This window comes from Microbulbifer maximicatervae (SeqCode), assembly GCF_052468295.1.
This window is the reverse complement of sequence record NZ_CP174340.1, coordinates 1,613,034-1,843,719: the sequence shown is the minus strand read 5'-3', so window position 1 is coordinate 1,843,719 and position 230,686 is coordinate 1,613,034. Positions and strand designations below refer to the sequence as shown.

Below are 230,686 nucleotides of genomic sequence, written 5' to 3'. Positions count from 1 at the left end.
AGTAAGTCGGCGAGAGTAACTATGGCTTGTGAGGACTTGCTACATAGTGGTCAAGTGTCCCCGGATAATAAGACGAAATTTCCTCTAGCGTTGGATTTCTATTGAGGTTGCAAACACATTGCTATCTTCTTTCAGAAGATCTAAATGAGAATTTACATAGCTAGAATGGGTCAAGTAATAATCATCTGAGTTTTTTACTTAGAGGGGGGGGGGAAGCCGAAGCCTCCCCCCTTCAAGTATTCATATACAGACTTGTTAGCTTTCTATTTTACATAAGCTCTGCAATACGCTTCTCTGCAGCAGCCAACGACTTCTCTTTTGCTTCTTCTCCCATTGCCAAGCCTTCAGCATAGACAAACTCCACATTAGTAATACCAACAAACCCCAAGAACTGTCGAAGGTAATTACTTTGGGGATGATCGTCACCATAAACACCACCCCGTGAAATGAAGATGATGGCCTTTTTGTTCCTTAATAAGCCCTCAGGGCCGTTTTCGGTATATCGGAATGTTACCCCGGCACGTGCAATAAAGTCGAAGTAGGTGTGCAAATTAGACGGGACGTTGAAGTTATACATCGGGATACCTAGCACCAGCAGATCTGCCGATGATATCTCCTCTATCAGTTTGTCCGAAAGTTCTGCAATTTCACTTTGCTTGTTTGAACGGCTATCAGCTGGCGTATTGTGGGCTTGAAAGTGCTCCAGGCTCAGATGAGGTACAGGCTCGGATACCAAGTCACGATGGATGATTTCATCTTGCGGGTTCTTAGCCTTCCAGCTCGCTATGAAATTGTCCGCAAGTTGAGATGACTGACCGTTCTCTTGAAAGAGGCTGGACTTGATGTTGAGTACCTTTGCCATGACTGCTTCCTCGTAACTAACTTTGTATGAAGCTATTGAAACATTCATTAAGTTGATTAAAAATTAGAATTATTTGCTTATTTACATCGAAAAATTCGATCATGAAACAACAGTTGGCGCAATTATCAAACCCAAAGATCACTCTTGAGCAGTGGCGTTGCTTGATAGCGGTAGTTGAAGGGGGAGGGTATGCAAAGGCCGCTGAGCTTCTGCATAAGAGTCAGTCGTCGGTAAGCTATTCGGTGCAGAAGTTGGAATCACTACTGGCTGTAGCGGTTTTCACGATTAGTGGGCGCAAGGCGATTCTGACTCCCGCAGGTGAGATGCTTTACCGGCATGCAAAGCAATTGCTGGAGGATGCCTCTGCAATAGAGCAGGCCGCTGGCCGGGCGTCTGCTGGGTGGGAGTCCCAGATTGCGATTTCTGTAGAGGTGCTATTCCCAATATGGTTGCTACTGGACTGCCTTGCGCTATTTGGTGAAGAGAGCCCCCAGACCCGTATTGAAGTCCATGAAATGGTGATCAGTGGTGCTTTGGAGGCTTTAAATGAAGGGCGGGTCGATTTTGCGATCAGTCCTAGAATCCCCCAGGGCTACAACGGTGAGTTACTACCGGCTCCTGCCCGGCTTGTTCCCGTGGCGCACCCCAGCCATCCCCTACATAAGTTGGATCGCCCGTTGACAATGAAAGATCTCCGTAATCACCGGCATTTGGTGGTTCGGGATACTAACCCCCAGCGCGGAAGTAAAACGCTTACGGTTGACGTCGCTAAGCGATGGACGCTAAGCAGCATGTCTTCTTTGATCAGAGCCGCCTGTCAGGGGTACGGTTTCTCTTGGTTACCGGAAGATAAAATTCTTAATGAGCTTATTGAGGGAAGTCTAAAACCGTTGCCCCTTGAAGGAGGAGGTAAAAGAGAGGTCCCTATGTATCTGATCTTTCCTAACCGGGATGATATCGGCCCCGGCGCACTGAGATTGGCAACTATTATCAGGGAGCGTTTGCAGGATCTGTCTTCCCCGGAGAGTTCTTAAGTAAGAACCAGGTCGGTCGGCAGGGCCAACAGTTCGCTTACTCATTATTCAACAAGCCAATTTCGTGAGCGGTCTCGACGATTGGCTGGTACATTGAGTTGTCGGCTTTGATAAACCCTTTGCGGGGAAATGCGGCAAGTAGTTTAGGGTCCCGCATATTCAAAATCGCCTGCTGGACCTTGTCTAAGAAGCCGTTGCCCCAGGTTTCAGCGACATCCCCACGAATTGTCCAGTTGTAATCTGGGTATCCTGGGGTTTTCCAGATTACTTGCACCTTGCTTTCATCCACTTTGCCGGCTTTCTTTTCATTTTCCCACACCTTGTGATTTAGGGCGCCAACCTGATACTTCCCAGATTGCACAAGATCCAGGGTATTGGAGTGGTCACCTCCAAAGCCCACACGGCTGAACACCTCGGCAGGGGGCTTACCAAACGCTTTTCGAATAAAGTATTCCGGCATTAGACGTCCAGAAGTGGAGTGCTCTGAGCCAAAAGTAAATGTCATACCTTCAATACCACGGGGGAAGTCTTTTGAGGGAGTGAGTTCAGTACTTTTATTCGCAATAAAATAGGAGGTGAAATTTTGATCTCCTTCTCCCTGGGCAATGGCCTTAGCGCCAGGCTCTGCAATACGGGCTTGCACCCCGGTAAATCCGCCAAACCAGGCCAATTGGACCTTGTTATTTTTAAAGGCTTCAACCGTATCGCTGTAGGACTTCACCGGTAAGTACTTAACTTCAACCCCAAGCGCGTCGGACAAATACTTTGCAACTTTGCCAAAGCGTTTTTGTAAGCGCTCCGGGTCCTGGTCTGGAATGGCAGTGAAAACAAAAGGTTTTGGGTTTTCTTGAGATAATACGAAGGGTACGCCGCACAATATAACGAGGCTTAGAATAAACACGGTTAAACGCTTTAACATTCTTTTGGTCCTCTGCGGATCTGTAGTTCAAAATTTGTAGGATAAAACTAAAAATGCAACTATTGGCGTTATATATAGATCAGAAAGCCTGACTAAATTATATTTTCTTTCTTTGGGTTAACAAAAGCGAGATGGCCTTCCAACTTTTGTACGCTATATCTGATTTGTTAATGTAGTTGGCAGGTATTTAGTTGTTAAATACTCTTCAGATCTTGATTGTTACAGGGATTCCTTCTTTGTTGAATAGATTTTGTACGAAATATACTTATTCTTTGAACTGCAAATAGTAGATTTACGCATTCATTAAGCTGGCCTAGCTCATGTAAAGGTATCAGTCAGAAAGGGCTTTCAATGCCCATTCTTAGTGTATTGAGGAGTGCTCCATAAACCTGCGATTTCCTGAAAGATAAGTCCCGCCTCAGCATGAATTGCTCCATAAGCCAGGGGAGTCACAAATTTGTTTAGCGGTTCCTCAGACGCTAGGGAGCCCCTTTGGTGTAAAATAGGCAGTTTAAGCCGGTAATTGCGGAGCCGACGCAGGAAATGAGTGAATATGACGATCAGTTTAATCTACGTAAGCGGCACCCATTTGGTAGACTCCATCTGTTAATTAATGAGCTACAAAGCCATCTTGCCACGCAATCCCTAAGAAGCTCGCTGGATATCAGCTATGGAGATAGTTCCGGTGAGAAATTAGATATATTTCCTGCTAAATCTCCTAATGCATCGGTTTTTGTGTTCATCCACGGCGGGTATTTCCGGGCGCTAGATAAAAAGCAATACCGGTACATTGCCAAGCCTTTTATAGAGGCCGGGTGTACGGTTGCTTTGGTCAACTATGATTTGGCGCCCGCCGTCAGTGTTAAAGAAATTATTGAGCAAAATATAAAGGCATTCTTATGGATATATAAAAATATCGATCGCTGGAATGGCAACCCCAGTAATATTGTGATCTGCGGTCACTCTGTTGGGGCATTCCTTGTGGCTAAAATTTTAGAATTTGAGTGGACACCTGAAATCCGTAGCTCAATTAGCGGCGCCATTATGTTAAGCGGGCTCTATGACTTAACAAAGATGAGGCAATCTTACCTCAATGAATCTCTGCGTTTATCAGAAGATGACGTTACTAATTTGAGTCCCATTTTTGGCGATATTAGATGTTTCACCAAAGCAATTGTTGCAGTGGGTGATGATGAGACTGCGGAATTTATTGATCAGTCAAAAAGATACTGTGGGAAGCTACAGCAAACGAAAAGCTCGTGCGAATATTTACTTTTGAAAAATAAAAACCACTATACTGTATCGCGTATGTTAAGCAGTAGAAATAATGATCTAATGAATAAGATATTGGATATCTGCGGTGTGAATTGAGAGAGGATATGACTTAGCGCTCAATTTATCTAGTTTTGAACATATGTTGGGGTTAGTTCTAATCAGGGAGCCTCTTAAGGCCCTCAGGGATAATGTTGAATTATGCCGAGACTCCCTGACTATCAATTAGCTTTACTTTCTCCAGTAAGAGATTGTAGGTAGGAGCAGCAATAGCCAGCGAGGATGCCTAGAGCGGTCACTATTGTCAGCCCAATCACTCCAGATAGAACGTTGGCTGGATGGGCTGCAAAGAAAGTGATTAACCCTAAAAACCAGGCAATGATATTACCTACAAGTGGCAGTCCTCTAAGTGATACCACCATAAATGCAACGGAAAACACTATAACCGCGAAGGCAATATTGCCCATCATTGGTAGCAATAGGGCATTAACTATAGCTGCTGTCATCCCCATCAATATTCCCAGAGCAACACAAATCCCACTGGAGATTGCTCTGAAGGCAGAGCCTGGCTGTGAAAAGAAAGCAACCCAGCCAACAAACATAGCCCAGGGTGGTAGTTCTAACATAGAGCAAGTGAATGCTGCTGCACTGGCAATAGTTGCAGCGATAAGGGTATCCCTGATGTATTTAGCCGACGGTACTTGGGCTTGATCGACCATTGGTTTTTAGTCCTCTTTCCAACTGGTATAACGATCAGTTGGAGATTGTTAAGTTGAAGCGGGCATTGGCTGTGAAGTTAGATAATTCCACCGTTGGCTCGTATAACTTGGCCGTTGATCCAGCCACCTTGCTCACTGACTAAAAAGGCAACGGTATTCGCAATATCTTCAGGCCTTCCCAATCGCTCAAGTGGCGACATTTTGGCAAGAGTTCCCACCATTTCATCAGTCTTTCCCGACAGGAAGAGCTCGGTAGCCGTAGGCCCTGGGGCGACGGCATTCACAGTGATATCTCTCCCCCGCATTTCCTTGGCGACTACCTGGGTCAGAGCTTCAACAGCTGCCTTGGTCGCCGCATATACGCTGTAATTCGGCATACACAAGTCGACGACACTCGAGGATAAGTTGACAATCCGGCCGCCTTCTTGAAGCCTTGCGGTGGCTTCACGCATGACATTGAAGGTGCCCTTAAGATTTACAGCTACCTGACGATCGAAATCATCTTCTTCACATTCTGCCAGAGGGGCTAGTTTCATAATGCCCGCATTATTAATGACAGTATTGATTCCGCCAAAGGTGACTTCTGCAGAGTTGAATAGGCGTGAAACCGCCTGTTGATCACTGATATCGGCTTGGGCAGTAACCGCCTTGCCACCCTCGGTTTCAATGCGGTTTACCAACTTTTCGGCAGCTGAAATATTACTTTTAAAGTTCACCAGAATGGTAAAGCCATCCTTTGCCAGGCGAGAGGCGATCGCCGCGCCTATGCCACGGGAAGCTCCTGTTACCAGTGTCACTTTCTCCATAATGATCTCCGTAGTGATTACTGGAGCTGCCCTTGCTGCTCCCTGATTTGGCTGTATTTCCATACTATTCGTGTTATTCATGTAGATAATCCGGCTAAAATGGAATCTATTGTTCCAAATAAACAAACAATAGGGCGATATGGATAAGCTGGATGCGATGCGCTTGTACGTGCGGATTGTGGAGCGGGGCAGTTTTACAGCCGCTTCTACTGATCTTGGGATTCCGAGGTCGACATCGACTCAGGTGATCAACCGGCTAGAGAAACGGCTGGGAGTCAGGTTGTTGCAGCGATCGACTCGCAAGGTCAGGGCAACACTGGATGGAGAACTGTATTATCAGCGCTGTATTTCAATACTTGCGGACGTAGAGGAAGCAGAAGGGGCATTTACAGGTTTATTGCCAGGCGGTGAGGTGCGGGTAGACGTACAAGGGACTATTGCCCGTCATTTTGTTATGCCACAACTCCCCCAATTTTTTGCCCAGTATCCTGACATTTCTTTGGTAATGAGTGAGGGGGATCGATGGGTGGACTTAGTCCAAGAAGGGGTCGACTGTGCTATTCGCTATGGACACTTGGCGGATAGTGAGCTGATTGCCAGGCGTTTAACCATGCTGGAACGGCTTACATGCGCATCGCCACAATACCTGGAACACTACGGCCACCCAAGCTCTTTGGAACAACTGAATGGTCACCGTGTTGTAGCGCTTCGCTCTATAACGACTGGCAAGTCTACGCCGCTCTCTTTTTGTCTTGGCGATAGGATAGAGACGTTGCAAGTTCCGGCGCAATTGACGGTAACTGGGACAGAGAGTTACTTGGATGGCGTTAAGCGGGGGCTCGGCTTGGCTCAGTTTCCAAAGTTTCATGTAGAAAAAGAGTTGGATGCAGGAAATTTAGTTGAAATATTGCCCAATTTTCGCCCGCCCAGCGAGCCGGTATCGGTTGTGTTCACCCAGAATCGCTTTTTATCTCCCAGGGTTAGAGCATTTATTGAGTGGTTAAGTAAAATATTTTCAGTTTCCATTTAAAGGATTGTGATTAAGCTTTCATTTGAATTTAATTTTCCAAAAAGTTATCTGCTCTTCAGATAGTAACTTGTCAAAAATTTGCGAAGTTAAATTATTGGTAGGCGTAAGAATATTTTTTTAGTTAAGAATCATATAGAGTAGCCGCGCACTGTGGATTTCAATAAATATTTCTATTCAGTCTTTTAAAGGCTGCATTAATAGATTTATTTTTATCTTTAGTGCGGATCTTTCTAAATTGATTTTCCGAGAAGCAGATACAGGGAGTATGTCTGTGAAAAGCTTTAAAATTTTTGCGCCTTTCGTGTTGCTATTTTCTACATTTGGCGCTCATTCAGAAGAAAATGTGCATGTTGTTTTTGAATCTCCCATGAGTGAAAGTAGATCAAATCTAATATCAAATAGAACTAAAAAAAGTTTAAATAACAAGATTTTTAGCTTGAAGCCCGGTAGTACCCTTGAGGTTCCCAGTGAGCTCGGCAAGCAACGGTTTACCTTGCAAAATATTCGCTCAACAAAAAATAGGGCTTCACTATCTGCATTTTCTGAGGATGGAAAAGGGTTTATCACCTTAGCCGAGAACAACGGTAGAATTGTTGGCTCAATACAATCTGAAGGTAGGCTCTACAAAGTGAGACCTGCCGGAAACGGTGCGGTTACAATCGCTGAGGTTCCAGACAATTCACTTGTCGACCATGATAGTAACTACTTTGAAGAAATGGATTTTACTTCCAAGGTTGGTGCGCTAAACACAACCTCAGGAATTGCGACTACTGACTCTGGTGGAAAAATAACCGTTATAGTTGCTTATACCGATGCCTTTGAGGCAGACGCCGGTGATGTACCCGCCTACATGGACTTATTGGAAGAGGAAACCAATGTTTCATTTGCCAATAGTGAAGTCAATACCTCGGTAGAAATTGTTCACGCTTATAGAACGAGCTATGCAGAGAGCGGCAGCTTCTATGTTGATCGCGAGTACTTTTCGAATGACGCATACCCAGAAACTAAAGAACTATACGAACTTAGAGACTTGTATAGTGCAGATGTAATGATTGTTTTAACCGGCAATGATTTGTACAGCGGATCATGTGGACTGGCTAAGACGATCTACGCAACGGAATCAACAGCCTTTGCTTTCGCAAGGGAAGGGTGTGCAACGGGGTACTTCAGCTTTGCCCATGAAATTGGCCACCTGCTGGGAGCCCGACATATTATCTACAGTGATTCGAATATGGAGCCGTTTGAATATGGCCACGGCTACTGCAATACCACCCCTTCAACTTGGAGGAGTGTGATGGCCTACAATTGCCCGTCGGATCGAGGCGGCCCCAGAATTCAGCAGTGGTCCAACCCGGATATCACAATAGATGGAGACCCTACAGGCACCTCCAACCTAGAGGATAATGCGCGGGTTATCCGTGAGCGCGCCTGGGAGGTTGCCAACTTCCGGGTCGATGGGGAAAGTTAACGGCAAATTCATACAATAGCCGCTAGCAATGCAGAACTGCTAGCGGTTTTTATGAACGAAGTTGCTCCCAGTTACAATGTTAGGCTTTAGCCTTCTATTTAAAATTTAAGCCTACAGAAGCCTTCGTCACTCTGTCATCAACTTGAATAGGCTCGTACAAAAATTCATCAGCTACTCCGCCTTCCCACTTAAATATTTCATTTCATCTGAAATTTCTTCAATTTTTTGGATATGATCGCTCTTACTGTATTCACTATAGGTTTGGTTAACTGTGTTGCCACTTCGCTCGCGTGATAGAGAAGTGGAAAATGAAGATTGCCGATACCTTGCATGGTATCTGTTTCAACCGTAATGCCGTGATGTTGATATACAAAGAAACCGTACAAAAAATCGACATCGAAGCCCTGGATACGCATTGCTGCCTATTCCAGTGTGATATTAGCGATATGTTGGAGCTCACAGATGAGCCGTAGTAAACGCCAGGTCATGATCAGTTGGGTAGGCGCCAATGATTTGAAGAATACCTCTAACGGTGCAGTAGATGGGCGGCCCCTCGGGCCTATAGCCTCCACTCTAAAGTCTCATTCATTTGATGCGGTTGAACTGCTGTACAGCTATCCGGAAGCTGAGGTTAATCCCTATTTGCACTGGCTTTCCCAGCAGGTCGAAATACCGATTGAGGCCTATCCTGAGTCGCTAGTCTCACCGGTGGATTTTTCGGCAATCTATGAGGCGGCCGATAAACACCTGGCCAGGCTTGTAGATGAAGGCTGCGAGCTCTCTATATTGCTGAGCCCCGGCACTCCGGCTATGCAATCTATCTGGATACTGTTGGGTAAAACGCGCTATCCCAGTCGTTTCTATCGAGCCTCGATCGAGGAGGGCGTTGAAGAAGTAACCTTGCCTTTTGAATTGTGGGCGGAGTATATTCCCGCAGCTAAAGAGCTGAGCAGCTCAAAAATCAATCAGCTGGCAGAAGTCGCCGCGCCGGTAGATGCCGCTTTTGACAGCATCATTACCCGCAACCCGGACATGCAGAGGCTGAAAGCGCAGGCCCAGGTTTTGGCCCAGCGTAATGTCCCTGTATTGATCTACGGTGAGACCGGCACTGGCAAGGAGCTGTTTGCCCGTGCCATCCACAATGCCAGTGATAGGGCCAGTCGGCCCTTTATTCCCTTAAACTGCGGTGCGATTCCACCGGAACTGGTGGACTCGGTTTTGTTTGGTCATACCAAGGGCGCCTTTACCGGTGCAGCCTCCGATAAGCCTGGGGTGTTCAAGCAGGCCCATGGTGGCACCTTGTTTTTAGATGAGTTTGGTGAGCTGGAGCCCAGCGTACAGGTACGGCTATTGCGAGTACTCCAAGAGGGTACTTTTGTTCCTGTTGGTGGCACTAGGGAAAAGCGGGTGGATGTCCGTCTGATTAGCGCAACCCATCGCAACCTGATGGAGGCCGTTGCCAATGCCTCTTTCCGGGAAGACCTGTTCTACCGCATTGCCGTTGGCGTACTGCACTTGCCACCATTGCGCGAGCGAGAAGGGGATCTTTCACTGCTAGCCGGCGTAATCTTGGAAGCCCTGTGTGAGCAAGATGTGGGTTTACGGGGTAAAAAACTATCTCCCGGTGCGATGAACCTTATCCTCAAGCACCCATGGCGGGGCAATGTGCGGGAGTTGCAGTCCAGCTTGCTGCGTGCAGCGCTGTGGTGTCAGGGGGAAACGATTAGTGCACAGGATGTTCGTCAGGCACTGTTTCAGATGCCCGAGAAAAACTCGGGACTGCTGGATAAAGATGTATCAAAAGGCATTGATTTACAGGGCTTATGTGATGATGTAATGCGGCATTATATTCCCCTCGCATTCGACGCAGCCCAAGGCAAGAAAACCAAGGCAGCGGAGTTGTTGGGTTTCAATAGCTACCAAACCCTTGAGAATAAAGTGAAGAAATTGAGCATTAGCTAGCTGCTGCCAGCTTGGAGTTGGAGCATAGGTGTAGGCGTATTAACTACTGGGAAACTTGGCTAGAGGCTGGGGTAAGAAAGTAGAGCAAGAGTAAATAAGTTTACTTTGAGGTAAAAAACGTTATCTTTTGGTGTTTGTGGGATTGCCCCATCATTTTTCAGGTCTCCATTGGGGACTGTAGGGTGCGGTCTAAGCTGCTGGGTGATGGCGTACAGTATTTAACCTGAGGTGGGGCGCAGATAGGGTTTTATTTCAACTTGTTGATATTAAAGAGTTTATTTCGAGATTTCACATTCACTATAGCGAGTGTTCGCAGGACGGAAGTGGTGGTGTAAAGAAGGAAGCGGCGCAACTATTGAGGCTGAAGAGACCTCAGGTATTGATCACCTGGATGGAAAATTCAGTGTAAATCAATGGTCGCTAAGTTGTTGGCACGACACCTGCACTAGCAGGGATATGGAAATAAAAGAATTTATGCAGTCACAGAATTTTGAGCACTTAAGACCTTACTGGCCAGATCTTGCCAGTTTAGCGGGCCACGCCGAGCAATACGTTTACAGCGACCCGCAAAGTGCACTGGTTAAGCTTCGCTGTTTTGCCGAGAAGCTGGTAGGTATTGTCTACCGGGAATGGCGCCTACCCAGCTTGCCCAATGAAAAGTTTATCGATCGCCTGGAAAACCACGCCTTTGCCTCGGTAGTCGACCAGGCCATCATCGATAAATTGCATGCGATTCGCAAAGAGGGCAATAAGGCAGCGCACGAGGGCAAGTTTGGCAAAGGTAGTGGCCCCTGGTTGCTCAAGGAAACACATATTCTGAGTTGCTGGTTACTGCTGTCTCTTAAAAAGGGGAGCAAAGGTGACTTAACGCCTTTCAAAGAGCCTGCCAAAACCGTTTCGCCTGAAGCCTTAAGCAAGGCCGCCGTGAAAGAGTTGAAGGCCAGTAAACAACGTGAAGCTGAACATAAAGCTCGTCTTGAGCAGGCCATCACCGAACTTGAAGCCGCACAGCAGGCCGAAATTAAAGCGCAGCGCGAAGCGGCCAAGCTTAAAGCCCAACTCGATAAAGCAGCAATCAGTGCGTACAAACAAGCCAGTGATGATGCTAAAAATCAGCTGGAACTCAACGAAGCGCAAACTCGCCGCCGCCTGATTGATACGGAATTGCACAGCCGGGGTTGGGATATCGACCTTGTTAAAGGCAAGAACACTGATGAAGTGAGCTTTGAGGAAGAGGTTGACGGCCAGCCCACCGCTACCGGCACCGGCTACTGTGACTATGTACTCTGGGACGATAACGGAAAACCGCTCGCAGTTATCGAAGCCAAGCGCACACGAGAGAGGGCTGAAAAGGGTCGCCAGCAAGCCAAGCTCTACGCCGACTCCCTAGAGAAAAAGTACGGCCAGCGCCCAGTCATCTTTTATACCAACGGCTACGACATCTTTATCTGGGATGATGCGCAAGATGCCTCCCCCCGCAAGCTCTACGGTTTCTATTCCAAGAGCAGTCTGCAATACCTTGTGGGCCAGCGCAGCACTCGGCAAAATCTCAATGCCACACCGGTGGCAACGGATATCGCGGGTCGGATGTACCAGCTCGAATCCATATCAAGAGTGTGTGAGCGATTTAGCCAAGGTCACCGCAAAGCCCTGATTGTGCAGGCCACGGGAACCGGCAAAACCCGCGTCGCTATCGCACTCACCAAGCGTATGATTGATGCCCGCTGGGCCAAGCGTGTACTGTTTCTCTGCGACCGCAAAGAACTGCGCAAACAGGCGGGTAAGGCTTACAACGAGTTTACCAACGAGCCGCTCTATATTGTCGGCAAGAGCAAGAAAGAGCACCGCAAAAAATCGCAGATCTATGTAGCGACTTACCCCGGCATGATGAAAATCATGGAGGAGTTTGATCCCGGCTACTTCGACCTGATTATCGCCGACGAATCGCACCGCTCCATCTACAACGTATTCGGCGATCTGTTCAAATACTTTGATGCGTTTCAGCTGGGCCTCACCGCCACGCCGGTTGAAATGATCAGCCGCTCCACCAGTCAGTTGTTTGGTTGTGATTACAAAATGCCAACCGCCAACTATCCACTGGAACAGGCGATTGAAGACAAGCACCTGGTCCCCTTTAAAGTCGTCACCCATACCACCCAATTTTTGCGCGAGGGGATTCAGGGCGACAAGCTCAGTGACGAGCAAATTGCCGAGCTGGAAGATCAAGGTTTTGATCCCAATGAGCTGGATTTTAAAGCGGCTGCAATCGATAAAGCCGTTTTTAACAAAGATACCAACCGCGCCATCCTGTGCAACCTAATGAAGAACGGTCAGCGCCTGGCCGACAACCAAACACTGGGCAAGTCCATGGTGTTTGCCCGCAATATTCAGCATGCGGAATTACTCAACACGCTCTTTGCCGAGATGTATCCAGGGTACGGGGGTAACTTCTGTCGAGTGATCCACTCCAAGTACGAGCGAGCTGAAGAGCTGATCGATGATTTCAAGGCTACCGATGGTAAAGACTCCGAAATTACTGTGGCCATCTCCGTAGATATGCTCGATACCGGTATCGATGTGCCCGAGGTGCTCAACCTTGTTTTCGCCAAGCCGGTAAAATCTAAAGTGAAATTCTGGCAGATGGTGGGGCGGGGCACCCGCCTGTGCCCGAATCTCTTTGGCCCCGCCACCGATGGCAGCGATGACAAAAAGAAATTCCTGATCTTTGACCACTGGGGCAATTTCGAATACTTCGAAATGGAGCCGGAGGAGGAAGAGCCCCGCCAAAGTAAATCCCTCAGCCAAAAACTCTTTGAAGCTCGGCTGGCATATGCGGAGGAGGCCCTCAAGCGCGGCGAGATGGAAAGCTTTGGCAAAATGGTCCTATTGATCAAGCAGGATATTGATACGCTGGATGACAACACTATCGCGATCAAAGATAACTGGAAGCTCAAGCAGCAGCTGAGCCAGATCGAAGTATTGCAGCAGTTTGCCCCAGCCACCAAAGCGCTGCTTTATGAACAAATGGCCCCCTTGATGCAATGGCGTAATATCCGGGGCGAGAGCGAGGCCTTAAAGTGGGATCTCGATATCGCCACGGCCCAGCATGCCCAGCTCTGCCAACCCAAATTATTGGAGCCCGTCAGAGAGCAGATGCTCAGCAAAGTGCGCAGCCTATCCATGCACTTAAACCAGGTGCGCAGCAAAGCCTCGGATGTCAACGCGCTGCAACAAGATGAATACTGGGCGGCTCCGGACTTCGATAAGCTGGAACATAGCCGCCAGCAGCTCCGCACAGTTATCCATCTGCGGGACAAGGGCGCGGTGCCACCAACGGCGCCGATCCCTATCTACGATATCAAAGAGGACAGCGCGGGTTACCAGGTGGAGGAGCGCAAAACCAATATTCGCACTGTTGACTACGAAATCTACCGGCAAGAAGTGGAAAAAACACTGACGCCGCTTTTCGACAAAGACCCGGTGCTGCAAAAAATCCGTGCCGGAGAGCCGGTCACAGCTGCAGAGCTGGATACCCTCAATGCATTGGTGCACACACAAAACCCCAGCGTCGACCTTGAGCTATTGGCTGAGTTTTACCCGGAGTCCAGTACCGGCGTCGATCAGCTGCTGCGCACTATTATCGGCCTGGACGTGGGGGCGATTGAGCGGCAATTTACCGCGTTTGTGCAAGCGCACCACATCAATCTCAGCGCTCTCCAGCAACGCTTTTTAGGGCTGCTGAAAAGCGAGATTTGCCGCAAAGGGCAGATGACTGTTGCAGATCTCTACGAGCAACCGTTCAAAGGCCTGCACCAGGATGGAATCGACGGGCTGTTCGAGGAACACCAAGCGGAGCTGATTGCCAAATTTGTGGCCGGCTTCACTGTCGATACAGAAACACAGAAATCACAGCTCAACGTGCCAAGCCAAGCTTCAGAGAAAGCTTCAGAGCAAGCGCAGCCCGTTGAGTAATTTAGAGTTGTACTAAAAAAGCGAAGGAAAGTTCACACTGCACTCGGGACCGTATGCGGCATGGATGCCGATGACGAGCGTACAGGCATGTATTCACAGCGTGTCTCGAGAGCAGTGTGATCATTCCTTCCGACCCAGTAGTAAGAGAAGTAACATGATTACAGGCGCACTAAAAAGCAATATCGACAAACTCTGGGAAGAGTTTTGGACCGGCGGGATTACCAATCCCCTCACCGTGATCGAGCAGATCACCTTCCTGATGTACGCACGCCTGCTGGATATGAACGAGACCACCGACGAGAAAAGGTCCCGGCGTACCGGCAAGACTTTTAAGCGCCGCTTTAACAGAAAGCAACAACACCTGCGCTGGCAAAAGCTGATGCATATCGAGTCCGCCGACAAATTGTTGGAGACCGTGCGCGATGAGCTGTTCCCTTACTTCAAGGAGAGTAGTGCCGAGAGTAACGAGGGCACGCTGTTTGCGGAGTTTATGAAAGACGCCCAGCTGATGATCCAGAAGCCCTCGCTGCTGGTGCGCGCGCGGGATATGGTCAATGACCTGCCGCTGGAAAAGGGCGATACCAAGGGTGACCTCTACGAGTATCTGCTAAGCAAGCTGACCACCGCCGGTATTAATGGCCAGTTCCGTACCCCGCGCCATATTATTCGCGCCATTATCGAATTGATGGACCCCGACGCAACCGACCGCATCTGCGACCCGGCCTGCGGCACAGCGGGTTTTTTAAGCACCACTTACGAATTTATCCTGCAAAAGTACAGTTCGCCAGAGGGCACCATTACCGAGCGGGTCACCAATGAAAAAGGTGAGCAAGAAGCGCAGCCCCTCTATACCGGTGACCTTCTGTCCAAGCACCGCCGGCATGTGGATCGCGATATGTTCCACGGCTTCGACTTCGATGCCACCATGTTGCGTATCGCCGCCATGAACCTGGTGATGCACGGCGTGGCCCAACCGGATATCCACTATCAGGACACCTTGAGCCAGGGCTTTATCGACAGCTTTCCTAAAGAGGCCAAAGAGGGCTTCGACCTGGTGCTGGCAAACCCGCCGTTTAAGGGCAGCCTGGATGAGGAGGATGTCGATCCGGAAATCCTACGCACGGTGAAAACCAAAAAGACCGAGCTGCTGTTTGTCGCCCTGATCCTGCGCATGCTTAAAGTCGGTGGCCGCGCCGCCGTGATCGTACCCGACGGCGTGCTGTTCGGCTCCTCCAAGGCCCACCAGCAGTTGCGCAAAACCCTGATCGAAGACAACCAGCTGGAGGGTATTATCAGCCTGCCCAGCGGGGTGTTTAAGCCCTATGCCGGAGTCAGCACGGCGGTCATGATCTTCACCAAAGGGGGCGAGACCGACAAAGTCTGGTTCTACGATCTGCAAGCGGACGGTTTTTCACTGGACGATAAGCGCACCCCGCTCACCGGCAAAGGCAGCAATGATCTGCCGGACCTGATTACCCAGTGGCATAAGTACAGCGCCAAGGCCATGGCCGGCAAATCCGTCAAGAAATGGACCGATAAAACCGCCAAGGCATTCCTGGTGGATAAGGCCGAGATTGCCAGCAATAAGTACGACCTCTCTATTAATCGCTACAAGGAAGTGGTGTATGAAGAGGAGACATACGATCCGCCTAAGAAGATTTTAAAGCGCCTGAAGGCGTTGGAAGTGGAGATCCAGAAGGAGCTGAAAGAGCTGGAGGCGATGTTGTGAATTGGCCTTTGGTTTCTATAGGCGAGCATGTAGAGAAGGTAAATTCTTGGAGTCCTGCTAAGAATTTAGATGCAGATGCTTTCGATTACATCGATCTGAGCTCGGTTGATAAAGACCTGAAGCAGGTGTGTCGTTCTGAGGTGTCAAATATCTTACCGGGAGAGGCGCCAAGTAGAGCCCGTCAGCTTGTTAATGAAGGAGATGTCTTAGTCGCAACTGTGCGTCCGAATCTTAATGGTGTGGCTCTAGTTCCTGAGGATCTGAGTGGCGCTACAGCATCTACTGGATATTGCGTTCTCAGAGCGAGAGATTCTTCTCTAGATTGCAGATACTTGTTTTATTGGGTTCAAACTAAGCAGTTTGTAAAAAACATGATGTCCAAAGCAACCGGGGCAAACTATCCAGCTGTATCTGATAAAATTATCAAAGAAAGTCAGATCCCCCTCCCACCCCTAAAAGAACAAAAACGCATCGCCGCCATTCTGGATAAGGCCGACAACCTGCGCCGCAAACGCCAGCAAGCCATCCAGCTCGCCGACGAATTCCTCCGCTCCGTTTTCCTGGATATGTTTGGTGATCCGGTGACGAATCCGAAGGGGTTCGAAGTTAAGTCTTTGCAAGACCTTCTATTTTTTCAAGAAGGGCCTGGTGTTAGAAAGTGGCAGTTTAGAGAAAGTGGCGTAAAACTTCTCAATGTTAAGAATATTGTTAACGGGGAGCTGGTCTTAGAAAACTCGGATAAATATTTATCTGAAGAAGAAGTATCGACCAAGTATTCACATTTTCTTGCAGAAGAAGGCGACCTTGTGATGGCCAGCAGCGGCGCTACATGGGGAAAGGTGGCATGGGTGAAAAAAGCGGATCTGCCGTTGTGTATGAATACTAGCACCATTCGTTTTAGGCCTATTAATAATGCAGATATTAATAGGGAGTTCATGCGTGGATATTTAGAGTCAGTGGCGTTTACTAAGCAGGTTGATCGATTAATAACTGGTTCAGCTCAGCCAAATTTTGGCCCATCTCACTTAAAACAAGTTGAGCTTTATTTGCCGCCTATGGAGTTACAGCGAAAGTACTCCATGATTGAAAAGTTGGTTAAGAAGGTGGTTTCGGATCTTAAGGCATCAAATCCTCAAGAGCTATTTTTATCATTAAACAAGCAAGCTTTTTCAGGGAGGCTATAACAAGAATTTATTGTGAGGGCACCAAAGCTATCCCTAACCAACTTTCACTCCTTTAGCAAAATCCAGAGTGACCCAATTCGCATCTAAGCGCAGGGAGATAAGTATATCGGTGGCTTTGGAAACTGGTCAATGGCCGGATTTGAAGGTTTAGGCAGCGGTTTAGAGTAAGTGCAGGCAATATGCCTTTAGCTTTAGCATCTAGAGGCGCTTGTAGCGGTCTAAAACGCTGCTGTCTAACTACACTCAGATAGTAAATCAAGTGATGTTTTGGTCCTTGGTGGGAAGTGCTCTATCATTTTTTGATACGGCCCTTCCTTGCAAGCCATACCCAAGAGGCGACATCCTCCCGCATTCCCAGCCGCAGAACCATCCCTCCATAGGAGCACTGTCTTAGCTGCTGCCTGAATACACAGCTTCCTCGCTGCCAAGCTTATCCGGGCGGAAGCGGATACTTTGTTGCTCGCCCCAACTTCACGCATTGAGTTGCGAATCTTAAATCCTCCGCCAATGATTCCCTATCCGCCGGGCAGCCCCGCAATAGTTCAGCCACTCAAATTCCGCAAAGGTGGTCTCCAGTGAGCTTCTGGATAACGAATATAAGAAAACTTATCCCTACATAAATTAAGTTATCCTATTTTGCCATCAATCATTTTGGTTTTTCTTCTAACCTACTGATTTATTTACAAAAACCAACTTGGCATAGAAGTTGACCGTTATCCCATAACTTAATCAAAAAAGGAAATAAGTTATGGGATACGAAGTTGATTTTCTCGGTGTGGGCGATGAATCCAAAAGTGGGGATGCGATTGCGATCCGCTTCGGCAACCTGCATGGCGGCCGGGACGAGCAGACCGTAGTAGTGATCGACGGGGGCTTTAAAGATACGGGGGCGGCGCTGGTGGCGCATATCAAGGAGCACTTCGGCACGAATCAGGTGGATATTGTGATCAATACCCATCCAGATCAGGACCATATTAACGGCTTAGAGACGGTGTTGGATGAGCTGGATGTGAAAGAGTTGTGGATTCACCAGCCCTGGGAGCACAACCAGGGGTTGGCCCAACACTTCAAAGATGGCCGGGTGAGCGATAATAGCCTTAGCGAACGCTTAAAACAAAACCTGGAAAAAGCCTGGTCACTGGTTCAACTTGCCGAGTCAAAGGGGGTGGTTATTCGTGAACCCTTTACCGGCGAGCAGGACTCCAGCGGCACACTGAAGGTATTGGGGCCCTCCCTTGAATATTACGAATCCCTAATCCCCGATTTTGAAGGTATGCCGGAGCGGGCCCCCGTAACCGAAGCGGCACAGAGTATTTTTGATAAAGCTGTGGCCGCTATCAAACGCTTCTTCGCGACCTGGGGTGATGACCAGATCGATGACGAGGGCGTAACTTCCGCGAAAAATAACTCCAGCGTGATCACCCAGCTGGTTATCGATGGACGCAGGTTACTGTTTACCGGGGATGCAGGGATTCAGGCGCTTGAAATGGCGGCTGACCAAGTGGATGGTTGCACAAGTAGCGCCGAGCTCAAGTTGATGCAGATCCCCCATCACGGCAGCAAGCGGAATATCGGCACCACGGTTTTGAACCGCTTGATTGGCGAGCCGGTAATACAGGGAGGGTCTCGCGGTATTACCGCTATTGCCTCAACGGCAAAAGAGGGCGAGCCAAAACACCCGAGAAAGGCGGTGATGAATGCGTTTACCCATCGCGGGGTAGGCGCCTTGGCAACCCGTGGCAATGCCATTCTCGTTAACCATGATGCACCGCAGCGAGAGGGCTGGGCATACCTTGAGCCAGAGCCCTATCACTTCGAGTACGAAGATGAGGAAGCTTAAGCATGGCTGGCCTTTCTCTGAAAACGCAAAATACTGCTCCGCTGACACTACTGGTATTGCTGCAATTGCTGGCGGTGCACGGCTTTAATTCAGCCTCATTCGATATCAATCTACTCACCTCAATCAAGGAGGCCGGCGGGGTGATGCTGGCTATTGGCGTCTTGGCCAGCTGGCTAAGCTATTTACTGCCCACAGGCCTAAAGAACACCTTGATATTCCTGCGCCTGCGGAATGTGCTCCCCGGCCATCGCTTTATTCAGCTGGCGGAGGCCGACCCGCGCATAGATGCCCAGTTGCTCAAAGAGAAAGTGCCAGGCTACGAATCCCTCTCGTCGGACCATAAGGCACAAAATAGTTACTGGTATCGAGAGTTTTATCGCCCGGTATCCGCCCAGGATGAGGTGGCTTCTACGCACAAGTCCTATTTGCTCTACCGGGACGCCGCAACGGTTTCACTGCTGTGCGCCGCAATTTTTGTATTGGCAAAGCTGCTACTGACTGAATCGATGTCTGCGTTTGAGTTAGTTTCCGGCGCGGTGTTCCCGCTGGCCGCTTTGGGTTTTGCTCTGGCCGCCGGTAATGCTGGGCGCAGGTTAGTGACAACGGCAGTGGCGATTAGTATGGCCAAAGCTGCAATAGCTTCAGATCAGGTAACGGCTTCCAGCTAAACCACTTTATATCTATCGATAGTGTGGACGTTCCCTGTTTGTGCTGCATCTAAATGCACCGAAGGTTATTGAGTATGTGCCTCCGATCCGGCGCACTTTCTTGTGCGCCGGAAAAGTGCGCAGATTAATCTAAATATGATACATATAGGGGGATTGGAATACAGAAACGTCCTTGTGTTTTAGGAGGTAGGACTAGCATGGAGCACAGCAAGTACGACATTATTGGTGATATTCATGGTCACGGCAGTGCATTGATTGAGTTACTCGATGTTCTGGGTTATCGGGAAACAAGCAGTGGTTATGCGCACCCAGAACGCAAAGTTATCTTTCTTGGAGACTTTATCGACCGAGGAGAGCATCTTGTGGAGCATCGCAAGCTCCTAAAGATAGTTATGAGCATGGTAGAAAATGGTCATGCCAAAGCAATTATGGGCAATCACGAGTTTAATGCCCTGGCTTATCACACCGAGGTCAATGGCAAGCCCCTGCGCCCACATACCGATAAAAATACTAAACAGCACCAGGCTTTTTTGAATGAGTACCCGGATAAAGATCCAGAAAAATCTCAGGTATTGGATTTCTTCAGATCATTGCCTCTGTGGCTTGATCTTGGCCCTCTGCGTGCGGTACACGCTTGCTGGGACGAAGAGAAAGTCAATTTTTTAGCATCGAGAACCAATAGCGGCAGGTTAACGTCTGAGCTTTTAGTGCAAGCTAGCTCCCCGGGCAGTGGTGCCTTCAAAGCGGTGGAAACTTTGCTCAAAGGGTGTGAAATTGAACTGCCTCAAGGAGTGAGTTTTCTGGATAAGGATGGTAATCGCCGCTCTGCCGTCCGCGTTCAATGGTGGAGCGCTTCTGCAAAAGCGCTGGGGGAGATAGCGTTACCGCGTGGTGTTGATATCGGTTCCGCCGCTAGCCTGCCGGTTCCCTTCGATATTCCTCACTATCTCAAAACAGAAAAGCCTTGTTTTATCGGCCACTATTGGCTTAAAGGTGTGCCCGCACCTCTAACCGAGAATGTTGCTTGTCTCGATTACTCTGTAGCGGGTAACGGCAAGTTAGTTGCCTACCGTTTTGATGGAGAGCAGGTACTGCAAAAAGACAAGTTTGTGTTTGTTGCGTAGATATTAGAAGTTTTAATTGTCGGCTTCTTGTGTGTTGTCTTAGGAATAACAAGTGGCTTGAGTGAGTAGCGCTGCTCATGCGATAGGGCAGGCTTCGCCTCTTATATAGGGTTGTAAGGGGTATATAATTATAGGTAGTCAGGATTTCAAGGGTGCTTTACTGATTCGCCAGCAATAACAGAGGCGCTTCATCTAAACCATGATAGGAATAAGGCACTGGCGATTATCTCTACCAGTACCTTCATTGAATTTCCAAAACCGCTAACTTGCTTTTACTTCCTTGGTCTTCTCGAACCAAAAGTTATAGAAATCTTCAGTCACCAGCTGTTCGATATTGGTGGCTTCCTCTCGGGGGCAAAATACGGTTACCGTGGTTACATCGTGGCCGAGTTCATTCGTTGTGATACAGACTTTTGCATCAGGCCCTGACAGCTCAACGCCCATGCGATTCTCGATCAGGTTGCAGTAGCGTTCGGCAACTTCACGAAAGGACTCGCAGTGTTCTTTAAGTCGCTCAGAGATAAACTTCTTGGCTTCAAATGGATTCATTCCTTTGCTTTCTCGGGTAATCGAAAAGGTGTGCTCGATATACCGGCGCATAAAGTTCAGGTTCTTTACCGGTTGGGTAAAGAAGGCATTGTTAGGGATGTACAGAGTTGTTCCTGTATAGCCATTGCCCAAACCGTGCGGATCGATTTCTAAAAGGGTGGTGCTTAGCCAGTCACTATCGGTGACTTCACCAAATTGATTACCAACCTTTACCCAGTCTCCCACAGTAAATGAGCGCATGTTTGCCTGATATAAGCCACCAACGAGGCACTGCACACCCTCTCTCAGTGCCAGCACAATTGCCACAGAGAAGGCGGCAATGGATAGGGCAAAGTCCCGGAGTTCGCTTACCCAAATTGCCATCAGGCCAACAACCAACAACAAGTTGCCAAGGTTATGTACGGTATTTATACGGCGGCGCTTATCCGCTTTTTGCCAACTACTTCGTGCTATTACTAGCGTGAGCAGACCACGTAATAACATCACTACTGAGATCAGGCATATAGTGATAAATAATTTGCTATCCAGGATATGCGCTAAGAACTCTGGTTTCATTCGGGACAGGGACCTCACAGGAATTACTGGACCACCAATTCATATGGCAACGCCTAGCACCCCTTTATGGAGATAAGAGTGCTATGCCGGTCAGGTGGGTGTTAATGGGAGCAAAGAAGGCGGGAATTTATCCCTGGTGCTACACCTTGTAAATAGGATTTTGTAAATACGGATAGACTTAGCCAAACAGCAACAAATTTAGGCTGCTTAGCTCTATAAAGTTAAAAATGCAGGATGTTTCTATCGATAATCAGGGTTAGGAAAGTCGGGCTTACAGCCGGCATCCCAGGCAGAGCGTTGGTTGCCGTGGGCGGGAATGCCCCCAGCATCTTTTATCATTCGCGCCATATGCATCAGGTTCCAGGTCATAAAGGTGGTGTTGCGATTGGTAAAGTCGTTTTGTGGACCACCGGAACCGGGGTCAAGATACGAGGGGCCGGGGCCAGCTTCTCCCACCCATGCCGCATCTGCCTGGGGAGGGATAACATAGCCAAGGTGTTGCAGAGAGTAGAGAATATTCATGGCGCAGTGCTTTGCGCCATCTTCGTTGCCGGTGATAAGGCAACCTCCAACCCGGCCATAGTATGCGTACTGGCCTTTGGAGTTCAGGTCAGCTGAGTTCGCATAGAGCCTTTCTATAGTTTGGGTGCAGATAGAGGATTTCTCTCCCAACCAGATCGGCGTGGTAATAACCAGGATATCTGCGTCTTCAACCCGGCGATAGAGCAGTGGCCACTCATCAGTGTTCCAGCCATGCTCAGTCATATCCGGGTAAACACCAAAAGCGATATCGTGATCAACAGGGCGTAAAACCTCAACTGAGACTTTGTTGCGCTCCATGATTTCCCTGGATATGCGAATTAGACCGTCTGTATGGGAGAGTTCAGGCGTAGGCTTTAGAGTGCAGTTGAGGAATAGCGCCTTGAGGTCGGAGAAGTCCGACGCACTAGACTTGCAGTCTTCAATTTGCTTTTGATTTAACGTCGTCATTTTGGGCCTCCTTGCCACCACTTAGATAATAGCCTGAGTTCTAATCCCGTGATTTCAAAGAGGATCGTTTTGACTTATTCGCCCGAGGTCAACTTGAGGACTGTAGATCCTTAGAACTCGTTACTTTTGACGTGAATCAGCTTGCTCAGAGATTATCTAACCATAAAGCTGCACCTATATTTGACTGACAACCACCTTGGAAGTCTCCATGAAAATAAAAAATCACCTATTACTTTTGCTCGTATCAGGACTTATGACTCTTGTGAACATGCATGCCAATGCTCAGTCGGAAGCCAAAGATTCCCTGGAGGGGGTGTGGTGTGCGGTTGAAGGAGAGTCGTTTATTTTCTATGAGCACAGCCCGGACGCCTTTACTTTGGAGAAGGGGCAAATTTGCCGGACCTTTAAGGTTCTCAAGCAAACAGGTGTAGGCGGTGGTGGCCGTTATCTTGAGGTAACGAAGAAACCGAATGTTAAACACCAGCTGACTGCGGTTGAAGAGACGGTGAATAAGGCCACTATTGCCAAGGATATCGGTATCTTTGCCTACATGAAGAGTGGCAATAGAATCCAGTTGGTAGCTGTTGATGTTTCCGATGAGAGCGTTACAAATTTGACCTTAGATGGCAGTGGCACCATGCGCGGCTTTATTGAAGAGGTTACAGCTGATCATTCTGCCGGGCAGGGTCATGAAGCTCACGTTGGGGTTCTGTTCTTTCGGAGGTCATCCTCATCGATACCCGAGACCTTTGATCAGGATTGGGAATCAATTTTCAATGAAACCCATACCAAGCAGTAGGGATACAGGCATTAGATCATCCATCGTGATAGATCTCTCATGTACTGCTTGAGGCTCAAGTTTTTGTGAGTTCGACTCTGCCTAACAACCTGGCAACAATGATTGTACGGCACTCAATTTGACCATTACACAGGTAGAGGGGCAGTATCATGCGCTCTATTCAGGCTAAACTGACAGAAAATGTACTTTTGGCTACTCGCAATTCAAACAATCTGAGCAGGTTAAACTCTATTTTACTTAAACAGTTGATTTGGAGGTTTCTGGTGAGCTCATTTTTAATAAGAAAAACCCCATCAATAGAAAGTAAATTGCTGTAACAATGACATTGAGCAACCCTGAGACTAAGCTCAATACAGCAGGTAAATCAAAGAACCTGTTATATGGGAGGATCATCATAATAGGGATAAGCCATTTGGTATATTTTAACTCTACTTTGTAACAGGAGATTGCGAATAGACATACAAATATACCGTTAAAAGTCACCGTATTTACGAACGTATCCAATAATTCTTGAGCTACATAAATTCCGAAAGCTGACGTTTCTAATGAGATCGTCCTGATATCATCGCCTAGTGCCAAGGAGCTTGTATAATCATTAGCTATTGGTATAAGTGCTAATCCCAAGAGCTGGGCAATATTGATAATAGCTACGGAGACCAGGGTGAATGAAATCAATGCCGCTGAAGCAACTTTACTATTCTCCCAAAATAGGACTGCAATAAATACAAACGAAAGGGCATAACAGGTCCTTAATGCGAGTAAAATCAATTTCAGGATAATAAATTCATTTGGGGTTTGGCCAAGCGCGATCAAAAAATCGCCCATTTGAATTGTAGAGCTGGGCTTAAAGAACTGTATATTGTTTGGCAGTAAAATAATGAACCCAACAAACAATATGAACTGAATAAAAAATAGATAGCCTGAAACTTTCGCCAAGTCATTACTGTTGAACCTTAGTTTTTTTAGCTTCATCTATTTTTATTCCATAATCAGACAATTGATAGATCGATTAATATCAATCCTTACTAGCTTAGACAACGCTTGATATGTATATAATTGTAAATAAGTATTAAATAAGTGTTGGATAATGCTTGAGCTTGACTTTTCGCTTGTCCAGTTGAATCAATTAACCATGCATAGGGCCCCGTATCTTTTAATTTGCTTGCTTTTCAAGCCTCTTGGCACCGCCTTGGCGAGATATAAGAGCAGCCAATGGAATTTGAATCCAGTCTAGGTGGCGATGTAATATTCATGCCAAGAAGTAGAGGTTTGAGTATTTGCAACCTTCAAGTGCTTTAACTATTGCATTTATTTTAGGGTAAAGACCTATTGCTAATAGTGCATAAGTCATTACTAATCGATCAGTTCCGACATCTTCTTCATCAAGATAGCTGAGGCGTTGTCGGTAAACTGTTGCCCCTCCTCAATATATTCCCAGACAGTGGCATCACTCTTCCAGCCACCTTGCTTCTTGATCAGCTCAAAGCCAACTTTTTCTCGCGCAGCGGAAGTAGACAGGCCTCGGCGAAAGCTGTGGCTGCTGAGTTCAGCAACAAAGTCAAAACCGCAGGCTTGCCCGAGATTTTTCAGTAGATCGTTGATAGCTGTGGGGTTTAACTGTCGACTTTGCACCGTATCCCAGCGATTGACCGATCGAAATGCTGGTCCAGTTCTAATGCCACTAACGTCTAGCCAAGACTTAAGTGCTCGTGCGGGGCAGATTTCAGGGGTGCCGTAGGGAAGGGCGCGCATCATTCCCTGACCACTTTGATCCGTTTTTGATTTGGGGAGGCGAATGATCAAGCCTTCCTCCTCCCATATCAGGTCTTCAACCTGGATCGCTACTAACTCACTGCGCCGAAAGGCGCCAAAGAAACCTACCAGCACCAACGCCAAGTCACGGGCCTTCTTCTTGGAATCAGGCTGAGAGCGCAACTGTCGGGTGAAGGCTGCAATGTGTTCGAGGCTCAGCGCCTTGGCTTTTTGCTTGGGCTTTCCGTGGGTGCGGCGAATACCGCGTATGGTTTTCTGTACTAGCGGCTCAGCGACTGGGTTGGCAATGCCTTGATAAAGGTGCCACTGGCCTATAGCGGTTAAGTGCAAATCCAGGGTGCGCGGGTTCAATTGCTCGGCCCGACTCAATAAATAGCTAACCAGTGAATGGCTATCGGTGGGGAGTCGGCCTCCCCATTTCTCGAACTGGCGAATGGCAGACCGATAGGCTTTGCGAGTGCTGTCTGAAGTCGCTGCTCGCAGGTACTTCTGAATGTCACCCTCAGTCAGAAGTGCTCCAGCCCCGCTAGATGTACTACCGAGCGGGGATTGAGCTTGGATTTTGGTTGAAGCCACAGGCTGTTTTCTCATGAATTCTGCGTCACCCGGAAACCACTATTTGTACTGAGGGTACGTTAAATGGGGATTCCCTTACCTTTATAACCTTCGATAAGAATCATTATCGAAGGTTAGTCAGAGTAATTCAAGGATTTGTTTATTTTTATATATTATGTAATATTACGTATTACGTAATTTAGTACGAAATAATATGAGGAGCTGTTAATGGCGCGCACAGGGGTCACTTATCTGGATATTTTTGAGGCGGCAAAGGCCATAAAGGCCCGTGGGGAGGAGCCCACAGTCGATAAAGTGCGGACCCTGCTAGGAACGGGCAGTAAAAGCACTATCGCGCCACTGCTGAAACGCTGGAAGAGTGAAACTGCCAGCAATACGGATGTCAGTGGGCTACCTAAAGACTTGGTGGAGGCGCTGAAGGGGTTGCAACAGCGCATTCAAGGGGATGCAGACCAGCAGATTGAGCAGGTGCAGGAGGAATTCGGGACCCTGCAAACCGAGCTTAATAAGAATTTGGCCGAAGCGCAGGCAACCTCTGTCAAGCAGGCCGCCCTAATCCGGGAACTGGAACAAAAACTATCCTCTACTGAGTCCGAAAAGCGCAGGCTTAAAGTCGCTTTGGATGAAGGTCGATCAGACTTGGAAAAAAGTGAATACCAGCTCAAGGAGTCCTCAATCCGGGTTTCGGAACAGAAGGCAGCCATTGAGGAAATGAAGCAAGAAAATCGGGACATTCGCGAACATTTTGAGCACTTTCAGCAGCGGACTGCTACGGATCGCCAGCATGAGCGCGATCAATATGGCTCTTCCAGCGAGCAACTGAAAGGGCAGATAGCCTCACTTAACGAGCAATTGGCACTGGCCGTACGCAATTTGAGTGAGCTGGACTTGCTGTATAAGCAGGGACAGGCCCTGATTGTAGAGCTCAATCGTGAAAAGCAGGATCTGCGACAGCAGATCGGTGCTGCTCTCGCCGAAGCCAGCAACTTAAAGTGGCAAAGTGAAGAGCTAAAAGAAGTGGCTGAGACCAGGTCTGCTGAGATTTCTCAGCTTCAGGGTAATTTTGCTCAACTCCAAAACGATAGATCGGCAAAAGAGAGAGAGATTCAGCTCCAGCAGTTGTCATTGGTGAAATTGGAATCAGAGCTGGTTGCCGCAAGGGATCTGGCGGAGCGCTTATCAGATGAAAATCGCACAGTTCTACAAGAAAAAGCCATGCTCCAAGGGCAGTTTACTCAGCTGGAGAACTCGCTGAAGCAGAGGCGGGATCTATAACGTTGGCAGCGGGGTATAGGTCATGAATGTCGCAATCATCAAGCAGCCTTGGCGAGGCCTTAATGACAAGACCCCAGATTCCCACAACAACCGAGACACTTGCAGACTATTAAGGAGCCTCTGAATAACTCCGTGATGTCTCTGGCATGCAGAGTGGTTCACAATCAAGGCGCGGCTTCGCAGGAATGTCTAGGCCTTTCAAGAAGTCGCAACGCGGAGTGTGAATCGCTCTGCAAGCCCCGAAGGGCGGGCCTTGAAGGCCGCATCTGCTGCGTTGCAGCTCTTGCAAAGGGCTACGGCCATTCGCGGCGAGCTGCGCCTAACATCTGCAGCCTTCAAGACCCGCAGAGGTATTACGTAGTTATTCAGAGGCTCCTTAACTTTGACACGACTACTGGTATATCATTTGAGCCACACCAGGGGGAGAGAGGGGGGCTTAAGAATGAGACATATTGATGATTGTTAAACTTACCTGTCTGTTGATATCTATCATTGTATCTTTTTTTATATATCGGATGCGTCCTGGAGCCCTGGGTAAAGCCGTAGACCGCCAAAAGAGCATCGATTATTACTTCAATAAGTGGAATACTCGCATTTATTATTCGCCATCGGGCAATAGTTTCTCTCTGGGTAAAAGCCAACTGAAAGGCGTGGATATAAGTACCTTTCAGGTTCTGGCGATAAATAGAGCGAAGGATGCTCACCATAATTATTTTGAACATTATTGTCATTTCCAGGGTGTATTTTTCTATAGTCTCACCAGGAAAAATATTTATCGAATGTTTTGGTATGATCAGTTAAGCCTAAAGTGCCTTCCTCTTTTTATCTTTCGAACACTTGATCAGATCAAATTGATAGATACAAACACGATAAAAAATGGAAAAACCACTTACGAATTTGAACCGAAACTTGGTTGTTTCAAAAAGAAAATAGAGTGCGGGCAATCGGCCGAAAAAAATGCAATCTAGACAAATAGGGGGGGTATCGAACTAAATTAAAGGGGTGGACTTGATTATGCTTTCTTTTCAGGCGCCTAATGTCACTCAATTACCCCTCTAAAGTTTACCGGAGTAGTGGTAGGACAGCCGGTTACCCTAACTGCCCCCACGCAGATCCGGACGTGCGGAACTACCGCATCCGGCTCTTCAGTAATATATTCGCTCGTGTAAAGCACGAACCCTAATACCAGTCCACAAGTATACTGCGTTTGTATACTCGCGGTGGCTTTAGCCCAAAATATCCCAGCATTTCCTTTAGACCATTCCAGTTGTAACTCTTGCGCTGACTCCGCCGGTTGAGCCATTTGTGTATGCTGTGTAAAACATAGCTGTACAAACGGGACAAGCTTCGACTGTTGTCTGGTAGACCGAAGTAGTTCTGGAACCCCTGTAGCTTGCGCTTCAGTGTGGGCAGCCATTCTCTCAGACGCTCACTGCGCTTGGCTTTGATCCAGTGGTAGAGCGCTTCCATTGCGCCCTTCTGTTTCTGTGCGGCAGTCCGGCGCCTGAGCCTGGGGCGTTTGTTGACGTCCAAGCTCCAGTAGAACTCAAAACCCAGAAACTGGAACTGCCGTTTTCGGCCCGGATGGAAGCGGCTAAAGCGCTTCAGGTGCGTTTTCTCGGGGGCTAACTGCAGGCCAAACTTGTTCAGCCGTTGCGGTAGTACCCGGTAAAAGCGCTCTGCATCCGTTTTCAATTGGAAAGCCACTACATAATCATCGGCGTACCGGATTAGCATGGCTCTGCCACGCATACGCGGCTTAACTTTCTTCTCGAACCACAAATCCAGGACGTAGTGCAGATAGATGTTCGCCAGTACCGGACTGACCACACCTCCTTGCGGGGTGCCTGCTGCCGCTTTACTGAACTTACCATCTGGAGTTTGCACGCGTACTTTCAGCCACTGCTTAATCAGTGTCAGCAGGGCTTTGTCGTCGATACGAAGGGCTAGCATCCGCAGTAACCAGTCGTGATCCAGCTGATCAAAGAAGCCTTTAATATCGGCTTCAACGATGTAGCCGTAGCCTTTGAATTGCAGATTTAAGCCAAGACTGTGTACGGCTTGGTGGGCGCTTTTCCTGGGACGGTAACCGTAGCTGAAGGGCAGAAAATCCTGCTCCCAGATACTTTGCAGTAGCTGCGCTACGCTCTGCTGCACCAGTTTGTCTTCCACCGTAGGCAGCCCCAGTGGGCGCTGCTTGCCGTTGCCTTTGGGAATCAATACCCGCTTAATCGCCTGGGTGCGGTAGCGTTTGTCACACAGCCGTTGATGTAGGCATTGAATATTTTGCGGCAGTCTTTGCCGGTAAACTTCGGTAGTTACTCCGTCGATACCGGGGCGGGCCTGCTTATTGAGCTGGCCCCAGCTTTGATACAGCAGGTTGGAATTTAGCAGTCCGTATAAATTCTGAAACCTGTGTCTGGGGTGGCTCTGTGCTTTAAATGCGATGGCGTGCAAGGCGGTTGTCATAGTGTCTCCAGCCCTACTTTGTCCGGACTATGTTTCTGTTGCACACCGATATTACTGTCAGCCCCTTCGCCATGTAAGCGGCTTTCCCGCTCTCGGACTACTATGAGCTGATCCGACTTCCGAGTGGTCTTCGTTGGTTTCGCCATTAGGCTTAACGTCTCTACCTGCTCCTTCAGGAACCTGCTCGGATCTCTCAAGTTCTCAATACTTCTCTTTCTACATGCCACGGCTTAATAACCCCGCCGATCCGCAACAACCTTACCATTACGGTTGCATTGCCTGGACTTCGATGGCGTTACACATCTCGTCAATCGGAGCTCACTTTATTATCGGAGCGATACCAGCACTTCAGGATCACGATAATCCCTATGGCCTATAGAATTCTCTGTGTACGCTTCACATAGTTTGTTCACAGTTGAAAAAAAAAGATAATTATATTTTCTTTCCCTTCTGTTCCGCCCTACGCGCAACACTCGATACAGGTGGCTGGTTAGGCCTTACCCGACAGGGACTTCCACCCTGCAAGAAGCATCAAGCTTAGCTTGACGCACTAACGCTTCAATAATCTGCTCATGGCCGCGGGGAGAGTAACGGGGTAAGCCTTCCGCCTCTTTGTCGGAAATTGCTATATCATTGTCATTAAAGTCTACTTTCCTCTTTAGCCCCTCAACCCCATAAACAAAAAATACATTATCTATATCTTGGGGCTCAAAGTCTTTTATTCTGCCAATAATACGCCATTCTCCTTCGGACTTTCTGTCAAACAGGGAGTAGCTGTCAATAATAAGTGGCGCAAGGGCTCTGGTTGCGATATTCAGTTCATGCACTGTAATACTGGGTACCTTTTTCGCTAGATTAAATATTTCAACAATATGTCCAATAGAGCTATACCCTAAAATTCTACCGAACACAAACGTTGTTTCAGTACGCTGAAAACAAAAAATATCGCCCACTTTTATAAAACGCAGCAGGGTTCTTGGCTTTTTGTTCCATCCCCATAAATTTAGTTTGCTCATTTATACACCCCTCAACTGCAAATCTATTGGTCTCAAACGCAAGGATTACTATAAATTCAACGCTTACAAGTCAAAATTCCCATTTCTTGCAGATTTGGGCTGCAAGGGATAGCACATAGGTATCATCATTATGGCCCCCAGGGACTCACCCCTACATGGAATGTTGAGGGTGAAGAACTCATCACGAAGAGCTGAAGGTAACACTGCCCTGCAAGGTGCGCGCCCCCAGTATCGATGGTAGTGGCAGTGCAATGGAGAGCTGTGAGAGATAGTAACGACCTGATCATGACTACAACTCGATTGAAAAGCTATAGCAAGCTGCTATTATTGATCCTCAAATAAAAGTAAATCTAGAAGTAGTTATTCCTAGCTCCTTTCCTTATATAAGTGCTATTCAGTCATACCGCATATCAATCAGTTCTTTATATAAAGTCACCCTTGCTTTTATTTTGCCGCGGTTCACCAGGCATTTGGGAGGCAACTGTTGACCAGCCAATTTAAAGACATTATTGATAAGCCCACATTTTTCGGCTCGCTCGCGCTGCTGTTGGCAGTGACAGTGCCCTTGGTACTGTTCCCGGAAGTGGGAGCGGCCTGGGTTTTGGTTGCCAAGAGCTTTGTCACTGACAAGCTGGGCGTTTTCTATTTGGCCCTTGGGGTGGGGGCAATACTGTTTATGGTCTATATCGTGTTCAGTGATATCGGCCAGATCAAGCTGGGCACGCCTGAGGAGGACCCGGAATTTTCTACACTTTCCTGGGCTTCAATGCTGTTCTGTGCAGGGATCGGCGCATCGATTCTCTATTGGTCAATGATCGAGTGGATCTACTATTATCAGACTCCTCCTTTCCAGGTGGAAGGGGGCACGCCTGAGGCGGCTCGCTGGGCTGTAGCCTATGGCATATTTCATTGGGGGCCTTTGGCCTGGTCTATCTATCTGATTCCAGCTCTGCCCATTGCGTATTTCTATTATGTGCGTAATCACAGTGTACTGAAGATCAGTGAAGCTTTAATGCCGGTTTTGGGTGAACAGAGGGCCCAGGGGGGAATCGGCAAGTTGATTGATGTACTGTTCATTTTCGGCATGCTGGGTGGTGGGGCGACTACCTTGGGGATTGCCGCACCATTGATCACCCAGGGTGCCCACGAACTTATTGGCGTACCCACAGGCCTGAGTACTCAGGTTGTGGTGCTGATGATTTGTACAATGATTTTCGGCTATAGCGCTTTCGTGGGGTTAAAGAAAGGTATCCGTGCACTTTCCAATCTCAATATGTGGCTGTCGATCGTACTTCTTGCTTTTGTTTTTGTCGTTGGCCCCACTCTGTTTATGCTGAATACGGGGCTCGATGCCTTGGGTCGCGTATTGGATAACATCTTTCATATGGCGGCCTGGACCGAACCATTTTCCCAGTTCGAGCAGTTCCCTGATACCCACTTCCCGCAGGACTGGACCATTTTTTATTGGGCTTGGTGGTTGGTGTTTGCCCCTAGTGTCGGGTTGTTTATCGCGCGTATCTCCCGGGGTAGAACCATAAAAACCATGGTGGTTGGCTCGATTTTCTTCGGCACTCTTGGCTGCTTTCTTTTCTTTATGGTTCTCGGAAACTACGGTGTTTATCTGCAGTTTTCTGGCGAGCTGGATGTCGTTCAGGTGCTGAATGAGCAGGGCCCGACCGCTGCCATTTTTGCCACTCTGAAAACACTTCCTGCCAGCAAGCTGGTGATCCTGGTGTACACCGTGCTCGCTCTGATTTTTACCGCCACCACTTTCGATTCTATCTCTTATATTCTGGCTGCCGTTGTGCAGAAGGAAGTGGATGAGGAGCCGGCCCGCTGGAACCGCCTGTTCTGGGCCTTTGCTCTGTCAGTGATGCCGATTACGCTGCTATTTCTCGGTGGGCTGGATACCCTGCAGACCGCAAGTGTTATCGGTGGGGTTCCGCTTTTGATTGTCGCATTACTGCTGTGCATATCCATTGTGAAGGCCGCCCATTACGACCTGAGATACCAGCCCAGCTATGAGGAAAAGGAAATCTACATTGAAGAATTTCCCGAAGATGACCCCTGGACAGAAGAGGGGGATTGGGAAATTCCCACTCACTCTGAGCACGGCGTATCTCACGACGACAAGCCGCATATAGAGGGTGATCCCGGCAGTCATCCATCGCGACTGTAACTCTCTGCACATAACCCAGCGAGCCGGCACAATGTTGGCTCGCTGGATTTTCTCACAGGTAAGCCCGATGATTTAGGTCAAATGGCTTGCCTCTCTTGCGACATTTGGAGCAGCTCCTGCCTCCGGACCACTACACTTTTTCCTAGCGGTCTCCCTGCCTGATTCCCTGTATGCCTGCCTGGAGCCCGCAAGGAGGTACGGTTGGCAAAAGGCGCACTGGAGCTTATCGATTGGCCCACTTTCTCTGGGGCTCTCACCTTGTTGGTTCTTACGACATTACCCCTGGCGATATTCCCTGAGCTGGGTACTGTCTGGCTGCTGGCAGCAAAAGAGTTTGTCACTGAAACCCTTGGGGTCTTTTATCTTGCCCTGGGCCTCGGCGCCATGTTGTTTATGGGTTATATCGCTTTCGGTGAGATAGGCCAAATCAAACTGGGTCAGCAAAGGGAGAGGCCGGAATTTTCCACGCTATCTTGGGCCTCTATGCTTTTAAGTGCGGGAATCGGCGCATCCATTCTCTATTGGTCCATGGTTGAATGGATCTACTACTATCAGCAGCCACCATTTCATATTGAAGCCTCCACACCAGAAGCGGCGCGCTGGGCGGTGGCCTATGGCATGTTTCATTGGGGGCCCCTGGCCTGGGCTATTTACCTGATACCTGCATTGCCCATCGCTTACTTTTACTACGTGCGCGGACAAAAGGCCCTAAAGTTCAGCGTTGCCTTAACACCTGTGCTGGGAGAAAGGCACGCTCATGGCGGGATTGGGAAACTCGTTGATATTGCCTTTGTCTTCGGTATGTTGGGGGGGGCGGCAACACGCCTGGGCTTTGCTGCGCCTCTGATTGCCCAGGGTGCCCATGAGCTGCTGGGGATTCCTACCGGCTTCAAAACACAGGTTATTGTGCTGGTTATCTGTGCTTCGATCCTCGGCTACAGTGCCTTTGCCGGTCTCAAGCGCGGTATTGGCGGTCTTTCCAAGCTTTCACTTTGGTTATCCCTGAGCCTCCTTTTCTTTGTGCTTGTTGCGGGGCCAACCCTTTTTATGCTGAACAGTGGCCTGGATGCTTTAGGAAGAGTTCTGCAGCATTTTTTCCAAATGGCGACCTGGACTGAGTCATTTTCAGCATTCAAACAGTTTCCACAAACGGGGTTTCCGCAGAGTTGGACTATTTTCTACTGGGCTTGGTGGTTGGTGTTTGCACCGAGTGTCGGCTTATTTATTGCCCGTATTTCCCGTGGCAGGACGATAAAGTCAGTTGTCCTGGGCTCGATCTTTTTTGGTACCTTGGGTTGCCTGCTGTTTTTTATGGTGCTGGGAAACTACGGGGTATATCTACAATTTTCCGGAAAGCTGGATGTTGTTCAAGTGCTCAATCAGCAGGGTGCATCCAGTGCAATTTTCGCCATACTCACTACTTTGCCCGCAAGCAAATTAGTGATTCTGGTCTACACCGCCATTGCCCTGATTTTTACCGCCATCACTTTTGATTCCATCTCACATATTCTCGCTGCCGTCGTACAAAAAGAAGTGGTCGGAGAGCCTTTGCGTTGGAATAGGGTTTTTTGGGCGGCTGCCCTGGGTGTTATGCCAGTCACACTGATGTTTCTCGGAGGGCTGGAGGCTCTGCAAGCGGCGAGTATTCTCGCTGGAGTGCCTTTATTGGCCGTGGCAGTGTTGATGTGTATTTCCCTTGTGAAGATCGCTCGCGCTGATCTGCGCGAATTCGGTCTGCAGGATGACAAAGAAATTTGCCTGAACAGGCTGCCTGGAGATGGTTCTTGGGAAGAAAAAGAAACCTGAGGTGAGAAGGGAAAACCCGGGGCCAGCTTATGGCCCCGGAATACCTACCAGTTAGAGACTGAAGGTACGGGCAATAGAGAATACGATGCGCTCGTCTGCAGTATCACTGTCGAGGTTGGTATTCTCGGCAGCGACATTGAGGTCAAAACCGTTCAGGGAGGTCATGTATTCCACACGGTAGTGGTTGTATGACTTTTTGCCTTCCCAAGTCCAGTTGTCTTTATTGGCACTTGTAGAGCGGTCAGCACTGAAGCGAACGTTATGGCCCTCTGCAAATTCAAAGGTGTGGGCCAGCATCATAATGTAATGGCCGCCGCCTGCACCAAAGTAGTCCCAGCTATACCAGCCATTAACTTCTGACTCACCTAAAGAGGAGCTATAGCCCAGCTTTGCGTAGGCTTCCGGGTAGGCGTAGTCATCAGAGAGATCATCGTCGCCGTGATAAGTGTAATAGGCGATGCCGGTATCCAGGCTCACTTTTTCATTGAGCTGCAAAAATTTACCGGCATAGAAGTCCCACTCCAGGTTGGTGTCGTCATCGCCACCGAAGTCCACGTTGGAAGCCCAGGTGCCGATATACCAGCCGCTATCGAAACCGTAATCCAGACTCGCTTGCAGTGCGGGGTCGTTTTGGGTCTGGCTGACGCCGTTAAAGGTGTAGTCAGTAGTGAGGTTTACGGTGGAGGTCAGTTCCGCCTGAGCTTGCTGCGCAAGTACCAGCATGGATGCACAAGTCAGTGCAGAAAGTTTCAATATGGATTTCATTGTTCAATTACCACTTATTTATATTTTGTAGCCCCCACCCAATTGGATGGGGGAATTTCAACAGTTAGCTCGCCAGTTCGATCTTGGTGAAGTCGATCTGGTTCTCCTTGGGGGAAGAGTCGATAGCCGCTACGGCCTTGAAGCGCTTCACCAGGATGTAGCCGAGGCAGCAGAAGAAAATGCCAATCACCAAAGCACCGATCCACTGGATTTGCAGGAAGTCGAGCTTGAACAACAGGGTGAGCAGGCTCATCGCTGCCAGGTTCAGTACGAAGTATTTCCACTTACCCAGACGCGCAACGGTCATACCCAGGTTGTCGGTGTACAGGCGAATCAGGGAGTCCAGTGAGTTGATCACGAAAGTAACACCCACAATGATCATGGCCAGGTTATAGAAGCCAGTAGTATCCAGGCCCTGGCTGGAATAGTAGTAAAGCACGGTGAACCACAGTGCGATGGGGATGGATGGGAAAATCAGCATCGCCGCCAGCACTTGGTAAGTACGCAGACCGCCCACAAAGCGGGAGGTAAACTGGCCAATCATAATGCTCCACGCAAACCACCAGAACAGGTAGAACTCGTGGTAGTCATTCAGCGGCAGCACGAACTGGTGGATATTACCGAAGTAACCGCCGAGCAGCGCAAAGGTGGAAGCGAAGTCGCCAACGCTGCCATTTTCACCGGTAAAGGCACCGACCCACATTACCGCGATCAAGCCAATAAACATCCAGGTAGTCGCCAGACTGAGGAAGCGCACATAGCGCAGGCTGGTGGATGAGTAGACCGCAGCGGCGATCACGGCAAATACGATCAGGTAGAAGGTACCAACAATGGTTTCACCATCGCCAACCTGTGGCAGATACCAGGGCAAGTTGCTGAGCAGCAGGTAGGCGGTAAACGCGCAGGTACCGATAATCACCACGTTGTTGATCAGCTTTACCAGGCCGATCTCAAAGAATTTAACTTTGGGCTCGATAATGCAGAAGTAAAAACAGGTGAGGAAGTAGAAACCCCAGATCAGGAAGGCCCAAAAGCCAAACTCAATCGCGAGTGCGTTGGTGAAGCCATATTCTGGGTTTGCGGCTAGGTCTGCATAGCCACCGAACTCGGTGAGGGGGAACATGATCAGGCCTACATCGAGGCCGGAGGTGAAAAGGATCGCTATAAAAGTGAAGGTTTTGACCGGGGTCACCCCGACCATCTTCACATTTCCCCATTTAATCAGCGAGAAAATTATTGCCGTGAAGGTAAATAATAATCCCGCAGAAAGCCAAGCTGTCATGCTGAGTCTCCAGCTAGTTATTGGTATGCCGGCGCCCCTCAAGGGCGTTGCTGTGCGAGATTTGAGTATCCCCGTCGTGTTTGAAGGGGGCAGTCAAATCTCTGCCAGAGCGCCGACGAAAAATCAGCTAACTGAGCGCGCAGGGCGGCCAGGTCGCTGAGTGCTGGTAGCTTTGGTCGCTACCGGTGCCTCGGAGGGCGCCAATACTGGGCGCCCTAAAATCAGGTCAGCAGCCCGCTCCGCCACCATAATGGTGGGCGCATTCAGGTTGCCGTTGGGAATGGTCGGAAAGATGGAGGAATCTACAACTCTCAAGCCCTGCAATCCGTGTACACGGGTTTCCGGGTCTACCACTGCCATTGCATCAGTTCCCATCTTGCAGGAGCAGGATGGGTGGTATGCACTCTCGACGGATTCCCGTACGAAAGCGTCAATTTGTTCATCAGTCTGGATATCGGTGCCGGGCTGGATTTCATCGCCCCGGTACTCGTCGAAAGCCGGCTGATTGATAATCTCGCGAGTTAGTCGCACACAAGCACGGAAACCCTCAATATCCTCTTTCTCCTGTAAATAATTAAACAGGATGGAAGGGGATTGCTTGGGATCACTGCTCACCACTTTGACTCTGCCGCGACTCTTGGGCTTGTTGTGCCCGATATGCACCTGGAAGCCGTGGCCGTCGAAAGCTTCGCGGCCGTCATAGCGCATGGCTGCTGGCAGGAAGTGATATTGCAGGTCCGGCCACTCCACATTTTCTTTGGAGCGAATAAAACCGCATGACTCGAAATGGTTGGTGGCTCCGAGACCATCCTTCTTCAGTATCCAACGAGCGCCGATCAGGAATTTATTCCACGGATCGAGCTTGCCATTCAGGGAAATCGGTTGGTTGCAGCGGAACTGGAAATAGAACTCCAGGTGGTCCTGCAAGTTTTGGCCGACGCCGGGGAGTTCGTGTTGGAGTTCGATACCGGCTTCTGCCAGTGTGTCGGGATCTCCGATTCCGGAGAGCTGAAGAAGGTGAGGGGAGCCGATGGGACCTGCGCTGAGGATGACTTCCTGCCGCGCCTTGAATTCCAGGATCTTTCCCTTGCGTTCAAGTTTGATTCCGACTGCCCGTTTACCTTCCAGAATCACCTTATGCACAGTGGCGTGGGTCAATACCGTCAAATTGGGGCGCTGCATTGCCGGCTTCAGGTAAGCGTTGGCGGTAGACCAGCGCTTACCATCTTTTACCGTCATATGCATGGGGCCAAAGCCCTCTTGCTGCTCACCATTGTAATCTGCGGTGTAGTCGTAGCCAGCTTCTTTGCCAGCTTCGATAAAGGCTCCATAAAGGGGGTTGGCCATTTCATTGCCGTTATTGACCCCCAGTGGACCTTCGTCACCACGATAATCGTCACCGCCGAAAGCCCAGGTCTCAGAGCGTTTAAAGTAGGGCAGGCAGTGGGCGTAATCCCAGCCTTCGGCGCCGTGCTGTGCCCACTCATCAAAGTCTTTAGCGTGCCCGCGCACGTAAACCATCCCGTTAATCGAGGAGGAACCACCGAGTACCTTGCCCCTGGGGCAGTGCATACTGCGGTTATCCAAGTGGGGCTCCGGTTCAGTCGTAAACTGCCAGGCGTACTTCTCAGTATTCATGGGGATGGACAGCGCGGTGGGCATCTGGATAAAGATGCTGCGATCGCTACCTCCTGTCTCTACCAGGAGGACTTTTTTATCTTCCTGGGCAGACAGGCGGTTGGCCAGAACGCAACCGGCAGAGCCGGCGCCGACAATGATGTAGTCAAACTCACTCATACAGGGTACCGCTTAAAATGGACTTTCCAGTGGTGCCAGGCCCACATACACCGCTTTTAGCTGGGTATAGTGGTTCAGGGTCGCAAGTCCATTTTCGCGTCCGATTCCGGATAACTTGTATCCGCCCACCGGCATTTCTGCCGGGGAAGCACCGTAGGCATTGATCCAGCAGATACCCGCTTGCATCTGGTGGATCACACGGTGGGCGCGAGTGATATCACGGGTAAATACGCCGGCGGCTAAGCCCAATCGGGTATCGTTAGCGCGGCGGATCACTTCGTCTTCATCATCAAAGACCAGTACCGACATTACCGGGCCGAAGATCTCTTCGCGGCAGATGATCATATCGTCATGACAGTCGGTGAATACGGTGGGAGCAACGAAGTAACCGTTAGGTGAATTTTCTGGTGAAAGGGTGTGACCGCCGCAGAACAGGGTCGCGCCTTCCTCTTTACCCTTGCTGATGTAGTCCATTACCAGTTGCTGGTGCTTGGCAGAAATCAGGGCGCCGAAGTTGGTGTCCGGATTCATCGGATCACCGGCAATAATATTTTGCTCAACACGCTCTTTCAGACGAGCGAGGAACTGATCGTGGATGCTGCGGTGTACAAATACCCGGGTACCGTTGGTGCAGATTTCGCCCTGGGTGTAGAAGTTGCCCAGCATGGCAGCAGAAACGGCTTGCTCCAGGTCGGCATCATCAAAGATAACCAGCGGAGATTTGCCTCCCAGCTCCATGGTGACTTCTTTCAGATTGGAAGCCGCTGCGGCCATAACTTTCTTGCCGGTACCCACTTCGCCGGTAAAGGAAACCTTGGCGATATCCGGGTGGTTAGTCAGCCAGGCACCCACGGCGCCATCGCCCTGGATTACGTTGAAAACACCCGGGGGCATGCCTGCTTCAATAAAGATTTCAGCCAACTTCAAAGCACCTTTGGGGGTTTCTTCGGAAGGCTTGAAGATCATGGCGTTACCGCAGGCCAGGGCCGGGGCGGCTTTCCAGCAAGCGATTTGTAAGGGGTAGTTCCAGGCACCGATTCCGGCGCAGATGCCCAGGGGCTCGCGGCGAGTGTAGTAGAAGTCCTCACCGACTTGCTGCTGATTGCCTTCAATGCCTGCAGCCAGGCCGGCAAAGAATTCGATGGAGTCGGCCCCAGTCACCACGTCGACAACACTGGCTTCCTGCCAGGGCTTGCCGGTATCAGTCACTTCGATAGCTGCCAGTTCGTCGTTGCGCTCGCGCAACAGTGCTACTGCTTTCAGCAGGATGCGGCTGCGTTCTACCGGCATCATCGCAGACCACTGGGCAAAACCGCGCTTGGCACTCTCGATGGTTTCTGCGAGTACCTTTTCGTCGGCAACCTCAACCTGATAGCTGACCTCGTTGGTAGCTGGGTTATATACATCAAAGCACTCGCCGCTCTCATTCGACAGGTAGCGGCCGTCTACAAAATTCCGTTGTTTGTCCAGTGACATCTGTCTCTCCATACTGCTTTAACAGAGGGTCAGTCGGTTGTTCGTTGGCGATGGACTTGAAGGGCGCAATGGGCCGATCGTGAAGGTCCAGTCATCATAAAAAAGGGCCGGTCTGACGAAGACTTTTGTCCCTAATCGTCAGATTCCAGCCCGGTCTCGATAGTCGTTTATCGAGCGATATGACACAAAATGTAACATATTTTTAATTTGAACTCTAATTGTTAGCACTCAATGCAACAAAAGCGGCAGGTTCGTAGGGGATTTATTTCCCGGCGGATACAGCGTAAAACCGATTTCTAGAGGGGTAGATTAGGCTCGAATTGGGCCAAAAATCTCATTTGAACTCTATAAAAAGGACTGTTTAAAAATCATACAAAAGGTTGGACCTGCAAGTCATAAGACTATCCAGAGGGAGGGTGAAGGCAGGTCGTTAACCGGCTTGGGGATTTAATATGACCTGCTTGTAAGCGGCCTGTTTTATGAGCCTTTGCCACTGTTCTGAGGGAAGGGGGTATTTGCGATAACCTGGTCCAGATCCTTAAAGACTTTGCTCTCGGCTAAGGGTTGCAGAGCGCTATCGCTGAGGATTTCTTCTCGATAGCTTTCCCGCCGCTGAATTGCCTCAGCCAGATAGCGCAATGCTTCATCAAATTGCCCCATGGTGGTATGGGCACAGGCCAACTGATAAAAGGCGTGGCTGTTATCCGGGTCTATACCCAGGGCCTGATGGCAAAGGTTCGCGGCCCACTGGGGCTCATCGAGTTCCAACACCGCATCAGCCTTATAGGTAAGCGCCTCTACATCTTCGTGGCGAAGACGCAATATCTCATCATAGATCGCTATTTTGTTGGCAATAGAGGATTCCTGTTGTGCTCGTAACCAAAGGGACTGAACCTCCTGGGTTAGCTCGATTTCCTCGCGGTTTTCTTCGATATGTTGGGTTTTCTGCTGGAGCTGCTTTTCTATAACTTCCAGGCGCTTCTCGTACTCTTGGACCAGTTTGGATATTTCTTCATCGGCCAGGGAGTGCACGCGCTCCTTAATATCCTGGAAAGATCGCCAGCCCACCAATACCAGTATCGAAGTGGCTGCGGCTATCAGGTAAAAGAAGTAGGTCACGGTATCGGTGGCATAGGCCACTGCGCGGTCAACCGAATTGTGCTCCCGATCGACGATTTGCTGTATTAACTCCTGCTTGGCTTTAGCCTGATCAATACGCAATTGCTTGATTTCATCGAGCACATAGCGCTCGACAAAGGGGGTGTATAGGGGTTTCTGGAGGGTATCTACTTCGCTTTGCACACTTTCCTGGTCCTGCTTCTTTTCTCCTGCCTCCTGTGAAGCAGATATAACTGAAATAAATACCAGGAGCAGGGCACCCGCACTCAAGAGGCGAGGCATATTGCCGTCCCGTGATCATAAATTTCAACCAGGGCTTCATGCAGGGTTCGAACGGCTGTGTCATAGTCCGGCTCATTAACAATAAACTGCATATCCACATGGCGCAGAGACTGATGCATAGCCAGCACTTGAATGTTGTTAGTGGACATCGACTGCACTGCCTTGGCAAGTACGCCGGGGATTTGCATATCACTACCGATGGCGGAGACGATCGCAACCTTGCGTTGATTCAATTCTGCCTCGGGAAAGCGCTCCTCTAATGCCGACTGAATCCGTTTGATAGTTTTCAAATTGGTGGAAAGAAAGTGAGTAAGGGTGTTGGCATTGGTATCTTTGGAAATAATGTGGGCCTTAAAACGCTTGATAACCAGTAGCACCTCGCGATCATAGTCGTGAATGGTTCCAGCCATATCCTGATCAAATAACTCCAGGGCATAGACACCTTTGCAGCCCGCAATGATCTCCACCCTTGGGGAGTCGCTCACATAATCACCCGTGATCAGGGTGCCGGCGTGTTCGGGTTCAAAGGTGTTTTTTACTCTCAGGGGAATATTCTGTTGGCGCAGCCCCTTGGCCGCTTTTGGATGAATTGCTTCCACGCCGAGGTTGGCTAACTGATCTGCAACATCGTAATTGGTTCGGCCGATCGGTACCGCGTTTTCCTTTCCCACCAAGTGGGGATCAGCGCTGCTCAGGTGAAACTCTTTGTGAATTACCGCTTCCTTTGCACCGGTAAGGACCGCGAGGCGGCTGAAAGTCATTTCACTATAGCCGCGATCAAATGAAGTCAGCAGCCCTTTGTCGCTGTGGGCATAACCGGTCACGACGGGAAGCTGCTTGCTTAAGTCGATATTGGAGAAGGCATCGCGAATGCGCTCATCCAAAGGGATGTGCCTATTGGTTCGCCAGCCGGTGAGGTCAACAAAGCAGGCATTAACACCATCCCGCTGGAGTAATTTTGCGGTATTCCATGCGCTGTGGGCCTCGCCCAGGCTGGCTAACATTTCCCTTACGGTGGCCAAGTGGGCATCGAGGGAAAAATGGCCGTGCTGGCAGAGACTTTGCAGATCTCGCAAACACTTATTGGCGCTCTCCAGTCGCTCATCCAGAAATGCGTTGGCTTCAGCAAGGAGATCTCCTCGCTCAAACAGGCGGCTATTGATTTGCAGTAGCGCTTCACGAAGCTCGGCGAATTTAGTCAGCCAGCTATCATCTTCAATGCTGCTGGAAAAGAGGGCATAAATACCCGGCTGACCACTCTTTTTTTGCTCGAGAAGTAGATCGGTGATACCCCCGTAGGCGGAGACTACAAAAACACGGTTGTAGAGCCCCTTGGAGCTACCTTTAATAATGTTATCCCTGACTGACTCGTAGTCCGTCATGGAGGTGCCGCCAATCTTTTCTATCGTATGCATCGTCTCTAACAGATCCTTTCTCTTGCTTGAAAAAAGAGTGGGAGAATCAAATTAAATTCAGGCCGGGAGATCGAGGTCGATTACTTGCTGCGAGAGAAACCGGGCAGTGGCTAATCACAAAACCGTCCCGGCATCCCTGTATCGAGTGGGGGTGCATAGCTTCCGCGTCGGGATTTGAAAGTGCGACTGCAATTGAGAATCGGGGTGGAGAGTCTCTGGCATTGGGGGCTGTCTGGTCATCGATACTTCTAACTTACGACCTGCGTAGTCGATCTATCTGAGTGAAAATAAGGAGCCGTGCAGAGGTGCCTTAAGTCTAGCAGGTCCTCAACTTTTGCCAGGGTTTTACCGTCGTTAGATCTGGGTTACTCAGGTCCTTCGCCCAGGAGGCTTCTCCCTCCCCATGAAGAATTATTGTTTATTGGGCTATGGGCCCGATACGAACAAGGGTTTTAGAGGGGTGCACCCCATCGAAATGTTCCAGTGAATCCATCCAGGGCGAAGAGTGAAGGTCGGCAACTAATTTTTCTGCGGTGCTATGGAAAAGTGCCCAGCTGGGTAGGTTGTGCTCGGTTATTGTGGTTTCAATAAACTTCACCGACTTGCAATGGGGGCGTCCAATAATGTTGCTGAGCATTTGAGAGGCAAGCCCCAGGTTTCGGGATTGTTCAGCCACCGCAACTTGCCAAATGAACAATGTGTCTGGGCGGTCGGGGATTATGTATCCAGAGGTAAATCCCAAAGTCTCTCCACCAGCTTCTGCAATTACCGAGGTGTTGGCAAAGTGGCCGCATTGGAGCAGGCTGCAATAGTTGGAATCTGTATCCAGAGGTGGGCAGTTGGCAATTAATCGATGGGCTGCAATACCGTCTTCAAGGGATGGGATTCGCAATGAAATACTCTCTGAACTAGACAAAAAACCTCCGTAACCGGCAACCAATTATTTTAGCTCTAAACACTCTAACGATTAAAAAAAGCTCACTGCGGTGAAAATTAACCCAAATTAAGTGATTTTGTACCGGTTTTATTGTGAATTTGCATTGAGGGCTAAGCATCGTACAGCAGTAAAGTGTAAAGTCCAGCCTACGCTTTATGCATAATACAGCCTAATTTTTGGTGACTTATTGGGATAGCTCACCTATTGAAGCCATAAAATATTCCTTTGAGATCGAAAGTAAAGCTTTGGGATTAATTTGAAACTGCTTTTGAGGGGGTATTCAGTGGGGGTTACTTGAACAGCCTGCGCTTTCGCGGCGTACTCTGCCTTTAAATTTAGAAGGGCTTAGCGATTAAAGTCTCCAGCGATATAATCGACACAGTCACCCAGATTTCGAGATTAAGAGGTAGCTTTGAACAGTATCGAACAAGTGCTAGTGGCCTTGCGGCGAGTAATAAGAGCCACAGATTTGCACTCCAGGCATCTGGCAAAAACCACCGGTCTAACCGCCCCCCAGGTGCTATTGCTACAAGCTATTCGCAACAAGGGTGAAGTGACGATCGGTGAACTGGCCAACGAGGTCAGTCTGAGCCAGGCAACCGTGACCAATATTCTTGACCGCCTGGAGAAGAGAGGTTTGGTTTATCGTCAGCGTTCCCAGGCGGATAAGCGCAAAGTGCATGCATATCTTACTGAAGAGGCCGCTGAGACTTTGCGCGATGCCCCCATACCGCTCCAGGACCAGTTTGCTCGTCAGTTTGGCGATCTGAAAGACTGGGAGCAGAGCATGATTATTGCTTCACTACAGCGCGTGGCTCAAATGATGGATGCTCAACATATCGATGCTTCCCCAGTACTGGATATCGGTGTTCTGGATCGCCAGGGAGCTTCGATGGATAAGCCCGCAGCGGCCCTGGGCTACAGTGACATTCCCGACTCCTCCGACAGAGATAAAAGTATTTAAGTAGGGATACCACAGAAGAGGGGCTGAGCACATTTAGAGTGCATAACACCCCTCTATAGCGGTAGAAATTTGTCTAAGCTTGCAGCACAAGCTCCCTGTAGCGATCGAGGCATTCTGTGTCGACCGGTTGAGCTTTCAGGCTACAAGTTGTATCGATGGACATCCTGGTAATTGGTGCCGGTCCGACCGGATTGACTGCTGCAGTCGCCCTCACGTCTTTGGGGCTGAGGTGCCGTATTGTTGAGCGCAAAGATAGCCCTTCCGAACTCTCCCGCGCTGTTGGCATTATGCCAGCCACCATTGATGCCCTTCGGGAGCTGGGAGCCGCAGATCCCTTTCTTGCAGAGGCGATGCCTCTGAGGAAAATGCACATATTGCGCGATGAGAGAACCCTGGTTTATATCGACAACAGCGGAAATGAGTTTCGCGATAGGGTGCCTCTCGGGTTGCCGCAAAACCGGACCGAGGGAATCCTCAGGGATACTCTTGCCGAGAGGGGCGTCGAAGTTGAGTACGGGGTCTCAGTCACAAACATCACAACCACCCCAGAGAAGGCGGCCGTTAATTTCTCAGACAATACCAGCGCCTCTTTTGACTGGGTAATTGCCGCAGACGGTATACAGTCCGCCGTGCGACAGCAGCTGAAAATACAGTACCCGGGTATTGATCTGCCCAATAAGTGGTCAATTGCGGATGTGGATTTGAGAGGAAACTTCGATCCGGAAGAGATTGCCCTGGACCTGTACGGCGGGGAAGGTGAGTTCACCTTGGTACTCCCTATCGAACAGCGCCGCGCTCGCATCGCATCATCAACCGAAGATGCCCTGGCAACCCTCAGGCTGCCGATAGAAATCGCCAACATCCGAAGGACAGCAGCCTTCAAAATCTCCATCCGACAGGCAGAAACTTACCGAAAGCACCGGGTGTTATTGGCTGGAGACGCAGCCCACTGCCACTCTCCAGTGGGAGGAAAGGGGATGAATCTGGGTATGGCCGACGCCATAGCTGCAGCATCTGCTATCGCTAACGGTGCGGTCGATAGCTACTCTACCTCCCGGCATGAGGCAGGGGAGTCCGTGGTTAAGAAAACAGAACTGGCGAGAAAGCTGATCTCCTCGAGCAATCCTTTGGCAAAATCGGCATTGTGGCTATCTGCACACTGCATCGCCTCAGTGCCTCCGGTTCATCGCGCCTTTATGCGGCAGTGGACGGCGGTCTGAGTACCAATGTCGAGGGTGAGTTTAGGCAAAAGTGGACATAGGTGACAGGCTAGTGCTACTATTCGTCCGCCGGTTTAAAAGCCATTTTTTATTGCAGTTTACCTCGTAGTTTTAGTCATAATCCTTCGTTCGGTCTCGTTTAAAATAATACTTTTTGCCCGCACAACTCCATTCAATTGGAGCGCAATTGTTCAATCAAGGATATCTATTATGTCTAATACAGTTACTGGTACCGTTAAGTGGTTTGACGAAGGGAAAGGTTTTGGCTTCATCGCCCAGGAATCCGGTCCCGACGTTTTTGCTCACTTCAGCGCAATTTCCGGTGGCGGTTTTAAAACCTTGGCCGAAGGCCAGAAGGTAGAGTTTACCGTGACTCAGGGCGCTAAAGGCCCACAAGCAGAAAACATTGTCTGCCTGTAAACTTTAGGCTTCGCCCCCAATAAGGGGCGAGACCGCTATACCTCCCCGGCAAGATATTTGCTGGGGAGGCACTTCAGAAGCAATCCCCTTCATATATTGCCGGTTTTTATTTTCCTCTGGAAAACCTGACAGAGCCGGGAAAACCTCTCACTCTAAAAAAACTACCAAGCTCAACTAAGTCAGTTGACGGCCGCCTACCGATTGTGCCTTGGTACTATCTTTCTGCCGCTTGAATATTCTGCTGAGCACCAGGCCATAAAGCGCAAAAGTAATAGCAACAAAGAGGGTCTCTAGCCCAAGGAAGACTCCCGCATCAGTCATATGGTGGCGAGGAATATAACCATAGACAGCCAGCACCCAGTGCAATAGTCCCATCACGATTACATAGGTTACCGGAGATGCAGGGCGATCAGGCCTTGCTGATGTCCACATCCGTGCAAATAACAAAGAAACTAGCAGCCCCGCAAGAAAGTGAATACTCATACCTTGCAGGAATACGGATAGTGACGGCTCAACAGTGTCAAAGAAGTCCGCTCCATCATAAATATCAGTCAGCAGCACTCGCCGGCCTAGGGCCGCAACTGTCGCTTCTATCCAAGTGTACGCCAGTGCAGCCAGAAGTACTTTCTTCAGGGTTGGCGGTATCTTCATAGTAGTAATCTCCATAATGTTTTTAGTTGATATATATCAACTTATTCTATTTGGTTGATTAATGTCAACTATCTTGGGCGAGGCAAATCAGTTAAAGTGCGACTTTCTCGCATACAGTTTTAAAGTCAGGGGAACATCAGGTGGAAAAGCACAGAAGTATTCATGAAGCGATCTTCCGCCTCAGTTACGACTTGGGTATGCAGATAGCGCCTCAACTTGAGGAAATGCGAATAAAACTCGCCCCCCAGCAGTTGCGGGCAATGCGGCAAATATGGGCTCAACAGGAGCTGACGCCGGCAGAATTGGGTGGGGCCTTAAAGCGAGACAAAGGGCAAATTACAAGATTGGTCGATGAGCTGTGTACGTCGGGAATGGTGGAGCGTGTTCCCAATCCTAGTGATGGACGTAGCAAACTTTTACGGCTTACCGGCAAAGGCAACCAATTCTTTGCTCGTGTAGAGGAAGTTGAGGGAAACTTTTCGAAAGATCTGATGCAAGGCATCGATAAAAAAAATCTGCAGGCATTTTTTGCAGTTGCAGATCAACTTTCTAGAAACCTCACTAAAATTGACTAGCTTTTCTTTAATACCTTGGCTATTTCTTGCCCCTGACCAGGGGTTGCTACCAGCTTAACTACAGTTTCACGGATATAAGAATGAAAGCAGTTTGTCTTGCGGTTTTGTTAATCGCTTCTTTCGGTGCACTCTCTCCACAAGTCTACAGTCATCCATTCCACTCGGATTACACCAGCGCTGAAAGTTTGCTTGAATCTGAAGGTTTTATAGGGTCATTTCTCGTAAAGCGTAATGGCACTGATATTTTGAGAAAAGGGTTCGGCTCTGCCAATGTAGCCCAAAAGATACCTAACCGAACTGATACCCAGTTTCGAATTGGCTCTCTCTCCAAGACCCTGACGGCATTAGCGGTTGTACAGCTAAAGAACACTGGAAAAATTTCTAGCTACGACATGCCTGTTTCACATTTTGTGAAGGACTACCCAAGAGGAGATGAGATCACCCTTAGACACCTCCTCACTCATCGCTCAGGTATCCCGGAGTTTTTTTACGGCATTGACCACAATGAATCTTTTAGTCCTTTGGAATTGGTCAATCTGACTAAGTTTAAGCCTCTGGAGTTCGAGCCTGGTGAAAAATATAGCTATTCAAACTCAAACTATATTTTACTGGGGTACCTTATTGAGTTGATCTCCGGGTACACCTACACGCAGTACTTGTCCCAACATATCCTGGAGGGGTTAGGCTTGGATCATACAAGATATGGCGAGAGTACAATCTCCCAAGCGAACCACGCTCAAGGCTATGCAACCGCTAACCAGGCTGAGCTGGCAAACTATATTGATATGTCGATTCCTTATTCTGCAGGGGCCTTGTCCAGTAACCTGGCAGACTTGGAAACCTGGTCCGAATCCATAGCCACAGGCTCTTTGATTCCTGCCGCTGACAAAGGAGATGTTTTTGTCGAGAGAGGATATGGTTTTGGCTGGGTTACCTCCACAGTCGCTGGCAAAAAAGTGTATACGCAATCTGGCGGAATCTATGGCTTTAGCGCCCTAATCGTCATATTTCCTGAAGAAAACCATTTAATAATTGGGCTCACCAATATCGAGGGGCAGCAGCCAAAGCTTAAGCAGTTGGCAGCAACTATTGCCGAAAATGAGTTTTAACCAAAATTGTAATCCAGCAATCAAATAGCCTTTTGGGAAGAGGGGCTATAGATCTCGTATTTGTAGTCAGGCCAGCTCACAAGTAAGCTTCAAATAGGTGGTTAAAATTTCATCACTTTTACACTTGTTTACTTACCGTTTACCCATTGAGCCTTATCATTCCAGGATATCGAGAACTTTTGAGTGACTAGATCAATGGGGCCTGACTGCAAAACGCCATTATTGGTACTCTTAGCTGAAGACAATCACGCACTGGCGTCCAATATTATTGAGAGCCTCGAAGAGTACAATATTCGGTGTGACTACGCTGACAATGGAATAATGGCCACTGAGCTGGCCTCAAAGCATGACTTCGATGTAATCGTACTTGATGTCATGATGCCGGGTAGAAGCGGTTTCGAAGTGAGTTCTAAGTTGCGCAATGCAGGAAGCTCGACACCAATATTGATGCTGACCGCGCTGGACCAATTGGACGATAAAATCACCGGTTTCCAATCTGGAGGGGATGACTACCTGGTTAAACCCTTCGAAATGCTTGAGCTGGTCGCGCGGATTCGGTCTCTATCGATAAAACGACGTGTTACCCAAACCCGGTATAAAGTTGAGGACCTGGAAGTTAATTTAGAGACCCATGAAGTCACCAGGCAGGGAAAATCTATAAATCTGCCCCCAATCTGTTGGGAATTGCTCGTGTTTTTGATGCAACAGAGTCCGAAGCTGGTTACTAAAGAAAAAATTGAACAGCATTTATGGCAGTTTCTTTCCCCCGAATCCGACGTAATCAAAGTACATCTGTATCGGTTGCGGCAGGGAATCGATAAGGGGTTCAGTTTTCCACTACTGCACACGATCAGAGGGAAGGGCGTTATCCTGGGGAAGCGTGATGAAAGCCTTTGATCGCTCCATTCGCAGAAAATTTTTCTTTCACTATATTTGGATTCTTGCCGCAATTGTGGCGTGCAGTGCAGTTGTCGTCGAGAGATCCAAAATCAAAATGGTTAAGCACGCTTTAGGTGCGACACTGATATCTGTAGCCGAAAAACGTATCATTGAGGCTGGAGGGGTTATTGATGACCCTTTTTTTGCCCAGTTACAAACATATGATGAGTACAGTTCACTGCCAGATACGGCAAAGCGCGTGTTAGAGGAAGCTGACGGCGAAGAAAAAAGGGTGCACTTTAGCAAAGACTTAATTGATGATCGCTACTATTTAGCCATTATGCCTTATGCTGAAAGCGCCCTTAAGACAACTTACTACGTGCTGGAAATAGAAGAAGCTGCAATACCCAGCAAGTACAAAAAGGTAGAAATTGAAGTTCTTATCGGTGTCTTACTAACCCTTACTTTAGCATTAAGTGTGCCTCTTATTCTTGCAAGACAAGTGATATCGCCATTAAAAGACCTGGAGAAATTTGCGCAAAAGAGCCGGCATAAGTTGACTCCGATCCCGGAATCTTTAAAGCAAAGGAAGGACGAATTTGGTCGTGTAGGATGCGTACTGCAAGAGTCGCTACAGCAGGTATGGAATCATCAAGAGCAGGAAAAGCAATTTCTACAGAATGCGAGCCATGAATTGAGAACTCCCTTGGCAACTATTGGCAGTGCCTTGCACGTGGTGAAGGTAAGGCAAAAAAAAGGCAAGCCAATCGATACTCAACTGGAGCAGATTGAGCGCTCCTATGAGCAGATGACCCAGTTAACACAGGCACTTCTGCTGCTATCTCAAAGCAAGGTAAATCTGGAATCAACAGAATTTGATTTCAGTAATATGATACAAACTCGAGTTGAGCAGCTCAAATATCTCTTGGGGCAGCGAGATGTACAAGTTCATCTCAATTCGGATAGTTCGGTCAACTTGAAGCAAGTACAAGTGCTATTGGATATCGCTATAACCAATCTGCTCAGAAATGCCTTTGAGCATACCCTTGAGGGAAGTATCGATATTGATTTTGATGCAAATGGAATCCGGGTTCAGAACCCCATACTGCCGGAGCAGCAAGTGCATTTTGACAGGGGGGAAGGGCAGGGTTTTGGTTTGGGCCTTCATATTCTGAAGCAAGTGGCCGATCAGCAGCAATGGATCTTTTCTTACAACAAAAATGAACAATACTTAACCGTTAACCTGGCCTGGGCATGAGTTTATTTACCTGGCGTTTACCTTTAGCGGCATAGAATCCACTCCATAAATAACAGAACTTCAACCAGTTCAAATTGGGATTCAATATGTCTAGTTTGCGAGATCAAAACCATAAGAGTTCTCTGCCATTAACTTTGAGTATGTGCACCGCGCTGGTGGGTTCGGCATTATCCAGCCTGGCTTTTGCAGATGAAGTTACCCAGAAGCCGCCAAGGCAGGATGAGACGGCACTTTCTGTAGGTATTGGGACCTTTAGCGTTGAGTCAATCTACGTTGATGGAGAGGACCAAAATAACATATTTCCACTGATCTCAGCCCGCTACAAGCGTTTTTACTTTCAGGGTTTTGAGTTGGGTGCTGATCTGTACCACGATGATAAACTTCGAGTGAAGTTTGGTATTGGCGGCGACTTCGCTGGCGATAGAGACAGAGGGGACAGTGATAAGCTCAGCGATATGGAAGAGCTTGACCTGGCGATTCTTGCCAACTTATCAATGAACTATAAAAGCCCTGTAGGCCTTTGGAAGGTTGGCATCTCACAAGATATCAGTGATACCCACGACGGATACAGTCTATCGGCTGGATATAGTCTGCCTTACAAGCACCAAAAGTGGATCATCAAACCCGACTTCACTATTAGCTGGCAAAGTGATAGTGCGTTGGATTACTACTATGGTGTAGACCTAAATCAAGTAACTCAAGATAGGGCAGCGTATGAAGCTGATGCAGATATCATTACGCGGTTAGGTGTACAAGTGGGATACAACATTAGCCCAAACCTTATTCTTATGGGGGGCGTATATCAAACCTGGTATGGCGATGAGATTAGTAATAGCCCAATCGTGGACACTGATAGCTCTAGACGTACGTCATTAATGGTGAGTTATAAATTTTAACTCTTCTTACGATATTTGATGAGTGTAGATTATTTAGACTAACCGGCTTATCAATACCAAGCAGAAGTTACAGGCCGAGGCAGGAGCCCCAGCCTGTAACTAAAACCTGTTTGCATTACAATGTACACGATACCCACCGAGTCATAGCAAGAAGGCTTCTCTATTTAGCATCCCAATAGCAGGGACTACCGTATTTCTCCTTAAGGAAATCAATAACAACACGTACTTTGGGAGCCAGGTTATCCGTAGGTAAGTAGAGTGCATTGATAGTCTGGTTTTCTGCCGATGAAGATGCGCGGTAGTCAGTCAAAATAGGAACCAGCTTGCCCAGCCGAATCTCTTCATTGATTAACCAGGTTGGAAACATAACAACCCCAGCTCCCCCTATAGCACTGGAAACCAGCGTTTCTGCATTATTGCTGTAAAGTGATCCCTTAACTTCATAGGGTGTCAAACCATCTTTACCGATAAACCAGCGCTGTAGCCCATTGGTTCCCTTAAATACCAAACAGTTGTGAGCAATTAACTGCTCTGGGGTTTCCGGAACCCCATTTACCCTCAGATATTCCGGGCTGGCTGCCAATACAAAGTTATGATTGCCAAAGCGATTCATTTTCAAGCCTGAATCTTGGAGCGCTCCAATTCTGATAAGTAAGTCAACCCCCTCCTTAGCAGGGTCAATAAAGCTATCTGTCTGCTGCATTTCGATCCTAAGTAGCGGATAAAGCTCTAACAAATCTGGAATATAAGGAGCAATATGAAGCCGCCCAAAAGCAACGGGAGCGCTGATTTTAACAACTCCCCGTGGTGTGTTGGCTCTTTGCTCAATTTGCCCGCAAACTAACTCATACTGACGAACGATATCGCTACAGTACTTTGCAAAGACCGTACCTTCATCCGTCAGTGATATTGCCCTGGTATGACGGTGCAGTAGTTTGGTTCCCACTTTCCCCTCTAGCTGGGCCATTTTTCGCGATACAGAGGACGGTGTCATTCCCTGCTGCCTGGAAACCTCAGAGTAGTTACCCAATTGGGCCGTCATTAAGAACAGTTTTAACTCTAATATTGATATATCGTAATTCATTAGCTAGCGGTCGATAGTGGGTAACTGTTGAGTGATGTTATGGCCCCTCTGAGTAGTGCTTTACTCCTGTATATTCAGCTAACTTTGGATAGCGGGCTGCAGTGCCTCATTACTGCGAACTGGAGCTCTCCGATTAGCAAGGTAATTACAGATCAACGCTAGAACTACGCAAACCATTGCGGCAATTCGCCAGGAACTTAACGGGATAGACGGATTCGTAAACCATCCCTGGGTATCAATAATCAAACTCATGCTCATCTGCCCAAAAATCGTTGCAATTGTTGTTGATGCCACACCAATTCTAGGAACAACAGCAACTACGACTATCATGTAGAAGATACCAAAAAGTGCACCTGTTAGTTGCCACTTAGGTACGGAAAGAATTGATGGGCCGCTGTGTTTTCCAAAGAAAAACACCAGTAAGCCCATCACTACAGCTCCGATACCAAAGGTAAATAGGGCGCTTTGGACAACTCCTACACTTTCTCCAAATTTTCCGTTAATTGCCGCCTGGGAGCTCAACGCTACGCCGGATAGTACTGCGAGTAACATCAGCCCAATCATAATTTGGCTCCCAAGTAGGTAAAATATAATGCAAGGCATAAAAATGTTGCCCCACATACTCTCAGGAGATTAATGGGCTGTTTACGCACCCCAAACCACCCCAGTGAGTCAATTAGGAAGCTTTTGGCTGTTTGCCCCACAAGAATCCCGATCATGGTCATAGCTACTCCAAGTATAGGAGTGGCTAAAGTTAGAACAACAACGTAAACAGGTCCCAATAAGCCACCTGAAAGCTGCCACTTTGGAACCTCTCGCCAGCTTATATATTTTGCACTGGGGACAAATAGACTGATGAGCCAAAGTAGGGCTGCCCCAACACCAAATATGCTTAAGGTGGCCCACAAGTGACCAACCTGCATACCTAGGGGCCCTAACAATCCCGCCTCGACGGAGAGCCCCATACCTGCAATAACAACCAAAATAGTGGCGAGAATATTCATCGAGGGTCAAATAAGCGTACGTTAGTCAAATGCTCATAGGCCTTTCCATTAGGGTATGAAACGAGTTCAAGTTGCATGCCCCATGGAGCCATGAAATATACCCAGGTCTCTCCTTCAGTTGGCCCTTCAGTCATTACCGTAGGGGCGCCGAGCACCTCTATATTCTGTTTCTTGAGGTATTCAACCGCAGCATCAATGTCTTCAACATAGAATGCTAAATGATGCCCCCCAACATCAGCATTGTTTGGTGCCACCTTATTTCGATCTATGTTGTCGGCATACTCGAATATTTCCAGATTGATGCTGTTAGCATTCATAACAGCAATTTTCTTGATCTCTGCACGAGGATTTACATTAAGGTGATCCGTCATCCAGGTATCGTCTGAGGCAAATGGCCCAAACGTATAAGCCAATTCAAAACCAAAGTGTGTACTAAAGAACTCAACGGCCAAATCAACATCGGGGACGGTGAATCCTATATGATCTGCTTTTTTAAGTCCGGGGATAGCCATTAGATGTCTCCTCGATCATGGCGAAGCTTATTCAGTGCGCCCATGGTGGTAGCCCCTTTATTGAAGCCCGTATACATTGAGGCAAAAACAATCAATTCCTCAATCTCTTCATACGTTGCCCCTTGTTTGAGTGCCATATCAACATGGGCTCCAAACGGGTTACCTTCACCATTTACATTGAGCGCCATTTGGTCAATAGCGATAGTGATTAGTGCTTTGGTTTTTTGATCCAGAAGCGGCTTTCCCCATACCTCGCCTGCGACTCGTACAGCTAGATCTCCCCATACCGGGTTAATAGACTTAAGTCCCTCGATCAATGCTTGATCATCCAAAACGGCATTTTCGTACTTAGTAGTCATAGTTAATAGTCCTGGTTATCTAAATGATATTTCGCTTTAACAGCTGGAAGTTATTATAGGGAGCTCTATCCTTCTTAAAACTTATAAGCAGGAACATCACTTTTGCAAATTATGCACAGATGAACGCTTTTTATGAGGTGGCACAGTCTGTTGTTGGGACTTATTTTAGTGCCTCAAACAGGAGCGAAAGAGAGAAATAGTAGCGTTACTAAAATGGTATTAGTCGGAAGGGAAGAGCGTTTTGATATGGCGATTACAGCATGGTAGCTAATGCCTCTAAATATATTCCAGGTGTCCTAACTAGATAAAAGCTACTAGCAACACCGATGCTGCTTATAATCTACCCTAAACTATGAATATCCATTGAAGACTCGATATTCATATGTCCATGACTCCTATAGATATCGAACGCTGGAATAGAAAGGCCCACTTTGAATTTTTTATGAGCAGTGCAGGGTCAACTCGGATAGGCTTAACCCAGCCGGTCGATGTGACAAATCTGGTATCTTTCTGTAAAAAAAATACACTCCCTTTTTATTACAGCCTTATTTTTCTGGTCATGCAGGTGGGAAATGAAATAGCGGGTTTCAGGCATCGTATCGTCAATGGCCAGCCCATCGAGCACGATATGCTGCATCCTTTATTTTCTGATTTAGGGAATAATGAGTTATTCAAACTCGTTATGGCCAGAATGGAAACGAATCTGACAGAGTTCGTCCACAAGGCAAGGGAGCTTTCACGGGCGCAATCTGAGTATCTCCCTGTAGAAAATTTCATCAGCCGTCATGATATCTTGAATATCAGCTGCTACCCCTGGGGTGACTTCTCTGGTCTACAGGTAAAGCCTGTACAGAAAGAAGGTTGTGATCCAGGAATACCTTTTATTTTTTGGGGTAAATACCATCGCCAAGAGGGACGCCTTGTCACCTCGATGTATGTTGAAGTCAATCACTGCTTTCTGGATGGCATCCATCTTTATCAATTTAAACAGCAGTTGGAGGACAAGATTTGTAAACTGGCTTAAAGTTTTAAGTTGGAGCTAGGGGCTCTGGGTAATTTCGTGAACCCGCTCTTAAAGTCGCATAATGCGTACCTTGAAGAGCTATAGAGATGCATATAGCTGCTCAGAGGCTCCCTAGCTAGAACTCCCTCAAATGGTGAAACTTCAGCCCCCAATAAAAAAGGCAATTACCAGTGCAATAAGCCCGAGAGAAGTAAATTGTATAGAAGTCTTCCTGAATTTTGGCACCGCAAAAGCAACCACTAATCCACTAATCAGGCTAAATAGCAGGCTCGCACCAAGCATAATGGATGAGAACCAGAAGAGGGGGCCAGCATGACCTTTATGAATCAGCAGAAATTGATGCCATAGATCATGTTCTTTTACATGAAGTATCGCTGATTGCTTATCCTGGCTAGGCTCCAAATAGACTTGGCGTTTGTAGCCATACCAGCCAATCCACTCATCCTCCAAATAGAAATCTGCCGGCAATGATACTTCTGTGGGCTGAACAAACGGAGATATGGTATCCAGAGTCTCTTGCTCATTGCTGGGCAGGCCCTTGGGTAGAGAAACTGTGTACTCAAATTGTTCATCGACGCCCCCCTCTATATCAAATAGATAGAGCACGCCCGTGGCGATATACAAAATGGCAATGGGTAGGAAAAAGCAGGAAAAATAGGTGTGGAGCTTGATCCACAGTAAACGGTATCTGGATTTCATAGGCAACAAAGGGCGCAATGCAAGTGCATTGCGCCCTGATAGTTAATAAAACAAATAAAGGAAATTAGAAGCGGTAGTCTACTGATAACCTGATATCGCGGCCTGCCTCATAAATTCCGGCTACGCTACCAAACCCGGTAATATCTGTATAATCTGCTACGCTGGAGTGATCCCGATAGTGCTCATTAAACAGGTTTTGAACCGCTAAATTCACATTCAGACTGTCATCTGCCAGTGGTTCCCAGTGCAAGTAAAGATCGTGTACTTGGTAACCGGGCTTGTCAACCTCTTGGATACTGTCGACATCGTCGTCGACCTCTACTGAGCGGTGTAAAACCTCAATATCATTTAAGTCTTGTACCAGTGTAAAATTCCAGCCCAACTCTAATTTCGGTGTAATAGCATAGCTGGTGGTCAGGTTCCATGTATCGCCGCGAGCATTTGCTAAACCGTTGTGCTCATACCCCTCTACAGTCTCTCCATTCAATTCCGAATCATTGTGGCTGAATGCGGCACTGATGGTTAACTGATCCCAAACATATGAGGCGCTGAGTTCAAACCCTTCAGTTTCCAGCTCACCAATATTTTCATAATAAACGGGACGCCCGACCTGATCAAAAATAACGTCATCGATAGTGCTGCGATAGATAGCGGCTTTTAGTTGAAGGCCGTCCAGGCTGTATTCTAGCCCCAACTCGGTATTGTCGACCGTCTCAGCATCCAGGTCAGGATCAAGAGTTGCCGACCACAGAGTAAACCCATCTCCAACCTCCTTGCCGCGCATCGCTGTTGCATGACCCGCAGTAAAGGTGAGTGCATCGGTAAGCGAATAACTCATTCCAATATTGGGACTGAAACCCTGGCTATCCGTCTCGTCATCATGAGTCACTTGTTCCAGCTCGTATTCGTCGTAACGAAGTCCAAAACTTAGCAATAGCGCGTCCGTAGCCTGCCAATGATCCTGGATATAAGCTCCACGAACATGTCCTTCTTCAAGCCAGGAGTTGAGGCCTCCCTCCACCCCTTCCACTTCATCCTCACGAGCTTCAATGCCATAGGTGATGGTATGTTGACCAACACTGCTGGTATTACGTAAATCAAAACCGATGGATTCCACGGAAGCAACGTAGTCCCATAGCTCCCGCCATGCTTCTGATTTTGTATGATAAACCGTTGTTTCCAGATTGATCAGATCGCTGGGAGAAAACTGATGGTTGACAACAAAGGTCTGGCGCTCAGCTTCCATCGGGTAGAGAGTATCGCCTTGAAGGGCGGGCCAGTTGGGATGTCTACTGAACTCGCCTGATTCTTCCCGCTGTTCAAAACTGACACTCAGTTTTTGATCTTCAGACAAATCGCCACTTAATTTTATAAAGGCGAGATCCTGTTCGGAAGCTGTACCATAGATAGTGTCACCGTCGCCATCTTCCATATCGTCGCGATCAACGGTTACAAATGACCCAAGTAGTCCCCAGTTGTCAGTTATCTTTCCATAAACTGAAGCACTGGCTTTCTCACCATCATTACTAAAGAAAGCGCCTTTCACTATTGCGCCAAACTGCTCACCGTCATCAAGTAGGTCATCCGCATCTTTGGTCTCAAAGCGGATAGCACCGCCAATGGCGCCAGCCCCACTGGTAGCTTCACCGGCTCCAGCCTGCACTTCAACCTTTTGCAACAGCTCAGGTTCTATCGATACCCGACCAATATGATGGAAGAGGGTGCTTGTTTGTGGAGCACCATCAACAGTCACATTAAGAAGTGTGTCTTCCATACCTCGGACATAGACTTTTTGCGCAATCCCCAGTGACCCACCAACAGATACGGAGGGTATCTGGCGGAATATATCGCTGAGATCATTTGCCTGCTGCATATCAAGCTCTTCAGGCGTAATCTCGGTATCAGTTGCCACACCGACAACAACTACGGTTTCCATTGGGTTTTCAGCAGCATCCTCTTGTTTCTGCACTTCCTGTGCCTGGCTGATGCCAGAGGCCAGGGCGCTGGATACCATCAAGGGGAGTAACGCGTACTTATTGTGAGAAATGTTGCGGGCCATTGGCTGTCCTTCACAGAGTTACTTATTTGCAAATGCGAATTATTCCTATTGGCGACTGCGAAGTACAGCAGTGTTGCATTTGTTACATTTAGTTGCATCAGTGTGTTGGAGGGTTACCTTATGCAGGCTCCAAAGATTGAGTGGGGAGAGTTACTCTCATACACAATCCTCCTACAGAGCGGTTGGAGGCTTCTACGGTTCCGCCCACGCTATGTAGCTGGCGTCGCGCCAACGCCAGGCCCAGCCCAAAATTTTTCGATTTTGATGTGCGAGACTGATCAGCTCGGAAGAAAGGCTTAAAGATACTGTCCAGTAGTGCTTCAGGTACTCCGGGGCCAGAGTCTTCAATATCAATAACAAATCTATTTTTCGTATTTCCCTCCAGAAGGACATGAACGGCTTGTCCCTTCGGGGTATAGCGCATGGCGTTACGCAAGATATTTTCCAAGGCTTGTCCTACCGCCTTGTGATTAGACTGTCTTATTTCAGCCGAGTCTGGCAAATGAGTGCAGATAGTGCGATCGGGAAATTCGAAACGGGCATCCTCGACAATCACATCGATAAGGTCGACCAGATCCAAGTCTTCGATACCTATAGAAGGCTGTTCGTTATCCAGCCAGGCAAGGGTGAGCGTATCATCTACCAGGCGTCTGATATGAGCAGACTCCCGCTGAATCCTCTGGATATTTTTATCATCAGCGTGACTTGCGCCAGCTCCCTCTATGGCAATATCCAGTCGGGTGAGTGGAGTTCTCAGTTCATGAGATAGATCCGCGATTAGCTGGCGCTGGTTGACGATTTGCTCACCTATCCGAGTCGCCATTTGATCAAAAGTTTTGGCTAATTCAGAAATCTCATCGTCACGATTTCCCAATTGGCGGTGCACTCGAACATCAAAGTTTCCCCGACTAAACTCCCGTGTTGCCTGCTCAAGTTTGCGCAGCGGGTGCATAATATGGCGATAGAGCATCACGGAAACTAAAGCTAGGATTCCCATTGGCAGGAGTATTTGCAGCAGGAGTCGCGTTGTTTTCCAGTTGCTGCCGGGACGCATCCTATCGGGAAGAAGTACCAAGAGACTGGTTTGCGCGGTTGCAAAAGGAATTTCCATCACCGGGTTTTCTTCAAAATACAGGTGGACCTTCCAATCCACATCCCGGCCGAGGTTATAGCCGATGTAACGATGTTCATTACCCGTCGCACCAGCAACATGGGTTAACTCATATTGGGTAACTGTGGCCCAGGTGTTTTCCTTTTCCTGCAATTCTTTCAACCATTGCTCCAATTCACCTTCGTTGCCGGAGAGAAACCGCGCTTCCGCCTCCTTGCCCCACTGTTTCAATTCCTCTCGATGAGATGCCTCCAGCATACTCATCTGCTCCTCGGTGCGAATAGTCAGGGAATTGATCAGGTAAAAGAGAGAGACAATGCCCGCAGTAATTAGAAGGCATAGTTTCCATAAAAGTTTGCGGTTCATTTCAAACAGTACCCTCTGCCATGTACTGTTTGTAAGCGGTCTCCACGCCATCCTGCTCCAGTCAGCTTGCGCCTGATTCGACTCAAGTGCATGTCCAAACTGCGGTCATAGGCACCCAGAGTACGGTTGAGAACCTGCTGTGAGAGATAGGCTTTGCTCAATACCTCTCCCCGGTGAACCGCTAACTCCCACAACAATTTAAACTGGGTCGCGGTAAAATCAATTGCCAGATCGCCGGTGAATGCTTGCTGAGCATTCAAATCGAGTTGCAGGTTGTCGATTTCTGTATGGTGGATGGCCTCCATCATCACTGGTTGACTGCGGCGCAATAGCGCCTCAACTCTCAGTAACAGTTCGGTCTTGTTAAATGGCTTGGCCACATAATCATCTGCTCCATGGCGAAAACCTGCGATCCTCTCCTCTTCAGCGCCTTTGGCAGTTAGGATGATGACCGGAACCTGACTGGTTTTGCGTAAAATTTTGAGTAGAGAAATACCGTCCATTTCCGGCAGCATCAAATCGAGCAAAATTAATTGAGGTTGTTGCTTGGCAGCTTCCAGCAGTGCGGTATTGCCATCAAAGCAAGCGTTGACCTGGTATCCTGCGCTTTGGATCATTTCGCAAAGTTGGTCGTTGAGACCGCGATCGTCTTCAACGATAAGGATGTTGGATTGTGTGGAAGGTTTTTGGCTCATGAAGACATTAGCTGTATGCAAACTGGTTGTGGAGCAAATTACCACAATGAGCAAAGCCTAAATATAGTTAGTTGAAGAGATGAGTATTCGTTCAGTCATAGCGCTGGGCTGAACTGCTGATGAGCTCCAATAACTTGGCATTGTATGCTTGAGCGTAAAATTTATTGTGTTCGTGCTGCTCGCTATCCAGAGCGTAATCTTCAATATGAAAGCCGGTTCCACATAGCAAAAATATTTCCTGAGGCCTGAACTTAGCGAGCTTACCTTGCAAGTCTTCTTCTAGTATCCCGGGCGTTACATGGCCAACCCCTGGAGAATAAACATCCACGAACTTAGCCCGGTTATGAATGAAATCATCTTCCGCATCAATAAATCCACGCTCCGCAGACAACACGGGATCGCTGGCTATTGCAATCATTTCATAGCTTTTTGAAAGTTCAGCCCACACCCAAGCGACTACACCAGCGAGAAGGGCCGTGCCAAGAAGAAAGGTATTCCTAAGGGTTGACGTCATTGTCTATACCTGTGGAAGCCCTAAGGTTTCGCCCTAAATAGGAAAAATAGGCTGTGAAAGCCTGGTTAATTTTCCTACGTTGCTGCCCCTGTGGATACAGTCCCAACTTTGCCTCTTGGCTAGCCTTTGAGCCTGCAACCAAAAAATTGTTGTTGATACTGGCATCCTGAATAAATGCTTCGAAAGCCCGAGCACTCAGCTCCACAGGCTCACTGTAGTAGACAGAACCATTTGCTTTATCGGCACTGACGGAAGCAGTCACCAAGTCACTGGGGTTATTACCACTCTCATCCAGCATCACAGTTTTAAAGCATGTAAAAAGTAAGTCATTGAGCGGGTGGGGTACTGGAGTTGCATTCCGCAACCAGGCCTCTGAAGCATACATGGTACTGGACGCATCACTGAACGCTTTTTGGGCCAAGTAATGATCAAATGCATGAAACCATTCATGGGCAATAGAGCCAGGTCCTGCGTTCTTGGCGAGAGAAAAGCTCCGGGCAGTAGGGTCATAAAAGGCAGCCATCCCCGGGCGCCCGCCGATTCCATATTGAAAAGACAATGTACCTCGGAGGGATACCAACGCTTCCGGTCCTTGAAGAATGGCCATTAGATCAACAAGTGCATCATAAAAAAGCCCAGCGGCCCGATCGCGCTCCTCGCGAGTGACCCATCGGCCAACAGCAATTGAGCGAAAGCCGAATCGCTTTCTGACATCCACAAACGAAACGGGTTGTCGTTGCTGGGTTGCAGTGTGACCACTGCGATAAAATGCCCTGGTCAGGACCATAATCAATGCCAGTTGATTGGAGGAGGGTGGATATTAATCCTCCGGATTGAAGGCTTGCAAGAAATGGGGAGTGCTTCTATTCCTGCCAACGAACCTAATTGATTTCTATTCAACCCAGTCAGAAAAGTAATCAACCAAATAGTCAATCGCCATTCGCGCTCGCATCGGTAAAAAGCGACGGTTCTGATACACGATCCAGCTACTTGCTCCGCGCCCACAAAAAGATTCCAAGATAGGCTCCAGTAAGCCCTGCTGAATTGAACCACTGAAACTGCTTTTGGGCATATAAGCTATACCCAGGCCTTGCTCACAAGCTTTCACGATCGCATGGGCATTATTTGTTCTCCAGCGCCCACTAACCTTTACGCTTACAGGCTCTCCATTCAGGTCAAAAACCCATTCATCATTGTTAGCCACCAAGCAACTCTGCGTTTTTAGTTGATCGGGGTGATTGGGTATACCATTTTCTTTCAGGTAACTCGGGCTTGCGACGGCCATCATTTGGCGGTCGGCCAGTTTACGAGCAACTAAGCCGGAATCCTCAAGGCGACCATAGCGTATGGCAAAATCAATCCCATCCTCGACGAAATTGACCATCCTGCTATTGAAGTCCATGTCGATTTTCAACCCCGGGTGTTTCAAGCCAAATTCCATCAGGGCAGGGGCAACATATTGCTCAGCAAAGATACCAGCTCCGCTAACTCTTAGTGTTCCATTGAGCTGAAACTGTTGCTGGCTAACCTGCTCATTCGCCTGTTGCAGGCCAATCACTAACTCTTTACACCGCTGGTAATAGGCGGTCCCGGCCTGGGTCAGACTTACCTGACGTGTTGAGCGGGCCAAAAGGGATGAGCCCAAGCGCTCTTCCAGACGGGAGACCTGCCTACTCACATGGCTAGTACTGCAGCCAAGTTGCTTGGCAGCCGCTGAGAAACCTTGGCTTTCTGCCACCGCTACAAACTCGACTATGCCGTCAAAATTTTCCATGTTTCTCAAACTCGATTATTGCCATTCTGCAAAGGTATTTAACAGATTTTACACATTATCAGCAGAAGAGGGACAATCTACAATCCCTCCCCACTGAATGCTGACCAACAGAGGAAAGAAACATGAAGAAAGTACTTATACCAATGACCAACCACGCCACCCTTGGTGAAACTGACCAGGCAAATGGCACCTACTCACCTGAGTTGACTCACGCGATTCACGTATTTATGGAGAGTGGTCTCGACTATGACATCGCCTCTATTAAAGGGGGGAAAGCACCACTCTATGGCACTGATATCGAAGGTGACGACATCAACCAAAAGGTGCTTAATGATTCAGATTTCCAAAACCGTATCAATAACACCATCCCTATGAGCCAGCTGAATACTGCAGACTATGATGCAGTATTCTACCCCGGCGGATTTGGTCTGCTTTCTGACTTGGCAACTAACGACGACTTCGCAAAGCTAAGTGCCGAGATCTACGAAGAGGGTGGCACATTGGCCGCAGTGTGCCACGGCCCCGCTGGTTTCCTGCCTATCACCCTGAGCAATGGCGAAAAGCTTTTGGCTAGCAAGTCTGTCACCGGCTTCACTCGTGAGGAGGAGATTGACTTCGGCACCATTAATGACATCCCATTTTTGCTGGAAGAATCTTTGGCGAGGGGCGCTGCCCGCTACAACAAAGTACAACCTTGGCAGGAGTTTGTTATTGAAGATGGGCGAGTGATTAGCGGCCAAAACCCGGCAAGTGCACACGGTGTTGGTGTTGCCATCGCCAAACAGCTTGCCAGCTAGTACATGGCCTGGCCGGCCCCTCTGGGGTCGGCTCATGATTCTAAGTAGAGGTGTCCCGTAGTGCAAAATGCAGTTATCTACCCGTCTCTAATGCTTATTGCAGGCATTGGTATACCGGTAATGGCAACGCTAAATAGTGGTCTCGGTATTAAGCTTGGTAGTTCAGCCCTGGCAACTACACTGCTATTTCTCGTTGGACTTGTAATCTCCGCGGCCTATCTCTTGAAAACGGAGGGGTTACCCAGTGCTGTTTTTAGCAAAGATATTGCCTGGTACTTTTATTTGGGTGGGATTCTAGTAGCTTTCTATATATTGAGTGTGACTTGGGTGTCGCCAAGGTATGGCGTGGGTAATGCAGTATCTTTCGTTCTTCTGGGGCAACTGCTCGCCATCAGCGTTATCGACCATTTTGGGCTACTGGGTCCGCAGCAAACCAGCTTGGATACCAAGCGCCTTATTGGTCTCGCCATGATGGTTGTCGGTGTACTGTTGGTAGTAAAGCGCACGTCTTAAGGAGCCTCTGAATAACTTCGTGATACCTCTGGCATGCAGAGCAGTTCACAATCAAGGTGCGGCTTCGCAGGAATATCTAGACCTTTCAAGAAGTCGCAACGCGGAGTGTGCATCGCTCTGCAAGCCCCGAAGGGCGGGTCTTGAAGGCCACAGCTGCTGCGTTGCCGCTCTTGCAAAGGGCTACGGCCGTTCACGGCGAGCTGCGTCTAACATCTGCAGACTTCAAGACCCGCAGAGGTATTACAGAGTTATTCAGAGGCTCCTTAATTTCACAATACTAATCGTTATGTACTGAGATCATATGACTAATTTAATCGTTATGGCAAAAGTCACAGTCCGCCCACAATATACTTCTCAGGCATCAGCACTTTTAATCGAGCTGGCGTGTAAGTCAGAACAAGAGTCTGGCTGTTTATCCTATAAAATTTTACCCTCACTGGATGAAGGCAATGTTTTCACTACACTAGAAGTTTGGGAGTCTTCTGAAGCTGAAATGATGCATTGGAATACAGATCACTTAAAAACCATCATTGCAAAGTTGAATCCACTTCTTGCTGCGGAGGCAGGAATCGAAAAATATACGGAGATAAAAACTATCTAGCACAACCGTTACTTTATATTGCAACTTTTTGTAATCTTACTTTTATAACATCAATACCTTCCTTTTCATTGAAGTGAGTCTAATCGGACATCGACTTAAAGAAGTGCATATATACCAATGAGATAGCCTTTCTGTTAGGTTATTTTTTGATCTCATAATTAGGAGCGTGGCCTTTCTTATAAACCAGAACTGTTCGCTGAAAGCTCATAAAAGTATCTCCTCGCTGATTAATACCACGGGTTTCTACGCTAACAATACCCTGTGTTGGCCTAGACTTGGATTCACGCTTAGAAATGACCTCACTTTCTGCATAAACCGTGTCACCTTCAAAAACAGGTTTAAGCAGTTTAACTTTGTCCCACTCAAGATTGGCAACAACTTTCTTGCTAATAGTATTTACAGTCATACCCGTGACAATAGCCAATGTCAGAGTACTATCTACTAATGGAAGGTTCCATTCAGTGCTCTCTGCGTAATGGGCATCAAAATGGAGTTGCGCCGTATTCATAGTTAACAGGGTCATCCAGGTATTGTCTGTTCGCGTCAATGTCCTACCTGGGCGGTGCTCGATAATGATACCTTCTACAAAGTCCTCGAAGTAGAAGCCAAAATCTTCGCGATATCGATTGTTGTCAATCTGTTTATAGGGGTTAAATTCCATTTAAGATTGCCTCCTTGATTGAGTGATTGTAAGTTCGCTTGGATATACCCGGAGCACTGGCAGATTTGCGCTGGAGTAGCCTTTAGCTAAGACTATTAAAGTTTGAGATTATTTGCTGAGCCTTAGAATAGATCGGGATATCTATCATTCGGCCTTCATATTGGCAGGCTTTACCTGAGGATTCATTGTAGATACGAACGATTTCCTTTGCTTCCTTATACTGGTCTAGTGTGGGCCTAAAAGATAACTTGATAGTTTTTACCTGTTTAGGGTGAATAGCTGCCTTGCCACTAAAGCCAAGCGATTGAGCCTCATGGAGTTCATTAACTAGTCCACCTTCATCCTTAAAGTTAAAACAGGGGGAGTCATAGCAAGCTATCTGTTTGAGTGCGGCAGCTTCGACCATTTTCATACGCGCCCATATGAGTGCTTGTGGGGTGCATTCACAATTCAGATCGGCTGCATAATCAGCGGCTCCAAACATCAAACCTTGCAACTTTTCAGAACTACAGTTAACGATATCATATAAATTGGATGTTCCTTGAGCGGTTTCAATTAAGGCTATAATCGAAATATCCTTATAGGCTTCGCTCAAGAGCTCACTGATAAGGTTGATATCATGTTGAGATTCTGTTTTCGGATAAAGCACCACATCTATAAATGGCTTTTTATCAATAATTTCGGCCAAATCTTTTATTCCATTGATCGTTGACAAACTATTTATCCGAATTGCACTTATAACACCATTCGAGCTTGGCCTTGAATAAAAATCGATCGCGATATCCCTGGCACTATCTTTGTCCTCCACTGGTACGCTATCTTCAAGATCAACGATTATTCCATTCGCCCCAACTTCAGACGCCTTAGCAAAGCGTTTCGGTTGGTTTCCAGGGGTGAATAACAATGCGGGGAAAAGCTTTAAATTAATCATTGTATCGCTCAAATAAAGTTTTGCTCTTTGGCCTGCTCCAATAAGCTCTTACGGAATTTAGGGTGTGCAATTTCAATCAAGGCAAGGGTCCGCTCTGTGGTTGATTTCCCCATAAGTCGGCAAGATCCGTACTCGGTTACCACGTAATCGATATCTAACCGAGAGTCTGTGGTGATAGATTTCAAACGTGGAACTATCCTGGAGGTTTTACCACGCTGTGCCGTTGAGCTACTGGCCAGAATAGTCTTCCCATTTTTTGAGTAGTAAACTCCCCTCACGAAATCCAGTTGCCCGCCAACACCCGAGAATTGATGTCCAATGAATTCCGCATTGACCTGTCCACTGAAATCAATCTCAATAAATGAGTTAACTGAAATCATATTATCGATCTGGGCTATTATTTGGGGTTCATTCACATATGACACGGGCAGGCAGAACATAGATGGATTGCCATCTATAAAGTCAAATAGTTCTTTGTTTCCAGCTGCAAAAGTGAATACGCTCACATGAGGGTTAATTGTCTTTCGGGCATTAGTTACTGCTCCAGACTTAATAAGCTTAATCATACCTGGTGTTATTACCTCGGTATGAATGCCCAGATCTTTCTTTTTAGTTAGTTGTTCACAAACTGCATTCGGAATAGCACCAATACCCATTTGGATAGTTGCGCCATCAGGTATTAACGGAACAATGTAGTCACCAATTTTCCTATCTAAATCGGTAATCTCTTTTGGAGATTCCTCCGCTAATTCCATAGTGTTTTCAACAATGGCATCCACTTCACTAATGTGCAACAAGGTGGCCCCCGCTGTACGTGGCATATTTTTATTCACTTCCACAATTAATCGATTTGCGTGGCGCGACAACTCAATAGCATAATCACCATTAGTACCAAAATTGAAATAACCATGCTTATCCATCGGCGCCACAGTTACCAGGAAAGCATCTATTTTAACTTGCTCTCTGATTATTTGAGGGTATCGACTAAAAGATATAGGGACATAGTTAATATATTTTTCCCCTTTTGAAAAACCAGCATTTGCTAATTTAACTTCGTCTTTAGTTAGCATTGAAGAGTAAGGCCTTACCCGGTCCATTAGATCTTCTTGAAAAATAGTTTCCGTCGCGACCTTCCCACAACGCATATAATAGACTTTTAAATGTGTAATAAATCCATTTCGAATATGCTTCTCTAGTGCTGAAAGTAGGGCTGGTGGGCTAGCGGTGCGCATGCCGATAGAAATAACGCTATCGTCTGGGATTAAATTAACTGCTTCTTCAGGTGTTAGCTGTTTCTTTTTATACAGGGCGTTGTTATCCATAGCAGATTAACCGATTATTTGGCCACACTGTGATCCTTGAAGCGGCTGCTGTCGCTCTTACGGTCCTGTTACAAAGGCGCTAATAAGCAGAAAACGTTCATAGACCTGCAATCAAGCGCTGATAAGGAAGTAAGAGCTACTAAGTCCTGCGATTATAGTTTGTGAATTAACACTTGTTTCAAAAGGGCTAGTGGCTTAACGATGAACATCATGCAGCTTGTTTGAGCAGATTCGATTCTATGTAGTCGGTATGTTCTAAAAGCTCTGCAGTTGATCTTTATGCCACGGTGGTACTCATAAAGTACCTAAATCTCTTAATGGTGTTCCATTAGCTTTAAGTGCTATTCACCAAAGATTACTGCCTATCAGCTGTCTATAAGAAAGAATGATGTGACTTTAGCTGATCCATCAAGCAGTGGTATGCCAAACCTCAGCAACTACACTTTTGCAAACACTCGTAGATGCCGCACTGGTACTATTCCAAATAGTTCTTTAGCGGTTCCTAAAGCAACCGTTGGAAGTCTATTCATGACAAAGTCAAAACGTCCACTGATTTCCGTCAACCCCTTGAACGGTAAAACTCTGAAGACTTATCACGAAATGTCAAAAGAGGATCTCGACAAGGCGATCGGTCGCGCAGACAAAGCCTTTGTAAGTTGGAGAAACCGAAGTTTTAGTGATCGAGCAGTGATACTAAAGCGTGCAAGCAACCTATTTGAGGAGCGATCCGAAGAACTTGCCCGCCTGATGGCGTTAGAAATGGGTAAGAAGCTCAGTGATGGTCAAGGTGAATTGGCACTTTGTGCTGAAATTTTTGACTACTACGCCGAAGAGGGCGAAAAAATCTTAGCTCCACAGCAGCTTTCCACCCGCGAAGGGGAGGGTACTTTAGTCTTCCAGCCCTTAGGAGTGGTCTACGGCATCCAACCATGGAACTTTCCCTTCTACCAACCGGCTCGCTTTACCGCCGCCAACTTGATCGCCGGCAATGTTGTACTTACTAAACATGCCTCTAATGTTCCCCAGTGTGCCGAAGCCTTCGCACAGCTGTTGTTTGATGCAGGGGTACCGGAAGGAGTCTATACCAATCTACCGATCACATCCGGTGGGGCTGCCTCCATTATTGATGACGATAGGGTCAAAGGAATCTCATTTACTGGCAGCAATGCCGCCGGTGCAATGGTTGCAGAGCAAGCTGGCCGCAATGTAAAGAAAACTGTTATGGAGCTGGGCGGTGTTGATCCATTTATCGTGCTCGAAGATGCGGATATGGATTTAACGATACAGCGATTTGCGGAGGGAAAGCTGGGCAATTGCGGGCAGATATGTTTGGCTGCGAAGAGAATCATTCTAACTGAGCCCATTGCTGAAGAATTCCTAGACCGAGCTACCAAGCTGTTCCAAGCGCTGAAACCCGGTGACCCTCTTGTAGAAAGTACAGATTACGGTCCGTTATGTACTGAAAAGGCCGCTGAGCAACTGGAGGATCAAGTCAGCAAGTCCGTTAAGGCTGGCGCCCAACTGCTAGTGGGGGGTAAGCGCAATGGCGCATTTATCGAGCCGGGTATATTAACTGAAATACCCGCTGGTTCCCCGGCAGCCGTAGAGGAGTTGTTCGGCCCCATCGCTTGTGTTTGGGTAGTTCCCGATGAGGAGGCAGCGGTTAAGTTGGCCAATGATAGCTCCTTTGGCCTGGGTGGTTCTGTCTATACCCAGGACCATGAAAGAGGCCGCCGTGTCGCGGAACAGTTGGAATGTGGTACTGCCTTCGTTAACCATGCCGCTTCAAGCTACGCCAGTATGCCTATGGGAGGAGTGAAGAAATCCGGCTATGGCCGGGAGCTGGGAGAACTAGGTATTAAAGAGTTTGTCAATCAAAAGCTGATACGGTACTTCTAAGTAGCGCAATATAGACGTGGGTAGAGCAATGAAAGTACTTGTGGCGGGTTCTAACGGTGCAATCGGTCAAATCCTTGTGGGTAAACTTGTCGGCAAGGGGCACGAGGTAACCGCTATGGTCCGCACGGAATCACAACGAGATAATTTTCGTAGTACAGGTGCGCGCCCCATTCTTGGAGATCTGACAAGGAAGGAGTCCCTAAACAATGCGGTAAAGGGGCAAGATGCAGTCATTTTTGTTGCGGGCTCCAAGGGTAAAGCATTGGAGTCTGTGGATCGGGATGGTGCTATCCATCTTTGTGATGCAACGAAAAGCGCGGGTATATCGCGCTTTATTCTATTGAGTTCCATTTTTGCCGGGCGATCAGAGCAGGGGCCTGAAAAGCTCCAACCCTATCTAAAAGCCAAACATATAGCGGATGAATATGTAAAAAAAAGTGGCCTCGATTACACGATATTGAGACCTGGTGCCCTAACTGACACCTTGGGAACGGGGTTAATCAGCATAAGCGATTTATTTGCGGGGCCAGACATAGAGATCAGCCGAGCCGATGTTGCAGAGGTAATTACCTCTGCGCTGGATGAGCCCAAAACAGTCGGTGCGGTTTTTGAATTCATTGGGGGCGAAACCCCGATTCCTGACGCATTAGCACAGCTAAACTAGGTTTTATCATTCAAGTTAAGAACCTCAACGTCTGATCAATCGCTTGCTCACTATTGCAGCGCTGGATCTCCAACTTTTCAATACCAATACCGCTAAGTTTCTCCCGTATTTGATTCAGTTCAGCATCAGTTGTGAGGCTCGGATGCCTGGTAAGGCGCACTTGCAGAGGTATCTTGGACTGAGCGAGAAGCTCCGCACATTGCCAAGGAGCCGCACCACTGCCATCAACACCCGTAATGGAAGGGTAGTTTTCCGGCATTGCTTTGATATCCAACCCCACCCAATCAAGACTTTGGATCAGGCGTTCCAGCCTGCGGGGGTAGATTCCCGCAGTATGAAGCCCGACCTTGAATCCCAGATCCTTAACTTGGGCAATCGCAGGTTCCAGGGCATTCTGGGCGGTGGGCTCTCCACCGGAAAACACAACGGCATCCAGCAAGCCCCGGCGACTGTCTAAAAATGTGAGGATCTGATCCCAGTCATAGGCACTGGGTGCTCGCGCAGGCAGTAGATCGCCGTTATGGCAGTAGCGGCAGCGCCAGGGACATCCCTGGCAAAAAACCACCGCTGCCAACTCGCCGGGGAAGTCGATTGCCGTAAACGACGTGAATCCACCGACACGTAACTTATTACTCATAAGTTTTTAGTGCATTCCTGCTGTTGTCCGCCACAAAGAACTGGCGCTCCCTGTGCTCTGATTGTTTTCCCGGATTCCAAAATGAAACTGGGCGGTGGTACCCCATTACCCGGCTCCATACCTCGCAGCGGGTGCGATCTTCTTCTCTCAATAAAGTATCTTGTTGGCTCATGGTCTTTCTCCTTGAAAGTATGGTTTAGTCGCTACAACAGGAATGCTCACGGGCCAGGAGAGCTTCGTCGCAGCGTGGGCAGAATTCGTGTTCGCCACTCAGATATCCATGGACCGGGCAAATAGAAAAGCTCGGGGTCACGGTGATATAGGGCAGGCGGTAGTTTTCCAGAGCACGCCGCAATAAGCGGCGGCAACTATCGGCATCAGGCAACTGTTCGCCCAAATAAAGATGAAGCACAGTGCCACCGGTGTAACGGGATTGGAGGGATTCCTGTCGGGCCAGGGCCTCGAAGGGATCATCGGTAAAGCCCACTGGTAGCTGGGATGAATTGGTGTAGTAGGGCGCTTCACTACTACCTGCCTGCATAATATCCGGGTAACGTTTGCGATCTTCGCGGGCAAACCGATAAGTAGTGCCCTCTGCCGGAGTTGCCTCCAGATTGTAGAGATGCCCGGTTTGTTCCTGGAATTCAGTCATGCGCATACGGATATGGTCGAGTAATTGCTCGGCCAGTTCTTTCCCATCTTCCGTAACCACACTTTCGTTGTCGCCACTAAAGTTTCTCAGCATTTCATTGATGCCGTTCACCCCGATCGTGGAGAAGTGGTTGCGCAGTGTCCCCAGGTAGCGGCGAGTGTAAGGAAACAGACCTGCATCCATATGCCGTTGGATGACTTTCCGTTTCACTTCAAGTGAATCACGGGCAAGTATCAGCAGTTTGTCCAGTTGGGTGAGCAGAAGCTGCCAGTTTCCTTTATAGAGATATCCAAGGCGGGCACAGTTGATAGTTACTACGCCGAGCGAACCTGTCTGTTCGGCGGAGCCAAAGAGGCCGTTACCGCGCTTTAACAATTCACGTAGATCAAGCTGTAAGCGGCAGCACATGGAGCGAACCATGTTTGGGCTCAGGTCTGAATTTATAAAGTTTTGGAAATAGGGCAGACCGTAGCGAGCGGTCATGGCAAACAGCCGCTCAGCATTTTCGCTCTCCCAAGGGAAATCCTGACTGATGTTGTATGTGGGAATAGGGAAGGTGAATACCCTACCGCGCGCATCCCCCTCGCTCATGACTTCGATATAGGCGCGGTTGATTAGATCCATTTCCTCTTGCAGGTCGCCATAGGTGAAAGGCATTTCCTGACCGGCAATCACAGGCACCTGCTCGCGCAAATCCTGGGGGCAAACCCAGTCGAAAGTGAGATTAGTAAAAGGGGTTTGGGTGCCCCAGCGGGATGGCACATTCAGGTTGAAGATCAGTTCCTGAATGCACTGGCGTACGGTCGCGTAGTCCAGCTGGTCCTTGCGCACAAAAGGCGCAAGATAGGTATCGAAAGAGCTAAATGCTTGCGCGCCCGCCCATTCGTTTTGCAGTGTTCCAAGAAAGTTAACAATCTGTCCGACCGCGCTGGTCAAGTGGGCCGGCGGTGCCGATTCGACTTTTCCCGGAACACCATTCAACCCTTCATGTAATAGGGTGCGCAGCGACCAACCTGCACAATATCCAGCCAACATATCTAGGTCGTGGATGTGTAAATCGCCATCCCGATGTGCTGCGCCGATCTCAGGGGAATAAACATGATTTAACCAATAGTTGGCAATCATTTTACCTGCGCTGTTCAGGATCAATCCCCCTAGGGAATATCCCTGGTTCGCATTGGCTGCAACTCGCCAATCCGCTTGCTCTAAATACTCTTCAATAGAAGCACCGACATCCACCAGTGTTTGCCGATCAGTGCGCATTTGCGCATGCCGCCCCCGATAAGCGATATAGGCGCGGGCAGTATCAATGTAATCGTTATTGATCAATACCTGTTCAGCAATATTCTGAATCTCTTCAATATCAATGGGCTCACCACTATCAAAGCGGTGCTTGATCACTTTAAGGACAGATTCGGTAAGTTGTTCCGCTTCCTGTTGATCAAAAGATTCCGTTGCCTGGCCAGCACTGAGAAGAGCCAAAGTGATCCTGCGAGCATCAAAAGCCAGTGTCCTGCCATCTCGCTTACGCACCAACAGTTGATCTGAACTTACCTGCGAAATCTGTTCTGAAGCTGGTGCGGCTTCGCTGTCGGGTATAGCGGTACTGGTCATCGGACTTCCTCACAATTTGTGGGGAGAGCATATCGAAGAGACAGGAACGCCAATTGATCCAGATCACTATATATGGCACATTGGTTAATAGACGAGCACAATATGTTGTGCTCTTGGTGTGAGCTTAGATTAGGTACATACCTACTCTCGGCAAGTCCGAAGGCGAGTTCAGTGCCAGTCGGATGTACCTAACTATAGGGAGAATCGCGAAGTGCTTCCTTCAGCCAGGTTACGAAAGCCAACACATTTCCATTTCTTGAATGGCGGCTAGGTATTAATGCGGAATAGGTAAATCCCTCAATCCCTGAAAGCTTGGAGTCTCCTCTGTAGGGGACCAGCCATTGATTGCGCAAAGGATTTTGAACAAGAAGCGAACTTACTAGCGCAATACCCTGGCCAGCCAAGGCGGCCTGGATTACATGATGCTCCTGGTCAAACTGCCGCACCCGAATGCCATCAAGTTTTCTTTTGAGGAGAGTTTGCCAGTTCAGCGGTGGAAGTGATGAGTTGACCCATTTTGTTTCCAGAAGTTGAGCTTCAGAAATATCCCTAATCTGAGTCAGGTAGCTTGGTGCAGCGTAGGCACCGATTGTTTCGGTGGCCAAGTGGAGGGCATTTTTTGTACTTTCATCATAATTCCCGTACCGAATAGCGATGTCGATGCGTCTATCTCGCTCGATATCACTCACTTCTTCCCCGGTCACTACTGAAACAATGATATCTGGAAATTTCTGATAAAAATTCTCCAGATGGGGCACAAGCCACATAGCAGCAAAACTTGAAGTCGTACTAACGGTCAGTGTTTTCTTTGAACACGTTATTTCACTCACCGTTTCAGTGAGCTGCTGAAAAATTTGAGAGGTAGTTTGAGCGAGCATCTGCCCTTCACTGGTCAACTGCACGGCACGGGTTTTGCGCTCGAATAATGTTGTACCCAGGGATTCCTCTAAACCCTTTATCTGATGTGATACGGCTGTCGGCGTTATAAAGAGTTCTTCCGCAGCTCTCTTGAAACTGCCCAGTCTCGCGGCGGCATCGAATACTTTGAGGGCGTTGAGGGAGGGCAGGTTTGGGTACACCGATCAGAATCTCTTATAGATGAGTTTTCCTCATCTATAAGAAGAAATAACTCGTTTGTCAAGGATACTCCCCAGCATCACCATAGATGAACCTTCAGGCGGTTTAGTAAAGGTTCCAGACTATGAAAACACTATTACATATTGACGCTAGTGCACAGAAGTGGAGCGGCTTAGCAGCACCACAAGACAGTGCGAATATCCCCAGGCATACCTCAATCTCCAAAGCAGTTGCCGCGAGTTTTATAAGCAGCTGGCTAGAAAAGAGGCCTAAAGATAAAGTTATCCATAGAGATGTCGGTTTAAATCCACCAGGTTTTATTAATCAAGATTGGATTGCCTCGGTTTTTACGCCTGAAGCGGATCGCACCAAGGAGCAACAGTCCTTGGTCGCGCTTTCTGACACCTTAATTGATGAGCTATCCCAGGCGGATATCATTGTTATGTCCACTTCGATGTATAACTACGGCATGCCTGCCGCACTTAAGGCCTGGTTCGATCAAGTTGTTCGTATCAACAAGACGTTCACCTTCGATTTAGACCGTGGTGACTTCCCCTTAGAGCCTATTATGTCTGGCAAAAAGCTGGTGCTAATCACCTCTGCCGGGGAGTTTGGCTTTGGACAAGGAGGAATCCGTGAGCAAATGAATCACCTGGGGCCACATATCCGAACCTTAAGCCACTATTTGGGGGTTGAGGAGTTTCATGAAATCAATGCAGAGTACCAGGAATTTGCTGATGAAAGGCACCGGGATTCGATTAAACGAGCTTTCCTCAAAACCCAGGAGTTAACCGCAACGTTGGCTAACTGCCTTTAAAGTTTGCCTACCAAAGCTAGCTTGTCTCCCCAATGAAGTGGCCAGCGGCTTGTCAGAGTGGTATCCCGATACTTACTATGCGGAATGGGCGCAAATAGCGTCTTTGTCAGTTCTCAATTTGCACTCTGGTACAAAAGTAAATAAGTATCTGAGGATTCATGAAGCAGCAGGTATTTGGCAATTCATCAGAAGACAAAGCGAATATTACCTTAGCCTCTGGGAATAATTGCCGGTTGATCAGGGTTCGTAGAGACTTAATACCGAATTACCACCTCTTGGTTTTTCCAAAATCCCAGGGAGAGCCAAGTAAGGAGGAGGTTAGTGAGATGGTTTCACTTGGCATTGAGCATGCTAAAAGCGCTGCCGAATCAATAGTCGATGACCCAGAAGCCTATACTCTCCTTTACAGTGGTTATAGTGCTCGAAGGGAAAAAGGCTGGCATATTCATATCGTATTATTGGGGAATCGATGGAGAAAGGCATGGCTTTATTTGGTATTGGCAGGGAAAAACATTTTACAAGCTACGGGTTTACGGAAAGATGACGCTCCGGGGATTAGCCAATGAACCAAAATAGATGGCTCAACCTAATGGGGGCACTCAATCTTCCTGAATCCCTTCAGTGCTTCGAAAAGTTGGTTTCTTCGTATGCAGAGAATCACAGGCATTATCATACAGGGCATCACATTGATGCGATGCTGAAGCACTTTGATAAAGTTGCAGAGCTTGCCGAGCACCCCCATGAGGTCGAGCTGGCTATCTGGTTTCACGATGCGATTTACAAGCCTTTTTCCTCTAAGAATGAAGAAAACAGTGCTCTATGGGCAAAAAAGTTCCTGATCGATTCCGGGTATTGTCCCGCAGGAGTGGATAGGGTGTACCAATTGATTATGGCAACCTGCCACAATTACACGCCAGTTAGTATTGATGAAAAGCTAATAATCGACATTGACCTAACGATCCTGGGTGCCAGCACAAGCGCTTTCGAAGCATATGAAAAACAAGTCCGTAAAGAGTATCGGCTGGTACCGATTATGATTTACAAAAAGAAACGCAGGGAACTATTAAGGGAATTTTTGTCTCAAGAGAGGCTTTATCACACTGATTACTTCTATAAGAGATATGAAAAGCGTGCCAGGGCGAATATTGAAGGGTGTATATAGCGTTGTTATTGAAAGAACTTAAAGCGGTCGGTCTTGAAGCTTTTTTGAATGAAATAGAATCGCTGTGTGTTGAATGTACTACCGCTGAATTGTCTTCTGATATTATTGAGCAGGGCTCATCTAAGATTGGGGGGCACCCTGATGTCCCTGCTGACTTTGAGTGGCCATTCTATCGAGGTTTGCCTTTGGAGTTTCTCCTTCAGCTCAATTGCGCAGAAGTCAATTCACCTATCCTGCCATCGGCAGGCTACTTGCTCTTTTTTTACTGTGATGGAGTTTGGGCGGATGTGCGAGGTGAGAAAGATTTTATACGGATAATCTATATCCCGGTTGATGTAGCACTCTCGAATCACCAGGCCCCCGGTATCCATAAAAAGCGCTTTTGGGGACTGTTAAAGCCAAAGAGACTACCTTCGATTTATCCTGAAAGTAAAATATCGTTCAAGCGCTCTTTTTCCCTTCCAGATTTAGGCGAGTATCCTTATGAAGAGTTAAAGATATTTGATGAAGATGATTATTTGCTTGATGCATATTGCACCCTGAAGGAAAACCTTACAGGATCAAAATTACTCCAAATTTCTGGTTATCCCAATCCAGTACAGTACGATGGTATAACTGAAGATGCGGCAAGGGTTATGAGTAAAGGCAAAGCTGAAGATTGGCAGTTGCTATTGGAACTCAATAGTCTTGGTGGCTTTATGTGGGGAGATGCAGGAAGATTGTATTTCTCCATACACAATGAAGACCTTGCGCAGCTGAAGTTCTCAGATGTTTGGATGCAGATGCAGTGCCACTAGGCTAACAATGTAACCCTAATTAGTAGGAACTAATGATAATTCAACTTCCCTTAAGGCTCGTCTACAACTACTGGATTCTGCTAACAGTGGTGTTTTTGTGCATTATTACGAGCCTATCCCTGTTTCCGCTTCCCGAAGTACCCAATATACCCGGCACCGACAAAACCAATCACTTAATTGCCTATAGTGCACTGATGTTCCCCGTCGCCCTACGCAGGCCTAGTTACTGGTGGCTAATAGGGTTATTTTTTGTGCTGTGGAGCGGTGGCATAGAGTTACTTCAACCTTACGTGAATCGCACAGGTGAGTGGTTGGATTTCGCGGCTAATACGGCAGGGATATTGAGCGGCACACTTATCGCTTGGGTGCTGGGAAAATTTGGGCTGAGGGAGTACAAATCCTAAAAACCTGGATTAGCTCAAGCTCCAGAACTGCTCCAAGTTGCCCGTTAATTGATCGGTGTTGCGACAAACCGCCGGTTGCCAGTGCTCGGGGAAAAGCTGCCAATAAAAAGGTTCTGAAAAGCGGCTATCTACCAGAATGATCACACCTTTATCAGATTCGGAACGTATAACCCGACCGGCAGTTTGCAGTACGCGAGTCATCCCTGGATAGCGGTAGGCGATGTCAAATCCATGGATGCCAGTGGTTTCCGCAGCATCGCGCTGTAGCTCCCGCTCAACATTAACTTGCGGGAGCCCAGTACCGACGATAATAGTGCCAACCAGCTTCTCCCCAACATAGTCAATGCCTTCACCAAAGATGCCCCCCATAATGGCAAACCCAAGGCTCTTGTTACCTTCGTTGAATCCAGACAAAAACTCAGCGCGCTCTGTCTCTCCCTGTCCCGGCAGCTGTTGTAACAAGGACACTTCCGGGAATCTCGCCTTAAAACTCTCAGCAACTTGCTCCAGGTAACGATAAGAGGGAAAAAATACCAGGTAATTTCCTGCGCGGCTGTAAAAGGTACGGGAAATAATGTCGACGAGGTTCTCTATTGAGCGGTCGCGGGCTTGGTAGCGCGTATCTATATATGGGCACAGGAAAACGCCCTGTTGCTGCGGCTGAAAAGGCGAGGGCAGTCTTAGGTAGGGCGACTCATGCTCTACACCCAGCTGACTATATATATAGCTGGCTGGGCGCAAAGTCGCAGAGAAGAGTATAGCGGCTTGGTTTTGCTGGTAGGATCGCTGTAAAAACTGTGCAGCATTTAAACAAAGTAGCTTAATTTCCTGCTCCTGCCAGGGAGCATCCCGGTCAATCACCCGTGTGACGACTTTATGCTGATCGGAAAGCTCCTGCTCAATAACGGCGTAACGATAGACAGACCTTAACCACTCCGCTATTTCTTCCGGGGGCGACTGAGAGCTTTCCATAAGTTGGCTGACCGTGGAGAGCACTTTTTGCACGGCTCGGGAAACCGGTTCTGGATGCTCTGCTTCACCTGTTGCTGCAGTGACCCAAACTTCACCCCCTTCAAAAGTACTGCGGCTTTGAGCTACACCAACTTCTCGCAATTTTTTGATCCAATTTTCAATTGCCCGAACCAGAGACTGAATACTTCTCTGCAATGTCGGAGAGTGCCCTTTGCAAGCATTAGCTGCGCGGCGACTATCACGGCGGGATAACTTTGCACTGTACATTTCCTGGGCGCGGTCGATCAAATTGTGAGCTTCATCAACTAATAGTGCGCGGCGATTGCGCTGGTCCTGAAAACTGACCAGGCGTACCAAAGGGTCAAACACGTAATTGAAATCACATACCACCAAGTCTACCCAAGGCAATATTTGAAGGGAGAGTTCAAAGGGACAGATTTGCTGCTGATCCGCCACATCAGCAATCTCTTTGGGAGTTAACTGGGGCCGGCCGAGCAGGGCATCCATTGCAACTGGAAGTCGATCATAAAACCCTTTTGTTCTCGGACAGATGCCGTCATCATCACGGGTACAAAGCCCCAGGTTACAGGCACAGGTTTTTTCCCTTGCTTGAATTTCAAGTAAAGATAACTGCAAACCACTCGCCTGAAGTGCCTCAATGGTTTTCCGCACCATTTGCCGACCGGAATTCTTTGCTGTCAGGTAAACCAGCTGATCCAGCTTTTCCTCGCCAATTGCCTTTATGGCTGGGAATAGGGTGCTGATTGTCTTGCCGGTTCCCGTGGGTGCTTCAGCCACCAGCTCACCACCGTCCCGGAAACACCGGTAGGCTTCCACTGCCAGTTGGCGCTGGCCGGGGCGGTATTGTGGGAAAGGAAAAGCGAGCTGTTTCGCCGTTTCAATAAGCTGCTGCCGATGTTCCTGCCAAGCCCTGTGCCAACACAAATATTTTGTGAGAGCCTCAAGAGTGAAGGTCTCCAGCTCACTAAAACGGTACTCTATGCATTCTGGATAGGACTTGCGCTCCTTGAGGTTATACCAGACAACTTGCAAGGCGACTGTATCTGTACCACCTGTAGTGCCTTCATTGACCAAGTGGCAATAGCCGTAAATTTTTAGCTGAGCCCAATGCAATTTCTTGGCGGCTTCGGGCAACTTCGATGGAGGTAAATAAGTGGTCTTAATTTCATCCAGTTGAGCCGGTTTATGCAAATCACTTTTCGGGTGGAAAATGTCAACCCGGCCGCTCAAAGTAACCTGCTGTTCCATCCAATCTATTTGGGCCTTGAGCTTGTATTCTGCCTCAGCGCCTTTGGGCCGCTGACTTTGTAGCTTCTGATGAGCCCGAATCCCTTCCTGGGCAGAGGGCCCTGAAGTTGGTTCCCGAATCAAATCTCCGTTGCGGCAGGAAAAAGCGACTAGCTCTCCCACAGAAAGATTCAAAATCTCAGCCGACTCTAAGCTATCCAAAGCTAGCGCCACTCCACATGAATTACCCGATGAGGGATCGCCTCTTCAGCAAAAAACGTCAGCCAGCGTTCTTGGTTTTTTTGTAAGCGATCCCCAGGACCTTTAACCTCCACGAGTTCATAGTGGCCGGAGGGAGTAAAGCAAATAAGGTCTGGCAGCCCATTTCTATTCTGTGTGATGTCACTGAGCATGCGAGTAAAAATTGAACGCCAATGACTTGGTGGGATTCTATCCAGCGCCTCCTCAAGTAGTTCTGTAGACAAAGGCTCCCAAGTAACCAAAGGGTTGGCAATACCTTGTTTCTCAGCAAAGGTAGCGAGGACACGGGACTTCAAAGACTCATGCTCTATTTCAGCCAATCGCTGGATGAATAGCGCTTGACGGGAATAGTAAAAATCCGCGGTGCGAAAATCAGCTGGGGCTACCTGGAAGGGATTGAAAAAAGCACCAGGCACAGGTGCAAATAGTATGTCCCAAATATAGAGGCCCAACACACCGGTGAATAGGGTGTTCTCTACATAAAAACACTCACCACCGCTAGAACCTTCAAGGTGCTCTGCCACCAGTAGCTCAACACAGCTTTCCCCCTGCGCCAAACTTATCACTTCAGTGGGGGCTTGGATTTTATGAGGTGCCTGCCAGTTGTTGAGGCCTCCACTTCGTTTGGCTGTGCGGTAACCAAAGCTAAGAGCAAACTCTCTTTCTGCTTGGTCCATAGGGGAAGCTATTATTTCCTCGCATATTTCCAATGCTAGAGTGTCGCACCCTTGCTTTACGGCAATTCGTGCGCGGCGCTCACGGGCGGGAGGGGTTTTACAAAGTTGATATAGTGCATCGGCCTGCTCAAGGGCATTGAGCCGCTCAAGCTGTCGTGCCAACTTAAGACGTATTCTGTCCAGCCGACGAGCCAGGGTTGAGTCACCATCGATACCTTCTGGCAGTTGAGCAGATAAGGCCAATATGGTTTCCGCATCTTCCAGTAATGGCTCTTCTAACAGCTCCAGGCATTGGTAGTAAAGCAGATACTGATCAACTTGCGAGCGGCTTTGAAAGGGGAGATTTTGCTTATCCAGTGGATAGGATTCATACCGATAAAGCCCAAGATCCCGCAATACATAGTCGGTAAGATCCTGATTCAAGTTGCCAAAGTAACACAGTTTGAAAGTCTGGAAATGCTCAGCACCCTGGACGGCTAGTACCTTGTGCTGAGAAAGCAACTTCACAAACCAGTCACTCGAACTGGAGTCTTCAAGCAATAGTTGCTCGAGGGAAGGCCGGCTTAAAGACTTAGAAGCCCCCAAAGGACAAGCTGCAAGTAATTCAGCTTTAGTAAATAAGGGGAGATACTCCTGTTTCGTCAATACTGGGTTACAAGAGAGTAATTCAGCGTGACTCAAAGTAGTAGCCGCATTTTCAATGCTATCTATTTCGTAGTAGTTAAGCTTCTCCAGCCGGAAAAGACCGCCGCTAGAGGAGGGCACTCCTTTGCGAGATAACAAGCGTACATACAGACGCTGGCTATGGATATCCAACCCTTGGAAAGTTTTGAAGAAATTTTGTTCATCCTCGGTCAAAAGCGAATAATAATGTTGGTGAACAAACTCAATTAACGCTTTGAAGTTGTCAAGGTAATATCCAGCTGGCAATTCTATCGGTTGGGCCATGGTTCAGGAGCAAGCTTTGCGATTTATCTTTCATTGATCCAGCATATCGGTATCCTATGGCGTGATATGCAAATAATGAGGTTAAAGTTGTTTTATAGCTGTATGGTTATACAGCACAAATGGACAAATATCCATACACCGATGCCTCCAAATTTCCCTTGCGAGGTTACGTGTTAACTCTGGGCTCTAAAGTCAGCAACTTAAATCACATAGGAACCCTGAGCGACTTCAATAGCATTACCACCTGCAAAGATTTGATATTTTTCACTGCTCTTTTGTGCCATCCCTTCTAGTTTTGAAGGGTGACCCATTTCAACACCCTGCCGAATCTCGATCATCTGTCCAAAATCGATGAGTCCATGTCGAGCAAGGTGCAACGCAAGTGGACCTGCAGCAGACCCCGTGGCTGCGTCTTCTACCACCCCATATGCTGGAGAAAACATGCGCACCCGCCATGTTACTGGCCCTTCTCGGCAAAAGCAGATGGCGGCCATATCTTTATGCTTGGCTAGAGCCCTTTGATCTGGGTTGAGCAGGGAAAGTGACTCTAAATCCTCAACGCCTACAAATACATGACATGGCCCTACATCATATTCCTCAACAGGCAATGTACTATGTAGCAAGCCCAAAGAATGTAGTAGGTGTTCTTCTCCTGGATATAGCCTAATCACCGGTGATGGCTGGCACATATCTATATGAGCAATTTGAGTATCCTGTTGGTGGGGTAGTTGCTGTACAGAAAAAGGAAAACTTCCCTTTATGGTTTCGATATGTAAACTGGATTTACCTAAACGGTGAGAGAGTGCAAGCGCGGTCCCCAATAGTGGATGGCCCGCAAAGCCAAGTTCATTTACAGGAGTAAAGATACGAACACGCGCATCGCCACTGAGCTTTGGACGCAGCACAAAGGTGGATTCAGATAGTCGCATCTCAGCAGCAATTCGCTGCATGATACTACTATCAAGATCGTCACAGCTAAAGAATACTGCGACAGGGTTTCCCGCTAACGGCTGATCACTAAATGCATTAACAATGGCATAATTGTGCATAAGTTTCTTCGTCCTCCTTAATCGAGTCTGATTGACCCGTTTAGTTGTGACTTCAGGCTAACTGATTACTCGCAAAATAGACTCATAGAGTATCCTCGGGCCGTCGATCGTGAGTACTGATTCTGGATGAAATTGCATGGAGGAGAAGCGAGGGCCTCTTAACCCAAAGACTTGCCTTGTATCTCGGTCAAATGCTACATCGATCTTACCAAAATGACTGTCTAGTACGTTAGCGGTGGCCTCTGCTGTAAACGTATTATAAAATCCTACCGTTTCCTTCTTAGCGAAAAACGGTATTGTTTTCTGTACCCCCTGATTAGGGCGCTTCAACTGGGCAATCTGAAATCCAAGCATGGTACAGAGAATTTGATGCCCAAAACAAATAGCAACAAATGGTTGGCCTTGTTCCAAAGCATCCAAAATTAGTTTACGGCTATTAATGACTCGTTTATCCGTTTTATCACGTGGGTCGCCAGGTCCAGGGCCAATCACAAGCAGTTCGCTAGAATCCGCTTGGAAGGGGGCTGAATAGTGAGATAGACATGTATTGAATCCCATAGTACAAAGCTGATACCTCATCATTGAAGTGAATGCATCTTCGTTATCGATTAACACTGCATTATATTTACCTGCCTTAAAATTTCTTACTGCATCAGGTTCAGAAAGGTCTTCAAACCAGAATGAGGCCAAGCGTTGGTTGTATTTCAGCAGAGCTTCATTGACTTGGTCGTCTTGAAAAACTGGTGGCATGTGCCCACTTAAACCCATCGCACTCTGCAGAGCTGCCGCTTTTGCACGGGTTTCCGCTGTTTCAGCTTCGGGTTTTGATGTTCTGAGCAGCGTTGCCCCTAACCCCATAGACATTGAGCCTTGGTGGTCAACTTCTAGAGTCCTAATCAGAATAGTTGAATCTATAGTTGGCTCTACAGATGAGCCTCCTATCAGGGCGGCAAAACCACTATAGTAACCACGCCCTTTAGTTTCATATTTAGCGATAATACGAGTCGCATTTTCCAAGGGACTACCGGTTACTGTTGGAGCAAACATAGACTCCTTCAAAATGTCAGCTAGAGGCAGGGATGAATGTCCTTCCAAGCGGTACCCTGTGTGTGCTAAGTGTGACATCGGAGTCAAAAATGGCCCATGGGTCTTTACATCAGTGTCACAAATTCTGGTCATCATTTTTAGCTCTTCATCGAGCACCATAGACAGTTCATCTTCCTCCTTTTTATCTGAAAGAAAGCTAATCCGTCCCTCACGAGTTGGTCCAGAAGGCGGAAAGCGATAGGTTCCGCTAATCGGTGTCATGGTTACTCGGTACCGGTCCAGGGTTATATGCCTTTCTGGTGAAGCGCCGATGAGCGTGATATCTTGGCACTTAATGAAGAATATCCAGTAAGCCCCTTTTTCTTGCTGCAATAGGTGCTTGAATATTGTCAGCCCTGATTCACATGAGTAATTGGAAAATAGTGCTTTAAACTCCCGCCGAATAACGAAGTTAGCACCTTGGCCACCGCCTATTTCTTCTTCTATGATTTGCTTTACGATTTGAGCGTATTGATCGTCAGGTGGAAAGAACTCTGTTTTACTAAATTTTCCCGGCGTATCAGGTAAGTAATCGAGAGCACTGTAATAGGATACTTTCCTGTGCTGTGTAATCTTGAAGGCAATGAGAGGTTTATGGTCATCAATGGCACAGTAATCTCGCTCGATGATCTGCCGATAAGGGGCTATGAGTAAAGTTTTTTCAGATTTAGACTCATTACCTCTATTCAATATTTTTGTTAGATCATTTAAGTTATGAAGGTGGACTTCTTCGCCCTCAAGGACATCGATATCCGGTGCTTTCTCCGGCCTAAATAGCAGGGCAAATGACTCTTTTTCTGAGCCATGCCGGAGTAACGTCGCTAGAGATGAATCGATATTCATATTACTACTTTGTCCGCTGGCAGTACGTATGCACAACATTTGGAGGCATATCTAAGCATTTGTTTGTGTTCAGCAAAGGAAAAGTCTGCAATGGCATTTTGCACCAAGAATACTTCAATATCTCGCGAGTAAGCATCCAGTGCAGTAGTTAGAATTCCTATTTTGGCGTAAACTCCACAAATAATTATTTGATCCCGTTTTTTCTCTAAAAAATATCGCCAAGTCTAGAGGAAAAGAAGGCGCTATAGCGCCACTTATCTAAAACGTCATCTTCAGGATGAGGAGTCAAAGGGGAGGCGATTTTAGTATGTGAGGGGGCCGCACTCATACCATGTCCCCAAAAATCGAACAGCAGCCCCCGCTCTTCAGGAGTCATATCTCCCTTTTGACCTGTGTAAACTACTGGCACAGAATTTTCCCTAGACCAGGAAATTAGTGCACTGCAATTTCTTACAAGTTTTTCTCGCATAGAATGTGGAATAGGGGTGAGAAAATAGTCTTGCATGTCATGCACAAGAAGCAACACTCGAGAAGCATCGATCTCCCATGGAACATTGTTAGCTACTGATAAGGTAGTTGAGTCAAGGTCATAATTCCTAATTGTGGGTATTGCCATCTGTACCTCTACAGCTTCAGAGTTAACCCCTTTCTTGGTTGAAATTATAATTTGAGATCAGCAGTTAAACGAAACCGACCTATTTAATCTGCCCGGTTATATTGATTACTATTTATATACTGAGACAAGATCCTTATCAGATTGCGTAACATTTTTACTTCTTTATTGTCTAATTGAGTGTGTTACTTGAATTTGGTTTAAACGATGTTTTAGTTCCCTTCAACTATGTAGAATCATCTTGATAACCCTACTACTAAAGGCTAAGAGTATCCAGATCCTCTGAGGAGGAAGGCATGAATCAGTCCCCTAACGTAGAACCAATCAATTTGCTGACCATACAAGAACTTAAGAAGAAATACCCCATATCGGAAGATATCTCTAAGTTTGTAGATTCGACCCGTAGAGTTATTGAGAAAATACTTCTTGGGGAGGATCATCGTTTATTGGTTATTGTGGGCCTATGTTCGATCCACGACCCTGACGCTGCGATGGAATATGCTTCACGCCTCAACGAAAAAAGACATTTATACACGGATCGCTTGGAAATTGTCATGCGTGCATATTTCCAAAAACCACGCTCCGTTGTAGGCTGGAAGGGCTTGATATTTGACCCGGAATTAGATGGCAGTGGAAAAAAAATGTTGGACTTGAACTCGCACGTAAGCTTTTGCTGTCTATTAACCAAATGGGATTGCCAACTGGAACCGAGTTTCTAAATGTAGTCATAAGTCAGTACATCTCAGATTTTATAAGCTGGGGAGTTATCGGAGCGCGCACTACAGAGAGCCAGACACACAGAGAGATGGCGTCCGCGTTTCCATTCCCAATAGGATTTAAAAATAGCACCGACGGAAATACGCATATTGCGATTGATGCGATACGAGCTGCACAAAATCAACATTCTTTTCCTGTGCCAGATAGAAAAGGAAACCTAGTTATCTTTAGTTCTGCTGGAAATCCACACGGCCATGTTGTAATGCGAGGAGGGAAATCACCAAATTTCTATTCCTCTGATATTTCCAATGTTTGTAAAAACTTAACTGAGCACTCCTTACCTGAGCGTTTGGTTGTCGATTTCAGTCATGGTAATAGCCGTAAGATTCATCACAAGCAATTAGATGTTGCCAAGGATATTTGTCGGCAAATACATGAAGGCTCCAACTACATTGCCGGGGTTATGGCTGAGAGCTTTCTGGTTGGAGGGGAACAAAAATTGGAAGATAAGAAGAGTTTAACGTATGGCCAATCAGTTACCGATCCATGTCTCGGGTGGTCCGATACAGAGAAATTACTATCTATGTTAGCGGACGCTGTAGACAGCCGCTTCTAACCATCCTAAAAAACTCTCGATGGTGGAGAACGGTTTTAGTACTGAGTCAGGGTAGTAAGATAGAGTAAGCGAATAATAGACTAAGGCTTTATTCTTAATTTTTTCAGCCATTTTTTCCTATGGCAACTCCCTTGATGCTCATCCAGGCTTGCAGTCGAGGCTTATAAGCGGTCGCCCCATAAGATTTAACCAATAAGGGATTACCTCTATGAAAGTGACAAATTCTGTGACTGCAGCCGCGCTATTTGCCGCCAGCGTATCTGCTCTAGCTGATAATAATGTCACCCTGGTATTCCAGGAAGGTACTGGCAACAGTGCAACTTCTGATCAGTCCGATGGTACTGTGCATAACAACTTGATTGTTCAGACCCAAATCGGCGATTTCAATGACTCGGATGCATCCCAAACTACGGGCGCTTCTGAAAGCACTATTGAACTAGTGCAGACGGGAAATTTGAATCAGGCCTCAGCAGTGCAACAGAATGCAACGCAGCTTACTACGTCTTCCCTGACCCAGAATGGCAGTGATAATACAGCGACCTTGCTGCAAGACGATGCTCAACTCAGCTCCTTCACTGGCTCTCAGTCTGGAGACTTAAACGACATCCAAGTCCTGCAACAGGAAGATGTTACTTCCACCACACTTGTTGCATCTCAACAAGGAATGTCTAACACATTGGTTTTAGATCAGCGTATAAGGGTGGATAGCACTAGTGCCATGTTCACCCAAGTTGGTGACTCCAACTTCGCCAATATAGATCAGGATAGAGATGTAACCTTTACCTTTGCTATGGCCAGCCAGACTGGCTCTTCCAACTTTTTAGATATCGAGCAGGATGAAGTCACGACGACGAGCACTGCAATAATAACGCAGATAGGTGATTCGAATACCGGAAGAATAGAACAGGAAACTGATGTTTCAGCTGCTACTGGGATAGTCACCCAGATTGGTGACAACAACATTGCAAATGTGGATCAGGAGAATATTACCTCAAGCAGCGGTGAGGTAATGCAAACAGGCTCTTCTAATACGGTAAATCTTGATCAAGGGAACGAAAATATTGCCGCTATTGAACTTATTTCCTGTACCACTCTAGTAATCCAAGATGGCTCAACCAATACAGCACAAATAGATCAGGGGCAGGACGGGTCTTTGCTCACTAGTTCATTGATACTAAATCAGTTTGGTGATTCTAATTCATCCCAGATTAATCAACACAGCGGTATTAGTAGCAGCATTCTGGTGACGCAAAATGGCGTTTCCAATATTCAAACAACCTCTCAGGTTGGCAGTGGTGAAATCGCATTAACCACGCAAACTGGCACAGGTAATGTTGGCAATACCTTTCAATAGAAATCATAAAATGAATAGGAATAGCCCAATGATTAATTGAAATATCGTAGCACTTTTTGATATTTGTAAACGATATACCATGTAAAAAATATTATTGAAAGCACAATCATGATGATGATCTGATTTTTTAATACTGACATATTAAAATCCCCTATGGCGGAGAATAATTCATATGCATCTGTGAAAATCAGAATGGGTAAATAGAAACGCCACACGCTTGGAAAAGCAATTCTTTTTGAAAAGGCCAGCCCAAATAAGGCAATAAAGAAAACAAAATATACCAAAAGGCTAAAAATCATCCACCAAATAGGGTGTATCCACTCGTCAATGAAAAATCCACTATATTGGGCGTGAAGTTCTAGTGGCACAAGAATAAAAAAAAGTATCTTCCAGCCAACACTGGGCTTGTAATGTGGAATGGCGTCTGTCTGGAGGCTATCTGGTGCCTGATACATATTCTGCATCTTAAAACTTCCCTATTATTTACCACTAATTCGAACAGGCACTAATTGCCAATCCGAAAGTTACTTCTCGCCATTCCCTGAGCTAATTTGAGGTGGACATTGCTTATTAGTTATACTCTATGACTATCAAAATTTGAAAGGCGAGGATATTGCCTGCGATTTTAAAGTCAACACTTGGTACAACTGTTTGCCGATAATGTGAGGCAGCTCATCGCATAAATGTGACAATTCAACCTGCCACTTTGCAGTGTTATCAACTGGCAAGCTCAATGTCAATTCAATACGTCTAAATAGCAAAAGCTCAATGGCAAACGTTCATTATTTCGCCAATCGATTATTCGGTTCAGGTCCTGCGTAGTTGTAAAGAATTGCTTGGTAGTTGACAAGCTCATAGGATGGAACTGGTCAGTAGCTCATAAATTTTGAAAGCAACAAAAGGGCAGAGTGTGCAAAATCCCTATCAAGCACCTGAGAGTGAACTCGATAATGGTCCTCCTAAATATGCCTCTAGTTTAGGTTGGAAAATTGTATTTTTTATCCTGTGTCCATTGGAGTTATGTTCGCAGTACACAGTTTTTACTGATACTGCCGAAGGTATCCCTTATTGGTGGCTGGTTATCAGTTTAATCGTGTCCTCTCTTTTCTACCTGGTACTTTTTGGTTTAGCTTTTGCTAAAAGAATAGGATTTGAACAACTCTGGATATTCTTTATTCCCGTGCTAGTCCTTATCGATATTTTTGAATTTACTTTAATTGCCATTAATTTAACCAAACTTGGGGCCAGTGTATTGCTTATGATGGCAATCAGTGTGCCGATTATCTTGCTTAGATGGTATGTCGTATATAAGTATCAGAAGGTTATGAAATACTTTGCCTAAAGGATGCACCCCACCTCAATAAAGATTCAGAGCTATAGCTTTTCTCTAAACTTTATTCTTAGCATTTTGGCACTTTTGTCTTAGTGCAATTAGCCAGTACAGACCTAAAAATCAGTAGGTCACCAACTACTGCTCTTTCGGAGCCGGCTCTCGGCTATTCGTGGAAATACTTAAACTGGCAGCGAATGACCTGGATCGTTTGATTCAGGCAATTCGCAGTGAAGGTTACCAGCTCTTTGGCCCGATACTGCATAACGGGGCTATTACCTATGGTGAGATTGAAACTTCCACAGATCTGCCCCAAGGATGGACGGATCAGCAAGAGGCGGGGCAATACCGGGTAGAGCGCCGCAATGACAAGGCTTATTTTGGCTACGCCGTTGGCCCCCACTCCTGGAAGCAGTTTCTTCAGCTGCCCCAGCGCCAGCTCTGGAGCGCTAGCCGCTCTGGAGAAGATGTTCAGATTCTGGAAATTGAAGAGCCTCCGGTCAAGTTAGCGTTTCTCGGTGTTCGCAGTTGCGAGCTACACGCCATTGCTATCCAGGACCGTGTCCTCGCACAGGGAGATTACGCCAACAGCAGCTATAAGGCACGTCGAGCACAGCTGTTCACTATCGCTGTGGAGTGCACAACAGCAGCAAATACCTGTTTCTGTACCTCAATGAACACAGGCCCGCAGGTGCAACTGCCCAGTGATCTGGTAATCACCGAAGTTCTGACCTCCGATGCCCACTTCTTCCTCATACGCAGCGGAAGCCCTCAAGGCGACAGAGTGTTAAAGCAATTACCCACTGTTGACGCATCAGAAGCGGAGAAACAAGAGGGGCAAGCTGCCGTTCAGCAAGCCGAAAATCAAGTGAGTAACGGTCGCCGCAGCTTTGACAGCTCTGACCTGAAGACACTGCTTTATTGCAATTATGACAACCCAAACTGGGATAAAGTCGCGGAGCGCTGCCTCTCTTGCGCCAATTGCACTTTGGCTTGCCCCACGTGCTTCTGCTCAACCGTTGAGGACACAACAGATTTAACCGGAAATGAAGGACAGCGCTGGGAGCGTTGGGATTCCTGCTTTACGGCTGAGTTGAGCTATTTGTCTGGCGGCCCAGTTAGGGCGGATACCCGCAGCCGCTATCGGCAGTGGATGACTCACAAACTGGCCACTTGGTATGACCAATTTGACAGCTCTGGCTGTGTCGGCTGTGGACGTTGTATTACCTGGTGTCCAGTAGGCATCGATATCACGGAAGAGATACAGAATATTCGCGCCCAGGAACAAAAATGAAAGTTGTCACCACCTTACTCAAGGAGCACCCTTTCTTTACCGGGTTGGCAGACAAGGACCTGGCATTCCTCTCCGGATGTACAAGCAATAGTCACTATAAAGAAGGAGAATACCTTGCCAGGGAAAACACTCCAGCTAACCATTTCTTCTTAATTCGATCTGGACGTGTCGCCGTAGAAACCTTTGTCCCCAACTATGGACCCCTTTGCCTTATGACACTGCATGGTGGAGATATATTCGGCTGGTCCTGGCTGTATCCTCCCTACTTGAGTGCTTTCGATGCCCGGGCCCTGACCTCAGTTCGCAGCCTTAAACTTGGCGGGCAGTGCCTCCGAGATAAGTGTGAAAAAGAACCGAGACTCGGTTTCGAGCTGATGAAACGGTTTACCAAAGTTGCTACAGAACGACTGCAGGCAGCACGAATACAGTTGTTGGACCTTTACGGGCCACATCCGTCACAGGGAATCCCTCGCTATGATCCCTGAATTATGGCGTATTACTCATCGGCGCGAAGAATTTCCGGGCACTGTCACTCTATCCCTGACGCAAGTAGCTGGGACACCATCACCCATTCAGCCCGGGCAATTCAATATGCTTTATGCCTTTGGTGCCGGGGAGGCTGCTATCTCCTTGAGCGGCCCCAGTGCGTCATCCGCTGAGCCACTTACCCATACGATTAAAGGCCAGGGACTTGCAACCCAAGCGCTTTGCAAATTGGAAGTTGGTGCGCAACTGGGTATCCGGGGACCATTCGGGCAGGGGTGGCCAACTCACTTGGCGGCAAATCGTCCCTTAGTGATCATCGCCGGCGGACTCGGGCTAGCGCCTTTGCGGCCCCTGATCTACAGCTTTCTTAAGGGGCACTTGCCGGCCAGGAGCCTACAAGTTTTCTATGGGGCTCGTCGGCCCGAACAAATGCTTTACCAGCCAGAGCTTGGTCACTGGCGCAGCTCATTTGAACTGGTGACATCTGTGGACCACGCCAGCACAGACTGGAACGGGCACATTGGTGTGATTACCGACCCTCTGCGTGTCACTCATTTGGAGTGCAATGATGCTTTAGTGTTTGTGTGTGGACCCGAGATCATGATGCGCTTTTGCATACAGGTTCTTCTCCATAAAGGTGTGGATGAATCCAATATCTATCTATCCATGGAGCGCAACATGAAGTGTGCCATTGGAATCTGCGGCCACTGCCAGTGGGGACCTAACTTTGTTTGTAAAGATGGCCCTGTCTTTTGCTACCGGGATATTCGCTCATGGTTTCAAATCAACAGCCTATAGCGAGTAGTGATCCTCCCCCCAAACTTGCAGTCTGGAAGTTCACCTCCTGTGATGGCTGCCAACTGAGCCTGTTGGATTGTGAGGATGAGCTTCTCTCTTTGGCAGCCCAGGTAGATATCGCCTATTTCCTGGAGGCTTCCAGTGAGGTGAAAGAGGGTCCTTTTGATATCTCTATCGTCGAAGGCTCCATTACCACGCCAGCAGATGAAGAGAGAATCCTAGAGGTCAGACGTCAGTCCCGCTTTCTAATCAGTATTGGCGCCTGTGCAACAGCTGGAGGGATTCAGGCACTTCGCAACTTTGCCGATGTGCAGGAGTTCACCGATGTGGTCTATGCCCACCCGGAATATATCGCCACTCTCAAGGAGTCCACACCAATATCAGGAAGGGTAGCAGTGGACTTTGAGTTGCAGGGGTGTCCGATCAACAAGCATCAACTGCTCGAAGTAATCAGTGCATTCCTGCACCGGCGAGCACCCCAGGTTGCCAATCACTCGGTGTGTATTGACTGTAAATTGCGCGGCAATGTTTGCATCTGGGTTGCCCACGGCACCCCCTGTATGGGGCCTGTTACACACGCGGGATGTGGCGCTATTTGCCCCAGTTACAACCGCGGTTGCTACGCTTGCTACGGTCCCAAGGAAAATCCCAACACCGAATCACTTTGCCATTGGTGGGATGAAAAACTAAATGTAGAAAATACTTTAATTGTTGAAAACCTTAGGAATTTCAATCCACTAGCACCTTCTTTTAAAGTGCAAAGTGAGGATAGGCAAGAAGATGGGGAGCGTTAATTCCCCCCAAACATTGGTGATAAATCTGCCCCCAGGTGAGCTTTATGGCGGATCGCAGCAAAACGATTAAGGTAGATTATCTCGCTCGGGTCGAAGGGGAGGGAGCGCTCCATATCGACTACGACGATAGCGGCGTACAAAATGTACAGCTCAAGATTTTTGAGCCCCCAAGGTTCTTCGAAGCCCTTCTCAGAGGGCGCGATTACTTGGAAGCCCCAGATATCACCGCACGCATATGTGGGATCTGCCCGGTGGCCTACCAGATGAGTGCTGTGCATGCCATGGAGAATGCCCTGAATCTAAAGCCCGGCGGCGCTTTGCGTATGCTTCGTCGATTGCTTTACTGCGGTGAATGGATCGAGAGCCATATGCTGCATATCAGCATGCTCCATGCGCCGGATTTCCTCGGCTACCCCAATGCAGTCGCAATGGCTAAGGATCATCCAGAGATTGTTAAGAACGCGCTGGAGATTAAAAAGGCGGGCAATGCCCTGGTTCGCCTTATTGGTGGGAGGGAAGTACACCCGATTAATGTGAGGGTAGGGGGTTTCTACAAGGTTCCGGAAGCCCGAGAACTCACAGCCATGGTAGCGCAGCTGGAAATGGCCCGGGGTCTCACCGAGCAACTGGTGCGCTGGTCCGCAGCTTTGCCTTTCCCCAGCTACGAATGGCGAAGGGATAATCACTACGAATTTGTCGCTCTAACCCACCCGTCAGAATACCCAATGAACGAGGGCAGGATCACCTCCAGTGCGGGACTCAATATTAGCGCCCAAGACTATGAGAACCACTTTGAAGAAGAGCACGTCGCTCATAGCACCGCGCTGCACTGTACTTTACGGGAGCGGGGTGCCTATCTGGTGGGCCCCATCGCACGCTACAACCTTAATCGCGACAAGCTGTCGCCTCGAGCATTGCAATTAGCGGAGGAGATCAACTTTACCGCCCCCTGTTTAAATCCCTTCCAAAGCATCCTCGTTAGGAGCCTGGAGGTACTACATGCCTTTGAAGAAGCCCTGCATATTATTGATAGATACCAACCCCCAGCCGAGCCTCATTTAAAGACCGAGCCGAGAACCGCAAGCGGCTGTGCAGCCACCGAAGCACCCCGTGGGCTTCTATATCATCGCTACGATATTGATGAGAAAGGCAAGATTACGACAGCAAAAATTGTCGCTCCCACCTCCCAAAACCAGAAGACCATCGAAGATGACCTCCGCTTAATGTTGCCGAGCTTTATGCACTTTCCTGAGGATAAATTACAGGGGCTATGTGAACGGGCGATAAGGAATTACGACCCTTGCATTTCCTGCTCCACTCACTTCCTACAGCTACATTTGAATTATGGGCAAGCGCAAAGTAAGCAATCCATGGTTACTGGTAAGCCTGGGCAACCCCCTGCGCGGTGATGATGGAGTAGGGCCACATATCATCGCTCGACTTCGCCAAAAACTTGGAGGGGCGGTGGAATACCTCGAAAGCGGCGGCGATATTTTACATTTGCTCGCGCAATGGAAAGGTCGATGGGTTTGCCTTGTAGATGCCATGGTAAGCGATCAGCACCCTATCGGGGAGGTCGTCGCCATTGATGGGCTTGAAAGTGCTCTTGCTCCTTCGATGTGCAATACATCAAGCCATGGATTTGGGCTGACCGAAGCGCTGACCATGGGAAAGCATATTGATTCTCTGCCGGCACATCTGGATGTTTTTGCGATCAACTCAGAAAGTCTGGCAAAAGGACAGGGGTTATCGCCCAAAGTTGCCAGTGCAGCCCATCGAGCAGAGCAAATGATTATCGCGCACCTAACGCTATACAGCGGAGACCACTATGCACGAACAGAATCTCATCAAAAACCTGATCGATAAAATCCAGGAACTGGCCTCTGATGAACCCGGCAGGCCGATCGGCGTTCGCTTACGCTTGGGTGCCCTGGCGCATATGTCTGCAGCGCATCTGAGGGAGCATTTTGACAGGGAGATACTCGGGACTTCTCTCGAGGGGATTAAGCTGGAAATTGATGAGCTTAAGGATATTAATCACAAGGAAGCCCAGGATGTAATCCTGGAGAGCTTAAAGTTTGAGGAGACTGATGGCCACTGAACGCCGCCGGATTGAAATCGCCGGATTGGTGCAGGGAGTAGGATTCCGGCCCTTTATCTATCGCCTGGCCGATAGCTTTCAATTGAAAGGCTGGGTGGCCAACTATAGCGGCGGCCTGAGAATTGAAGTCCAGGGCAAAAGCCGGGAAATCGAAAAGTTTATCGATAAGTTATCTTCAGAGAAGCCACCCTACAGTCGCATCACTCACATTGAATCCTACCCGGTGGCTCTTCAAGCAGAATACGGTTTTCGAATCTTACCCAGTGTCCGTGATGCCAGTAGTTCAACCATCGTTTTACCAGACCTGGCTCCCTGTGATGATTGCCTCAGGGAATTGTCAGACCCCAACAATCGCCGCTATGACTACCCGTTTATCAGCTGTACTCTTTGCGGCCCCCGCTACAGCATCATTTACAAACTGCCCTACGATCGTGTCAACACCTCCATGCACCACTTCCCTTTGTGCGGAAAATGCTCGGGGGAGTACCGGGACCCCCTCAATCGACGCTTTCACGCGGAACCCAATGCCTGCCCACAGTGCGGTCCTCAATTACTTTTCTGTAATACTGCCGGCGTTACAATTGCGAAGAAGAGTCGGGCACTATCCAAAGCCCTTGATGCCCTTGCCCAGGGGAAAATTATTGCCCTTAAAGGGGTAGGCGGCTTTCAACTGTTAGCCGACGCCTCCAATGGTAAGGCGCTCGCCAACTTGCGCCAGCGCAAACAACGTCCGCATAAGCCATTCGCGCTTCTATATGACGAGCTGAAAAGTGTCTGCCAGGATTGCTGCGTCTCGGAGCAAGAGGCGCAGCTACTATCAACCCGAGAAAGACCGATTGTTCTATTGGAAGCGAAGGATGACAGTCACTCCAGGATACATCCGCTGGTCGCTCCAAATCTTGCCGACTTGGGGGTGATGTTACCTGCATCACCCTTACATCACTTGCTTGCGCGTAAGTATCGAGCCCCCCTTGTCGCTACTAGTGGCAACCTTGCGGAAGAGCCTATCTGTACAGAAAATGATGAGGCGTTTGAGCGCCTGGGTAAAATCGCTGACTACTTTCTGGTTCACAATCGTCGAATTTTGCGCCCGCTGGATGACTCTGTACTCAGGGTGGTCAATAACCGTCCGCTGATGTTGCGTCGAGCCCGGGGCTACGCGCCACTTCCCATTACCTTGCCTAGCCCAGGCCAAAAGGGCGAAAGTGAACGAGAGAGCTTTCTGGCCCTGGGCGCGGACCTGAAAAACACAGTTGCACTGTCTCACGCCGGGTGGGCATATCCCAGCCAACATATTGGCGACTTAGGAAGTGCCAATACCCTGAAGCACTTCAACCAAACTATTGGAGACCTCACCAAACTACAGCAGTGCCGCCCGAAAAAATTAATCCACGACCTCCATCCAGGCTATACCTCTCACCGCTGGGCTATGAAGCAAAGAGCTGTGCGTATTGGCGTTCAGCACCATATTGCCCATCTATTCTCCTGCATGGCAGAACACGCTCACTCAGGGCCTGCACTGGGAATCTGCTGGGATGGAACTGGTTACGACCGCAGTGGCATTGTTCGCGGTGGAGAATTCTTTCACTGGAATGGACAATCTCCTGTCAAACACATCGCAAGTTTTCGCACATTCCCGCTGCCAGGCGGTGAAAAGGCCGTACGGGAGCCCAGGCGCTCTGCGGCTGGACTTCTGTATGAAATCTCCGGGTTTGTCGCCCTGGAAAATCGACAATTAAAGCGCTGCTTCACCCGTGGCGAGCGTCAAAACCTGGTCACCATGCTAAAAGGTGAGATTAACAGTCCACCGTGTAGCTCTGTCGGCCGCCTTTTCGATGCGGCATCCGCACTCCTGGGACTGACTACGCATACCAGCTTTGAAGGGCAGGCAGCCATGGCTCTAGAACAGTGTGCCCGTGGCGTCAGCTCTAAAGACAGCTACCCCTTTAGCCTTGTTCAAAAAGGGGACCTGCTGGAACTGGATTGGACACCCTGTATTAGTGCTTTGATCTACGATGAAAACCGATCACTGCCACAAAGAGCCGCTGCATTTCACAACACACTCGCGCAGATGGCGCTGGCAGTAGCAATGCAACAAGGTGAAAAGAATATCTTTCTGTCCGGCGGTGTATTCCAGAACAAGCGGCTTACCGAAACCGTCACTGCGCTTCTGGAAAGTCAGGGCTTTTCCGTTCACAGCCATAGCGAGGTCCCCCCAAATGATGGCGGAATATCGCTGGGCCAGATCCACTACGCACAATGTATGGATGCTGCTGGGCAATCATTGGGAGAGGAGAGTTCCTAGTGTGCCTGGGAGTTCCCGGAAGAATCGAATTAATAGAGCAAGAATCAGCCATGGAGCGCACTGGAAAAGTTTCCTTCGGCGGTATCAGTAAAGCTGTAAATTTATCACTGGTACCCGAGGCTGAAGTAGGAGACTACGTGATCGTTCATGCTGGAGTCGCGATCAGCAAGTTGAGAGCAAAAGAAGCAAATAAGGTTTTCGAGTACCTCAAAACATTGGGTTGAGTCAGCCTGTAATGAAATACCTCAAGGAATACCGCAACGGCGAGAGCATCAAGCTAATTGCGGCAGAGATTCAGAAAGTCACCACTCGCCCATGGACTCTAATGGAGATCTGTGGAGGGCAAACCCATGCCATCGCAAAATATAACTTGCAGCAATTACTGCCCGAGGAGATTCAATTAGTACACGGACCCGGTTGCCCGGTTTGTGTCACACCTCAGGAAATCATCGATAGAGCTATTGCGATTGCTGCAATGCCCAATGTTATCTTCTGCTCCTTTGGCGACATGTTGCGAGTCCCCGGTTCAGATCGAGATTTACTAGAGGTCAAAGCTGCCGGAGGCGATGTCCGTATTGTTTACTCGCCGCTGCAAGCGCTCAATGTGGCAGAGCAGAACCCCACCAAGCAGGTCGTATTCTTTGCGGTGGGTTTTGAAACGACTGCTACCGCCAATGCCCTGGCGCTGTCCCTCGCCAAGCAAAAGCAAATCGACAACTTTTACGCATTGATATCCCAGTTTTTGGTTACACCGGCGATTCAATCGATATGTGCCCGTGAAGACTGCCGGATTCAAGGTTTCCTAGCTGCAGGTCACGTCTGTGCAATAACCGGATATCGTCAGTACCGCAGCTTGGTGAAAAAGCACCAGATTCCAATAGTGATTACAGGCTTTGAACCCCTGGATATTCTTGAAGGCGTACTCCGGTGTGTCCGTCAATTAGAAAGTGGTCGCAGTGAAGTAGAAAACCAATATCAGCGCGCGGTTACTAAAACAGGTAATACCGTTGCCCAGGACTTGATTAAACAGGTTTTTAAAGTAGCAACACAACAGTGGCGCGGCATAGGTGAAATTCCCGCTAGCGGTCTGGTATTGAGCGATGATTACTCAGGATTTAATGCAGAACAAACATTCAATCTGCCAACATTGAGCATTTCTGAAAACAGGGGCTGTATCAGTGGGGATATTATGCTGGGCCTAAAGAAGCCTGGGGATTGCCCTCACTTCGCTAAGACCTGCCAACCCCAGCAACCGCTGGGGGCGCCAATGGTTTCCACTGAAGGCGCTTGCGCGGCCTACTATCGCTACCAGAATCAGGTGGAATCGAATGAATCTGCAGTGTCCAATTCCACCAACCGCTGACGAGGTCGTACGCCTCGGCCATGGCAGCGGTGGGGAGATGACCCAACGCTTGATCGATCAATATATTCAACCTGTCTTCTCTAACCCCTGGCTATCCCAGGCCCATGACAGTGCAACACTTCCATGGAAACCGGATCAGCTCGTATTTACCACCGACTCCTTTGTAATCTCACCGCTTTTCTTTCCCGGAGGAAACATCGGTGAGCTCGCCGTTTATGGCACCGTCAACGATTTAGCCATGGCCGGCGCGGAACCCAAGTTTTTAAGCTGCGGCTTGATTCTCGAAGAGGGGTTGCCCCTGGATACTCTCCAACGTGTTCTGATCTCGATGGCTGAGGCTGCCCGGAACTCAGGAATTACCTTAGTCACCGGCGATACCAAAGTGGTAGAGAAAGGGAAGGGGGATGGGCTCTATATCAATACCAGTGGCATCGGTACCCTGATAAGAGAACAACCCATTGATCCCAACCGTATTTGCCAAGGTGACTCTATTATCCTGTCCGGCGATCTCGGCCGCCATGGCATAGCGGTGATGGCCATCCGAGAGGGACTCGAGTTTGAAAGTGATCTCCTCAGCGACTGTGCACCACTGAATGGTGTAGTTGCACAAATGATCAATGCCGGAATTGAAGTTCATTGTCTGCGAGATCTCACACGAGGTGGGCTAGCCACCGCATTGGTGGAGCTAGCGGAAAACTGCGGGCTGACCTTTGTCTTGGAGGAGAGCAAGATACCTGTTTGTGATGCCGTGCAGGGCGCTTGTGAGTTACTGGGGCTAGACCCACTCTATGTAGCAAATGAGGGGCGTTTTGTGGCTTTTGTCCCCGAAACAGGTGTTAAGCTGGCACTTTCCATTCTTCGAAAAGCAACCGCAGATAGCAGCTTTGCGGTTATTGGTACTGTTGGGGGAGGAGGTAGCTCCCAGGTTATTTTAAAAAACAATTTGGGGTGTGATCGGTTATTGCAGCGTTTACCTGGGGAGCAGTTGCCAAGGATTTGCTAGCCAGAAGCCTCAAAAGCACAATTTACGTACAGTTTTTGAGCATATAGAATCAATGCATAAAAGCCCTAACTATCACTGAGTGCCTCATGACAATCTCTACATCCTTAGCTCTGTTCATTTCAATGCTAGTTCTAGCACTGATACCTGGGCCGGGAGTATTAGCTGTTGTTTCCCGGTCAGTGACACTCGGCTTGCGCCAGGGATTAATTACAGTAATGGGAATTGTTGTAGGTGATTATTTCTTTATTTTGTTAGCTCTGCTTGGCTTAGCAACGCTAGCCGAAACCTTGGGGAGCTTATTCATCGTTATTAAATATGCTGGAGCAGCCTATCTTATCTGGCTGGGAATGAATATCTTTCTCTCAGCAAAGAAAAGACAAGTCGACCAAAACCAAATAGCTACAAGCCACTCCCATAACAGCTTTTCAAGTTTTCTACTGGGCTTAGTCACCACGCTGGGTAATCCGAAAGCTATTCTTTTCTACGTAAGCTTCTTTCCAGCCTTCCTCGATCTAACTCGCGTTGCTTCTTTGGACATTGCAATTATATTTGCAATTGCAACGCTAGCCGTAGGCAGTGTGATGGCAGGTTATGCGTACCTTGCCTGCAAAGCACGGTCAACAATCAGTCAATCAGGAAAGACCCCGGCTCTAAAATACGGCTCTGGGACTTTACTTATAGGAAGTGGTGTTTTTATTGCGGCAAAAAGTTAGTGCCTCCACAAGGTGCAGAAGTAATAGACCTAAGGAGCCTCTGAGTAACTCCGTAATGCCTCTGCGGGTCTTGAAGGCTGCAGATGTTAGGCGCAGCTCGCCGCGAATGGCCGTAGCCCTTTGCAAGAGCTGCAACGCAGCAGCTGTGGCCTTCAAGGCCCGCCCTTCGGGGCTTGCAGAGCGATTCACACTCCGCGTTGCGATTTCTTGAAAGGTCTAGACATTCCTGCGAAGCCGCGCCTTGATTGTGAACCGCTCTGCATGCCAGAGGTATCACGGAGTTACTCAGAGGCTCCCTAATTACTGCTCTCTGTTAGTTAGTCTAAGGAGGACGACCGTTTTACTTAGCTCTAAAGCTACTCACTCATGTCGGCCTGCTAATGCTACTTCTAATGCCTTCCTGATTATTTTTGCATCATCCAGCGCTCGATGAACTGTGAATTTGTCAGAGTCCTCCAGCTTTTCGCGCTCATTAATGAATGCTCTTAAGTGATTTTCAGAGCCACCAATTAGCTCCTGAATATCCCTGAGTTCAAACTCCTGATGAATGCCAGTATCAGAAAAAAGGGCATTGCACCAAAATCTATCCCAGAGTAGGGCATCACAATAGACAATCTGACCTGAAAGAATCCTGTTTAGGCTATAAGCCACTGTAGTTGGATCTATACCCTCGGATTCCAGCTTTGATTGGGAAATGTTATGTATCGATTCAGCATCATCGGACCAATAAGACCAGTGTGGCATTGGTTTTATTAGCGCCTGGTATTCCACTGTCTCAGAGCAGAGGCCAACTTCTATAGGGTAACTCTGCCTGGATAAGCCACTGGCTTCGAAGTCAATAATCCACATGATAAGAACGATAAGATATGGAAGAAAGGTAAAAGAACTTAGCACCTCTTCCTTGCTACCTTCCAGTCTGTCTGCATTTTCAAGCCAATTGAACAAACATGTATCTTAAGATAGACTACAACTGATAATGATTATTATTTGTGACTTAAATTTACCTAATTACCACTCTTGCTAAGTTATGCGTAACTGTATATAAATACAGCTATCTCGTTGATCTGCAAGGGAATACGCCATGGCTCGCAACAAGGTACAGTTTCAGAAGGGTATTAGTTTGACCCAATTCCTCAAAATGTACGGCAGCGAGGAACAGTGCTTCGATGCACTGTCGCAGTGGCGTTGGCCCAATGGCTTTAGTTGTCCTCACTGCGGGCATGACAAGCATTGCGACCTCGCTTATCGCAAGCTTAAGCAATGTAACCATTGTCGGCGTCAGACATCGATTACCTCTCGTACAATTTTTGACTCCACGAAGCTCCCCCTCACCACCTGGTTTCTCGGTATTTTCCTGATTACTCAGGATAAGAAGGGCATTTCCTCTATGGAGCTATCTCGACATCTAGGTATCTCTTACAACGCAGCATGGCGTATGAAGCAGAAACTCATGCAAGTGATGATGGAGCGAGACCAACGATACAAACTGTCCGGTTTTATTGAACTAGATGATGCCTATCTCGGTGGTGAGCGTACTGGATGCAAGCCCGGGCGCGGAGCCAAGGGTAAAACTCCCTTTGTGGCGGCCGTTGAAACAACCAAGGAGGGACGCCCAACCCGTATTAAGCTCTCAATTATCAAGGGCTTCAAAAGCAGTGAAATTTCAACCTGGAGTAAAAAGTACCTTTGCAGTGGCAGCACAGTCATCTCAGATGGTCTTCCATGCTTCAATGCCATTAAGGAGGCCGGTTGTGTACATGACAAAATTGTTTGTGGTGGTGGCCGAGCTTCTGTTGAAGAGCCTGAGTTCTATTGGGTAAATACAGTACTTGGTAATTTAAAGAGTGCGCTACGTAGCACTTACCATGCTATTAGGCCGAAATATGCACAGCGCTATTTGGCAGAATTTCAATATCGCTTTAATCGGAGGTTTGATTTGTCGGCACTCATTCCAAGATTGATTTACGTCTCTCTTCGGACACCACCGATGCCAGAAAGGTTGCTAAAAATTGGCTTAGCATAAGTGGTAATTAGGTAAATTTAAACCCGGTAGATCGCTAAATACAAAGCTTCCCAGTATTGAAGGCAATATTTGCAACTACGAAACTCCATTTCTGTAAAGAATAAGCGCAATGTTCAAAAAATCCGCGACCTCTAAGTAAAGAAGGCTGGAAAACTTCAATGTCTAACCTGGTGGCTTTCCTACTTACTTATTTGGCTGTACTACTTATTTTTGTAACCAGACATAAAGATCTACAGCTCAGTAGTTTTAAGCGCTTACAAAGAATTGCCTGGTGGGTGCTTCCGGTGAGTTCAATTCCTTATGGATTCCTATATGGTTGGGAGGTAGGGATACCCATCTGGCTTTGTGTCGCGATGTTCTGCGCTTTATTACAAGCACTGTTCGCCCCAATCAAACCTAATTGGCTGCTTCGCCATTTTCCACTGTCAGTAGTGGGCTTGTTGGTATTAGAGCAGGCTCTTCTGACTATCGGATAACTCTATGGCTGCTTCAATAAAAATCAGTTGGCAACAGGTCACCCTGACCATTGTGCTGAGCATTATCTTGATGTTTTCCAGCACGGTGATGTTGTCGATTTACTGGCCGTCCGCCGAGCCAACAGAACGGATGGCAGCGGGATCTATGTTATCGACACTTTTATGGGTCGGGTATATGAGTATGGGGTTACTCGCCGCCTCCACTTGGCGCGCAGCGGCATACCTATTATCCCTGTTGCTGGTCATGCTCGGACTAAGCGCTCTTTCTTTTTTATAATTTTCGGTCTAGCCAACTTAAATGCAACAGCGTAGCAATATCCTTTTTTACGAAATTCACTCCTGGATTGGGGTGTTATTTTCTATTCTGCTATTCGTAATTTCCTTTTCCGGCGTGGTCGCACTATTTGGCCACGAGCTGACCCAATGGGAACGCCCCGAGCATCGTATTGCCTTCGATGCTGAAGCGCCTGTGGATGTAGATCAACTGGTCGCTCCGGTGCTCGCCGAGGCAAATATCGGTGAGGACAGCTTTTTTATGATCTCAATGCCAGACTACTACCACCCTATGCTGGAAGTACTCTGGACTGATGCTGAAAGCGAGGAAACCGAGGTACGCCATATAAACCCCAATACCGGTGAAGTGCTGCCGCCCAGCGGCTCTGATTTCGCTGAGCTATTGACGTATATGCACACTGATCTACTGTTTCCCAGGCCTTTTGGACGCTACCTGGTTGGACTGATGGGCTTGGTGATGCTGCTCTCCATATTAAGTGGCATCATCATTCACAAGAAAATCTTTAAAGAGATGTTTAAATTCCGTGTGGATCGCAGCAGGCGGCTCAAATGGACAGACCTGCACAAAGTATTAGGGGTCTGGCCGCTACCGTTCCATATAGTGATTGCTTTTACCGGCGCAATACTTGGCCTGAATGGCATTATGATCCAGGTTGCTGCATTTTCTGCTTTTGAAGGTAATGTGGAAGCTGCAGTCGCCTCGGTAGTGGGGGAACACCCTGAGATAACTGGCGAGCCTTTGGAATCCAGTAGCTATAACCAAATTCTGCTGCGCTACCAGGACCAAGTGCCTAATGCGAAACCCAAAGCCATTTTTGTGGAGGCCTACGGGGATCGCAATCAGGTTGTCCAAGTCTCGGGCCAAACAAACGAGGCGCTGGTGCGCTTTGTAGATGTCAAATACCGCAGTGAAGATGGCGAAGTAGTTAACATCAATAACCCAGTGCAGGACTCAGGTCCGTTTATGCGGGTGTATTTTTCACTGACTCCGCTTCACTACGCACTCTACGGTGGCTTCCTGATAAAAGCCCTGTACTTTGTGTTGGGATTGGCATTGTGTTTGATGATGGTAACGGGCACCGTGATCTGGCAGGTTCGCAAGGCGCAGAGGCAAAAGCTCCCCTCTGGTGATATTAATACCCGAGGTTCCGGCTGGTTCCTCAGTTTGCTCACGGTAGGGGTTTGTGCCGGTCTGGTTGTCGCCACCGCGGCCACGTTCTATGCCAATAAGCTGTTACCTCTCGGTGGTGGTGGCGATCAGCGCTTTCACTGGATTGAAATGGTGTATCTCTCTGTATGGGGAGTGGCCATAGCCTGGGCGATGTTGCGCCGCCAGATAAAACCTGCATTAGCAGATCTCTCACTTTGTGCAGGCTTGCTGCTGTGCGGCATCCCGCTGCTGAATGCGCTGGTAACTGGAAATGGTCTGCTGGTCCCCTGGAAGTCCGTCACTTTGCCAGTAGTCTTCACTGACCTGGGCGCCCTGGTAATGGGTGTCATTTGCCTCTATTCGAGCAGATATATCTACAGGCAGGTATCCCAGTCAAAGCAGTCTGCAGATATACCCCAAGCTGTTGCCGCCCAATAACGGGTATTTCCTGCGAGATGGCGAATGCCATCTCGTAAACTTTATAGAATCAGTACAGCACTGGAATAGGGCGCTGCAACCTATCCCAACTACACACTTTACCTTCCACTCAATTACTCTCGAAGAGAGTGGTATTTACTTTCAAGCATTCAGAGGACGCTACTTTTTTCACAACTTACATATGGGATGAGTGTGTCGTTGGGCTGGATAAATCCAGAACATTCTTGCCCCCTCCCGAACCGAGACGCTCCCTAACTCCCGTCGCCAGGTATGGAAATATCAAAACCATTTAAAATGGCAGAGACCTGATGATAGCCAGCCACGAGAAAGACCAGTTCGGCGGCACCCTCGTTACCGAAAGCACTCACGGCCATCTCCCAAGTAGCCTTTGGCAGGCGGCCTCCAGCTGCAAGTGATGCGGCGACATCATAAGCAGCGGTTTCCTCAAAAGTTAGGTCTATCGGACGCTGGCCCGCTGCGATAGTGGCAATTTTGCTCCTTGCCAACTCACTTTTCTCACCAATAACCGTATGGGAGTACAGCTCATAACCCGCTTTAAAATGAGCTGCGGTGATTAGAATCGCAACTTCCCGAGCAGCCTTAGGAAGCGTGGGTTTGTCTGCAATAGCCTTGATATTGTCCCACCAGGGCTTTCCAAACCTGGGATATTGCAGTGCTGGTGCCCAGGGCCCCAGTAAAGCGCCATCCTTGCGCTTCTTGATGAAACCTGTGAAATACCCCTTCATCTCATTGCTCATATCTTCGTAAAGGGGTTTCTGTTCCTCGCTGAGTTCTTCAGGTGGGATGGCAGGGATACGCAACTGACACCTCTCTTGTCCAATTGGCGATTCAGATTTATCACACACAAAGATTCTAGCCCGACAGAACGCAAGATTCGGGATGCCTGTTTGAAGAGTTGCATTCAACAGCAGATTAACTGCCGAACTTTGGCTCAGGAAGCCCCTGAATTCCAAGCCCGTGAACGGCTAAGATACAGCCCGGTTGAGGATGTCGAGCCAGTTCCTCTTTAGTGAGGAATGACTGCTGAGATGTGACAAACAGTGTCTCATAATTATTACCGCCAAAAGCGATGCAGGTAGGGCTTCGAATCGGCAGGTCGATCTCTCTATCAAGCCTTCCTTTGGGATCTACTCGCAAGATTTTGCCCCCAAGATTCAACGCAAACCAGTAAAACCCCTCCGTATCTACCGTTGCACCGTCGACAATTCCTGGTTGTCGGTCTTCAATGGAGAAGAAAGGGCGCCGGTTACTAATCCGGCCGTCACTGATATCCAGATCGAATACGTAAACCATATGTCCAAAGGTATCCCCGAAATACATTCGCGTATCTTCAGGGTCAAAAGCAATGCCGTTGGCTACAACAAAGCGAAAATCCTTATCGGCCTTTCGGTAGGTTAGATCGGGTTCCAAACAATAGAGATAGGAAGATTTGTCTTTAAAACGCACATCCATGCTACCGCACCAGAAACGCCCATAGCGGTCCACTTTGCCATCATTCAAACGACTGTGGGGCCTACCGGGTTCAGGATTAACGATTGTATCGACACGCCTGTTTTCCAAGTCGATCGCAAAGAAACCGGAGCATCCACCTCCGATCATTCCGCCTCCACGACGGAAGCCAAAGGAGCCTATTTGTTCAGGCATCTCCCAGGTCTTGCGTTCGCCTGTTTCGATATTGAAACTTCTTATGGATGGAGGCCGGGCATCAGCGGGGTCAGGTTCGGGGTTAACGTGATCAGCCCAATAAATAGACTTGTCTTCCGCTGACCAAATCGGTGTCTCGCCCAATCCATCATTGCACTCCCATAGACACTCGATTTCTACCACCGTAAATCCTCCAATATGAAAAGTGCGCATTCACGCCGATGAAGGGAGCGAGTACCTAATGAGTCGTAAGGCTAATTTTGTGATTCCAAGTTAAGAAGGCCGAATAAGAATACCCGGCCCGTAAAAACCAATATGGCTTGGCTTACCACTAAAAGACCATCAAAAACTGAAAGTCCACTCGGGAACCCAATTCAAAGCCCAGGCTTCCATTACTTTATCAAGCCCACTCAAGACCAGTACCCCGAGTAGTAATAGTATAAGACCTAGTACTGTTTTGCCTCCAATCGCGAAAGCCCCAACTGATGGTGACAGTCGAGTATAAATCTGCTTCGATAGCATCCCAGCCACTAAAAGCGCTGTACCGGTACCTAGTCCGAAAGCAAACATCACCATAAATGACTGCCCCAATTGTTGGCCCATGGAAGCCAGTGCTATAGCGGCACCCAGGGTAGGGCCAACACATGGCAGCCAGATGATTCCGGTAAGGAAGCCAATACCAAACTGCCCAGCCCAAGCTCCATCACCGGTAATGCTCGCCCCTGCGGTGATTTTTGATAAGCGTAAGGTAAGCCAATCGGAAAGTGGTTTGATCAACAAGACAAGTGCAACCGCCACTAACATTATCGCGGCAATATAGCGGAAGAGTTCTGGGTCTAATCCTAAGGAGACCAATAGAAAGCTCAGCACAGTACCAGCCAATGCAAATGACAAGCTCAGCCCAATAGCTAACGCGTACGGCCCCCAGCGCCCGGCACTATTAGAAGCCCCGACAACCATTGGCACCAATGGCCAAACGCAGGGAGAGAGAATACTGAGAGTACCCGCGATCAAAGCCAGGGGGATGGCGCTAAGCTCAAGCATTGTCAGTGCAAGCCTTAACTGAATCGAAGATATTCTGCTGAATTACATCGGCACGAGTTTCGGCAACACTGAACCACACCTGTTGCTCCCCATTAAACAGTAGTAGCGTTGATTGCCGAGGAGCGCGGAAGTGCTTAACCCACTTTTTCTGGGAGTCGAAATCCACATTCAGGATCGTAAGGCCACACTGGGCATTGTCCCTCTGAAACTGCGCCAGAATCTCGCCCTGCTTTTTACAGGTTGGGCACCAATCTGCTCTCACATCGATCAAAATGGATCGTTTGGCGGCTTGTAACTCCTTGAATCGTTCTTCGGAAAATGGCTCTGATGCTAGAGCGAATGGCATAGAAAAAACTAATGTAGCGGCGATCAAGGTGCGAAGAGCTAAGCGGATAAATTTCATACAATCCATATCCTTAGTGGCAGGGTATAAGCCCTAATTTGAAGACAATCTGTTTAGATACCCATCTTGGTCGTACTGGAGTGCAAATTCTTACAGTAAGGCTACGAGGATTTGTTCGACTAGGAACCCTGGGCCGACTCTCTGTGTATTCAGGAGCGAAGAAGGCTAGGCATCGAGATGGAGAAGGGTGATGGCCTCACTGTCATAAAGTAACAACCAGGTGAAGTTGGAGCCTCCAAAGAACTTATAAGATCTGTGGGAGTCCTACCTGTTATCGCACTAATCACAGAGTTTTTCGGAAAAGGATTTTGGCCAGGTCTATTGAGATATGGTCTACGAAGTAGATGGGTTTTAATACGGCGACACCTTCACTCTCCAACATCAAAACCACCCAAAATTGGCGCTTTGCAGTCTCAGTACTTATTGCTATTGGAACCCATATAGCACTGATAGTTGTTCCAGTATCAATCGCTCCAGGTCCAACTCCTAGGACCAACACGTCGCTAGAAGTCAATTTACTGGCCCCATTTACTCCTCTGCCTTCTACGTCTCCGCCAACTGCTGAAGAACCGAGCGTAGTATCAGAGCAGGATACCGCTCCGACAGATGCAGTAACCGTTACTAGCCCGCCAATACCTGATAGTTTGAATAAGGTGAAGCCAGCCAAAATAGAAGAGCCACCACCCAAATTGGAAGGAGCATTAGAGGCAAGGCCCCATTCCGGGGATTTCCCAACTGCGCCAAGGTCAGGGCGACAACCGACTGTATTCAATCCCGCTCTTGAGAGAAAAATAGCCAGGGAACGCAACAAAGTCCGTCGATATCAGCCTACAGAAAACAGAAACCAGACCTCGACAGGAACCTTTGTTCAAGTTGGAGACCGCTGTTTTGATGTTAAAGAGCTACCTGCTACAAATACAGACAGTGATCTAAACCCATGGTTTGGTGCGAAGTGTCCAGATAATTCCAGATCACAAGCAGAAATCGATCGATTGGCTGAGAAATATGGGATTCCATGAAGCTGCTGGAGTAACTTTTTATAAATGAAAGGGTACCCAACCTTCACCAGTTGTCTTGAAACATGTAGTAATCAACTCAACTGGTGAAAGTCTTACACCTTTACTTTCTTCGCTTAAAGGTTAGTGAGCCTTACCACCTGAACGTTCAAATCCAGCGTAAGGGTGGTATAGAGTTGATTGCAGGCCTGAGTGACGCTCCCGAAGATCTTGTGGCATATCTCCTAGGTGGACTAAGCGAGTCGGTTCAGCAGCCGCTATCCAACGATCGGCAAAGTTGTCCCACGAGTCAATATGCTTATGAGCTGACTTGGAATCCTTGAAATGCTCATAGATAAGCACGTTTCCATCATCGGTTACGTAATACTGGTAGTTCAGGGTTCCACCTTCTTTCTTAGTTGCTGCGACCATCTCATTCACAACAGCTTTGAACTCCGCTTCATGTCCCTTTCTTATCTTTCCCTCGATAATCCAACCTACATTGTTAAACATGCTTGCTACCTCACTACCGAAAGTATCGTTTAACCATATACACCGGAATAGCTTAAAGTACTACCCACGGCGCTTAAGTGGTGTGTTGAATTGTAGATGGTTTTTGGGGAAGCACATTCAATCGCAGGGTTGAAGAAAATTTAATAAGCTAAAGCAGGCTACAGGTCTCTGGTCAGAACGTGACAGTCAACTAAGTAGCACTACAATATATCGAGCTTACCTGGTAACTGTGTATTGCCCATGGCTTATTCTGGATAACCTAAAGTTAATAGTATATTTATGACCGTGAACAAGTGAGCAGGTAGGGTCTATTACAACTTATTCAGATTAAGAAAGATAATGGATAACCCCTTTGCTAATCTCATACACAATATATTCTAATTTCACTTGGCTCAAAATCTGGCAGCCACACTAACTAATTCGAATTAAGGCTGTAATAGAGATACTATGACAAAGCCAATAACTACAAAACTCAGAAATTGTCTTGTCAGTCTCTTCAGAGGAATTAGCCAGGTCATCCTACAAAGAAACGCCTTGAGTGGCTTTCTATTCATACTCGGAGTAACAGTTAACTCTATTGCCATGGCTATAGGGGTCGCAATTGGGGTTATCACCTCAACTGCCTGTGCAAATATTCTTAATTACCCCGTAAAACAAATTGAAGATGGACTATTTGGGTACAATGGAGCTTTGATCGGTGTAGTCATATTCTTATTATATGCTCCATCTTTAATGACTTTTTTATTGATTGTCGGTGGAAGTGCTTTAACAGTCTTAATCATGCGCTTTATGCTGCTTCATTTTGTCCTTCCGCCTTATACTGTGCCCTACATTCTGGTGATATGGGCTATATGGATATTGGCTCCAGCACTAGGTCTAGCGCCAACTGCAGCATTCATTAACGAAAATACCTCAACCTGGGGGATATTCGAAGGTATTGGTCAAATAATCTTTCAGAACAATGCCATTACAGGTATTTGTTTTTTAATTGGGATTTTAATCTCGAATAAATCTCATGCGTTTTGGAGTATTATTGGTGGAATGCTGGCCACATCACTGGCCATGTTCCTGGCCTTATCACCCACATTAATTCTTGCCGGGCTCTTCGGTTACAATGCATCTTTGAGCGCTATTGCATTATCAAATGGTCGTAAGCGATGGCTAGCCCCAATTGCAGGGAGCATATTAACCGTTCCAATCGCAATGGCTTTTATGAGCGCTGATATTATTGTATTAACCGCACCATTTGTTATCGCTAGCTGGATTATATTGTTGATCCAAAGAAAACTAACATTAACTCATTAATCCAGCCCATTAGAGAAAACACTAGCTCGTGAAAAATTCGGTAAGTACAGCTTCCATTTGACGAATTGATTGAGTCCAACTGACTTTTGCCAGTTTTGCATAGTCAGTGTTGAGAAGCGTATGTGTCAGAGTAACGATGGTACCAAGCTCAGTGCCCCTGAACACAACTTCAACCAAAGATGCATTTTCTTGCAACTCGGTGTTGGTTGGCAGATTAAGATTGCAATGCTCGTGGACTTCAAAAACTAATCGCTTTGGCCTGTCAACGCTGCGATACACACCAGACATAATGCAGGAACTGCCGTTTGGAGCAGTCATCTCAAAAGCAAAGCACCCACCAATCTTGGCGGTGAGGTTGAATACACGTGTCGTGAAATCGTCAGGCCCCCACCATTTTTCAACCATGTTGGGTATGATCCAGGCATCAAAGACCTTCTCTGGCACTGCCCGGACTGTATAAGAGATCGGTTCGGTTCGAACATCCTTTTGATATGTAAAATCGATCACTGTTGCACCTTATTCTTTTAAGTAAGGGGGTTCCAGCAGCCTGTTAACACTGAAACATTTTATCTTTGTCCTATAACACCATTTAATCGACTCCACCTGATTCTATGATCATAGTAGGGAGCCAAACCAGCGCTTGCAGACGCTCTAGAGCATATCCATTATCGTTGAGGTGGCGAGGCTAATCGAATGACTGAATGAGCAGTTTCCAAGTAACCTTAAGCTGCTTTTAATACGTAGCTACACCCAGTAGCCATTGCCTAACAATTTTTCACCGATATACTTATTCAGATGGAAGAAAATCACGACAACCTGAATACTGTTTTCCAAGCTCTGGCTGATCCAACACGACGCGCTGTCATTCAGCATTTGATAAGCGGACCAGCGTCGGTCACCGAGCTCGCAGAACCATTTGAGATGGCACTCCCTTCGTTCATGAAGCATATTGGTGTGCTGGAGGATGCGGGCTTGATTCGCTCCAAGAAAACCGGTCGCGTGCGAACCTGTGAGATAAAACCCAAGCAACTGACTGCCGCACAAAAATGGATCAATACACAAACGGCTATATGGGAAGGCCGGATGGCTCGGATGGCGAGCTATGTCGAAACGCTTGATGCAGAAGAGCAGGATGACTTAGTACAAAAGGGGTAAATGCCCGAACAGTACGGATCCCCCAGGCGTAAACCAATTTCTCTCCCTCCACCCCACCTAGCACTGAAGCTTTAACCGCGCGGAGCAATTCACGGGTTATCCATTGACCTAACAATTGCTGTTAACTATAGTTATCCAAAAAGCTAACTATCATTATTTTTGCACTCGGCTGTTTACGCTTTGCAAACATCGCAGAGGGATTCGCATGAGCCAAGATTTATCCCACGACACCATATCGATCAGTAGAACGATCAAAGCACCGAGAGAGTGGGTATTTTCCGCATGGGAAGACCCACAAGCCCGCTCGATATGGGGGCCACCCTCTGAAGAGGAATCAATCGAATTTCTCGAAAATGACTTTCGCGAAGGAGGCCTAGACGTCCATCTATGCGGTCAAAGTAGCGATCTGCGATTCCGGGTCGAAACACACTATTACGAAATCAGAAAGCCACATCGGCTATTGTTCACCGAACGTGTAACTACGGATGGCTCTCCACTGAGTATCTCTTTGATTAGCGTGGAGATCGGCAATAGTGAAAGCGTGACAGAACTCAAGGTAACGATACAAATCGCCTCCCTGGCTGGCTCGGGAATGATCGAGGGAACTCGCAATGGGTGGCAGCGGGCCCTTTCTAATCTGACTGCTTACTTGGAAGCAAGAAAAGTAGAAGCCGAATAGAGAAGGGCAATATTGTTTCTCTTCGGGCTTCAATAGCCATTGAGTAACAGTCCAAGTACAACCCGCAGCATCATTTGGGCCAATAGAACCAACAGGGAAGAACTTGTGCGAAAAATAATTGTAAACACGTTTATTAGCCTGGATGGTGTGATGCAGGCCCCTGGCGGCCCGGAAGAGGACTCTTCAGGGGGCTTTGAGCTTGGTGGATGGGTAGCTTCCTATTTTGATGAAGGTGTTGGTGAATTCATGGGCAATGTGTTCGCAGCGCCATTTGAGTTACTACTTGGCCATCGGACTCACAATATTTTCGCTGCGCATTGGCCAAAAGTTGCTGCTGACCCTCCGCCTGAGGGTGTTGATGAAAGTGAAATCCAGCTGGCCAAAAAAATCGACGGTACAACACGATACGTGGCTTCTCGCACGAAACCTGAGTTTACTTGGGAAGGCAGCGAGTGGCTGGGGAATGACCCAATCTCGAGGCTTCGTGCAATCAAGGCTAGCAATGGCCCTGATTTGTTGGTTCCAGGCAGTGCTGACTTTATTCAAACTCTACTCAAAGCGGACTTAATTGATCAGTTTAAATTACTGCTTTTTCCTTTGGTCCTGGGTAACGGGAAACATCTTTTCGGTTCAGGTGTGATCCCTACAGCGTTCCATGTACAGCAAGCCATAACGACAAATAGCGGTGTAATTTGTGTGACCTATGTTCGAGGCGGAAGTATCACGACTGGCGATTTCTCCCTGCAACGAGAGTAGGGCCGGCAGTCTAAGCGCAATTTGGGATAGATAAGCAGAGATAGGAACTCGAAAGTTATGGAGCCCATCACTGACTTGGTATTCAAGGAAAGCTGCGCACATTATGCCGATACGCTCAGCAGTAAGATCAGATCTGGAACGCCCACCAGATGTCCCGACATAACTATCAATGCCAGAGCCTTTCAGCAGAGTAAGTATTCGACCCGTTTAAATCCCAAGGAGATATCAAAATGACAGAACTCGTTACCTGTCTTTGGTTCGACTACGGCGAAGCAAAGAAAGCGGCGGAATTCTACGCAGCAACTTTTCCCAACAGTCATGTCGACCGTGTTAATACGGCTGCCGCTGACTACCCCGGCGGCCATGAGGGCAGTGAGCTAACTGTTGAATTGACTGTCCTCGGGCGCAAGTTTATAGGACTGAATGGCGGCCCAAATTTTACTCCGAATGAATCGGTCAGTTTTATGGTTATTACCGAAAACCAGGAAGAAACTGACCGTTACTGGAATGCGATTGTGGATAACGGTGGGCAAGAGAGCGCCTGCGGTTGGTGTAAGGATCGCTGGGGCCATTCGTGGCAAATTACGCCAAAACTGTTACTCGATCTTACAACGAACCCCGACCGTAACAAGGCAAAACGCGCCTTTACCGCGATGATGACCATGAGAAAGATCGATATTGCGACAATTCAAGCTGCGACAAATTCGGTTTGAAGTAACAGATAGATATCGCGAAAGAATATTTGAACTACGCATGGCCAAACCGCCTCGGAAGCCCAGAGCTACTAGCGCAAGGCCTTAACAAGCTGAGTGACACTGCCCTCATCAAGCTCAGTCCCAACAGACAATACAAGAGACAAATACATGAGGATCAGATTGTGAGACGGTTAGTGGTTTGGAATGTGATGTCGTTGGACGGCTGCTTTGAAGGTACCGCTCCGTGGTCATTGGACCATCACGCAACAGTGTGGGGCGACGAATTAGAAGCCTTCTCTCTTCGACAGGGTGATGAAATCGGCACCTTGCTATTCGGATGTCGCACCTATAAAGGGATGGCCGATTATTGGCAAAACGAAACTGGGGCGATTGCGGACATGATGAACTCGCTTGAAAAAGCCGTCATCTCTCGCACGCTGGAAACCGCCAATTGGTCAAATACTCGTCTACTGAAAGGCGAGGCGGCCGAACATGTTCGCGCGCTGAAAAAAGAGACCGGGAAGAGGGATATCTTCGTATTTGGTAGTTCGAATCTTGTAGCTACTCTGCTCAGAGAGGGTCTAGTAGACGAGTACCGGATATGCCTAGCACCTATCGTACTTGGAGCTGGTTCACCTCTCTTCAAGCCTGACGGCATCCAGAAAAATTTTGAGCTGATGCGGGCAGATACCCTTGAAATGGGCGGAGTGGTCCTTCGCTACAAGTGCCTATAAAAGGGCGGAGTGTTATTGCAACCAGGTTCTAGGCATGGTTTGTATCATTAACCTAAAAGAGTCTATGGGAAGAGGGTCATGATGAAGTTCCAACTTCTTCGATTGCCACTTGATCCGGATAAAAGGCAATACGCCCGTTGATCACCCCGGCAAAGTCAAAAGCAGCTTCATAGGCCCATGCAATAGCCTCTCCGCTATCATCGATTGAGAAGTAGCTGGCATCGCCTTTCAGTGGGCAATAGCTTGTCTTTCCCTCTATAAGGGAGAGGGGAGCAAGAACATCTTCTTTTGGGAAATAGAATACGGGGTCGAGCATATCTTTTGCGAGTTCTGTAACTCTCAAAGCATTACTACTCTCGGCAATCACCTTGCCACCACGACGCACACGCACTGTCCTAGGCACAATCTTGGCGCGCATAAGGTGTCGGGGTTCTTTCGGGTTGTGGATTGTGTTACTAGACATCGTAACTTCTGGATAGAGCATTGATCTTTCCTTTCAAGGTATTAGCGATTAGCGGGCCGCATTTATCCAAATAGAGATACACACTTATAAGAGTAAGCGAACAGCGAGCCTTCATGTCCCCTCACTTGGCCTCAATAGTTAGCGCTGATACGACCTTCGATGCATAAATTGTGGACGATTGCCGCCGAATTACGAACTTTCCAAATCCCGTTGAAACAATAGGGTTGGCATGGTCACGACTGATTTTGATGGTAACAACTGCATCGCACGCGTTAGCCAACTCCCTAAAGTACCTCTCCAATTCCAGCGATAAAATCCTAGGTAGTAACAGTGTAAATTGTTACCGTGTACTCGGCGTACGGGAAGTGGTGACCAATATCAACCAATCCTTCACCAATCACGGACTTGCCAGAGCATCTACACCCCAAACATAGAAACCCTTGGGTCCCGGGGACAGTTCTCTGATTTCGGGATAGGACCCCAAATTGCAGGAAACGTAATCGTCTCTATTAATTCGACTGCCCCCTGGGTTTTCCTTTAATGATTAAGTAGGCTTGGGTGTACTTTTCGTTTACCTACCATTCCTGTTATAACTCTCCCAACTTCCTGCTCAGAGGGTAATTGTGCTACGTCATACGCAAACCATGCCACTGAGTCCGCATTTTCCACCGCTTTCACCTCAGTGAGCTCTGCCATAAGAGTTGCCGCTGCATCTTGTCCGCGTAACTGATTGAATGCCTGCTGTACAACAAGCTTGAATGCTTGTTCATGGGTTTTACCACTGTCCTGATGGAACTTCATCCATATAGCGCCACCTTCACTAATAGCTTTATCCAATTTATCCGCGATGCCTTCATCATTGAAATATTTATGATCCACGGTTTGCGCATATTTATGTGTTCCTTCATGGATCAGAGTAACAATGCAGAATACCTCACCTTTCTCCCAAATTTTACTAAAACTCAAGCAGATAGGGTTTTGATTGGGCTTCATAAAGCTCCCTCCCTTAAGTTGCCCTCCACCAGCCCATGACAACTTACAGAAGTTTGAAATTGATCTGCCCCAACTTTCCGTAAAGGGCACAAACACAAACCCGGCCGCATTTTTCGAAGGGTCCTCAATACCAAATGGATATCCTATCGTCGATATGGTAGAGCATTGAACCTTACACAAGGTGGGCATCATTTTTACATCCGCACACTCCACATCACCACTCAAGCCTATCTGGGTTTTACTGAGTTTTTGAAGTATCGCATTTACACAATTTGAATATCTTTGTGGCGGGCAATCCATAGGAAGGCCGAAGTAGTAGGAGACTAAATTTTTAAACTTATCAGGAACCTTATCAGGGTATGTAATCGCTACAGTGCACATATCTATCGCTCGTTTTAAGATAGTCTGTGCTTCATCCAGCCAGTTTTCGAGTGATTTTTTGACCTTCGTTTGAAAAAGTATCGGCGAATTATCCTCTACCAACACGGTAAAACTCACTTCCCGGTTGATACTGCGGCTCACTATTTTTGTCATAATTATTCTCCTGCCTTTTCCTGCTACTTTCAGCGATGGAATCCACTGTTTCTGCTCTGATGCCAAACCAGAGCAAAATAGAATATATAATATTACTTAGCACGACTGTACATTAATATTCTTGAAATCATTCAGGAATAGCACTTCTTAACAATCCACCTCGGATTAAAATTTCCTAATGTGTCTTGCAATAATTCTTCTGGAAATTACTCATAGATTAATATTGCGGAGGGATTGAGGCAGTTCGCAGTATTTTGAGTCACTTTAACTGATTTTTACTGATTTTTAACTGGGCTAGTAATTACTGAACGTCGGCCACTACGAAACCCTGCCTAATCCAGCCCAATTAAGATGTGGTATTGATAAATCAATTTGCAGCAATGATCTGACTGACATAAAAAATCTCAATTTATCAATAAGTTAAACTGTTTCGTCCAATATTCCCCTAGGCTGCACTTACTAAAAAGGGAGAAGGAAAGATACACCGCGCTTCGGACCCTATGAGGCATGGGTGCCGATTAGGAGCTTACAAGGATGTATTCTCAGCGTGTCTCGAGTGCGATGTATTCTTTCCTTCCACCCCAGTAGTAACTAACTGACCATTCAAACTAGGGCAGTCGCTTATAGGAATAAGCTTTTCCACCTTGACGAAGAATAAACGAGCGGGCAGGGCTCGTATCGCCCTCCTCAAACTCTATAGTCAACCCTGGAACCATCTTCGATGCATAGATTGTGGACGATTGCGGTCGAATTACGAATTCTCCATATTCCGCTGAAACTATAAGACCTGTATAGCCGCGGCTGATTTCGACAATATCATCTGTTCCGTGCCCATAGCGCCCGACACCTCTCAAAAGCACCTCCTCTGGTAAAGTGATGAAGTCTGGGACAGGGACAACCTTAGTAGATACTGTCTGCTCGGGGTTCAAGAAGTGATGACCAATATCATCCAGCCCTTCACCGCTGGCAGTATCTGCCAAGGCAACAACACCCGCTCTCCGCACTGGGTTAAAACCCATAAATGTACGCGATCCGTCACTGCTGCCATTGGACCAATAGTAAGTCTCTCCATTGGTGGTTGTCCTGCGCCAACCCAGGGCCATACGAGTGATATCACTGCCTCCCGGCCTATCAATTGACAGCATTAGTCGCGATGCTGCAACCAAATCCTTAGGGCCTCGACCGTTGATAAACAAGTCTAGAAGTGTGAGGAGATCGCTGGCTGTAGATCGTAAACCGCCAGCCGGCGAGAGCACCCCATCGCTTGTTGGGCCGATCGGGCTGAGATAGAAGTCATGGCCTTGAGCTCGCCGAGCAGACTTCTTGGGATCATCCTCTAAAGTGGTATCACTTAGCCCTAAAGGTCCCGTCACACGCTCTCGCAATATCGTTGCAAAAGAGCGGCCTTCCTTCAAAGCAAGTCCTTGACCTAAGAGCCCAAAAGCCAGGTTTGAATAGCTGAATTGAGTACCCGGGCTAGCTTTCAGATGATAGCTTGGCAAGCCACTATAGAGCTGCTCAAAGGAGTAACCAGCGTACTTATTGGGCGCATCGGGCGCCGATGCAGCAAGATTATTTGGTCTTAGAGGAAGAGAGGCAGCATGGGTAGCCAGGTCGGCGAGAGTGATTTGTTGCCCTTCAAAAGTTGGAGCTTTTACACCGGCTGGTACGTAATCCTGGAGAGGATCATCGAGTTGCACTCTCTTATGTACAACTTCAACAGCCAATAGCAAGGCCGTAAATATCTTAGTTAACGACGCAATTTCAAAAATCGTATCGTCCCCTAGTTGATAAGTATCCTTGGCTTCAGGCACTCGGACAGTAAAAATTTTACGATCAGAAAAATTTAGGGTACCTGCAACTGCTGCATGTGCCGCGTGTTGCTTAAGAATACGATGGCGAATGAGACGTTGAAAATCATCATCATCATTCACCGGTTGACTTGATAAAGCATCTAAAGCGATGAGTGGTCGAGGGACAGCAAATATAGAGGTAGCTCCAAGAAATAATTTTGTGAAATCACGTCGTTCCATGGCAATCAGAACCTATCAATAACTTTCCAGAATTCAGTTGGCAAAATTTGACTATCAGAAAGGCATATAAGTTCCTGTGATAGATACGCTGATCACTAACAGAGATAAACGCATTTAGGGCAAACGGAGCCTAATGGAGGATAAGCAGAACTATGGAGCTGGTGGAGCTGGTGGAGCTGGTGGAGCAACCAGTAAAGTTAGAACAGTTAGATTCTCAAAAAGATCTACTGCCAATAACCTGTGATGCTGAATAAAGAGGCTCAGGGGATAACCGAGCTTTTTACACTAGTAAAGCGAGTTTACACTCCTGAAAACCTCGTCCTTATGAGGCTATTCTCCAGCTGGTAACTGTCGTAGATGGAAGATTAGGATGGCCCGAAAAGTTAAGGGCCCGTCTTCTGCGTTATCTATAAATAAAAAAATAGTTTGGAGTGTATGAGGCCACACCAAACATCTATAGCCCTTCCTAACGGCATTATTAAATTTATACGATTATGCCAAGGATGTGGAGGATAAAACGCTGATTAAAAACATTATCCTTTTTTTTAATAAAATTTCTATGGTTACTAACGACCGTAGAACTGCTATAGCGATTGATTTAAGAATTTATATCTCTGTGTTGCTACTCAGACAGAGCTGCTTCAGTCTCGAAGTCCTTTGAAAGTGGCATTGAAAAAATGGCCCTTAAATCAGGAAAGGGAAGTACGCGGTTTTACTGCTGGTTACGTAATAACTCGTAATCTTATTTTTCACTCCATTTTATATATTACTGCCTATCAAATTGGTACATTGGACTCACTACTCTCACTGTCAAGCACAACGAAAAAGGAAATTTTGATGTTGAATCTTAAAACTTTACCGAGTCAGAACGGTAATTCTTGCGCCGCTCACTGTACCGAGATCGCAGTGTCAGGATTTGATCTCCGTGCGCCAAGGCCACAGAGTTTTGTGGAAGACACTCTGTGGCGCGCTATCAAATGGCAGAATGGGGACCTACCTCCGATGCCAAACGGTGCCGACCATCCCTTAGTGGCGGCCAACAATAGTTCACCGATGCGTGTGCGAAACTATGTGAATACCCAGTGCCCTGGGCGTACCGGTCGGATTTTATATGACGCGACCCAGAAAGACATGTGCCTTCAATTCGCGCAGCCGGGCAATAGAGTTGATTATAATGCGTTGTTTACAAATCTCATACAGCCAGCTAGTAATGGGGGAATGCCGAGGAACTTGCTTACCGACACCTATTACAATTGCGCTTTTATGATGTTTCGAGGCCCTTCCCCTGGGTCTGCTCATGAAATGGGTTTCCATAATATCCTGGTTGCCAAGGATGGGACCACAGTCAAATATTATAACCCGAATGAAGATCAACCAGTTTGGAGGGCTGATATTGGATGGCGAACGTTGCGTCATCAAAACGCTGGAAGGCATAGTTACGTTTGGAGTGGTATTGCAATCGAAATCACCTAGCAGTTAATGTTTGATGATGCGATCATTAGTATGGATCATGGGGTTTATCCTTGGTTTTGCTTTTAGGTTTAGGCACTTTCATCAAAACCGGTAAACCCTTCTTATTCAAGACGATCTGTCAGATCGTGGTCTGATCTTGTCTACATCTTTACACCTTCTTCCAGCTTACTAGCTCCTTTATTTGTTAAGAAATACTAAAATCCTGCTAGAACTGAGTGTAAGTTACTCATGCCAGCCACTACTAATAGATCGATAAAATAAATCCGATTGTATCCGTTTTCGCAACATTATTTCTCTATTTGAACTAATTATTGAGTCAATGTGATGTACTAGGATAGATCGCAAGTTTTGGACATTAACCCAACGCTTCAGGAGCTTGAAATGAAAGCAAAACTTATTTTACCAATGATTCTATTAAACATGCTTGGCGGAGTAGGGTCCGGCATCATGATCTATATGTCTGGCGGCGATCCGGTTTGGGTCGGCGCACTTTTAGCGACCCTACCTTTACCATTTTTCTTGATGGTCTTAACAAACGTGTTCAGCATTTCAAGAACATCAGAAAGGCTGCCAGTTATTCAAGCCGTTAACTTTTTAGGAGTTGCACTGGTTGCTTATTCAACTTATTCGAACCAGGCTCCAATGTCCTTGTCTCAGTACGTTCCTATTGCAGCTGCTGCCCTGGGCTTCGTATCCCTTCATTGGTATGTCTGGTCATTCTCCGTTTACAACCGCAGAAAGAGCAAGGCCATATCAAAAGGCCAAAAACTGCCTGAAATGAACTTTAATCGATTAGATAAATCGGCTGTGTCTTCCACTTCTTTTGACGAATCTAAAACACTATTAGTGTTCTTTAGAGCCAACTGGTGCCCATTTTGTATGAACCAGTTAAAAGAAGTGAAGAAGTATGCTGAGACACTTAAGCAATATGATGTGAAGGTAAAGTTTATCTCTAACCAAGGCTACGATAACTCAAGGAAGTTAGCCGACAAGCTTGACCTACCTGGTCATTTTGAAATTCTTCAAGATGACAACTTAATGGGTGCTAAAGCCCTAGGCATTGAAGATATTGACGGTTCCCCTGCAGGAATGCCTGGGTACCCTAAGGATACCGTTATGGCCACAGTGATAGCACTGAATGAAGATGGTACGGTTATATTCGGTGATGAGACCGACAATTATCGGAGACGCCCAGACCCGACAACGTTTCTGTATGTTTTTGAAGGCTCAAAGCCGCAGACTTTAGATGCTAACCCAACTCTCAAAGGTACCGCCTAGTGAGGTAAAATATCAATCTCTCATAGAGCTTATCGATAGGCCCATGAAGAGTGAAAGATAACTGTCTAGCTAGCAATATTGTCGCAGGCCTGAACCTGGATTAAGTAAATGCCTTAGAACAACCAATATGGATTATATAAAGCCTGAAGATTCTATCGATGCCTAAGCAAATACAGGTCTACCTTATATCAGTTGACATATAAAAAACTATCACATATTCACATACCCCTTTCTATGATAGACAGGGGTTTTTCCTTGTTGAGATTAGAGTATTCTATAAGTAATTGAAATTGGAGAACGTCATGGAGTTTAACTTCCCAAATCGTGATGGCGTAGAATTAAAGGGTAAGTTAGAAGAATCTGCTGGAATCCCAAAGGCTTATGCAATTTTTGCACATTGCTTTACTTGCTCAAAAGATATTATTGCAGCAAGCAATATTTGTAAGTCATTAACGAGTAAAGGAATATCAGTATTAAGGTTTGACTTCACTGGATTGGGTAATAGTGATGGAGATTTTTCCAATACTAATTTTTCATCCAATGTTGAAGATTTACTTAGTGCTTACAGTGAAATCGAAAACCGCTTCGAGGCACCAAAATTGTTAATTGGGCATAGTTTTGGAGGTGCTGCCGTTTTGAAAGCCGCTGGTATGATAAAGACAGCTAAAGCTGTTGTTACTATAGCTGCCCCAAGTGATGTTAAACACATCCAGCATATGTTTAAAGAGGAACTCGATAGCATCAATAAAACAGGTCAGGCAAGAGTGGTTCTGGCTGGCCGAGAGTTTACGCTAAAGAAGCAATTCATTGATGATATAAATGAAGCAGACGTCTTGGTTAACCTTAAGGAATTAAGGAAAGCGCTGCTAGTAATGCATTCACCACTAGACAGCACTGTTTCAATTGAGCATGCGGCGAAAATATTCGCTGCTGCGAACCATCCTAAAAGTTTTATTTCTTTAGACAAAGCCGATCATTTGCTTATGAAAAAAGCAGATGCTGAATATGTCGGTAATGTTATTGGAGCCTGGGTTCAAAGATACATTAATTAATATCGGATGTTACAGAGAGTAATATCGAACTTTGAAGCCTTGCAACAGTAAAGAACCGCCAACTATCGAGAGCTGGGCAGTAAAGAACAATAGAAACAGCACTAGTTGGAATTTAGGTTGCTCCTAGTCCACCTAGTAATCCGGGGCTTAACTCAGTTCCTTTTTTAGAAACTCGATAAAGACTCTGGTCTTTGCCGGCATCGCTCGACCACTGGGAATCAGTGCGCTAACAGGCGGTCCTGGAACTGCTTTCTCTGGGAATAACTCAACAACTTCACTATTTTGAACAGAAAAGCCAAGCGCTTTATCATATACCTGAGCTATTCCCATACCGGCTACCACTGCGTCAATCAGAGTTCGTCCATCTCTGAATATTGCTAGCGGTGAGGGGGAAAATTCAGTAATTGGGCCTCCATCTTCTTGGAACAACCAGCCTCTCAATTTTCCTGTAGGTGCACGGAAAACAAGAGAATCATGCTCCTTTAAATCTTCCAAAGTCTTTGGCATACCCTTTTGTGAAAGATATTCAGGTGAAGCGCACAGGATACGTCTGGTTTCACATATTTTTTTTGCGATAAAAGAACTATCTTCCAGTTCACCAATCCTCACGACGACATCCCATTCACCTCTAATAGCGTCCTCTAGACTGTCTGAAAGAGAGACCTCGACCGTAACCTTGGGATGCAACTGCGTGAACCCCTTCAAAGCACTGACAATAGTTCGGCCTATGCCTATTGGCAAATTGATACGCAATCGTCCAGCAGGCTCATCCTTCCTGGCATGCAGTAAAAGCCTGGCCTCATTGATTGTTTCTAACGCATGTTTTGCGGCATCTAGAAATATTTTGCCTTCTTCTGTCAGCCTGATACTTCGTGTGGTTCTGTTGAATAGCTTAAGACCCAATTCCTCCTCAAGCTTCTTCACTGCCTTACCAGCGCCTGATTTGGTTGAGTTCAATGATGCCGCCGCTTTTGTAAAGCTTCCATGTTCGGCAACAGCAATAAATACAACTATTTCGTTCAAATGGGCTTGTTGAAACACAGATTGTGTCCCCAATGGATACAATGAGTATCAAAATAGCATGTTTATAGCGCAAATCAAAGTAACTAATCTTCCCAATAGTGGTTTGGCGTAAGTACCTGCATAGAGACCAATTGGAGAATTAGCCAGGTCACATCGAAGGCTTACCCAAAGCTCGCGCTTCCAAACTTTAAACCATTAGAGGAATAGGTTATGTCTCTTCAAGACAAACTAGATGCTTTCAAAGAAGTATTTAAACAACAGGCCCCGGAAGGAGCATTTGAAGCCTTTGCCAGATCATCCAGGGAATTGGCTGCTAGTGGCCAAGTTGAACGTTCGATTAAAGTAGGGGAGAAAGTCCCATACTTTACATTGCCAGATTCAGAAGGTAACGACCTTGTCCTGGAAGAACTCCTTGCCAAAGGGCCCGTTATTCTAACGTTCTATCGAGGCGTGTGGTGCCCGTACTGCAATATTGAGCTGCAAGCGTTAGAAGAAGTTGCTGCAGAGATCAAAGCGCGTGGCGCAACCCTGGTTGCTATTTCCATGCAAGGGCCCGCTGAAAGCCGCAAATCTCAGAGGGATAACAAGCTAAGCTTCCCAATTCTGACTGATCAAAGTGGAAAGCTTGCTGAAGAGTTTGGTATCCGCTGGACATTACAACCTTATGTAATTGAGTTCCACAAGGTGTTCAAAGTCGAACTCCCGACCATCCATCGTGACGGCGCGTGGAACTTACCTATGCCTGCAAGATATGTCATAGATACCGATGGAACAATCGCATATGCGGAGGTGAATCCTGACTATACACGTCGCCCCGAACCCAGCGACTTATTTCCCGTACTTGAAAAGCTCAGTCAGTCTACAACTGCATAGTATGTAAACACCTCCACCTCTTTAGCGCTGACTAGCGCCAAAGAGGTGGAAGCACTCAATGTAAATCGATATCGAGCACCGTAAAACCCAACTTATATGGTAAGACTCATGGTCAATTTTACACGTTACACAATTGAAACAGCACCAGAAGCCTCTAAGCCCACTCTAGAAGCCGCTAAAAAGAAAATGGGATTTGTACCCAATCTAATGGCAACCATGGCCGAATCACCTGTAATGGTGGAGAGCTACCTAACACTTATGGGATTATTCGATAAATCTCGCTTGAGCGAAACGGAGCGAGAGATAATCCTGATGACAAACAGCCGCCTAAACGGTTGCACCTACTGCATGGCTGCGCATACCGCAGTTTGCAAAATGGCCGGTGTAGATGAAAATGTAATCAAGGCTCTGCGTAGCGGTAAAACACTCGATGACCCTAAACTCGAAGCGCTCCGAGCATTCAGTGTCATTATCAATGAGAAACGTGGATGGGCTACAGAAGAGGAAGTTGAGGCGTTTCTTGCAGCAGGTTATACGAAAGAGACGGTTCTAGAGGTGATAGTTGGAACTAGCCTAAAAGTACTCTCGAATTACTCTACCCACAATCTGAATGTCAGTCTCGATGATGCGTTTTTGCCAATGGCTTGGAGTAAGGATATGGATTCAAATGGTTGAGCGTAACAGCAAATAAACAACATGTATCCGATTCATGCGTCCAATCAAGACTGGGCCTTGGGAAGAGGGCGGCTGTCCAGATCAAGTCTGAACTACTACAGATAAGAACCCCACTGATTCACCAAAGTAATGAGGCCCATATAGCCACTATGGGCCTCTACTACATTGTCCGAGATATATTCGTGGTATCTAAGGACCCTCTGATCAACGAAGCATTTTTCTAGAATTAAGCTAAACTGCTTGAAAAATTCACTTTATTACGCACAAATGTGTAATTTTCGCGTAATAGTCCCCTAATTTTTCATCTGAAACCCTCAGTAGGCGGGTTTCAGGCGAACCACCCCTAGGCAGCCAAGTATTTTCTCCCTATTAATAAGTTGGTAAAGCCTGCCAGTAAGCACAGCCTCTCAGTATTCTTTAGCAGTCCCCGATAGCGGACCTTGTCATAACCAAATACCCGTTTGATGTAGCGGAAGGGGTGCTCAACCTTCGCTCTTATCTGCGCCTTGATCTTTTCCGCTTTACGAAGTGCATCACGCCCTGGAAGAGTTTTTAGCTTGCTCGGCTTCATTGCTATATACCAATCCGCCTCCCGGTCTTTCAACTCTTCACGTTTCTCCGCACCAATGTACCCAGAGTCTCCCCAGATTCTTTTCTCCTCCCCGTGGAGAACTCGCTCTGTTGTTGTGACATCATGCGAATTCGCTGATGTTGTATCTATGCTATGTATTACTCCAAGCACATCATCAACCCCGATATGCATTTTCATTCCAAAATGCCACTGATTGCCTTTCTTTGTTTGATGCATTTCCGGATCACGTTCTTTCTTTTCATTCTTAGTTGAAGTTGGCGCAGAGATAATAGTGGCATCTACAATCGTGCCTTCACGCAGTACCATGCCATTCTCAGCAAGATGTTTGTTGATTTCATCAAAAAGAGCTGCACCTAGCTGATTGAGCTCCAGTAAGTGGCGAAAGTTAAGAATCGTTGTTTCATCGGGAATTGGGTTACTCAAAGTCAATCCAGCAAAACTACGCATGGATTCAATTTCATACAGTGCATCTTCCATAGCGGGATCACTGAGATTGTAAAATAGCTGCATGCAATGAATACGAAGCATGACACTCAATGGATATGGCTGTCGGCCACGTTTGCCTTGTGGGTAACAAGGAGTGATCTGAGCTTCTAGTCGCTGCCATGGAATGAGGGTTTCCATTTGAGAAAGAAACTTCTCTCGGCGAGTTATACGGCGCTTTAGCTTATATTCTGCTTCGGCAAAGGTGACTTGGTGCATAATTCATCGTAGTCTTGATGGGTAGGTGAATATTACCAAATTGACTCAGAATTATTCAGAGGTTCCCTAAGCCCCTAAACAATATATCCTCTTGAATACAGCCTTCTTTTGGCTTATTACAATTACTCCATTTCGCTACGAATAATGCCGGGCGTTTTGGCTTGTCCTCGCACTCGGTCAGGATGATCGCGCTCGTTAAAGCGCCTCAAGCCTTCGGATAGCTCTGCTCTGGATTCAGAGTCGCTGAATAATCGGTTGAAGCACTCAGCCTCAATTCGTAGACCTTCATCAAGATCCTTTCCATAACCACGAATGGCGGCTTCTTTATCAGAGTGAATCGCTGGCTGGGGAAGGGTAGAGATATACTGTGCTAACTCAACGGCACGACCTAATGCGGCTCCCTTTGGCACCACTTCGTTGGCCAATCCAATGCGATAAGCTTCTTCAGCATTAATAACTTTTCCCGTGATGATTAACTCCAGCGCTCGCCCCATACCAACAATACGCGGCAAACGCTGAGTACCACCATCGGCTAAGCCGATATTCCAACGACGACAAGTCATTCCAAAGGATGCGTGTTCTTCTACAATCCGCATATCAGCAAAACATGCCCACTCAAAGCCACCCGCATAAGCAATTCCGTTCACAGCCGCAATGATAGGCTTATAAATATCGGTCCAGCGGGATGGACCGATAATACCTGGAGCTTCACCTCGATTATGTCGGGCAATATCAGCGGGTTCTACAGGACATAAAACAGCCACGTCAGGATCGGGGTGATTGGTGGGTTCAGTTGCAGCAAGATTGCTTTTCAAATCACCCCCTGCACAAAATGCAGAATCGCCAGCACCGGTGATTACCGCAACTTTTGCTCCGTCATCGGTACGAAAGCGATCGAATGCATCCACCAGCTCACGGTGAGCGCGAGTACCAATACAGTTCTTAACCTCTGGACGGTTAAAAGTAACGATGGCTACAGGGCCAATTTGCTCGTATTTAATATGATGATATTCCATGTCATAAGACCTTTATCATGTGGCGTCGAAGTAATATCTGGAATCTAGCCTTGAGCTGTCAATCTCATTCGGTACTCGTTTACTGCCCGTATTGATTGGAGTCCTCTTCATCACTAGCAGTAATTATTTGGTATTGGTGTAGAATTAATTCTGGCATCTTATACAGAAAGACTACCATAGCCTAAATGCGCTTGTTATCTTAAGTTGCCCGCCAGGCTGGTATGCCAGACGCTTTAATACCACGTTTAATTATCCGGAATTGCCTACGCATAGGCCTCTCTAAATCATTTTGACCAATACTTGACGCAATAGGAATGATCCACGCAGTATTCCGCAAATGCTTTTAAAGGGAGCAGGTGTGACTGTCAAAATGCCCATAAATGTAACACTTAAGTCATTTCCGCTCGCACCGGTCTATACGGCCAGCATGGTGGTAGTAAACCCCCTTTCTGAGTTTTCTACGCTTGAGCTGAACCCCCTGATTATCCGATTTTATATCATACTGCCTAGCAAGGCATGGAAAGCAAGCTTCGGATAGAGTGAGTGTGCACCCATAAGTTGGCGTGTTCGTCCCCCCATAAGTTGTCGCAGTTAGGGACCGAAAGGGCTATGACTCACAAAACGACCGGTAAATGAGTCATAGATCCAAGTTTTATGGCTCATAGAGAATGGATACCCTCTCGCGGTTACACCTCTATCACAGAAGCGAGCCGAGACATCAGCCATTACTTGATGACTTACTACAACTGGGAGCGTCCCCACCAACGCAATGACGGATTACCTCCCGCAAAAGCGGAAGAAAAATTTAACTTACTATCCGGAAATAGTTGACCACTACACAGCCACCTATTAGAGAGAAAAGCTCAGGGCTTTCTATATTGGCTAACGAAACTTTACCAGCTTCATGAAACGGTACTCAGGCCGAGTTTAGCTGCCGCAGGCTCCTAACCGATAACCTAAAAACTATCACACTGACACGTGTCAATGCCCCAATTTTTTCGCCGGAGCTGCCAGCCTGCAAATGCTACAACCCTCTACCCAACAGTTTTGCAGTCGAGTTATAACTTGAAAGTCAAGTTAACAGCTGGCGATTTTGCGTGCGGATTTTAAGTTGATTTCAAGGTTAGGGGCTATTTCTGCAAGTTCAATTTGTCTGCGGTACTCTCGTGGAAATTCTCATTTCTTATGGAGGCTGAGGCGATGATGGCTTTATTTGGTCAACTGATTGCGGGGCTTTTTCGCTACTTTAAGGTCGGCAGGGGCAACCCTGGACAGGGCGGGGGGGCCGCGCCGCAGGTGGTGTTCTCTTACTCTCATTTTTGCGGTAACCCGGGCAGATATGCCAATAATTCGCGGCACTGAATACCGGGCTCGTGGGCGCTGGTATTTTGCACTTAACGTGCAATTACGGGTTGACGCCAAATAGGAAGTTTCTTTGTATTTCAGTGGGTTAGCGGATACAGGTCCAGCTGGAGGCATCGAAGCTGGTGGAGCTCTCCTCATGGACGCAAGGCTGGTACCTTACCCCTGAAAACTTACGCACTGACACGTGTCAGTGCCCCAATTTTTCCGGTGGAGTTGTCTGCCAGTAAACATTCCCATCAGGGCCCGGTTTTGCTAGCTTTGAGCTAATCAGATGGCGCATTAATAACCATTATCACAGGTACAAGATATGGTGCATTTGTGATAATCAGGGGAAACCTATGGCTAGAACTAGACCTGTGAATAGGTTGAAGTCTGTCACTGTGACTGGCTCAGGACAGGCTGAGATCGTGGAGCAGCCTAAGCAGCTGGCTCATATCCTGTGGGCAGCTTCGCGGGGCGATACAGGGAAGCGGAATGTAGCTCTCATTTGGATGTTATTTGGTAGCGGACTAAGGATCAATGAAGTAGCACAGCTAAAAATTGGGGATATATACCACCCAACAGGTGAGCTAAAGCTAGCTTTTAGGCTGCCTGGAACATATACCAAGACAGGGAAGCCTCGTACGGTATACCTTTTGGTTCCACAGCAGAGAGCTGCACTAGAGGATCTTAGGGCTCAGCGCATAGAGGATCGTGTAATGCTTAGTGAAGATGGGGCTTTTGCTGGGCTTGCACCAGATAGTCCCGTATTTCTATCTCTGAAAGGCAAACAGTGGCGCAAGCTATCTTTCAATTTCAAGAAATACCCAGATGCCGATGGAAATATAAAAACAACTCTGGTGTGTGGTTCACTCGAAAACCTTGCGCGAGACCTTATAAAGCAAGCCGGAATTCATGGCGGATCAAGTCATAGTGGGCGACGTAGCCTAGCAAGCTGGATGGACCGCAAGGGGTTTGACCTTGAGTTAATTCAAAATATTTTGGGTCATACCTCAGCAGATATGACCCTAATTTACATAGATCCTTGGGAAAAACGTATACAGTCTGCATTCAGACGGACTTGTTTCGGTGTTCAATTGCCGAATTTTGGATAAATGCAAAAAATAGGTGATGATACTTGCAGGGTGTTCAATGAACACATATATTGATCTCTACAGGGTGTACTATGAACACTAACCAATAGCTTGGAAGGACAACGTGACACCCAATGAAGAGTTAAGAATGATTATGGCAACAATCCCTCTAAAGCAGGAAAGAGTTGCCGAGCTTTTGGAACCAACAAGCCTTGATACAGTTAAAGGCTGGTGCGCTGATCCTAGAAGTTCTAGATATAGAAATATGCCCCCAACAATGTTGAGGTTGTTGAAGTTTGAGCTTCGGGATCGAGGGTTAATCAAGGAGTAAGAATAAGAATATGAATATTCGCGAATTTATAAATCAATATAGAAATCATCCAGTTCTATTTATTGGTGCGGGCATCAGCCTCCGATACTTGGTAAACTCGTACACTTGGGACGGCTTGCTCAAGTACATCGCCACAGAGATAACAGGCAATGCAGAGTTTTATCTAGATATCAAATCACAATGCCAAATTGATGGCAAATACGACTTTGCGATGATTGCGACAAAGCTTGAACATGAGTTCAATAACACCTTGAGTGCGGACCGGAACGGTAAGTTCAAAGATGTAAACGATTTCTTTTATGAAGAAATGGAGAAGGAAAATAACTTGAGCCGCTTCAAGATTTTTATTTCTCATCTGATAAGTAATCTTGATTATCGTGAGGAAATGAAAGATGAAATTGCAGAGTTAAAGAAAATTCGCAAAAATATCGGCTCAGTGATCACGACTAATTATGACCAGCTAGTAGAGGATGTTTTTGGCTTTCAGCCGCTGGTGGGGAATGATATATTACTAAGTAACCCATACGGCTCTGTCTATAAAATTCACGGTTGTCACACTGACCCAGCTAAAGTGATTATTACTGCAGACGACTACACTAAATTCAATAATAAGTACGAACTTATCCGGGCCCAACTGCTTTCTATTTTCATTCATAATCCAATCATATTTATGGGGTATGGTATTGGTGACGAAAATATTAAAAGTTTACTAAAAACTGTATTCACTTACGTTGAGCCAAACTCAGAAGATGCGGAGCGTATCAGGAATAATTTCCTGTTGGTTGAATATGAAAAAGATTCCATGTCACACGAGATTTGTGAGCATGATATCGATCTTGAGGGTTTTTCAACTATTCGTATTAACAAGGTTAAAACGGATGATTTTGTAGAAATTTATAAGGCGCTGTCTGATTTAAATCTACCTGTTTCTGCCATGGATATCCGAAAAGTTCAAGGCATCGTGAAAGAGATTTACTCCGGCGGAAACATAAAGGTAAATATAACTGAAGATCTTGACTCGCTAAGTAATAGTGAAAAAATCCTAGCAATCGGTTCAAGCAAATCGATTACATACACACACCAAGATACATCAGGGATGATGAGTAATTATTTTAGTATCATTGATGAGGCTAATATTCAGTTATTAAAGTTGATTAACGAGATCAAGATCGCATCTACTCAGTGGTTCCCTATATTTGGGTTCCATAAAATATGCCCTTTAATAGAAAAAGCTGAAGAGCTGAAGGCTCAGCAGAAAAGCAAGTTGAATGCATATTTAGATAACCTGAATGGTAATGTTAAATCTACTCACGCTAGCGTTCAAGCTATTCAAGATGACGAGCAGATATCATGCGCAAACAAAGTTAGTGCCGTCATTTGGTCTGTATCTAATGGTAACTTGGATCTTGATGACGTGGCGAGTTTCTTGCAGGGTATGCAGAATAAGAAAGATACGCATTACAGGCGGTTGTTATGTGCGTACGATTTACGAAAGTATGGAGAGGAGTAGAAAAAATTAGTGGCAACAATAAGCAGAATACCAAGCTTGGGTTAGAAACTAGATAGGCTCAGAAGAACTGGGTGGGAATATGGACACAGAAGAGATTATTGGGCGCTTATCACAGGCAGTGAGCCCAGATTATCAATGGCCCGAGATCCCTGCCGGATGGAAGCTAGAGTTTATTCTGTATCCAGATGGTGAGCTTGATATGGATCTTCTTCACCCTGTATCTGCTCGCTTTTGGTCTGAAGACAACGGCTTCTTAGATATGCCGGTGATGAAATCTGGCAAGGTCATCACTGTGACTGACCTAAAGGCCGCAGGAGTCCCGCTTATGACGACCTTTGGTCATGCTGTTGTGTCTGATGTCCCCCAAAAAACCCATCTTGCCACTGTTGAAGAAAAGTAAGGGGTAGGTAGGAATATGGATAAATTTGTAGCTGATAGAAAAGTAATCCAAGAAAGTTTTAATAGTACCTGGAGGTATATTTGGGATTCGGCTATTGCTATTAAAAATGGAAGAGTTGAAAGACTTAGTTCCTTGCCACAAAATATGAGTTGGTCACTACTTAATCCCGGATCAATTTTGGCGTCGGCGTACATATATTTTGTTATTGGTAGAGAAAGTAATCTTCTTACAAAATTTCCAAGCTCAAAGTATTGTGATTTTATAAGTAAATTCAATCTTATTGTTACCACTCGTGAGTTTGAAAATAAATCTGATAAAGACAAATGTAAATATATTATTAGGCGTCTTAGGAATGCCATTTCTCACGGAAATGTATCATTTGAAGATCGTAATAAAGAGGGGGATGCTCCGATTGATGGGAATAGGTACTTCATATTTTATGATGAAGACCCGCGGAGAACAGATGATAAATGGTGTGCCAGCATAAGCATTCCTGATTTTGGAAATATAGTAGAAGAGGCTGGAGAAGTTTGTTTTAACACATAGTGTCACACATATAGAGATTGGAATATGACGGTTGCCTTGTTCGTAGAAACGTCAATGTGAAAAAAAGGGCGGGTTATATCTGTCAAAATCAAGAAATTATTGGGATATGCTTTCAAATATGAATTTCAAAGTATACATATAAAAGTAAATAAAATTCTGATTTAGATAATATAAAGGAAAGCATTTTGGGTGAAGCAAAAAGAAGAGCGAATGAAATCATCAAAATAAAACAACAGCATATCAATTGGTTATCCAATCTAACTGAAGAGGAAGCGACGATAGCTAATTTAGCTGAGAGACTGGAAGAAAAGCTCATTCAAGCTCAGTCATTCACAGAAGGGTGCTATCATTTAGCCTTTTTCATGACTCGCTATTTGGCGGAAAAACAGATTTCTGTTATCCCTGTAGTTGGATGGGTGAATGATGGTACTTGGGAGGGTGTAACTTCACATGCATGGATTGAGTACAATGGTCTGAAGACTGATGTATCATTAACAAAAACATCTCACCCTGAGCAGCAGCCTCCCGGCTCTTTAATTGTTTTGGATCATGTATTAAAAAAAGGAAAGGTAGATTACATTTACTATCACAATAATGCTGAAGAGGTGCTGGAGGCTAGAAAATTTATTTCATCTACCCCCAAGCTTAGAATGATTCAAAATTATAAAGAGCAACAACATAAAGAGATGATGCATATAGCAGAGCCAGGTCAATTAAAACGGATCGATACTTATCTTTCTAATGCTCCTTTAGGTTTAAGGTTCGAAGACCTGAAGCGAATCGTAGAAGAGTAGCAGTGCGCTTGTATATGATCACTTTTAAATAATTGGGAGATTATTGGAGTATGGTTTTTGGTTCAATTTCAAATAGATCGAAACAGCCGCTAATAGAAGCTATGAGCACCATTCCAATAATAGAACAAGTATCTGAAAGTGAAGTCCAGTTTCGTTCAAGAAATCAGGGGACGATGATTCGATATACATTTTTTTCCCAGGGAGAGGTGATAGGTGAGGTAGTGACTGAGCTGTGGTGTGATGAGAACCTTCTGCTAGTTCATGAAATCAAGGCTTCAACACCAAGGAAGAGGCAAGGGACAGCTATTATCAAGTGGCTCGTAGGGCAGTCTTCACAACTGATTCAACCTGTACACGTTATAAGCGGTGGTATGTCTTTTTGGATGAAGTTAAAAGAGATATGGCCAAACAGAATTGCCAGTTCGGACCTAAGGTGCAGTGAATACGATGAATTACTAGAAATGCGAACTTGAGGATTGAAAGATGAAGGCCAAGGTAATCACTGTGGAAATCTATTGGTAATGAGTTATACATTTGGTTTGATCGCTATTCCAGCTATTTTTTTTGCTTATTTTATTTTCTGGATGGCTTATTCCGTAAGGAATAATACCATGGATGGGAAGTTGAAAAATATTGCAAATAAAATCGGTATAATACCGGCTCAAGAATTTTTTAACGATATTGAAGAGAGATATGTTTCGACAAAAGGGCAACTCTTATCGCTAAGAAAAATAAATAAAACCGTTCTATCTAATCACGATGCAGGCTTTTTTAACCGTTACTATTATAACCTTGAACACAAGGTTATATTCTATATTGACGAAGAAAAACATATATGTGAAAGGTCTGTTTTTAGCATGATTAACAATAAAGATGAAGATCGCGCTGATCGGGCGCTTGCCATTGTTAGCAGCTCTAAAAAAGTCAAAGTTTATTATGATCCTGATAATATTAAAGAGTCCTACGTAATTTTCAATGACATAAAGGATTGGTCTGCGATTTAATTCAGATCACACTCAGAGTCTTTTTCAGCGGGCAGAAATCTCTAGCTTTTAGTTGTATGCTTGATGGGAGATTATAGTTACACTGATTAAACTCACAACTTTCATATGATCAGCAGGGAGAGGAAATATGAAAATAAAAGGAACTGTGATTGGTTGTCTATTATCATTTTTTTCTACTTTGAACGGTTGTTCAAATTTTGATGCTTTAAATGGGGGGTATTCAATTAGCCCCCTCAGGGGGCTTTCATCATACCACCCGCTATGCGGGTGGTTGCTGATTGTTTCACAGCTCAATTGTTGATTGTCTTTATCTGCCTGCAATTATGCCTATATACTACCCGCTTTTGAAGAGTGGATATGTACCAGTTATTGATCGTGGAAGATGATATTCAGCAACGGGAATTGTTGACAGATTTAATGGAAGCTAGAGGCTTTCACGTCAAAGGCGCAGCTAGTTTGGCGCAAATGTACACGAATCTAGATGATTTTGGCAATAAAATCGACGCAATATTACTTGACCTGTCACTTCCTGATGGTGATGCTCTAGGGCGAATAGCGCAGCTGCGACGCCGACTTTCCTGTGGCTTACTGGTCGTTTCTCTTCGAAACACAGAGGCTGCTCGTGTAGAGGCGATTGAGCAGGGGGCTGATGATTTTATCGCCAAGCCTTATTCTCCCGCCGAGTTGGTGGCGCGGATCAAGACAGTTATTGCACGAGCAAATAAAGGAAAAGAAAACAAAATATTACGTTACAAAGGCTGGTATATCGATCAACGCTACCACGACATATCTGACCCCTGCGGTAATTTTATAGATTTAAGCTTAAGCGAATACATTCTCTGGGTAGAGTTTCTCTCCCACCCCGGAATAACCTTGTCTCGAGATCGTTTATTGGATCTATTTGGCAATAGTTTTCGAGATGTCTCAGATAGATCCATCGATACTTTGGTTAGCCGCTTAAGGCGTAAGATTTCCGATCAAGCCAAACCTCCGCAAATTATCCAAACAGTTAGAGGGGAAGGGTACCGGTTTACCGGAGCAATGCCAGCAGTCAGTTCAGTTCAAAGCAAATCTTAAAGCTGCGATTTAATATTCAATGAGCTGACCTTTATGAGCTTATCGGAAATTGTACAAATTTAAAAAACTGTACCAACTTGAAAAGAGTAAATATGGTGAGCTGCGCCTTGCAGGTTATGATTTACTCCCTAGAGACCAAAACGCTAATACCTTAAGGTTACCACCTAATTAAAAAATTAAGAATCAACCGTTCGTATTCGTGCAAGAAAAATTTCTATTGTGTCAATCTGTCAAACTTGAATAGACACTCTCAGCTATCATGAAGCCCATTATTTTTTAGTACATTGGTTCTCTTATCTAGTGAGAAAATATGGATAAGTTAAAACTCAACTCGATTGTCAAGATATATTACGGCAGCCTGGGAAAACTGTTTATTTTTGCCGCTATCAACTGTATAGCAGGAACAGTAACTGCTGCACCTTATTTTGATAAATCGAGCCTGCAGCCTGGAGTCTGCAGTACCAAAGGAGGGTACCGCTGGTATGCGGCCCGTTTATATGGAGGTGAGGGGAGTCGATGGGAAGATGAATGCTGGACGACAACCATAACGATCAATAATACATATTTTAAGCGGCCGCATTACTGTAGAGACTATTCTGGCAGCACGGGTACTTGGGGCGAGTGGGCTGTTCCCGATGCAAGGTGTGGATCGACTTCAATTCATGAAATGGGAGGAAAGTGGAGAGCGCTAAAGCGCCAGAATTGTGGGACTAATGATGAATGGGAAACCAGTGGAGCCGTTAATGCGGGTGCTCGTGGCTATAGAAAATACTATGCATGGCTGGATCATAAAAACGAAAGTTCCGCTGATTGGCTGGCAACGTGTGCTCACTGGCCGATTAATATTGCTGGGGTGGAATTTGGCAAAGGCGGCAGCAATTCACAGTCAGAGCTGGGGTGGCGGGCCTGTTTTCCTGGGGCCATAGGGCGCAACAGCGTGTTTAACACACACGCCGAGTTTTGGATCAAAGACTCAACATGTAATGGTAATTTCGCTACTCCGGAGCGCGGTAATGGCTCTGGTCTGGTAAGCAATACCCCTCTCAACGGGTATGCAGATCTTCATGCTCACCCTTTTGCTTATAAAGCGTTTGGCGGCGGTATTTTCGGTTCTGTACGCGGCACAGTAGCAGAAGCATTCCAAAATCATAATCATGATTTGCTTGAAAAACATCCGTGGTTTACCTGGACGTGGCGTGTACAATCGGCGAGAGGATTGCTCGATCAACTTTGGTTAGCGGGCGGGAGGTGGGACTCTGACGTTGTCCCATGGGACCGGCATAGTACAGGGTACCCGGATTTCACCACCACCTCTTGGTCTGACAATCCCGGTAACGCTTGGCCTCGTGTTTGGGAAGACGCACACGTAAAAATGCATAATCACTGGTTGCGGCGCGCCAATATTGGAGGTTTGCGCTTAATGATCGCGTTTGCCAATAACCATGGTTTGAATTGGAACGGCCGGGATGCTGACGAAACAAGATTGCCTGACATCGCAAAAGGCCCGGCATATATGGGCGAACTTGAAACGGACCTGAACGGCGATGGCGAAAAAAATAAATGGGATATTGATGATTGGGGGGCGCTACTGGGACAAACGGAAGAAATGCATAAACTCGCCCAAGAACACGAATGGATTGAACTCGTATCCGATGCAAAAGAAGCACGAGCAGCCGTTGAGGCCGGTAAACTGGCTATGGTCTGGGGTTCGGAGATTGATCAGGCATTCAATTGTAAGGAAAGCTGGTCGACAGCATGGGGTGCGGCTAGTGCTAAAGTGTGCGACCAGAGAGATATCGATAAAGCCGCTATGGTCCATGAAATGCTGCGTATTCGTGCAGTATTTCCGGTGCATGTAAAGGCCAATGGCCTGGGACATCCAGCATTCAACTCTCCTCTGGTCTTTCAGGGGCCTACTTGGAGTGAGGGCTATGAAGCCTGCAGGGATTACCAAGGAATGGCCGCTTTCAATGAAGATACAAATCCCGACATGGGTGTCTGTTCATCTGGGGGTTTATCAGACCTCGGTCGCCATGCGATTCTTAAATCGTGGTCACTCGGACACATGATTGATGTTGGGCATATGGGAAAATATACCTTTAACTCAACCTTAGCGCTAGCGGATACCTACAATGTCCCGGTAGTTCATGGGCATAGTGGTGTTTTTGCTACGGCAGCAGACAGCCGTCGCTATGAAGGGAATACAGGCAAGTACCAGTTTAAAAAAATAGCATCGGTCGGTGGTATGGTGGGTGCGATCGAGTTTCAGGGGGATCAATCGTTAACAACAAATTATGTTCACGCATCAATACCCGACACCGTTGGCGGCAGCGCATCTTCATGGTCCCAGGCTTATGAATATATTAATGACCTGGAGGGTTTTGGGGTGAAACAGGATAGTATCACTAAAGAGTATTATGGCACTGTCGCCATCGGAACAGATTTTAATGGCGGCATTGCACATGCGATTGGCCGCAAACAGCACTACTATTTCCGTTTTCCATTTGATCAACAAATTGCTTGGTGGGGGAGTGCCGGGACGAAAGTTACAAAATATGTGGAATATCCTTTCGACTTGCCAGAGCAGTTGATGGGGGCCTACTGCAACAGCCAGGGAAGCGAGTGTGATCTCAGTATAAATCAGTTACAACCGGGTTTGAAGCTGTCAAAAGCATCAATGTCACTATTGGATTTAACCGGAGTGGACTATAACGATCGTGGTCTTGCGACAGTTGGCCAACTTCCTGATTTTATTGAAGATCTACGCGTTCAAGGGATGCCGTTAGCCAAACTTGAATCTTTCTATCGCTCCGCTATGGGGTATGTCAATATGTGGGATAGAGCTGAGAAGAGCGCTAAGGAAGATGTTTACTGGTTTTCAACATCACTCTATAACGACTATTCAAAAGTAAATTTTCCTTTGCGTAAAGATGCAGGAACAGAAGGTGAAGTAAAGATTCAGTCAGAAGGAACTAACTCTGCTCCGGTATGTCGAGCTGTTATTCGAGACGCTAACAATAAATTTGTTCGATATGCACCGGGAGTATCGGTGACACGCAATAACGTTAAGGCATGTGTTACTAACCGTGGGTCAGCTGAGGGTAGCTGGACAGTGAAGTTTGTCACGGAATTTGATGAGTTTTTTAGCAGGGAAGGCAGCAGTGCCAAATGGGTGGCAATCACAGAAACAGGCGGCGTTGATAACAAGCTGAGCCCAGTCTACATCAACCCCAATAATATTAATGCAATTATTGGCACCGATGGAAAACTCTGTAAGGTAGGGTCTGCAGTAGGCTTCGTTGCTGACACAGGGGAATGTTTTGCTGTGAGCTATGATGCGCAAATAAATACCGTTGTTGAAGTTGTGAGTACAAGTGACTATGAACTCTTTTATGCTCGTATACCTGTTCAGAAAAAACAAGTCAGCTTACAGATACCTTAGGGCCATGTTAAAATAGGTTTGAACTTATTCGAAAATACTTGACTGGAGTCTATTTAAGTCGGGATTTTAGGGGTAACGGTTATAATCGTTATATCGATTCTGTAAATAATTCTGCCTATCTGCCCGGTTAAATATAATTTCACAAATGGTCGGATAAATCGATAGTAAACTTGTTCAAGATCGATTTTCTATTCCTGATAGACTCTCTTCACCCTCAAGAGCTGAAGGCTTTCTCGTAACTCAGTACCCACAAAATCAGTTGCTCCTGGTGATCGCACAGGGACAACCTCAATATGCTCTTTAGTTATCCGCCTAACATACGCAAAGCCATCTACACGACAAATGCGATTGAATCTTCAGTAGGTCCTCCGCAAAGCGATCAAGAAGCGGAGGGTCTTCTCTATCGAAGGCTTGGCACGGAAGGTGATTTATCTAGTGATTCGCTATGCATCGAAAAATTGGGTAATGCTCATTCGGAAATGGAAACCAGCCTTGAACCGGTTTATTATCGAGTTCGAAGGCCGCTTGGAAGATAATATTCAACCGGGCAGATAGGCTGAATTATTTACATGGTCTTAATCAAAGTAAAGTGCAGACCTATGGCAAAAAATTATTATCTTTATTTGTATTTTATAATATTCTTTATCACTGCACATTGCACCTCGCTTCATGCCCAGCACAGTGAACCACATGAACTCATTTTAGATCACGCGACAGATAGACAACTCCTTAGCTCACAGATGTCTTTCCTGGAAGACCCAAACGGGCAGATGGACATTATGGGTATAATGGAATTTACTTCGTCAGAACGCTTTATGCCCTATGGTCAAAAACCGAGAATCTTTGGATATACCGATTCAACGTTTTGGTTGAAATTAAAAATTGTTAATAATCATTCGGAACCAGCATGGATCATCAAAGTTGGTGAGGCTTGGGTCGACAGTGTTGAGATGTATCTTATATCCAAGGGAGAAGTTGTCGAACATCAAATTTTTGATAAAAATTTAGATTATGATCAAAGAAAGGTAAAATACCGGAAACCGGCTTTTAAATTGTCCTTGGAGAAAGACAATCCTTACGAACTTTATTTGAAACTACAGACGATAGGTCTCCTTGACACCAGAACGAATATTTATTCTCTTGATGCCTTTCAAAATATAAACACAAAAAATAATGTATTCTTTAGCGCCGTTTTTGGCATGCTGGCCATTATGATGATGTTTAATTTATTCTCTTATATCACGATTCGAGATAATTCTTTTTTATATTTAACGCTTTTTATATTGGGCTATATGGTCCAAGGTTTGGGTTATACAGGGTTTGCTTACGAATGGGGTTGGCGCGGGGACTCGAGAACAACTCACTGGATTTCAGCAACAAGCGCTCATATCACCATAATTGCCATGCTCTTGTTTTCACGAAATCACCTACAATGCAAAACACTTGATCCGCTAATGTATCGTGTTATTACCGGTGTGATTGTCGTATTAATTTTTAGCTTAACCTTTTTCCCCTTTTTATCGATTGCGCAGGCAGAATCTCTGCAGGTGCTGATGATTTCCTATCCTTTGTGTTTAATTAGTTTAATATTTCGCGTGTGGTGGAAGAAAAAAGGATTACCCCAATACTTGAGATTGACTTGGCCGGCCTATGTAGGCGTACTCTATATCACCGCAGTCTATAGCATTCATATTCTTGCAGAAGTTGTTGTGATGTCAGATTACATTTTATACGGTGGCAATATAGTGGTCGCTGTTTTGTTCTCATTCGATGCTGGGGATCGTATCAATCGTATGCGTGAAGACTTAAAACGATTGAATAAAGACTTAGAACAAAAAGTCCATGAGCAGACGCTCTCTTTACACGAAAAGGTTAACACACTACAAAAACGAGAGGCTGAGTTAAGTGTGGCTCAGCGACAAGCCGACACCGCGAACCGAGCAAAATCGCGTTTTTTGGCTATGATGAGCCACGAAATACGAACACCCATAAGTGGAATTTTGGGGACGCTCTCTCATATAAAGGCGAATCCCTCCCACCATCAAAATCAGCAATTTGTGATTAAAGCGGAGAGTGCCGGGCATACCTTATTGCAGATTCTCAATGACATCCTCGATATTACTAAGCTAGAGTCTGGGAAGGTGAATCTGGAAAAGACTCCATTTTCGGTGGTTGAGATTACGCGTAAGTCCTTCGAGATCAGTAACATGGGGATGAGTAATAAAGCAGTTGCATTTGATTTAAAGCTTCCAAAAGCATTACCGATGGTGATTGGTGACCCCGCACGTTTGCAGCAAGTTCTAATAAATTTACTGGGCAATGCCCTCAAATTTACTCATCAGGGAGGCATTATCCTTTCTGTGACAGAAAAACAGGAAAAGCATAACAAGCTAACCTTGCTATTTAGTGTTTCTGATACCGGCATTGGTATTGAGCCGGCCAAACTTGAAATGCTCTATGAAGAATTTACCCAAGCCGATGACTCTACAACCCGAATCTACGGAGGAACAGGGCTCGGCTTACCCATTACAAAGCACTTGGTGCAATTGATGGGGGGTAAGCTGGCTTGTAACAGCGAACTAGGTAAGGGGAGCTGTTTTTACTTTGAGTTATGCTTTCCGCTTGTTTATAAATTGCAAATTGACAAGCCTAACATTGAGCCACCAACAAGCGCTCTGCCCAATCACAGATGCCTAAATCTGTTGTTAGCTGAAGATGATGAGCTGAACCGAGAGTTGATCGCAGCACGACTGCGGCAGCTTGGGCATAAAGTTACTGCAGTGAATAATGGTCGTGACGCTCTGTATGAATTGCAAAATAACCTATTTGATGGTGCTGTCTTGGATATGCACCTACCTTTTATTGACGGTATTGATTTGTGTCGAAAAGTGCGCCTAGGCACAACATCCGCCTCTATGCTGGTCATTGCTGTCACGGCAAATGTGATGAAGCAAGATATCGAAACTTACTACAAAGCAGGCTTTAATCATGTATTGCCAAAGCCTATTGATTGGCAGAGACTTTTTGATATTTTATTTACCCATCAACTGTCGACAGAGATTAATAGACCTTTCCAAAGCTCTAATGTGACTGCACAGAACTGTGATGATAGGCTGAGGGATGATAATAGTTTTGACGTCAAATTAATCAGTGAAATTAAATTAATCTTAGGGGAGCCTCAATTTAGAAAACGATGGGTTCAGTTATTTGAATCCTTGCACATCGATCTCGAAATGATTTCACAGACCCTATCAAATAAGGAGTTCGATCAAGCCAGGCTTTTAGCCCACACCCTAAATGGACGATGCGCTAGTATGGGTTTACTCACTTTAACCAGGATGTTTAATTACCTTGAAGATAACATTGAGATGATCTCGAAAGATGAGCTCTCACAAATTAAGTGTCAATGTCAGAAAGATATTACTTATTTGGATATACACGAGGTAATCGAGGGGTCTTCATTACATACCACGATATAATCACTCTGATTTTTTGGAAAAAGCATATCAATTACTAAAAGTAATAACATGGTAGCATCATTGTTTGAAATTTCTTATTTCGGTTCTGGTATTGAACCTACTACGTATAAAAATCTTTATAAAATCTGACCGCTCGAAGGTCGAGTCAAAAACGTTAACATATTGGCCAATGACATAAAGAGCAAATCCTCGTCTGGACGATTGATGTACAGTGATTTAGTGTTGCTTCGACGAAGCAAATAATAGCTTTTTGAAAAATTACAAAATATGAAGGGATTGAGCAGGGCGGGTAGGTGGCATTCTAAATTTTGCATTACTTCAGAAGAGTCTGTCTCTCTTTAACCTAGCATTCTGTGTATATCTGAAAGCCATAGAGTACTTTTAGTTTTACTAAAAGTTAGGTAAGGCGTAAAATATTTTCTATTGTGTCGATTTGTCATACTTATTTTTCCATCTTAATTTAAGATTGCATACACTTAGTTAATGCTGATTTCATGCAAGTTTAATTGGCACCTCTTAGTGCCATATAAATAGTATATTTCTAAGCAAACTATTCAACCTGTTTAAACAGGAGCCTCATTATGTGGAATACTCGATGTCAGCACATTTACAATGAACTAGATACAGTGTTACTTATTAACGATTTAGAAGATAAGAGTAGGAACGATCATGTTCTCAAACGTGAGAAAAAATCGCTTGGAGGAACGGTAGTCCCCTGGTGTCGCAATATTGCAGCTAAGAGAACACTAGATATTAAATAAAAAGTAAATAACTATGAATATAGCCGATGCAGCTAATCCCTATTTTTTCATCGAAGAGAGGAAGGCAATAAAGGAAGGAGGAAAGTTTGTTACGGCAGGAAAGACAATAATTTATTCCGTATTGGATGAGGTATATATTGGGGAAAAGGATTTACTAAATCCTTATGCTGAAAAAGTTTCTGGTGGGAACGACATTGTTATATATGGTTTAGATATTGTACTTGTGAGCGATTTCATACAAAGATCTGCAAAGATTTACGAGGGCCGAAATGTAACTATTGCCTGTAGGAAACTAACCATTAATGGAAGTAAAAAAAATGGACTGATCATTGATGTAAGTGCTCATCCTGATGAAACCCACAAGAATACAATAGCGCCCACTAAGACCTATAAAGCAAAAAAAAGTGATACAAAAGGCACTGACGGTGATGATATTGCTATAGCCATCAACAGATCGGATGGAAGTTGGAGTAGATATTTTGAGGAAGAACCTAAAGGAAAAGCATGGGCTAAGCAGGGGGCCAATGGAGGAAGCATAATTATAGCTTGTGAAACTATCGAGTTTAAATCTAAGCTAATCCTAAAGGCAAACGGTGCAAAAGGTAATGCAGGGGTAGGAGGACAGAATATAACGGTAATCGGTAATTCCATTGGTGGAGATGCCGGTAAGGGAGGTAAGGGCGGTCAACCAGGTAAAATTGAGCTTTACTACAACAAAATTAAGTCTAGTGAAAAAGCGTATTCAGGGAATATCGATAAATGGGTTGTTAGAGAATGTTTTGCAGGAAAACCTGGCGAAAGTGGCAAACCAGGATACGCACAAATTACGGACAAATATGGCAAACCATATAGCAAAGTTTATGGCTCAAGCGCTGAATTAGTTGATAGCTTTGAAGACGGTATTCCAGTGATGGCTTCACCGGCCAGCTTACCATTAAGTAGCAAATACATTGATGAGCCCTTTCCTGACTTTTCTGCAATAGCCGTCTATTCTGATTTCCACTTTTGGTCATTGCTCTATCATAGAATAAAGCTAGATTATATCAAATTTCAACCAACTGGTTATTCGGCTATAGACCCTGAGAACCCTGAGTGGGTAGCACTTGGTGAAAATTTGGTTTTTACGACCTTTTTGGGGGCACTACATTCAAATAATTCGGATAATCCAGAGTTCTCTAAAAAATTCAAAAAAAAGCATGATATCGAGAAAAAAGCATTAGATTCATCAATTTTAAATGTCATGGATGACAGCGAAAGAGAACTAAAAAAGCCTTTGGCTGAAGCATTTAAGATGATGCAAATGTGGCATGCTGGAAAACAAACAATCTGGGGAGGCGAGATTACCCGTGTTCCGCAGTTACCTTTTGATGTTCTAATTGAATTGGTTGATGAATATTTTTCATCACAAATTAGGATACGTGATTTCTATATAAAATTGCGGATTCAAGAAGCAGGTGCAAAAGTTGAGAACTCAAAACACGCAGATATGACTGATTCGGCGGATTGCGCGATAGCTTTACATGAGGCGACTATCAAAGTATTAAAAAAAATATTATTTGGTACGTCTAAATATGACATAAAGAACGATAAGTCCTTAGTCGGAAAGCTTTACGTCGCTGATCAAGAATGTCAAACATTGATTGAAAATCTTTCTAGAGATCTTGAAGATGTTGTTCCGATTGTTGAGGATTCAGTTAGTCTTAGCTTTAAAGATATACTCAGCGCTTTTAAAGACCTAATATTTGTTGCTTCGGATTTGCCTGCAGCAGGACTGATGGCAATTGAAGAGGGTACAAGTCTATTCTTAAAAGCAAAAGAAAAAATATCGACTGATGATGGAGCAGAAGTACTCAAGAGTACTGTTATTGAAGAAGTCCGACATATGATCAGTACCGAAGTTAAGCTTGGCGAGCTAGTTGCTACCGGCGAAAATCAAGAAAAGGTAAATACGCTAATTATTACATCAGCAAACAAAATAAGTGATTATGTCAAAAAGTTCTCTAATAAATTAAAAGAAAAAGGCAAAGAGGTTGAGAGTGACGTAAACCATATTGTAAATCTTGCCAAATCAAAAAATGAGCTTTGGATTTTATGTAATAAAAAAATAAATTTGCTTGCTAAAGAGCTTACGGATTATCAAAAAGCTGTAGAAAAACGACAAGATATAGATAGGCTTTTTGATCAGAATCAGTCTCCCGAGTTAAACAAAGCAATTAAACATTATACCAATGTCTACTTGTCAAACATTGAGCGTACAGCAGATATCTGGGTGCAACTTCTTCGTAAATTGTCGTATATAACCCTTGGCCAAATCAATATGGAAAATAACTATTTTGATAGGTTGTCTACATTCTGGACAGTAGATAAAGCTAGCGCGCAGGAGAAGGCTGATAAAGAAAATAGTCTGTGGGATATTGCGGATAATGAAGTAATCGGAGAGCAGAAAAAAGATGGCGTTCGTTGGCAGCTGGCAAACTATAATGCAAATTTACAAAAGGCGATAGCGACCAATCCAAGTGATTATTCTAAATATAAAGTTGAAAAAAAAAGCGATGCCTATATCACTATAAGCGGCAAAACCCCTGATGGGAAAGAATTGATTAGTTCATTATTGAATTATGAAACAGTTACGATTCAAGTGGTGCCCGGGGAATCAACAAAAATACAAAAGTACTATTCAATGGAGGGTAAAAGGGTAGATTACCCCTATTGGCGAAATGCTTCTACCTTTCAATTCCCATTGATGGGTGTGCCCAGCTTCGATGTACGTATTGCAAAAATTCGTCCATGGATACAAGGGGTGAATACCGATTCAGTAGGAGGGGAAATTTCAAGAGTGGTCTTCCAGGCTAAGATAGGAATGCAAGCGTACATCGTAGACCAAAACGACATCGCTCATTTTTATGATTACGGTCTTGATGCCCCGGTTGCAACATTTGTACATGCCGCGCAAGCAACTCATGGTGACGATTCAGTAGAGGATGCGCTGGGCGAGGATGGAAACATTAATAGTAAATTTGTTGAGCAACGCGGAATTTTTACATTTTTTCAGCTGTGCATTCCTGATATTGAATTTAATAGCGGATTGACTGCAGCTACAAAAATTGAAGATATTGTCCTTAATATCCATTTTTACACTGTAAAGCGTGGAAAATATTATTCCAAATTAGGAGTAGAATAATGGAAGACGTTATACAAGATAATTCAAAAACGAGAAATATCCTCATTGGAGATAGCAATCAAGCAAATGAAGAGGAGCGCGCTGCAAGATCTATGCTCCTATACCATACAAAAAAACCTTTGGCAGCATTGATGCTGACAACTAAAGTATCGGATGCAGTGAGAAAATTAAAGGATTCCAATCCATATGCTACCGAGGAGCAGATCGATAGGTTGAGAGAAGAGTGTATACAGGATATGGGGTATATCACCGATCTTGCCAGCTTTAAAAGCCAGCAAAATTATATGGATGCGTATCATGCGGGTCTTTTTTGTGGCGATTACGCGATTATTGACTCAAAAGATAACCTTCATCGGTTAATTATTGGCTCTCAATCTATACGGTTTTTGTTAAACGGAAAAGATGAAGTTGTTAACGTTCTCAGTGAGGGAGAACATTATAACAGCCAAAGAATTACAATAAAAAATAAAAAAATAGAACTGAATATTAAATTAAATACGCCTATTGAAAAATTGAATTCTGGGTCTAATTTTAAAGAAATAATTGACAGCTACAAAGTTACTGTGACCGGAAGCATGACGTTGATTGCGGAGGATAATAAGGACGAGTTAGTGCTTGTAGGCAAAGCTGGCGTAAAGACGCCAGCAGGTATTCGTTATGAAAAAGGTTACGAACCGCCTTTTATTTGGGCGGGAGAATATGTTGTTCGGTATACCGACAATGATAACTGGGATTTTTTGGAGGAAGCACTTAATATTCTGTATGACACCAATGAGCATACTTTGTCACTCTATTTAGGAAAAGTCAAAGCTACTGACTTATATTACACACACAATGTAATGGGCTGCAAACTGGAAAGAAAAAAGGGGGTTGTTACCAATGTCTCAATGAAGTGCTGCATTAGCATGAATGGGAAACGAAAGCTGTTTATTCGATTTGATGAAGATAAAAAAAATCGGAACTTATCTGCATACTCCAAAATTAGGCTGAAGAAATCCACGCTTTGGGGGGAGCCTGTATCTCTAGCAGCAGAAGTTTCTGCGAAAAATGTAGCGCGCATTACTGGAAAACAAACAAGTCCGATTTTTCCATTTACTACCGATGGTGATGATATAACCCGTGAACAAAGTTTATTTTGCAGAACGGTTTACGATTCCAATTTAATGGCCGCTGACTTGTTTCCGTTAACAGAAACGAATACGCCAGCAGAAGGTGAGGGGCCAAAAGAAGAAAATAGTTTATTTAAAGGCAGTACTATTTCTTTAGTGAAAGATGATGTTAATCAAGAAGGTGAAATTACCGGTTTCAGAGTGGATGAGCTGGATGAGTCAAAAAATAAAACTGGGCGGATAGCGATATATAACACCGATGATGTCACCTCTGAATGGGAGATTCCTGACGGTGCATCTTTGAAACATTATCAACAATTAGATCTAGATATGAAACCAAAGCCTGGTCTAGAGAATGTTCGATTAGGTTTTAGTAGTGAATTAACACATGAGTTACCAAGACTAGTGGAAACTGACTTTTACGAATGTAGACTTAATCTATTGGATTATGGGAGCTATTGTGGCGATGGGGTTAGTATTGAACTTGCTATAGATGATCCGGACCAAGGTAAATTATTGACTACATCAAAGGCCACAAATGCGACATGCCACAAAGTAAGTCCGGTGGGTCTAGGGCCTGATATCAAAATATCTAATGTAATAACAGCTGATAACGGTACGGTGGTGAAAATAGAAGGGGATGTTCCAGACTTTACCAAGGCCTCTGTACTGATTCGTGCAACTAGTGGGGAGACGCAAGTGGCAGGCAGTCACTATTATCATTTTTCTATGATCCCCAAAACCAAAGGCAGATCAGGCTTCTATGATGTTTCCAAGTACATTTGTGAACCCACAGAAGAAGGCCCTTACAAATTAGTGTCCAAAAGTACAGAAAGTGTACCCATCTTAATAAGAACGCTGATAAATATGGGAAGCGCAGATGAGATTGCCTTATCGGGTGAAGACTGGCCTCCAGCTTACCGCTCTAAACACTATGAAGCAAGAGTAACGGCAATGAAGGGCGTTCAACCGTTTACATGGCGCCTCATTAAAAATGATATACCTGCTGGTTTAGACTGGGATCATGATGCAAAGGTTGGCAAGGATATTGATGAGTCCGGATTAATTTCTTTTGGGGTTTCCGGAACCGTCGACGATAGTGAAGATCCAGGAACTACCCATCAGCCCCTGATACGTGTTATGAATCATAAAGATGCGATAATGGCGCCCACACTAGTGATTCCACATATTCAAATTAGTGAACCCGAAATTGAAGATCAAAAAAGTCGAGACGATGGTTTAATCGCATTAGCAGCAGTTGAAGGGTGTGCTGGTTTGGTTGGGCTTGCCTTGGCTATCATTTTAGGGGCAAAAGAGCTAAATAAGAAAGACGAAGAGACCACTGATAAGGACCTTGAATTGAAGGCTCGTCAACTGATAGGTAAAATTGAACATGAAAATGAAGAAAACATTCAACGATTGGGTGATGAGATTAATAGAATTTCGACAAGGTTCGCAGACCTTGAAGTCGAAACACGCACCAATATAGAAGACAATATAAATGACATCGATCATAAAATTGAAAAAATGAGGAATACCTTAACAGAAAGAAATAAGCGGATATCTGATTTAGAATCCAAGCTTGAAGAGTTGGAATTTGAAAATAACAATGAGAACGGAAGGTTAAGTTCAGAAATCTATAATTTAGAGCGGGAAATTGATGAGTTAAAAAACGCTAATGAAGACTTAAGGAGTCGACAAGAGGAATTTCAGAAAGAAGAGGAAGCATTAGAAGAGAGCGGCGCTTCTCACCACGAGGTGGAAGTATGAATTTGGTCATCTTAAAATCACTTTTCTCTCTCCTATTATTTTGTTCATTTATTCCTTTTGGGCATGCTGCAAAGGAATTAGTTTATTTCGTTGCAACGAACGGAAAGCATGGCAATACGGGTATACACCCAGACCAGCCCCTGAGGTTTTTAGCAGAAGCTGTAGATAAAATTGGAGAAGACAATGTGCACCCGGTGACTATCAAAATGTCAGTTGGAAACTTTGAAACAGCTGACCTTTTGCTACCTCCCAACACCACCGTTGAAGGCGGGTGGAACACTGGTATCAAAAATGCGTTTTCAGTGCAAAATCAGTTCACAAATCGACAGCTCCTAAACCTAAAGGAAAAAGACTATCTATGTGAAAAGCATACATGCTTGAATGGCAAAAACGCTGACCGATTGCTAACCATTAATCAAAAAAATGTCCATTTAAAACAGCTTGTTTTAAATGGTAGTGACCGCTCAAAAGTACCAGGGCAGAGTTCATATGCATTGATTGTGGATAAGGTAGATACTTATTTAGATTCAGTGGTCATTAAAGTGGGGAAAGGGGGTGTGGGGAAAAATGGCCAGCCCCCCGAAGCTGGAAAAAAATACTGTACCAAAGGCGGTACGGGTGGTCGCTACAAAGATATTCATGATTGGAGTGGTTACCCCCCAAACCCAGCGTATCCTCGACGTAATCCTTATTGTCACGTGAGCAATCATTCAGGCAAAAAGGGTACCGATGTAGCTACTGGTGGTAAAATTGCACGAGGTGGAAGTGGAGGGGAGACTGGAAATTCCAACTGTATTGATTTTCCAACAGTGAGTTATGCAACAAAAGGAAATGGGGGACATAACGGTGGCGATGGGATTCCAGGTAGGCATGGATCTCCGTTAAACGCAACTAGTGGTTTTTTTTCTTACAATAATGATAACAAATTGTATTGGGACACAAATTTAGGTAGAGGTAATGGAGGTCGTGGTGGTAACGCGGCCGGTGGCGGAGGGGGCGGTCTCGGTGGCTCATGGTATGTATATTGGTTTTGGTGTGATGATAAAATGTATCAGGGCGGGAATGGTGGCGACGGAGGGGATGGAGGATGTGGTGGTAACGGAGGAATAGGAGGCCAATCTGGCAGAGGGGCATTCGGCCTTATCATTAATAAGTCAACGGTTAGATCGAAAAGTCTGGTAATTATCGGCGGAGAAGGTGGGCGAGGTGGTAATGGGAGCGATGCCAGACCAGGAGAAGAAGGGCAGCCTGGTGTTAAACCTAAACACGGTAACTATGTGGATTATTGCGGGCATCAAGGTTATACACAAAAAGGGGGTAAAGGAGGTGATGGAGGAAGAGGTGGTGACGGCGGTGGAGGGGCCGGAGGGCCTGGAGGGCCAATGATTTCAGTTGTGAAATTAAACGGTGCCAGCCTTAAATGGGACAAAAATGAAATTCATCGTATCGGTGGCGGTAAAGGAGGCGGAGGAGGTGAAGGAGGCAAAGGGGAAAAAATTAAAGAAGGAACACGAGCGCCTCATGGCAATGATGGAGTACACAAGCCATATACCACAATTATTAAAGTAAAATCGTAAATTTCGACCAAACAAACCCGGCTCTCCGCATCCTGATGGCAAAGTAGGGCGCTCACAAAGAACTGACAAAGAGGAATTTTACTCGACCGTTAGTCTGGATCTAGAAGAACTCCAAAGCACCACGCTTCTCGAGTGACAAGGGCTTCATGGATCTTTCGGGGGTAAAACACTAATGGAAGTTGTTTGCGGGCACCTGAGGGGGTAAATAATTCTGTGTAACTGCCCCGTCAGTTGGTTATTGGTAGTCGGTGAGTCGCTCACCAAACTCGATCATAAATCTGTTTAAAGCTGGCTTCCAATTACGGATTGGCATTGTCCATTTTTTTGAAGCACCCTGCATAGCTAGGTATACCACCTTCATAGCTGATTTATCTGTATTAGTTCAGACCAAATCTGACACATCTCCTTAAAAAGAAGGGGGATTTAGCACGCCTGCCTCCGTTAAGGTCCTTTTCTGATAGTCCTGGTTCAGAATGCGACCATACTGCACTTTAATTCCACGGCATACTCAGCCAGTTACCGCTTGACTATTTTACTGTATTAGCCTCGAGCTAATGGAGTCATCTACTGATCAAGTTCGCAAGCCCTTGCAGTATATTCGCGACGCACTCTAAGTAAAGGGTACCCCAATTCTGGATTTTCATAGATAGTAGAACTTTTACCAGGGATTCACACAGTATCTTTCCCGACCAAGATTCTACTTGCTTTGGTCCCCTTTCCTAGGAATAAGGATGTAGATAGCTGCTAGATCGATGCCTACCCCCAAAAGGGCAAGAAAGAATGCGGTAAGTGTGCCAGTATTTCCACCTTCGACATTTTCCCCAGCAGGAGGCCAATAGACAATTACCAAGGTCAGCGTCCATATGCCTAGGCCGTAAAGGATCCAAGTTCGGTTAAAGTGCTGCCTCAAACCCCGCCGGTAAGATGTCAGTTTCTGTACGATGTAAGCTGCAGAGAAGAATATAATGCATCCCACAACTGCAAGGTTGCAGAAGAATACCAAAGAAGGGTAAGCAAAACGCCTAAGTTCCAAGTGAAATTCATTCCATATGGTCAAGCTGGATAGGGGTTCCGTCGGAATCTAGCCTTGAGCTGTCAATCTACTTGTGATTTCTAGCATGAAGGAGGCTTTGTAATACGTGCGCAGGGATAGGCGTAGATCGACAGTGGAGAGTTTGCGACGGATGTGCAGGAGCTGGAATCTTGGTAGATAACCCAGCGCCGTTTGATGTGCAGCTAACAATATTTGCTAACGAGGTTAAGCCGCTTCGCGACTTCCTCGCGAGCATAAACACCGACCTGGTTAATCTGGTTAACCTGGTTAACCTGGTTACCCAGGACCTAAAACAAACGGAGAGCGTTATGGGAGCACTGCAGGAAATCATCGGAGAGCTTGATTTGATCACGGTTCGACACGAGCACCGCAATCAATCTTTCGGAAAGCAGGGACAGACGTGGTTATCGGAAATAGCAGTCAAGAAAAAATTGAAAACCTGAGGGGGTTCAAGGGGTTACGATATTTCCGATATTTGTGAATATCGGATATTTTATAAATACCCGATTTTACGTATAATTTGCCGCATTCCAACAACAACTCCATATTTCTATGTCTGCTTCCAACCGGCCACCAGCACCAATCATCGACAACCTGAGCAATCTTGAGAATCCATTCCGCTGCACCAGCTTTTCAGCTAGCCGTTATCTCAGCAAGCAGATTCCTGGTGCTAATACCGATCTGGAGTTCACGCTTAAGTTTCTTTACAGCTATAACGGCAGCCAGGCAACGTTTAACAGCTACCGCCGTGAACTTGAGCGCTTGCTGCAATGGGCTTGGCGCATTGAAGAAGTTTCAATAATGACTCTGAAGCGCGAACACATTGAGGAGTTTGTGCAGTTTTGCATTGAACCGCCAATTGCCTGGATCGGAACTAAGAATGTTGCCAGATTCAAAACACAAAATGGCGAGCGCGTTGTGAATGCCGATTGGCGGCCATTCGTAGTCAGTGTGTCCAAAGTTGAGTTTCGTGCTGGCAAGACGGCTTCCCCCAAGGAGTTCCGGCCATCCCAGGCAGCGATCAAATGCATCTTTACTGCATTGTCGTCTTTCTTCGATTTTCTCTATCAAGAAGGCCTGGTTCCAGCCAATCCTGTGGCACTGATTCGCCAGAAAAGTAAGTTTGTTCGACGTGAGCAACAAAGCCAGGTTGTACGTCGAATCAGCAACTTGCAGTGGGATTATGTCCTGGAGACTGCTGAGATCATGGCCGAGACATCACCAACTGATCACGAGCGAACTTTATTCATTATGAACGCCCTATTCGCTATGTATTTGCGAATCTCTGAGTTGGTTGCGGATGAAAGATCGGCACCAGTTATGGGTGATTTCAAGAAAGATCGCGACGGAAACTGGTGGTTTCACGTTACGGGCAAAGGTAACAAAGGCCGGGCGATCACTGTTTGCGACCAAATGTTGAAGGCCTTGAAGCGCTACAGAAATTATTTGCAGCTCCCTGCTCTGCCCAGCATTAATGAGCAGACACCTCTGGTGCACAAGTCCCGTGGCAAGGGACCGGTTACCAGTACCCGACAGGTTCGCCTGATTGTTCAAAACTGCTTTGATTCTGCCCACCAACGGATGGTTGAAGAAGGCTTAGGGGAAGATGCTGAAGATCTTAAGGCTGCCACTGTGCACTGGCTCCGCCATACGGGTATTTCTGAAGATGTGAAGTACCGCCCCCGCGAGCATGTGCGCGATGATGCGGGCCATGCAAGTATGGCTACGACCGATCGCTACATTGATTCCGATATGCGGGAGCGGCATGAAAGTGGGCGGAGTAAGCGGGTAAAGGAGGAGCGGTAATACTACCGCCCTACCCTCATGTAAATGAAATAGCTTGACCCATAAAAGATACGATATATCATTGCGCACAATCTGATTAACCTAGTACACATGGATGAATACTCAGAGTGTGGAGAGACTAATGGCACATACAAACAAACTCCCAGTCACCGTCCTTTCAGGTTTTCTAGGTGCCGGTAAAACTACCGTACTTAGCCACATACTGAACAATCGCGAAGGCAAAAAAGTTGCTGTAATCGTCAATGACATGAGTGAAATCAATATTGATTCGACGAAAGTACAGAGCGAAGTTTCTCTTAACCGTAGTGAGGAGAAGCTTGTTGAAATGAGTAATGGCTGTATTTGCTGCACTCTGCGGGAAGACCTTCTGGAGGAAGTCACTAAGCTTGCGCAGGAAGGACGGTTTGATTATCTCGTTATTGAATCAACAGGGATTTCTGAACCCTTACCCGTTGCAGAAACCTTCACTTTTGCCGACGAAAATGGTGTTTCTCTCTCTGATGTTGCCAGTTTGGACACAATGGTGACGGTGGTCGATGCAGTCAATTTTTTAAAGGACTATGACGAGGCCGTATTTTTACAGGATGCTGGTGAATCATTAGGTGAAGACGACGAACGCAGTGTAACTGATTTGCTGATCGACCAGGTCGAGTTCGCAGATGTCATTCTGATCAGTAAAACAGATTTAGCTGGCCCTTCTGATGTTGAGCGCCTAGAGGCCATTCTGCGAACTCTAAATACGCAGGCAAAAATAGTTCCGGTCTCTCAGGGGCAAGTCGATATTGACGAGGTTCTAAGTACCGGCTTATTTAACTTCGAGCGCGCGCAGCAAGCACTTGGTTGGCTTAAAGAGATGCGAGGTGAACATATTCCAGAAACGGAAGAGTATGGCATTAGCAGTTTCAGCTACGAAGCACGTAGCCCCTTCCATCCAGAAAAATTTCATCAATTTCTGCACAATACTGAGAGGCACGGCAAGTTAATTCGCTCCAAAGGGTATTTTTGGCTAGCGTCCCGCCCTGAGTTTGCAGGCGAGTGGAGTCAAGCGGGAGGTATTGCCCACTATGGGTTCGCTGGGATGTTCTGGAAAGCTATACCCAAAGAAAACTGGCCCACAGACGAAAATTATCGCAGCTCCATTGAAAAACAATGGGTAGAACCCTTTGGTGATATGCGGCAAGAACTAGTATTTATTGGCCAGAGTTTGAATCAAACCAGCATGACAAAAGCGCTTGATGACTGCCTGCTAAGCGAGGACGAAGTGCTACGAGGCAAAGAATACTGGGCGACATTGAATGATCCATTTCCCGCATGGGAACAAGGATGAATATTAACCTCACCCCTGTACTTGGCTAGATCCTTTAGTGGGAAAGTGTAAAAGACCGACGAAATGTCGGTCTTTTATTAAGCTAGCGCCTTTCGACAGTTCAATTCTCTATAGCGGCCTCAACGGCTGCCGCCGCATCAACAATGCCTGACCCACAGCGCCGACATGAGCCTGTAAAACTTCGGGCTGTACTGGTGAGAATGGATTCAACCTCATCTGGTGTAACATCGGGCTTGACTGAATATATAAGTGCGGCTGTACCGGCAACATGTGGAGCGGCCATGCTGGTGCCGGCGTAGTAAGCGAAGCTATCACTACCGGGAGTTCGCGCGCCGCTGTTTAATGTAGAGAGAACGCCATCGGATTCCACCGAGTTAGTTTCACCTCCGGGGGCAGCGACATCGACCACATTGCCGTAGTTGGAGTAGTAAGCAAGTCCTCCGGAGCGGTTGGTCGCGGATACTGTAATGACTCCTGAACAGTTAGCCGGCGAAAACCAGAAGGCATTCCGCCCAGAGTTACCCGCGGCAACAACAACTGTGGCGCCCAGGCTACGGGCTGTATTGATGGCACTTTGAGTTGTGCTTCCACAGAGGCCAAAGCCCCCCAGGCTCAAGTTCAACACTTGAGCCGGAGTTTCATTGGCTGGTGCACCACTAACCGAGCCGCCAGCGCTCCAGACAATGCCATCAGCAATATCAGATGTGTAACCGCCGCAGCGGCCGAGTACTCGAACGGGGAGCACTTTTGCTTTATGGGCTATCCCAGCGATACCCATATTGTTGTTGGTGACGGCAGCAATGGTGCCGGCCACATGAGTGCCATGCCAGCTGCTATCAAATTCGGGATACAGTGGGTTTCCGCAGTAACTATCGGTATACCAATCCCCGGGATCACTGGCATCACTATCACGGCCATCCCCATCTACAGCGATATCGGAATCCGAAATCATGTCGTAACCAGGCAGCAAGTTGTCCATGAGGTCTGTGTGAGCGAGATAACCGGTATCAATAACTGCTACTACCACGCCCTCCCCCTGAGTTATATCCCAGGCTGCGGGCAAATTCAGTCCACCATCAGCTTCAAAGTAGTGCCACTGGTCGTAATAGCTGGGGTCATTAGGGACCGCCATAGGGTGCATCATCAAGTCGGGCTCAGCGTACTCAATATTGGGGTCTTGTTTTAGGCGGTTGATTATCAGGTTGATCTCGGCTTGGCTTTTTCGGCTCCCCAGGTGCATGACTTGTGCACCCGTCGCCATGCGCCGCAAGTGGCGCAAGTTGTGGCCCGCACGGCGAGAGGCTTTCTCCACGGTTTCCTGAGTCATGCTCGCTGACCGTCCGATCGTGGAATCCTGCTTGTATTTCACAATGATCCGGTCAGTTGTTGGGGAACTACTTAGGTTATCCATTTGGGTGGCGAAGGAGCCTGTACATAGAAGTGAAAACACACCTGCTAGAGTGGATTTTTTCAACAGTGACTTCATTATTGTTATCTCTCCATGATGATTTAGCCGACGGGGTGTAACATCCTAACCATTAGTACCACTGTCCCTGTTGTGACAGGGCACGTTAGGCTTTACGCAAGATATATGCCTGAGCAAGTCATGGCTGGATATCGAGACAAAATTAGTACCAGTGTTTCAATTTTGCCCACAGGGATAGTAGTGGCAACCGATGTATCCTTCTTAGGTGATTGCCGGCCTCTTTCTATTCTTGTGACAGCCTCCACCTAAACAAACTTATTTATCTGTCTTTGCACCGATATAGAGATAACTAAGGGCTTTCCAATCACTGTGCACAGAAAGGCTGCAAAATACTTTTCGAAATTTATCAACTTTAAAGAAAAGGCTGGAGCTTGAAGTTAATCCACTCTGATAAAACGAGCTTTAATCGAACAGTGGAAATGATCATCACAGAATTGGTGATATTGCCGGCAATATAACTGGGAAAGGATTCTGCGGAGATCAACGTGTTAAATGAAAATGCCAGTCAGCTTAACTGACTGGCATTATTTGAGTAGAACAGCTATCTACCCACCCCACAGGAACCTGTCGAGTGGGAGTTGGCCCATTTACTCAGTACTAGCACTCAAAGAAACTCCAGAGTAGTCAGAGTAACCGCGGATACTGATATACCAGGTACCTGCGTCTGGATTGCTGATGCTGCAGCTTTCATCATTACCCCACTCGTAAGGACGACAATCGTACGCTGTGCGGGTGGGCTCTTGGCCGAAACGAACATAGAGGTCTGCATCCCCACTGCCACCAGACATTACGGCGCTCAGTGTTGAAGCTCCGCTATCAACGTCGATAGTGAAGTGCTGCCAGCTGTTGCGGGAACCACTGAGATTTGTCTCTTCCCAGCTGTCGCTACCGCCACCGCCGCCACCACCTGCGGTGTAGCTGCCTACGAGGCTAACGTTAGAGAAGGAGCTATATCCACGTACCATGACGTGATAGGTTCCTCCCTGTACGTTATCGATATCACAAGTTTCATTATTGCCTGAAGTATAGGGGCGGCAGTCATAGGTACTGGTTGTGGGGGCGCTGCCATGGCGAACGTAGAGATCAGCATCGCCGCTTCCACCGGACATTACAAAAGACAAGTCTGTAGCGTTGTTAGGCACTTCTAGGGTGAAGTTAATTTCATCACCACTGTTACCCTCGATACCAGTCTCAGCAACACCATTTTCAAGTTCACCGCCGTCGTTACCGCCACCACCGCCGCCGCCACCATTGGCCGAGGCTACGGCCGCTGCTGCATCGACAATACCTGAGCCACAGCTGCTGCAAGAAGCCGGGAAGCTCCGCGCGGTACTGGTGAGAATTGATTCAACTTCATCTGGGGTCAAGGTAGGGTCTACGGAATAGAGTAATGCTGCAGCACCGGCCACATGAGGTGCCGCCATACTGGTGCCCTGGATGTAATAGTAACTATCACTGCCGGGGTCAGTAGCACCATTGTTATAGGTAGAGAGGACGCCGTCGGAGTCATTGCCGAAGCTCTGTGCTCCACCCGGCGCTGCAACATCTACTACATTGCCGTAGTTAGAGTAGTAAGCACGACCGCCACTGCGATTAGTCGCAGCCACTGAGATCACCCCATCACAACTGGCAGGAGTAAATTGGCTGGCATTAGCATTGCTATTGCCAGCGGCTACAACAACCGTGGCACCGAGACTGCGAGCAGTATCGATGGCATTTTGTGTAGTAGTACCACAGCTTCCGCTGCCGCCAAGACTGAGATTGAGTACGTCGGCGGGATTCGCATTGGCTGGCAGGCCACTGACAGAACCGCCAGCCCCCCAAATGATCCCGTCAGCAATATCTGACGTATAGCCACCACAACGGCCGAGCACACGGACAGGAACGATCTTGGCCTCATAGGCAACACCAGCGATACCAAGATTATTGTTGGTAACGCCAGCGATAGTGCCGGCAACATGGGTACCGTGCCAGCTACTGTTGCTTGAGGAGCTATCTCCACAAGTACCAGAGCTATACCAATCACCCGGATCGGTGGCATCGCTATCGCGACCATCGCCATCTACGGAAACGAAGGTATCGTCGATCATGTCGTAGCCCGGCAAAATGTTGGCTGCCAGGTCTGCATGGGGTCGATAACCAGTATCGAGTACCGCGACCACAGCCCCGTTACCCGCAGTGGTATCCCAGGCTGATGGAAGGTTCAAGCCACCGGTAGATTCATAGTAGTGCCACTGATTGAGGTAACTTGGGTCATTAGGTACAGCCACTGCTTTCAAGATCAGATCTGGTTCTGCGTACTCCACATCCGGGTCTTGCCTCAGGCGATCGATAATTGCATTTACTTCAGCTCTATTTTTTCGACCTTCCAGGCGCATTACCTGAGCGCCAGTAGCTATGCGGCGCAGATGGTGCATTTTATGGCCAGCGCGACGGGAAGCTCTTTCCACAGTTTCCTGAGCCATAGTAGCGGCCCGTCCAACTTTAGCGCTTTCTTTGTACTTAACGATGATGCGATCAGTTAGCAGCTTGTTATCCGCTTCTTCCGCATAGGCACCAAAAGGCGCAGTGCATAGCAATGAGAATGCACTTGCTAAAGCCGTCTTTTGTAAAAGAAATTTTAAAGATAATTTCATTATTGTGGTTTCTCCGAAGTTATATTTATTCCAATACCAAAAAATCATTCGATATTGGTTACTCCTAAACCGCCCCGCTTTGGCTAAATAAATTCTATAAAGGGAAAGCCCAAAAACTGCTGAATTTAGGATCATTTAGTTAGCTTGAGCGAAATTGGTACCATTGTTTCAGCTTGGTACAAATGTATAACGACTTGGAAATTGTTGTCCTCAATGGAGATCTCGAAACTCATGTGGACTGCGATGACAAGTTTTAAATCTCTATAAAAAACTTAGGTAATAAATATTTTTCCGCAAAAAAGTGTGGAATGGTTCACGGGAGACACAACCAAAGAGGATTAACAGATCACTTATGACAAAAAATACGGCCTTATCCCTCAAACATAAAGCAATGTTATATCACATCAAAAATATTTTATTTAACTATGACTTTTGATGACTGGTAAGTTGATTCAATGAGGGATGGGCGCTCTTGCGAGTATGAAAGAAAAGAAAAAATCTACTACTTTAATCGGCGCTAGTTATCAGCCTCTTACTTGAGCTAACCATTCACCGTTTGATAAATCAGCATCAAATCTAATTTCTCCGAGTTGTATAGCTGCTATATCTCGGCCTTTATAGGTGTTCTTTCGCTAGTGAAATTAAACGATCACACCTGGCTATAGCTTTATAGGCATAGGCCTCTTTGTTGCCCCGAGAAGTATCGAGCTCAGAAAGGACACTCTTTTTAAGAGCAGTAGCAACTTCAATCGCAAGAGCATACTTTTGGTGGTTTAAGCAGTGCCGACAAAAAATTGTTTCCAGCGTATCTTCGCTATCAATGTTTAAATACCCCAAGTCGTGCACATCCTTGTGAAGACCTTGAATAACTTCAAAAGGTAAGCCTTTATCTGAGGAGAGCAATAAGAATTTCATTTCAGCGACACGCCGCTTTGTTTCTAATACTAAATCTGGATATTCTTGAATATGCGGGGCATGTGTGCGTTCAACCTTATCAAACTCAGTAACTATCTCATCATAACCAAGGTCTTTTACCTTTAGATATGCTTCCGTCAAAAGATTACACAATCCTCTAGATAACTCGTCTTTGCGGAAGCTGCTGACCACTTAGAAATTCTCCGTAGTTGCATTACTTATCGTAAGAGCCTCAGAATAAATCAGATTGATCCGCTTTATATCTCAAACAGACTCCTCCATATACGCTTGAGATATATCAACCAGTATAAGACCGATGAAAAAATAATGTGCTGGTTCTCTCTGGCTTCCAACCTTTTATGAATGGCTAGTCGCCATATAGGTGTCTAATCTAGTGCCATGGAGACAACGACTGCCACACCTGTCCCTTTGTCATAACTTGTGAGGTTTGATATGAGAAAAGCAACTGGAGAAGCGGTAGGCACACAATCCAGGCTAGCCGCCCCATCTGATTTAAGTGAAAGTGCGAGGGCCAGCATTACTATTGCCGTTAATACCCTGCTGGCAGATACTTTCAGCCTATATATGAAGACCAAGAACTTTCACTGGCATGTTAGCGGCCCCCACTTCAGGGACTACCATTTGCTTTTTGATGATCAAGCCGATGAAGTATTCGAGATGACCGATGCACTGGCGGAGCGCGTACGCAAACTAGGAGGCACTACGCTTCGCTCCATTGGCCATATCGCTAAGCTACAGCGTTCTTCAGATAATGATGCCGAGTATGTAGATCCGCAAGATATGCTGTTAGAGCTAGGCGAAGACAACCGGGAAATGATCGCAAGTATGCGTAAAGTCCACGAACTTTGTGATGAGCACAGAGATATTGCTACAGCAAGCTTGCTGGAAGAGTATATTGATCAGGCGGAAAAGCGGTCATGGTTTTTGTTTGAGGCTAGTCGCAGCTCTGGTTTAACACACCACTGAGCCCTGTGGCCCAAGCTTGATCTGGCAGACAGCGCTACTTTTTGAATTACCCTGTCAGATCAAACTCAGCCTATACGACTTTCTTTTTTCAAAGCGACCTGTTCCTTTTCAGGTTAAGAGCTACAATTCCAGCTTCAACCTCTCCCCGACCGAATTTTCGAGGAAACCTTCTCGGAGGTAAAAATCAATTGTTCGTTGCCAGTTTTCTCTTTCCGGAGTACTAACTTCCAACCGTGGCCAGCCCTCTTCCTTCGCAAATCTGATCACCTCATCCAAAAGAGCCTTACCAATAAACTGTGAACGGAACTCTGGCTCAACATACAATTCCTCAATTACCCCATAGTTGCCACCGGCATAAATAGCAGCAGACCTTGATAGGGTAATAACGCCCACTGGAGCTCCATCGGCATAATATAGGAAAGCATGGAACCCATTATCTTGTGAAAGTAACTTCTTAGCCGTTACTGCCATGACCTCTGGATCGATGTTGCGCTTATGACCGACAAGAGCTTGCAGCAATTTTGTTACCAGTCCTGCGACCTCACTACTCTGCTTCGCCCCGGCCCTTACAATCGGACTCACCATAAACTATCCCTTCCCTTTAACTTATTTACATTTTTGCCCAGCTGAAATGTGATCACATTTAGAATCTATCAGCAATTTTTACTGGCAGCAAGCTGGGTGCGTAGGAAAGAAAGCGGACAACTCTCTATTGAATAATGGTCACAAAGAGCCAATGGGTAGAAATCATTAGAGCCGAAGGGATTGATGAAGCCTCAACGCTCGCATAGCACCATAAGTTTGAAGAAATGGAACCTGAACAACATCAGAGGCTTTTTCAGTCTTTAGGTATGAAACCTGAAGACTGAAAAAGTACAAGAGGTATTTACTAATTTTACCTTATCCCAAGTCTAAAAAATTCAAGGTAGGACAGCTGGAGCTATTTTATAAATTTAAGCTCCAGCAGACCCCAACCATACCTATAGAACAGCTTTCAACCGCTCTTTCAGAGAGGATATAAACACCTTATCCTTCCCCCCAAGATTGGAAACATAAAGTATAAAATCACTACCATCTTTTCTGACAACCGTTACTGTAGTGGTATCGCCTAAAGAACTAGACCAGTCTACTTGTAGGTCCTCAATATCCTCGTAAGATGCCATTTCCTTTTCCAAAATATCCCCATCTTTCCAATAGGAAAATACATGGCGTTGTGTAAAACCATTGCCATCTTCACTCACGAATAGAAGCGCGTCACTATAGAAATATGCTACCTCATCAGTAGCCTTTAGGATCCCCTTTCTCTGCATAAACTTGAGGTCCCTATCTGATATCTCACTTCCTGCAACAACCTTGTCGCTAGCTAAAATACCAAACTCTCCACCGACCACCAGCCCACACACAGGCAAGCTCAACACCACTAACAAAGCATGCCTAGCACGCCATTTGGAACCCTCAATAACCGCTGGTGACTTATCACCATTCACAAACAGTAAATAGTTTGCCAATGGCAATACTGTTAGCACGGTTAGAAGCTGGAACACCAGAAGGTATCCCGTATATCTACCCAAGACTGGTGAGATCAAAAAGGTAATGGCTAATACAACTGCAAATCCTTTGTTTGGCAAATATGATTTACCATATCGATTTTCACTATCTTCACGGAGTTTATTCCAAAGGGGGAAGTACCAGAACTTGTTAAAAATACCTCTAGCGAGCGGCATAATCGCACTACGTTCCTGCTCCCGGATATATTTGAAGTTTCTATAAAACCAGTAAATACCAAAAATTCCGAATGTAAAAACCCACAGCGCCGTCAGCTTACCCAGGGAGACAGGATAAAAAATCGTGTCTTCCTTTACTGGATTCTTCCATCGATCAAAACGCCACATAAAGACCAGGAAGACATACATTGCTGCATAGATATAGATATACGTAGCGGTCGATAACTGTGATAAGAAACCACTCTCACCCTCAGAGCCTCCTGAGGTATTTGCATAAGACTGATAGATACCGTAACTCAATTGATTATTAAGTTTATTGATAGCTTCTACGTAGGCTTGAAACTCACTGGGCTTAACATGATCAACCTTACTGCGGTATATATATTTCAGAGAAAGCGTCTTACTGTCTTCCTGAAAGGAAACTTCATTTTTGAAATAGAAAAAGCTGTTGTCTTCTTCAAAATACTCACTATCAAAAAACCAATCATCTCCATCGAAGTGAACTTCAATAACTTGTTCTATATGCTCTGGATACGATAAAGCCAACGGATGGTGCCTATCCTGGTCATCCGGCTCAGATACCCAAGGGATAACAATGTTTGCATAAAAATCAACCTCGTGGCGTTTTCTATCTGGTTTATCTTCCCAGAAATTTTCCAGCTTATATTGCTCATGAGAGGTGAATATATTGCGTTCTGAGTCATCTTCAAGCTCAATTAGGGCAGTGACCTCAATACCGGGGTAATAATCTTCAAAGAAGTCCAAGTACTCTGTCTGGATTTGATCTCGCCCATTGCTGGCTAAACGCTGCCTCTGCCTTTCGGCATCCTTACCATAATTTACAGTGGTGGTTGTAAAGGTTGCAGGTCCGTCATCCAGTACTGTGAACTCGTCTTTTACAAATACTCCATACTTTGCGGCATCTGCCTCCATATTTACCAAGTCGTCAGTGCCCGGCCTGAGTATTAGTGCCTTTCCATAATCTGGCTGAAAAATACTACTCAAGTCACCATGCTGATAGCTACGCGTTGGATCTACCCAATACTCTTTGTCTTCAAATTCAAAATAGCTGATAACATGGTCAAATGACCGTACGCTGGGGATTCTATCTTTAAGTCTTGTTTCGGTATTCACTAGAGCCGGGTAGCCAACAACTCCAAGTTCTTTCAATAGAGTTAAAAACAGTACGGTTTTATCTTTACAATCTCCATATCTAAACCGCAAAGTCGTGCTGGCTGGTCTGGGCTTGTGTGAGTTTTCCCCCAACTCTATTCCCAAGTAACGTATCTCCTCCTGGACAAACCGAAGTGCGGCAGAGATTTGAGAACTCTTATCTTTGTGATTTAACTTGATGTCAGCGACTAATTTGGCTATCTCCGCATCAACATTAAAAACTCCTTGATATAACCCTAACCCCCAGACACCAACATCTTCCCAGGTTGCCAGTTCACTAAAGTAAATAGCGCCCCAAGGACTAAACCAGGAAGGAGTCCCATCGTCAGATTTAAGTGGATCAAGTTTATTGTCCTCGATGATATACTCTCTGGCACCCCCCAGATCTTTTTGTTTGAGTTCTAAATCGCTATTTAAAATTGAACTATAGAGAGGTGTTTGCTTCTCCCACAATATACGCAAATAGAGTCTCTCAAGTGGGACAGACCAATTCAGACTGGAGCTATATGCAAATATTCCCTGATAAACAGGATTCACCCCCGAACGAGTGTAGCTATACTCTACAACATCACCCACCCTGATATCGTCTAACAATATATTGAGCGTTAATTGACCATGGTAAACTGACTCATCCATTTCCTCTTCGCGCCGAATATGATCTATTCGCGCAGTATTGAGTTTGTTTAAAACCTGTCCATCTCGGATCACATTAAGAGTATGTAATGTAACCTTTTGATACTCTGGGTCATAACCAATACTTATCTGTGAGCTTTCATCAACCCCCTCTGGGTTAATAATGTATTCAGCCATTCGAAAGAAGTATTCAAATTCTGGCTTATCCCCCGCTTTGATCTGCGAGTCCAGCAGAAGATAATGAACCCCATCCTGGATTTTATCGATCGGCCGTTCTTTTACCTCAGGAACTACTACCTTTGTTACCCAATCTGGTATGGGAGATGTAGCAACCTCTTCCCTTGCCCAAACCTTGCTTGCGGCCAACAATGAACAAATCACTAAAACTATTGATATAGCCGCATCAATCTTTTTCTTCATTATCTACTTTTCTACAATACTTAGAGTGGCTTTCAAATACGATATGAGTGCGCACCAATGAAACAAGGCTACAAACCCAATTAACTCAATACCTGCTGGTACAAGGGGCTTAGTAAAGGCTTTTTTCACTCGAAAGTCCAATATGGAGTCACAATACGAGCTATCCCGATCTTTTTTGTACGATAGTCCATTAACTAAGAATCTAAAACAACGTAAATAGCAGAAGATATAAGATTTAGAAGAGCTGAGACTCTCTATACTAAAACTGGTATTCAGGCTTATAAAAAGTTAATCACAACCAAACTTCCCCCACAAACTAAAAGTAAGCTTATAAATAAGCTTTCCTATTAATTAGGAGTTAACAGGGATAAATTTTGTAGCGGTCAGCTACTGTTGGTTCACCCATAGAACAATATAAGGAAACAATTTGCTTCTAGTTAATTTGCGAGCCACTGTTCATGACAGTATAAAATGTAAATCGCGATAGAAACCTCTAAGTTGTTTCCATTTGGCAGTGGCAAGAAATCTAATAGCAGCAGTAGAGCCTATTCATCCTCCGAGAAAGTAGTCGCCCGCCTATGGCATCAGATGTTATGTAGAGCAGGTGTTTCTCTTATCACCAACAGAAGTTGGGTTTCCGGTAGAGTCGAGCCTCTACCGATATTAGAATTAATACAGATAACAGCCTGAATAACACCTGTAAACGATTAAATTAATTTTTAATGGCTACATTTCCATCTATTAACACTTTTAACCTATGCAGGCTATAATAGCTAAAAAAGCACCCGCTAATATGTTAAAACTTACACAAAGGTTGGAAAGGCAACTATTATGGGATTTCATGGTCAATCAGATAAGCAAATACTTGAGACGCTGGGCAATCGTCTAAAAAAGTACCGCTTACGAATGAACCTCACTCAGGATGACATGGCTGAGCGTGCAGGCCTATCCACCTCCACCATTAAAGGGTTAGAAGCTGGTCGTGGCAGACTTGATAGCCTTGTGGCTGCACTAAGGGTACTTCGCCAACTTGATTCATTGGATAGCTTCTTACCTGAACCGGCAGTAAGTCCGATGCAAATTGCTACTCAAGGCAAGCAACGGCAGAGAGCCAGCCGTAGCTCACAGAATCAGCGCGATACTCTGCCCGTGAACAACAATAAGAAAAGGAGCAAGCCAGAATGGTAAGCCAGACAAATGCCGCAACAGTTCACTTGTGGGGCGAGTTGGTAGGCGCTGTCCACTGGGGTGACAGTGGTTATGGTTCATTCGAGTATGCACCGGAGTTCTTGCGTCGGGGGCTGGATATTGCTCCGATAACCATGCCAATTGAAACTTCACAAGAGCCATATACATTTCGCGGCCTCGGTCGGGAAACATTTAAAGGATTACCGGGACTCCTCGCCGATTGCCTGCCTGACAAGTTCGGCAATGCGGTGATTGATGCCTGGCTCGCACGCCAAGGGCGAACTCCAGAGAGCTTCAACCCTATTGAGCGACTCTGTTACACCGGTACTCGTGGCATGGGAGCGCTTGAATTTCAACCGGCGGTGGACGGCACCTTCAAAGATTCTGTCGACCTGAACGTTGAAGAATTAGTCAAACTAGCTGCCGCAATTACCAATAGGCAGACAGATCTCAACACGCAATTTGGACATAGTGATACTGAAAAATCAGGCTCCTTGCTGGACATATTGCGCGTAGGAACCAGTGCGGGAGGCGCCCGTGCAAAAGCAATTATTGCCATGAATGCTATGGGGGATATTCGCTCTGGTCAGGTCCCCGCCCCTAAAGGCTATGACTACTGGCTTCTCAAATTTGACGGCGCGGGAGATCTTGAACTCGGGGTAAGCGATGGCTACGGGCGGGTTGAATACGCCTATCATCGTATGGCTCGCGAAGCGGGTATCAATATGGCGGAATGCAGGCTACTGGAGGAAAATGGCCGAGCGCATTTTATGACGCAGCGCTTTGATCGGGTAAACAGGCAAAAGCTTCATATGCAATCTCTATGTGGTATTGCGCACTTGGATTTCAACATGGCAGGCGCCCACTCCTATGAGCAAGTATTCAGTATAATGCGTGAACTATATCTGCCTAAAAATGAAGCCGTTCAGCAATATCGCCGTATGGTCTTCAACGTATTGGCCAGGAATCAAGATGATCATACAAAGAATATTGCATTTCTTATGGACCCAGCCGGAGAATGGTCTCTTTCACCGGCCTTTGACCTGACTTATGCCCACAATCCGGGCGGAGCTTGGACAAGTCAACACCAGATGAGTATTAATGGAAAGCGTGATCACTTCACTTTAGATGACTTAATAACTATTGGGGAATCCATCAGTATTAAGCGCCCAATGGAGATAATTGATCAGGTCGCAAGTGCGGTAGCAAATTGGGAGCAGTTCGCTGAAGCCTCCGGTGTCTCTGAAAGCTGGACTATTGAAATTGGCCAAAACCACCGCAAGCTAACTTGAATTTTATCTATATGTCATTGACCTAGCCGCTACGCACTTCTTTTGTGGCCCCAAGGATGGAGCCAGGGCTCGATCCCAAATTTTACCGCTTAAACCTTCAGCCTCCCAACCATACTCCCACGGCGGCCCCAGTGTATCTTTTAACTTCAAAGATCCCCTGTCGAATAGAACGGAGGCACCGCACACGAGCTAATAGTCTATGAGATATCGGGCGGGATGAAGTCAGGTCAAATCTAAAAAAACGACACTTCTATCGTCTTCATCTGGGAAATATCAGCTTTCATTCTATTTTGGCGATTAGCGTATAAAAGAGCTGCTCATGATAAAACAGTCACTTCTATTCACAATAATTTTGATTGCCGCTGCTTTTATGGGAACGAAAACGGCAGCAGAAGAGAATAGTCATAACTCAGTCAAGAATGGTAAGGGTATCATTTGTAATAATGAGTATGTTCTATGTACATCTGCCCCATGCATTCCAGACCCCAGCAATCCAGACTCAAGTGCAATTTGCAGATGTGACGTTAATAAGGGGTTGAACTTCGGGTTTTCCGAATGTAAAACCAGGACTCCTGTGACTGACTCAAACGACGTCAAAAAAGCCTTATCGACATTTTCTTTCGCACAGGCTCCCAGCAAGCCTGTACTTTCCTGCCCCGAAGGTAAACCCTGGACTGATTGCCTGGATCAACCCTGCATTGTCGACCCGATGAATCCACTCAAAGCCATATGCACATGCAAGATTGTACGGGATAAGTCTTTTGTAACTTTTGGAGGCGATTGTGTTTCCCTGAGTTGTGATACGGGTTACTGGTCTGGTGCAACGGCAGAGTCCTATGTGGGAGCAAGCAGACAACTTATGAAGGCATTTAGCTTAGATGAGGTTCCCGCCAAATATTGCGTGGGGATGAATCCTGAGGTTTCAGAGTGATTTCTGTTCGATTCAAGTCGCATCAAGCTTTTGTATTTTTTAGAAATAGATACCCGATTCGCAGTACAAACCGTTGCCCCCTACACTGTTTATTGGCCTATTCAGCCCCTGAAAGAATCACCAAGTAGATTTTATTATTTTCATAACTATTAAAATTGCGGCAAAAGTTAAATTAACCTTATCGTAATTTCTGGTATGGTTAAATCAACCACAAAAAAAGTTTAACCAACAACTGCCGCCTCAAAAATAAAAACCAAACAAACAACACTATTTTTAGACAAAAGGCACTCTTATGAAAACACGCTGTAGCCACGTTTTACTCTGGGTGAAGGATATTCATCAAGCTGTACAAGATTTCCGTCAGCTCGGTTTTTCCGTGGATTACGCCACAAAAGAAAAGAACGCCCAGCACGCCCATATTTGGTTTAGTGAAGGGGCTATTATTGAATTATTAACATCTCCATCCAATGCCCACTATTTCAAATGGCTTATTGATATCTTTGCCGGCCGAGGCGCGGGACGCAGGATGATACGTTGGTCACAAGAAGGAGAAGGTTTTTGTGATGTTGCCTTAGTCAGTGACGATTTCGATAATGATCTTTCGGCAATGAACCGTGAAGGGGTTCAAACCGGACGAGTAATTCCCTGGCAACGCACCAAGCCAAACGGAGAAAAAACCAGTTTCCGCTTTGTTTATCCTCGCTCTGAGCGACTGCCATTCTTAGTGAGTCCGTACAACCCACCTCAATGCCCCCAAAAAACAAATCATAAAAATGGTGCTACTGGTCTGAGTAAAGTGCATATGGAAGTCAGTGAGCGGGACTGGAAATCTGTGCGACGTTTAACTGATCAAGATTCAGTATTTAATATCAAACCCGGTCCCACAACCAAAGTCACAGGCATAGAAGTTAGCGGGCTGAAAGAAAATTTAGACCCTACTCTATTACATGGAAGTAAAATCAACCCCGCAAATTAAACAAATTAATGGATCAATCTTGTAAAGAGATTGATCCATTAACCATCAAGCAATACAAAACAGCTATTAACTAAGCTGTCGTAACCTCATTACAGACGATAGAGTGCTCCAACTCCCGCACGACGCCCTTTTGACGGTGCCCCAATTCTTGCATCAGGAGCAAATATCGCATTGGTGTAGCCATATAGCTGATACTGCTCATCCAGCAGATTATCGGCAAACAAGTAGAGTTCCATCGAGTCAGTTTGCAAGGCTACACGTAAATCCACTTTACTATAAGCATCCAGGTTGAAGTGGTTTTGTGCATCTGCCGGGCGCTCATCCACGTGGCGAACAGTCAAATTGGTATTGAGAGCTGGTGCACTTAAACCCATAAAGTCTGGTAACGGCTGATAGTAGTTTAATGCCAAACTTGCACTCCAGCTGGGTACATCAGGTACTTCATTACCCGCCATAACATCACCACCGGAAACACCGTACACATCTTTGGTAATTTCCGTATCGAGGAGGCTCAAGCCTCCGGCAATACTGAATCTCTCAGTAATAAACCAATCGGCTTCAAACTCCGCTCCAAAGGTTTCCGTATCCGCATTCACCGCAGCCGATGAGTAGGAAGCGAAATCAAAGCCAAGCAAATGATCATCTTCCACAGAGTTAAAGAATATCGCACCGCTGATATTCAAGCTGTCTGACTCTCTCTTGAAACCAACTTCGATACTATCAACGGTTGCCGGCTTGTACGCCACGCTGTCAGCGGACTGTAACGCAAAGTCATTGAAGCCACCGGATTTATGGCCTCGTGCGGCCATTGTGTATAGGTTAGTGTACTCAGTCAGCGAGTAGCTGAGAGCCAATCGCCCAGTTGTATAATCATCATCCAAAGTTCTTTGATCTTGGGTGACATAAAAATTCCCATCCGTGCCATAGCTGGCGTACTCACCGGCGTAGTCCTTACTCTCTTGGGTGTAGCGCAGTCCAGCAGTAAATTTTATGGTTTCAGTTAAAGGAACCGTAGTCTCACCATAAATAGCCTGGCTATCAGTTTCATAATCCCGGTATTGGTTGGCGTAGGACACCAAATCAATCGAATCAAAGCTTCTTTCGCCATCTTGCAAGTTAAGCCCAACTACCCAGAAAGTAGATGCATCAGGCAGTGAGGAGAGGCGCAGATCCTGGCTGATAGTTTGTTCATCCTGGCTGTCGCCACGAAGATACTCCACAGGGAAATTAAAAACAGCGGCGGCTGTCTCCTGATCAAATCCGGTTAAGTAACTAAAATCTGTATTGACCAATGCGGTGGTTGAAGTCAATTGACTATTACCCAGTTGATGATTGATTTCCGTGGAAAAACGCTCAACTGTTTTCTCGTTATCGTCAAATGCCCCCAAGGTATGTTCACTGCTCGGATCATCGCCAAAAGGTTGCAACAACTGCAAGTTCAGGAAGCCGTCCTGGTGCTGCCTCTCTGCGATAAATAAAGCAGAGGTCTCCGGGCCCAAATCCCATAACAAGCTCCCCCGAAAAGCCAGGTCTTCAGGCTCGGTCATTGGCTCACCGTTAGTGGTATTTTCAACCCAATGATCCTCACTGGTATGACGCACTGCCAAGCGACCTCGGAGTGATTCAGAAAACGGGCCGCTGATTACAGTTTCATAAAGGCTCTGGTTATCTTCACCCAGCTCAATGCGCCCATAAGCTTCAAACTCCTCAGTTGGTTTCTGGGTGGTAATATTGACCGCTCCAGCTTCACTGTTACGACCAAACAAAGTACCTTGCGGACCTTTCAATATTTCCAGGCGTTCAATATCCAGGGTCCCGAGGGATACATTCCCTGCTGGCATAGATACCCCATCAATATTAACCACGACGGAGCCATCGTCTTTGTTTACCTGGTTGAGTGAACCAACACCACGGATGCGGATATTTGCATCCACCGCACCACTAGATGAGTAGACATCAACTCCAGGTGCACTGCGTAAAGCATCTTCAACGTTGAGATGCAGCCGGTTTTTTATCTCCTCTTCACCAATAACACTTAAACTGAAGGGAATATCCTTGGCTTTCTCTTTTGTATGCCGTGCAGTGACTTCAACAACTTCCATCGCGTTCTCAGAAGCACTCTCTTTATCTGCGTTTTCCGCAGCAGAATAGGCTCCAGAGGCGTACATTAAAGTTGCGGACAGCAATGAAATCTGTTTACTGAGTTCTTTTTTATCTCGGATTAAGCTGAGCATGAATTAATTTCCTTTCTACCTAGAGGGAGCCTCTAAATAACTCCGTAATGCCTCTGCGGGTCTTGAAGGCTGCAGATGTTAGGCGGAGCTCGCCACGAATGGCCGTAGCCCTTTGCAAGAGCTGCAACGCAGCAGATGTGGCCTTCAAGGCCCGCCCTTCGGGGCTTGCAGAGCGAATCACACTCTGCGTTACGACTTCTTGAAAGGTCTAGACATTCCTGCGAAGCCGCGCCTTGATTGTGAATCGCTCTGTAAGCCAGAGGCATCACGGAGTTATTCAGAGGCTCCATGATTAATCTTTATTCAAAACTTCAGAACTCTCAGCCAGTAAATTCTGTGCAGGGTCCCGCTGATATGATGGCCAGATATCCAGCGCCAATACTTTTTCGGAAGGCAAGCGATCGATCAGTGCATTTCCATTGATGACCTTTGCATCCAGCTCGTTGATATCGGCTAACAAACGGTAACTGGCAGTTTCGGTAACCGGCTGCCACCCGCCTTTCTCCCAGCGCCAACGCTGCCCATCCAGGCGTATCTGGCCTGTTTCCAAGTATTCGACCGTCAATGCTGACGAAAGAGGAGCCCCGAGCATATTTTGTGTGCGTGTCACGCCCACATAGGCGTGCAGCACACTCTCGATGTTTTTCTGCTGCTGAATATCATCGAGTAATGCAGACAGAGATTCGGGGGTTTGATGAAGTGTCCAATCCAGTGCGGCGACCGGCGCGTAATACCGAGCCCAACCAGAAATCGGCGCTGTGCTTAAACGCTCAACAGGGATCTCGCTACCAGCCAAATCTCTAGTCGTTTTGTCGGAATAGCGAACCAGAACGTCATCGAGCACTTCGATACCGTCGATTTCTGCAACACACAACAGGCCTATCGCTCCCGATACGCCATCGCTTAACCATGCAGAACCAGCAATACGTCGTAAATCCGACTTGGCAACTAGATGCTGACGGGCCAAGGCACGGGCAATATCAACACGCCTCAGCCAACGTCCTGTGCCCTCATCGGCAATATCCCAGTGAGGACCTTCGGATAATTGCAGCAAGGTACCGCTGGCTCGAGTCTCGCCGAGCCCTCTTGGCCACTGGGCAATTCGCTTAATTTCGATATCCGTACCCAGCCGCTCATTAACGCAGGCCTGCATCTGGCCCACATCTTTTGCAATGGCGGAGACCATATTAGAGCGGTTGGAATCATGGGGAATTTCAAAACCATCGAATACTGCAAGTTCCTTATCAGGTGCCCATTGAATAGCGAAGTCCAAGGGACCATTAGTCCTCCCCTGCTCTCTGAACACAGGTTTGTCAGCGCTTTTAATACGAACTTGCCAGCGCCAATCTCCTGAAGGGGCGGCGCCTTCAAGGGTTGTGGCAAGCTGTGCGATTGGCAGGATGAACTCACGGCTTAAACCCAGTGCTTCGCGCTCTGCTGGCACCCGCAAAATTCGCTCGGGATCAATGCCCAGACGCGGAACAATATCACTGGCTTGTAACCAGACTCCGCTGGGTGTCAGCCCCGAGGGCTCCCCCTCAGCTGACCAGCCGGGAGCAGTCAGTTGCCACGATAGTTTGATATTACAACCTAGCTCAGGGCAGCCTGAGATTGGCAGGGACATATGGTCGTAACGTTGTTCAGCCGTTACTTCACGCCCATCCACTAAAGCGTTCACCAGGACAAATCCCTGAGGTAATTCAAAATGCAGGCCCTGTCCATCAACCTGGACTTGGAGCAATTGCCACTCAGCTTCCACTGTCTGATTATCCGGATTGATGCTGATATTCAGATCACCGCCAGATACTTGAAACTCACTGGCTTTCGGCAACCAATATGCCTCCCAGGCAGCATCTTCCCGCTTCAGTTGCTCCGGTGATTGATAACCTCCCTGCACTACCAACTTGTCTTCCAGTACAGTACCCAGTCCAAGAAGAAATAGAGCGGAACAAGCCACCAAGGCACCCTGAGGGGCTATAAGGCGAGAGCGTATCAGGGCAAAACCCCGGGACATGCGGCTATCCAATCCCCTTGGAATCCATAGAGCAGCCAGGCCGACCATCAATACGGCGAGTGCAACTTTGAATCCATCCAGGGCTAACAAATAGCCGATCCAAGGTTCCCAACCACTGAGAGCCGACAGTTGGATATGTGCAGTAATACCCACTTCATAGGGAGGGTAATGCACCAGCTCCAACTCATGATTCAGTACCAAGATAAAGGTCACGAACATTGACATGGAGTAGGCAAAGCCCGCATGGCGGAATAGCGCATGCACCAGAAGCACCATCATCGACAACTCCAATAACGGTGCTGTCACTATCAACAACTGGTAGGTAAATGCCTGGCCAATATCGACTGAGGCCGGAGCAGAAAGAAGCACGGCAAAGATGCCCGATAACCCCGGTAGCAGTGCCAACAGCACCGTCATGGCAAATACGGTAAGAGCGACACCAAACAGGCGCATATAGTCCGGCGCTGGAGTAGCAGCCAACATATCCTCAAACCCTGGCACCTGATCCCTGCGGCATACCAAGCCAGTCAGCGCTGCGATCACAAATGCAATCACAAGAAAAATAACATCCTTGAGAAGCGGCAACAGCATTTCCAAACGCGGTGCCATGGGCCCTTCGGCATGCCATATAATTTGGGTAAAAGAGCTGACGACCCCCATCACGACGAGTATCGCCACACCAACCCACCAGGCCCGACTACCCCATACATGGAGCAGCCTCCAACGGGCTTCCAGCATTAATTGACGCAGGCTGCGGCCAAATGATGCGCTATCCGGCTTCGATGGAGAGAGATCTACTACTTTACTGGCAGCTGTCTTTTTGCTGGCTTTAGTGCGAGAAGGTTTGGCAGCCCCTTCCAGAACCAGGGCTTCCCTTCGCAGGTATTTCAAGTAGACAGCTAAAGCAAGCAGCGGTAAGAGACACCAAAAAATCCGGTTTAATACCGAACCCAGGGTAAAGGGCAATAAAGAAGAGGATTTTTGCAAAGGTGTCCAGGAGGTGACTTCCGTATAAACGAAAGTAAACAGCGAAGGGTCCATTACCGCAGCCAGCTGCGGATTAATGCTTGCACCCTGAAGCACGATTACAGCAAACATCCACAACATCATCAAAGCCGCAGCGAGCCCAAAGGGACCTGCCAGGCTTCGAGTGCGCAGTGTCATAATAAAATACAGAGCACCGATACCGACGCTGGCAGGAATCTGTAGCCAGATCCATGCAAAGCCGAGGGCTTTCCAGGGGGCTGGGCCAATCGCCGCTTCAGGCAATAAGCCCATCCAAACCAATACCGGGGAGAATAAAAAGCCCACCAGCGCCGATGCACTTAATATGGCCCCTATCACCGCTGCACCGATAAACCGCCCCCAAAGCATTACGCTCAAGGAATTCGGGGTTGTATAAATGACTTCGTGCAAACTGGCTTTGCGATCGCGCAGAATCGGTTGTGAGAATACCCAGGCCCAGGCAAAAAACTGAAAGAACATACACCCAGCACCCATCAGGTAAATGAGCGATGGGGAGTTCCGGGGGATATCTGTAGCCCCCATTTTTTGCATATAGTCTGCATTCACCAGATTCAATAGCAGGTACATCACCAGGCCCCAAAAGGCCAAAGCCACAATGCCGCTGCTAAAACCGGCCCTTATTTCCAGCTTTGCCTCATGGGCAATAAGCGCCAGCTTATTCATGCCGCCTCCCGCTGGTCTTTTACCTGCTCAATCGCCAGGTGATAAATATCTTCCAGGCGCGGGGTATGGGCCGTAAATCGAGGGTCTTCGGGTTTCTCACCGTGTACGATTACCTGGGTGCCATCGGGCTTAGCGATGTTGTGCAGGGATTCCGGTAACTGCTCGCCGCGAGGAATCAGTGCTTGCCACATCTTGTCTTTATGGGGCGCAGCCACTTCCGGGGCTGTCCCCTCAACGACAATGCGCCCTGAGGCCAATATCGCCAGGCGCTGACATAGGTTTTCGATATCTTCAACGATGTGGGTGGACAGCAATACAATCGCATCCGCCGCGACATCCGCCAAAACACAGTGAAAACGATTGCGCTCAGCGGGGTCCAGGCCAGCGGTGGGTTCATCGACAATGATTAGGCGCGGCTCGCCGATAAGTGCAATGGCAATACCAAAGCGACGCAGCATGCCGCCGGAATATGTTGATACAGCTCGATCGGCTACATCGGCCAAATTGACCTGCTCCAAAAGCCTGTCCACTTCGCGGCGCCTTGCACTCGTTTGGGTGAAACCTTTCAGCCAGGCGAAACGATCCAGTAATGTCCGCGCGGCAATCCCGGGGTAAGCACCAATATGTTGCGGTAAATAACCCAATTTACTGCGCATAAAATCCGGATCTGCCAGAACATCCACTCCATCAAGAATAATCCGGCCACTATCTGGTGTTTGCAGGGTTGCCAAAGTGCGCATCAAACTACTTTTCCCCGCGCCATTAGGCCCGAGCAACCCATACATTCCGGGGCCAACTTCCAAATCAACACCGTTTAGCGCTTTTACCCCGTTTTTATAAGTCTTAAAGAGCCCTTCAACGATCAACCCTGATTGCTTTTGCATCTCTCCTCCTAACCCCATTTATAAGTAAAAATTCCGTAATCACTTTTTTTGCTATTTGCGTTGTCTTTTAGTCGCAAGCCTGGCTAACAATATCGGTAAGCGCCTGCACTGATACTGGCTCCGGTTCCCCGGGCTGGATTAATGCCGGCATACCGATACGCGCAGTTAAATCACTCCATACCATCGACACACTCAATGCCCACTGGCCGCTCTGCTTGCGTCTTTCGGGTTGCGCGATATCGGCGCAAAGGGAATGCAGAGCCTGGATAACGGCCTCAGGCCAAGTGAGGGCAAAAATATCGTGGTAACTGCGCATGTCCGTATCACCCAGGGTTACCATGTTGGGAACCGCCAATCGCTCGGTACCCTCACCGCTCAGTATCAGCCTGCCTGTTTGATCCCGTGGTGAATGCAGCCTTGGATTCCACAGCACGGGGCCGTGGGTATCGGCCAGGGTTAGAACACCCCCTTCACTACCTATGGCAAGTCGATGCAGTAACAGGGAGTGATTGTCCGGGTCTTGTGGGTGCACCTGATTTTGTATGCGTAACGTCAAGGGCACCCCACCAAGAGTGGCCGATAAACTCTGGAAAGGGTGCCCTTCCGCTTGCACCGGCTCGCTAAAAGACCAGGGGCGAAGGCCGCCTACCGCGCGGCCAATTACATCCAGCAGCGGATAGGCCATCTGGCTGTTGCAGATAGCATCGACCATCTCCAGGCACTGGTGCCGACGCAAATATTCGGCCGCCGCCAAAAATTGCCTGGTAGGACGCAAATTTGGATATAGTGTATTAACCGCGTAAGCCGCATTTCCCTGCTTTGCAGCCAGCAGGTTTGCAGTAATTTCCTTGGTGTGGACCGGGTGCTCCTGCAATACATGAATACCCCGCTTGAGTAGCGATTGGGCCAATTCAGAACCCTCGCCCCCCGTTGCCCCTGAACGAACAACAACACAGACTATGTCGATGTCATCGGGAATTTGCTCAGCCTCTGTGTAAAGCGGCACTCCATATTGCTCGGCACAATTTCTGGAATAATCACTACCCCGAGCCAATAAACCGGCCAATTCAAAATAATCCCGACCGGGTAATCTGGAGGAAGTCAGGGCTTCGAGATAAATACGGCCAAAGCCTGTCCCTGCAACGACAACTCGCTTGCGCTTATCAATTCCCATGGGACGAATCTCCCTGATGACTGCCCATGGACTGAGCCCATTCCTGCAACTGGACATTGTCTACCTCACCGTCAAGCGTTAAAGGCAATTGGTCCAAAACCTCGATACAAATATCTGAATCAAAATGATCGATATATTCGGCCAGGCTATCCGCAGTCAGGCGCATTTGATTTTGTTTGGCTCTACAGGCAAAGAAGCGATGCCCCTGTCTGGATAGGGGGTGTTCAGATACTGGCAAATCCAAAGCCAACTCTAATCCGGCAGCCTCCAGGGCATTGTGCCACTGGGAAAGTGACAGAAATGTTGCACCGGAATCCGTGCGCTCGTCGACGGCATCGACCAACATAAATGCCTGTGAAGCCATCACCCAGAACTCCTCACTGGTTGGCTCGGTCATAATGAACCAACCTCCCGGGCGCAATAACTCAGCCACTCTTCGCAGTGAGGCATCTGTGTTATGAGCGGCATTAAAAACACCACCGGCAATAACTACGTCGAAGCTATTGGGAGAAAATCCCTGGCTGCGCAACGGACGATCAATATCAAACAAACCACGGCGCAACCAGGGGCGTTGCTCCTGATCACCATGTTGTGCGAAAAAGCTGTCGAGAAAAGCCGCAGAGATATCCGTGAACTGGTAATCAAACTGAATATGACCACTGGCACCGTCCAACACGGGCAAGAGGGCCTGGGTTGTCGCGCCGGTGCCTGCACCAACCTCTAAAATTTTCAGGGGCTGTGGCTGCCCTTCCCGGTTATTTAAAATGGACTTCAATAGAGCACTGACTGCACGCTGTTGGTACCTGGCAGCGATACCCTCCCGGTAGAGCGCACTCGCCAACTCAGTGCTACCACGGGGGAACAGCAGGTGCACAGCCTGGACTTTGCCTCGAATCAAATCTGGCAATTGCTCCGCATTAGCGCGGGCGTAATCGATCGTTTTGCTTGCTCCAGAGAGTGCTCGCCAATCCTGTTCCAATTGACCCCAGGCCTGAGCAAGAGCGGTATCACTGTAGTTATCAGGATCAACCTCGACACGCCAGCTGTCACCGTCAGCACTAAGTAACTGTTGCTCCTGTAAAACCCTGATCCAACGTTTAATCAAGGCTCGGTGCTGTTGAGCAACCGGTGGGATTTCGAGTATCTCTGCCAAACTGTGTACTGAGTGCTGGTCACAAAACAGTCCCAGGTGACTAAAGGCATTCAGCATAGATAGCAAAGCGGTAGCGTTAAGCTGTTCGGTAACCTTTACCGCATGTTCCAAGTCAATATGGGCAAATTCTGTATCCAGCTCGGTATTGATCCCTTCAAATAACCCAGCCATATCGGGCATGCCAGGCTTGTCCTGTATCTTCTCCTGTACCTTAGCTTGTGCAAACACAGCCCAGCGCTCGCCCCCGGTTAGGGGCACAGTGGCAGAGTTGGCGACGGCGGGGTGTTTCGCAACGCTCTCAGTGATGGCCTCAAGCTTTTGGGTTAACGCCTGCTCCGCCTTTGCAACAGGATCTATATCTGTCTCGCTACAGACCCAACCAGCTATCTCACTGGCTAATAGGCGCCGAGCATTCTGCAACAGGGGTTGTGGCAGTAATACTTCGGTTTCATAGAGCAGACATTGCAGACTTTTCAGGTTTGTCAGGGCAATTGCGGGATGTGCGACCAACCCCTTTAATAAAGTTGCCGGCAGTATTACTCCACTAAACCCCGAGCGTTCCAAAACGACCAGTGCTTTTGCGGGATTGATTTCAGGCGACTGTAAATAGACAGAAAGCCCACGACTCCATGCCGCAAAAATGGCAAATCGAGCAAACTTATTGAGAGGAGAAAACACCCCTACCCAGCCCTGAAGAGCCCTTAGCGACTCTTGTTGGGATTTATACAGTGTGAAATTTGCTTCAGCGGTGTCAGCCTCTATCATCCCCTTGTCTTTTAACAACAGGGAAAGTTCTTCTTGAACGACTTCCAATAAATCTGGGGTTTGTACTTTAATTGCCAGGGGCTCACCCTCTGGATTAGTCGAGGCTTCAGTTTCAAACCCGATCCCCAACCTTAGCGCCACCAAGTGCAAAAGCAGTCGAACTGCTTCTTCGCAACTATTGGCAGGTAACAGCAGTGCACTACCTTGCAAAATATCCAACTGCTCACCCAGGTTTTCTGCTACAGCTTTTGTCCAGGCCAGTACCTGGTTACCACTCCACTTATGGCCATCAAAGGATAATGCCGGTGCTTCCCCCAACTGCTCTAACCCACTTAAGATTTCTGCTGTTATTACCTCGATTTTCATCACAGCCCCTTAAACAGCTTTTGCAAAAAATAGAGTCTGACCCGCGACCGATAATGGCGATGTAGATGCAGGTAAGAAGCACTTAACTTCAAAGCCGGCCACAACCAGTTCTTCCTGCCATGCTGTGTTGTCGATAAACACCTGGTCGGTTCCTCCTCTCCGGTCTTCACTCCCCAGCAACGACTCCGATTCTGCGGGGGAAAGAAGAAACTGCATTGCCGTTAACATGGCATGGTTTTCCCGAGTGGATTCGCTAAACAACAGCCAGCCACCGGTGACCAGAGAACGACGAATACGCTGTAAGTTCTGGCCAATATGAGCAGCGTTGTGCAAAACATTGCCAGCCACAACAATGTCGGTGCTGGCTGCAGGGATTGACTGCGCAGTGAAATCCGCATTGATATCTAGCAGGCTGCAACGCAAACCGATGTGATTGCGAAATTTCTTCTGGGCAGCAGTGGTGAATAGAGGCGATATATCCGTAAAACGATAATTAATCGGCCTGCCAGCCAGAGTATCTAAAATTGCAGCAGTGGTTAGACCCGCTCCACCGCCTAATTCGAGCACTCTTAACATAGGACCGGGTTTAACAGCCTGTTTTACAATGCTTGCCGCCGCATAATTGAGATAAGTCGTAAACCAGTTGTTCTGGTAGGCGGCCAATGCGGTTAGTATTTCTCCATTCTCGAACAGCAGTTGATTAATGGAGACCTGATCTCGCACCAGCTCCGCCAAATGCGTGAGGAGCTTTTGGTGAGACTGAGCCATCTCGGGGGGAAACCCCAACGCATCGTAGGCCTCCGGTAATTTATCTGCACCAGCTGCACTCTCGGGAATTTGCTCCCAGGAGTAGTAGCCATTACTGAGCTTCAAAAACTCCCGTTCAACCAAGGCCACCAGCCAACGGCGAACCAGCCAGTGGTGTCGGCAGGCGGCACCCAACGTATTAATAATTTCGTCACTGCTGCGCACGGCATTATCAGGAGTCAATGCGCCGCTGGAAGAAAGCAACTCCATAATCGCCCGCAGGCTGATGAATTCCAGCCTCTGCATTGCAGCAGGCAGTTGCGCCAAACCACTGTCTACCGTCAGCTCAGCGGGTAGAGCTGCCAGCCCAGCCTCATGGACGGTATTGGCAGTTGGAGGTGTTAGGTTTTTCAAATGGCTCCCTCCTCAAGGCACACCATATCTTCAATACTTGTTTCCAGGGTGGTTAAAAAACTGAATGCCCCAATCTCCGACATACGCTCCATCGCTGATGCCGGCGGCAATATTTGGGCGCAGTAGTGACAACCCGCTGGGATTTCATCGCGAAGTACAGCCAAAGTGGTAACTGCGGCTACTGCTGCTGTTAGATCTGCATTACCGGTACCCCGCAACGCCGCCGTGCGAGTGCGCTCTTGCCCGCTGTATTTACCGGTAATCTGCAAAAGCATGACCACATAAGGATGGCGCCCCGCCAGATCCAGCGCACTGGCCCGACACAGCGCTGCCCGCGCTTCGTCGCGGCTCAAACCATGGGCGCTATTAAATGCCGACAAGATATGAGAGCCGGTAATCGCGTTATACCAATCGCCTTCAGAGAGGGATAAGTCCCGGGCCAAACGCTCGCTTTCACTGTTTAAATAGGGGAGAACAGTGGCTGTGTCTGGGAAAAACGGCAGTTCCACATCAGAGCGGCGCTTCAGCACACCATTCACCCTGCAACCTTTACGCCAAGCCGCTAAAGGTTTGCTGTGCTGTTCGTTGGCACCTTGTAAATAATCATCGGCAGCGACATCGGTAAACCGGTCGCGCAGGCCGAAATAGCTGATCAGGCTCTCTACCTGTGAAAACTCCTGCTCTGCCAGCCAGCGTGGTAGCAGACTACTGAGCCCCGGCTGTAAGCCGGCTGATAAAACTGCGGTCAGTCCATGGCTCTGGTAATAGGATCCATCGAGTTGCTCATAGAGGGCTTCATCGCCAGCAACATCGATATAGGCTGCTCCCACTTGTGCCGCAACTTTGGCAACCCTGTCGCCAATTAAATGTGAAGGTCCTGCACAATTGATCAGAACCTCGCAGCCAGATACAAACTGATCCAGTAAGGCTGCATCCAGGTAGTCCACCGTCTGATAAGAAATTACCGAATCACTGGATAGCGGCTGTTTATGTGCGTTGCGACCACCGATACGCATAGCACCCAACTCGAGGGACTGTAAATAACCGGTAACCGCTGCACCCACATCGCCATAACCACCTAAAATCGCAATTGTCATAGGCTTACCTCCATATCGGACTCAACCAAACGCCAGCCAGTAGCTTGACTGCGCTGTTGCCAAAAATGTGCATACAGACCCTGCTGGGATAACAACTTGCGGTGATTGCCAACTTCAGCCACCGCACCTTCTTCAAGTACGATTATTTGATCCGCGTTCATAATGGTGGATAATTGATGGGCGATCACAATGACAGTGGACCCTTGTTTTAATTGCTGCAGGGAACTGTTCAGGTACTTTTCATTGCGCGGATCGAGTGCTGCTGTTGCTTCATCCAGCACAACAATAGGTGCAGCTTTTAATAGGGCACGGGCGATAGAAACCCGCTGGCGTTCGCCACCAGAAAGTGCAGCGCCCCCCTCACCTACCTGCGTCTGCCATCCCTGGGGCAAACGCTCGATAATCTCATCCACGCCAGCCAGTTTCGCCACACGTTCCAGTTCTTCCTGACTGGCTTCGGGACAGCTCAAGCGAATATTCGCTTCCAGGGTGTCGCTGAACAGATACACATCCTGCATAACGATAGAGATCTGCCGCATCAGGTCTTCTGTGCGCAGTTGCCGCACATCCACCCCGCCCACTTTTACCTGGCCCTGGTCGGTATCAAAAAAACGCAATAACAAACGGGTGATGGTGGTTTTACCCGAGCCTGATGCACCGACTATCGCTGTAGTGGTACCCGGAGAAACCCTAAAGGAAAGATCCTTTAATACCGGTTGCCCCGACTCGTAGCTAAAATTCACATTTGAAAATTCAACCAACCCACCCTGCTCGGTAAAAGGCTGAGATCTGGATGGCTCAGGTAGCGACTGCTCAAAAAAGATAGCGGCCAGTCTGTGCAAATCATTACCGGCCATGCGCAGCAGACCACTGCGCCCGGCGAGTTCCGCCAGAGGACCGGTAAATCGGGCCGCCAAAGCTAGCAAAGCCACCAATTCAATAGGGGGAAGTTGTTGATTGAGCGTGAGCCAAATACCCACGGCAATCACTGCGGCAAAGGCGAGTTGCACCATAAATCCACCGGCAAACAAACGGGGGAAGGTCTGCCGTAACATGGACCCAGCGGCTCTGCTTTGCACGGCAATCGCCTCTTCCAGCGGGGGATAACCGCTGACATTTTTGCCAAAAGACCTGAGTACCGCTTGGTTGCGGGCATACTCCACCACCCGGCTACTGGCGCGAGCACCGGCAGCATCCACTTCTGTTTCCATGGCGCCTATCCACTGGGAGGACCAGCGATGGCCGATATAAATCAGGGGCACAAACAACAAAGCGGTCAGCCCCAAGCGCCAGTCAAACCACAACATCGCCACCCCCACGGTAAGCGGAGTGACAACGCCGCTGACAACAGGGGGTAGCAAATGTGCAAAGATATTGGTCACCATCAAGGTGCCCCCGGTTGCACTGCGGGATACACGACCCACTTTTTCGGAGTTAAACCAACCCAGAGGAAGTTGAGAGAGGTGTTCACCCAATCGATTGTGCAGGGTTTTCAATACCAGAATGGCCAGCGCAGCCCCTTTAATGGTTTGCTGGTAACGGGCAACGCAGGCGATCGCAACAACCGAGAACAGAGCGATCAACCAAAAGCCAACCGCCTGCATCTCAGAGGCCAACAGTGCACTGAGCAGAGGCACCAGAAGTGTCACCGCGATTCCCTGCAAAACCCCATAGGCGAGAAGCCATACCGCATAAATGCCAACTTCACGGCGATGCGCAGGTCCGAGAATGGCAAGCAAACTGCGAATCATGATGAGACCCCGCTAGTAGCGTGAGCCTCATCACTCATTGCTTTTTCACTCTGTTCGGCACTGTTGTACAAACGCCATAATTCTGCGTAGTGCTTGCCCTCAGCCAACAGTTGCCGGTGACTCCCGCATTCAACCAAGCGGCCGCCGTCCAGGACCGCAATCTGGTCGACACCGGTGATGGTGTGCAGCTTATGGGCGATCACCAGTACCGTGCGATTGCGCACCAGGCAGGACAATGCCTGCTGAATTTGCGCTTCGGACTCCGGATCTGCATGGGCTGTGGCTTCATCCAAAATCAACACAGGGGCATCTGCTAAAAGCGTGCGAGCGATACTTAGGCGCTGCGCTTCTCCACCAGAAAAAAAGGCATCCTTGCCAATAACCGCCTGGTAACCTTGGGGGAAACTTAAAATATGTTCATGAATGTAGGCACTGCGCGCTGCATCCTCTAGCTCCTGGTCACTGGCATCCGGGCGCCCAAGGCGCAGGTTATCTGCCACAGTGCCACCCAATAGCTGGGTCTCTTGAAGTACAAAGCCAACATGTCGATATAAATTGTCCGGATCTATATCACGGACATCGACGTCTCCCAGAAGCACAGCACCTTGGGCCACGTCATAAAAACGGGGAACCAGCTTGGCCAAGGTGGATTTCCCGGCACCGGAACTCCCAACCAAAGCTGTGATCGAGCCGGGGCGACAGCGCAAAGTAATATCGCTTAATACCGGCCGATCCTGGGTATAGGCAAAGCTGACCTGCTTAAAGAGCAGCCCTGCATCTTTGGGCTCTTTGGGTTCAGAGGTAACAGCCAAGGGCGCAACCTCCAATAGTTGGTCAATCCTGGCTGCGGCTGCTTTGGCTTTTTGTTGGGCGGTTAATCCCTGGCTCAAAGTCAGGATGGTCTGAGGAATCATTACCGCGATCAGTGTGGTTGCAAGAACATCGATTGGCTGAATGCCTGTATTCACTACCAACCAGGCGCCCCCTCCCAGACTCACCAACATGATGACCGGCACCGACAGGGCCAGAGAGGTGACTGCCTCCAGACGCACAAGCGGTGTAACCCAGCTTGTATAACGGCGACTAAAATCTTCCACGGCCTGTTGGTAATTCCTGTGGGCGCGACCGGTTTGGGAGAAAACCTTGACCACCGCAATACCGTGGACAAATTCAACAATCGCAGCACTGACCCGGCCAAAGTCCTTATCCAGCTGCTGCATTTTTTCCCCGAAGCCACGCATCATCCAGGCGTAGGACACCAGGTAAATTGGCAGGGTAACTACCGCTAACAGGGCCAAGCGCCAGTCGAGCCAGAATAAGTAGCCCAAGCCCGCCAGCGGCAGTGCAAACGCAGTGGCCAACTCCACCTGATGATGCGCAACCATATGGTGGAGATCATCGAGATCATCTTGCACGGCCTTGCGCACCGCACCGGAAGTGTGCTCGCTGTACCAACCCAGAGGCACCTGCCCCAATTTCCGCACCAGGGCACGTCGCAGTTCCGCCTGCATACGCTGGTCGGCAATATGGGTTAACCACAAACCGATTACGGTGCAAATCCAGCCCATCGCCAGCCCGGCAACTATCGCGAACACAACAGGAATAATCGCATCGGCGATATCACTGATATCGGGCGCTAGGAACAGGCGAGCCAGCTCAACGATACCGATAAAAGGAATCAGTGAAGTGAGCGCACCACAGGCACCGAGCACCACCCCCAGCCACACGAGGCTACGAAATGGACGCATCAGTTCCCGTAGGTTGTGCTTTCGCAAGTTAGAATTTGGCAAAATGTGCTCAGCCATCTATTCGCCCGCTTTACCGCGCTGTAATGGTTTTGCCAAATGCTCGACGACAGTGGCAACCTGCGGCGGTTCCATCACGCTGAAGTGATTGCCCGGTACATCGATTAATTCAAAATCCCCCAGACAAACATCCTGCCAATAAGGCGCAGCCATATGGCCTACGCCGGCAGTGACACCGAAGGATTGCTCTTCCTGGCAGCGCAAGTAGGTCATATCGCCAATATAGGGAGGCAGGTCAAAACAGGCAGCGCGCATACTGTGTCGGCACACCCGGAAAAGCCCCGGTATCATCGCGGCTTCGACCGGCACACCCGCTTGGGCAGAGGCCATTTCGGTATAACTGGCCAGGCGCTGTTCCTGAGTGAGTTCAGAGCGTTGTCGCACGGCTTCCGCTACCGCTTTAAGCCCAGCATCACCATCGAGTTCTGCCATTGCACCGGCGGGAACACGACCGTTGTGTTTCTGCATTAAGGTCTCGATCGCGCGGGAAATATCTTCGCTCTCGATATGCTCACCAAATACCGCTTTTACTGGGTCGAGATTTAGGTTGGGGGCAAAAATCGCTTCGAAAGCCAGCTCTTCATCGGTATCGACAAACATTGGGATACTGTCGATCAGGCTCAGGTCAATCACATCGACCCCGCGCTCCAGCAATCTCCGCGAAACTTCCGTCGCCAGCAGACCACCCAGGCAGTAACCAATTAACTGGCAGCGCTGGTAGCCCTCGTCAATTATTCGCTGGGCGTAATCGTCGGCAGTGCGCTCGATTAATTCTTTTGCATCGATCGACAAATACTCTTCCGTATTCGCTACCGCAATCCCAAATACTGGACCCAGATCTTGAGCCGCAAGCGCTTTGCCCAAGTGCTGGAAATAATCCAGGGTACCCAGGGCTGCATGGAACATAATCCGTACCGGCGCCCCTTCTTTAGATGCCCCTTTACCCTCGCCTATATGACTGAAAGGAACCATCAAGGAATTGCTGCCCTCTCGGGTAGTGGCAACCAAAGTGTCGCTCTCAGTATCTTCCTGCCCCTCGGCAACAGCATCCGGCTCAACTCTCAGGGCTCTGGCCAATGCAGCAACCGTTGGTCCGTTGAGCATGTGGCGCAACAAGGCGTCGTAAGTGAAAGGTTTCGCTTCCGGAATTTCTTCCAGCAATCGCCCTGCAACCCGCGCCATAATCAGCGAGTCACCACCGAGATCAAAAAAGCTATCCTGGCGGCCGACATTATCGAGACCCAACGCATTCGCCCAGAGTTTGCACAGAGCAGTTTCCAGTGGGTCCATTTGCTCTGAGTCCGCAGCCTCTTGCGTATCCCCCGTTGCTGGACGCCAACCAGCCAGTTTTTTGCGATCGATCTTGCCATTGGCGGTGAGCGGCAGTTGGTCGAGAACTTGCAAATGTGCGGGCACCATATGTGCGGGCAACCGATTCGCTAAAAAGTCCCGCAGTGTCCTGGCACTCAAATCCTGTCTGTCAGTTTTCATCTGCGCGGCCAGTAGATTCATGCCGAACGCAGACAAAGGATGGTCATCTTCAGGCAGGGAAAGAATCTGTCCGGCTCCATTGGCTTTCAACAGCGACTGCCATTTCCCGATAGAAAGGAACTTGGTCGCACCACAAGCGCGATCATCACCCGCCGGGTCCATCATAAAGCCCTGGGTGAGTAAGATATGGGCGTGATCCACCGTTGGCTCAGTCAGGATTAACCAGCCTCCAGGCGCCAGCAATTCAACAGCACTGGCAATAGCCGCCTCTGGATCTCGGGTACTATTGAGCATACCTGCACACAAAATGACATCTGCGCTATTAGGAGCCAAACCCTGGGCGCGATAGTCGGTATTGAGATCCATTAATCCAAAGCGTACCCAAGGCCACTCTTTAAATTGGCGGCGAGCCTCAGTCAGGAAAAAGGCGGTCATGTCAGTGAATAGATAATCGACGTCATATCCATCCAACATAGGAATAACAGAAGCGCTGGTAGCCCCTGTGCCCGCACCCAGCTCAAGAACCCTTAACCCTCTATCGCTCTGGGCGGCAATACGGTTAATTAATGCGGCAGCGGCGGCATTGTTATAGCGGGCGATAAGGTCATCTCGATAGAGAGCCAAAGCCACCTGCTGGTCGCCTTGGGGGAACAACAACTCAAATGGGTTTTGTTGATTCGATAATAACTGCGGTAATAACTCGATATGATCCCGGTGATATTGCAGGAATTCCCGATTACAAAAGCCGCTTTCAATCCCCTGCTCAACTCGCTTCCACACAGCATCAACAGCGGAAGCATCAATTTCTTGGGTTCGCGTGTATTTTTCCTCAGTACTGGAGCTGGCAGTGGATAAGCTGAGCAGCTTTGCGTTAACGAGAAGGTCCAACCAACCACGCACTAACCAGTGATGCTTTTCATGTACTTTGGCTAAGGAGAGAACTTCTTCTGAACTATATCCCTGCCCACAATTTGTAAACGCCCCTAATTCCACCAGACCGTGAAGCATCGATAACAGGGATGCATTTTCAAGTGCCTGCACATAATCGCCGACACTGACAGCTTCTGGCTCACCAGCCTGATAGTGCGCAAACTGACGCACTGAATTCACCAGCTCGGGATCAATAGTCGCCGGTTCTGCATCATCTAAGCGACGGCTTTCCACAAAACCCAACAGATTTAAATCCCCTCGCGAGTCTCCCTCTTTCTTTTCAATCACCGTCGCCGCTGTTGACACTGCGGGGTGGGCCAGCAATGCAGACTCCACTTCTCCCAGCTCAATACGGTGTCCGCGAATTTTTACCTGTCCGTCTTCACGGCCCAGGAATTCGAGTTCACCACCGGGTAAATAGCGGCCCAAGTCACCAGTGCGGTAAAGGCGCTGGCCATCCACCGGATGAGAAAAGAACTTCTGTTCAGAGAGCGCCGCATCACCGAGATAACCATCGGCCAATCCGAGGCCAGTAATCATCAGCTCACCCGCTACCCACACAGGGGCATCGCGCAATTGGCTATCCAATACCCTGAAGCCCTGGTTCGTCAGCGGCACGCCATAGGGAATACTGGTCCAAGCAGAGTCGACCCGATCAATACGGTGATAATTGGACCAAATCGCAGCTTCTGTAGCCCCACCCATACCGATCAGGTCGAGTGCTGGCACATGGCGCCGGATATGTTCCGGTAAAGTAACCGGAATCCAGTCTCCCGACAGCATTGCCAATCGCCACTCAGACAATGGACGAGGTTCTGTATCCAAATAGGTAGCCAGCATTTGTAACTGCGCAGGAACAGAGTTCCACAATGTCACCCGGTGCTCATCCATGACCTCCGCCCAGTGCGAAGGGTCTGCGCCACGGGCCGGATCGGTCAATACCAAAGTCGCACCCACTGCCAAGGGGCCGAAAATATCGTAGACCGACAAATCAAAACTGAGTTGGGCCAGCCCCAAAATACGATCGCTTGGGCCCACCTCGAAACGGCGATTAATATCCAGCACCGTATTCAAAGCGGCCCGATGATTAATCATCACGCCTTTGGGATCGCCGGTAGAACCGGACGTATAGATAACGTAAGCGAGCTGCTCCGGGTCGCCGTTGCTGGCCACCGGAATTTCAGTTTCAGGAGCCAGGCTATCGACACTGATCACCTGCACTTCTGACGGCCACTTAATTTGGTTGGCGAGGTCACTGAGTGTCAGGACATATTCCGCCTCTGCACTGAGCAACAATTTATTGAGGCGTATTTCCGGTTGTGCCGAGTCAAGTGGCAAATAGATTCCACCGGCCAAAAGCACACCGAGGGTCGCCGCTATTTGCTCTCGCCCTTTCGGCATTGCGATAGCAACGCGGCCACCCAGCTGGAAACCTTCTTTGGCCAGGGCTTTGGCGATGCCCGCCGCTTTTTTTGCCAAGTCGCCATAACTGACACTGCCATTGCAATCAATAATGGCGGTAGCTTCCGGCGTCGCCGCTGCCTGGGCAAAAATGCCCTGATGCAATAACGCTGAAGGAACAGGTCCATCGGTTTGATTAACCTGATATCTCTCCTGTTGCTGCCACTCGGGTAAAGAAACCGGAGATGTACTCAGCCATTGCCTATCGCCACTCGTGGAAAGCTCATTCAACAAGCCGGTAAATGCCACGAACATATCTTCCACCAGGCCCGATGGAAAAACGCCCTGGCGCACATCCCAGTTGATTTCCAGACCATCGGCGTCATCTCTCACCTGGCAGTCCAAGGTGACTTGCGGTGTCTGGGTAATTCCTCTGCCAGACTCTCTACCGCTGGCAGGTTTTTCTGTATCTCCCAGGCCAATAGCACTGGTAAATACCACCGGCATCAATGCGGCCTCGGGTCCTCGTGCACGGGATAGCTCCCGCAGTAATTCCACGCCGGAGAACAAGCGGTGATCAATATCATTGAACAGCTGCTCGCCGATACTGGCCGCCCAATCGCGAAAGGACTTTCCTGTGGAATCATCAATCGCCAATACACTGACCGAAGTAAAGTCCCCGATCAGCTGATTGACCTGAGGGTGTAAGGGCAATCGATTTAATAATGTAAGACTCAGGCTGAAGCGTGGCTGACGACTCCAACGCTGCAATACCCCGGCGTAGGCAGCCAGTACGGCAACTGATGCGGTCAGTCCAGCAGCACCGGCTCGCTGCTTCAGTTTCTGCCAATGGGTAATATCCAAGCGGTAGTGATGGCGATTAAAGCGCACAGATTCCGCTTCTGAGGCTGGCGGCAATACCGGTAGCTCAGGTGCTGCCGGTAGTTGATCGAGGCGGTCCAACCAATAGCGACGGTCGTTTTGGTAGCCTTGGCTGTCCAGTAGACTCCGTTCGGCCAGTAGGTAATCGCGAAAATCAATTTCCAGTGCAGGTAGGGAGGCACTGGGATTCGCTAGCAGAGTATCAAGCTCGCTGAACAGTATGCCCGCACTGGCCCAATCTGCGATCAGTGCATCCATAGAGAAATGTACGATATGTCCTTTATCCGTGCGGGTATGGCGCAGCTCGAACATCGGCCACTCACCAATGGTGTACACACGGTGGTCCAGTTCATCTCTCACCGATTTAAGGGCGAGTTCCAAGGCTTCCTCATCCATGCCGGTGAGGTCCTGACTGATCATCTGGTAGTGCGGCACTTCCTGGAGGACCCGCTGATATCCCTCCTGCTCAATAACCGCCCTCAACATAGGGTGACGCTCAATCAGCTGGTTCCAGGCTTCCTGCAAACCTTTTGGGTTTAATCCGGGATATTCCAGCTCCAGGTAGCCGTGACAGGCAACGCCACCATAGCCAAATGCATTTTGCCGCCCCAACAAATAGGCAGTCTGTACATCGGTTAAAGGGAAAGGCTCATGCCGATTTTCTGTGTCGGCCTCGACCACCACCCCCAAACCAGAGTCATTGCCAGCGCCTGATTGAGCAGCGTTTAATATTTCAATAATTTGTAATTTATGCTCCCGTAACCTTTGCTTGTGCTGCTCGGTCAGCAGGCCTTTGGCTGCGCGGAAACGCAATTGTTCAGACTCGGTCCAAAGTTCAACCCCAAGCCCTTGTAGTTCGTCGATCAGTTCCATAGCCGTCATGGGGTTAAAACTCCGTCCAATCGCTGAAAAATAATTTACTTATCAAATTCATATCACGCCCTCTTCCACCATATCCGCATCAATATCCACTGGCGGTTCCATGGTGCTTAGGGCACCGGCAACATCTGCCAGTCTCGGAGAGGCAAATAAACGTCTGAGGGGAAGGAGCAAACGGTGCTGCTGTTTTAGGCGGTCAATAAAGCGGGTCGCCAATAAACTATCACCACCGAGTTCGAAGAAACTTTGATCGCGGTTAATCTTTGGCAAGCTGAGAAGCTCCTGCCAAATCTGCGCCACCAAGCGTTCGTTGTCTGTTGCCAGTTCAGGGGCTTTCTGTTGTTCCGGCTTTTCTGCTGCATTTACTTGCTTTAAAACTAGAGCGCGATCCACTTTGCCATTTGCACTCAGGGGCATTTCCGGCAAAGTCACAACGAAATCCGGGACCATATAAGAAGGCAGCTGGGAGCGAAGGTATTCCCGTAGGTCGTCAGTATTAAAATCTGTTGGGCACTGGGGCCCGAGCACAACGGCAGCAACTAACTTTTGTGCATTAACCAGCACCAGGGCCTGCTGCACAAACACTTGGCGAGTAAGTACGCTTTCGATTTCACCCAACTCAATACGATGGCCACGCACTTTGACCTGGCTATCGGCACGTCCCAAAAATTCCAGGCAGGCATTCGGCCAATAGCGCCCAAGATCCCCTGTGCGATACCAGCGCTCACCATTGACAGTGACAAAGCGCGTTTCGGTTAACTCTGGTGCTGCGCGATAGCCCATGGCGACTCCGTCACCGCCAATCCACAGTTCACCTATAACCCAGTCAGGGCAATCGCGCCCTTGGGTATCCACCACCCTAAATTGCTGGTTGGCCAGTGGGTATCCATAGGGAATCGAATGCCAGCTTGGGTCAACTTCTTTTACTTCAAAACTGTTGGACCAAATAGAAGCTTCAGTGGCACCACCCAGTGCGATAAAACGGCAATCGGGCTGTATTTGTTTTAAGCGCTGCGGTAAATCCAGGGCAATCCAATCCCCGGAGTTCAATACCAAGCGCAATGCGCCCGGCGGCGTATCGGCACCGACAGTGAGCAACATATCCAGTAGCGCCGGTACTGTATTCCAGAGGGTAACGCCATATCGACATACCAGTTGATGCCAGCGCTCGGCATCCCGCCGATCCTTTTCATCAATCAATACCAGCGCACCGCCCACCGATAGCAATCCGAAAATATCGTAAACAGAGAGGTCAAAATCCAGGGCTGATACAGCGAGCACGCGATCCATGGCGGTAACAGAAAAGCGTTCGTTGATATCCGCTATCGTGTTCCAGGCGGCACCGTGGCTGATTTCAACTCCCTTGGGCTCGCCGGTAGAGCCAGAGGTGAAAATGATATAGGCCAGTTGTTCCGGATTGGTATCAATCGGTTCGGCAATAGGTGCAAATTGATAGGCCAGCTGAATTGTATTTTTGTCGAGTACAATTTTTACATCTGCCCGGCGCAACATTGAGTCTCGCCTGGCCTGAGGCTGGTCGATACCAATGGGCAAATAAGCGGCCCCCGCTGCGAGTACCCCCAAAACAGCGGCAATCTGGTCGGGCCCTTTCGGCAGGTTAATGGCGACCACCTCCGCCAAAGAAACCTGGCTTTCCAACAACCAAGCGGCAATACGCAGGGCGCGTTCTGCCAGGACGCCATAACTCAAAGAAATTCCGTCGCCCCAATACAAAGCGGTGCTCTGGGGGTTATCCCTTGCCTGCTGGAAAAATCGCTGGGATAAATTATCCGCGAAGTCAATTGCAGTGCGCTTCTCAAGCTGGGCTCTTTTTCCCCGTTGAGAATCAGGTAATAAATCCGGGGGCATCAAATCCCATTCGGCACTACCCGCCCAATGGAGCAAACCGATATAGGCTTGGAACATCTCTGCGCACATTCCCTCGGGGAACAGTGCTTCGACCACATCCCAATTTAAATAAACACCGCCCTCTACCTCGACCACCTGGTGATCCAGCCAGACTTGCGGTGTCTGTGTCAAAGCCCAGATGGGTTCTCGCAGAGGCCCATTTTCGGGAGCCGCTGTACCACCGGGAATACCCAGGGCGCTGGTGAATACCACAGGCATTGTGGCGTCCGCATCACTCTGCCGGCGAGCTAACTCCCGCATCAAGCTGACACTGGAAATATCACGGTGCTCCAGGGCCGCACCAACTTCCCCTTGTATTTTTCGCGCTCTTGCCAACCAACTGTCGCTGGCTTCTGGCCGGTAACCCACCAGGGTCAAAGAGGTAAAGTCGCCCATTACCCGATAAATATCCGGGTGAATCTCACGGCGGTCGAATAAGGTAAGGTTCAGGCTCAAATCAGGGCGACTGCTCCAGCGGCTAAGCACTTCGGCAAATGCGGTTAGAAGCAGACTCGAAGGCGTGATTCCCTGTTCAGCAGCACGTGCAACCAGGCTTTGCCAGGTACTCTTGTCGATATGCTGTTGATGACGCACGAAATGCGGCCGTTCAATGGATGCCGGCTCCCGAACAATGGGTAATTGGGGCGCGGGGGGTAGCTCTGATAATTTGTGCTGCCAAAATGTTTTTGCGGCAGCCAGGGGACCTTCGGCAAGATCACTATCAAATACTGCGGTAGTTTGCGGCAATACATTGCGCACATAGTCGCGGAAAGAGAGTTCGATAGAAGGTAGATGGGTTTCAGGGCTTTGATAAAGAATATTTAACTCACGATAAAACAGCAGAATACTGAAGGCATCGAGAATCAAATTATCCAAACCGATAGCCAATCGGGTATTGCGCCCACAGCGCACAGCACGGACATCAAACAGTGGCCACCGGCTGGGCTCAAACACCTGCTCCGCGCACTCCTGTCGCAGTTGCGCAAAAGCAGAAGCTGGATCGCTGTCTACCTCTGTAACATCGATGGAAAATCTCGGCACATTGGCAAGGACGCGCTGTCGACCTTCGCTGTCGAATACAGCCCGCAGCATTTCATGGCGGGCAATCATGGCATTTAGCGCAGATTCCAAGCGCTCCAGATCGAGATCAACAACGTCATATTCGCGATAAAAGTGACAACCGATACCACCCAAAACAAATTCTGGGTCCCTTCCCAGCCAATAGGCCCGTTGGACATCGGTAGGTTCAAAAGCGGCGTACCGATTGGCCTTATTTGATTGCCAGGGTGTAGCAGCAATTTCGGTAGTGCCTTTATTTGGCTGTAGGTTCTCAGGTGGGTCTTGAACTAATGTCGCAGCAAAGTCGGCCAGGCTTGGCTGGCTAAATAATTCCGACAGTGTGACACCTTCAAAGCCAGACTCGCGCAGGTCTCGCACAACACGGGTTGCTAACAGGGAGTCACCCCCAAGTGCGAAGAAGTTATCGTCCCGCGCTATATCGGTAACATCGAGGAATTTGCACCAGGCGGCAGCCACCTGCTGCTCTAATTTACCTTGCGGTGGGTTCTGCTTTGCCTGGTGCTGCGACAGGGATTCATCGGCAAACTGCTGTAAACCGCCGCGATCAATTTTGCCATTGGCGGTAAGCGGTATTTCAGCGAGACAGCAAAGCTCACTGGGCAACATGGCGCTGGTCAATCGTTGACTCAGGAACTCCCGCAAATCGTTCAAAGGTTCCTGCAACTGCTGCAAATCAACAAAGCACTTTTCTGGATTTATATTCCCTTGCGATAATTTGGATTCCAGAACGACAACCGCAACCACACCCCGCTGAGTCAGCAGTGCGACCGCCTGCGCAATCCCTTTGTGCGCAGTCAGTGCCGCTTCAATCTCACCGAGTTCAATGCGGTGTCCGCGCACCTTGACCTGGTTATCGGCGCGGCCCAAAAACTCCAGGCACCCGTTCGGCCAGTAGCGGCCCAAGTCTCCGGTGCGGTACCAGCGCTTACCTTCATCTGTCACAAAACGGGCTGCGGTGATACCGGGAGCACCGCGATACCCCAAGGCAACGCCAGCACCACCGATCCACAACTCCCCTGTCACCCAATTGGGGCAATCACGCCCCTGGGCATCCACCACTCTGAATTGCTGGTTGGCCAAAGGGTAACCATAGGGAATAGATCGCCAAGAGGAATCAACTTCTTTGACTTCAAAATTGTTCGACCAAATAGAAGCTTCGGTGGCGCCGCCCAAAGCGATAAAGCGGCAACCTGGGTTTACGCGCTTTAATCGTTCCGGCAGGTCGAGGCTGATCCAGTCGCCAGAATTTAATACCAGGCGCAGCTCCCCAGCTGGGGTATTACCACCCGTGGTCAGCAGCATATCCAAAAGCGCCGGCACCGTATTCCACACAGTAACGCCATGCTGGCACACCAGCTGATGCCAGCGCTCAGCATCCCGCCGGGATTCCTCTTCAACCAATACCAATGCACCGCCGGCGGACAAGAGCCCAAAAATATCGTAAACGGAAAGGTCAAAATCCAATGCCGATACGGCCAGCACGCGATCATTTTCGTTAACCGAAAAGCGCGCGTTAATGTCCGCTATGGTGTTCCAGGCACTTCCGTGACTAATTTCGACGCCCTTGGGTTCACCGGTAGAGCCAGAGGTAAAAATGGTATAGGCGAGATCTTTTGCCTGTCCCACAACAGGCTGGGATAAAGGCGCGACACCGGAGAGCACAGACAAGTTATCTATAACCAGCTTGGCTCCAGCAAGTTTCAGTACGCGCTCTCTACGCAACGGTGGCTGGTCTATACCCAGTGGCAGATAAGCCGCTCCTGCCGCTAATACGCCCAAGGCTGCAATAATCTGCTCCGGCCCCTTGGGTAATAAAATACCGACCAAATCACCGGGCTCAACACCTTGAAGCTGTAAATACGCGGCCATCGCCAAAGCACTGTGGGCCAACTCCCCGTAACGGATTTGATCACCGCTCCAATAGAGAGCCACTGCTTCTGGGCAGTTTTTGGCATTGCTAAAAAAATGTTCATGTAATTGGTGAGGCTGGTATGGCTTGGCTGTGGAATTTACCTGCTGGCGCTGCTGCTTTTGTTCCGCTGGCAGCAGCGATGGTATCGGCTGGGCCCAGAATTCCGGGCTACCGATCAGGCATTCCAGTAACTGCGTAAAGGCCGCAAACATGCCATCCAGAACGCCGGGAGCAAAAGCAGCTTCCCGCGCATCCCAGTTTACAGACAGGCCGCCTTTGAGCTCCATAACCTGTACGTCCAGCCACACTTGTGGCCCTTGGGAGATAATCCAATTGACATCTCCAAAGGCACTCCGAACTGACTCGCCAAATAATTCACCCAGCCCAAGCGCACTGGTAAAGACAACCGGCGCAAACACCGTTTGCCCCTGTTGTCTGCTAAGGTCACGCAGCACCTCTACGCCAGAGTAACTCCCGTGCGCTACATCCTGACGGAAGTTGTGTTGTAAATGCTGCGCACGCTCAACGAAGGTTCCACTCTGGCTGCCCTGCCAGGCAAGCAAGATCGAAGAAGTAAAGTCTCCTACCAGGGAGTTGACATCCCGGTGCAGGGATTCCCGGTCGAACAGGGGGAGATTCAGCAGGAAGTCTGACTCTTCGCTATAGACAGTGAGCACTTCAGCAAGCGCCGCTGCCAGGGTCATGGATAAAGTAATACCGTGACGGCTCGCAAGTTCCGCTAGCTGGTTTTTCTGGTCAGCAGACAAGCTATAGTGACGCCGAACAACTCGACGAGTATCTTTAGACTCAGCGCCTATTGTGGTTGGCAACTGAGGGGCACCGGGCAAATCTGCCAGGCGACCCTGCCAGTGTTCTTTGGCCTGCTGCTTCTCAGCTCGGCGCTCTTCCTTTGAGTGAAGAGCGCTGCGGTCAGCCTGGTAGCGCGGATAACTGTAATTAAGCGGTACCAGGGACTGCTCTGGTTCCAGGTAGAGCTTGGCCAAGTCATTCAGTAACACGCGCAGACTAAAGGCATCTGCAGCTACCATATCCAGATTAATATGTAGGCGTGTGCCGCCAGCTTTTAATTCCGCAGGTAACAATGAGAGCTGTACATCAAAAACCTCGCCCTGCGATATATCCAGCTGCCGATGGGAGAGTTGCTCCCTAACAGCGATAAGACTCTGCTCCGCTTCTGCGGCAGCCTGATGCCTGAAATCATGAACCTTTAAACCGGGCCAGCTCACTTCTACGGGAATCTGCTGTCGACCATCATCGAGGATTTGAACACGCAGCATCCCATGCCGCTCGAATAGGGAGCGCACAGCCTGTTCCAATCGATCAGGTACTACATCCTGGCCATCAAACTCATGATAAAAATGTGCGGCTACACCCCCTAAATATTGGTTCGGGTCTCGTCCAATCCAATAGGCATGTTGCATCGGTGCCAAATCAAAGGGAGTGCCTTCATCAAAGGCTCCCGGCACAGATAAATGTTCACTGGTACTTTCTTCAGTTCCAGTAACCAACTGAGGTAGAGAAAGCCAGGCTTCTAATTGAGGCACTGCAATAAGATCAGCAAATTTTACTTTGATCTTTTTCTGCCTTAATTGACCAGCTATCTTCATGATTTGTACTGAGTTGAGCCCCAGTGCAATTAAGTCAGCCTGCGGATGAATGCCATTAATATCGGCATCAATAGCCTGACAAACTAAATCCTTTAACAAACTGGCCGGACTGATTGGCTCTGATTTATTCTGCGGCTTCGGCGACAAGAGATACGCTCCTTATTGCGTCTCGGATAACACGCATTTTGATGCAACTTTCACGATACTCGTGGGTAGGAAGGGAGGCTTCAACCAGGCCGCAACCGGCAAATAGTGTCACCTTGCCCGGGGTGAAAAGTGCAGACCGCAGTGCAACAGCAAACTCCCCTTCCCCCTCGGCATTGAGCCAACCAACAGGTCCGGCATACCAGCCGCGATCCAGGCCTTCATTTTCACGGATATACTTCAGTGCTTTTTTCCTCGGCAGGCCTCCCACCGCAGCACTGGGGTGTAAATCCGATAAGATATCCAATAGATTTATGCCATCTTTCACAAAGCCTTCCAGCGGCGTAAGCAAATGCTGAATTTGCTTTAATTTGCAGAGCTGGGGCGGTTCTGGTTCCGCTACGCTATGGCAGTATTTGCGTAAAATAGAAAGCAGATGTTGAACAACCAGGTCGTGTTCAAATCGATCCTTATCGCTGTCGAGCAGAGATATTCCCAATTTATAATCAGTTGCCGGGTCTTTTCCCCGTGGTGCGCTACCGGCCAAAGCAACGGTACTGATACGCCCGTCTTTGCCAGCCGCTAAGCGCTCAGGCGAAGCCCCAATAAAGCAACTTTTTCCGCGGGAAAAGGCGAACAAATAGGCATCGGGGTAAGATTCTTGTAAATATCCGAGAATACTTCCCGGGCAGCAATCCGCGTTCAGTGATTCAGAACGAGCGAGTACTACTTTTTGAAATTCGTTGCGCTTGATTGATTCGACCGCGCCTACTACACGCTGCTGCCAAGCCATTTGGCCTGCATAATTTTGGCTAAAATCAGACTCCACCGAAAACAAATTGTCATTCGCAGAAAGGTCAGAGCTACGAGACAAAATATGCTGCCACCGCGCCTTCACCCGCTCCGCAGTCTGATTGCATTCTGTTTGATCGGTAACGATAAAATTCATTACCAGATAACTGCGATCCCCTTCACAGTAAAGGGCCAACTCGGGCAACGTAAGCGCCCCTGCGGGAAAGTCTTGCCACAAGGATGAGGAATCTTTTTGGCTATCAAAAGCAAACCCACCACACAAAACCGGCCGATGCCCCCCGCTTACCACAGCGGAGGACATCAATTTTTGCCAATTGGCTTGGATTTCAGACCAAGATTCCCCTGGGGCACAACTAAATTCACAGGCAGAGCCAAAGGTCACAGCATATTCATCTCTAGAGGACACACCCCACAGAGACGCGAACCTTTCATGCTGATAGCCGGAGGCAAACAACCCTATTGGGTTGCGTCTATGACATGGAGATGAAAACGATGCCAGAACCTCTGGCTGTCCCTGGCTTACCCTGGACTTGGCTTCCTGCAAACAGGCTTCCAGGCCAGCATATTTAGAGCGGCCCTTCATACACCTTCCTCAACTGGCAAGCCGCGCTCAGCGCGCCAATGCAGCTTTTGCTGAGTGATAAACCAGTGAATAATCCCGGTAAAAAGCTGCTCTATATAATCTGCGGAAAGTTGTTCTTTCTCAGCCCAACGACGGCGGTCAATCAACATCTCCGCAACCCGGTCTGGAGCAGGAATACTCGTTTCATCCGGCTTGAACTGGGCTGCTGACAAAACATACCCCATACGCCGCTGCAACAGCCTGATGATCTCGCGATCAATGGAATCGATACCTTGGCGGATCTCATTCAGATTTTCACACTCCATTGGTAGCTTCGTTGCTTGCATAGAAACTCCATCACCTAAGCTGTTCATCTTCCCATCGATAATGAAACGTTATAACATATCATTTTCGAAATCAACGGGATGTTTGTTTTGGATTTGGGCGTCAGGGTGGAGAGAGTGTGTGCTACTTGTTACTAAAGAGAAATAATTCGAACATCATCAAAAATAATGATCCCGGATTAATCGAGGCAGAGATCCGCTATCCATTGAACGATGGAGAATATAGGGCCGCTCAACAGCCCTATTCTCCCGGCAATTAATTTCGATAGCGTTACAAGAAACAGAAAGATTTTATACGGCCAACTTAACTTTACATGCAGTTAGGCCAAGCGGAGCTTCTGAACAATATGGCCAACCACCAGATCGGGACAATCTGACAGATAAAAATGGTTACCTGCGTATTCATTCAATTGGAACTCACCATTGGTCCACTGCTGCCAACCCCGAGCTTCATCGGTGCTCAACTCAGGATCATTCCGTCCTAGCATCGCGGTGATGGGACAATCTAAAAGTTGGTCCGAGGACATCTTGCTGGTTTCGATCAATCGATAATCCTGGCGTATAGCAGGAAGTAGTAGAGCCCTTAACTCAGGAATTTCCAATAATTCAGGAGAGGTGCCACCAAGCTCAATGAGTTGTTGGCACAGAGATTCATCACTCAACTGGTGTACGTTTCCACTCTTTTGAAATTGTGGCGCTTCGCGCGCAGAGACAAATATGTGTTCAGGACCGCACAATTTTTGGCGATACAAGGAGAGAGCCAATTCATGAGCAACTGTAGCTCCCATACTGTGCCCAAATACTGCCCAGGGTTTATCGATGACAGGTTTGATAGCCCTACTTAACAAAGTGATTAAAGTTTGCATATCTGCGGGCATAGCTTCATTACAGCGTTGCTCCCTACCCGGTAAACATACGAGAACCAATTCTATGGAATCTGGCAATAATTTCGCCCAGGGCCGATAAAGTGATGCTGTACCACCAGCATGAGGCAAACACAAAAGTCGGATAGCCGCTTTAGGTTGAGGGCGAGGGATTTGTAGCCAAGCGCCGGACATAGATTTATCTCAATAAGAAATTTGAAGCCGTGAATACTAACTGTTAATTCTTAATTTAGAAATCTGAAGAAGATTCAAAAAAACACTCCCCTGCTCCACCCAAACATTTCAGGAGACCAGCATGGAAAATAATTTACTTAATGGTTACACGCCTCACCCAAAGGAACTAGAGGATTTCTATCAGCAACAAGGAATTTGGGATAACCAACCTATTTGGGAGCTGATCACACGTAATGCGAAAAACTTTCCCAATCAATGCGCAGTTCGGGACCTATCGAATCAATTAACTTATGCTGAATTGGTTAATGAGGCCGATAGCATTGCTGCAGGCCTGGTGGAACAAGGCTACAAAGTTGGGGAGCGGGCAATACTCCAGTGGAGCAATCAGGTCAGTTTTATTATAACCCTGCTCGGCTTATTTCGAGCGGGACTGGTTCCTGTACTAGCTTTGCCTGCGCATCGCCAAAATGAAATATGCCATTTTGCACAGGTCTCGGGTGCCAGTATCTATATCACTTCAGGAGCGGAAAGTGATGCAAGCCGTCACAGCATGATAGAACAAATTGCTTCGCAATCTCCGACTTTGCGAGGCATATACAGCTCTGATGAAAATGACACATTCCCCTCCCTGCCCAGAAGAGAATGCCAAGGCTTCACCCCTGTTCCCGTAGACCCCAACGCCCCAGCTCTATTCCTCGTTTCCGGTGGCACTACAGGACTTCCGAAACTTATTCCACGCACCCACAATGACTATCGCTACAACATTACCTGCGCTACGGCTGCTTGTAATTTAGGAAAAGATGAAATCTATCTGGCAGTACTCCCCGCCGCCCATAATTTTCCATTGGGTTGCCCCGGCATTCTGGGCACGCTATCCATGGGTGGGCAGGTAATATTCACCAAAGATGCAAGCCCGGACTACTGCTTTGAGCTGATAGAGCGTTACGGCGTAACCGCCACAGCCCTGGTCCCAGCACTGGCTCAAGTCTGGACTGCAGCGACAGAATGGGAAGATGCTGATTTAAGCTCTCTCCGCTTACTTCAAGTTGGTGGCTCAAAGCTGAGTCCAACTGACGCCAATGCTGCGATAGATGCTTTTCCCGGTGCACTACAGCAGGTATTCGGAATGGCCGAAGGGTTGATTTGTTACACCCATCGCGAAGATAACAATGAAACCATCACCAATACTCAAGGAAGACCTATGAGTTCCCTCGATACTCTAAAAGTGGTTGATGAGTACGGGCAGGAAGTGAAAGCCGGAGAAGAAGGAGAACTGCTTACTCGCGGCCCCTATACACTGAGAGGCTATTACCGTGCAGAAGAACATAACCGACGCGCTTTTACCCCAGATGGATTCTATTGCAGCGGGGATCGTGTACGCATTCTGGACAATGGCAATATTGTAGTTACTGGACGACTAAAAGATGTTGTAAATCGGGGCGGGGAAACATTTGCATGTGACGAAATTGAAGAGCATCTACTCGCCCACCCCAGCATCCAACAAGCAGCTATCATTGCTTTGCCAGACCAAGAGATGGGAGAGCAAGTTGGAGCGACTATCGTATGTACGGATAAAGCGCCAAGCTTGCAAACGTTGCGCGACTTCTTAACCGAAAGGGGCCTGGCCAGCTTTAAGCTACCTGAGCAGCTTAAAGTGTTATCTCGTCTGCCGGTTACCGCAGTCGGGAAAGTTGATAAGAGGAAGCTCTTAGATCTTATCGATTAGTACTATTTGAGAGATTGAGCACCCATATTCATGAAAGTATGGCTTTAACCCATACTTTCATTTTAAATGAACAAGAAGTATAAATCAGAATATAAAGGATATACCAACTTGCAGCACATTAAGATTCCTTAAGTCAAATTCTATATGGTCAAAGTCATTTATATAATACTCCCCCACCTTACCAACATTGTGCAGCATGTATTCGGCACTTATACGCAAAGAGTTATTTAAGTTGTAGCGCGCACCTAGACCTACATGGAAATAGCTTTTACTGAATTCTGTTGACCCATAATAATTACCGCCGGCGTAAAATTCAGCCATAGTATATGACCAGTCCAGCTCCGCAAAACTATAGCCCAACAACAAATACATACAGGACCTGTCGCAATACCAAGATAAATCCAAAGTTCCTGTAATTGAAAATACATCCAAGCGATGTTTCTGATTGACCTGATATCGCTCAACTACTGTAACTTCGTCATCAATATAATCGATATTTTCTACCGATATCGATCGCCCTAAATTTGTTCTGCCATAGCTAAAGCGAAGTTCAAACGGGTAGCCATTGAAGTCGATCCCGATATCGACGCTGCCCCAAGGCTCACTTCCTGAACTTGAGGTTTTGTAGTAACTATATTCGTAAAAATAATCGTAGTAGAAATATGGGTCATAAAGTACCCCTACAGTACGATAATCCTGCTTAACCTCCAGCCTATTAACTCCACCATTTAGTGAAACATATGGACGAAACCCCCACGGGTTTTCTAGACCGCTATAGTCAGCGGCTATAGCCTCCATGGAAAAAATAAGTGCTCCCAAAATGACAGCTGAGTGCAGGCGCATAGTAACCTCCTTGTCGCTTCACACAACTCAAAACCCACACAGAATCCAATACAGAGATTTATCGATATGATTAATAGTCCTCTACGGCGGAACAAGACACTATTTGTCAACACTATCATCCTAATATCGAAAAATGGCTTTCTTGTGCAATAAAAGTAATGGATTCAAAGTAAATCTATACTCCTATGAATTTAAAAGTAGCAGTAACTCCAAACTTCCAGAGCTCAAATTACTGCCAGGATACCGAAAGGTGTTAGCAATGTGATGAACGGGTATAAACCAGCAATATATGAGCGCAGCGGTTAAATTTATACACCCCGTTTAAATACTCTGAACTTCAGATATAAACAACAATCAAAAACGATACTCTTATATTATTCATACTTTGATGCCGAGCAACACAAGGAGGAGGGCTGAAAATCAGGACACTCCGCGATCCCTTGCCGTTTTATGTCATTTGACCAACTATTTTATGCTGGCATAACATTTACCTCAGCATCAAGATGCTTTGTGGCAACCCCGGTCAATGAATACGAAATTGCGTCCAGGGTTGTCACGCAAAACAATATCATTTTGGCGGCGCACATTTATCGGCTATCGCATATAACTCCACCCTACTGATATGAAAACGATCCATATTCACATCCTTAAAAGCCATTAACTGGATCTCAAGGAGTCTAGTTCGCAATGCCCAGTTGTGCGTTGGTGGCACATACTTAGACTTACTACTAGGTAAAAACTATTCTTCGGATCGGGATACTATTTGTCAGCCAAACCTATAAGGAATAATTAAACACTCAATGTCCTCCGTAACTTCAATAGATCCTAATAACCAATGCAAACTTCGTACTCTATTTTCCCACATCAGAATTACACAGTGATCTATAAACTAATACCCACTTGTAACTAAGTGGCAAAACTTGGCTGGCCATTAATTTTGTTTGCGCAAATCAGGTATATCATGATGCTCCCTCTCCACGGAAAGCGTATCCTTTCATTCGAAACCTGGGGCGCAGGATCCTTTCATGGCACTTTACTAGCTTTTCTGGGCGCAGAAGTAGTCAATATTGAAGACCCCAAACAAGGTGGGAATCCACTTAGAAAAATGGGATCTATCTATCTTGATGAAGCTCGCGAAGACAATGAGACAAGTGAATCGACGCTCCACAACAAGAAGAGCTTGGCCCTGGATATCAGGGATCCCACTGGCAGGGAGGTATTCTTGAAGCTTGTGAATAACTCACATGCTGTTATCGACAACTTTCGAGGTTCTTTGCCCGAAGAGTTAGGCGTTACCTATGCTGACCTCAAAGTGGCGAACCCCAAAATAGTTTGTACCCATCTCTCAGGGTATGGCAGAGACAACAATAGAAAGCACTGGCCAGGATATGATTTCCTTATGCAGGCAGAAACTGGTTGGATGTCAGTGACTGGAGAACCAGGATCGATCCCAACCAAAGTTGGCGTGTCAGTAGTGGATCTCTTGGGGAGTGTCTATTCAGCCCTCTGTACCGTTTCAGGGTTACTGCGGACCGAAGTCACAGGAAAAGGCGGTGATTTTGACACTAACTTATTCGATATTGCGCTAAATTGCCTCTGCTACCAAGGGTTATGGTTTCTCAACGAGGGGATAGTCCCAGGGAAGCAACCTCGCTCAGCCCACGCATCCCAAGCACCTTGCCAATTAGTAAAGACAGCAGATGGTTGGTTTTATGTTGCCTGCTTAACCCAGAAATTCTGGGAAATGCTTTGTCACGAACTAGGCTCCGATTTATTACAAACTGATGCCCGCTTTTTGACCAATGAAAGCAGGATGCAAAACAGAGAGCTGCTGACAGAAGCTCTGGACCAGCACTTCCAGAAGAGAACAACAAAAGAATGGTGCGCTCAAATGGAGGGTAAAATCCCCTGTGCCCCGGTCTATGATATCGCCGAGGCGCTTAACAACCCCTATGTCCAAGATAACGACAAGACTGTATCAATTCCCTATGCACGCAGTACAAGCCGTGACTCAATACAATTTATAAACGCCCCCTTCTCTATTCCCGACACTCCTCCAGTGCCTTTCCAGCAAGCACCACTTTACGGAGAGAACACTCGAGAGATCCTTGGTGACTTGGGTATCCCACAAGATGAAGTGGAGTCCCTGGCAAAAGCTGGCGTGATCTATTGCTGCTGAAATGCATCGGTACTGATGAGGATAACTCCCAATTGGCCAGACCACTCTCTACCTAGGCGCCCTGTTACTACAATTTCCTCAGTTCCACCCGATACCTCACCACCCCAGGAAGACGGGATTGAACGGGAGCTACCTTAACGCTATGAACATCGGCCACCTGGATTGGAATGCCATTCTCGCCCACGCCCGCAGTCTTTCACTCTACGGCGGACCAGATATACCTGTTTCTGCCGTATGTCTCGATGACATCCCCGTTTGTGGCCCCGTTGAACTGAAACATATCAGCCAAAATGCCGCGCAGGAACACGGAGCCATTATCATGTCTAGCGGCGGCACAACTGGAAAGCCGAAGCTGGCCTATACACCTTATCACCAGGCAATTCAAAGATTGCTCAAGGAATGGCGCCCGCTCAGCTCTCAAAGTGTTCTTCTTAATCTCTTTAATCCTGGGCGGCTATGGGGTGCACACTACTTCATTCAAACACTGGCAGAGGCTTCCAAATGCACCATTGCACCTACAGGCCCCTTTATATCAGGTGAGGTGGAGAATTGGCTGGAACTTCTACATAACATCGATGTGGACTCACTTGCTGGCGCACCCACAGGACTGGCAGATTTTGCCGAAGGTATACTAGATTCAGGCAGCCAACTCCCAATAAAGACAATTATCTGGATGGGGGAACCTTGGACCAAAGCAAAGTTGAAGGTCATACGTAAGGCTTTCCCTGATGCTGGGCTGTGGTGCGACTATGGATCGGTAGAAACCAATAGCATTGCTGTCAATTCCCCTGAGTGTGATTTGAACATATATCACCTTTTAGCGGACCAATTGATCGAAACTGACGATCAAGGCGCCCTGCTTACCCGTGTAGGTACAGGGTGGACAGTACCGATAGTGCGTTACCGGTTAGGTGACCTAATCCAAAAAGCAACTTGTCCCTGTGGTCGCCCTAATGGCCTATCTATTCAGGGGAGAGCAGATGACAATGTCGGGTTATGCAGCGCCCTTCTGGACCTCAATAAGATCATAGAACTCACCTATGAATGTGAAGGCGTCGAAGAAGTTCAACTACTTCTCAGCGGCGACACACAAACAAAAAAGTCTGCCGATTCAATAGTCGTTCAGTTCACAGGCACGGCAAGTGCCAACAGCATCTGTGAGCATATTTTGAACAACATTCACAACCTCGCCTCTGTTGTCAGACAGTACCCTCAGTCCTTCACAGTACAAAAAGCCGAGCGACTTAAGCGTATCGAACGCACCAACAAAGTTCCCCGGGTTATTTGGAGAATGAGCGATGGGAAATAGCGGTAGAACTCAAAGCATAACTCCCCCTAGCGCATCCGACGGTCCTATGTGGGACCGTCTTATGGGAAACTATAATTTTGCCTGCCTGATGGTTTCTGCAAAGTTGGATATCACCGGGCTAATTGAACGCGGTTATGATTCCTGCGAAGCACTCAGTAAGGAATTGCAGCTCAGCAATAAAGGAATGGGCTTCTTTCTGCTGATTCTGAGTCATTTGGGGTATATCTGCTTCGACAAACAACAAGTGAAAAATACAGAGCTGGGAAAATGCTACCTCTCCAAAAGTAGTCACTACTATTGGGGGGAAGTCTTACTCGATCCTTTTCAAATCTATGACATCAATCACCTGGATAAAAAGATACTCACCAGCTTACAAAGAGAATATGAGCTGGAATGTAAAGGTCGCTCTGTAACCGACATGTGGCAAAAAAATGACATGGACAATGACTCGGCAGCAGCTTTTACTCATCTGATGCATTCGCAGGGGTTTGCCTCCGCAGTTGAGGCTGCTTCCTGCGGTATTTTTGAAAACGCTCAAACCTTACTCGATGCCGGTGGAGGCTCTGGAACCATTGCTCTCGCCTTCTGCGATACCTATCCTGAGCGCAATGCGCTGCTCTTCGACCTGCCGCCGGTTTGCGATATAGCAGCAATGTATATAAATAAGTTCAAGAAAAACCAGCAAATCCAGATAGTTAAGGGGGATTTCTTTAGAGACCCATGGCCTGAGGGGTTCGATGGCATTTGCTTTAGCAATGTGTTGCACGATTGGCAGCATGCTACATGCCAAATCTTAATCGACAGAGCCTTCGCACTTTTACCAAAAGGTGGGCAGGTATTTATCCACGATATGCTCTTCGATGATACTCGTTTAACGCCAAGCTTGTTCTGCTTTCATTTGTTTATGAACCACGGCTCCCAACTATACTCAGCCAAAGCGCTTTATCGGATGCTTGAGACAGCAGGATTTGTAAATCCTCAATCATACCAGGCACTCGGCTATTTCTCGGTATTATCAGCCAGAAAGCCCTAGCCCTACCCTTATTATCCTATTTTACTTATATGATATCTATCGCTACTTCCACGAGCAGTTCGTTTTTTGATTACCCTTTCGTCACCGACTGACTATTAGGGTATTAGCTAGAAAGTGTTTAACCTTTAAATAATAGTAAATAGTTTTTGGTTTAAGCATTATAAAACTATAACTTTGTGAGGTGCTTCTCGTTAATACATTTAAAGTAGCTAACAGGTTATATCTTTTCGATATCATTGCTTTCGCACTCTATTGCCCTTCAGGGGTTTATACTTGAAACATTTGAAGATTATTGAAGTTCCTGATATCCGACCTCACAAGGGAGACGGGTAGAAATAAACTTCATACGTTTAGAGACGCAAGTATTGCTGCATGCGATTACTTTTATCTCGGCAGTCGTAATAGAGAGCGCAATTAAATCTGTTTAAAAAATAACAAACTCAGGCGAACAGTAGGAATAATAATGAAAAAAAACTATTCATGGTCACTCTCGAAAGGGCTAAAGAAGATTTGTATCGCTTTATTTAGTTATATAACGTTGATGAGTACGCCTCTATTTGCAGAGACCGATCCTTATTTAATGTTGGTTCAATTCAACCTCTATTACGATTACGAGACAGAACAAGGTACCAATGACCACGCAAAATATGCACTCGAGCTACAACGGCGCCTGACTTACTCAACACCAATTCGCTATACACAAGTCCTTGCAACACACAACAGTTATAACTCTGATGCCTATGGTGCTATCTGGGTAGGCTCTGAACAATCTGCCAGGGTTAAAGACCAAATTGATATTGGTGCTGAAATTATTGAGCTGGACCTGCATCAGTTCAGTGGTGAACAATATTTTTGTCATGGCTCATTCTACTGTAATTTCTGGCTTGATCCTCAACGCGTTCCTATCTCTACTGTATTGGGAGATTTGAGGGATTGGGCTTACAAGCAGGATCAATATGGCACTAACCGTACAGTAATCGTACATATCGAAAATGCGGTATCGTCCGGTGCCCAGGTAACTTTTAAAAACCATCTTATAGATCAGATAGGCCTGGAATACATTTACACACCCCAAGACTATAGAGAGGACTTTCCCAATGGGGTTGAAGTCACGAGCTATAAACGAACCTCACTTCCCTCTCAAGAGTTATCACGGGAGACAGTCCGTAAACATGATGGTGTAAATGGGAAAAAGAGATTCGTATTTTTTTGGACAAAAAATGACAGCAATATTGGGGATGATAATGAGTCATTCGATGTAATATTCGATGGATGGGGTGGACTGGACAGGCACTGGAAGAGTGGCGATGACGATTCCCTGGACAACTGGGATGACGGTATCAACACCGTAGAACACTATGATGTCAGTGCTACAGACAGCAGATTTCAAAATAAAGGACTATGGTCTTGGGGAGAGGGAGAACCCAATGATCATGGTAACGGAGAGGACTGCGCTGTTATCAGAAGCGACGGGCGCTTTAACGACCGTCAATGTGATCGCTCTTATTCATTTGCTTGTAAAAGGCGGTTAAATGGAGAACTGCATGTAAACGACTTAAAAGATGATGGCGCTATCGATTACCCTGTTATGTGGTCACTGACTACGAGGAAGTCTACCTGGTCGAATGGAGAGAGTGAATGTCAGGCACTGGGTACTCAATGGCACTTCGATGTGCCTCGCAATATGATGGAAGCACTCGCATTGAAAAGTAAGCTGGCAGCTGCCAGTGAGACAGCAGCCTGGATTGCTTATACTGACCAGGATAGTGAAGGTACAATTGAAGGTGACTTTATAATAACAACTGTAGATTACTAAAAAGATATTATAGGGTTCTTTGTCTTAAGGTAATTAGAGATCTACTAACTTTCAACTTGATCTGACAGTTACCCGCTTCTTAAAAGAAGCCCTGTCAGATCAAGTTCAATCATGCCTATTTTTAATATGATAACATCTTATCTTTACGGCCAATCATCCTATAAAAATATTTAAAAGACCTCACAATAAAAAATCTGTGGTACAGGTAACGAGCTACCGATGACTCCTATTCTCAAGGTTAACAGCAGCCCGCCTAATTTTAGCTATGAACTCTATAAGCGCTGTTCGGTCGCAGGTACGCCCCTTTCCTTTATCATCGGTGCAAACCTGAAATATGTTAAAGTTCGCCAAAACCACTCTAGCGGCCCCATACGAAATGCTTTAAGCCAAAGATCCGAATAGGCCAGCTGAAACAGGCACAGCAGCACACAGACCCCAAGTACTTCTATACGTGTCAGCTCACCATATAAACCCAATCCAAAGCCATAAAAAATATAAATGCAAATAAATGATTGAGCCAAGTAATTGGTAAATGCCATCCGCCCAACACTTTGGATCTTGCCTTTGATCCATAGGTGTTTACCTAATTTGAACCAAAGGCAGATCAAGCCGATATAACCGATACTGGTAAATGTGGACCCTACCAAATTAAAAATGGCACCATAGGTGAAATAATCATCCATACTCCAGTCATGACTATAGTTCCAAATAAGCCCTATACCGGTCAATGTCACACCAATAGCCACCCCAGCAATAGCTAGTTTTTTGTAGGCAGACGAACTGGCTTTGCCACGTAGGATATCCAACTTAAACAGGCCCATTCCCAGCAACATCATAGCGGCAGCTTTTAAAACAATGGAGAGACTAAAGTAGGAAATAACGATTGCTGATTCCGGACTAGAAGCTAAATTACCAGCAACTAATCGACTCCCGACCAGATCCCAGAACCCTCCTCGATATATTTCTATATCTTGCTGGATCTGCGCTGTATCAGGGGCAAAAATGGCTGCCGTTGCATATCGAGCTTCTCCTGTTAGGGGTTGTATAAAAGCTCCTGCCAGATATGAGCTATATGCTGACAAGGCAAGGATAATCACCCCCAATGCAATCAGCCAGCTTCCGCGAAACTTGCGGAACAAATAGGCAAACATGGCTATAAATGCATAGATCATCAGGATGTCGCCTTCCCAAATGAAGATGCCATGACAAAGGCCTATCAATAACAGCCAAAAATTTCGACTGTAATGAATTTTTGCAGCAGACTTATTCTGCTGCTCGCGTTTCTCAGCTAATAGTATGATCCCCGCGCCGAATAGCATGGCAAAAAGCCCCATGAACTTTTGATCAGCAAACAAATGGAAAAAGCTAAAGAGAAACTCATTCAAAGGGCCATTTGGCAAATAGGCCTTCGGATTCAAATAAGCCGCCATAGGCATAGAGAAATTTATCATATTCATTAAAGGAAGCCCCAACAAAGCGACTCCCCTTAACAAATCCAGCTGTGATATTCGATCCTGCATATAAGTCCTTTTAAAACTAAAATACGTTGCAGATGTAAAGAGGTGGAGATTACAGGAAAAGAGGAAGAAATCGCTATATTTTTTCTGATCGCAGGTACCAACTAGGACCTTTCTAAGGAAGCTTTGATAAATGGACTTCTAGCCACCCCCATGGGATGAGAGCATGCATTTGAGAAAAAACTTCTCGCAGCGAGTTCCATGGCGCTTCAGATTATATGCTGCTTCGTCAAAGGTGGCTAGGTACAAGATCTTGACGAATAGCGGAATACTACCAAGTTGGCTCGAAATTAATCAGAAGTTCCCTAACTAAGCTAAATATCAATTAACGTATTACTATCTAGCATCGCCTTCGCCTGCTGAAATGCAGTTTCGGGTACATAAGGATGGGAGAAAATCCAAAACTGCCCGCTTTCTATACCACTAGTAATGATATCAGCAGCTTTTTCTGGCTTCATACCTTCAGAAACCACCTTGACAACTTTGGCTTTAACTTTTTTCTCGACTTCAGACTCAGGGTGAATTACCGCTACACTTGCAGGCCTATTACGTGAAGAGTCGAGAATATTAGTTTTTATAGCACCAGGACAAAATACAGAAGTTTTTATAGGCGAGTTAGCCAAACGAAGATCCCGCTCTAAACTTTGCATTAAACCTACAACACCAAATTTTGAAACATTGTAGGCCCCTAAGTACCCTATACCATATAGGCCGGATTCCGATGCTACAGACAATATATGGCCCTCGTCATTCTGTTCGATATGAGGGAGAAATACATGAATACCGTTAATAGGCCCCCACAAATTCACCGATAAAATCCACTCCCACTCATCCATAGAGGTTTCTGCTATAGCCCCCAAAGGACCTATTCCGGCCACATTACAGAGCAAGTGTACCTTATCAAAGTGCTTTAAAGCTCTATCGGCGATGTTTTGCACATCCCCAAGTTTAGATACATCTGCTTGTACGCATATACACTCAGCACCTTTTCGTGCTATCAACTTGGCTGTTGATTCGAGATGACTTAGGGTATATCCGGCTAATACCAACTTCATTCCTTTTTCGGCTAAACGTATTGCTAAAGCCCGCCCTAGTCCACTGCCCGCTCCTGTAACAACAGCAACTTTATCAGAAAAATCCATAACTTTCCTTTTTACAATATATTCAACATGACTAGGAACTTTAGATTCAACAAATCCTTAAATAGTTGATATATAGCTATTCACAGCAATAAAAATTGAATAAATTGAACCTCTACCAATAATCTGAATAACTGCCAGGAATCTTATCCTTTAGCCCTTCAGTTAAAGTCTGTTGTGGCCATTTAAGCCACTTAAACTTTAATTAAGCTATAGATTAACAACCTAATGAACCGGGTATTGTATTTCTTTGGCAATCACCCACATTTTATAATCTGCAGGCATTTCAGATAAGTAATCGAGAGTTCGATAAATAAGATGTTTCTCCATTTCATCGACTCCAGAAGACTTGCTCCAGCCTTCTGCTGCTAACCGGTACATAAAAGTAACCAAAAGGAATTTCTGCTTGCTTGATAACCCATTTCCATGACCATTGATCATCATATGCATAGAAACAAGGTCATAATCCAAGTCAAAAATTGACTCATCAACCTGGACGGATATCTGGGCCGAACGACCCGATACAGAGTTCCCCCGCGCAATCACCTGCATTTCATCAAGAAAGAAGGAGACATGAGCACTATTAGCGGCAGAGCTGTTTTGATAGCGCCCTCTAAGTGCCAAGTCCCTTATCTGACGATTTGAAATTTCACCCTTTAGCCAGAGTTCTGTCATCTGGGTAAACGGGTCGTAGTCCTCGCTCTGGACTATGTACTCATCTGCAAAGGGGGATAAGGAATAGAAAAGCGCGACAAGCCAAAAACAGATCCTTGTTACAGTCATTACAACTACCACTCGAAGTGAAGACCATGCCACGCGGTCGATTATGACGGGAAATCTATTAAATTAAGTATAATCAAGAATTATTGTAGGAACATTGATCGGGAGGACACTTGCACTCATTTACGGGCGAATCAACCGGGGGCTTAAATTCCACATTGATCTTAGCTTTTTTAGCCAGCCTTTTCTCTTGAAGCCTTTCCAAAGCCTCCTTCGTCATTGCGTTTATCTCCCCAGAAAGAAATTTATCAACAAACATTTCGGCTTCTTGATCCAGACTGTAACTACTACGTCCCATTCCCTCTCGTGAGTTATATTTCGATAAGCTATAGGTCAGTAATATCTCTTGAGCTTCACTATCAAACTTACTGAATAGATCTATGATCCAATTAGTTTCCAAGAGGTGTTCAAGAGCTTCAAGATTACCTTGAAGCTCTAAATAGATAGCGGCAAAGTCCTCACCTCCTTGAAGGATCCGGCCTATGTAACCAGCTTCCTCTTTGTGGAAATAATCTAATCTTGCCTGGATGTTTATTTCTTTGATGTCATTGGCGATAACATAGCGACCCAACTTTTCCACTTCAGCCACAGTCATACCAAGCTCATAAAGCTCCTCCTGATTCGTCTTTAACATATACCAAGAAGAGAGTACCCCTAGCAGTCTAAATGACGTCAGCCACGCTCGTTGCTTTCCTAAATCAATCTCGTACCACGCGGACTTTCTCTCAAGCCCATACTTACTGAGGTATGACAAGTCCTCCCCTCTATTAGCAGCTTCCCTAACAGCCCTCATTCTTTGCCAGGCAGCCCAGTTCCGCTCCCTACTCAGCACCCATTCACTGTTAATCTCTTCATTATGTTTATAGGTAGTCGCAAATAACTCCTCGAGAGATGTGCGTTTAGAATCTGCAAAAGAAGGTGCCGCCAATAAGAAGATCAGAAGGAGGCAAACCGGGGGAGTTAATTTCATAGAGACACCTTGTGGTGCTGTTGTAGTCGCATTTATCGAAGGGAATCTACTAACTATCGTCAAGAAATCTCTGCCGAAGGGTTAACCTGTGCCGTAATTACCCCTAGTAGAAGAAAGAAAAACTTGGAAATACCTCTTGGTCACATAGCGAAAGCAACCTTTGTCGAGCAACCGGCCTCTGGTGTATGATTTATCAGTAATGAAGAACTATTCGTCCACATTTCGCGCCAAGCTGATAGCCATGGCGGCCCTGCTCCTGCTGATGTTGCAGGTACAGACCGTGCTCGCCTGCGAAATGATGGAGGACCCCAAGCCATCAGCGGAATGTTGCTGCGATGATATGGCCAAGGGGTCAGACTCAGGTGATGACTGTTGTGGCTATGACGCCCAAGTCTCCCTGAAGACTTCGCTGGACGACCACCAAGTTGCCGTCACCGCCGCATACTTGAATCTGGAACTTCCCCAGTTGGCGCCACCGCCAACTTACCAGTGGCCCCAAATTCTGGCTCCGCCATTCGGTACGCCTGAATTATCTCCTACTGCGACAGAATCCCACCCCGGCAACCGAACCTGGCTTGCCACTTTGCGCCTGCGTATTTGATCACTCCCTTTCTCTCTGACTAGCGAAATATGCCCCCAGCCCATGCTGGCGGCTTCAGAAAGATTGTTCTAGGAGTGAACCTTTTGATTTCCCAACAAGCTATAGCGGCCATTGGTGGCCTGCTCGTTGACCCGTTTATTGATAATGTGCTTTGCGCGCAGATGCCCCTTTCCTTCACTCAGGAGGGTGCCCTATGAGCCAGCAAAAAACATTGAGCTTAATCGCCCTTACCCTGATGTTAGCGGCTACCGGCGCGGCCTTTTATTGGAAGAAAATTTCTGCACAAGCCGAAGCTCCAAATGCCGATTTTGTGCAAGCTGGCCCCTTCCAGATCGCCGTGTCTGTCGACCCGTTGCAACCCCAAGCGGGTAAAAACCAAATTCGAATTGAAGTTCGTAATGCTGACAATGAGCCGATATCTGGAGCTGAAGTTCGCGCGGTAGCCGAGATGCCCGCCATGGGCGCCATGCCAGCTATGCGTGCCGTGGCAGATATCAGTGAATCCAGCCCCGGTATCTTCACCGGTGAAATTGAGCTGGCCATGGTGGGCTCCTGGCCCATGGTGGTAGATGTAGCGACAGGCCACGATAAGCATGTCGATTTGGCCTTTGATATGAGCACCAATCGCAAAGGCCTGCGCCTGAAATCTACGCCTGAGGCTTCAGATACTGCCTATTACACCTGCTCAATGCACCCATCGGTAAGAGCTGCCGAAGCCGGTACTTGCCCTATTTGCGGTATGAACCTGCAACCTGTGAGCCACGATGAACTGCAAAGTGGCAGCATTGTGGTGGATAGCGGCCGGCGCCAGGCCATTGGTATCAAAACCGGTATCGTCGAGCGACAGCCATTCGCTTTGCCCATTCACCTACACGGCCAGGTTACCTATGACGAAACCCGCTTGCGCGATATCAGCCTACGCTTCGACGGCTGGATTGGTGAGTTAGATGCAGATTTTGAAGGAAAGCAGGTTAAACGCGGCGAAGTACTGTTTTCTGTTTACAGCCCGGAGTTGCTCGCAGTCCAAGACGAGTATCTAAAGGCCCGCCGACGTGGCGACGCCCTGGAGAAAGCAGCACGAAGGCGTCTACTGTTGTGGGGCCTATCTGAAGAGCAAATCGACTGGCTGGTTGAACAGCAAAAAGCGCAGGACTATATCCCGATTTTTGCACCCGCCAGTGGTGTGATAATTGAGAAGAATATTGTCGCGGGCTCTGCGTTTGAAAAGGGCGACAACCTGCTGCGCATAGCCGATCTCAGCCAGGTTTGGATTGAAGCCCACGCCTACGAAGATCAGCTGCCGTTGATAGAAAAAGGTATGCCGGCCAAAGTGCGTTTAACCAACGTCTACCACGAGGAAATCCCAGCCACCCTCACCCAGATTGATCCCTTCCTTAATCACAATAACCGCAGTGCACGGCTGCGTGTGACCCTGCCCAATACCGATGGTGAACTGCGCCCGGGACTGTTTGCGGACATCATGTTAACCGCCGAACTGGGAAATCTCCTGGTGGTACCCAGGGATTCAGTATTGATCTCCGGCAAGAAACGCATTGTCTTCCGCGACCTGGGCCAGGGTCGTCTTGAACCGGTACAAGTACGCACCGGATATGGCGACAGCGACAGGATTGTTATCCGCTCTGGCCTCCAGGCCGGAGATAAAATTGTCACCTCTGGAGTATTCCTGATCGCGGCGGAAAGCCGCCTGAAGTCGGGGGTGCAGCAGTGGTAAATTCCGAACCCAAAGGGCTGATTGCCCGAATTATTGGGGCCTGCGCCGGTAAGCCGGGGATCACTTTGATTCTTGTAGCGATCGCAGCCCTGGCGGGATACCGGGCGCTAACCAGTGTCCCCCTGGATGCTATTCCGGACCTGTCCGACGCCCAGGTGATTGTGATGACAGACTGGCCGGGGCGCAGCCCTGACCTGGTCGAGGATCAAATCACCTACCCGCTTTCTACCGCAATGTTAGGACTGCCCAAAGTCAAATATGTGCGGGGCCAGAGCTTTTTTGGTCTTAGCTTTGTCTACGCCATCTTTGAAGACGGCACCGATATTTATTGGGCCCGCTCACGGGTTCTTGAGTACCTCAACCAAGTAGCCGACCAGCTCCCAGAAGGTGTTCAGCCAAAGCTTGGCCCGGATGCTACCGGAGTGGGCTGGGTGTTCCAGTACGCGCTGGTTGATCGAAGCGGTAACAACGATCTGCAAGAACTGCGTGCGCTACAGGATTTCAAGTTGCGCTATTGGCTCACTTCTGTTGAGGGCGTGGCCGAAGTCGCCTCCATTGGCGGCTACGAAAAGGAGTACCAGGTCCAAATCGACCCCCATCGCTTGCAGATGTTTAAGGTTCCGCTCGGCAAAGTGGTCGAGGCCATTCGCCGCAGTAACAATGACACAGGAGGAAGGGTACTGGAGATCGCAGGCCACGAACATATGGTGCGTGGCCGGGGCTATATCCGCAGCGTTGACGATCTCGAAGACGTGGTGATCGGGGTCAATGCGGCAAAAATTCCGGTGACTTTGGATCAGGTAGCGGATATTACCCTGGGGCCTGCAATGCAGCGCGGTATTGCCGAGCTGGACGGCGAGGGGCAGACCGTAGGTGGCATCGTAGTAATGCGCTACGGTGAAAATGCCCTCAAGGTTATTGAGAGAGTTAAAGAGCGCATCGAGCAAATCCGTGCAGGCCTACCGGAAGGCGTTGAACTGGTAGTGACCTACGATCGCTCACAATTGATTAATAGCGCGATCGACAATCTCAAAAGCACCTTGATTGAAGAGATGCTAGTGGTCGCCGCCGTGATCGCTATTTTCCTACTCCACGCCCGCTCCGCATTGGTAGCCGTAATCACTCTACCGATTGCTGTTTTACTGGCCTTTATTCCACTGTCCCTACAAGGGCTTACCGCCAACATTATGTCACTGGGAGGTATTGCCGTAGCCATCGGTGCCATGGTGGATGCGGCAGTGGTAATGGTGGATAACATCCACAAAAAGCTGGCAGCCGATGGGGATAAGGAGTTGTCTCCAGGCGAGAAAAGAACGCTAATCGTTCGGGCAATGCAGGAAGTCGGACCGAGTATTTTCTTCTCCCTGATTATTATCACGGTTTCATTTCTGCCGGTATTCGCGCTGGAAGCTACCGAAGGCCGCCTGTTCAAACCCCTCGCCTACACCAAAACCTACAGCATGGCTTTCGCCTCCCTATTGGCAATCACCTTGATTCCAGCTCTTGCTGTACTGCTAATGCGCGGCAAAATTCGCAACAGGGAAAATCCGATTTCCCGCGTTTTAGTCCATACACTACAACCAGTGATTCACTTTTGCGTACGGCAACGCAAGGTTGTAGCCACTCTCGCGGTACTAGCTCTGGTTTCTGTGGCTTACCCCATTAGCAAACTAGGTGGTGAATTTATGCCGCCACTCAATGAGGGCAGCATCCTGTATATGCCTACCGCCCTACCCGGCATGTCGGTTACCGAAGCGGGCAAGGTGCTGCAACAAATGGACGAGGAACTGAAAGCCTTCCCAGAAGTAGAGCATGTCTTTGGCAAGATTGGCCGCTCCAATAGCGCCACCGATCCTGCACCGCTCTCAATGGTAGAAACCGTTATCACCCTGAAATCTAAAAGTGAGTGGCGTCCCGGCATGACTTGGGACGACCTGCTGGCGGAAATGGATGAAAAGCTGCGCTATCCCGGTATGCCCAATATCTGGTGGATGCCCATCCAAACCCGCACTGAGATGCTTGCCACCGGCATTCGCAGCCAGCTCGGCATCAAAGTGTTTGGAGATAACCTGGAGGAGATCGAACAGACCGCTTTGGCCATCGAAGAAGCACTGCGCAGTGACCAACGCACTTCGGAACAAACCCGAAGCGTCTTCGCCGAGCGTCTAACCGGCGGTTACTTCCTGGACTTTGATATCGATCGCGCACGGGCTTCCCGCCACGGCTTGAATGTACAGGATATCGAAGATGTGATCTCCGCAGCGGCTGGTGGCCTGGCCGCAACCCAGACCATCGAAGGCCGCGAACGTTACGATGTGTTAGTTCGCTATGCTCGCGACTACCGGGATACTCCTGAACAGCTTGAACAAATCCTGGTCCCCGCTTCTGATGGTTCCCAAGTGCCCCTGAACCAGCTGGCTGATCTGGACTTCCGCACTGGCCCGCCCATGATCCGCAATGAGGATGGGCAGTTGGTGGGCTTGGTATTTGTCGACTTGAAGAGCGATATCGGCGTTGCAGATTATGTTAATCGCGCAAAGCAGGTTGTTGCCGATCAGGTTAATCTGATTCCCGGGCAACGTATCGCCTGGGCCGGCCAATACCAGTACCTGGAGCGCGCCAAGTCCCGCCTGCAATGGTTAGTGCCCCTGACTTTGTTAGCTGTGTGCTTCCTCCTGTATCTGCATCGAGGCAGGCTATCCGACACTCTGTTTGTACTCACCGCCATGCCTATGGCACTGATCGGCGCCTTCTGGCTGCTATACCTGCTCGACTACAAACTGAGCGTTGCTGTATGGGTCGGCATGATTGCCATGGCTGGTCTCGCCGCTGAGATGGGGTTATTAATGCTGCACTACTTATCTGCCGCCGGAAATAACTCGGAGCGCGGCAATACCGCGACTGTTGCCCAAGCGGCAGCTGGCCGTATTCGCCCGATGCTAATGACCAGCCTGACACTGTTAATTTCATTGATACCAGTCATGGTTTCCGATGGCACCGGCGCAGATGTTATGAAACGGATCGCAGCACCAATGGTGGGCGGCACCATAACCACACTGCTATTTGTGTTATTAGTGATGCCCGGGGTTTTCTATCAATGGAAAGCTCGTGAAGGTAAGCAAAGCTGACTTAAATAAATTGGGGCACCGGGTTGACGCTACCCTGTGCCCCTGCACTCTTCGCACAAGAAGATAATCTGGATAGAAGAGACTTTGACGGGAACAAGGTGATTCATAGGTTTCTTCAAGGTTAACTGTTAAAATTCCATACAAATTTTGTATTGCACAATCTGCAAAATTGCGGCGATAACACAGGCTAAGTAGGTGACGATCACTTTCCCTACTGCTTGTGTAATACGTGTATTTGACATTTAACGACTCCAGGATTCACCTTGACTGCACCATTTTCCGATCTCCTCCTAAACCCCGCCCTGCTGAAAAACCTGGCGTCACTCAACTATAAATCCATGACCGAGGTTCAGGCCAAAACGCTTCCGATCATTCTTGACGGCAAGGACGTTATCGCCCAGGCAAAAACCGGTTCCGGTAAAACTGCCGCTTTCGGTTTGGGGGTGCTGCATCGGCTCAATGTCAGCCGCTTTCGGATTCAATCGCTGATTCTGTGCCCAACACGGGAATTGGCAGACCAGGTTGCGCAGGAACTGCGCCGATTGGCACGGGCAATTCACAACATTAAGATTCTGACTCTCTGCGGCGGAATGCCTTTCGGCCCTCAAATCGGCTCCCTGGCCCATGGTGCCCATATCATCGTTGGTACTCCAGGACGTATCGAAGAACACCTGCGTAAAGGAACACTCTCCTTAGAGCATGTCGATACGCTGGTCTTTGACGAAGCCGACCGAATGCTCGATATGGGATTCCAGGACGTTATCGATACTATTCTGGCGCAGATGCCAACTGGGCGGCAGTCGTTACTATTCAGCGCTACCTATCCCGATGAAATTGAAAAGCTCAGCGCCCGAGTGATGCAAAAACCGGTGATGGTTAAAATTGACTCTGCGCATAGTGACGAGGTGATCGAACAACGCTTTTACAGAACTGAGAGTTTCGAGGATCGCCTGGAGATGACACGGCGTGTTCTGCTCAATGACAAACCAGTCAATACCCTGGTTTTCTGCAACACCAAACGCGAAACCGATGAGGTGGCCGATGACCTGAAACAGGCTGGCTTCAATGTCCTCGCCCTGCATGGTGATATGGAGCAGCGCCAGCGCAATGAAACCCTGGTTCGATTTGCCAATGGCAGCGCTTCAATTCTGGTGGCCACCGATGTAGCGGCACGCGGTCTTGATATCGACAAGCTGGATGCGGTTATCAACTTTCATATCGCCAAAGACCCGGAAGTGCACACCCACCGCATCGGACGGACCGGCCGTGCCGGTGAACGCGGTTGCGCTTACTCCTTTTTTGCCGAGAAGGAAGGCCACAAACTGGTTCGTATGGAACTAACCCAGGACCCACTATCCGATCCAGATACTCCGCCACCTGCCAGCATATTAAGTGAACCCCCTTTCCAGGCACCGATGGCTACCCTACAAATCGATGGCGGCAAGAAGCAAAAGGTCCGCCCCGGCGATATCCTGGGTGCCCTAACCGGCGGCGATCGTCCGATTAACGGTAAAGATGTTGGCAAGATTAACGTACTGGACATGACCGCCTATGTTGCGATTAAACGCAATGTAGCATCACAAGCACTGAAGAAATTAGAAAACGGCAAGTTGAAAGGACGTAAATTTCGGGTGCGGCGTATTCGAGGCTAAGTCGAGTGAATATCCCCTGGCGACGCCGGGGGATTGCCCTTTTGCGCTCGCTTCTGGTTCATGGTTATCCTGACTGTTATTTCAAAAGCTGACGAATAATATAATAATCAACTATGAATCAAAGAGTTACAGAGTGATATAAGAAATGGGGTAGTAGTCAAAGTGATCCTTTTTGCAGTTTGCACGGCCGTGACAACTAAATTTAACCCAATGACTTTATAACAATATTTTCGTTATAGCGAAGAAATTGATTCTGAAATTGTAATCAGGATCATAGTGATCCGTATGATTACTATATAAATGCTATACGTGAGCAACACACAAATACATGAAAAATACAATTAATACAATTAATAATGCCTTTGACATTAAGTTACCATCATTCTATACCGATGCTCTTATAAATTACCCATTCCCACAATCTGGTGATCCAGACCGTATTGAGGGAGAACTTGTAAAAGACTTAGACTGGCTTATAAAAACTAATCGGAAGCTTCGTGAAGATGGTTTTTGTTATCAAGATCATTGGCCAAATCACTTTTTTGCAATAGGCTTCGATGGCTTCGGAAATTATTATTTTATCAATTTAAGCCAAGAAGATACCTCTATATATATTGCAGACCATGAAGAAGATTTTAATCACAAAGAAATTTCAAATATGGAGCTGGCTTCAAACATTGAAGAATATATCAATGACTGTCTTGAAGAGTAGAAAATTTTAACCGAAAACATTTAACAAAGTCATTAAGTACGTTCTGACCAAGAAACAGCCTCCACCGGAATGCCTATGCGTTGCTCCGGCATCCGTTTATGGCGGCGTTGTGATCCAAATGGAGTGAAGCTATAAATATTTTTGCACGGACAATTGCGGTATTTTCTGCGCTACTTTTTTGTTTGCTATCGTGGATCGGCCCTATGGCTGAAACTTGTACTATGGGGGATACAGGTGGTTACGTTGGGAGTGTCATTCTAGCTGTTCCTTTTGCATTACTTGCTTCCTTCATTATTTTTAAGGCCAAGCCAGCAAACATATACTTTGAAATCATCTCAGCCAACTTAATAGTAATACCGTGTTTATTTATAGGATATATATGGTCTTTGCTTTTGGTAAACACTACTATTAGCGGCAACCATTTATGCGGCCCTGATTACAACAGCTATCTTAATGAGTACGGCACAAATTATTGGTATATTCCGTTAATACAACTAATTGCCTGCGCTCAATTGATATTTTTTTCAATTAGGTCAGTGCATAACAAATCAATCAAGAAGGACACCGTAAACCGCACCTCTTCTTGAGAAGTTATATGTGATATGAGGCTACGATGAAAAAAATTACCATTATATTATTTCTTTTACTGAGTACGCTTTTAGCCGGTGGTTGTGCGTCTCAAGTCAATAAAGCTATGCAATCGTGGGTTGGGCATCACAAGGCTGATCTAATTGCAAGCTGGGGGCCGCCAAATCAAGTGGCCGATGATGGTCGCGGAGGGGAAATTCTGATTTATAACAGCTACGTAAATTTGGGGCAAACTCCTGGAAGAGTCCAGACGGATTACTGGGGAAATACTACATATACCGTACCACAGCAAAATGGCTATCAACGAACCCGTATGTTTTATGTTAATCCAGAAGGCTACATATACAATTGGCGTTGGCAAGGGCTATAGCATATTAATCGGGCAGCCAGTAGTTTCTAGCTACCGGCCCCACACCACCCACCATGCGGTACTGCAATGGGCGCTCTCTACCAGTAATGAATATCTACCCAGCGATCACGTAACGAAATTAAACCTATCTTTTCGAAAACTCATTGTTGAGAGTGATATGAACATTCTCAGTTTTTGCACTTCACCAGTAACTTGTGACGGACGAAGCACAAGTTACTGCCAGCGATTCACTTACACTCATGTGCAGTAAGTTTCAGACTTTCACTCTAACCCTGCGCCAGTTCTTCCAATAGCTCATTATTAATCTCCGCCCTATCAAATAGTCGAGATCAATACATTTTTGATTACCTTGGGCTATACTAAAACAATTGATCCAACCACAAAGAAACACGGTAAGCTCTTTCAGTATCTTTTCCATCGAAATACCACACAGGATCAGCCAGTAATCTGATGAGAATGGTATTTAAATTGGAGCAGAGACTTATCATTTCAGGCAAGCTTTGCCCCTAAAAATAAAAACCCTTTAGTTGCAGCAAGCACCATGTTACACATGAGCGCAACTACCCAAAGATCCCTCTTAAAACTGGTATCACCGTTTCATTTGAGCATCCTCGCTTTAAGTTAACGAGCCCTGTAAGCCAGCGCTACAATGTGGAGATCCAATCAGATAGTTATTTGGTGGGGAAAGTATGATATTTTTCCCTCTGAATTTAGCGGGCGGCGGCAGGGCTTGAAAAGCTACGCGGCACTTCGGCTGCTCTTGCTAGCAACGTTAGTTTTTAAGAGGGAACCATGAAAACACTAAGAAAAATTGCATTGGTTTTGTCACTGTTCTCTGGACCTGCTGTAGCAGGATCAGATCCAGCATTTGAACCAGTTATTGCACTCTTTTCAGCTATCTCTAAGTTTGATCATTCTGCTATGAAGAGGTCTGTAACAGACAAATTTGAGCTTCTTGAGAATGGAGAAGTTTGGGGCATTGATGAACTTATCGCCGCTGTCCCCCCTGCTGAATACAAGAGGGAGAACTACTACAGCCTTATCTCTACTGATGTGAGAGAAGATATTGCCCTTATAAATTACTGGAATAAAGCTGTTTTTTCCTCTGAAGAGGGTACGCGAGACGTTGTATGGCTGGAAAGTGTTGTGGTGGTCAAGGAAGATGGTAAATGGGTTCTACAGCAGATGCATTCTACACACGTTGAACCCAAGAGGGTTCCGGCGTCGATTGCATATCTAGAGATGCGCTGAAAAACATAATGAATGAGGGGCAACGCCTACATTTCTACTTCGCTTTTGGATTGCTCACCGGCTTCGCAAGTTAACATAAAACTAGTGCGTTAGTACGGCGTGCCTTATCCAGTGGTTCAGGCTGTAGAAAACTAATGTGTGTTTTGTACACTTTATGGCTCAATGGGTATACTTTGTCAGTAGCTGGGTTTTAACCCTAGTCTTTCTTGCATGGCAATTTTAATGGCGGCAGTATAAGGTTTAAACTTATAACTGGGTGCTCAACTTCAGCGCCCGACCGCTTACATCGGAGAGCACCTTGCAAGGAATTCTTTCAGAAAAATTGATTCTTACTGAAGCGGCCATACTCGAAAGAGTCAGGCGTAACAAAGATATAAGCCTTTGTAGCCATGTCGACCATGCTAAATTAATCTATAGCAAAACTGGTGCTGAAAGCCTTAAACGAATCTACAGTGAATACATAAACCTTGCAATTGATGCAAAACTCCCTCTTTTGCTTGCAACTCCCACATGGAGGGCCAGCTCAGAGAGAGTTTCTTTAGCCAAGGCGCCTACGTCTATCAATGAAGACGCTGTTAACTTTCTCTCGAATATCTTGCCAAAAGAAGGAAATGTATATGTAGGAGGCCTAGTCGGATGTAAAAATGACTGCTACAAACCACAACAAGGCCTAACTTACAAAGAATCTCTTTCTTATCATCGTTGGCAAATTGATAAGCTCGGAGCCTCTAATGCTGACTACCTCATGGGAGTAACCCTACCAGCTGTACCAGAGGCACTTGGCATTGCATCTCTAATGTCAAAGTACTCTAAGCTATATTTTATTAGCTTTGTCATTGGCTCAGATGGTCGCCTTTTAGATGGCCATACCATTCAAGAAGCAATTTCACATATTGATTATCAGGTTTCACCTAAACCTTCTGGATACTTTATTAATTGTTCTCATCCTTCTTTTCTAAACGCTTCAAGTCAATTACCTGGCAGACTAATCGGCATACAAGCCAATGCTTCATCACTAACGCACAATGAACTAGAAAACAGCATAACAACGCACTCCGACAGCATATCGGAATGGGGTAATCTTATGCTTCACCTAAATCAGAATAGCGGGTTCAATATATTGGGCGGCTGCTGCGGCACTGATACAAGGCACCTGGAATACATCATAAATAATCACAACTAACATATTTAACCTGGCCATCTCCGCCTACGGCTAAACTGGGCAGCCAAGCTCTTGGTTTGGCTGCTATTAAAGGCATTAACTAGACCAACGAAATTATAAGTAGGGGAAAAGGAATAACACTGAGACTCGCACTAGTGTAGGATTAAGTGCTGCGGACTTCGCCCCTTAGCTGAGCGTTAAGAACTACTAGTCATGAATATAGATTATTGCTGGAGGGTAGACAAAGAGCTACCAATGCTAAACGAAGAGGAGTGGTCACAGCTCGATCCACTACTTACGGATACCATTAAGAAAATTAAGGCTTATCGTGGTAAACACGGTTGTGATATTCCAACAGCTAGAACCAACTGCAGCGCGGAAGCAGTGGTGAAGTTCGAGGAATTAACGGGGTATCAGAACATGGATTCTGACGTTATGCCTTACCTGTGTTTTATACACATTATTTAAGTCCATTTAAAACCTCTGCTGCTTCAACATAATGGAGCAACTTTGCATATCCTTGCCAAACAGTTTTAACCCCTGGCTCGCCATCGCCTTTACGCCCTAGAAATCCTCCTAGACCTGCCAGCATACGCGTTATATCTCTTATGCTCGGAGGTATATTCGGCGGGGAACTTTTATCTTGCATCATCCATACCATGCGCCATTCTTTTTCAGAGTAAGCACTCGTACATGGTTCATCAGGAAGACTTTTTGCTTGTGTAGTTATCGAATGTAGTCGCCATCCAATAATCATATAGATCGCAATACAGTTCAACATTCGCTGCTCTGTTCTAAAACGATTACTTTCTATCTGGCATCCGCCTTTTACCACCCGAAAATAGGTTTCAATTTCCCACCGGCTTCGATACCACTCAATGACGACTCTCGCCTGCTTATAGTCTTCAACTGGAAGATCAGTTAACAGCATCCACTCAATGCCTTTTTCACCCTCTGGTGGGTTTAATTCTTTAGCCAATACAGCATAGAGAGAAAGTGGTCGTTTAGATTTTCCTTTTCCAAGTAGCCGTATCTCGGTAGTGGATACGCTGACTTTGGCTTTTCTTCCAGGTTCCCCATTCCGTTTGGGAATATCTACCGTGTATAGACCAATAGATTTCTGCTCGTTCATATGATCCCAAAGTAAAACCGTTTCTTCTCCATCGAGCTCTAAAGTGCGATTGGCCTTAGCTCGAACGATATAGCTCGCCCGCCGCTGTTCACTTTGCTCTTCAGCCAGCTGAAACCACTCATGAATATCACCCTCTCTATCAGCAATACTCACAATTGTGCTTTCAGGGCAGTGCTCTTGTATCTGACAAGCCGTTTCGTAATGGTCTAGCCAGCGTCGACTCTCCTTATCCTTTATCGACTTGGTATAGCGGGAATTAGAACTTGATTCCTTATCTCTCTGCCACATACTACCTTCAACAACACCCAAATTAACTCTGGATGGTGTTATCGCGATGGAGGTGTGCAAGAGTTGTTGGTTGGTCTCTTTACGCCTAAGTGTTCCCATCTCTTTACTTTCTAGGTCAGTGGCAAAATTTAGAAAGGTAGTATCTTGTGGGATAAGAACAACAGGCTGCGCTTTGATTCTCTCAAGAGTTGCCGATTTATGACCGTTCATAATAGAGTCAAAGTTGACTTTATCATTTTCTATAAAGCGATAAGCTGCAAACGTTTCTGCCCAAGTTTTGTTTGCACAAGGAATGCTATTGTTTGGGTCTGAACTTAAATTACTGAGAATATTAGACAAGCGCTTATTCAAGCGTGTATCACCCATAACCTGATTTCTTACTTCGTCCATGACCCAGTCCTGCATAATAATCCAGCCAAATCTGTAGTTCTTACCAGGCTAAACTGTAACTTATTGATTTACATAATAAAACTTAAAAAACTTGTGTATAAAACTTAGTGCCTTACTTAAGGCGTAGTAACTATGGCCCAAAGTGTAATAAGTGTGGCAAATTGTTCCGCACACCAAAAGCTAAATTGTGTGTAGCATGCGGTCAAACATTGGAGCAAAATGTTTAACAAATTAATCAATATCGCCCTTATAGGGCTAGACCTCTACACTACGTGCAGCTGCCCATTATTGAAGGACTATGTGTAGCCTACAAGGGAAGTATCTATGGAAGACTTTATTGGAATCATATTTATTTTGCTGTTTGTCGAAGTTATATACTGGGGAATATCGTATAGTACTGGTTACTTGTTGACACCTATAGTGTCATTTGGCAAGTGGAGAGCTGATAAAATTATAAAGGACAAGGGAACCGGCAAGAAAAGAAAGCACCAGACAGGCTTTACACTTATCGAGAGGTCAGGCCAAGTATACCTAGGCGCTATGGCTGTTTGTATTCTAGGCATGTGTTTTTGGCTAATAGTAATACTTGTTATGTGCCTCATATAACAAAGCGAATAACCAAGTGTTTAATTCACTCACTATCGCTTATCAGCGATACACTGAAATATGTGCACCCGTTAATACGTCGTTATAAGTAAAAATTAGTAAAGTTAAGAATCCACAAGAAATGAAAAATCTTAGCTATGAAAAAGATAGGAGAAACTCCTATGGTGAGAATGACAAGAGCAGCCGTAAAAATATCCGTAAGAGGGAAAAACAAAGCTCCCAATTATTTCGTAGAACTGCTTCCAATCTCGCACGGCTAACAAATCACGAGATAGACGAAACGTTCTCTCAGGAAATAGAGTCAGAAATTAAAGTCAACGAAAAAATCAGCAGGCTCAAGAGCTTTAAAAAAGAACCTGACCAGTCTCTGAAAGAGCATTTAAAGTATCAGCAGGGTCGACGCAAAATACATGAATGATAAAGTTCATAACCAGTCAATCAAATTCGCTTCAATCCTATGGACCTCCTCTCTTTTACCGAGAGGAAGCCCACAACCTGCTTCGTATAAATCTGACCCCAAGACCCACTATCTAACCCAAATACTCCGCTAGTAGCAAGCATATTGAGCGAACCTCCTTTCCTGGCGCCGATGGCTACCACACAAATCGATCGCGTCAACGAGTAAAAGGCCTGTCCCGGCGATATCCTGATTGCATAACCGGTGGCGATCAAGTGAAATGTAGCATCACGAGCACTTAATAAAGTTGGAAGGACGTAAATTTCGAGCGGGATGCACCCTAAGGTAGGCCTTTCAGGTGAATGATCTTAGCCCGTTAGAGGCTCTACCAACTCAAAGATGTAGGATTAGCCTAAAAAGCCTATAAATAGGTTAACCCCATCGTTTTGGAGCTGCGACCGTGCCTAAAATACTGATTCCCGTCGCCGATGGTAATGAGGATATCGAAACCATTGCCATCTACGATATTTTGAGCCGCACGGATGCAGAGCTTGCCTTAGCATCAATTATGCCAAGTAGGCGTATAACTACCCTACGTAACCTTGTTATTGAAGCCCCCTGCTCCATAGAGGATTGTTTAGACTCTACGTGGGATCTAATAGCCCTGCCAGGCGGTAAGGAAGGTGCCGAGCAAATGCATAACTCGGCTCCCCTAATAAAGCTCATCCGAGAACAACTTGAGTCGGGCCGCTGGCTAGGGGCAATTTGCACTTCTCCCGTAATCGTTCTTGGTCGGCAAGGGTTAATTACCAATTTCAAGGCCACTTGCTACAAGACTTTTCGCGGTGAACTTAGTCAATATGTAAAGGAAACCAGTGATCAGAGAGTGGTTGTCGACCGGAATTTGGTCACCAGCCAATCACCCGGGACCGCTATCGAGTTCGCTTTTGAACTCGTCACCTGCTTATTTGGGAAAGAACTATCGCAGGAGATTGCACAGACGGTGAATGTCTATCTACCGCCAAATTAACTTAGGGAGCCTCTGAATAACTCCGTGATACCTCTGGCTTGCAGAGCGGTTCACAATCAAGGCGCGGCTTCGCAGGAATGTCTAGACCTTTCAAGAAGTCGCAACGCGGAGTGTGAATTGCTCTGCAAGCCCCGAAGGGCGGGCCTTGAAGGCCACAGCTGCTGCGTTGCAGCTCTTGCAAAGGACTGAGCCATTCGCGGCGAGCTGCGTAACATCTGCAGCCTTCAAGACCCGCAGAGGCATTACAGAGTTATTCAGAGGCTCCTTAGCTTTTTCCAGGAACCTGGGGCGCTGACTTCTATCACCAAGAAAATCAGCTTTTCTGATATTTCTGCCTAAATTGACTTGGACTCATACCCACATGCAACTTAAATACACGTCGGAATACTGCATCATCGGAATAGCCTAATTCTTGCGCCACACCGGCTACTTTATTGACTGGGTTTAGTAAAAGGCTGCGAGCGTACTCCATACGGACGCTATCGATAAATTGTTTGGGTGCTTGCGCTGTTAACTGTTTTAGCCGCCGGTGTAATGTTCGCTCGGATATCGACAGTTCTTTTGCAAGCAACTGGCTGCCTAACTGTTGACCAAAATATTGACGAACCACATTTTCAGCATCCACCAGAAACTGATCTTTTGATACCTGGTAGCCTTTTGGTACATGCAAAGTTTGCGAACGCGGGTGGGAGTCCACAACGGCGAGATCAGCAACTTTGGTAGCGACTTCATCGCCAGCTATCATCTTGATCACTTGTAGAGTCACATCTACCCAAGATAAAGGGCCACCCGCTGTCACTATATTTTCATCTACTAATAGTCCACTGGCCCATAGAGGGCAGGCATTGCTAAAGCGGGATTTCAACTCATTGTGTAACCACCAGGTGGTTGTGCATTGTCGTCCATTTAGCAAACCCGCTTCACCCAGCGCCAAAACGCCACTACAAGAACCCGCGATAATCGCCCCGCGCCTATATTGAGTTCGCAACCATTCGCAAGTCGGCTGGTCCAGTAACTTTTCAGGAGGCACACCAAACTGGTTGGGCATAAATCCGGGGACTATCACGGCATCGCAACTGGATATTTGTGATACCCCATGGCTTACAGCAAAGTGGCTGCCCTGCCCGTCTATAATGTCGGCCCCATCAGAACTGACGACTAGGATTTCGGGGGACCAGGACTGTTGATAGGCTGGGTCCAGGGAGTGCTGGCTTTCAGATAAGCGGAGGCCACCCAGGGCAAACATATCTTGAACGCCAGCCAGAGCCGACGGCAAAACTCCCGGCATAGATAAGATGACTATCTGGGCCATAAATCCTCAAAGTGGCGAATTTTGTCTGATCATTGTCTTTTTGGACACTGATAGTCAAGCCTGAGCTTCCCCTAGGATACTCATCACCAAACAACGTGAGAGAAAACAATGACTGAAGCTAAGCTGGCCATCGTGGCACTGATCGACGCCAAAGCGGATAAGGCTGATGAGGTAAAGGCGCTGCTCACCTCAGCCCAACCGCTCGCTGTGGAAGAGCAAGGAACCCTGAGCTGGTATGCCGTACAAATCAACGCTACGCGATTTGCTATTTTCGACACGTTTAGCGATGAAGACGGCTTAACTGCACATCTTAACGGTAAGATCGCTGCAGCATTGCTTGGCAAAGCGGATGAACTGCTCGCATCAGAACCACAAATTATGACTGCGGATATCCTCGCATCTAAAGTCTAAGGAAGCCTTGAAAAACCGGGAGCTGGCTTTGGATACCCCTATCGTCTTTATCCACGGAACCAATGCCGGCCCCTGGACAATGGAGAACTTCCACCAGCATTTTGAAGAGGAAGGATTCTATTGTCACAGCCCAAGCTACCGCTACCATGAAGATCTAAAGTCAGAACAAAATCAGCAACACCTTAAAGGACTGAGTATTGCCGACTACGTTGATGACATCCGGGCATTTGTACAATCTTTAAATCAAAAACCTGTTGTAGTCGGCCACTCCCTGGGCGGTGTTATTGCACAAAAATTGGCAACTATGGATTTGGCACGGGCAATCGTATTGCTTAACGGAAGCGTGAACTGGGGAATACTGCCCACCACAGAAGAAGAGCGTGCGCTGGGCAAGCTGTTTATGGCTGCGGGTGAATTTTGGAATGATGTCCTGTTACCGGATTTCGCGACAATGGCGAAATTCGGGTTGAATAAACTTAATCCAGACGACCAGCACAAGGTCTTCGATCGATTAGGTCCTGAATCTGGGCAAGTCCTATTTGAATTG

Annotated in this window: 190 protein-coding genes and 4 pseudogenes (1 of these 194 running past the window's edge); 109 read left to right on the top strand and 85 right to left on the bottom strand. The window is 47.2% G+C overall.

What is annotated here, in order from left to right:
- Positions 1 to 268: 268 nt before the first annotated feature.
- A complete protein-coding gene (locus ACJJIQ_RS08355; protein WP_444927759.1) occupies positions 269 to 862 on the bottom strand; it encodes an FMN-dependent NADH-azoreductase in 594 nt (197 codons plus the stop codon).
- A gap of 101 nt (positions 863 to 963) precedes the next feature.
- Between ACJJIQ_RS08355 and ACJJIQ_RS08350 the strand changes: the two genes are divergently transcribed.
- Positions 964 to 1,896 carry a LysR family transcriptional regulator gene (locus ACJJIQ_RS08350; protein WP_445364310.1) on the top strand — a complete coding sequence of 311 codons (933 nt, stop codon included), beginning with the start codon at positions 964 to 966 and terminating at the stop codon, positions 1,894 to 1,896.
- A 37-nt stretch (positions 1,897 to 1,933) separates the two neighbouring features.
- Here ACJJIQ_RS08350 and ACJJIQ_RS08345 read toward each other — a convergent pair whose 3' ends face one another.
- Positions 1,934 to 2,815 (bottom strand): putative selenate ABC transporter substrate-binding protein, encoded by an 882-nt coding sequence (locus ACJJIQ_RS08345; protein ID WP_445364309.1) that lies wholly within the window; start codon positions 2,813 to 2,815, stop codon positions 1,934 to 1,936.
- A 543-nt stretch (positions 2,816 to 3,358) separates the two neighbouring features.
- On the opposite strand from ACJJIQ_RS08345, the gene ACJJIQ_RS08340 reads away from it, so the two are divergent.
- On the top strand, positions 3,359 to 4,186 hold the full coding sequence (locus ACJJIQ_RS08340; RefSeq protein WP_445364308.1) for an alpha/beta hydrolase: 828 nt from the start codon (positions 3,359 to 3,361) through the stop codon (positions 4,184 to 4,186).
- A 122-nt stretch (positions 4,187 to 4,308) separates the two neighbouring features.
- On the opposite strand, the gene ACJJIQ_RS08335 is transcribed toward ACJJIQ_RS08340, so the two are convergent.
- Both ACJJIQ_RS08335 and ACJJIQ_RS08330 read right to left on the bottom strand, forming a co-directional pair.
- Positions 4,309 to 4,713, bottom strand: a complete 405-nt coding sequence (locus ACJJIQ_RS08335; protein WP_445364799.1) for a DUF1097 domain-containing protein — start codon at positions 4,711 to 4,713, stop codon at positions 4,309 to 4,311.
- 170 nt (positions 4,714 to 4,883) lie between these two features.
- A complete protein-coding gene (locus tag ACJJIQ_RS08330) occupies positions 4,884 to 5,693 on the bottom strand; it encodes an SDR family oxidoreductase (protein ID WP_445364307.1) in 810 nt (269 codons plus the stop codon).
- 58 nt (positions 5,694 to 5,751) lie between these two features.
- On the opposite strand from ACJJIQ_RS08330, the gene ACJJIQ_RS08325 reads away from it, so the two are divergent.
- The 10 genes from ACJJIQ_RS08325 to ACJJIQ_RS08280 all read left to right on the top strand — a co-directional run bounded on the left by ACJJIQ_RS08325 (position 5,752) and on the right by ACJJIQ_RS08280 (position 20,589).
- The gene (locus tag ACJJIQ_RS08325) at positions 5,752 to 6,642 is read left to right on the top strand and encodes a LysR family transcriptional regulator (protein WP_444908347.1); all 891 of its coding nucleotides are present in this window, start codon (positions 5,752 to 5,754) and stop codon (positions 6,640 to 6,642) included.
- A gap of 436 nt (positions 6,643 to 7,078) precedes the next feature.
- Positions 7,079 to 8,110: a M12 family metallo-peptidase gene (locus ACJJIQ_RS08320; RefSeq protein WP_445364306.1), complete on the top strand. Its 1,032-nt coding sequence runs from the start codon at positions 7,079 to 7,081 to the stop codon at positions 8,108 to 8,110.
- 308 nt (positions 8,111 to 8,418) lie between these two features.
- Complete coding sequence (locus tag ACJJIQ_RS08315) at positions 8,419 to 8,583, top strand: helix-turn-helix domain-containing protein (protein WP_445364305.1); 165 nt, start codon at positions 8,419 to 8,421, stop codon at positions 8,581 to 8,583.
- Positions 8,573 to 10,072, top strand: coding sequence for a sigma-54 interaction domain-containing protein (locus ACJJIQ_RS08310; RefSeq protein WP_445364304.1), 1,500 nt, complete (start codon positions 8,573 to 8,575; stop codon positions 10,070 to 10,072). Before ACJJIQ_RS08315 ends, ACJJIQ_RS08310 begins: the two co-directional genes overlap by 11 nt.
- Positions 10,073 to 10,528: 456 nt before the next feature.
- Positions 10,529 to 14,044, top strand: a complete 3,516-nt coding sequence (locus ACJJIQ_RS08305; RefSeq protein ID WP_445364303.1) for a DEAD/DEAH box helicase family protein — start codon at positions 10,529 to 10,531, stop codon at positions 14,042 to 14,044.
- A 154-nt stretch (positions 14,045 to 14,198) separates the two neighbouring features.
- A complete protein-coding gene (locus ACJJIQ_RS08300) occupies positions 14,199 to 15,773 on the top strand; it encodes a type I restriction-modification system subunit M (RefSeq protein ID WP_445364302.1) in 1,575 nt (524 codons plus the stop codon).
- A complete protein-coding gene (locus ACJJIQ_RS08295; RefSeq protein ID WP_445364301.1) occupies positions 15,770 to 16,957 on the top strand; it encodes a restriction endonuclease subunit S in 1,188 nt (395 codons plus the stop codon). Before ACJJIQ_RS08300 ends, ACJJIQ_RS08295 begins: the two co-directional genes overlap by 4 nt.
- A 748-nt stretch (positions 16,958 to 17,705) precedes the next feature.
- Positions 17,706 to 18,797, top strand: coding sequence for a ComEC/Rec2 family competence protein (locus ACJJIQ_RS08290; RefSeq protein WP_445364300.1), 1,092 nt, complete (start codon positions 17,706 to 17,708; stop codon positions 18,795 to 18,797).
- A 2-nt stretch (positions 18,798 to 18,799) separates the two neighbouring features.
- On the top strand, positions 18,800 to 19,465 hold the full coding sequence (locus ACJJIQ_RS08285; protein ID WP_445364299.1) for a hypothetical protein: 666 nt from the start codon (positions 18,800 to 18,802) through the stop codon (positions 19,463 to 19,465).
- 197 nt (positions 19,466 to 19,662) lie between these two features.
- On the top strand, positions 19,663 to 20,589 hold the full coding sequence (locus ACJJIQ_RS08280) for a metallophosphoesterase (protein ID WP_445364298.1): 927 nt from the start codon (positions 19,663 to 19,665) through the stop codon (positions 20,587 to 20,589).
- Positions 20,590 to 20,850: 261 nt separating this feature from the next.
- Here ACJJIQ_RS08280 and ACJJIQ_RS08275 read toward each other — a convergent pair whose 3' ends face one another.
- Together ACJJIQ_RS08275 and ACJJIQ_RS08270 are read right to left on the bottom strand one after the other, a co-directional pair.
- Entirely contained in the window at positions 20,851 to 21,693 is an 843-nt protein-coding gene (locus ACJJIQ_RS08275) for a mechanosensitive ion channel family protein (protein ID WP_445364297.1), read from the bottom strand.
- 240 nt (positions 21,694 to 21,933) lie between these two features.
- A complete protein-coding gene (locus ACJJIQ_RS08270) occupies positions 21,934 to 22,683 on the bottom strand; it encodes a flavodoxin family protein (protein ID WP_444897263.1) in 750 nt (249 codons plus the stop codon).
- 208 nt (positions 22,684 to 22,891) lie between these two features.
- Between ACJJIQ_RS08270 and ACJJIQ_RS08265 the strand changes: the two genes are divergently transcribed.
- Positions 22,892 to 23,482 (top strand): hypothetical protein, encoded by a 591-nt coding sequence (locus ACJJIQ_RS08265; protein WP_445364296.1) that lies wholly within the window; start codon positions 22,892 to 22,894, stop codon positions 23,480 to 23,482.
- A 237-nt stretch (positions 23,483 to 23,719) separates the two neighbouring features.
- On the opposite strand, the gene ACJJIQ_RS08260 is transcribed toward ACJJIQ_RS08265, so the two are convergent.
- Together ACJJIQ_RS08260 and ACJJIQ_RS08255 are read right to left on the bottom strand one after the other, a co-directional pair.
- Entirely contained in the window at positions 23,720 to 24,454 is a 735-nt protein-coding gene (locus ACJJIQ_RS08260; RefSeq protein WP_445364295.1) for a hypothetical protein, read from the bottom strand.
- 381 nt (positions 24,455 to 24,835) lie between these two features.
- Entirely contained in the window at positions 24,836 to 25,846 is a 1,011-nt protein-coding gene (locus tag ACJJIQ_RS08255; protein WP_445364294.1) for a tyrosine-type recombinase/integrase, read from the bottom strand.
- A 192-nt stretch (positions 25,847 to 26,038) separates the two neighbouring features.
- Between ACJJIQ_RS08255 and ACJJIQ_RS08250 the strand changes: the two genes are divergently transcribed.
- The 3 genes from ACJJIQ_RS08250 (at position 26,039) to ACJJIQ_RS08240 (ending at position 28,074) form a co-directional block, all read left to right on the top strand.
- Complete coding sequence (locus ACJJIQ_RS08250) at positions 26,039 to 27,106, top strand: DNA-binding protein (RefSeq protein ID WP_445364293.1); 1,068 nt, start codon at positions 26,039 to 26,041, stop codon at positions 27,104 to 27,106.
- 220 nt (positions 27,107 to 27,326) lie between these two features.
- Complete coding sequence (locus tag ACJJIQ_RS08245; protein WP_445364292.1) at positions 27,327 to 27,467, top strand: hypothetical protein; 141 nt, start codon at positions 27,327 to 27,329, stop codon at positions 27,465 to 27,467.
- Positions 27,468 to 27,561: 94 nt separating this feature from the next.
- Positions 27,562 to 28,074: a hypothetical protein gene (locus ACJJIQ_RS08240; protein ID WP_445364291.1), complete on the top strand. Its 513-nt coding sequence runs from the start codon at positions 27,562 to 27,564 to the stop codon at positions 28,072 to 28,074.
- 211 nt (positions 28,075 to 28,285) lie between these two features.
- Here the strand turns inward: ACJJIQ_RS08240 and ltrA are convergent, their stop codons facing one another.
- Together ltrA and ACJJIQ_RS08230 are read right to left on the bottom strand one after the other, a co-directional pair.
- Positions 28,286 to 29,575, bottom strand: coding sequence for a group II intron reverse transcriptase/maturase (gene ltrA, locus ACJJIQ_RS08235; RefSeq protein ID WP_444925282.1), 1,290 nt, complete (start codon positions 29,573 to 29,575; stop codon positions 28,286 to 28,288).
- Between the two features lie 497 nt (positions 29,576 to 30,072).
- Positions 30,073 to 30,591 (bottom strand): Imm26 family immunity protein, encoded by a 519-nt coding sequence (locus ACJJIQ_RS08230; protein WP_445364290.1) that lies wholly within the window; start codon positions 30,589 to 30,591, stop codon positions 30,073 to 30,075.
- A gap of 484 nt (positions 30,592 to 31,075) precedes the next feature.
- Between ACJJIQ_RS08230 and ACJJIQ_RS08225 the strand changes: the two genes are divergently transcribed.
- Positions 31,076 to 32,770, top strand: a complete 1,695-nt coding sequence (locus ACJJIQ_RS08225; protein WP_445364289.1) for a BCCT family transporter — start codon at positions 31,076 to 31,078, stop codon at positions 32,768 to 32,770.
- Between the two features lie 201 nt (positions 32,771 to 32,971).
- Entirely contained in the window at positions 32,972 to 34,576 is a 1,605-nt protein-coding gene (locus ACJJIQ_RS08220; protein ID WP_445364288.1) for a BCCT family transporter, read from the top strand.
- A gap of 51 nt (positions 34,577 to 34,627) precedes the next feature.
- On the opposite strand, the gene ACJJIQ_RS08215 is transcribed toward ACJJIQ_RS08220, so the two are convergent.
- The 7 genes from ACJJIQ_RS08215 to ectA all read right to left on the bottom strand — a co-directional run bounded on the left by ACJJIQ_RS08215 (position 34,628) and on the right by ectA (position 43,628).
- Positions 34,628 to 35,341, bottom strand: coding sequence for a TorF family putative porin (locus ACJJIQ_RS08215; protein WP_445364287.1), 714 nt, complete (start codon positions 35,339 to 35,341; stop codon positions 34,628 to 34,630).
- 64 nt (positions 35,342 to 35,405) lie between these two features.
- Positions 35,406 to 36,623, bottom strand: coding sequence for a BCCT family transporter (locus ACJJIQ_RS08210; RefSeq protein WP_445364286.1), 1,218 nt, complete (start codon positions 36,621 to 36,623; stop codon positions 35,406 to 35,408).
- A gap of 123 nt (positions 36,624 to 36,746) precedes the next feature.
- Positions 36,747 to 38,420 carry a choline dehydrogenase gene (betA, locus tag ACJJIQ_RS08205; protein ID WP_444913750.1) on the bottom strand — a complete coding sequence of 558 codons (1,674 nt, stop codon included), beginning with the start codon at positions 38,418 to 38,420 and terminating at the stop codon, positions 36,747 to 36,749.
- A 12-nt stretch (positions 38,421 to 38,432) separates the two neighbouring features.
- On the bottom strand, positions 38,433 to 39,896 hold the full coding sequence (betB, locus tag ACJJIQ_RS08200) for a betaine-aldehyde dehydrogenase (protein WP_445364285.1): 1,464 nt from the start codon (positions 39,894 to 39,896) through the stop codon (positions 38,433 to 38,435).
- A 477-nt stretch (positions 39,897 to 40,373) separates the two neighbouring features.
- Entirely contained in the window at positions 40,374 to 41,297 is a 924-nt protein-coding gene (locus ACJJIQ_RS08195; protein ID WP_445364284.1) for a TPR end-of-group domain-containing protein, read from the bottom strand.
- Entirely contained in the window at positions 41,282 to 42,712 is a 1,431-nt protein-coding gene (locus ACJJIQ_RS08190) for an aspartate kinase (protein WP_445364283.1), read from the bottom strand. The genes ACJJIQ_RS08195 and ACJJIQ_RS08190 overlap by 16 nt, the downstream gene beginning before the upstream one ends.
- A gap of 418 nt (positions 42,713 to 43,130) precedes the next feature.
- Complete coding sequence (gene ectA / locus ACJJIQ_RS08185; protein WP_445364282.1) at positions 43,131 to 43,628, bottom strand: diaminobutyrate acetyltransferase; 498 nt, start codon at positions 43,626 to 43,628, stop codon at positions 43,131 to 43,133.
- Positions 43,629 to 44,061: 433 nt separating this feature from the next.
- Between ectA and ACJJIQ_RS08180 the strand changes: the two genes are divergently transcribed.
- The 3 genes from ACJJIQ_RS08180 to ACJJIQ_RS08170 all read left to right on the top strand — a co-directional run bounded on the left by ACJJIQ_RS08180 (position 44,062) and on the right by ACJJIQ_RS08170 (position 46,253).
- The gene (locus tag ACJJIQ_RS08180; RefSeq protein WP_445364281.1) at positions 44,062 to 44,613 is read left to right on the top strand and encodes a MarR family winged helix-turn-helix transcriptional regulator; all 552 of its coding nucleotides are present in this window, start codon (positions 44,062 to 44,064) and stop codon (positions 44,611 to 44,613) included.
- 155 nt (positions 44,614 to 44,768) lie between these two features.
- A complete protein-coding gene (locus ACJJIQ_RS08175; protein WP_445364280.1) occupies positions 44,769 to 45,833 on the top strand; it encodes an FAD-dependent oxidoreductase in 1,065 nt (354 codons plus the stop codon).
- Between the two features lie 210 nt (positions 45,834 to 46,043).
- Positions 46,044 to 46,253, top strand: a complete 210-nt coding sequence (locus ACJJIQ_RS08170; protein ID WP_108733254.1) for a cold-shock protein — start codon at positions 46,044 to 46,046, stop codon at positions 46,251 to 46,253.
- A 174-nt stretch (positions 46,254 to 46,427) separates the two neighbouring features.
- Here ACJJIQ_RS08170 and ACJJIQ_RS08165 read toward each other — a convergent pair whose 3' ends face one another.
- Positions 46,428 to 46,904, bottom strand: a complete 477-nt coding sequence (locus tag ACJJIQ_RS08165; RefSeq protein WP_445364279.1) for a hypothetical protein — start codon at positions 46,902 to 46,904, stop codon at positions 46,428 to 46,430.
- A 140-nt stretch (positions 46,905 to 47,044) separates the two neighbouring features.
- Between ACJJIQ_RS08165 and ACJJIQ_RS08160 the strand changes: the two genes are divergently transcribed.
- The 5 genes from ACJJIQ_RS08160 (at position 47,045) to ACJJIQ_RS08140 (ending at position 51,621) form a co-directional block, all read left to right on the top strand.
- Positions 47,045 to 47,479: a MarR family winged helix-turn-helix transcriptional regulator gene (locus ACJJIQ_RS08160; RefSeq protein WP_445364278.1), complete on the top strand. Its 435-nt coding sequence runs from the start codon at positions 47,045 to 47,047 to the stop codon at positions 47,477 to 47,479.
- An 80-nt stretch (positions 47,480 to 47,559) separates the two neighbouring features.
- Positions 47,560 to 48,588: a serine hydrolase domain-containing protein gene (locus ACJJIQ_RS08155; protein ID WP_445364277.1), complete on the top strand. Its 1,029-nt coding sequence runs from the start codon at positions 47,560 to 47,562 to the stop codon at positions 48,586 to 48,588.
- A 195-nt stretch (positions 48,589 to 48,783) separates the two neighbouring features.
- The gene (locus ACJJIQ_RS08150) at positions 48,784 to 49,485 is read left to right on the top strand and encodes a response regulator transcription factor (protein ID WP_445364276.1); all 702 of its coding nucleotides are present in this window, start codon (positions 48,784 to 48,786) and stop codon (positions 49,483 to 49,485) included.
- Positions 49,472 to 50,725, top strand: coding sequence for a sensor histidine kinase (locus ACJJIQ_RS08145; RefSeq protein WP_445364275.1), 1,254 nt, complete (start codon positions 49,472 to 49,474; stop codon positions 50,723 to 50,725). The genes ACJJIQ_RS08150 and ACJJIQ_RS08145 overlap by 14 nt, the downstream gene beginning before the upstream one ends.
- 86 nt (positions 50,726 to 50,811) lie before the next feature.
- Positions 50,812 to 51,621, top strand: a complete 810-nt coding sequence (locus ACJJIQ_RS08140) for a MipA/OmpV family protein (RefSeq protein ID WP_445364274.1) — start codon at positions 50,812 to 50,814, stop codon at positions 51,619 to 51,621.
- Positions 51,622 to 51,781: 160 nt separating this feature from the next.
- Here ACJJIQ_RS08140 and ACJJIQ_RS08135 read toward each other — a convergent pair whose 3' ends face one another.
- The 5 genes from ACJJIQ_RS08135 to ACJJIQ_RS08115 form a co-directional block, all read right to left on the bottom strand.
- Positions 51,782 to 52,663 (bottom strand): LysR family transcriptional regulator, encoded by an 882-nt coding sequence (locus tag ACJJIQ_RS08135; protein ID WP_445364273.1) that lies wholly within the window; start codon positions 52,661 to 52,663, stop codon positions 51,782 to 51,784.
- 120 nt (positions 52,664 to 52,783) lie between these two features.
- Positions 52,784 to 53,269, bottom strand: coding sequence for a DMT family transporter (locus ACJJIQ_RS08130; RefSeq protein ID WP_444908314.1), 486 nt, complete (start codon positions 53,267 to 53,269; stop codon positions 52,784 to 52,786).
- A complete protein-coding gene (locus tag ACJJIQ_RS08125) occupies positions 53,266 to 53,709 on the bottom strand; it encodes a DMT family transporter (RefSeq protein WP_444908313.1) in 444 nt (147 codons plus the stop codon). Before ACJJIQ_RS08125 ends, ACJJIQ_RS08130 begins: the two co-directional genes overlap by 4 nt.
- The gene (locus ACJJIQ_RS08120) at positions 53,706 to 54,221 is read right to left on the bottom strand and encodes a VOC family protein (RefSeq protein ID WP_444908312.1); all 516 of its coding nucleotides are present in this window, start codon (positions 54,219 to 54,221) and stop codon (positions 53,706 to 53,708) included. Before ACJJIQ_RS08120 ends, ACJJIQ_RS08125 begins: the two co-directional genes overlap by 4 nt.
- Complete coding sequence (locus tag ACJJIQ_RS08115; RefSeq protein ID WP_413665785.1) at positions 54,221 to 54,580, bottom strand: carboxymuconolactone decarboxylase family protein; 360 nt, start codon at positions 54,578 to 54,580, stop codon at positions 54,221 to 54,223. The genes ACJJIQ_RS08120 and ACJJIQ_RS08115 overlap by 1 nt, the downstream gene beginning before the upstream one ends.
- A gap of 382 nt (positions 54,581 to 54,962) precedes the next feature.
- On the opposite strand from ACJJIQ_RS08115, the gene ACJJIQ_RS08110 reads away from it, so the two are divergent.
- Positions 54,963 to 55,604, top strand: coding sequence for a CatA-like O-acetyltransferase (locus tag ACJJIQ_RS08110; protein ID WP_445364272.1), 642 nt, complete (start codon positions 54,963 to 54,965; stop codon positions 55,602 to 55,604).
- A gap of 141 nt (positions 55,605 to 55,745) precedes the next feature.
- Here ACJJIQ_RS08110 and ACJJIQ_RS08105 read toward each other — a convergent pair whose 3' ends face one another.
- From ACJJIQ_RS08105 to ACJJIQ_RS08075, 7 genes are all read right to left on the bottom strand, one after another.
- A complete protein-coding gene (locus ACJJIQ_RS08105) occupies positions 55,746 to 56,303 on the bottom strand; it encodes a PepSY-associated transmembrane domain-containing protein (RefSeq protein WP_413665787.1) in 558 nt (185 codons plus the stop codon).
- Positions 56,304 to 56,367: 64 nt separating this feature from the next.
- The gene (locus tag ACJJIQ_RS08100; RefSeq protein ID WP_445364271.1) at positions 56,368 to 58,362 is read right to left on the bottom strand and encodes a TonB-dependent receptor; all 1,995 of its coding nucleotides are present in this window, start codon (positions 58,360 to 58,362) and stop codon (positions 56,368 to 56,370) included.
- A gap of 118 nt (positions 58,363 to 58,480) precedes the next feature.
- Positions 58,481 to 59,839, bottom strand: a complete 1,359-nt coding sequence (locus ACJJIQ_RS08095) for a sensor histidine kinase (protein ID WP_445364270.1) — start codon at positions 59,837 to 59,839, stop codon at positions 58,481 to 58,483.
- Positions 59,836 to 60,534: a response regulator transcription factor gene (locus ACJJIQ_RS08090; RefSeq protein ID WP_445364269.1), complete on the bottom strand. Its 699-nt coding sequence runs from the start codon at positions 60,532 to 60,534 to the stop codon at positions 59,836 to 59,838. The genes ACJJIQ_RS08095 and ACJJIQ_RS08090 overlap by 4 nt, the downstream gene beginning before the upstream one ends.
- Positions 60,535 to 60,625: 91 nt before the next feature.
- Positions 60,626 to 61,048 (bottom strand): hypothetical protein, encoded by a 423-nt coding sequence (locus ACJJIQ_RS08085; RefSeq protein WP_445364268.1) that lies wholly within the window; start codon positions 61,046 to 61,048, stop codon positions 60,626 to 60,628.
- Positions 61,032 to 61,835, bottom strand: a complete 804-nt coding sequence (locus ACJJIQ_RS08080; RefSeq protein WP_445364267.1) for a CLCA_X family protein — start codon at positions 61,833 to 61,835, stop codon at positions 61,032 to 61,034. The genes ACJJIQ_RS08085 and ACJJIQ_RS08080 overlap by 17 nt, the downstream gene beginning before the upstream one ends.
- A gap of 105 nt (positions 61,836 to 61,940) precedes the next feature.
- A complete protein-coding gene (locus ACJJIQ_RS08075; RefSeq protein ID WP_108733243.1) occupies positions 61,941 to 62,822 on the bottom strand; it encodes a LysR family transcriptional regulator in 882 nt (293 codons plus the stop codon).
- A 122-nt stretch (positions 62,823 to 62,944) separates the two neighbouring features.
- Between ACJJIQ_RS08075 and ACJJIQ_RS08070 the strand changes: the two genes are divergently transcribed.
- The 3 genes from ACJJIQ_RS08070 to ACJJIQ_RS08060 all read left to right on the top strand — a co-directional run bounded on the left by ACJJIQ_RS08070 (position 62,945) and on the right by ACJJIQ_RS08060 (position 64,733).
- A complete protein-coding gene (locus ACJJIQ_RS08070) occupies positions 62,945 to 63,619 on the top strand; it encodes a type 1 glutamine amidotransferase domain-containing protein (protein WP_445364266.1) in 675 nt (224 codons plus the stop codon).
- Between the two features lie 60 nt (positions 63,620 to 63,679).
- Positions 63,680 to 64,132, top strand: a complete 453-nt coding sequence (locus ACJJIQ_RS08065) for a DMT family transporter (protein ID WP_445364265.1) — start codon at positions 63,680 to 63,682, stop codon at positions 64,130 to 64,132.
- Positions 64,133 to 64,433: 301 nt separating this feature from the next.
- Positions 64,434 to 64,733, top strand: a complete 300-nt coding sequence (locus ACJJIQ_RS08060) for a putative quinol monooxygenase (RefSeq protein ID WP_445364264.1) — start codon at positions 64,434 to 64,436, stop codon at positions 64,731 to 64,733.
- A 139-nt stretch (positions 64,734 to 64,872) separates the two neighbouring features.
- On the opposite strand, the gene ACJJIQ_RS08055 is transcribed toward ACJJIQ_RS08060, so the two are convergent.
- From ACJJIQ_RS08055 to ACJJIQ_RS08045, 3 genes are all read right to left on the bottom strand, one after another.
- The gene (locus ACJJIQ_RS08055) at positions 64,873 to 65,394 is read right to left on the bottom strand and encodes a MaoC/PaaZ C-terminal domain-containing protein (RefSeq protein ID WP_444913061.1); all 522 of its coding nucleotides are present in this window, start codon (positions 65,392 to 65,394) and stop codon (positions 64,873 to 64,875) included.
- An 82-nt stretch (positions 65,395 to 65,476) separates the two neighbouring features.
- A complete protein-coding gene (locus ACJJIQ_RS08050; RefSeq protein ID WP_445364263.1) occupies positions 65,477 to 66,325 on the bottom strand; it encodes an HpcH/HpaI aldolase/citrate lyase family protein in 849 nt (282 codons plus the stop codon).
- An 8-nt stretch (positions 66,326 to 66,333) separates the two neighbouring features.
- The gene (locus ACJJIQ_RS08045; protein WP_445364262.1) at positions 66,334 to 67,647 is read right to left on the bottom strand and encodes an acetyl-CoA hydrolase/transferase family protein; all 1,314 of its coding nucleotides are present in this window, start codon (positions 67,645 to 67,647) and stop codon (positions 66,334 to 66,336) included.
- Positions 67,648 to 68,175: 528 nt separating this feature from the next.
- On the opposite strand from ACJJIQ_RS08045, the gene ACJJIQ_RS08040 reads away from it, so the two are divergent.
- Together ACJJIQ_RS08040 and ACJJIQ_RS08035 are read left to right on the top strand one after the other, a co-directional pair.
- A complete protein-coding gene (locus ACJJIQ_RS08040) occupies positions 68,176 to 69,546 on the top strand; it encodes an NAD-dependent succinate-semialdehyde dehydrogenase (protein WP_445364261.1) in 1,371 nt (456 codons plus the stop codon).
- 28 nt (positions 69,547 to 69,574) lie between these two features.
- A complete protein-coding gene (locus ACJJIQ_RS08035) occupies positions 69,575 to 70,210 on the top strand; it encodes an SDR family oxidoreductase (RefSeq protein ID WP_445364260.1) in 636 nt (211 codons plus the stop codon).
- Between the two features lie 10 nt (positions 70,211 to 70,220).
- Here the strand turns inward: ACJJIQ_RS08035 and ACJJIQ_RS08030 are convergent, their stop codons facing one another.
- From ACJJIQ_RS08030 to ACJJIQ_RS08020, 3 genes and pseudogenes are all read right to left on the bottom strand, one after another.
- Positions 70,221 to 70,847 (bottom strand): anaerobic ribonucleoside-triphosphate reductase activating protein, encoded by a 627-nt coding sequence (locus tag ACJJIQ_RS08030; RefSeq protein WP_445364259.1) that lies wholly within the window; start codon positions 70,845 to 70,847, stop codon positions 70,221 to 70,223.
- A pseudogene (locus ACJJIQ_RS08025) lies at positions 70,840 to 73,113 on the bottom strand (ribonucleoside triphosphate reductase). The gene ACJJIQ_RS08030 and the pseudogene ACJJIQ_RS08025 overlap by 8 nt, the downstream one beginning before the upstream one ends.
- A 188-nt stretch (positions 73,114 to 73,301) precedes the next feature.
- Positions 73,302 to 74,192, bottom strand: coding sequence for a LysR substrate-binding domain-containing protein (locus ACJJIQ_RS08020; RefSeq protein ID WP_445364258.1), 891 nt, complete (start codon positions 74,190 to 74,192; stop codon positions 73,302 to 73,304).
- A gap of 122 nt (positions 74,193 to 74,314) precedes the next feature.
- Here ACJJIQ_RS08020 and ACJJIQ_RS08015 point away from each other — a divergent pair, with 122 nt between their 5' ends.
- The 5 genes from ACJJIQ_RS08015 to ACJJIQ_RS07995 all read left to right on the top strand — a co-directional run bounded on the left by ACJJIQ_RS08015 (position 74,315) and on the right by ACJJIQ_RS07995 (position 77,370).
- Positions 74,315 to 75,007, top strand: coding sequence for an FMN-dependent NADH-azoreductase (locus ACJJIQ_RS08015; RefSeq protein ID WP_445364257.1), 693 nt, complete (start codon positions 74,315 to 74,317; stop codon positions 75,005 to 75,007).
- A gap of 158 nt (positions 75,008 to 75,165) precedes the next feature.
- Positions 75,166 to 75,573, top strand: coding sequence for a hypothetical protein (locus tag ACJJIQ_RS08010; RefSeq protein WP_445364256.1), 408 nt, complete (start codon positions 75,166 to 75,168; stop codon positions 75,571 to 75,573).
- A complete protein-coding gene (locus tag ACJJIQ_RS08005) occupies positions 75,570 to 76,169 on the top strand; it encodes an HD domain-containing protein (protein WP_445364255.1) in 600 nt (199 codons plus the stop codon). Before ACJJIQ_RS08010 ends, ACJJIQ_RS08005 begins: the two co-directional genes overlap by 4 nt.
- 8 nt (positions 76,170 to 76,177) lie before the next feature.
- A complete protein-coding gene (locus ACJJIQ_RS08000; RefSeq protein ID WP_445364254.1) occupies positions 76,178 to 76,966 on the top strand; it encodes a YwqG family protein in 789 nt (262 codons plus the stop codon).
- Between the two features lie 32 nt (positions 76,967 to 76,998).
- On the top strand, positions 76,999 to 77,370 hold the full coding sequence (locus ACJJIQ_RS07995) for a VanZ family protein (protein WP_444917156.1): 372 nt from the start codon (positions 76,999 to 77,001) through the stop codon (positions 77,368 to 77,370).
- Positions 77,371 to 77,379: 9 nt separating this feature from the next.
- Here ACJJIQ_RS07995 and ACJJIQ_RS07990 read toward each other — a convergent pair whose 3' ends face one another.
- The 6 genes from ACJJIQ_RS07990 to ACJJIQ_RS07965 all read right to left on the bottom strand — a co-directional run bounded on the left by ACJJIQ_RS07990 (position 77,380) and on the right by ACJJIQ_RS07965 (position 85,070).
- Positions 77,380 to 79,812: an ATP-dependent DNA helicase gene (locus ACJJIQ_RS07990; RefSeq protein ID WP_445364253.1), complete on the bottom strand. Its 2,433-nt coding sequence runs from the start codon at positions 79,810 to 79,812 to the stop codon at positions 77,380 to 77,382.
- Between the two features lie 2 nt (positions 79,813 to 79,814).
- The gene (locus ACJJIQ_RS07985; RefSeq protein ID WP_445364252.1) at positions 79,815 to 81,476 is read right to left on the bottom strand and encodes a VRR-NUC domain-containing protein; all 1,662 of its coding nucleotides are present in this window, start codon (positions 81,474 to 81,476) and stop codon (positions 79,815 to 79,817) included.
- Between the two features lie 200 nt (positions 81,477 to 81,676).
- Positions 81,677 to 82,525: a PhzF family protein gene (locus ACJJIQ_RS07980; RefSeq protein ID WP_445364251.1), complete on the bottom strand. Its 849-nt coding sequence runs from the start codon at positions 82,523 to 82,525 to the stop codon at positions 81,677 to 81,679.
- 57 nt (positions 82,526 to 82,582) lie between these two features.
- Entirely contained in the window at positions 82,583 to 84,454 is a 1,872-nt protein-coding gene (locus ACJJIQ_RS07975) for an anthranilate synthase family protein (RefSeq protein ID WP_445364250.1), read from the bottom strand.
- Entirely contained in the window at positions 84,451 to 84,609 is a 159-nt protein-coding gene (locus ACJJIQ_RS07970) for an isochorismatase family protein (protein ID WP_445364798.1), read from the bottom strand. The genes ACJJIQ_RS07975 and ACJJIQ_RS07970 overlap by 4 nt, the downstream gene beginning before the upstream one ends.
- A 50-nt stretch (positions 84,610 to 84,659) precedes the next feature.
- Positions 84,660 to 85,070, bottom strand: coding sequence for an isochorismatase family protein (locus ACJJIQ_RS07965; RefSeq protein ID WP_445364249.1), 411 nt, complete (start codon positions 85,068 to 85,070; stop codon positions 84,660 to 84,662).
- A 293-nt stretch (positions 85,071 to 85,363) separates the two neighbouring features.
- Here ACJJIQ_RS07965 and ACJJIQ_RS07960 point away from each other — a divergent pair, with 293 nt between their 5' ends.
- The 3 genes from ACJJIQ_RS07960 (at position 85,364) to ACJJIQ_RS07950 (ending at position 87,754) form a co-directional block, all read left to right on the top strand.
- Positions 85,364 to 85,786 (top strand): hypothetical protein, encoded by a 423-nt coding sequence (locus tag ACJJIQ_RS07960; protein ID WP_445364248.1) that lies wholly within the window; start codon positions 85,364 to 85,366, stop codon positions 85,784 to 85,786.
- Positions 85,756 to 86,400 carry a 3-deoxy-7-phosphoheptulonate synthase gene (locus ACJJIQ_RS07955; RefSeq protein WP_445364247.1) on the top strand — a complete coding sequence of 215 codons (645 nt, stop codon included), beginning with the start codon at positions 85,756 to 85,758 and terminating at the stop codon, positions 86,398 to 86,400. The genes ACJJIQ_RS07960 and ACJJIQ_RS07955 overlap by 31 nt, the downstream gene beginning before the upstream one ends.
- Positions 86,401 to 86,608: 208 nt before the next feature.
- A complete protein-coding gene (locus tag ACJJIQ_RS07950; RefSeq protein WP_445364246.1) occupies positions 86,609 to 87,754 on the top strand; it encodes a hypothetical protein in 1,146 nt (381 codons plus the stop codon).
- Between the two features lie 32 nt (positions 87,755 to 87,786).
- Here ACJJIQ_RS07950 and ACJJIQ_RS07945 read toward each other — a convergent pair whose 3' ends face one another.
- On the bottom strand, positions 87,787 to 88,218 hold the full coding sequence (locus tag ACJJIQ_RS07945; RefSeq protein ID WP_445364245.1) for a hypothetical protein: 432 nt from the start codon (positions 88,216 to 88,218) through the stop codon (positions 87,787 to 87,789).
- Positions 88,219 to 88,640: 422 nt separating this feature from the next.
- On the opposite strand from ACJJIQ_RS07945, the gene ACJJIQ_RS07940 reads away from it, so the two are divergent.
- The 13 genes from ACJJIQ_RS07940 (at position 88,641) to ACJJIQ_RS07880 (ending at position 99,941) form a co-directional block, all read left to right on the top strand.
- Entirely contained in the window at positions 88,641 to 89,096 is a 456-nt protein-coding gene (locus ACJJIQ_RS07940; protein ID WP_445364244.1) for a hypothetical protein, read from the top strand.
- Positions 89,097 to 89,256: 160 nt separating this feature from the next.
- Complete coding sequence (locus tag ACJJIQ_RS07935) at positions 89,257 to 90,378, top strand: 4Fe-4S dicluster domain-containing protein (RefSeq protein ID WP_445364243.1); 1,122 nt, start codon at positions 89,257 to 89,259, stop codon at positions 90,376 to 90,378.
- Positions 90,375 to 90,863 (top strand): cyclic nucleotide-binding domain-containing protein, encoded by a 489-nt coding sequence (locus ACJJIQ_RS07930; protein ID WP_445364242.1) that lies wholly within the window; start codon positions 90,375 to 90,377, stop codon positions 90,861 to 90,863. Before ACJJIQ_RS07935 ends, ACJJIQ_RS07930 begins: the two co-directional genes overlap by 4 nt.
- Positions 90,853 to 91,662 (top strand): FAD/NAD(P)-binding protein, encoded by an 810-nt coding sequence (locus ACJJIQ_RS07925; RefSeq protein ID WP_445364241.1) that lies wholly within the window; start codon positions 90,853 to 90,855, stop codon positions 91,660 to 91,662. The genes ACJJIQ_RS07930 and ACJJIQ_RS07925 overlap by 11 nt, the downstream gene beginning before the upstream one ends.
- Entirely contained in the window at positions 91,638 to 92,456 is an 819-nt protein-coding gene (locus ACJJIQ_RS07920; RefSeq protein ID WP_445364240.1) for an NADH-quinone oxidoreductase subunit B family protein, read from the top strand. The genes ACJJIQ_RS07925 and ACJJIQ_RS07920 overlap by 25 nt, the downstream gene beginning before the upstream one ends.
- 44 nt (positions 92,457 to 92,500) lie before the next feature.
- The gene (locus ACJJIQ_RS07915; protein WP_445364239.1) at positions 92,501 to 93,865 is read left to right on the top strand and encodes a Ni/Fe hydrogenase subunit alpha; all 1,365 of its coding nucleotides are present in this window, start codon (positions 92,501 to 92,503) and stop codon (positions 93,863 to 93,865) included.
- Positions 93,801 to 94,322, top strand: coding sequence for a hydrogenase maturation protease (locus tag ACJJIQ_RS07910; RefSeq protein ID WP_444897321.1), 522 nt, complete (start codon positions 93,801 to 93,803; stop codon positions 94,320 to 94,322). The genes ACJJIQ_RS07915 and ACJJIQ_RS07910 overlap by 65 nt, the downstream gene beginning before the upstream one ends.
- Positions 94,285 to 94,557: a hydrogenase/urease maturation nickel metallochaperone HypA gene (locus ACJJIQ_RS07905; protein ID WP_282932830.1), complete on the top strand. Its 273-nt coding sequence runs from the start codon at positions 94,285 to 94,287 to the stop codon at positions 94,555 to 94,557. The genes ACJJIQ_RS07910 and ACJJIQ_RS07905 overlap by 38 nt, the downstream gene beginning before the upstream one ends.
- Positions 94,547 to 96,862 (top strand): carbamoyltransferase HypF, encoded by a 2,316-nt coding sequence (gene hypF, locus ACJJIQ_RS07900; RefSeq protein WP_444959567.1) that lies wholly within the window; start codon positions 94,547 to 94,549, stop codon positions 96,860 to 96,862. The genes ACJJIQ_RS07905 and hypF overlap by 11 nt, the downstream gene beginning before the upstream one ends.
- 50 nt (positions 96,863 to 96,912) lie before the next feature.
- Complete coding sequence (locus ACJJIQ_RS07895; RefSeq protein ID WP_444957725.1) at positions 96,913 to 97,086, top strand: HypC/HybG/HupF family hydrogenase formation chaperone; 174 nt, start codon at positions 96,913 to 96,915, stop codon at positions 97,084 to 97,086.
- An 11-nt stretch (positions 97,087 to 97,097) separates the two neighbouring features.
- Positions 97,098 to 98,225 (top strand): hydrogenase formation protein HypD, encoded by a 1,128-nt coding sequence (gene hypD, locus ACJJIQ_RS07890; protein ID WP_445364238.1) that lies wholly within the window; start codon positions 97,098 to 97,100, stop codon positions 98,223 to 98,225.
- Complete coding sequence (hypE, locus tag ACJJIQ_RS07885) at positions 98,191 to 99,228, top strand: hydrogenase expression/formation protein HypE (protein ID WP_445364237.1); 1,038 nt, start codon at positions 98,191 to 98,193, stop codon at positions 99,226 to 99,228. Before hypD ends, hypE begins: the two co-directional genes overlap by 35 nt.
- Before the next feature lie 86 nt (positions 99,229 to 99,314).
- Positions 99,315 to 99,941 (top strand): LysE family translocator, encoded by a 627-nt coding sequence (locus tag ACJJIQ_RS07880; protein WP_444913791.1) that lies wholly within the window; start codon positions 99,315 to 99,317, stop codon positions 99,939 to 99,941.
- 360 nt (positions 99,942 to 100,301) lie between these two features.
- Here ACJJIQ_RS07880 and ACJJIQ_RS07875 read toward each other — a convergent pair whose 3' ends face one another.
- Positions 100,302 to 100,886: a hypothetical protein gene (locus tag ACJJIQ_RS07875; RefSeq protein WP_445364236.1), complete on the bottom strand. Its 585-nt coding sequence runs from the start codon at positions 100,884 to 100,886 to the stop codon at positions 100,302 to 100,304.
- A 136-nt stretch (positions 100,887 to 101,022) separates the two neighbouring features.
- Between ACJJIQ_RS07875 and ACJJIQ_RS07870 the strand changes: the two genes are divergently transcribed.
- The 4 genes from ACJJIQ_RS07870 (at position 101,023) to ACJJIQ_RS07855 (ending at position 104,322) form a co-directional block, all read left to right on the top strand.
- Positions 101,023 to 101,964, top strand: coding sequence for an IS1595 family transposase (locus ACJJIQ_RS07870; protein WP_445362153.1), 942 nt, complete (start codon positions 101,023 to 101,025; stop codon positions 101,962 to 101,964).
- A 158-nt stretch (positions 101,965 to 102,122) separates the two neighbouring features.
- Complete coding sequence (locus tag ACJJIQ_RS07865; RefSeq protein WP_445364235.1) at positions 102,123 to 102,440, top strand: hypothetical protein; 318 nt, start codon at positions 102,123 to 102,125, stop codon at positions 102,438 to 102,440.
- Between the two features lie 4 nt (positions 102,441 to 102,444).
- Positions 102,445 to 102,717 (top strand): hypothetical protein, encoded by a 273-nt coding sequence (locus ACJJIQ_RS07860; RefSeq protein ID WP_445364234.1) that lies wholly within the window; start codon positions 102,445 to 102,447, stop codon positions 102,715 to 102,717.
- A 21-nt stretch (positions 102,718 to 102,738) separates the two neighbouring features.
- Positions 102,739 to 104,322: a PepSY-associated TM helix domain-containing protein gene (locus tag ACJJIQ_RS07855; RefSeq protein ID WP_445364233.1), complete on the top strand. Its 1,584-nt coding sequence runs from the start codon at positions 102,739 to 102,741 to the stop codon at positions 104,320 to 104,322.
- A 251-nt stretch (positions 104,323 to 104,573) separates the two neighbouring features.
- Here ACJJIQ_RS07855 and ACJJIQ_RS07850 read toward each other — a convergent pair whose 3' ends face one another.
- The 6 genes from ACJJIQ_RS07850 to ACJJIQ_RS07825 all read right to left on the bottom strand — a co-directional run bounded on the left by ACJJIQ_RS07850 (position 104,574) and on the right by ACJJIQ_RS07825 (position 108,942).
- Positions 104,574 to 105,143 carry a carboxymuconolactone decarboxylase family protein gene (locus ACJJIQ_RS07850; RefSeq protein WP_444927832.1) on the bottom strand — a complete coding sequence of 190 codons (570 nt, stop codon included), beginning with the start codon at positions 105,141 to 105,143 and terminating at the stop codon, positions 104,574 to 104,576.
- Between the two features lie 112 nt (positions 105,144 to 105,255).
- Complete coding sequence (locus ACJJIQ_RS07845) at positions 105,256 to 106,170, bottom strand: SMP-30/gluconolactonase/LRE family protein (RefSeq protein WP_445364232.1); 915 nt, start codon at positions 106,168 to 106,170, stop codon at positions 105,256 to 105,258.
- Positions 106,171 to 106,329: 159 nt separating this feature from the next.
- Positions 106,330 to 107,031, bottom strand: a complete 702-nt coding sequence (locus ACJJIQ_RS07840; RefSeq protein ID WP_445364231.1) for a cytochrome c biogenesis CcdA family protein — start codon at positions 107,029 to 107,031, stop codon at positions 106,330 to 106,332.
- Positions 107,024 to 107,434 carry a thioredoxin family protein gene (locus ACJJIQ_RS07835; protein ID WP_444913085.1) on the bottom strand — a complete coding sequence of 137 codons (411 nt, stop codon included), beginning with the start codon at positions 107,432 to 107,434 and terminating at the stop codon, positions 107,024 to 107,026. Before ACJJIQ_RS07835 ends, ACJJIQ_RS07840 begins: the two co-directional genes overlap by 8 nt.
- Positions 107,435 to 107,717: 283 nt before the next feature.
- Positions 107,718 to 108,206, bottom strand: coding sequence for a hypothetical protein (locus ACJJIQ_RS07830; RefSeq protein WP_445364230.1), 489 nt, complete (start codon positions 108,204 to 108,206; stop codon positions 107,718 to 107,720).
- 367 nt (positions 108,207 to 108,573) lie between these two features.
- Positions 108,574 to 108,942 (bottom strand): putative quinol monooxygenase, encoded by a 369-nt coding sequence (locus tag ACJJIQ_RS07825; protein ID WP_108733199.1) that lies wholly within the window; start codon positions 108,940 to 108,942, stop codon positions 108,574 to 108,576.
- A gap of 447 nt (positions 108,943 to 109,389) precedes the next feature.
- On the opposite strand from ACJJIQ_RS07825, the gene ACJJIQ_RS07820 reads away from it, so the two are divergent.
- Complete coding sequence (locus ACJJIQ_RS07820) at positions 109,390 to 110,247, top strand: urea transporter (RefSeq protein WP_445364229.1); 858 nt, start codon at positions 109,390 to 109,392, stop codon at positions 110,245 to 110,247.
- 21 nt (positions 110,248 to 110,268) lie between these two features.
- Here the strand turns inward: ACJJIQ_RS07820 and ACJJIQ_RS07815 are convergent, their stop codons facing one another.
- Positions 110,269 to 110,754: an SRPBCC family protein gene (locus tag ACJJIQ_RS07815; protein ID WP_445364228.1), complete on the bottom strand. Its 486-nt coding sequence runs from the start codon at positions 110,752 to 110,754 to the stop codon at positions 110,269 to 110,271.
- A 288-nt stretch (positions 110,755 to 111,042) separates the two neighbouring features.
- Here ACJJIQ_RS07815 and ACJJIQ_RS07810 point away from each other — a divergent pair, with 288 nt between their 5' ends.
- The 5 genes from ACJJIQ_RS07810 to ACJJIQ_RS07790 all read left to right on the top strand — a co-directional run bounded on the left by ACJJIQ_RS07810 (position 111,043) and on the right by ACJJIQ_RS07790 (position 114,266).
- A complete protein-coding gene (locus ACJJIQ_RS07810) occupies positions 111,043 to 111,402 on the top strand; it encodes an ArsR/SmtB family transcription factor (RefSeq protein WP_413661976.1) in 360 nt (119 codons plus the stop codon).
- Positions 111,403 to 111,607: 205 nt separating this feature from the next.
- Entirely contained in the window at positions 111,608 to 112,081 is a 474-nt protein-coding gene (locus ACJJIQ_RS07805) for an SRPBCC family protein (protein ID WP_445364227.1), read from the top strand.
- Positions 112,082 to 112,186: 105 nt separating this feature from the next.
- Positions 112,187 to 112,837, top strand: coding sequence for a dihydrofolate reductase family protein (locus ACJJIQ_RS07800; RefSeq protein WP_444908265.1), 651 nt, complete (start codon positions 112,187 to 112,189; stop codon positions 112,835 to 112,837).
- A gap of 230 nt (positions 112,838 to 113,067) precedes the next feature.
- Complete coding sequence (locus ACJJIQ_RS07795; RefSeq protein WP_444908264.1) at positions 113,068 to 113,550, top strand: VOC family protein; 483 nt, start codon at positions 113,068 to 113,070, stop codon at positions 113,548 to 113,550.
- 191 nt (positions 113,551 to 113,741) lie between these two features.
- Complete coding sequence (locus ACJJIQ_RS07790; protein WP_445364226.1) at positions 113,742 to 114,266, top strand: dihydrofolate reductase family protein; 525 nt, start codon at positions 113,742 to 113,744, stop codon at positions 114,264 to 114,266.
- Positions 114,267 to 114,342: 76 nt separating this feature from the next.
- On the opposite strand, the gene ACJJIQ_RS07785 is transcribed toward ACJJIQ_RS07790, so the two are convergent.
- The 3 genes from ACJJIQ_RS07785 to ACJJIQ_RS07775 form a co-directional block, all read right to left on the bottom strand.
- Positions 114,343 to 114,729: a DUF427 domain-containing protein gene (locus ACJJIQ_RS07785; protein WP_445364225.1), complete on the bottom strand. Its 387-nt coding sequence runs from the start codon at positions 114,727 to 114,729 to the stop codon at positions 114,343 to 114,345.
- Positions 114,730 to 115,266: 537 nt separating this feature from the next.
- Positions 115,267 to 116,256 (bottom strand): hypothetical protein, encoded by a 990-nt coding sequence (locus ACJJIQ_RS07780; RefSeq protein WP_413661984.1) that lies wholly within the window; start codon positions 116,254 to 116,256, stop codon positions 115,267 to 115,269.
- 608 nt (positions 116,257 to 116,864) lie between these two features.
- On the bottom strand, positions 116,865 to 118,289 hold the full coding sequence (locus ACJJIQ_RS07775; RefSeq protein WP_445364224.1) for a serine hydrolase domain-containing protein: 1,425 nt from the start codon (positions 118,287 to 118,289) through the stop codon (positions 116,865 to 116,867).
- Positions 118,290 to 120,143: 1,854 nt separating this feature from the next.
- Here ACJJIQ_RS07775 and ACJJIQ_RS07770 point away from each other — a divergent pair.
- Positions 120,144 to 121,040, top strand: coding sequence for a peroxiredoxin family protein (locus ACJJIQ_RS07770; RefSeq protein WP_445364223.1), 897 nt, complete (start codon positions 120,144 to 120,146; stop codon positions 121,038 to 121,040).
- Between the two features lie 302 nt (positions 121,041 to 121,342).
- Positions 121,343 to 122,092: an alpha/beta hydrolase family protein gene (locus ACJJIQ_RS07765; RefSeq protein WP_413661989.1), complete on the top strand. Its 750-nt coding sequence runs from the start codon at positions 121,343 to 121,345 to the stop codon at positions 122,090 to 122,092.
- Between the two features lie 147 nt (positions 122,093 to 122,239).
- Here the strand turns inward: ACJJIQ_RS07765 and ACJJIQ_RS07760 are convergent, their stop codons facing one another.
- Complete coding sequence (locus ACJJIQ_RS07760) at positions 122,240 to 123,133, bottom strand: LysR family transcriptional regulator (protein ID WP_413661990.1); 894 nt, start codon at positions 123,131 to 123,133, stop codon at positions 122,240 to 122,242.
- A gap of 192 nt (positions 123,134 to 123,325) precedes the next feature.
- Here ACJJIQ_RS07760 and ACJJIQ_RS07755 point away from each other — a divergent pair, with 192 nt between their 5' ends.
- Positions 123,326 to 123,988, top strand: a complete 663-nt coding sequence (locus ACJJIQ_RS07755) for a peroxiredoxin-like family protein (RefSeq protein ID WP_413661991.1) — start codon at positions 123,326 to 123,328, stop codon at positions 123,986 to 123,988.
- Between the two features lie 108 nt (positions 123,989 to 124,096).
- Positions 124,097 to 124,663: a carboxymuconolactone decarboxylase family protein gene (locus tag ACJJIQ_RS07750; protein ID WP_282932840.1), complete on the top strand. Its 567-nt coding sequence runs from the start codon at positions 124,097 to 124,099 to the stop codon at positions 124,661 to 124,663.
- 343 nt (positions 124,664 to 125,006) lie between these two features.
- On the opposite strand, the gene ACJJIQ_RS07745 is transcribed toward ACJJIQ_RS07750, so the two are convergent.
- Both ACJJIQ_RS07745 and ACJJIQ_RS07740 read right to left on the bottom strand, forming a co-directional pair.
- Entirely contained in the window at positions 125,007 to 125,957 is a 951-nt protein-coding gene (locus ACJJIQ_RS07745; RefSeq protein WP_445364222.1) for an IS5 family transposase, read from the bottom strand.
- Positions 125,958 to 126,079: 122 nt separating this feature from the next.
- Positions 126,080 to 126,973, bottom strand: a complete 894-nt coding sequence (locus ACJJIQ_RS07740) for an enoyl-CoA hydratase/isomerase family protein (protein ID WP_445364221.1) — start codon at positions 126,971 to 126,973, stop codon at positions 126,080 to 126,082.
- Between the two features lie 666 nt (positions 126,974 to 127,639).
- On the opposite strand from ACJJIQ_RS07740, the pseudogene ACJJIQ_RS07735 reads away from it, so the two are divergent.
- The 14 genes and pseudogenes from ACJJIQ_RS07735 to ACJJIQ_RS07670 all read left to right on the top strand — a co-directional run.
- A pseudogene (locus tag ACJJIQ_RS07735) lies at positions 127,640 to 127,804 on the top strand (IS3 family transposase); the annotation flags it as partial.
- 872 nt (positions 127,805 to 128,676) lie between these two features.
- Complete coding sequence (locus ACJJIQ_RS07730) at positions 128,677 to 129,432, top strand: tyrosine-type recombinase/integrase (protein WP_445364220.1); 756 nt, start codon at positions 128,677 to 128,679, stop codon at positions 129,430 to 129,432.
- Positions 129,433 to 129,752: 320 nt separating this feature from the next.
- Entirely contained in the window at positions 129,753 to 131,252 is a 1,500-nt protein-coding gene (locus ACJJIQ_RS07725; protein ID WP_445364219.1) for an SIR2 family protein, read from the top strand.
- 79 nt (positions 131,253 to 131,331) lie between these two features.
- Positions 131,332 to 131,652, top strand: a complete 321-nt coding sequence (locus ACJJIQ_RS07720; RefSeq protein ID WP_444897362.1) for a hypothetical protein — start codon at positions 131,332 to 131,334, stop codon at positions 131,650 to 131,652.
- Positions 131,653 to 131,667: 15 nt separating this feature from the next.
- Positions 131,668 to 132,198, top strand: coding sequence for a HEPN family nuclease (locus tag ACJJIQ_RS07715; RefSeq protein WP_444897363.1), 531 nt, complete (start codon positions 131,668 to 131,670; stop codon positions 132,196 to 132,198).
- Positions 132,199 to 132,383: 185 nt separating this feature from the next.
- Positions 132,384 to 132,992: a hypothetical protein gene (locus tag ACJJIQ_RS07710; protein WP_444897364.1), complete on the top strand. Its 609-nt coding sequence runs from the start codon at positions 132,384 to 132,386 to the stop codon at positions 132,990 to 132,992.
- Between the two features lie 476 nt (positions 132,993 to 133,468).
- Positions 133,469 to 133,996 (top strand): hypothetical protein, encoded by a 528-nt coding sequence (locus tag ACJJIQ_RS07705; protein WP_445364218.1) that lies wholly within the window; start codon positions 133,469 to 133,471, stop codon positions 133,994 to 133,996.
- 375 nt (positions 133,997 to 134,371) lie between these two features.
- Positions 134,372 to 135,073 carry a response regulator transcription factor gene (locus tag ACJJIQ_RS07700; protein WP_445364217.1) on the top strand — a complete coding sequence of 234 codons (702 nt, stop codon included), beginning with the start codon at positions 134,372 to 134,374 and terminating at the stop codon, positions 135,071 to 135,073.
- Positions 135,074 to 135,383: 310 nt separating this feature from the next.
- Complete coding sequence (locus tag ACJJIQ_RS07695) at positions 135,384 to 138,515, top strand: membrane dipeptidase (protein ID WP_445364216.1); 3,132 nt, start codon at positions 135,384 to 135,386, stop codon at positions 138,513 to 138,515.
- A 281-nt stretch (positions 138,516 to 138,796) separates the two neighbouring features.
- Positions 138,797 to 139,070 (top strand): annotated as a pseudogene (locus ACJJIQ_RS07690) (transposase); the annotation flags it as partial.
- Between the two features lie 44 nt (positions 139,071 to 139,114).
- Entirely contained in the window at positions 139,115 to 141,994 is a 2,880-nt protein-coding gene (locus tag ACJJIQ_RS07685) for a hybrid sensor histidine kinase/response regulator (RefSeq protein WP_445364215.1), read from the top strand.
- A 774-nt stretch (positions 141,995 to 142,768) separates the two neighbouring features.
- A complete protein-coding gene (locus tag ACJJIQ_RS07680) occupies positions 142,769 to 145,936 on the top strand; it encodes a hypothetical protein (RefSeq protein WP_445364214.1) in 3,168 nt (1,055 codons plus the stop codon).
- Positions 145,936 to 148,815 (top strand): hypothetical protein, encoded by a 2,880-nt coding sequence (locus tag ACJJIQ_RS07675; protein ID WP_445364213.1) that lies wholly within the window; start codon positions 145,936 to 145,938, stop codon positions 148,813 to 148,815. Before ACJJIQ_RS07680 ends, ACJJIQ_RS07675 begins: the two co-directional genes overlap by 1 nt.
- The gene (locus ACJJIQ_RS07670) at positions 148,812 to 150,392 is read left to right on the top strand and encodes a hypothetical protein (RefSeq protein ID WP_445364212.1); all 1,581 of its coding nucleotides are present in this window, start codon (positions 148,812 to 148,814) and stop codon (positions 150,390 to 150,392) included. Before ACJJIQ_RS07675 ends, ACJJIQ_RS07670 begins: the two co-directional genes overlap by 4 nt.
- A 235-nt stretch (positions 150,393 to 150,627) precedes the next feature.
- On the opposite strand, the pseudogene ACJJIQ_RS07665 reads toward ACJJIQ_RS07670, so the two are convergent.
- Positions 150,628 to 150,768, bottom strand: a pseudogene (locus ACJJIQ_RS07665) (IS256 family transposase); the annotation flags it as partial.
- Between the two features lie 827 nt (positions 150,769 to 151,595).
- Between ACJJIQ_RS07665 and ACJJIQ_RS07660 the strand changes: the two are divergent.
- From ACJJIQ_RS07660 to zigA, 3 genes are all read left to right on the top strand, one after another.
- Complete coding sequence (locus tag ACJJIQ_RS07660; RefSeq protein ID WP_445364211.1) at positions 151,596 to 151,889, top strand: hypothetical protein; 294 nt, start codon at positions 151,596 to 151,598, stop codon at positions 151,887 to 151,889.
- 109 nt (positions 151,890 to 151,998) lie between these two features.
- Positions 151,999 to 153,252, top strand: coding sequence for a tyrosine-type recombinase/integrase (locus tag ACJJIQ_RS07655; protein ID WP_445364210.1), 1,254 nt, complete (start codon positions 151,999 to 152,001; stop codon positions 153,250 to 153,252).
- A 121-nt stretch (positions 153,253 to 153,373) separates the two neighbouring features.
- The gene (gene zigA, locus ACJJIQ_RS07650; RefSeq protein WP_445364209.1) at positions 153,374 to 154,579 is read left to right on the top strand and encodes a zinc metallochaperone GTPase ZigA; all 1,206 of its coding nucleotides are present in this window, start codon (positions 153,374 to 153,376) and stop codon (positions 154,577 to 154,579) included.
- Positions 154,580 to 154,679: 100 nt separating this feature from the next.
- Here the strand turns inward: zigA and ACJJIQ_RS07645 are convergent, their stop codons facing one another.
- The 3 genes from ACJJIQ_RS07645 to ACJJIQ_RS07635 form a co-directional block, all read right to left on the bottom strand.
- On the bottom strand, positions 154,680 to 156,065 hold the full coding sequence (locus tag ACJJIQ_RS07645; protein ID WP_413662043.1) for a S8 family peptidase: 1,386 nt from the start codon (positions 156,063 to 156,065) through the stop codon (positions 154,680 to 154,682).
- 587 nt (positions 156,066 to 156,652) lie between these two features.
- A complete protein-coding gene (locus tag ACJJIQ_RS07640) occupies positions 156,653 to 158,701 on the bottom strand; it encodes a S8 family peptidase (protein ID WP_445364208.1) in 2,049 nt (682 codons plus the stop codon).
- A 615-nt stretch (positions 158,702 to 159,316) separates the two neighbouring features.
- On the bottom strand, positions 159,317 to 159,808 hold the full coding sequence (locus tag ACJJIQ_RS07635) for a hypothetical protein (RefSeq protein ID WP_445364207.1): 492 nt from the start codon (positions 159,806 to 159,808) through the stop codon (positions 159,317 to 159,319).
- 261 nt (positions 159,809 to 160,069) lie between these two features.
- On the opposite strand from ACJJIQ_RS07635, the gene ACJJIQ_RS07630 reads away from it, so the two are divergent.
- Positions 160,070 to 160,603, top strand: a complete 534-nt coding sequence (locus ACJJIQ_RS07630; RefSeq protein WP_444913109.1) for a Dps family protein — start codon at positions 160,070 to 160,072, stop codon at positions 160,601 to 160,603.
- Positions 160,604 to 160,723: 120 nt separating this feature from the next.
- On the opposite strand, the gene ACJJIQ_RS07625 is transcribed toward ACJJIQ_RS07630, so the two are convergent.
- Complete coding sequence (locus ACJJIQ_RS07625; RefSeq protein WP_444893932.1) at positions 160,724 to 161,188, bottom strand: GNAT family N-acetyltransferase; 465 nt, start codon at positions 161,186 to 161,188, stop codon at positions 160,724 to 160,726.
- A 395-nt stretch (positions 161,189 to 161,583) separates the two neighbouring features.
- A complete protein-coding gene (locus tag ACJJIQ_RS07620; RefSeq protein ID WP_445364206.1) occupies positions 161,584 to 164,553 on the bottom strand; it encodes a DUF3857 domain-containing transglutaminase family protein in 2,970 nt (989 codons plus the stop codon).
- Between the two features lie 831 nt (positions 164,554 to 165,384).
- On the opposite strand from ACJJIQ_RS07620, the gene ACJJIQ_RS07615 reads away from it, so the two are divergent.
- The 4 genes from ACJJIQ_RS07615 to ACJJIQ_RS07600 all read left to right on the top strand — a co-directional run bounded on the left by ACJJIQ_RS07615 (position 165,385) and on the right by ACJJIQ_RS07600 (position 168,940).
- Positions 165,385 to 165,741, top strand: a complete 357-nt coding sequence (locus tag ACJJIQ_RS07615) for a helix-turn-helix transcriptional regulator (protein WP_445364205.1) — start codon at positions 165,385 to 165,387, stop codon at positions 165,739 to 165,741.
- The gene (locus tag ACJJIQ_RS07610; protein WP_445364204.1) at positions 165,735 to 167,033 is read left to right on the top strand and encodes a type II toxin-antitoxin system HipA family toxin; all 1,299 of its coding nucleotides are present in this window, start codon (positions 165,735 to 165,737) and stop codon (positions 167,031 to 167,033) included. The genes ACJJIQ_RS07615 and ACJJIQ_RS07610 overlap by 7 nt, the downstream gene beginning before the upstream one ends.
- 574 nt (positions 167,034 to 167,607) lie before the next feature.
- Positions 167,608 to 167,964 (top strand): hypothetical protein, encoded by a 357-nt coding sequence (locus ACJJIQ_RS07605; RefSeq protein WP_445364203.1) that lies wholly within the window; start codon positions 167,608 to 167,610, stop codon positions 167,962 to 167,964.
- A 292-nt stretch (positions 167,965 to 168,256) separates the two neighbouring features.
- On the top strand, positions 168,257 to 168,940 hold the full coding sequence (locus tag ACJJIQ_RS07600) for a VOC family protein (RefSeq protein ID WP_445364202.1): 684 nt from the start codon (positions 168,257 to 168,259) through the stop codon (positions 168,938 to 168,940).
- Positions 168,941 to 169,029: 89 nt separating this feature from the next.
- Here the strand turns inward: ACJJIQ_RS07600 and ACJJIQ_RS07595 are convergent, their stop codons facing one another.
- From ACJJIQ_RS07595 to ACJJIQ_RS07530, 14 genes are all read right to left on the bottom strand, one after another.
- Positions 169,030 to 171,174: a TonB-dependent receptor gene (locus tag ACJJIQ_RS07595; protein WP_444908239.1), complete on the bottom strand. Its 2,145-nt coding sequence runs from the start codon at positions 171,172 to 171,174 to the stop codon at positions 169,030 to 169,032.
- A gap of 292 nt (positions 171,175 to 171,466) precedes the next feature.
- On the bottom strand, positions 171,467 to 174,877 hold the full coding sequence (locus tag ACJJIQ_RS07590) for an ABC transporter permease (protein WP_445364201.1): 3,411 nt from the start codon (positions 174,875 to 174,877) through the stop codon (positions 171,467 to 171,469).
- Complete coding sequence (locus ACJJIQ_RS07585; RefSeq protein ID WP_445364200.1) at positions 174,874 to 175,761, bottom strand: ABC transporter ATP-binding protein; 888 nt, start codon at positions 175,759 to 175,761, stop codon at positions 174,874 to 174,876. The genes ACJJIQ_RS07590 and ACJJIQ_RS07585 overlap by 4 nt, the downstream gene beginning before the upstream one ends.
- A gap of 67 nt (positions 175,762 to 175,828) precedes the next feature.
- Entirely contained in the window at positions 175,829 to 176,935 is a 1,107-nt protein-coding gene (locus ACJJIQ_RS07580) for a Gfo/Idh/MocA family oxidoreductase (RefSeq protein WP_444897394.1), read from the bottom strand.
- Positions 176,925 to 179,219 carry a class I SAM-dependent methyltransferase gene (locus tag ACJJIQ_RS07575; protein ID WP_445364199.1) on the bottom strand — a complete coding sequence of 765 codons (2,295 nt, stop codon included), beginning with the start codon at positions 179,217 to 179,219 and terminating at the stop codon, positions 176,925 to 176,927. The genes ACJJIQ_RS07580 and ACJJIQ_RS07575 overlap by 11 nt, the downstream gene beginning before the upstream one ends.
- Positions 179,220 to 179,228: 9 nt before the next feature.
- Positions 179,229 to 180,380 carry a class I SAM-dependent methyltransferase gene (locus tag ACJJIQ_RS07570; RefSeq protein WP_445364198.1) on the bottom strand — a complete coding sequence of 384 codons (1,152 nt, stop codon included), beginning with the start codon at positions 180,378 to 180,380 and terminating at the stop codon, positions 179,229 to 179,231.
- The gene (locus tag ACJJIQ_RS07565) at positions 180,377 to 181,477 is read right to left on the bottom strand and encodes a saccharopine dehydrogenase family protein (RefSeq protein WP_445364197.1); all 1,101 of its coding nucleotides are present in this window, start codon (positions 181,475 to 181,477) and stop codon (positions 180,377 to 180,379) included. Before ACJJIQ_RS07565 ends, ACJJIQ_RS07570 begins: the two co-directional genes overlap by 4 nt.
- Positions 181,474 to 183,228: an ABC transporter ATP-binding protein gene (locus tag ACJJIQ_RS07560; RefSeq protein ID WP_445364196.1), complete on the bottom strand. Its 1,755-nt coding sequence runs from the start codon at positions 183,226 to 183,228 to the stop codon at positions 181,474 to 181,476. Before ACJJIQ_RS07560 ends, ACJJIQ_RS07565 begins: the two co-directional genes overlap by 4 nt.
- The gene (locus ACJJIQ_RS07555) at positions 183,225 to 185,033 is read right to left on the bottom strand and encodes an ABC transporter ATP-binding protein (RefSeq protein WP_445364195.1); all 1,809 of its coding nucleotides are present in this window, start codon (positions 185,031 to 185,033) and stop codon (positions 183,225 to 183,227) included. Before ACJJIQ_RS07555 ends, ACJJIQ_RS07560 begins: the two co-directional genes overlap by 4 nt.
- Positions 185,034 to 190,619: a non-ribosomal peptide synthetase gene (locus tag ACJJIQ_RS07550; protein WP_445364194.1), complete on the bottom strand. Its 5,586-nt coding sequence runs from the start codon at positions 190,617 to 190,619 to the stop codon at positions 185,034 to 185,036. It abuts the gene before it with no gap.
- A gap of 48 nt (positions 190,620 to 190,667) precedes the next feature.
- Positions 190,668 to 197,291, bottom strand: a complete 6,624-nt coding sequence (locus tag ACJJIQ_RS07545) for a non-ribosomal peptide synthetase (RefSeq protein ID WP_445364193.1) — start codon at positions 197,289 to 197,291, stop codon at positions 190,668 to 190,670.
- Positions 197,269 to 198,684: an isochorismate synthase gene (locus tag ACJJIQ_RS07540; RefSeq protein ID WP_445361793.1), complete on the bottom strand. Its 1,416-nt coding sequence runs from the start codon at positions 198,682 to 198,684 to the stop codon at positions 197,269 to 197,271. Before ACJJIQ_RS07540 ends, ACJJIQ_RS07545 begins: the two co-directional genes overlap by 23 nt.
- Positions 198,681 to 199,010 carry an isochorismate lyase gene (locus ACJJIQ_RS07535; protein WP_444900718.1) on the bottom strand — a complete coding sequence of 110 codons (330 nt, stop codon included), beginning with the start codon at positions 199,008 to 199,010 and terminating at the stop codon, positions 198,681 to 198,683. Before ACJJIQ_RS07535 ends, ACJJIQ_RS07540 begins: the two co-directional genes overlap by 4 nt.
- Before the next feature lie 317 nt (positions 199,011 to 199,327).
- A complete protein-coding gene (locus ACJJIQ_RS07530) occupies positions 199,328 to 200,065 on the bottom strand; it encodes a thioesterase II family protein (protein WP_445364192.1) in 738 nt (245 codons plus the stop codon).
- A 121-nt stretch (positions 200,066 to 200,186) separates the two neighbouring features.
- Between ACJJIQ_RS07530 and ACJJIQ_RS07525 the strand changes: the two genes are divergently transcribed.
- Entirely contained in the window at positions 200,187 to 201,791 is a 1,605-nt protein-coding gene (locus tag ACJJIQ_RS07525) for a (2,3-dihydroxybenzoyl)adenylate synthase (protein ID WP_445364191.1), read from the top strand.
- Positions 201,792 to 201,875: 84 nt separating this feature from the next.
- Here the strand turns inward: ACJJIQ_RS07525 and ACJJIQ_RS07520 are convergent, their stop codons facing one another.
- Complete coding sequence (locus ACJJIQ_RS07520) at positions 201,876 to 202,634, bottom strand: putative outer membrane beta-barrel protein (RefSeq protein ID WP_445364190.1); 759 nt, start codon at positions 202,632 to 202,634, stop codon at positions 201,876 to 201,878.
- A 910-nt stretch (positions 202,635 to 203,544) separates the two neighbouring features.
- On the opposite strand from ACJJIQ_RS07520, the gene ACJJIQ_RS07515 reads away from it, so the two are divergent.
- The 4 genes from ACJJIQ_RS07515 (at position 203,545) to ACJJIQ_RS07500 (ending at position 208,971) form a co-directional block, all read left to right on the top strand.
- Entirely contained in the window at positions 203,545 to 204,813 is a 1,269-nt protein-coding gene (locus tag ACJJIQ_RS07515) for a CaiB/BaiF CoA transferase family protein (protein WP_445364189.1), read from the top strand.
- A gap of 118 nt (positions 204,814 to 204,931) precedes the next feature.
- The gene (locus tag ACJJIQ_RS07510; protein WP_444913892.1) at positions 204,932 to 206,122 is read left to right on the top strand and encodes an AMP-binding protein; all 1,191 of its coding nucleotides are present in this window, start codon (positions 204,932 to 204,934) and stop codon (positions 206,120 to 206,122) included.
- Between the two features lie 61 nt (positions 206,123 to 206,183).
- Positions 206,184 to 207,155, top strand: a complete 972-nt coding sequence (locus tag ACJJIQ_RS07505; protein WP_444897409.1) for a methyltransferase — start codon at positions 206,184 to 206,186, stop codon at positions 207,153 to 207,155.
- Between the two features lie 463 nt (positions 207,156 to 207,618).
- A complete protein-coding gene (locus ACJJIQ_RS07500) occupies positions 207,619 to 208,971 on the top strand; it encodes a lectin-like protein (RefSeq protein WP_445364188.1) in 1,353 nt (450 codons plus the stop codon).
- Between the two features lie 272 nt (positions 208,972 to 209,243).
- Here the strand turns inward: ACJJIQ_RS07500 and ACJJIQ_RS07495 are convergent, their stop codons facing one another.
- The 4 genes from ACJJIQ_RS07495 to ACJJIQ_RS07480 form a co-directional block, all read right to left on the bottom strand.
- Positions 209,244 to 210,491, bottom strand: a complete 1,248-nt coding sequence (locus ACJJIQ_RS07495) for a DUF418 domain-containing protein (RefSeq protein ID WP_445361786.1) — start codon at positions 210,489 to 210,491, stop codon at positions 209,244 to 209,246.
- Between the two features lie 311 nt (positions 210,492 to 210,802).
- Complete coding sequence (locus ACJJIQ_RS07490) at positions 210,803 to 211,630, bottom strand: SDR family NAD(P)-dependent oxidoreductase (protein ID WP_445364187.1); 828 nt, start codon at positions 211,628 to 211,630, stop codon at positions 210,803 to 210,805.
- Between the two features lie 222 nt (positions 211,631 to 211,852).
- On the bottom strand, positions 211,853 to 212,410 hold the full coding sequence (locus ACJJIQ_RS07485; protein WP_282932883.1) for a hypothetical protein: 558 nt from the start codon (positions 212,408 to 212,410) through the stop codon (positions 211,853 to 211,855).
- A 73-nt stretch (positions 212,411 to 212,483) separates the two neighbouring features.
- Entirely contained in the window at positions 212,484 to 213,377 is an 894-nt protein-coding gene (locus ACJJIQ_RS07480) for a hypothetical protein (RefSeq protein WP_444908217.1), read from the bottom strand.
- A gap of 199 nt (positions 213,378 to 213,576) precedes the next feature.
- Between ACJJIQ_RS07480 and ACJJIQ_RS07475 the strand changes: the two genes are divergently transcribed.
- From ACJJIQ_RS07475 to ACJJIQ_RS07445, 7 genes are all read left to right on the top strand, one after another.
- Entirely contained in the window at positions 213,577 to 213,978 is a 402-nt protein-coding gene (locus ACJJIQ_RS07475) for a hypothetical protein (protein WP_444908216.1), read from the top strand.
- A 193-nt stretch (positions 213,979 to 214,171) separates the two neighbouring features.
- Positions 214,172 to 215,710, top strand: a complete 1,539-nt coding sequence (locus ACJJIQ_RS07470; protein WP_445364186.1) for an efflux RND transporter periplasmic adaptor subunit — start codon at positions 214,172 to 214,174, stop codon at positions 215,708 to 215,710.
- Positions 215,704 to 218,838: an efflux RND transporter permease subunit gene (locus tag ACJJIQ_RS07465; RefSeq protein WP_445364185.1), complete on the top strand. Its 3,135-nt coding sequence runs from the start codon at positions 215,704 to 215,706 to the stop codon at positions 218,836 to 218,838. Before ACJJIQ_RS07470 ends, ACJJIQ_RS07465 begins: the two co-directional genes overlap by 7 nt.
- A 263-nt stretch (positions 218,839 to 219,101) precedes the next feature.
- Positions 219,102 to 220,490 carry an ATP-dependent RNA helicase DbpA gene (gene dbpA, locus ACJJIQ_RS07460; protein ID WP_445364184.1) on the top strand — a complete coding sequence of 463 codons (1,389 nt, stop codon included), beginning with the start codon at positions 219,102 to 219,104 and terminating at the stop codon, positions 220,488 to 220,490.
- A gap of 328 nt (positions 220,491 to 220,818) precedes the next feature.
- A complete protein-coding gene (locus ACJJIQ_RS07455) occupies positions 220,819 to 221,202 on the top strand; it encodes an SMI1/KNR4 family protein (protein ID WP_445364183.1) in 384 nt (127 codons plus the stop codon).
- 203 nt (positions 221,203 to 221,405) lie between these two features.
- Positions 221,406 to 221,789, top strand: coding sequence for a hypothetical protein (locus tag ACJJIQ_RS07450; RefSeq protein ID WP_444897419.1), 384 nt, complete (start codon positions 221,406 to 221,408; stop codon positions 221,787 to 221,789).
- Positions 221,790 to 221,815: 26 nt separating this feature from the next.
- A complete protein-coding gene (locus tag ACJJIQ_RS07445; protein ID WP_444897420.1) occupies positions 221,816 to 222,160 on the top strand; it encodes a hypothetical protein in 345 nt (114 codons plus the stop codon).
- Between the two features lie 253 nt (positions 222,161 to 222,413).
- Here the strand turns inward: ACJJIQ_RS07445 and ACJJIQ_RS07440 are convergent, their stop codons facing one another.
- Positions 222,414 to 222,578, bottom strand: a complete 165-nt coding sequence (locus tag ACJJIQ_RS07440) for a group II intron maturase-specific domain-containing protein (RefSeq protein ID WP_444897421.1) — start codon at positions 222,576 to 222,578, stop codon at positions 222,414 to 222,416.
- 374 nt (positions 222,579 to 222,952) lie between these two features.
- On the opposite strand from ACJJIQ_RS07440, the gene ACJJIQ_RS07435 reads away from it, so the two are divergent.
- The 3 genes from ACJJIQ_RS07435 to ACJJIQ_RS07425 all read left to right on the top strand — a co-directional run bounded on the left by ACJJIQ_RS07435 (position 222,953) and on the right by ACJJIQ_RS07425 (position 225,041).
- Entirely contained in the window at positions 222,953 to 223,411 is a 459-nt protein-coding gene (locus ACJJIQ_RS07435; protein ID WP_444897422.1) for a nuclear transport factor 2 family protein, read from the top strand.
- A gap of 298 nt (positions 223,412 to 223,709) precedes the next feature.
- Positions 223,710 to 224,594 carry a homocysteine S-methyltransferase family protein gene (locus tag ACJJIQ_RS07430; RefSeq protein ID WP_445364182.1) on the top strand — a complete coding sequence of 295 codons (885 nt, stop codon included), beginning with the start codon at positions 223,710 to 223,712 and terminating at the stop codon, positions 224,592 to 224,594.
- A gap of 234 nt (positions 224,595 to 224,828) precedes the next feature.
- On the top strand, positions 224,829 to 225,041 hold the full coding sequence (locus ACJJIQ_RS07425; RefSeq protein WP_445364181.1) for a hypothetical protein: 213 nt from the start codon (positions 224,829 to 224,831) through the stop codon (positions 225,039 to 225,041).
- Here the strand turns inward: ACJJIQ_RS07425 and ACJJIQ_RS07420 are convergent.
- Positions 225,034 to 226,398 (bottom strand): IS4 family transposase, encoded by a 1,365-nt coding sequence (locus tag ACJJIQ_RS07420; protein WP_445364180.1) that lies wholly within the window; start codon positions 226,396 to 226,398, stop codon positions 225,034 to 225,036. The genes ACJJIQ_RS07425 and ACJJIQ_RS07420 overlap by 8 nt on opposite strands.
- A 309-nt stretch (positions 226,399 to 226,707) precedes the next feature.
- Between ACJJIQ_RS07420 and ACJJIQ_RS07415 the strand changes: the two genes are divergently transcribed.
- The 3 genes from ACJJIQ_RS07415 (at position 226,708) to ACJJIQ_RS07405 (ending at position 228,416) form a co-directional block, all read left to right on the top strand.
- Positions 226,708 to 226,989 carry a hypothetical protein gene (locus ACJJIQ_RS07415; RefSeq protein ID WP_445364179.1) on the top strand — a complete coding sequence of 94 codons (282 nt, stop codon included), beginning with the start codon at positions 226,708 to 226,710 and terminating at the stop codon, positions 226,987 to 226,989.
- A gap of 121 nt (positions 226,990 to 227,110) precedes the next feature.
- Entirely contained in the window at positions 227,111 to 227,407 is a 297-nt protein-coding gene (locus ACJJIQ_RS07410) for a hypothetical protein (RefSeq protein ID WP_445364178.1), read from the top strand.
- Between the two features lie 439 nt (positions 227,408 to 227,846).
- On the top strand, positions 227,847 to 228,416 hold the full coding sequence (locus tag ACJJIQ_RS07405; RefSeq protein ID WP_445364177.1) for a DJ-1 family glyoxalase III: 570 nt from the start codon (positions 227,847 to 227,849) through the stop codon (positions 228,414 to 228,416).
- 313 nt (positions 228,417 to 228,729) lie between these two features.
- Here ACJJIQ_RS07405 and ACJJIQ_RS07400 read toward each other — a convergent pair whose 3' ends face one another.
- The gene (locus ACJJIQ_RS07400; RefSeq protein ID WP_445364176.1) at positions 228,730 to 229,728 is read right to left on the bottom strand and encodes a GlxA family transcriptional regulator; all 999 of its coding nucleotides are present in this window, start codon (positions 229,726 to 229,728) and stop codon (positions 228,730 to 228,732) included.
- 108 nt (positions 229,729 to 229,836) lie between these two features.
- Between ACJJIQ_RS07400 and ACJJIQ_RS07395 the strand changes: the two genes are divergently transcribed.
- Both ACJJIQ_RS07395 and ACJJIQ_RS07390 read left to right on the top strand, forming a co-directional pair.
- Positions 229,837 to 230,139, top strand: coding sequence for a putative quinol monooxygenase (locus ACJJIQ_RS07395; RefSeq protein ID WP_444908198.1), 303 nt, complete (start codon positions 229,837 to 229,839; stop codon positions 230,137 to 230,139).
- A 28-nt stretch (positions 230,140 to 230,167) separates the two neighbouring features.
- Positions 230,168 to 230,686, top strand: the 5' portion of a protein-coding gene (locus tag ACJJIQ_RS07390; RefSeq protein ID WP_444941659.1) for an alpha/beta hydrolase. Its footprint extends 282 nt past the window's final position; only the first 519 of its 801 coding nucleotides appear in the window; the start codon lies at positions 230,168 to 230,170; its stop codon lies off the right edge, out of view.

What these genes read in the sequence shown, in the direction of transcription:
- ACJJIQ_RS08135 (WP_445364273.1), bottom strand. Translation starts at nt 52,663, where the DNA reads ATGACGGCCCAATTGGGTAACTACTCTGAGGTTTCCAGGCAGCAGGGA.
- hypE (WP_445364237.1), top strand. Translation starts at nt 98,191, where the DNA reads ATGAATCTGCAGTGTCCAATTCCACCAACCGCTGACGAGGTCGTACGC.
- ACJJIQ_RS07980 (WP_445364251.1), bottom strand. Translation starts at nt 82,525, where the DNA reads ATGCACAATTATGCCATTGTTAATGCATTTAGTGATCAGCCGTTAGCG.
- ACJJIQ_RS08280 (WP_445364298.1), top strand. Translation starts at nt 19,663, where the DNA reads ATGGAGCACAGCAAGTACGACATTATTGGTGATATTCATGGTCACGGC.
- ACJJIQ_RS08195 (WP_445364284.1), bottom strand. Translation starts at nt 41,297, where the DNA reads ATGCCTCGCCTCTTGAGTGCGGGTGCCCTGCTCCTGGTATTTATTTCA.
- ACJJIQ_RS08260 (WP_445364295.1), bottom strand. Translation starts at nt 24,454, where the DNA reads ATGAAGCTAAAAAAACTAAGGTTCAACAGTAATGACTTGGCGAAAGTT.
- ACJJIQ_RS08115 (WP_413665785.1), bottom strand. Translation starts at nt 54,580, where the DNA reads ATGACTACTAAGTACGAAAATGCCGTTTTGGATGATCAAGCATTGATC.
- betB (WP_445364285.1), bottom strand. Translation starts at nt 39,896, where the DNA reads ATGTCACTGGACAAACAACGGAATTTTGTAGACGGCCGCTACCTGTCG.
- ACJJIQ_RS08310 (WP_445364304.1), top strand. Translation starts at nt 8,573, where the DNA reads ATGAGCCGTAGTAAACGCCAGGTCATGATCAGTTGGGTAGGCGCCAAT.
- ACJJIQ_RS07480 (WP_444908217.1), bottom strand. Translation starts at nt 213,377, where the DNA reads ATGAAATTAACTCCCCCGGTTTGCCTCCTTCTGATCTTCTTATTGGCG.
- ACJJIQ_RS08095 (WP_445364270.1), bottom strand. Translation starts at nt 59,839, where the DNA reads ATGAACCGCAAACTTTTATGGAAACTATGCCTTCTAATTACTGCGGGC.
- ACJJIQ_RS07680 (WP_445364214.1), top strand. Translation starts at nt 142,769, where the DNA reads ATGAATATAGCCGATGCAGCTAATCCCTATTTTTTCATCGAAGAGAGG.
- ACJJIQ_RS08005 (WP_445364255.1), top strand. Translation starts at nt 75,570, where the DNA reads ATGAACCAAAATAGATGGCTCAACCTAATGGGGGCACTCAATCTTCCT.
- ACJJIQ_RS08215 (WP_445364287.1), bottom strand. Translation starts at nt 35,341, where the DNA reads ATGAAATCCATATTGAAACTTTCTGCACTGACTTGTGCATCCATGCTG.
- ACJJIQ_RS08350 (WP_445364310.1), top strand. Translation starts at nt 964, where the DNA reads ATGAAACAACAGTTGGCGCAATTATCAAACCCAAAGATCACTCTTGAG.
- ACJJIQ_RS07750 (WP_282932840.1), top strand. Translation starts at nt 124,097, where the DNA reads ATGGTCAATTTTACACGTTACACAATTGAAACAGCACCAGAAGCCTCT.
- ACJJIQ_RS08230 (WP_445364290.1), bottom strand. Translation starts at nt 30,591, where the DNA reads ATGAGCAAACTAAATTTATGGGGATGGAACAAAAAGCCAAGAACCCTG.
- ltrA (WP_444925282.1), bottom strand. Translation starts at nt 29,575, where the DNA reads ATGACAACCGCCTTGCACGCCATCGCATTTAAAGCACAGAGCCACCCC.
- ACJJIQ_RS07550 (WP_445364194.1), bottom strand. Translation starts at nt 190,619, where the DNA reads ATGACGGCTATGGAACTGATCGACGAACTACAAGGGCTTGGGGTTGAA.
- ACJJIQ_RS08345 (WP_445364309.1), bottom strand. Translation starts at nt 2,815, where the DNA reads ATGTTAAAGCGTTTAACCGTGTTTATTCTAAGCCTCGTTATATTGTGC.
- ACJJIQ_RS08105 (WP_413665787.1), bottom strand. Translation starts at nt 56,303, where the DNA reads ATGAAATCCAGATACCGTTTACTGTGGATCAAGCTCCACACCTATTTT.
- ACJJIQ_RS07775 (WP_445364224.1), bottom strand. Translation starts at nt 118,289, where the DNA reads ATGGAACGACGTGATTTCACAAAATTATTTCTTGGAGCTACCTCTATA.
- ACJJIQ_RS08340 (WP_445364308.1), top strand. Translation starts at nt 3,359, where the DNA reads ATGAGTGAATATGACGATCAGTTTAATCTACGTAAGCGGCACCCATTT.
- ACJJIQ_RS08150 (WP_445364276.1), top strand. Translation starts at nt 48,784, where the DNA reads ATGGGGCCTGACTGCAAAACGCCATTATTGGTACTCTTAGCTGAAGAC.
- ACJJIQ_RS07795 (WP_444908264.1), top strand. Translation starts at nt 113,068, where the DNA reads ATGACAGAACTCGTTACCTGTCTTTGGTTCGACTACGGCGAAGCAAAG.
- ACJJIQ_RS07530 (WP_445364192.1), bottom strand. Translation starts at nt 200,065, where the DNA reads ATGTCCGGCGCTTGGCTACAAATCCCTCGCCCTCAACCTAAAGCGGCT.
- ACJJIQ_RS08045 (WP_445364262.1), bottom strand. Translation starts at nt 67,647, where the DNA reads ATGGATAACAACGCCCTGTATAAAAAGAAACAGCTAACACCTGAAGAA.
- ACJJIQ_RS08250 (WP_445364293.1), top strand. Translation starts at nt 26,039, where the DNA reads ATGGCGCGCACAGGGGTCACTTATCTGGATATTTTTGAGGCGGCAAAG.
- ACJJIQ_RS07945 (WP_445364245.1), bottom strand. Translation starts at nt 88,218, where the DNA reads ATGCAGAATATGTATCAGGCACCAGATAGCCTCCAGACAGACGCCATT.
- ACJJIQ_RS08145 (WP_445364275.1), top strand. Translation starts at nt 49,472, where the DNA reads ATGAAAGCCTTTGATCGCTCCATTCGCAGAAAATTTTTCTTTCACTAT.
- ACJJIQ_RS07810 (WP_413661976.1), top strand. Translation starts at nt 111,043, where the DNA reads ATGGAAGAAAATCACGACAACCTGAATACTGTTTTCCAAGCTCTGGCT.
- ACJJIQ_RS08155 (WP_445364277.1), top strand. Translation starts at nt 47,560, where the DNA reads ATGAAAGCAGTTTGTCTTGCGGTTTTGTTAATCGCTTCTTTCGGTGCA.
- ACJJIQ_RS07995 (WP_444917156.1), top strand. Translation starts at nt 76,999, where the DNA reads ATGATAATTCAACTTCCCTTAAGGCTCGTCTACAACTACTGGATTCTG.
- ACJJIQ_RS08090 (WP_445364269.1), bottom strand. Translation starts at nt 60,534, where the DNA reads ATGAGCCAAAAACCTTCCACACAATCCAACATCCTTATCGTTGAAGAC.
- ACJJIQ_RS07485 (WP_282932883.1), bottom strand. Translation starts at nt 212,410, where the DNA reads ATGACTGTAACAAGGATCTGTTTTTGGCTTGTCGCGCTTTTCTATTCC.
- ACJJIQ_RS07965 (WP_445364249.1), bottom strand. Translation starts at nt 85,070, where the DNA reads ATGGCAATACCCACAATTAGGAATTATGACCTTGACTCAACTACCTTA.
- ACJJIQ_RS07805 (WP_445364227.1), top strand. Translation starts at nt 111,608, where the DNA reads ATGAGCCAAGATTTATCCCACGACACCATATCGATCAGTAGAACGATC.
- ACJJIQ_RS07600 (WP_445364202.1), top strand. Translation starts at nt 168,257, where the DNA reads ATGAAAACACGCTGTAGCCACGTTTTACTCTGGGTGAAGGATATTCAT.
- ACJJIQ_RS07580 (WP_444897394.1), bottom strand. Translation starts at nt 176,935, where the DNA reads ATGGGAATTGATAAGCGCAAGCGAGTTGTCGTTGCAGGGACAGGCTTT.
- ACJJIQ_RS07765 (WP_413661989.1), top strand. Translation starts at nt 121,343, where the DNA reads ATGGAGTTTAACTTCCCAAATCGTGATGGCGTAGAATTAAAGGGTAAG.
- ACJJIQ_RS07520 (WP_445364190.1), bottom strand. Translation starts at nt 202,634, where the DNA reads ATGCGCCTGCACTCAGCTGTCATTTTGGGAGCACTTATTTTTTCCATG.
- ACJJIQ_RS07490 (WP_445364187.1), bottom strand. Translation starts at nt 211,630, where the DNA reads ATGGATTTTTCTGATAAAGTTGCTGTTGTTACAGGAGCGGGCAGTGGA.
- ACJJIQ_RS08030 (WP_445364259.1), bottom strand. Translation starts at nt 70,847, where the DNA reads ATGAGTAATAAGTTACGTGTCGGTGGATTCACGTCGTTTACGGCAATC.
- ACJJIQ_RS08330 (WP_445364307.1), bottom strand. Translation starts at nt 5,693, where the DNA reads ATGAATAACACGAATAGTATGGAAATACAGCCAAATCAGGGAGCAGCA.
- ACJJIQ_RS08315 (WP_445364305.1), top strand. Translation starts at nt 8,419, where the DNA reads ATGAAGATTGCCGATACCTTGCATGGTATCTGTTTCAACCGTAATGCC.
- ACJJIQ_RS07895 (WP_444957725.1), top strand. Translation starts at nt 96,913, where the DNA reads ATGGAGCGCACTGGAAAAGTTTCCTTCGGCGGTATCAGTAAAGCTGTA.
- ACJJIQ_RS08255 (WP_445364294.1), bottom strand. Translation starts at nt 25,846, where the DNA reads ATGAGAAAACAGCCTGTGGCTTCAACCAAAATCCAAGCTCAATCCCCG.
- ACJJIQ_RS07685 (WP_445364215.1), top strand. Translation starts at nt 139,115, where the DNA reads ATGGCAAAAAATTATTATCTTTATTTGTATTTTATAATATTCTTTATC.
- ACJJIQ_RS08165 (WP_445364279.1), bottom strand. Translation starts at nt 46,904, where the DNA reads ATGAAGATACCGCCAACCCTGAAGAAAGTACTTCTGGCTGCACTGGCG.
- hypF (WP_444959567.1), top strand. Translation starts at nt 94,547, where the DNA reads ATGGCCACTGAACGCCGCCGGATTGAAATCGCCGGATTGGTGCAGGGA.
- ACJJIQ_RS08125 (WP_444908313.1), bottom strand. Translation starts at nt 53,709, where the DNA reads ATGAATATTCTCGCCACTATTTTGGTTGTTATTGCAGGTATGGGGCTC.
- ACJJIQ_RS07840 (WP_445364231.1), bottom strand. Translation starts at nt 107,031, where the DNA reads ATGCTTGAGCTTAGCGCCATCCCCCTGGCTTTGATCGCGGGTACTCTC.
- ACJJIQ_RS07780 (WP_413661984.1), bottom strand. Translation starts at nt 116,256, where the DNA reads ATGACAAAAATAGTGAGCCGCAGTATCAACCGGGAAGTGAGTTTTACC.
- ACJJIQ_RS07590 (WP_445364201.1), bottom strand. Translation starts at nt 174,877, where the DNA reads ATGAATAAGCTGGCGCTTATTGCCCATGAGGCAAAGCTGGAAATAAGG.
- ACJJIQ_RS08130 (WP_444908314.1), bottom strand. Translation starts at nt 53,269, where the DNA reads ATGATTGGGCTGATGTTACTCGCAGTACTATCCGGCGTAGCGTTGAGC.
- ACJJIQ_RS07870 (WP_445362153.1), top strand. Translation starts at nt 101,023, where the DNA reads ATGGCTCGCAACAAGGTACAGTTTCAGAAGGGTATTAGTTTGACCCAA.
- ACJJIQ_RS08100 (WP_445364271.1), bottom strand. Translation starts at nt 58,362, where the DNA reads ATGGCCCGCAACATTTCTCACAATAAGTACGCGTTACTCCCCTTGATG.
- ACJJIQ_RS07865 (WP_445364235.1), top strand. Translation starts at nt 102,123, where the DNA reads ATGTCTAACCTGGTGGCTTTCCTACTTACTTATTTGGCTGTACTACTT.
- ACJJIQ_RS08110 (WP_445364272.1), top strand. Translation starts at nt 54,963, where the DNA reads ATGTCCATGACTCCTATAGATATCGAACGCTGGAATAGAAAGGCCCAC.
- ACJJIQ_RS08275 (WP_445364297.1), bottom strand. Translation starts at nt 21,693, where the DNA reads ATGAAACCAGAGTTCTTAGCGCATATCCTGGATAGCAAATTATTTATC.
- ACJJIQ_RS07920 (WP_445364240.1), top strand. Translation starts at nt 91,638, where the DNA reads ATGGTTTCAAATCAACAGCCTATAGCGAGTAGTGATCCTCCCCCCAAA.
- ACJJIQ_RS08325 (WP_444908347.1), top strand. Translation starts at nt 5,752, where the DNA reads ATGGATAAGCTGGATGCGATGCGCTTGTACGTGCGGATTGTGGAGCGG.
- ACJJIQ_RS07585 (WP_445364200.1), bottom strand. Translation starts at nt 175,761, where the DNA reads ATGCAAAAGCAATCAGGGTTGATCGTTGAAGGGCTCTTTAAGACTTAT.
- ACJJIQ_RS07420 (WP_445364180.1), bottom strand. Translation starts at nt 226,398, where the DNA reads ATGCAGGACTGGGTCATGGACGAAGTAAGAAATCAGGTTATGGGTGAT.
- ACJJIQ_RS07450 (WP_444897419.1), top strand. Translation starts at nt 221,406, where the DNA reads ATGGCTGAAACTTGTACTATGGGGGATACAGGTGGTTACGTTGGGAGT.
- hypD (WP_445364238.1), top strand. Translation starts at nt 97,098, where the DNA reads ATGAAATACCTCAAGGAATACCGCAACGGCGAGAGCATCAAGCTAATT.
- ACJJIQ_RS08140 (WP_445364274.1), top strand. Translation starts at nt 50,812, where the DNA reads ATGTCTAGTTTGCGAGATCAAAACCATAAGAGTTCTCTGCCATTAACT.
- ACJJIQ_RS08075 (WP_108733243.1), bottom strand. Translation starts at nt 62,822, where the DNA reads ATGGAAAATTTTGACGGCATAGTCGAGTTTGTAGCGGTGGCAGAAAGC.
- ACJJIQ_RS07755 (WP_413661991.1), top strand. Translation starts at nt 123,326, where the DNA reads ATGTCTCTTCAAGACAAACTAGATGCTTTCAAAGAAGTATTTAAACAA.
- ACJJIQ_RS07835 (WP_444913085.1), bottom strand. Translation starts at nt 107,434, where the DNA reads ATGAAATTTATCCGCTTAGCTCTTCGCACCTTGATCGCCGCTACATTA.
- ACJJIQ_RS08265 (WP_445364296.1), top strand. Translation starts at nt 22,892, where the DNA reads ATGAAAATAAAAAATCACCTATTACTTTTGCTCGTATCAGGACTTATG.
- ACJJIQ_RS08175 (WP_445364280.1), top strand. Translation starts at nt 44,769, where the DNA reads ATGGACATCCTGGTAATTGGTGCCGGTCCGACCGGATTGACTGCTGCA.
- ACJJIQ_RS07440 (WP_444897421.1), bottom strand. Translation starts at nt 222,578, where the DNA reads ATGGAAAAGATACTGAAAGAGCTTACCGTGTTTCTTTGTGGTTGGATC.
- ACJJIQ_RS07645 (WP_413662043.1), bottom strand. Translation starts at nt 156,065, where the DNA reads ATGAAGTCACTGTTGAAAAAATCCACTCTAGCAGGTGTGTTTTCACTT.
- ACJJIQ_RS08170 (WP_108733254.1), top strand. Translation starts at nt 46,044, where the DNA reads ATGTCTAATACAGTTACTGGTACCGTTAAGTGGTTTGACGAAGGGAAA.
- ACJJIQ_RS07565 (WP_445364197.1), bottom strand. Translation starts at nt 181,477, where the DNA reads ATGACAATTGCGATTTTAGGTGGTTATGGCGATGTGGGTGCAGCGGTT.
- ACJJIQ_RS07435 (WP_444897422.1), top strand. Translation starts at nt 222,953, where the DNA reads ATGAAAACACTAAGAAAAATTGCATTGGTTTTGTCACTGTTCTCTGGA.
- ACJJIQ_RS08050 (WP_445364263.1), bottom strand. Translation starts at nt 66,325, where the DNA reads ATGATTAATTTAAAGCTTTTCCCCGCATTGTTATTCACCCCTGGAAAC.
- ACJJIQ_RS07425 (WP_445364181.1), top strand. Translation starts at nt 224,829, where the DNA reads ATGCTAAACGAAGAGGAGTGGTCACAGCTCGATCCACTACTTACGGAT.
- ACJJIQ_RS07575 (WP_445364199.1), bottom strand. Translation starts at nt 179,219, where the DNA reads ATGAAAATCGAGGTAATAACAGCAGAAATCTTAAGTGGGTTAGAGCAG.
- ACJJIQ_RS07960 (WP_445364248.1), top strand. Translation starts at nt 85,364, where the DNA reads ATGAATCAGTCCCCTAACGTAGAACCAATCAATTTGCTGACCATACAA.
- ACJJIQ_RS07395 (WP_444908198.1), top strand. Translation starts at nt 229,837, where the DNA reads ATGACTGAAGCTAAGCTGGCCATCGTGGCACTGATCGACGCCAAAGCG.
- ACJJIQ_RS07655 (WP_445364210.1), top strand. Translation starts at nt 151,999, where the DNA reads ATGTCTGCTTCCAACCGGCCACCAGCACCAATCATCGACAACCTGAGC.
- ACJJIQ_RS07975 (WP_445364250.1), bottom strand. Translation starts at nt 84,454, where the DNA reads ATGAATATCGATTCATCTCTAGCGACGTTACTCCGGCATGGCTCAGAA.
- ACJJIQ_RS08010 (WP_445364256.1), top strand. Translation starts at nt 75,166, where the DNA reads ATGAAGCAGCAGGTATTTGGCAATTCATCAGAAGACAAAGCGAATATT.
- ACJJIQ_RS07915 (WP_445364239.1), top strand. Translation starts at nt 92,501, where the DNA reads ATGGCGGATCGCAGCAAAACGATTAAGGTAGATTATCTCGCTCGGGTC.
- ACJJIQ_RS07910 (WP_444897321.1), top strand. Translation starts at nt 93,801, where the DNA reads ATGGGCAAGCGCAAAGTAAGCAATCCATGGTTACTGGTAAGCCTGGGC.
- ACJJIQ_RS07880 (WP_444913791.1), top strand. Translation starts at nt 99,315, where the DNA reads ATGACAATCTCTACATCCTTAGCTCTGTTCATTTCAATGCTAGTTCTA.
- ACJJIQ_RS08210 (WP_445364286.1), bottom strand. Translation starts at nt 36,623, where the DNA reads ATGACAGCTTGGCTTTCTGCGGGATTATTATTTACCTTCACGGCAATA.
- ACJJIQ_RS07410 (WP_445364178.1), top strand. Translation starts at nt 227,111, where the DNA reads ATGAAAAATCTTAGCTATGAAAAAGATAGGAGAAACTCCTATGGTGAG.
- ACJJIQ_RS07555 (WP_445364195.1), bottom strand. Translation starts at nt 185,033, where the DNA reads ATGGCTGAGCACATTTTGCCAAATTCTAACTTGCGAAAGCACAACCTA.
- ACJJIQ_RS08240 (WP_445364291.1), top strand. Translation starts at nt 27,562, where the DNA reads ATGATTGTTAAACTTACCTGTCTGTTGATATCTATCATTGTATCTTTT.
- ACJJIQ_RS07475 (WP_444908216.1), top strand. Translation starts at nt 213,577, where the DNA reads ATGAAGAACTATTCGTCCACATTTCGCGCCAAGCTGATAGCCATGGCG.
- ACJJIQ_RS07860 (WP_445364234.1), top strand. Translation starts at nt 102,445, where the DNA reads ATGGCTGCTTCAATAAAAATCAGTTGGCAACAGGTCACCCTGACCATT.
- ACJJIQ_RS08040 (WP_445364261.1), top strand. Translation starts at nt 68,176, where the DNA reads ATGACAAAGTCAAAACGTCCACTGATTTCCGTCAACCCCTTGAACGGT.
- ACJJIQ_RS07785 (WP_445364225.1), bottom strand. Translation starts at nt 114,729, where the DNA reads ATGTCTAGTAACACAATCCACAACCCGAAAGAACCCCGACACCTTATG.
- ACJJIQ_RS07720 (WP_444897362.1), top strand. Translation starts at nt 131,332, where the DNA reads ATGGACACAGAAGAGATTATTGGGCGCTTATCACAGGCAGTGAGCCCA.
- ACJJIQ_RS07905 (WP_282932830.1), top strand. Translation starts at nt 94,285, where the DNA reads ATGCACGAACAGAATCTCATCAAAAACCTGATCGATAAAATCCAGGAA.
- ACJJIQ_RS07675 (WP_445364213.1), top strand. Translation starts at nt 145,936, where the DNA reads ATGGAAGACGTTATACAAGATAATTCAAAAACGAGAAATATCCTCATT.
- ACJJIQ_RS07740 (WP_445364221.1), bottom strand. Translation starts at nt 126,973, where the DNA reads ATGGAATATCATCATATTAAATACGAGCAAATTGGCCCTGTAGCCATC.
- ACJJIQ_RS07535 (WP_444900718.1), bottom strand. Translation starts at nt 199,010, where the DNA reads ATGCAAGCAACGAAGCTACCAATGGAGTGTGAAAATCTGAATGAGATC.
- ACJJIQ_RS07925 (WP_445364241.1), top strand. Translation starts at nt 90,853, where the DNA reads ATGATCCCTGAATTATGGCGTATTACTCATCGGCGCGAAGAATTTCCG.
- ACJJIQ_RS07930 (WP_445364242.1), top strand. Translation starts at nt 90,375, where the DNA reads ATGAAAGTTGTCACCACCTTACTCAAGGAGCACCCTTTCTTTACCGGG.
- ACJJIQ_RS07725 (WP_445364219.1), top strand. Translation starts at nt 129,753, where the DNA reads ATGAATATTCGCGAATTTATAAATCAATATAGAAATCATCCAGTTCTA.
- ACJJIQ_RS07470 (WP_445364186.1), top strand. Translation starts at nt 214,172, where the DNA reads ATGAGCCAGCAAAAAACATTGAGCTTAATCGCCCTTACCCTGATGTTA.
- betA (WP_444913750.1), bottom strand. Translation starts at nt 38,420, where the DNA reads ATGAGTGAGTTTGACTACATCATTGTCGGCGCCGGCTCTGCCGGTTGC.
- ACJJIQ_RS08080 (WP_445364267.1), bottom strand. Translation starts at nt 61,835, where the DNA reads ATGGTCCTGACCAGGGCATTTTATCGCAGTGGTCACACTGCAACCCAG.
- ACJJIQ_RS07730 (WP_445364220.1), top strand. Translation starts at nt 128,677, where the DNA reads ATGGCTAGAACTAGACCTGTGAATAGGTTGAAGTCTGTCACTGTGACT.
- ACJJIQ_RS08190 (WP_445364283.1), bottom strand. Translation starts at nt 42,712, where the DNA reads ATGCATACGATAGAAAAGATTGGCGGCACCTCCATGACGGACTACGAG.
- ACJJIQ_RS08305 (WP_445364303.1), top strand. Translation starts at nt 10,529, where the DNA reads ATGGAAATAAAAGAATTTATGCAGTCACAGAATTTTGAGCACTTAAGA.
- ACJJIQ_RS07455 (WP_445364183.1), top strand. Translation starts at nt 220,819, where the DNA reads ATGAAAAATACAATTAATACAATTAATAATGCCTTTGACATTAAGTTA.
- ACJJIQ_RS07610 (WP_445364204.1), top strand. Translation starts at nt 165,735, where the DNA reads ATGGTAAGCCAGACAAATGCCGCAACAGTTCACTTGTGGGGCGAGTTG.
- ACJJIQ_RS08290 (WP_445364300.1), top strand. Translation starts at nt 17,706, where the DNA reads ATGGGATACGAAGTTGATTTTCTCGGTGTGGGCGATGAATCCAAAAGT.
- ACJJIQ_RS07950 (WP_445364246.1), top strand. Translation starts at nt 86,609, where the DNA reads ATGAAAGTGACAAATTCTGTGACTGCAGCCGCGCTATTTGCCGCCAGC.
- ACJJIQ_RS07400 (WP_445364176.1), bottom strand. Translation starts at nt 229,728, where the DNA reads ATGGCCCAGATAGTCATCTTATCTATGCCGGGAGTTTTGCCGTCGGCT.
- ACJJIQ_RS07985 (WP_445364252.1), bottom strand. Translation starts at nt 81,476, where the DNA reads ATGGCCCAACCGATAGAATTGCCAGCTGGATATTACCTTGACAACTTC.
- ACJJIQ_RS08270 (WP_444897263.1), bottom strand. Translation starts at nt 22,683, where the DNA reads ATGACGACGTTAAATCAAAAGCAAATTGAAGACTGCAAGTCTAGTGCG.
- ACJJIQ_RS07500 (WP_445364188.1), top strand. Translation starts at nt 207,619, where the DNA reads ATGAAAAAAAACTATTCATGGTCACTCTCGAAAGGGCTAAAGAAGATT.
- ACJJIQ_RS08285 (WP_445364299.1), top strand. Translation starts at nt 18,800, where the DNA reads ATGGCTGGCCTTTCTCTGAAAACGCAAAATACTGCTCCGCTGACACTA.
- ACJJIQ_RS07745 (WP_445364222.1), bottom strand. Translation starts at nt 125,957, where the DNA reads ATGCACCAAGTCACCTTTGCCGAAGCAGAATATAAGCTAAAGCGCCGT.
- ACJJIQ_RS08085 (WP_445364268.1), bottom strand. Translation starts at nt 61,048, where the DNA reads ATGACGTCAACCCTTAGGAATACCTTTCTTCTTGGCACGGCCCTTCTC.
- ACJJIQ_RS07955 (WP_445364247.1), top strand. Translation starts at nt 85,756, where the DNA reads ATGGGATTGCCAACTGGAACCGAGTTTCTAAATGTAGTCATAAGTCAG.
- ACJJIQ_RS07615 (WP_445364205.1), top strand. Translation starts at nt 165,385, where the DNA reads ATGGGATTTCATGGTCAATCAGATAAGCAAATACTTGAGACGCTGGGC.
- ACJJIQ_RS07670 (WP_445364212.1), top strand. Translation starts at nt 148,812, where the DNA reads ATGAATTTGGTCATCTTAAAATCACTTTTCTCTCTCCTATTATTTTGT.
- ACJJIQ_RS07620 (WP_445364206.1), bottom strand. Translation starts at nt 164,553, where the DNA reads ATGAAGAAAAAGATTGATGCGGCTATATCAATAGTTTTAGTGATTTGT.
- ACJJIQ_RS07525 (WP_445364191.1), top strand. Translation starts at nt 200,187, where the DNA reads ATGGAAAATAATTTACTTAATGGTTACACGCCTCACCCAAAGGAACTA.
- ACJJIQ_RS07790 (WP_445364226.1), top strand. Translation starts at nt 113,742, where the DNA reads ATGTCGTTGGACGGCTGCTTTGAAGGTACCGCTCCGTGGTCATTGGAC.
- ACJJIQ_RS08335 (WP_445364799.1), bottom strand. Translation starts at nt 4,713, where the DNA reads ATGTTAGAACTACCACCCTGGGCTATGTTTGTTGGCTGGGTTGCTTTC.
- ACJJIQ_RS07625 (WP_444893932.1), bottom strand. Translation starts at nt 161,188, where the DNA reads ATGGTGAGTCCGATTGTAAGGGCCGGGGCGAAGCAGAGTAGTGAGGTC.
- ACJJIQ_RS07560 (WP_445364196.1), bottom strand. Translation starts at nt 183,228, where the DNA reads ATGATTCGCAGTTTGCTTGCCATTCTCGGACCTGCGCATCGCCGTGAA.
- ACJJIQ_RS07505 (WP_444897409.1), top strand. Translation starts at nt 206,184, where the DNA reads ATGGGAAACTATAATTTTGCCTGCCTGATGGTTTCTGCAAAGTTGGAT.
- ACJJIQ_RS08300 (WP_445364302.1), top strand. Translation starts at nt 14,199, where the DNA reads ATGATTACAGGCGCACTAAAAAGCAATATCGACAAACTCTGGGAAGAG.
- ACJJIQ_RS07415 (WP_445364179.1), top strand. Translation starts at nt 226,708, where the DNA reads ATGGAAGACTTTATTGGAATCATATTTATTTTGCTGTTTGTCGAAGTT.
- ACJJIQ_RS07825 (WP_108733199.1), bottom strand. Translation starts at nt 108,942, where the DNA reads ATGTTTAACAATGTAGGTTGGATTATCGAGGGAAAGATAAGAAAGGGA.
- ACJJIQ_RS07595 (WP_444908239.1), bottom strand. Translation starts at nt 171,174, where the DNA reads ATGCTCAGCTTAATCCGAGATAAAAAAGAACTCAGTAAACAGATTTCA.
- ACJJIQ_RS08355 (WP_444927759.1), bottom strand. Translation starts at nt 862, where the DNA reads ATGGCAAAGGTACTCAACATCAAGTCCAGCCTCTTTCAAGAGAACGGT.
- ACJJIQ_RS08055 (WP_444913061.1), bottom strand. Translation starts at nt 65,394, where the DNA reads ATGGAATTTAACCCCTATAAACAGATTGACAACAATCGATATCGCGAA.
- ACJJIQ_RS07715 (WP_444897363.1), top strand. Translation starts at nt 131,668, where the DNA reads ATGGATAAATTTGTAGCTGATAGAAAAGTAATCCAAGAAAGTTTTAAT.
- ACJJIQ_RS07695 (WP_445364216.1), top strand. Translation starts at nt 135,384, where the DNA reads ATGGATAAGTTAAAACTCAACTCGATTGTCAAGATATATTACGGCAGC.
- ACJJIQ_RS07495 (WP_445361786.1), bottom strand. Translation starts at nt 210,491, where the DNA reads ATGCAGGATCGAATATCACAGCTGGATTTGTTAAGGGGAGTCGCTTTG.
- ACJJIQ_RS08060 (WP_445364264.1), top strand. Translation starts at nt 64,434, where the DNA reads ATGACTAATTTAATCGTTATGGCAAAAGTCACAGTCCGCCCACAATAT.
- ACJJIQ_RS07445 (WP_444897420.1), top strand. Translation starts at nt 221,816, where the DNA reads ATGAAAAAAATTACCATTATATTATTTCTTTTACTGAGTACGCTTTTA.
- ACJJIQ_RS07855 (WP_445364233.1), top strand. Translation starts at nt 102,739, where the DNA reads ATGCAACAGCGTAGCAATATCCTTTTTTACGAAATTCACTCCTGGATT.
- ACJJIQ_RS07630 (WP_444913109.1), top strand. Translation starts at nt 160,070, where the DNA reads ATGAGAAAAGCAACTGGAGAAGCGGTAGGCACACAATCCAGGCTAGCC.
- ACJJIQ_RS08070 (WP_445364266.1), top strand. Translation starts at nt 62,945, where the DNA reads ATGAAGAAAGTACTTATACCAATGACCAACCACGCCACCCTTGGTGAA.
- ACJJIQ_RS08015 (WP_445364257.1), top strand. Translation starts at nt 74,315, where the DNA reads ATGAAAACACTATTACATATTGACGCTAGTGCACAGAAGTGGAGCGGC.
- ACJJIQ_RS07770 (WP_445364223.1), top strand. Translation starts at nt 120,144, where the DNA reads ATGAAAGCAAAACTTATTTTACCAATGATTCTATTAAACATGCTTGGC.
- ACJJIQ_RS07540 (WP_445361793.1), bottom strand. Translation starts at nt 198,684, where the DNA reads ATGAAGGGCCGCTCTAAATATGCTGGCCTGGAAGCCTGTTTGCAGGAA.
- ACJJIQ_RS08035 (WP_445364260.1), top strand. Translation starts at nt 69,575, where the DNA reads ATGAAAGTACTTGTGGCGGGTTCTAACGGTGCAATCGGTCAAATCCTT.
- ACJJIQ_RS08120 (WP_444908312.1), bottom strand. Translation starts at nt 54,221, where the DNA reads ATGGCTATCCCCGGACTTAAAAAAGCAGATCATATAGGATTCACCGTC.
- zigA (WP_445364209.1), top strand. Translation starts at nt 153,374, where the DNA reads ATGGCACATACAAACAAACTCCCAGTCACCGTCCTTTCAGGTTTTCTA.
- ACJJIQ_RS07640 (WP_445364208.1), bottom strand. Translation starts at nt 158,701, where the DNA reads ATGAAATTATCTTTAAAATTTCTTTTACAAAAGACGGCTTTAGCAAGT.
- ACJJIQ_RS07820 (WP_445364229.1), top strand. Translation starts at nt 109,390, where the DNA reads ATGACAAAGCCAATAACTACAAAACTCAGAAATTGTCTTGTCAGTCTC.